We start from the raw sequence: 183,722 nt of genomic DNA, 5'->3' as shown, positions 1-183,722 counted from the left end.
ACGAGGACTTCCGCCCGGCACGCCGAGAGCACGCACCAGACGCCGCGAGGCCGCCCTTCGGGCGACGACGGGAATTTGACGACAGGACCTAGGACCGCGGGGGCCTCGGAAGGACCTCGAAGACGCCGGACAGGCCGGTGGCCCGCAGCAGCCTCAGGAAGCCAGGGGTGTCGGCGACCAGCCTCAGCCGGCCCCGCCGGGCCAGCGCCCGGTTCCGGGCCCGGCACAGGACCCCGAGCCCGGCGCAGTCGATGAACGCGACCGGCCGCAGATCGAGAACCAGGTCCTGGCACGGGCGCTCGGTCAGCGCGTCGAGCCGCTCGGACAGGGCGGGCAGGGTCAGCAGGTCGATCTCGCCGCGCAGCGGTACGACGACCGCCGCGTGGGCCGGGGGGTCGGCGGCCACCTGTGCCGGTCCCGACTGGTTCTCGGACATGACACCAGCCAAGCGATCTCCCGAGCCGCGAGGAAGGGCCGACCGGCCCCTTCCCCAGGCCCTCCGGGGCACCGTGCCGACCGGACCCGCGCCTTCGTAGGACTGTTTCGCTCTGCGGGCGGCACCGATCCGTTTCGAGGTGCACGATGGTGGAGTGACGCTTGTCGGCCGGGTGCACCACACCGTGCCGTGTCGTTCACCGCCAGAGGTGGGCGCCGCCCGGTCGGCCCCGTCACCCGGACCTCGGCCCGGAACCGGACGCCGAGCGGGAGCGCACGCCCTGCCCGGTGGCCGCCGGTACGCGAGAGGAGGCGGCGACCGATGACGCGGACACCTCCCACGAATGTGACCCGGGTGCGCTGGTGGCGATGGCGTCGAAACCCGCTGCGGCGGCACAGCGACGTCGTCGAGGCCTGGATCGTGCTGGTCACCTGGATACTCGTACTCGTGGGCGGCGTCGTCGCGGGGGCGGCCGCCGCCCTGTCGGTGGACTCGGCGTTCTCCGCGCGGCGGGCCCAGGTCCACGCGGTGTCCGCGGTCCTGACCGACGACGCGGCCAGGACCCCGCAGAACGGCAGCGGTTACGACGACGGCCGGGTGTGGGCCAGTGTCCGCTGGACCGGCCCGGACGGCTCGGTGCACACCGACCGGGCCAAGGTCTACCCGGGCGCCCCGGCCGGCAGCCGGCTCACGGTGTGGACGGACGGCGCGAACCGGATGGTGTCGCCGCCCCTGTCCACCGCGGAGGCGGCCCTGCAGTCGACCCTGACAGGCGTGCTCGCCGCCTCCTCGGCCGGTGTCGCCGTCTGGACCGGCGGCTGGCTGGTCCGTACCTGGCGCATGCACAGGCGCATGTCCGAGTGGGACGAGGAATGGAAGCGGATCGGCCCCGAGTGGCGGAACTACAGCAGCGGCGGAACCTGAGCAGAGCGCGAGCCTGCCGCGGTGCGTCGGTCGAGCCGGTCCGTGCCGTCGGTGACGTCGGTCTCCGGAAAGCCGTCACCTGGAGTCGCGGTCATGCCAGGCCGCCGCTGCCGTAGGGGGCGTAGAGGTCGAGCAGCCGGACCCGGGCGGCGTGCAGCCGCTGAGTCACCACGAGCCCGACCCAGACCGCGATCGCGCGCCCGAACTCGGGATCGGCGGCGCACTTCTCCAGGACCGCCCCGGCGTCGAACTCCCAGGCCCGCACCGGAGTCAGCGCCTCGCCGCCCAGTTGCCACAGGTGGGGCGGGAAGTGCCAGGACCAGCCGACCAGTTCGCCGTGCCCGAGCGACTCGATGACGGCGGGACGACGGCCGGGCACACGCAGGTCCAGGGCGACGGTCCCGGTCCGCACGATCCAGAAGCGGTCCGCGTGCCGGCCCTCCTCGAACAGCCGCGTCCCGGCCGCGAAAGAAGCCTCACGGGCGAGCTGCATCAACTGCACCCGATGCTCGGCCGGCAGGGCCGCGCTCATGGTGGTGACGGAGGTCATCGCTCCGGCTCCCTTCGCTCGAGACCCGTAGCCCTCGCGACCGTGGGGCTGCTGCTTCCAGACTGTGCTCGTCCGGCCCCGCCCACAACAGGCCACGCGGCCCCAGCAGACTCTCTGGGCTCAGTGGCACCGCTCGGTCACCAAGCGCACTTGCGTGGCTACCCGGGGTGGCGGAGTCCGTTCCGGGCGGCCGTCGGGACCCGTCGCCTCAGCCCCGCAACGCCTCGAACGCCTGCCGGGCGCCGATCCCGATCGCGAGGTCGATGTCCGGGGCCTGGCCGGCCCGCCGGTCCGCGCGGGTGAGCGCGGCCATGGCGACCCGGTCGCCGGACTCGGCCTGCACCACGCCGATCTCGTGCCGCAGATGGAGGAAGGTACCGGTCTTGCCGCTCCACCGCAGGGTGTCCGCGCGCAGTTCGCTCGCCAGCCGCTGGGTGAAGACCTGGAAGCCCATCAGCCGGCGCAGCTCGGCCGTGGCCCGGGGCCGGGAGATCTCGTCCGTCCACACGCGCTGCAACAGGTCCACCAGCGCCGCGGCCGAACCGAGGTTGGCGTGGTCCGGATCCAGGGTCTCGATGGTGTGCCGTCCGGCACGCTCGTCGCGGACGGCCAGTTCCAGCGCGAGCGAGAAGTCGTTGCCGGCGGCTCCGGCCGCGCAGTCGAACATGTGGTTCATCCGATGCCGGACCCGGATGCCACCGCAGCCCCATGCCCGCAGGCGGGAGTCGACATCCGCCACCGGCACCAGGCCGAACAGTGCGTCGGCGGCGGCGTTGTCGCTCACCGAGAGCATCAGGAGGAGAAGGTCACCGACGGCCACGGTGGCGGGGTGCCGGAACGCCGCGAGGCCGGTGCGGCCGACGCTGTTGGTGGCCGGATCCACCGTGACCGGGTGCGCCGGGTCGAGATCCCCGGCCGCGATCCGGTCCAGGACCACCAGGGCGAGCGGTACCTTGACGACCGACGCCAGGGGCACCATCTCGTCGATGTCGAAGCCGAGTTGTTCGCCGGAGTCCAGGTTGCGGGCGAGGAACGAGCCGCGGACCCCGAGCGCCACCCAGTCCGCCGTGATCGCCTCGGCGACATCGAGCAGGGCGCCGTCCCCGGCCACGTACGCCGGGCGGTACGCCGGTTGCGCGCTCATCCGCGTGCCGCCAGCCGGGCCGACGCGTCCTCGGCCGCCGGCCCGGCCCGTGTCGCTCCCGGTGCTCCGGCCGTGGCACCGGCCGCCGCCGCGAGCAGCGCGGCCAGCCAGTCCGGTACGTCCGCCGCCGCCTGCCGGCCCCGGGCTCCCCGCACCTCGTACCCGCGGTGCAGCGCGGCATCGGCCAGCGGCGCCCAACTCGCCCCGTGCTGCCGGGCGAAAGGCTCGGCGCACAGCAGCACCGCCCCGCCGGCCAAGGTCTCGGCGAGGGCCGTGGCCGCCGGTCCGGCCGGCCGCAGCAGGCCCTCCGGCAGCCCGGCGCGGGCGGCGGCCCGGAGCAGACGGTCCTGTGCGTACGGCACTTCGTCCTCGGCCAGGGTCAGGAGGGGCAGCGCGGCGGGCAGCCCGCCGGTCGTGACCCGGCTCCGGCGTGGCCGCAGGTCCTCCAGATGGATCGCACGCCGCCGCCTGCCGCTCGCTCCCGTGGTCGTCGGCTCCTGGACGTCGGGCGGTCCGGCCGAAGCCGGCCCCAGCGGTACCCGGATCCCGGCATGTTCGGGGGGAACGCGCACCAGGGCGTAGGCGAGCGAGCCGTCGGCGAGTCCGGAGACCCGTTCCGCCGGCGGCAGTTCGCGGATGGCGAGCGTGATCCCGCGCTCGGTGCCGGCGCGGATGACGCGCGCCAGCGCCACCGGGGCGCAGCCCGCGGGCACCCCTACGACACGCACCTGGGCCTGGCGGGCCGACCGCGCGGTCTGCCCGAGCCGCTGGGCCCGGTCCAGCACGTCCTGTGCGTACGGGAGCAGCAGCAGACCCAGTTCCGTCGCCGTGACCTGCCGTCGCGAACGGTCGAACAGCAGGCCCCCGAAGTGGGCCTCCAGTGTCTTGATACGGCGGCTGAGGAGCGGCTGGGCGATCCCGAGCCGGTCGGCCGCGCGCGAGAAGCTCAACTCGTCGACGGTCGCGACGTACGCCTCGAGGTGCGCGAGGAGATCCATCCCGAAGTCATATCAATAAGTTATGAGGCGTTCAAAGTTCCCTCTTGGACATGAGTGGACCACGGCTGTTTCGCTGGTCCCCGTCGAAGATCCACCAAGCCGACGACGGATGACTCGGGAGAACTCCGCACATGACCAGTGCCAATCCGCTGCCGCGCCGCCGCCTTTTCAAGGCCGGTCTCGCGCTCACCACCACCGCCGTGGTCGCCCCCGTCGCAGGGGCGCCGGCCGCCGCTGCCGCTCCGGATGCCGCAACGGCCGATCCGCACACCGAGTTGAGTGATCTGGAGCGGCGGTACGGGGCGCGGCTCGGCGTGTTCGCCCGCAACGTGCGTACCGGACGGACCGTGGCGTACCGCGCGGGGGAGCGGTTCGCGATGTGCTCGACGTTCAAGGCGTTCGCGGCGGCGGCCGTCCTGCGTGACCGCGGTGGCTGCGCACCGCTGGACAAGGTGATCAACTATCCGCCGAGCGACATCCTGCCGAACTCGCCGAGGACCGAGGAGCACCTGGCCACCGGCATGCGGGTGGGCGACCTGTGCGCGGCCGCGATCCAGTACAGCGACAACGCGGCCGGCAACCTCCTGTTGCGCCAGATCGGCGGGCCGGCCGGCCTCACCCGCTTCTTCCGGTCGCTCGGCGACCGGGTGAGCCGGCTGGACCGCTGGGAGACCGACCTCAACACGGCGATCCCGGGCGATCTGCGCGACACGACGACTCCGGAGGCCGTCGGGCGGAGCTTCGAGCGGCTGACCCTGGGCCGGGCCCTGGACGGCGCCGGCCGCGAGCAGCTCGTCACCTGGCTGAAGGGCAACACCACCAGCGCCCGACGGTTCGGTGCCGGGCTGCCCCGGGGCTGGGTCCTCGGTGACAAGACCGGGACCGGGGACTACGCCACCGCGAACGACATCGGCGTCGCCTGGACGACCCGGGGGACACCGGTCGTGCTGGCCGTGCTGTCCACGAAGGCCGAGAAGGACGCGCCGGTGGACGAAGCCCTGGTCGCCGACACGGCTCGCGTCCTGGCGCGCACCCTCGCCCCCGGCGAGTAGGCCGACGCCTCAGCCGACCGGGTCGCCCGCGGTCACGGGGTGGGTCTCCAGCTCCGGGGCGGACAGCAACTCTGCGACGAGCTCGGCGGAACCGCCGACGTACGTGCCGGCCAGGTCCACGTCACCGCCCACGCACCAGGCACGGTCCTCTGGCCACCAGAGGTCGGGCAGTTCGGCGAACTCGTCCAGGGTCAGTGGTGAGACGGCGTCGGCCAGGGTCCCGGCGAGCAGCACCTCGTCCCGGCCGGGCGTCGTGAACGTGGGGATCCCGTCGAACTCCCACCGGCCGTACCCGGACCACAGACCGAACCAGCAGCGCTCCGGGGTCCGGGTGTGGCGGCCCAGCACGGGGATCAGGGCCCGGGCGACATCGGGCGGGGTCGGTCCCTCGCCCGGATGCTCGTCCCACACGCCGGGCAGGCCGTGGTCGGAGCGGTTGTGGTGGTCGTGGTCCAGCCCGATGACCTCGTGCCAGCGCGTGGTCGGGGTCACCCGGGTGCCGTGCGCGGCGGCCACGGTCGACCAGCGCACCGGCCGCTCGTCCAGTGAGGCCGGATGCAGGATCCTCGCGTAGGCCGCGAATCCGGGCGCCGCGACTCCCGCGACGGTCCCCAGGGCGGCGTGCCCCGGGGCGGGTTCGGTGAGCCACGCGGCCGGGGAGAGGTCGGTGGTACGGACGTGGAGGCGTCCGTACCACTCCGGAGCGGGGTCCCTCTGGAGCGGGCGATGGTCGTTCACCCGCACATTCTTGCGGAGAGGGCAGGATTCGAACCTGCGTGGGCCCCGTGGGGCCCGACCTTGAGGCGTGCTCGTAGGTCCCCGATCAGCCACTCCGGGCACCTCTCCCTGTTCCCGGCTTCCGGTTTCCCGTGCCGTTCACATGTATGAGAGTGGCAGGAGCCGCTGACGGGGGACTGACGCTCCGCTGACGGGGTGCTCCGCCACCCGCCCCGCCGCACCGCCTCGGGGCGTCTGCGGGCTCGTTTTCTGAGTACGGGAACTCATGACGGCGACCCCGGCACCGGCCAGGATCGGCGCATGACGAAGATCGGAACGACGGGGGCCCGGGCCGGGATGGTCCCGCTGGCCTTACTGGCCGTGCTGGCGGCCGGATGCGGTACACAGCGCGCCGGGGGCGACGCCGGCGCGGGCGGGCCCTCGCGCAGTGCGGTGGCGTCGCCGAGCACACCCAAGGACTTTCCCTGCCCCGGCGAGAGCCCGACCGCCTCTCCGCAGCCGTCCACGGCCACTCCGAGCCCCACCGCACCGCCGACGGACCACTACGCCGAGAACCACGGATTCATGATCCCGTTCGAGCTGCACGGCAAGCGCCGCTGCCAGGGCCTCGCGGCCGTCGCGCGCGTCCGGGAGGCGCTCGAACCGCAGCGCAGGCGCGGCCGGTTCAGTCCCGAGAGCGTCCGCAAGGCCCTCGTCGGCCTCGGGTACTCCGGCGGGCAGGTGCAGGCGTACCCGGGCGACGGTGGCGTCGGCTTCCTGATCCAGGTCGACGACTACCCGGTGTGCGTGGAAGGCAGCCTGGCCGGGAACCCGGACCTGGACGGCGCCACGACCAAGGCGGACGCCTTCGGCGGCTACCCCGACCACGAGGGGTGCGACCAGCCCTCGGGTGGCCACTGACCGCACGGTTCCGGCCCAGGTCAGAGGCGTTGTTACCGACCAGTTTCCCAGTACCGCAAGTAACATGATGACCTTTGCTCTGGGTGTACCAGTCAGTCAACTCGGCGCGGTCCCAGGACGCGCCCTGCCCGGAGATCTCCATGTCCTCTTTCGATGACGCGCACAACGATCCGTTGGAAAGCGCTCGCTTCGCCTACGAGCAGCACGTGCAGACGTGCCGCCAGTGCCACGCGGACGCCGCGCCCTGTGCCGTGGCCAAGCATCTGCTGCGGCTCTACAACCTCGCCCGCCGGGACCGGCTCCGCGCCACGGGGCACCCGGCACAGTGACGCCGGGGCCCGGTGGCCGCCGTCAGACCGCGCCGCCGTACACCTCGTCCACGTTCGGACGCGGTGGCCGGCCGGTGCCGGTCGCCGGGCCCTGCGCGAAGGTGCGCAGCAGGTTCTCCGTGGTGCGCGTGACGAATCCGCGGGTGCGGCTGTCCATGCCGTGGTCGCGGCCGAGTTCGCCGGTGCCGGCGAGCAGGCCCTCCACCCAGCGCATGGTTCCGGTCGCGAACACCCCGGCACCGCTCGGGGCCGCGTAGTACGCCGAGTCGCTGTGGCTGGGGCGGCCGGCGCAGACGACCGGGGAGTGCGCGGTGATCTCCAGGGGGCCGGGAGCGGGGGAGACGGGCGTGACACGGTCGTACTCGACGCCCACCAGATGGGCGAAGGCGTCTCCAGGACGCACGCCGGTGCCGTCGTACAGCCAGTGATCGGCGGAGTGCACCACATACGGGGCGTCGACGGGATAGCCCTCGTACAGGACGCCGGTCAGCGAGGACTCCGGGTCGGCTGCGGGCGGGCTGCGGTAGTCGGTGGTCACCAGCGCCGGGTCGGACGCGTAGCGGGGGTCGGCGCGGTAGGACGTCTTGTAGCAGACCACCGTACGGTTGCCCGCCCGCTCCCCGTCCTCCAGACGGACCCGGCGGAAGCAGGTGTTCGCGCCTAGGAAGGCCACGTTCGTCCCGGCGTCCCGGGCGCGGGTGACGGACGCCCGCTGTTCGGGCGTCCAGTACTCGTCGTGCCCCAGGCAGACGACGGAATGCGCTCCGTGGAGCACCGACGGGTCCCGGTGGACGTCGACACCGGTGGTGTAGGCAAGCGGGATGCGCAGGCGTTCGGCCAGCACCACCAGTGCCCACTCGTAGACCAGGAACTTCTCGGCGCCGTTGCCCTCATAGGGACGGTCGAAGCTGACCGCGAGGGACCGGGTGGCGTACGCACCCGAGGAGCCCGCGTAGAGGCTGTATCCGCCCCAGCGGTTGTAGGCCTGCCAGGTGGCCGGGGCATGCAGCAGGACCGTGCGGCCCGCGGCCTCGGCGGAGCGGACGATCAGCGGGATGTGACGCTGGTGACCGGTGTCGGCCTCCAGCCGCAGCAGATAGGCGCCCTCCGGCCACCCGGTGGTGTCCATGCTCAGCGCGGTGGGCCAGTCGGCGCGCACGGTGCGGGTGGCGGGCAGCAGGTGCGGGGGCGGCTGGGCACGGCCGGGTATCCGCGATGAGGCCCATATGAGACGGGCCTGCCGGCCGCCGTACCAGCCGACGCGGAACGCCGAGACCCGGAACGAGGCGGCGCCGGTCGACACGTGCAGACCGCATTCCTGTCCGGGAGCGACGCTCACCTGGTCCGTGTAGCCGGCCACCGCGTCCGGCGGGCCCGCCGAGCGGATCCGCCAGTCGTCGGTGCCCGGCGCGTCCTGTTCGGCCTCCGGCCGCAGCGGACTGTCCCGGTGGGGTCGCGCGGGCGGGGTCGCGGGCGCGCAGGCGGCCGCCGTGGCCAGGCCCGCCCCCGCGCACAGGGCCAGGAAGCGCCGGCGGTCCACGGTGGGTATGCCGTGTGCTGGAATCACCACGCCTCCCGGATCCGGCCCGGTTCGTCCCCCGCCCAGGCTCCCGGTCCGGCTCCGCCTCCCGCAACCGCACGACGACTCCGGGGCGGAGGCACCGGCGGCGGACGGTCCCGGCGGGACACCGGGACGACGGCACCCGGGACGTGAACCGGGCGTTGTGCCGTAAGAGTGGTGTCGGGCCGTCTACAGCGGGGGATCCTCGGTGAGCTCCAGCAGCGTGCGGGCGCTCTGCCCGGCCAGGGGAGCGGCTCCGGGCGCGACCGGAAACAGACGGCCCCAGGCGCGGGCACGCCCCAGAGCGCTCAGCCGCCACGCGAGGTGCGCCGCGCGCCGGAGTTCCGCTGCCGTGTGTCCGGCTCCCGTCCACGGCTCAAGGTAGGCGTCGCGCAGGCGCGGCAACACCTCGGGCCCGTACCGGCCGCAGGCCCGCCGGGCGGTGACCTGCAGGCTGCAGAACGGGTGGGACACGGCCGCGTCGCCCCAGTCGAAGAAGGTGTACCGGCCCGGTTCCGGGTTGAACAACTGGCCGTCGTGCAGATCCGAGTGGTCGAGGGAGTCGGCGATGCCCGAGGCCGCGAGTTCGGCGCACCAGTCCACGAGCCGGGGCCGCAGCGTGTCGAGCCGTGCCCGTTCGTCCGGCCGCAGTGCCGTGTCCTCGGCGAGCAACGTGTCGAAGATCTCGGGCAGTTCCGCGGTCCGGGCGCTCGGGACACCCAGCCGTTCGATCTCGCGCGCATACGGGACCAGGGCATGCTGCATGCTCGCGTACCGGCGGAGAAGGTCCTCCCAGGCGCGCGGCTGCACGGTCTCCCGCTCGAGGACGTCCCGGAAGAGGGCGCCCCCGTCCGGCAGCAGGGACCAGCCGCGGTCGGCGTCGACCGCGAGCGGCTCCAGGACGTGCTCCGGCACCCAGCGGGCCAGCGCGGCGGTCAGCGCGCCCTCGAAGCCGCTGGCCTGCGGATTCGCCTTGAACCACACGGCCGCACGCCCGGCCACCGGCACCCGCACCAGGACGGACCACGGCCGCAGCCGCACCTGCAGCCGGCCGGTCACCCGCAGCCCGTGTGCCGCGAGCCCGGCCTCCACCCAGCCGAGGGCCGCGGTCCGCCAGGACTCCTGCTCCCAGGGAGTCACCGCGTCCGCGTACCGGCCCCGGTCCACGGTCGGCGACGCAAGATCGTACATCGGGCCATCTCAGCATCCCGCCCCGAGGTCGACCAGCGGTTTTCGCCCGGCGCCACGGTGCGCCGGGCCGTGACTTCCAATAGCCCAAACGCACAACACGCCTGATTTGTAAGCCATTTGTATGCTCGCGAACACATGTCTGGGGACTCCGGACTCCGGACGAGAGGCACGCCCGATGAGTCGTCTCGTAGCCACCGTTCTCGGGGACGTGGCCCTCGTCATCCTCGTGTCCTGGGTGTTCGGGGGCCTGACCCGGCGTCTCGGGCAGCCGGCGGTGATCGGCCAGATCCTCGCCGGGATCGCCCTCGGTCCGACCCTGCTGGGCCGGTTGCCCGGTGACCCGTCCGCGCGGCTGTTCCCCGCCGACGCGCGGCCGTTCCTGTCGGTACTGGCGCAGATCGCCGTCGTCCTGTTCCTGTTCGTCGCCGGCTACGAGATCGACTTCCGCACCTTCCGGGCGGGACGCACCGCGGTGAGCGTCGCGGTGGCGGCACTGCTGACCCCGATGGCGCTCGCCCTGGGGGCCATGGAACTGTGCGGTGGACTGTTCGCCGCCGTGGATCCCGGGCACGCGGGCCACCACTCGTTCGCGCCGTTCATGGCGGTGGGGCTCTCGATCACCGCGCTGCCCGTGCTGGCGGCCATCGTGCGGGAGCGCGGGGCCGCCGGCACTCCCGCGGGAACCGTGGCGATCGCGGCGGCCGGCTTCATGGACGTGGCGGCCTGGCTCGTGCTTTCGGCGGTGCTCAGCGACTCGGGTCAGGCCACCCGTCGGTCCTGGCCGGTCGCCCTGGCACTGCTGGCCGCCTTCGTCGCGTTCGTCCTCGGTGTGGTCCGGCCCGCGCTGCGCCGGTGGCTGAACCGGCCGGCCACGGTGCTGAGCAGTCCCGTTCCGGTGGCCCTGGTCTTCGCCCTGGGCAGCGCGTGGGTCACGGAGTCACTCGGCCTGCACGCCGTCTTCGGCGGGTTCCTCGCCGGGCTGGCCATGCCGCGCCGCGACGGTGCGCCGGGCGCCGACGTGCTGCGGCCGATGGAGCAGACCTCCGCAATGCTGCTGCCGCTGTTCTTCGTGTCCACGGGGCTGTCGGTCGACATCGGCACGCTGGGCGCGGACGGCTTCGGCCTGCTGGGGGTGCTCCTGGTGGTGGCGATCGCCGGCAAGGTCGTACCGGCCTACGGGGCGGCCCGGGTGCACGGCATGGACATCCGGCAGTCGGCCCTGGTCGCCGTCATGGTGAACACCCGAGGGCTCACCGAGCTGATCGTGCTGGACGTGGGCAGGACGGCGGGACTCATCGGCCAGGACCTGTACGCCGTCCTCGTCCTCATGGCCCTGGTGACCACCCTCATGACCGGTCCGCTGCTGCAGCTGATCGGGAGAGCGGACAGAGTGCGCGCCCCCCGGCCGTCGGTCAGAGCCTGAACCGAGTGCGCCCCGGCCGTCGGCCGGGGCGCACTCGTGGGGAGGGGCGGTGGTCAGACCTGCTGCCTGCGGCGCAGCGTGAGGTATGTGCCGGTGACGCCGGCGGCCAGCAGGGCGCCCACACCGAGGCCGACCGGGAGGGCCGGGATTTCCGAAGTGCCGGTGGTGGCGGCCGTGTTCTGCATCGCCGGGCCGGGCGTGATGCTCGTGGTCACCGGGGCGACGTGCCTGACGGGTCCGACGGACTTCACCGAGCCGTCCGAGTTCAGCAGCACCTGCTTGTTGTTCGGGTGCCGGAAGTCGAACATGCCTGCCAGGGAACCGGCCCTAGCGTCGAAGGAGTGGTCACCGACGCGGCCCGTGTGCCAGTTGTCCTCGATGAACCGGGTGACGGACGCCTGGTCGGTCAGCGTGTGGTCGACCTTGTCGACCTTGCTGTACGGCGAGATCACGAGCAGCGGCTGGCGGGTACCCGGACCACAGCGGTCGGCGTAACCGCCGGACGCCTTGGGGCCGTTCTGGCAGGCCGGGCTGTCGGTGGCCTTGCCGTTGGAGCCGAGCGAGGTGTCCTTCGAACCGTTGCGCGGAGCGGCGTACGCGTGGTCGTACCAGCCGTCGGAGTCGTCGTAGGCGACGACGACCGCGGTCGACTTCCACTGCGGCGAGCTCTGGATCGCGTTGATCTGCTTGACGAGGAAGTGCTGCTCGTCGAGCGGGTCGGAGTAGCCCGCGTGGCCGTCCTGGTACTCACCGGCCTTCACGAAGCTGACGGCCGGTAGCTTGCCCGCCTTGACCGCGGCGGTGAAGTCGGTCAGGTCGTAGTTGTGGTTGGCCTGCCCGTTGTGGCCGATCTCCGAGACACTCTTCGGCGGCAGGTGGTGCGGGTTTGCCGTCGACTTGTAGTACGCGAACGGGTTGTGGTGCGGGCTGTAGTCGGCGACGGCCGCACCGCCCGTGTTGGTGTGCGTGGTGTCGCACCTGGCGTACGACCCGGACGTCCCGTTCCACGCGGTCGAGGGCCGGAAGCCGCCCTGGAACCAGCCCCAGGACACCTTCTTCGCGTTGAGCCGGTCACCGATGTTGGCGCCCTGCATGGCCGCCAGCGCGTTGGTGCTGGTGTGGTCCTTGCCGGAGCAGTCGTCGAAGGCCGGGTCGGGGTCGTTGATCACCGTGCCCACGCCCTTCGCGTCGGGCGACTTGACGGTGTACGGGTCGGGCGTCGCCGTCCGCTTGCCGGTGGCCGGGTCGACGGAGACCACACCGTGCGTCTGACCGGAGACCAGGTTGAGCGCACCGGGCGTGGAGGGGCCGTAGACCGAGCTGAAGGAGCGGTCGGACAGGGAGTAGTGCTGGGCGTAGTTCCACAGCGCGGTGACGGTGTTGCCGTCGTAGTAGTCCATGACGAGGCCGGGCTCGCCGAACAGGCCCCCGCTGCACTTGTCGACCTCGGTGTTCTGCACGTACTGGTCGGCCTTGCCGCCGTTCGCCGCGTACTGCTCGGCCCCGTAGGAGTGGTTCTGGTCGCAGGTCATCGCCTGGGCGGGGGAGAGCCGCTTCGGCGTGTACTGGTTGGGGTTCGTCTTCAGCAGTCCGGCGTGGGCCAGGGTGTCGATGTTCCTGGGGGTGTTGCTCGACGCCTTGAACTTCGTGCCGTCCGTGTTGGCGGCCTTCGGGTACGTGGCGAAGTAGTGGTCGAAGGAGATGTTCTCGTCGAAGATCACGACGACGTGCTTGACGGGCGTCGCGGTGGAGGAGTGCCCGGCGGGCGCCGCCGCCCAGCCGGGCGCGTTGCTGCCGAGCACCGTGAGCGTCGCCGCTCCGGCGAGCGCCGTGATGCTCCGCGTCGCCGCTCGTCTTCCTCTGCTGGCCATGGTGGTTCACCCTCCGGGCGAGAACGTCTGTGCGTCGTACGAGCACGGATGCTGCGTGAGCGGCCGGGCGCTTCGGCGGAGGGGCGGTGGCGCGGGAGTGAACACCGGGTCAGGGATGCTGGGGCAAACCTTGACGGTGAATTGACCCGCCCGTCCGCCGAGTTGTCCGGACAGGCTCAGCCAAGCAGGGCCCGCCCGTACCAGTCCGCCGCGTCCCGCACGCCGGGCAGCGCGAAGAAGTAGCCGCCGCCGAACGGGGATGTGTAGTCGGTGAGCGGCTCGCCCGCCAGCCGGTGCTGCACTGTCTCGAACTGCCGTACCGGGTCCTGCTGGTAGCAGGTGAACAGCAGGCCCATGTCGAGGTTGCCGTTGCCGTCCATGCCCCGGTCGTAGTTGTAGGCGCGGCGCAGGATGCGCTGGTGGGCGGTGGCGGCGGTGCGGGGGTTGGCGAGGCGTATGTGGGCGTCCAGCGGGATGACGTCGCCCTTGGGATCGTCGGCGTACTTCGGTGTGTCGTGCTCGCGGTCGCCGTCCAGCGGCGCGCCGGACGAGCGGGCCCGGCCGAACATCCGCTCCTGCTCGCTCAGCGAGACCCGGTCCCAGAACTCCACCAGCATCCGGATCAGCCGGACGACCTGATAGCTGCCGCCCACCGCCCAGTCCGGCTCGTCCATGCCCTTGCCCACCCACACCAGGCGGTCCATCTCACCGGTGCTGTGCGCGTCCGGGTTGGCGGTGCCGTCCTTGAACCCCAGCAGATTGCGCGGGGTGCCGGAGGGCCGGGGCGGACTGGAGAAGCCGTCCAGGCGCCAGCGGACCTGCATGCCGCCCCGGGTGTGCCGGGCGATGTCGCGCAGGGCGTGCACAGCGGTGTCGGGGTCGTCGGCGTGCAGCTGGAGACCGAGGTCGCCGTGACACCACTCGGACCGCAGGTCGTCGTCGGGGAAGGCGGGCATGACGGTCAGTCGCCGGGGCCGCAGCGCGGCCAGCCCGAACCGGTCGTCGAAGAGCGAGGCGCCCACCCCGACGGTCACGCCCAGCGCGCCCGAGGGCAGCCGGTCGCCCAGGATGCCCGAGTCCGCGGGCGGCCCGGTGATGCCCACCGGGGACGGGGTCCCGCCCGAGGTCAGGAACCGGGCCCGGTCGGTGAGGGTGCGCAGCAGGTCGGTCAGGTCCGCCCGGTGTTCGGCGGTCACGTCGAGCGACACGAACACGCTGGTCCGGCGCGAGGGCGCGAGCACGGACGCCTGGTGGGTGCCGTGGAAGGGGACGACGGCCGCCGTGGGCGCGGCGGCACCGGTGGCGAGCCCGGCTCCCGCGAGGGCCGCACCGCGCAGGAAGCCGCGCCTGCCCACGGCGCCGGGTCGGTCTGTTCCGCTCACGCCGTCCTCCGGGGATCGCACAGGGTCGCCACCGACGCGAGCCGCTCGACCAGGTCGCCGAAGACCGAGTCGACGCGCTCCCGCCCGGCGCGGGGCAGGGCGGCCGGCGCGGGCCGGCGGCCGCCCTGCCGGAACCCGTCGAGCAGGTCCTGCGCGTGATCCAGGTCCCGGTCGAGGCCGGGCAGGTCGGAGTACCGGCCGACGAGCAGGGGGCGCAGCCGGGACAGCACCTCGCGGGTGCCCTCGAGGTTGGCACGGGCGGTGGCGAGGTTGCTGCCGCTGCCGTAGTCGGTCCGGCCGGTCAGCTCGAACTGCACGGTGTTCTCCAGGATCTCGTGCGCGCGCAGACCGAGCTGGGCCGGATCCATGCGGGTCCGCGACCAGCCGGCCCGCAGCCGGTTCACCGCCTTGACCAGCGCCGCCGCCGGGGCGCGCAGACGGCCCGCGGACTGTCCGTGCCACAGCCCGTACTCGACGCGGTGGAACCCGGTGAAGCCCCGGTCGGCCACCCCGGCGGGCAGCCCCGCGTCCGTGCCGTCGATCTGCTCGTCCGCGTCCCCGAAGGCGTCGTACGCCGCCCCCAGCCGCTCGTACTGCAGATGGGCCGGCAACCAGGCAGACCGGGCACCGGTGAGATCGCCGCGGTCGATGTCCCGGCCCAGCTTCCCCGTCAGCCGCACCAGCTCGTCCAGACCGCCGCCGACCCACTTCTGGTAGGCGAGCGCGGGCGGGATCAGGTCGTGCTCGGTGACCGGGGCCGCCCCCGGGCCGCGCCGCCCCGACGTGACGCGGACGCTGGGCCCGGTGACGGCGTCGGCGTCGTCGGGCACGCACTTGAAGGCGTACGTGCCCTTGCCCAGCCGGACGGTCAGCTGCCGTGTCGTACCCGGGCCGATGCCCTCCACCGCGCCGTACACCAGCTGGCTGCCGGGGTCCTCGAGATAGACCTCGGCGGCGCCGTCGGAGGCGTTGTGCAGGTCGAAGGTCTGCACCCCGGACGCAGGCCGGGTCCAGCCTCGACCACAGCGGCTGGGCGAGACCTCGATCGTGACGGACCGCGCGGCCCGTGCGGGGCGCCCGCCCACGAGGGAGAGCGCCAGCAGGGTCCCTCCCAGGGCGAGGGCGAAGGCGAGGAGCAGCACTCCAGCCGTTCGGAGAGCGACCGGCCGCGAGCCGAGGCGGGGCAACGGCATGGCGAGCCTTTCCGGAACGACGTACGCAGACGTCCACGCGGCCGAGCGCAACAGCTGTGCGAACACCGGCGGGACGGCCTCATGTTAGGCAGCGCTTCGCACCCGAACAGCCGTCCCGACGATTCATTGACCAGGAATTCCCTCCGGGTTCACCGGCGGTCGTCCGGCCCCGCAGGGTCAGGGCCGCTCCGTGAGCCGGAAGGTCTGGGCGGGGGAGTCGTCGCAGGTGCGCTGCGTCAGCTGGACACTGTCCGCGGCCGTGGACGCGGCGCTGAGACACCGGCCGCTGTGCCGGGCCACGAAGTGATAGCTGCCGTCGGCCTGTTGGACCGGGCTCCACTGCTGGTTCCCGCCGCCTCCGTAGGACCACAGCTGGAGCGGGGCACCGTCGGCGGTGGACCGGTCGGTGACGTCGACGACCTGCTGGGGGTTGCCACGGCTGGTGATGCGCACGTATCCGCTGTCGGTGGACCGGAACTGGTACTGCTGGGCGGCGGTCCCGTTGCAGGTGTACTGCTGGATCGCCGTGCCGTCGGCGGTGGCCGCGCCCCGGGCGTCCACGCAGGTGCCGTTGCCGGCGTTGCGCAGCGTGTACCAGGCGGTCTCGGAGATCGGGCCGGCCGGCGGCCGGCCGTCCGCGGCCCCGCCCAGCCACTTCAGGCCGTCGAGGACGAACCGGTTCTGCGTCTCGCTCGCGAAGGTCGAGGACAGAGGCGTGTCGGTGGCGTAGTCCATCGCGTTGTGGCCGAAGTTCGCGTACAGCATCCGGTACTTGGTGTTCGTCCACAGGATCGGGTAGTAGCCGCTGTGCCAGGTCTGGTCGGGGTCGGTGCCCAGCGGGAAGCTGCTGGGGTCCACGGAGGCCAGGATCCTGATGTCGGGGTTCTGGCGCAGGTCGTTGGACCAGCTGTACCACTCGCTGACCGACGTGGTGAACGTGGCCGGCAGGTTCTTCGTCGCGGGATGGGTACGGTCCTCCACGCGCAACACGGCCGTGGTCGGGCCCCAGGTGTTGGACCTGAAGTCGCCCGATCCCAGGAACTGGTTGTGGTACCAGGACCAGCCCGAGGCGTTCGTCGTGAACGCCGAGACGTGGAAGCCCATCCAGGCACCGCCGGAGCGCATGTACTGCTCGAACCCGGTCCGCTGGGCCGCCGTCTGCGGCAGGTCGTCGAGGAAGAGGACCACCTGGTAGGCGTTCACCCCGCCGTTGGCCAGCAGATCCCAGTTGTTGCTGGCGGTGTAGGTGAACCCGTTGGCCGCAGCCTGTTCGGGGAACCACTCGTTCGCTTCTTTGACGAAGCTGATGTGCGCCGCGTCCCAGGTGCCGTTGTACAGGGCCAGCACCTTGAAGGGCGCCGCCGCGGTCCGGTCCGCCGCCCGCGCGGGCGCACCGGCCATGCCGAGCAGCACGGCCAGGAGGAGAAGCAGTCGTAGGAGAAGAGAGCACGACGACGTTCTGACACCGAGCATGTGCCGCTCCTGTCGTGTGGGGGTTGCTGCAACGTAAAGGTCTGAACCAAGGTCGTCAAGAGGTGAAGTAACCGAGGAATCAGACGCGTTGGAGCATGCACTGCTTGAACCGTCCGACCGGGGCGATGGCCGGGAAGTCGCAGCCTCCGGCCCGGCCGGCACCGCGCCGATCCTGCCGGGCCTGCGATCGGGGCTCGGCAGTGCTGTACGCTCATGCAACTAATCGAGGTATACCGAAAAGAGGTATGCGTGTGCGCCGAGTCCAGGCTTCCCCTGTCCCGCTGGCCTACGGCGGGCATCCGGACCATGCCGCAGATCTGTTCCTGCCTGCGGAGGGGGCGGGGCCGGGCGTGCCGTTGGTGCTGTTCTTCCACGGCGGCTTCTGGCGTGCCGAGCACGATCGGCAGCATGTCGCGGGATTCGCCCGGGCCTTGGCGGCGCAGAGCGGCTGTGCGGTGGTCAGTGTCGAGTACCGCCGGGTCGGGGGCGGAGGGGGCTGGCCGGTCACGTTGACCGACGCGGCGCAGGCCGTCGACCGGCTGCCCCGCCTCGTCGCGCAGGCCGCGCCCGGCCGTGTCGACCCCGCGCGCGTGGTCTACGCCGGGCACTCGGCCGGCGGCCACCTCGCCCTGTGGGCCGCGCTACGGCACCGGCTGCCCGACGGCGCGCCAGGCCGGACCGAAACCCCGCCCGCCGTGCTCGGGGTGCTCGCCCTCGCCCCCACCGCGGACCTGGCGTGGGCCGACGAACTGGGCAGCGGCCGGGGCGCCGTCGCCGCCTTTCTCGGTGGCGCGAGGGAGAAGGTCCCGGACCGGTACGCCGCCGCCGACCCGTCAGCTCTGGGCGTCCCCGCAGGCCGTACGGTCGTGGTCCACGGCGCCCTCGACGAGGCGTTGCCCGTCGCCATGGCCCGCCGGTACACCGCACGGGTGGGCGCCACACTCCACGAGCTGCCCGGGGCCGGTCACTTCGACGTGATCGACCCCGGCGCGGCGGCCTGGCCCGTCGTGACCGAGGGGGTGCGGACCGTCGTCGCCGGGGTCGAGGTGTGAAGCGGGGTGCGGCCGCGCCCTGTTCAGCGAACGGGGAATCCGAAGGAGTACCCCTGCTGCTTCAGCCAGGGCAGCAGGGTGCTGAGTGCGGCCACGGTCTGCGAGCGGTCGCCGCCGGCGTCGTGGAAGAGCAGGGTCGGGCCGTTGTGCAACTCGCCCTTGACGGTGTTGACGATGGCGTCGGTGCCGGGCCGCTCGAAGTCCTTGGAGTCGACGTTCCAGCCCAGCGGCCGCATCCCGTGCGAGGCCGCGAGGTGCCGGCTGTACGGGGTGAACGCGCCGCCCGGGGCCCGGTAGTACATCGGCCGTACGCCCCCGGAGGCCTTCGTGATCTGGCGCTCGGCGTCCAGGATCTGCTGCGACTGGTAGGCCTGGGACTTCTTGTCCATGGTGGTGTCGTGCGACACCGTGTGGTCGCACAGCCGGTGCCCGGCCGCCACCACCTTCTTGACCATGTCGGGGTGCGCCTCAGCCTGGGTGCCGACCATGCAGAACGTCGCCTTCACGCCGTTGTCCTTGAGCACCTGCAGCACCTGCGGGGTCCACTGCGGGTCCGGGCCGTCGTCGATGGTGATGTTGACCGCGTGGTCGCCGCCGTCGGAGGCGTGGACGATCGTGGCGGACAGGGGCACCGCCTTCTTGGCGGCGGGGTGCGCCGGCTGGTGCCCACCAGGCTGGCCGGCCTGCGCGGTCCATACCGACGTGGCGGCGGCAACCGCCGTCACTCCGACCGCCGCCGCGACCACCCGGCCGTACCATCCCCGCCCGCCATGCCGTGCCATGTCCGCCCCGATCCTCGCCGTGTTGGTGGGTCCCCCCGTGCACCTGTCAGGACGGCATAAGTGGGCTGCGGGATCCGTCTGTTACGGATCACGGACAATTCCGGGGTACTTCCGGGACAGGTGCCGGAGCGGCCCGGCCGGAAGCCCTCGTTCCCCTGGGGCGGATCTCACCTCTCGTCCCCTATGCCCTGTTGATGCACCGTCGCTTCGGGGCTTGTGTGCCCCCTGCCCGGCGGCGGCCCGCCGTCGGTACGCGGCGGAATCCCGTGGGGGGGGGTGCGTGATCGCGGTGCTCGGCCGGCACCTGCAGCTGACGCGCTGCGGCGGCCCCCTCCCGTCCCGTTCATCCACCTGAACATTGCTCATGTGGGTGTACATGGCGCGGCGGGCTGTGCAAGGCTCGGTCAACTGCCCTTCCGCTGTGCCGAGTTGGAGGACGCGAGCCGATGGAGATCTCCCGACGTTCCGTACTGACCACGGCCGCCGGCGCCGCCGCCCTGCACGCGGTGCCGACGACAGTGGCCCGGGCGGCCGAGCGGACCCCCGCGGCGGACGTCCGTACGCTCAGGGCTGCCGCCGACTACGCGACCGGGAAACTCCGCACCGTCGCGCCGGGGGTGACGGCCTTTCCGGTCGGCACGAAGGCAGAGAAGTGGGTGTACTCGCAGAACGGCGACTGGGTCGGCGGCTTCTGGCCCGGCACGCTCTGGATGGCCTGGCTCTACAGCGGCGACGACACCTACCGCACCCTGGCACTCGACTCCGCGAAGAAGCTCGCTCCCCGCCAGACCGACACCACCACCCACGACCTCGGCTTCCTCTTCTACCCCTCCTGGGTCACCGCATGGCGCCTGACCGGCGACGACACCTGGCGGACCGGTGCCGTGCGGGCGGCCGACTCGTTGATCCGGCGCTACAACCCGGGCGGCCGCTTCATCCGGGCCTGGGGCGCCTTGAACGATCCGAACAACGCGGGCCGCGTCATCATGGACACGATGATGAACCTCGACCTGCTGGCCTTCGCGAGCGAGCAGACGGGCGACGGGAAGTACCTCGGCATCGCCGCGGAACACGCGAAGACCGCCCAGCGGGTGTTCCCGCGCCCGGACGGCTCGACCCCTCACGTGTACGACTTCGACCCCGCCACCGGCGTGCCGATCGGCCCCGGCACCGTGCAGGGCTACAGCCCCACGTCCTGCTGGGCGCGAGGGCAGGCCTGGGGCATCTACGGGTTCACCACGATCCACCGCCGCACCGGTGACCGGCAGTTCCTGACGACCGCACGCCGGCTCGCCGACTACGCGCTGGGCGCCCTCACCCCCGATCACGTCCCCGTGTGGGACTTCCGGGCACCCCAGCAGCCGTACGACGTCAAGGACGCCTCCGCCGGCGCGATCATGGCCTGCGGACTGCTGGACCTGTCCGCGGCGACGGGCAGGCCCGAGTACCGGGTAGCCGCCCTACGGCTGCTGACCGCGCTGGCGAAGACTTGTCTGACCAGGAACTCGACGCGTGCCGAGGCCGTCGTCGCCCGCTGCACCCGCAACCGCCCGGCCGAGGACGGAATCGAGATCTCCCTCCCGTACGCCGACTACTACCTCCTCGAAGGCATCCTGCGCGTCCTGCAGCCCCAGGACGTCGACCGGGCGATCGACCTGTCCGGCGCGAAATGAGGGCGACCGGGAGCCGATGCGACGTTACGGTGCCCTGATGCCCCTCTATCCGGAGATCGAGCCGTACGCACACGGCATGCTCGACGTCGGCGACCACAACCTCGTGTACTGGGAGACCTGCGGCAACCCCGAGGGCAAGCCGGCGGTCGTGCTGCACGGCGGTCCGGGATCCGGGTGCGGCCCCTACCCCCGACGCCTGTTCGACCCGGCTGCCTACCGGATCGTCCTGCTCGACCAGCGCGGCAGCGGCCGTTCGACACCGCACGCGAGTAACCACGAGACCGACATGAGCGTCAACACGACCGCGCACGTCATGGCCGACCTGGAGCTGCTGCGGCGGCACCTCGGCATCGAGCGCTGGCTGGTGTGGGGCGTGTCGTGGGGCTCGGTGCTGGCCCTGCGGTACGCGCAGACGCATCCGGAATCCGTCTCCGAGCTGGTGCTGACCGCAGTCGCGACAGGCTCCGACGCCGAGGTGGAGCTGCTCACCAGGGGACTCGGCAGGATCTTCCCGGAGGCCCACGACCGGTTCCTGGCCCAACTGCCGCCCGCCGAGCGCGACGGGAACCTCGCCGCGGCCTACAACCGGTTGCTGGAGTCCCGCGACCCCGCGGTACGGGAGCGGGCGGCGCGGGCCTGGACCGACTGGGAGACGGCGATCATCCCCGCACCACCGCGCTCCGTCGCCCGCTTCGAGGACCCCGCGTACCGCATGGGCTTCGCCCGCACCGTCACCCACTACTGGGGCAACGACCACTTCCTGGGCGACGGCGACGGCGTGGTCCTGCGCGACGCCCACCTCCTCGCGGGCATCCCCGGCACCCTCGTGCAGGGCTCACTCGACTTCGGCAACCTGCTCGGCATCGTCTGGCGCCTCCACCGGTCCTGGCCCGGCAGCGAGTTGGTCACCGTGGGCGACGCCGGCCACACCACCGGGGCACCCGGTGTGGCGCAGGCACTGGTGGCGGCGACGGACAAGTACCGGAAGTGAGGGCGAGGCAGGGGCTGGCCACGCACTCGAACACGCCTCGATCCCAGAGCCCGTCAGGTGAGCGGCCGCCGCGCGTACACCTCGATCTCGATCTTCATGCGAGGGTCGGCGAGACCGCAGACGAGCATCGTCGCGGCCGGGCGGACCTCGCCGAAGCAGCGCCGCAGGACCGGCCAGCAGGGCTCGAAGTCCTCGCGGTCGGGCAGCAGGTAACGCACCCGTACGACGTCCGCGAAGCCGCAGCCCGCCTCGGCCAGCGCGGCACCGATGTTGCGGAGGCACTGCTCGGCCTGTTCCACCACGTCGTCGGAGATGGTCATGGTGGCGTAGTCGAACCCGGTCGTCCCGGACACATGGACCCAGTCGCCGTCCACCACGGCACGGGCATACCCGATCTGTTCCTCGAAGGCCGAACCGCTGAGGATCGCACGTCGCTCTGTCATGCGCCGAACGCTAGGTGACCTGCATCGACACGTCCAATGCCGGGCAGGGCACGACCTGATGTCTCCAGGCGTATGACGCGACCCGGACTTCCCCTCGCGCAACTGCACGCCTTCGTCCTGCTCGCCGGGGAACTCCACTGCGGCCACGCGGCCGCCCGGCTCGGCATCGCCGGCCACCGCTGAGCTAGGGCTCGTCACTGGTCAACGACCTCGCGAGGCCCTGGACGGCACCCTCCTGAACGGGTTCCCGGGATTCCGGGTGATCTGGATCATCGGCCGGGGCGGCGGCACGCAACGCCGCCTCGACCCGGCGGTTGCTGGTCATGGTCGACGTGACGGCGGTCATGGCGAGGAGGAGACCGGCGGCGGTGTAGAGCGGGGTGCGTACGTCGTAGGTGGTGGCCAGCCAGCCGCCGAGGAAGGCGCCGAACGGGGCGGCGCACATGGCGAGCATGCGGGAGGTGGAGGCGACCCGGCCCATCAGGTGGGCGGGGACGACCGACTGTCGCAGGGAGGGGCCGAGCACCATCGTGGCGCCCATGCCCGCGCCGCAGACGGCCAGCGAGAGGCCGGCGACGTACGGGTTCGGGGCGGCGGCAAGGCCCAGGATGGCGAGTCCCTCGACTGCTGCCGTGCAGGTCAGTGCGGTGCCGGTGCCGAGCCGTCGGCCGAGGAAGGAGGCGATGCCCGCGCCGAGCAGACCGCCGGTGGCCTCCGCGGTGAGGAGCAGGCCGAAGCCGAAGGTGTCGATGCCGAGACGGTCGTGCGCGAAGAGGGCGAGTACGGTCTCCACAGCGAGGAAGGCGATGTTCCCGACCGCCGGACGCAGCGCGAGCCCGAGCAGCAACTGATCCCGGAATACGTACGAGGCGCCGGCCCGCGCCTGCCGCAGCAGCGACTCACGGGCCTGTGGTGCGGGCCGGGGTGCGGCAGGCAGCGACCGTACGAGCAGTGCGGAGAGCGCGAACGAGACCGCGTCGGCGAGCAGCGGAAACGCCCGCCCGAGCGCGAGCAGGGCACTGCCCGCAGGCGGCCCCGCGAAGCCGGACGCGGCGGTCTGGGCGCCGCGCAGGCGGGAGTTGGCGCGCTCCAGGAGCGCGGGGTCGCGGCCGAGCAGATCCGGCAGATAGGCCGTGGCGGCCGTGTCGAAGAGGAGTCCGCCGAGGCCGAGCAGGAAGGCGACGGCCGCGAGCAGCGGAATGCTCAGCACGTCGAGCGCGGCCGCTGCCGCCGGTATCGCGAGCAGCACCGCACGCGCCGCGTCCGTGACCCACATCGTGCGCCGACGGTCCCAGCGGTCCACCAACGCACCGCCGAGCACCCCGAACAGCAGCCACGGCAGCGTTCCGGTTGCCGTCACGACGGCGAGCGCCATCGGATCCCGCGTCAACGTCAGCGCGAGCAGCGGCAGCGCGGCATGAGTCACCCCGTCACCGAGCGAGGAGATCGTCTGCGCAGTCCACAGCCGTCCGAACCCGGTCGGCAGCTTCCGCACGTCTGAGGTCACTTGGCGTCTCCCTCGGCCTGCTCGTGCGAAGCCGGGTGGAACAGTGCGAAGACCAGTGACGCGTCCGGCAGTGACGGATCGGACAGCTCCCGGTACTCGTCCGCCAGTGCCTGCAGCCGCGCCCCCAGCTCCGCGAACTGCTCCTCGGTGAGCCGCAGATGCGCCATCCGCACGTGCCGTTCGCCATCCGCCGGCGCTGCCTCCAGGTCCGCCACCGCATGCCGCATCAGCACATCCGGGCCTCCCTCGCCCGGATCCGGCAGCACGATCGCCCGCGCGGCCATGGCGTAGTACCGCTCGGTGACCCCACGGACCTTCCGCGTTCGTACCACCTTCACCAGGCCGGCCCGTTCGAGCAGCCGTACGTGGTAGCTGGAACTCCCCTTCGCAAGGCCCACTCGCTCGGCGATCTGCGTGATCGTCGAGGGCTCGAAGCGGAGCACGGCCATGATCCGGTGACGCGTGAGATTGGAAACGGCGCGTAGCTGCTCGTCAGTGGTGACGTGGAACGTCTCGGGAAGATCATCGCTATGCATGCCTCCAATGGTCAACGCTTCTTGACCATTGGGCAAGGGGTTTTTCGCCCAGGCTTCCGGAATCGGCTGTTCCGCAGGTGAGGCCTGGGCTCCTGAACAAACTCGCCGAACTGCGCGAGCGCGGCGTCGGCTTCACCTCGCTGCACGAGAACCTGGACACCACCACCCCGGCGGACGGCTCGCCTTCCACGTCTTCGCCGCGCTCGCGGAACTCCTCCGCGAACTCATCGTCATGGGCGCCAAGGAGAGCCTCGCCGCGGCGCGTGGCCTGCTGCTGCCCGACGGCCGACCCGAACCCCCCTGGTCGCCCCCGTTCTCACCACGGTCGGCGGGGAACTGACCTGAGAGTGCAGGACAACGCGGCCGTCAGCGGCCGTAACGGCGTTCCCGGGCCGCGTACGACCGCAGGGCGCGCAGCAGGTCGATCTCGCGGAACGCCGGCCACAGGACGTCGACGAAGTGCACCTCGGCGTAGGCGGACTGCCACAGCAGGAAGCCGGAGAGCCGCTGTTCGCCGGACGTGCGGATGATGAAGTCGGTGTCGTGTCCGGCCGGCGAGTACAGGTTGTCGGTGATGTGCTCCAGGTCGAAGTCGGCGGCCAGCTCCGTGGGGTCGCCGCCCGCGCTGATGTGCTTGTCGAAGGCCGCCTTCACGGCGTCGACGATCTCGCGGCGGCCGCCGTAGCCGACGGCGACGTCGACCTTCAGCCCGCCCCGGCCCTGGGTGAGGGCGGCGGCCTCCTTGAGGACCCGGGCGGTGTTCCCGGGCAGCAGGTCGAGCGCGCCGATGATCTCGATCTCCCAGGGCTCCCCGGGGGCGCAGATGCGCCGGACGGTCTCCTCGATTATGTCGAGCAGGGGACCCAGTTCGTCGGCCGGCCGGTGGAGGTTGTCGTCCGACAGCATCCACAGCGTGACGTGCTTGATGCCGGCGTCGGTGCACCAGTGCAGGAAGTCCGTGACCTTGGCACCGCCGACGCGGTAGCCCTCCCGGACGTCCTGATGTCCCGCACCCCTGGCCCAGCGCCGGTTCCCGTCCAGCATGATCGCCACGTGCCGCGGCCGGGGCAGGCCTTCCAGCTTGCGGTTCAGGCGCCGTACATAGATCGCTTCCAACGCCGAACGCAAGGCCTTCATCGCCACGCCGATGTCCCTTCTCCTACCCGTGTTTAAGGGCGCAAGGATAGTGCCACCCTCCGAGCAGGGGCCACGCGGGAGTGGAGCCTTCCGTCCGCGCGAAGAGGCTACGCTGCGGGCGTGACCGGTCGACCGATGAGCCGCCGCGGCCTGTTGGAGGCCGTGGCCCTCGGTGCCCCGGCCCTCGCCCTGGCCGGCTGTGCCGGGGACGGCGGACCCGACCGGCGGCTCAGACTCGCGACGGGAGCGCCCGGTGGGCCGTACAACGCCTTCGGCAAGGCACTGGCCGCCGAGGCCGCCCGGGCCGTCCCCCGGCTGCACATCAGCCCGCTCAGTACCTCGGCCAGCGTGGACAACCTGCGCAGGCTCGGCGCCGGTTCGGCGGACCTGGGCCTGGCGATGGCGGACGCCGCCGAGGACGCCGTCCAGGGGCGGGAGCCGTTCTCGGACCGGGCCGCCGTGACTGCTCTCGCCCGCGTCTACGTCAACTACACGCACCTGGTCGTACCGGCCGACGGACCCGTGCGGTCCGTGGGGGATCTCGCGGGCCGGTCGGTCGCCACCGGCGCGGCGGGCTCCGGCGGACAGGTACTGGCGAACCGGCTGCTGCGGGTGACGGGTCTGACCGGCAAGCGGTCGGTACGGCAACGGCAGCTGGGCCTCGCCGCCTCGGTGCAGGCGCTGCGCACGGGCACGGTCGACGCGCTGATCTGGGCCGGGGGAGTGCCGACCCCCGCCCTGTCGGCGCTGGCCCGCGAACTCCCGTTGCGCTTCCTGCCACTGGAGGAACAGGCCGCCGTCCTGCGTGACACGTACGGCCCCGTCTACACCGCGGTCACCCTCCCGGCCGGCGTCTACGGTCGCACCGAACCGGTCGGCACCGTCGGGGTGGGCAACTATCTGCTGGCCCGCTCCCAGGTGCCGCAGCAGGCGGTGCGCGAGGTGCTCCAGGTGGTGTTCGACCGCTGGCGCGTGCTGCTGCGGGAGGTCACGGCGGGCGCCCGGCTCGAACCCAGGTTCGCCGTCGCCACGGGGGACGTACCTCTGCACCCCGGCGCGGTGGCCTACTACCGCTCGGTCTACGGCTGACCCGGCACCGGACCCGGCAGCCGCAGCTCCACCGCCAGGCCGTGGGGACGGTTGCCGGCCGTGGTGAGGTGACCCCCGCTGAGGCGGGCGATCTCGTCGGCGATGGCCAGGCCCAGACCACTGCCGGGCACGTTCTGATGCTCGGGCGCCCGGGCGAAACGCCGGACGAGCAGGGGGAGCTGATCGTCCGGCACCCCCGGGCCGTCGTCGGTGACGCGCACCACGACCTCCCCGTCCGCGAGCGCGGCCGTCACCGTGACCCGTCCGCCGCACGGGACGAACTTGACCGCGTTGTCGAGGACCGCGTCCAGGATCCGGCCGACGGCGTCCGGCACGGCCGGCGCCCGCAGCCCGTCCCGTACGGCGGCGGCACTCAACGCCAGCCCGGAGGCCTCGAACACCGGCTGCCACGCGGCCACCCGCTCACGCACCCCGCGGGACACGTCCTGCTCGGTCCGCTCCGCCGTCCCCGACTCCACCCGCGCCAGCGCGAGCAGGCCGTCGAGCAGTTCCTCCAGGCGCTCCGCCTCGTCGAGGGCGCGCGCGTGCTCCTTTCGGCCGGGGCCGGGCGCGAGATGCGGCTCGACGTTCTCCAGCTGGAGCACCAGGGTGGCCAGCGGGTTGCGCAGTTGGTGCGAGGCGTCGGCGACGAAGGCGCGCTGACGGCCGAGGGAGTCGGCGACCGCCTCGGCCATGTTGTCGAAGTGCAGACGCAGGCTGCGCAGCTCGGGCGGTCCCGTGTCGGATACGGCCCGGGTCTCCAGGCTGCCGGACGCCAGTGCGGCGACGGCCCGGTCGAGGTCACGGACCGGGCGCATCAGCCAGCGGGTGATGCCGGCCGCGACCAGGGCCGCGGCAGCGAACGCGGTGAGCGCCCCGCAGGCGACGATCGCCCAGCGCACGGTCACGTCCCGCCGGGCCGCGGTGGTCGGGACGGCCAGCAGGACGGCGCCGCTGACCCGTTCGTCCCGGCCGACCGGCTCGGCGAGCACCACCCGGTCCGGCCCCCACGGCCGAACGGTCGGCAGCCGCTCGGTGGACCGCCCGGTCAGCGCCCGGCCCAGGACGTCGTCCGCGGCCGACCGGGAGACCCCGGCCCCCGCCTGCGCGAGAGTCCGCCCCGCGGAGTCCACCACGGTCACCGAGGCGCCGTACAGCTCGGCGTACCGACTGATCTCGGTGGACAGCTCGGCACGGTCGGCGGCCGTCCGCACCCGGTCGGCCAGGTCGGCGAACCGCACCGCGTCGGCGCGCCGCTGGAGCAGCAGATGCTCCGTACGCCCGCTCGCGTACGAACCGGCCAGCGGAACCGACAGCAGCAGGGTCGCGGCCCCGATGAGCACCATCAGCACGGCCAGCAGCCTGCGCCTCATGGCCGGCGGCCGTCCCGGCCCTCGGTCCCGAGCTGGTATCCGAAGCCCCGCACCGTACGCACCACTTCGGCCCGGCCCGTCTTCGCGCGGATGCCCGCCACGTGCACGTCCAGGGACCGGGACGCGGCGAGGAAGGCATCGCCCCAGATCCGGTCCAGGATCTCCTCGCGGGAGTGCACCTCGTCCGGCCGGGCGGCGAGGAAGGCGAGGACGTCGAACTCGCGCCGGGTGAGCCGCACTTCCGCGCCGCCGACCGTGACCGTACGGCCCGCGATGTCGATCTCCACATCGCCGGTGCGCACCGGACCTTTGCCGCCGGCCGTGCCGCGGGCCGACGTCGCCCCGGTACGGCGGCGCACGGTGTCGATCCGGGCCATCAGCTCGTTCATCCGGAACGGCTTGACCACGTAGTCGTCCGCTCCGGCCCGCAGCCCCTGCACGATGTCGCGTTCCTCGCAGCGGGCCGTCACCACGATCAGCGGTGCGTCGCACACCGTGCGCAGCCGCCGCAGCAGCTCAAGGCCGTCGAGATCGGGCAGACCGAGGTCGAGCAGCACGAACTCGGCCGCGTGGACGTACCGCAGCGCGTCCAGGGCCCGGCCGGCCCTGCGCACAGTGTGCCCGCGCTGGGCGAGGGCCGTGGTCAGAGCCTGGGCCATTCGGTCGTCGTCCTCGACGAGCAGCGCGTCCATGTGAAGTCCTCGTGCCGTGGTGACCTGGGCGGCAGCTTACGGAAGCCGCACCGCCCGGGTCACCGTCGCGTCAGCCGGCGGCCTTCGCGGGAGCCCGGTCGCGACCGGTGTCCGCCTCGGCCTCGGCACGGCTGAGCGCCGCGTTGCGGGTGTCCGGCATCAGCACGTAGGTCACCAGCGACACGAGCGCGCACCCCGACACGTACCAGAAGAACACCTTCTCGTGACCGCTGTCCTTGAACCACAGGGCCACGTACTCCGCCGTCCCGCCGAACAGCGCGTTGGCGACGGCGTACGGCAGCGCCACCCCGAGGGCGCGCACCCGGGTGGGGAACAGCTCCGCCTTCACTGCGGCGTTGATCGAGGTGTACCCGGTGACGACGACCAGCGCGAGCAGGGACAGCCCCAGCGCCGGCCAGTACGAGGACGCCGAGCCCAGGGCGGTCATGATGGGGTACGTGCCCACCGTGCAGCCGACCGCGAAGGTGATCAGCAGCGGCCTGCGGCCGATCCGGTCCGAGAGCATCCCGGCGAAGGGCTGGAGCAGTGCGAAGACGGCGAGCGCGGTGAAACTCACCAGGGTGGCCGTGGACTTGGCCATGCCCGCGCTGCCGATCAGGTACTTGGTGAGATACGTGGTGTACGTGTAGTACGCCACCGTGCCGCCCAGGGTGAGCGCCATGACCAGCCCGGCCTCGCGGCGGTGCTGCCACAGCGCGCGGAGGGTGCCGCGCGCGGTGTCCGTACGGCCGTCCGCCCCGGACTCCTCGGTGAACGCCTCGGTTTCGGTCAGCCGCCGCCGCAGCCAGAACACCACCCCGGCGAAGAGCGCGCCGATGACGAACGGGATCCGCCACCCCCAGCTCTCCAGCTGGTCCGTGGTCAGGGTGTGCTGCATCGTGATGAGGATGGCGAGGCCGAGGAGCTGGCCGCACGTCATCGACACGTACTGGAACGAGGAGCCGAGCCCGCGCCGGTCGCGGGCGGACGCCTCGGTCAGATAGGTGGCGCTGGCGGCGTACTCGCCACCGATGCTCAGGCCCTGCAGCAGCCGGGCCACCAGCAGCACCACGGCGCCGAAGTAGCCGGCCTGGCCGTAGGTGGGCGCGACGGCGATGAGCAGGGCGGCCACCGACATCATGGTGACGGTGAGGGTGAGCGCGCTCTTGCGGCCGTGCCGGTCGGCCGCCCGCCCGAGGATCCACCCGCCGACCGGACGCATCAGGAAGCCGACGGCGAAGATGCCCGCCGTGTTCAGCAGCTTGGTGGTCTGGTTGTCGCCGGGGAAGAACGAGTCGGCGAAGTAGATCGCGAAGCTGGCGTAGACGAACCAGTCGTACCACTCGACGAGGTTTCCCAGGGACCCGCCGACGAGGGCGAGACGGCGGTTGCCCGGAGAGGCCGACGGCGGCTTTCCGGGCAGGGCGGCAGACGATGACATGGCGGCTCCAGGTGGGGAAATCCGGTGGGATCGGGGAGCGGGAGAGTGCCCCCGGAACCTGAGTGCGCCCGAGCATGCGGGCCGCCGCGGCGCCCGGACAAGGCCGGCCGCCCAGATCTAACATGCCGCTAAGAAAGCGGCTGCGAGCACCCCCGGGAAGGCGGCCACGGGCTCGTCACCCGCCCGGCGGGGCCGGAGGCGGGGCATGCCGCAGAGGGTAGTTGTCCAGGGCGTCGCAGGAGGTGAGGACGAGGCGGGCGATGTGCTCGTCCCGCATGATGCCTCACGCCACCGGCCGCCGCCTCGCCGAGCTGCTGCCCGACGCGCGGTACGTGGAGATCCCCGACGCCCGCACCCTGGTCCAGCTGGACAATCCGGCCGCCCTCACCGCGGAGATCCGCCGCTTCGTCAAGGAGCACCCGCTGCCCGGCGGGGGCTGAGCACGGCTCGGCCCCCGCCGGGCGCGGGTCACCCTTCGAGCGTCAGGTAGAGGCGGGTGCCCCGGGGCCGGAATCCGACCCGCTCATAGACGCGGCGCGACCCGTCGCCCGAGTACTCGAGCCAGACGGACGACGCCCCGCCCGCGAACGTGGTCCCGGCCAGGGCCGCCGTGATCGCGGCGGCGATGCCCCGGCCGCGGTACGCGGACCGGGTACCGACACCCGCCACCTCGGCCGTGCCGTGGGCGGGTGCCGAGCAGACGGCCGCACCGGCGCAGCCGCCGTCGGCGGCACGGACGAACCGCACGGCCCCGCCGCTCTCCTGGGTGCGCCGCAGCCGGGCCGCACCCTCCGGAGAAGCGGGGAACTCGCCGCCGAACGCCTCGGAGAGGGCGGTGTCGATCGCCGTGTAGTCCTCGTCGGTGTCCGGTGCCACCACCTCGATGCTCCCGGTCGGCACCGCCAGCGTGGCGGGGGTGCAGACCATGTACTCATGGACCGCCTCCGTCGCGAAGCCGGCCCGGCGCAGGGCCGGTTCGACGGCGGGTGCGGTGTCCGGGGCGAACTCCAGGCGGGGCTTGAGACCACGCTCACGGAACGCCCCGATCAGGTCGCTGACGTCCCGGCCGGTCGGCTCGGCGCCGGGGACCGGGGTCGCGTAGTTCACGTACGGGCTGGTGGTCGTGGGATCGATTCCCACGACGAAGCCCCCGACTTCGACCGTCGCCGGACGGCGCAGCAGGTTGGCGACGGCGAAATTCTGGACATCGGTGTGCACGATGAAGATGACCTCACGTTGGATGGCAGCCACGAGGGCTGCGGGTCCGGCCGGTCGGCCGGGAAAAGGGGATGTACGTGGGGCCGCCGTGAGGAGACGCGAGGGCACCGATGGCCGCTGCCGCGGAAGCGGGCGGGATCAGTGCCGACGGCGGCCGCTGGGGGACGCCGCGATCAATGGCTTCAGTCCTTCGTCGTGCATGAGTGAATGCAGATCAACTCCCCGAACACTGCCACACTCCGAGCGAGCGCGGCAAGCGGATGAGACACCGGGTGCCCGACCCGACCGGTCGTGCTTCAGCGTGTCGTCGTCAGCCGTGCGGCGTGCCGGGCGATGCGGGTGGCCGCGAACTCCGTGCCGGCCACGAAGCGCATCATCGGACCGAACATCGGGGCGGCGAGCGATCCGGTGAAGTACAGGCCGGGCACCGAGGATTCGAACGTCCCGGTCAGGGCGGGGGCCTTCGAGCCGGGCACGCACGCCACCGCGCCGCGTACGGCGGGTGACAGGAAGGGTATGACGTCCAGGTCGAGGCGATAGCCGGTGGCTGCGAGTACGTGGTCGACGGCGAGCGTGACGGCCCGGCCGTCCGGCTCCGCGAGTTCCAGATGCGCGGCGGAGCCGGCCGCCGTGGCGCGAGTGACGCGGCACGACGTGCGCACCGGCACGACACCCTCGACCCTGTCCCGCAGCCACCAGCCCCCCGACGGGCCCAGCGCACGCCGGAACAACAGCAGCCGCGCCTGCGAAGGGAGCAACCGCACCCCGCCCGGAGCCTTGCAGACCGCGGCCAGGACCCAGCCCGTGCCCAGTGGCGAGGCGGGCTTGGCCACTCGCTGGGTCCAGGGCCGGCCCAGATCCGGTGTCATGCCCCACAGCACGCGCTGCTCCCGGACCAACACCTGCACCTCCGCACCTGCCTCGTGCAGCAGCGCGGCGCTCTCCAGCGCGGACTGGCCGCCGCCGACGACGGCGACGCGCTGACCGGCGTACCGCGACAGGTCGGTGTGGTGGCTGGTGTGCGACACCAGGGCTCCGATGCCGGGGCCTTCGGGAGCCAGGCGCCGCAACTCGTCCGGGACGTGGGCGAGCCCGTTCAGACCGGTGGCCACGACGACGGCCGCGGCGGCGAGTTCGCGGCCGTCGTCCAGCCGAACGCCGAACCCGGTCGCCGCCTTGTCGACGGCCACCACGCGCGCGGGATCGACGTCACCGACGTACCGCTTCTGGAACCACTGCCCGTAGCGTACGAACACCTCGCACGGGATGGGCGTCAGCTCGGTCAGCTCCGGCTCGCCGTGCAGCCGCCGGAAGTCCGCGAGCCGCCCTCCGGGCCCGGGCGCGGACAGGTCCGTGGCCGCCGGTGTGGATTTCAGGAACATGCCGGTCGCCATCGCGTGGCGCCAACTGCCCATCACGTCGCCGAAGACGCGCACGGGTACGCCGACGGCCCGCAGGTGCGCGGCGACCGAGAGTCCGTACGGCCCGGCGCCGACCACGACGACCGGTGTCGCCGCCCTCCCCGCCGACGTCTGGGCATGGGTGTGGTGCTGTTCCGGAAGCGACTGTGTCACGCATCCCCCTGGTGGTCGACCCGCCCCCACTCCGCCGCCCAGTCTTACCCAAGCACCGGCATAGCGATGCGATATGGGGCATACATTGCTGAAATGTGGTCCAACCGTTGGCAGTTGACGGTCCGCGACCGCGCCGCACAGGCGAAGGCCGGCCCGCCGGCACCCCCGAGGGAGGCGTCGGCGGGCGACGTGCCGAGGGGTCAGCCCACGCGCAGTGTGAGGGCGGCCGTGTGGAGCTTGCCCCCGGTCCGGAACTGCAGGAAGAGCCGCCAGTTGCCCGCGGTGGGCAGTTCGGCGTGGAAGGACAGGGTCGGGCCACCGTGGTCGCCGTCGACCTTCGTGGTGGGGTGGAGGTGGGCGAACGCGGCGTCGCCCTCGTGGAAGGCGGTCAGGTGGGCGTAGGTGTCCAGGTAGGGCTGGAGGTCGGTGACGGGCTTGCCGTCCTTGGTGATCCGTACGGTCAGCGGGTGCGCCATGCCGGCCATGGGCTCGCCTGCCACGGTGACCCTGTATCCGTCGGCCGTCGTGCTGTCGGTCGCGGCGGGCAGCCGGGTCCGGGTGGCCGGGCCCGGGACCTTCGCCGTCCGGCTCAGCACGAAGTCCTTGCCCTTGCCGCTCCCGCTGTCCGGCGTGAAGGAGGCGAACATGCGCCATGAGCCGGACGTGAGGGAGGAGAGGCCGGCCGTCCAGGTGCCGTCCGGGGCCATCGTCGGGTGGATGTGCTGGAACCCGGTCAGGTCGGAGCGGATGGCGTAGAAGTGCATCCGCTTGGTCTGGTCGCGGGCGAAGCCGGTCACCGGCTTGCCGTCCGGGCCGGTGACCGCGAAGCGGTACGGGGTCTGCTTCCCGGCGGTCAGGGTGGTGTCGGAGCTGGTGAGGCGGTAACCGTCCGCGGCGTCGGCCAGGCCGTTGCCGGCGGTCCCGTGCTCCATGCCGGGCATGCCGTTCATCGAGGTGCCGGCTCCGGCCGCGGAGGTCGCGGACGGCTTGGCGCTGTGGTGCATGCCGGGCATGGCGGAGTCGTCGGAGGACCCGCAGGCGGCCAGCGTCAGGGCGAGGGCGGCTGCGGTGCCGGCGGCCGCGAGGGCACGCCGGCGACGGACGGTGGAACGGGTGGAAGCGAACATCGCTGGGGTGTCTTTCCGGGTGGCGCACCACGCCGGGTGGCGCGCGGGGCGATCAGGACGCTGCGGCCGGGCAGCCCGGAAAGGGACTGGTCCGGCGCGGTCCTGTCACGTCCGCGCGACGCACATCTGAAGGAGGAGGCCACGTCCGCCCGGTGGCCCGCGCCGCCCGGTCCCGCCGGGACGCCATGCGCGGTGCACGGCCCAGGCCGCCAGTGCGGCGAGTGCGAAGAGGGCGGTGAACGGCACCACGGGCAGCGGGATGCGCTGCTCGGCGGGGGTGGCGACGCACAGCTTCCCGTGCGCGGTCATGTCCTCCGGGGCCCGCAGTGTGCCGGACCGGGTCCGTACGGGCTCCGCCGATGCCGTCGCGGACTCGTGGCCGCCGTGCATGAGGACGGCCGGACCCGTCCGACCGTGACAGCCGTCGACGGCCGCGGCGGGGGAGCCGTGCATGAGGAACAGGCCGAGCAGGATCGCGCACGACGTCAGCAGCCGGGTGATGCCCGGCCTGCGGGTGCGTGCGCCGCCCATGATGACCTGTCCTCCCTCCAGCCGTCGCGGACCACCGGGACGTGGTCGGCGCTACGACAATACCTGGTGGGGGTACCCGAGAGGAAAAGGGCCGGACGGAAAAGACCGGAAGACATGAAGAAAGGCGACGGCATGAAGAAAGGCAAGGGGGCTCGACCACTCCTTGCCACTCTCAACGTATAGCGCACCGGGGGGCTTGCGGCAAGGCCCCCGTCGTGCCGCAGAATCACCGGCCGAAGCCACAACCTGCGGAAATACATGGGGGCAGTGATGATCGACGTGATCGTCGTCGGCGGAGGACCGACCGGCTTGATGCTGGCCGGCGAGCTGCGGCTGCACGGCGTGCACGTGGTCGTGCTGGAGAAGCTGACCGAGCCGACCGAGCAGTCCCGCGGGCAGGGCCTGCACGCGCGCAGCGTCGAGATGATGGACCAGCGCGGCCTGCTGGACCGGTTCCTGGCGGTCAGCGAGAAGTTCCAGGTCGGCGGCCTCTTCGGCGGCATCGCCAAGCCGTGGCCGGACCGGTTGGACACGGCTCACCCGTACGGCGTGGCCACCCCGCAGCCGGTCACGGAGCGGATCCTCGAGGAGCGTGCCCTCGAACTCGGCACCGAGATCCGGCGCGGCTGCGAAGTGGTCGGGCTGAGCCAGGACGGGGACGGGGTGGCCGTCGAGCTGGCGGACGGTACGCAGCTGCGCTCGCGCTACCTCGTCGGGTGCGACGGCGGCCGCAGCACGGTGCGCAAGCGGCTCGGCGTCGGATTCCCGGGCGAGCCCGCCAAGGTCGAGACGCTGCTGGGTGAGATGGAGGTGACCGAGGACCCGGCGACTATCGCGGCCGTGGTCGAGGAGGTCCGCAGGACTCAGCTGCGATTCGGTCTCAGCCCCAGCGGGGACCGGGTGTACCGCGTCGTCGTGCCGGCCGACGGCGTGGCCGAGGACCGTGCGACCGCGCCGACGCTCGAGGAGTTCAGGCAGCAGCTGCGTGCCTTCGCGGGCACCGACTTCGGTGTGCACTCGCCGCGCTGGCTGTCCCGGTTCGGCGATGCCACCCGGCAGGCCGAGCGCTACCGGGTCGGCCGGGTGCTGCTGGCCGGCGACGCGGCGCACATCCACCCGCCGACCGGCGGGCAGGGCCTCAACCTCGGCATCCAGGACGCGTTCAACCTCGGCTGGAAACTGGCCGCCGCGGTCGACGGCTGGGCGCCGGCGGGGCTGCTGGACAGCTACCACGCCGAACGGCACCCGGTGGGCGCCGCCGTGCTGGGCAACACCCGTGCGCAGATCACCCTGTTGGGGACCGATCCGGGTGCGGCCGCGCTACGGCAGCTGTTCTCGAAGCTGATGGACTTCGAGGAGGTGAACCGGTACGTGACCGGGCTCATCACTGCGGTCGAGGTCTGTTACGACTTCGGCGAGGGGCATGAACTGCTCGGCCGGCGGATGCGGGACGTGGGGCTGAAGCGGGGGCGCCTCTACGAGCTGATGCGCGACGGCCGCGGTCTGCTGCTCGACCAGACCGGCCGGCTCTCGGTGGCGGGCTGGGCGGACCGGGTCGACCACGTCGTGGACGTCAGTGAGGAACTGGACGTGCCGGCGGTGCTGCTGCGACCGGACGGCCACGTGGCGTGGGCGGGCGAGGACCAGCAGGAACTGCTCGGCCGGCTCCCCGAGTGGTTCGGGCCCGCCGCCGGCTGAACACGCATCCCCCGCACAGGTCACGCGGCTTCCGCGTGCTCCGGTGAGCCGCCCATCATCCGGAGCATCGCGGGGCCGCCGGTACGCAGGAAACGGACGACGAAGACCGCGGCGAGCAGCAGGAACGCGATGTTCAACCAGGTCGTGTAGTCCCAGCTGACGCCTTTCGCGGGGAGTTGCGCATCGGCCTGGTCGGGGATCAGGCCGAGCCCGCCGAAGACGAACTCCACGACGTAACCGGCGACCGCCATCGCCACATAGAACGTGGCGAGGAGGAAGACCGCCGTCCGTGCCCCGTAGTACTTCCGGTAGATGTTCAGGATGGGCAGGATCACCAGGTCCGCGAAGATGAAGGCGATCACGCCGCCGAAGCTGATGCCGCCCTTCCACAGCACGACGGCCAGCGGCACGTTCCCGATCGAGCAGACGAACGCCGCGATCGCCACCACCGGGCCGATGAGCGGCCCGATCGCCTTCGCCACGGCCGGGTCGTCCGCGACGAAGAACGTGCGCCAGAACTCGTCCGGCACCCACGCGGCGATCGCCCCGGCGATGAGCAGACCCGCCACCAGGTCCCGCAGGATCGCCGCCCACTCCATGACGAAGATGTGCGACACGGAGGTGAACCCCTCGCGGGAGAACAGCCGCCGGGCGAAGCCGCCCTCGCCCTGCACGGACATGTCCATCGCCGCATGCCCCTCCATGGACCCCGCCAGCCCGCGGGCAGCCTGCTCACGTGCCTCGCGGAGCAGGCGCTCGCGCAGCAGGACACGGAAGAGGACGGCGAGCACGACGATCATCACCGGCCCCCCGACGAACTCCGCGGCGGTGAACTGCCAGCCCATCAGCAGCGCCAGGATCACGCCCAGTTCCACCACCAGGTTGGTCGAGGCGATCTCGAACGCCATCGCCGCGGTGAAGTTCGCGCCCTTGCTGAACAGCGAGCGGGCCAGCGCGACAGCCGCGTACGAACAGGAGGACGAGGCCACGCCGAGCCCCGCCGCCCGGGTGAGCGTACGGGGCCGGTCGTCCCCGAGCAGCCGTACGATCGTCGCCCGGCGCACCACCGCCTGGACCACGGCCGACAGGGCGAACCCCAGGATCAGTGCCCAGGTGATCGCCCAGGTCATCGAGCCGGCAATGGCCAGCGCGTGGCCGATCGCTTGCATGTGCGCACCTTTCGTGGCGGCGGCCTGTCTTGGTCGAGTCTGCATCGGGGTGTGGTGTCACGCATGCTGTGCCGGCAGAGGCCGCGGCAGGCGTCGCGCCAGGTGTCCGGCGCGGGCGAGGCCGCTGACGGCGGCGGCACAGGCCAGTCCGGTGCCGGTCAGGGCCGCCCAGGTGAGCCAGAACGCGTCGTGCCGTGCGGCGAAGTCCAGCAGTGTGCCCGTGACGAGGTTGCCGACGGTGATGCCCAGACCGGAGACGGTGCTGTAGAGGCCGTAGTGCGTGGCGACCAGACGGCCTCCGGACAGGGCGACGACCGTGTCCATCTCGAACGGATACGTCACCGCCGCTCCCGCCGAGAGCAGCACCACGGCCACGAACAGCGCGGCGGGCACCCCGACCGACGAGCCGTGCGGGGTGAGCGCCAGCGGGAGGAAGGCCAGTCCCATGGCGACCAGCCCCCGCACCAGCGCCTCGGCGGGCTCCCACCGCTCCTTCGCCCAGCCGGTCAGACGCAGCTGTCCCACGACGGCCACCGCGGCCGAGACCACGAAGAGACCGCTGGTCAGCGTCGTGCCGTGCGAGCCGAGAGCGTGGGCCGCGGTCAGCGGAAGGGCCAGGTAGATCTGGAAGGTCAGCACGTTCGAGCCGATCATCGCCGTGGCGAAGAGCAGGAACGGCCGGTTGGCGACGACCGTGCGCCACTGCGCGAGCACGTGGTCCCGCCCGGCGGCGCCCGGCTCGACGCGGCGGGCGGGCAGGGCCCGCCCCTGCAGCAGGGTGAGTGCGCAGAACACGGCCGCGGCCACCGCGCACACCAGGCTGAAGTCGGCGGCCAGCAGCGCGAGTCCGACCACCGGCCCGAGCAGCATGCCCGCCTGGTAGTAGACGTTGAACGTCGCGAAGGCGTCGACGCGGCGCTCACCCGCCTCGACGGCGAGACAGGCACGCACCGCCGGATTGAACAGGGCGCCGGCGAAGCCCGTGGCCGCGGAGGCGGCGACCAGGGCGGGCAGGCTGTCGACCCAGCCGAGCAGGCCGAAGCCCAGGGTGCGCAGGAGACACCCGGTCATGATCGGCGCCTTGTAGCCGAAGCGGTCGGCGAGGGTGCCGCCGATCAGGAACATGCCCTGCTGGGAGAAGTTGCGCACGCCGAGCACCAGACCGACCGCCCAGGCGGCCAGGCCCAGTCGGCCGGAGAGATGGGCGGCCAGGTAGGGCATGAGCATGTAGAAGGCGAGGTTGATGCCGAACTGGTTGGCCATCAGCAGCCTTACGGCGGGCGGGAAGGAGCGGGTCTGCCGCCACAGCTGCCTCATCGGGTGACGCCGGCCGGTCGCGGGGCGTCGCCGGTGGCGAGCGGGTCGACCACCCGGGTGCAGCGGGTCCAGCGGGTGACGGCCCGTACGCCGGGATGGGCGATCTCCTCGGGATCGTCGGCGGGAGGACGGCCGATCAGGTCGTGCGCATGGCAGTAGGCGTCGTCGTAGACCGTGCCGACGTAGCGCTGCGGGCCGTCGGGGAAGACGGCGACGATGCGCTCGCCGGCCGGCCGGGCGCGGGCCAGCCAGCGTGCGACGAGGGCGACGGCGCCGACGCTCCAGCCGCCGGTCGCGTAGTGGTCGCGGGCCAGTCGGCGGGCGGCCCACACCGCTTCCGGGGCGGCGACCCAGTGGACCTCGTCGAAGAGGCCGTAGGCGACGTTGCGCGGATGGATGCTGCTGCCCAGGCCGCGCATCAGGCGTGGCGCTGCGGGCTGCCCGAAGATCGTCGAGCCGGTCGCGTCGACGCCGACGACACGCAGCCCGGGGGAGTGACGGCGCAGCACGGAGGCGATGCCGGCCGAGTGCCCGCCGGTGCCGACGGAGACCACGAGGACGTCGACACGGCCCAGCCGGTCGGCCAGTTCACGGGCGATCGAGGCGTAGGCGGCGACGTTGTCGGGGTTGTTGTACTGGTCCGGGCACCACGCGCCGGGGTGCGCGGCCAGCAGTTCGGCGACACGGTCCCGCCGGGCCTGCTGCCAGCCGCCGGTGGGATGCGGGGCCCCGACCACCTCGACCTCGGCCCCGTGGGCGGTGAGGAGGCCGGTCATCAGGGGCTCCGTGCCGGTGTCCGTGACCACCGTGACGGGATGTCCGAAGGTGGCGCCGGCCAGGGCCAGGCCGAGGCCGAGGGTGCCGGAGGTGGACTCCACGATCCGTGCGCCGGGCCGCAGTTCTCCGCGTCCGCGGGCCGCGTGCACCATGTACAGGGCGGCGCGGTCCTTGATGCCGCCGGGGTTGTGTCCTTCGAGCTTGGCCCAGAAACCGCGTCCGGCGGCGGTGAAGGGCTCGCCGATCCACAGGACCGGGGTGTCCCCGACGAGTCCGGGGAGACTGCTGGTGGGGTCGTTCATGGCGTGCTTCTCCTGCGGCCGGGCCGCGTGCGGCCACCGGCCGTGGGTAGGGGGAGGACGGTGATCGGCGGCCACGCCCGCACCAGCGGGGGAGTCGGGCGTGGCCGAGGGGCGATCAGGTCCGCCACACGCCCAGGCGAGCCGGTGAGGGTCCCAGGGAGAAGTCGGCCGTCCCGGTGGCCGGAGGCTGCGTGGACGGCACCGGGCACGCCGGGCGGGAGACGGCCGTCGTGAGCGGCGGCGCCTCGTGGAGCGTCTGCAGGGCCCGGGCCGCGTCCCGCGGTGCCTGGATCGTCGGTTCGTCTCCGCCGCAGCAGTGTGATTCGTGGTCGTGGTCCGGGTCCGACGGCCGCAAGCCGGGATCCGCCGCGGGGGCGCCGGCCTGAGCGAGGGCCGCGCGGACGGCCGGGACGGTGTCCGACCGCGCCGAGGCCGGCGACGCGGGTCCGTGGGTGCAGGCCAGCAGGTGCATCAGGGCGGTCAGGAGCATCGCGACGGCCGCCACGGCGCGCAACGCCGAGCGGCTGCTGGGGTGATCCGGGCAGACCCTCACGGCGCAAAGAGTAATCGCAACATCACCCTAAGTTGTCTCCATGCGGGGTGTTTCGGCTCTCCGGTGCGGCACTTCCACGGCGTCCGCCTCCGACGGACGCGGCGGTCGGCTCTGTGCCCGCCGGCCGCTGCGTCCGCCCCGGGGTGAGCGCTGGGGCCACCACAGGACGTACGCGGCGGAGCCGACCGCGAAGGCGAGGCGGATGAAGCCCCGTGCCGAGTCGGAGGGGACCAGCAGGGCGCTGCCGTACAGGGAGATGAGGGCGACCCAGCTGACCCAGGGGACCAGACGGCGCTGGCCGATCGAGTCCCAGATCAGGGTGCCGAGGAGGACCGAGGCGTTGTAGTACGTGTACACGCTCGGGTCCAGGACGATCCGGGCGTCGGCGGCGAGCATCACGACCGCCGTCCAGCGGTGCCGGCGGACGGCCAGCGCGCCCAGGGCGATACCCAGGGCCATCTGGGCGGGGCGGTCCCACCAAGGGGTGGCGGCAGCGTGCACGCCGAACCAGCGCAAGGACGACGCCGGCTGGTTGGGAATGGCGAAGCGGGCCGCGGCCAGGGTCTCCATGTGGGTGAGGTAGAAGGGCAGCCAGGCCACGGCCACCAGACCGACCGCCCAGGCGGCGGAGCGCGGCCGCGCGGGGCGCGGCAGCGCCAGGAGGAGGGGCAGGAAGCCGACCGCCCAGGGTTTGGAGTCGACCGCCAGCGCCAGCAGGACACCGACCCAGGTCGTGTTGCCGCGGACCAGCGCCCGTACGGCCAGCGTGGTGAAGAACAGTGCCAGGACGTCGTCGAGATGCGCGAAACGCACCGAGACCTCGACCCACATCGGGATGAAGGCCGCCCCGGCGACCAGTACCCGCTGCTGGAGGCGCTTGTGGTTGAGCCCGGAGCCGCGGTAGTGGTCGGCGGCGGCACGGCCGACCAGTACCAGGATGTACAGGCCCAGGCCCGACATGAAGGCATCGGCGAGCTTCTCGCCCACCTCGATCGGGAACGGTTCGAACAGCGCGGCGACCAGGAAGCTGACCGGGCCGATCTGCAGCTCGGGGTGGTTGGCGTACAGCGCGAGGCCACCGCCCGGGATCTGACGGAACAGCAGTTGCTGACCGGTTCTCAGATAGTGCCAGGACACGGCCCCATGGCGCTCGGCCACGACGAACCAGACGGCCGTCCACAGGGCCAGCAGCGCGTTGTGCCACCGCACCGGGGAGCGCCCGATCCGGCCGATGCGCGCTCCGTCCCTGGATACGGCTCCCGCCGTCTCCCGGTTCCGCAACTTCCGTCCTTCCCCTCCGCCCGCCTCCGGCGGGACGGCCGAGGACCCGGGCACCGTACGGCGTCACTCCTCCAGAGGGGGCCCGGACATGGCGGGTTCCGTACGCCACGGCTTTCTCACGGTGCCTTACCAGACGCTTACTCGGCCCTCCCCGGCCTTCCCCGGGCCTCTCTCGACCGTCGCCTCGGCCATTCCCTCGGCCGTCCCCGGTTTCCCGTCTGCTGCGCTCGTCGGAAATCCGCCGAGGTTCGGCCCCCGATGTCGGATTTCCGGGCCCCGGCGGATACTGGCTGGCCCCGGCCGGTCCGACCCCGACGCGGCGTGTGGCGGTCGAGGGCGGTGCGGGAGCTCATGACCTCGCCGAGGTACAGCCGGAACTCGCCGTCACGCGGCCGGGACTCGACTTCACCCGGCCGGGACTCGCCGTCACCGGGCCGGGCGCTGGCGAGTCCGTCGGCATCCGGGTCGGTCCGCGGACCGGCGGGCCCGGTTCGCCTCGCGGGCGATCGCCCAGGCGTCCGCCACCGGACCCATGCGCCCGAGCTTGTCGGGGTTGACCACGGACCGGATGGTCTGGATCTGGCCGTCGAGCACGTCCAGCGTCCAGGTGTAATGCCTGCGCGGCAGATGGTGTACATCGCGGCTTGCGGGGCCGGTGCCCGTGGGGTGCGGGGCCCGGCGAGCTGCGGCTGCGCCGTGCGGATGCGAGTGCCGCGAAGCGTTGCCGTAGGCAGGCTGCGGCGGGGTCCGGGGTCCCCGGCCGGGTGTCCGGCGGGATGGTGTGTCAGAGCACAGCGAGTCGGTCCACGAGGAGTTGCACCCTCTGCTCGGCGTACTCCGGCGGCAGCCGTCCCGCCCGGGTCAGGGTCGCGATGCCGTGCAAGCACGCCCAGAACACCTCGGTGAACAGTCCCGGGTCGACGCCTTCCCCGGCAACCTCGCCGAGGCTCTCCATCAACGCGGCGAAGGCGTCCTTCAGCGGCTCCGGGGTGTCCTCCTGCGCGTACACCAGGCCGCCGTCGAGCTGGAACAAGGCGTCGTAGACCGCCGAGTTGCGCGCGGCGAAATCGAGATAGGCGCGCGCGAGGGCGACGACCCGGGCGCGCGGGTTGTCCGCGGCGGAGGTCGCGGCCCGCACCGCCGCGGCCATCTCGGCCGCGCCCTCCAGGGCGACGGCGCCGATGATCTCCCGCTTGCCGCGGAAGTGGCTGTAGAGGACGGGCTGGCTGTACTCGATGCGCTCCGCCAGCCGGCGCGTGGTGACCGCGTCCCAGCCCTGCTGCTCGGCGAGTTCACGGGCCGTGGCCACGATGAGGCGCTCACGGACCGCCCGTTCGCGTGCCTTGCGTTCATGTACCGACATAACTGGAATCCTAGCATCGCTAGACATGCAAGCGGCAGTAGTACTAGCGTTGCCCATATCAGCTAGCAGCGCTAGATTTCTGGAGGGGCAACATGCTCAGCGCACTCGAGGTCATCACCACCGTGGTCGTCGGCCTGATGGTGGGAGTGGAGTTCTCCGTCGCCTTCGTCATGAACCCGATCTTCAACGCCCTCCCGGAGGACAGCAACCAGCTGGCCCACGCCCACGGGGGCCGGATGCTCGGCGCCGTGATGCCGTTCTGGTACGTCGGCTCACTCGTCCTCGCCGGCATCTGGGCCGTCGCCGGACGGCACCACCACGGCACCGGCCTCGTCGTCACCGCCGCCGCGCTGCTGGTCGTCAGCGTGATCATGTCGATCCTGCTGCTCGTCCCGATCAACAACCGGAACAAGAACTGGACCCCCGACAACCGACCCGACGACTGGAAGGAGCAGATGAACCGCTGGGACCGCTACCACTACGTCCGCGTCGCCGTCATCATCGCCGCCTTCGCCCTGCTGGTCGCCGCCCTCGTCTGATCAGTCCCCACTCGACTCAGCCGGCTCCACGAAGCTCACCGAGCCGGCGAAGACTCGCAGGGAGAAGAGCAATGTCGCTGAAGAAGATCAACACCCTCCTGGCCGCCGCCTTCATCCTTTTCATCCTCGGCCTGACCGCGACACTGATGGTGGTCAACGGCCTGCTGATAATGCGCGTGACCCGCAAGGTCGCGGCCGTTCCGGCAACGCCCGCCCCGCAGCCCGCCTGACGCCACCTCGGCGCGTGTCGGTTTGCGCCTGCCATCGATCCTGCTGGCTTATTCCGTGCCCGGCGGGACTGGCGGTTCGCTGGACTGCACCCGCGTCAGCCACCTTGCCCGCCTCGACCTCTCCCTCGCCGCGTGACCGAATACGGCCTCGGGGAACAGTCGACCAGTGGATGGCGGTAGCCCGGTTCCGGTCTGGCCGTCTCGTGAATGCCTCTCCCTTGTGAGCAATTGTCAAATTCTGTGGATCTGGTCCGCGCGGCCGGACGTCAGTTGGTTCAGAACCGAGTCCCGTCTCACAGGGTGGTGTTCGCCTGCCGCATGGCGGATGAGCTGCTAACTTCCGCGTCATGGCGAACCAGAGCGACGGCACAGATCTCCGAAGCCGGGTGGCCGATGCCGACAGCGGTGTCCTGTTGTTCGGCATCACGCCGCCCCGCCTGAGCAACACTCCCGAGCGGATCCGGGAGATCACCGCAGCCACCCTGGCACGGTTGGAGTCCCTCGATGTCGACGGTCTGGCGCTGTACGACATCGACGATGAGAGCGACCGTAATCCGGCGCAGCGGCCGTTTCCGTACCTGCCGACCATCGACCCTGCCGTGTACCACGCGGACTATCTCGGCAAGTGGAACCGCCCGGTGGTCGTCTACCGGTGCGTCGGCAAGTACTCCCGGACGGAGCTTCGGACCTGGCTGCGGACGGCCGACGCCGACCGGCTGCTCGGCGTCTTCGTCGGCGCGTCCTCGAAGGGGAAGGCGGTGCGGACCGGCCTGTCCGAGGCGCAGGACCTGCGCCGCGATGTCCGCCCAGACCTGCTGCTCGGTGCCGTGGCCATCACCGAACGCCCCGAGGAGCATCTGCGGCTCGTCGCCAAGCAGGTGGCCGGATGCGCGTACTTCATCTCGCAGGTCATCTACAGCGCCGACGCGGCGAAAAGCATGGTCTCCGACTACTACTACGCCTGCCGCGAGCGGGACCTCGAACCGAGGCCCGTCCTGTTCACGCTCTCGGTGTGCGGCTCGGTGAAGACGCTGGCGTTCCTCCAATGGCTCGGCGTCGACGTCCCGCGCTGGCTGGAGAACTCCCTGCGCCATGCGGACGACACCCTGGCCGAGTCGTACCAGCACTGCTTGGCGAACGCCCGGGACCTGATCGCCTTCTGCCGCAAGCTCGGCATGCCGTTCGGCTTCCTCGTGGAGAGCGTGTCCATCCGCAAGGTCGAGATCGACGCCTCGGTCGCCCTGGCCCACGAGCTCAGCAAGCTGCTCGGACGAGGTACACCCTCGGTGTGAAGCCGGGCGTGAACGTGCGGCTGTCGAATCCCGCGATCGGGACGCGGCTCAGGCCGCGCTGGCGTCCTCCCGTTCGACGAGGACGCCACGCTTGAAGCGGGCTCCGGCTCGCACGAGGGCGACCAGGTGCGGCGCATTGACCGCGCGCCAGCGTTCCTGGGCGGACTCGATCAGCTTGAACGTCATCGCCAGAGCGGCCGACCGCGACCCGGCGCCGCGGACCACGTCGAGCACCACCCCTGCCCGCGCTGCCGGACCTGAACCGGCTCGCCGCGCCGCTCGCGATCCGGCGAGGTCACCGGAACCTGTCACACCAGCCGCTTCACCAAGGTGCCCCGGCCCGCCCGGCTCCTACACGTGCCCACTCCTGCCGACCGCGGACCCGGCCGGCCCTGGCACCCCGGCACCGCGGCGTATTCGCGGCCGAGCCCAGACGGGGCTTGCACTGAGTGATGCGCGCGAGCTCTGTGGTACCCCGCAGTCTGCTGGTCGGCGATTGGCATGATGGGCGGCGGCAAGTCTCAGGTGTCTCCAGAGGAGCGACTATGGCGTTCAGGACCGGAGCCGCCGAACGGGACGATTGGTCCTATTCACCGGCTGTCGGCGTCGGACCGCTCCGGTTCGGTATGACTGTCGACGAAGTGGTCGAGGCCGCCGAGACAGTCGGACAGGCGAAGGTCAGCGCTTGTGCACGGGATCATGCGGTCTTCTCGCCGACTTGGAAGGTCGAAGTCCACCGTGACGGGGTGACTCCTTCTCAGCCTGCCGTCACGGCCTATGTGAGCCAGGCCGTGGGGCTGTTCTGCATCGCTGCCGACGCCGTACACGGTCCCCAGGTCGCGCACGACGGACTCCCGCTGGTCGGGAGAGACCTGTCGGAGCTGGAGAGCGACGCAATCGCGTATGCCGAGGCAACGAGCGTGCACTTTCGCTACACGCCCGAGGGCTACGCAGGACCGGACGATCCCGGGGTCGTCATGCGCGGGCAACTGGTCGGGCTGGTCCTCCGATCGCGCCCGTTGTTCATGGTGACGCGCGACGGCGCGAATACCGAATGGGACTCGATGCCCTCCGAGGAGTACCACGTCAACGGCCAGGCCACGGCCTGACGTCGTGTGACGCATGACGAGGGTGGAGGAGATACGCCCGCATACGCCAGCTCACCAGTCGAGGCACTCGGCTCGCGAAGCTGCCGCGAAGTGACAAGTGGCGGAGAGCAAGAAACTGTCAGCTGTTCCTCTGGGTGGGCAAGAGGTCAGCAGCAACAGGGGTACAGATGGCGCCGCGGCTGAGGTGGTGGTCGCGGGCCAGGCCCGGCGGCCGACTGGCCGCCCAGGTATGCCGCCCGACACGCGACGGCCCGGGCATCCGGAACTACGTGCACGTCTGGGATCCCGCGCGGCCCACCCCGCGGCGATCGAGCGTTGTGACTCCATCCTCGTGGGGCCGAAGCGCTCGCTGTCCCTGGAGGACGGCATCCGGTCCGCCCTGGACTGGATGCCGGTGCGCGACGAACTGGTGAAGGACTGAGGGCTGACACAGGGGGCGTGCGTAGACGCTCGGGCAGCAGCTTCTCCGGTGAACGGGCCGGTGGGGCGGCTCTGGGGCGACCGCCCTCGGCTGCCAAGCCCCCCGGCGCGGCCGACCCGCCACATGAGTGGAGTACTCAGGCGGCCGGGTGGTGGGCTCGGCGGGTGGGCGTGCCCGCTGGTACGCGGGGCGGGCGTGTGAACCGGACCGGGACTCCTGGGGAGTAGAGCACGCTTGTGGGCGCTCCTATGGGGGCGGGCAAGCCTGCGTTGGCGACGAGGGTTTGGTCGCAGTGGAGTAGCTCGGCGCGGTGGAGTGGCCAGCGAGGGTGAGCGTTGGGGAGGTACAAGGGGCGGCCGGCGAAGGTGCTGTGCATGCCCCAGCGGGCGGTGAGGAAGTGCTCGAGTTCGGTCGGTGTCTCGACCCGTTCGCCGACCCGTATCGCAAGGCTGCTGTGCGCGTTGCGAGGGCCGGGCCAGCGTCGGCTGCTGGTGTAGGTGATCGTCGGGCCCTCCTGGTGGATCTTCATCCTCGACCAGACGTAGGGAAGGCGGACGACGGTTCGTCCGATGGCGACGGGGATCAGGCGAGAAGCGTCCAGCGAGCGGAAGACGACGCCGCGTCGCCCATGGGTGTCTACGGAGTAGAGGCGCACATTGGTCTCGGGGAAGGAGCCGAGGTAGGGGATGCCGGGGAGGCGGAACCATCCGACGCGGTGCATCCGGAAGGCGACGAGTCCGACGTAGGTGATGCCGTGCAGCGTGTCCGGTCGGGTGCCGACCGGCAGGAGTGGGGCGACGTCTGCCGGATCGGCGGGCCAGTGGAGGAGGGCGAGGTCGAGCCAGGACTGGGTGAGGAGAGGGCGGTCCGCGGTGTGAGGCGGGTCGACGGTTATCGGTTCGGGTTCCACGCTGTGCGATGGCTGCGGCATCGGGCCAGTATCCCGAAGCGCCCTGCCCAACAGCCCGAGGCTGCGCCCGCTCCGGCGGGCCTCGGTTGTTCGTTGCGACGTCGCCAGCGCTTTGATGGCCTGTACGGCCTGCCGCGCGCCCGATGAACCGGTACGACGCACCACTCCGAGATCGTTCGGAGTGGTCTCGTAACGTCGGACCCGTCGGCGAGCGAGGTCCTGACCGATCCAGCCCTGGTCCGAACTGGTCGCCACGTCGTGCGATCCGGTGCCCACGCCCGACGTCATCCCCGGCCCGGCCCTTGCCCCCGAGGCACTCGACCCGCTGCCGATCGCCGCGCCATCCTCGCCCCCGCCGAACGGCTCGGCGCCGAACTCCGTCACCGGCAGGCGGTGCGATTCACCGCCAACGCCCGATCCGAACGAAACGGCCTGGGCCCGACCGTTGGCTGGACAGTGGGCTGCCCTGTTGCACCGAGAGGTGCAGCACTCCTCTGCGCGCTTCCGGCGTTCGCCCAGCTCACCCCCGATGGGCAAGCCCTTCACCCTTACCGACACCCCTTTCTCCGCGTAAGTCTGTTGAAGAGGACGTAGATCGGTACAGGCTGGCCCAGCCCAGAGTTCAGCCCAGTCCGGCTTCGTCCGGTCGTCGCGCCGGTGCCCGGACGGCTCTGGCGGCTCGGTCGGCTGCTGCGTCCGCCGCCGGCCCGCCAGAGGCGCCGCTGGTGGGGTGTGCACGTCTGGTGATGGAGGCCGTGGACGGCAGGTGAAGCCGACCTCGGCGAGCGATCTAAAGGATCATGCAGGTGGTGGTGGCGTGGGCGATCAGTTTGCCCTGGTCGTCGAGCACCTTGCCTTCGGCGGTCGCGGTGCGGCGGCCAGCGTGGATGACGATGCCCTCGGCGGTGAGGGTCTGGCCGTCGGTGCGGGCGGCGCGGATGTAGTTGACCTTGAGTTCGAGGGTGGTGTAGCCGGTGCCGGCGGGGAGGGTGGTGTGGACGGCGCAGCCCATGGCGGAGTCGAGGAGGGTGGCGGCGATGCCGCCGTGGACGGTGCCGAGGGGGTTGGCGAAGTCGGGGCGGGTGTCGAGGGAGATGACGATGCGGCCGTGGGCAACCTCGTCGAAGCGCATGCCGAGCAGGCGGCCGATGGAGGGGATGTCAGTGGGGCGTTCGGTCTGTACCCAGCGCATCAGTTCCAGGCCGGTCATGGCGGTGAGGTCGGTGGTGGTCACGGGTCGTTCTCCTTGCATGGTGCTGGTGGCGCCGCCTCGAGGGCGAGGTGTTCATCAGGCGGGGCGGGGCGGGGCGGGGCGGGGCTGGATGCGGGCGGGAGCATGCTTGTGCCAGGGGGGTGCGGCGATGGGGTCGGGCCAGGTGAGGTCAGTGAGGGTGTTCGGGGCGACGCCGATGCGTTCGGTGCCGCCCTCCTGGGCGGGCAGGTCGAGGCCAAAGCCGTTGGGCAGGGCCGCGTGCCCGCGCTGCAGGGGGTCGTCGCTCTCGACCACCGCCTCAGCGGTGCCTCGCTACGTGGTGCTCTGGGGCGAGGGCACCGTCGGACAGGCCCAGCGGCTTCGGCGTCGTGCGGGCTGACGCGCAGGGCGCCCTGCTGGTCGCGCTTGCGCCAGGTGTTGTCGCGGAAGACGGTGTCTGCGGTGAATGCCCTGATGGGGTGGGCAGTTGGGGCAGCCCGCCCCCGGGGGAAGGCGCCCGGGGCGCGGCTTGGTGCGGTCGGTGAGGTGCTGGTCAGCCGAGCGGGTTGGTGGTGTCGCGCAGGGTGGCCAGGGTCGGTGCGTACATACGGGCCTTGATGGTGCCGAGGGTGTCACCGGCCTTGTTCACCTGTGCCTGGGCGATTTCGATCGCGGTGGAGCGCACGGCTTCCTCGGTGACAGCATGGTCGACGATCCCGGTGGCCGCGGCGTCGGCGCCGCCGTAGCGGCGGGCGGTGAGCATCGCCTCGTGCGCGGTCTGCGGCGCCAGCCGGGAGAGGATGAGGGCGGCCATGCCAGGGGTGAAGGGGATGTTGATGTCCGCTTCGGGCAGGCACCAGTAGCCGCGGTCGGCGCGCATGACGCGGAAGTCGTGAGCGAGGGAGAACATCGCGCCGGCGGCGAAGGCGTGCCCCTGCAGCGCGGCCACCGTGATGACTGGCAGCGACAGCATCCGCGCGAACAGCTCATGGACGGTGACGACGTAGTCGTGGTACTGGTCGGCGTGGGCGGACAGCCAGTCCAGATCGAGCCCGTTGGAGTAGAACTTGCCGGTGGCGGCGGTGACCAGGGCGCGAGGGCCGTCCGCCTTCTCCACCTCGTCGAGCGCGGCGCTGACGGCGGTGAGCCAGTCGGGGTGGAAGCGGTTCTCACCGTCTCCCAGGTCGAGGACGAAGACGTTGTCCTGACGGTCGAGCGAGGGCATGGCGACTCCTTCGAGCTGTGTCGGTGAAGCGGCTGGGTGACTGCGGGCTACGACCGGGGACCGGATTCGGGACCGGGGCGGTCGCGCAGCGCGTGGAGGAGCAGTTCGTGGATCTCGGCGGAGACTGCCTCGATCGGGGCGGTGCTCTGCTCGGCCCGGCACATGATCACCGCGCCTTCCACCGCGGCGATCATGAAGGCACCGAGCCGGCGGCTGCGTTCCTCGCTCAGGCCGTGCCGGACGAAGAGGGCCGCGAGGGCCTCCTGCCAGCGGGCGAAGATGGCGGCGGCCGAGCGGGCAAGCTGGGGCGCATCGTCGTTGGTCTCCACGGCCACCGCCACGATCGGGCAGCCGGCCCGGAAGCCGCTCTTCACGAGCCGCTCACGCCACAGCAGGAAGAACGCGTCGACGGCCGCCACCGGGTCATCCGCCTGCATGGCGGCGTCGATCAGCCCCGTGAGGAAGTCCCCCGCCAGTGCCAACGCCTCCTCGACGAGCTGCGCCCGCCCGCCCGGGAAGTGGTGATACACCGAGCCCCGAGGAGCTCCGCTGTGGGCGAGCACCCGGTCGATGCTGGTCGCGCTCGCGCCGTATTCACGCAGCAGAGCTGCAGTACTGAGGATCATCCGGTCACGGCTTTCACTCCGGCGCGGGCTCATCTGCTCACCACCTTCCCCATGGCCGTACGGCCCACCAAACGGTCTACCTGTCAGTAACTTAAGGTGTATGCCATAGAACATGCAAGAGGAGCTGTGGGCGGTCGTCGCATCCGTACCGATGGCGTCGCTCGGCCGAAATGCACGCCGGCTGTGGCGGTGCCCTGGGCGCGCTCGGGTCAACACGCTGCCGGTCGGGTGCGGGCCGGAGTGGACTTGCCCGCGCCGGATGCGCCGATCAGCGCGATCAGCGCGATCAGCCCCTTCTCGGGCAGGTCCTGGTACGGCATGGAGGTCATGTGTCGTCACCTTGCGGGTGAAGGGAGCGGGCGGGCAGCCCAGGTCACGCCGCCCGGCGTTGTCGTTGATGGGGGCGGCGGCCTCGAGGAGGGGACAGGACGCGGCGCCGTCGCGGTCGGGCTCGATCTGCTCAGAGGCGCGTGAGTGCTGGTTTGAGCGGCGTCCACCTGGTGCGACCGACACGAGATGGCACGAGCTGCGGCAGTGCCGAACCGGCTTCACGGGCCCGTGTCAGTGGTGGCAGGCAGACTGTGCTGCATGACTTCGGCAACCGCGCATGACTATGCCTGGATACGTTCGTCCTCGTGGTTCGGCTACGCGCTCGATACCGGATACACCCTGACCCTGGTGCGGGGCGTTACGCCGGCGGACGTGCATCGGGTGATGGCGGCGGAGCCGCAGGGCACGTGTACAGGGGTGGACGCCTTCATCGAGCGGCAGGACGAACTACTTGACGGGACGGACTACTGGGAAGAGTCCTTCATCTCGGGTGCGTTCACCGTGCCGGGCGTCGACGAAGACTGGACGCTGGTCCTGCACTTCGACAGCGGCGTAGGGATGCAGCCACGTTTTCTGGAGGCTCTGTCGGCAGGCGGGCGCGCGGTGACGCACTCCAGCAACGGGGGCAAACCCATTCACCTCTTCCATTGGTACGAGGACGGAGAGCTTCGGACCACCTTCGAGTCGGCGACGGCAAGGGACGGCAGCACCCCCGACGCCCTGAACACGGTGATGCGTGAGGTTGGTTTCGCCCTCTCCGAGGAAGAGGCCGCATCCGGGACGCACGTCGACACCAAGGCAGCGGTCTTCGCCCTTGCTGAGCGGCTGACCGGTGTGCGGGTGACGGAGGAACTCGTTCGGGACGCCGAGTTCCAGCTCGGTCATGTGCCGGAAGAGCCCGCCGAGGAGTGGACCGGCGTCGTCATCGACATCACCGACGCCAACGGGGAGCGCCTGTACAAGGAATTCACCCGTGAGGAGGTCGATGCTGCTGTGGAGCGCGCCCGCGCCGAAGCCAATGCTCCGATTGTCATCCTCGGGCCTTCGTCCCCCGCTCCCTGACCCTTGCAGGAGCACCCGCTGCCACGGACTGGGGACCGGCGAACAGCCATGGGGTCGTGCTGGCAGCACGGTTGGATTCCCGGGCAGCCTCGGCGTGCTCAAGATGCTCCAGGACCAGTTGAACCGGCCGCGGAGGCAACTGCAGAAGGTTCCCATCGAGCTTCGGCTGGACCGTTGCCTCCTAACAGCGACGTCGTCGGCGGTTGGGGCGGCGCCCCCGCGGTCGACAGCAGATCCCTGGCGTAGGAGGTGGTCGGAGTTCGGGAACGCCCTCGTGGTTCGGCCAGTGCGAGATCCTGATGGGGCGGTCGGCGCCGCAGAGCGCCGTGTGAACGGCTTGGGTCTTCGGGACGATCGTGCTCTGGGCCGTGCCGAGGAGCTTGTTCAGCCGCTGGTCCAGCAGTCAGCGGGTGCAGTAGCCCCTTTGGGACAACAGGCCGTTGGCGCCGCATCCTAGATGATCAATTCCAAGGGATGCCTGCGGAGGGTGTGGGGGTGGGCGGCGGCCGAAGCCACCGCGAGACGGTCAGGCGACGGGCTGCCGGCCCTGGTTGTCGAGGTGGCAGCGAGCGGTCAGGCGTCAGGGGCGACTTCGGGGTGCGTGAACCGCACGGGCTTGCCCAGCGACCGCGCGCAGGCGATTTCGGCTCGGGTGCTGTCTCCGATGTAGTCGCCGACTACGAGCACCTCATCAGCGAGCCGGATCTTCGCCCGGTGCAGATCGTCGAGTCGGACCTTCAGCGCCTCGGCCTCAACAGGATCGGACCAAAGTTCGTGCGGCGACTTCATGTCACAGCCCGGTTTGACGACAATCTTTCCGGCTTTGGTCTCCCGCAGTTCGGCCTCGTTCATCTGGGTCATGAAGCGGGTGGAGCCGCAGATCACGACGATACGCGGGAGGCTCAACAGCTTCTTCGCGTCGGCGAGCTTCTCCTCGGGGGTGAGCAGTTGCGGGTATGACACTGGTTCCTCCTGGTGGTGTGGTCCAAGGGGGGCCTGCGGAGACGAGAACGAGGGTGTCCAAGATCGTTTTGTGACGAACGACGTGGCCACCCTCGCGACAGCACTCTATGCGGCGACCGACGACATGCTGAAGGAGCGTCCCGACCTGGCGCCGTGGCGCCCGCCGGTCGGCATTACGCCCTTCCGAAGCGATGCCGAACTGGTCACCCTCGCCACGATGCAGGCCATCCTCGGCTACACCTCCGAGGCCAATGGCTCCGCCATGACCGTGCCCACCTGCGCCGCCTCTTCCCCTACCTGCCCCAGCAGCCCGGCTGCAACAAGCGGCTGCGCAATGCCGCCGGTCTGTGCGAAGCATCAACCGGATCCTGGCCACCACCACCTCGGTGTGGAGCGACGACGTATGGGTCGTGGACTCCACCCCGGTGGAATGCGGCCGCTCCCGCGAGACCGTCAAACCCTCCGACCTGGCAGGTTGGGCCGAATACGGCTACTGCGCCAGCCACAGCCGCTTCTTCTGGGGCCTGCGCCTACAGCTGGTCTGCACCCTTCAGGGCCTGCCCATCGCCTTCGCCCTGACGGGGGCCAAGGCCGACGAACGCGAGACCCTCCTTGACCTCCTGGCAGCCGAATGCGAGCTTCTGCGAGAGCGCCCCTGACAGACTCTCATCGGCGACAAGAACTACTTCGGCCGTGGTTTCGAACACGAACTGTGCGAGCACGGAGTCCAGTTGCTGCGGCCTGCCCGTAAAGGTGAACCGGAACGGCCTGGCGCAGCCCTGTTCAAGCCGCTGCGACGGGTCATCGAATCGATCAACGAGACCTTCAAGGGACAGCTTGACCTCGAACGGCACGAGGGCGCACACCCGGAGGTGTCACAACCCACGTCATGCAACGCATCCTCGCGCTGACCGCCGCGATCTGGCACAACGACGCCACTGGACGAACCGTCCTACGCTCACTGATCGCCTACGATCACTGACCCCTTGGACTAGATCAGCCAGGCAGGTGTAGGAGTGTTCGGTGCCGGCGCAAGGTCCGCAGATCGTCGCTCCCTCGGGGCGACGCCCGATGAGCGGCCGTATCTGTCCGCAGTCGTGGCAGGCGCTAGGTGTGCGGCGGACCTGGGTGTCGGGTGTTGCCGACGGGGCCGAACGGCCACTGGGCCTGGACTGGGCGGACCCGGTGACACCAGGCGCAAGGCTGTGGGCGACGCGGTAGGCACGGTCCGCAGATCGGGGCATCCGCCGAAGCCCTCAGACATGGCCGTGTGCGGCCGGGGCGGAGTGGCCGGGGCGCGCACCCGTTGCACAGGACCGTCCCATCTGCGAGCCGAACGGACGGCCGCCTGCGCCTTCCACATCGACCGCGCTAGGGCGTGTGTCAAAAGCGGCTGGTTGTGACTCTGTGGCCTGTGTTTCTATGCCGGAGTGAACATCGAGAGCTCTGGGGTGCCTGTCGAGAGGCCGAGCCGCCGGGTCCGGCGGAGGGTTGATGGCGATGTTGAGGAGTGCGTGCGGGTCCTCGCGGAGGTCCATCAGCTTGACGGCTACCCGGTGAACTGGCCTGATCAGCCCGGCGAGTGGCTGTCACGCGGTCCCCTGCTGGGTTCCTGGGTTGCCGAACTCGAAGGCCGCCTGGCTGGGCATGTCAGTTTGTCGCAAGGCGGCGAAGGCGATCTGGCCCCGATGTTGTGGAGCGAGCGGAACGGGGCGACGCGGGGTATGACCGCCGTGGTCAGCAGGCTGTTCGTTGCCCCGCAGGCGAGGGGACATCGGATCGGCGCGCTGCTGATTGGCCAAGCAGTGGAGGAAGCGCGGCGTCGTGGCCTGCATCCGGTGCTCGACGTCGTCGCATCCGATACCGCAGCGACAGCCCTGTATGAGCGGCTGGGCTGGGAGCTGATGGCTATGGTCGAGCAGCAGTGGAGCCCGCATCAGACGGTGGCCATCTGCTGTTACGCAGCGCCATCGTGACGTGGCCAGGCACAGCCACTCGTTGATGGCCGCGACGAGGACGGTCGCCTCGTAGCGGACCGCGAGCTTGTCGTATCTGGTGGCCACGGCTCGGTGCCTTTTCAGGCGATTGATGCCGCACTCGACCGCGTGCCGGGCCTTGTAGTCCTGCGGGTCGAACTTCGGGGGCCGGCCGCCGCGCGAGCCGCGTTTCTTGCGGTTGCGGGCCTGGTCGGCCTTGTCCGGGATGGTGCAGCGGATCCCGCGCCGTTGCAGGTAAGCACGGTTCTTCCGGGAGGCGTACGCCTTGTCGGCGTGCACGTGATCGGGCCGGGTGCGCGGCCTGCCCGGCCCACGACGCGGGACACGAACCTTGTCCAGGACCGGCTCGAACTGCGGGAAATCGCCCCGTTGCCCGGCCGTGATCACGATGGACATGGGCTTCTGACCCTGTTCGACGGCCAGGTGCAGCTTGGTCGTCAGGCCGCCGCGCGAGCGCCCGAGCCCGTGGTCGTCAGGCTCGACGGTGACGCCGCCGGGTGGCTCCTTCTGCAAGTCCCCTTTTCCCTCGCACCGGCGGCGTGCTGGTGGGCCCGGACGACGGTGGAGTGGACGTTGATGCCCCAGGTGAGCAACTCTTTCGCGTCGGCCCGGGCCTGGAGTTCGGTGAAGATCCGATGCCAGGTGCCGGCCCGCTGCCAGCGCCGGAAAAGGTCGTACGCCCGACCCCACGGACCGTACTCGGCGGGGAGGTCCCGCCACGGGATGCCGGTGCGGACCCGGAACCGTATACCGTCGATGTCACCGTGGCTCAGGCCCATGTCGCGTAACTGGCGCCGGGTGGGTGTGTTCATGAAGAACGGACAGCGGATGTTCACGACTATTGGGAGGCGCCGCCGTCTGGCACTGTTCGATTGCAGCAGTAGTAATTCCGCTTCAACCCTCCGCGACCGCCACGCAGGCCGTTGCCGCCCCCCATGCCCCCGAACACGATTGCGGGAGCTCGGTGCGATCATGCATGGATGAACCATCTCGGAGACGCGAACCTGCGCACCTGGACGCTGCGCGTTACGGCCCTCCTAGCGGCCGACGCCCGAGATCAACTTGCCTGGCTGGGCGAGCGCGAGCTGGAGACGAAGGACGTCGTTGAAGAGGTGGAGCTCATGTGCCGCGTGTCCGAAGGGCTCGCAGAGCGCGGAGCCTTCGAGCCTGAGGATCAGCGTCACCTTCGGGCCATCGGCCGTCGCATCGGCGAGATCGATGCCGCCCGCCGCGTCGGCCCCTGGGACAACGCTCTGGCCACAGATTCGGCGTGGGACGACATTCGTTCTCTCGCACGCGAGTTTCTCCTCACGAGGCTGGGAGACTGGCATCAGCCACTGCCACGCCTCTTGCCCCCGCCCATGGGCGACCACTGAGCCGTCCAGGCCGCCTGTGCGACTCTGACACAGTCGGCGCCGCACACTAATTGGCGGGAACGTCGCGACTACGTTCGGACGGATGTCGGCAGGGCCACATACCGCCTGCCAAGTCCCGGTGGCCGCCTCTCGGGTCGAAACTCAAGCCGCGTTCGAATCGTCTCGGTGTGCTCTGACGCCTCCCGTAGCCGTGAACATCCGCTGTCCGCTCTCACGGACAAAGCCAGCCGGGTGACCAATCGGGCGAGGACAGCACTGCAGTCGAACTCGGAAGCCAGCGGGTTCGCAGAATCTGGAGGCTGCTTCGGCAGGAACGCCCTGGCGGGGGTGAGTTTTGAACCTTCACTTGATCGGCTTCACCATCTCGGACCGGATCTGGAGCGTGATCCTGGCGGCGGACTCCAGGTCCAGGCTCCTCGCGGTGTACACGGTCATGTACGCGACCCGGGCCCAGGTGTTGCCGTCCGCCCAGGCACAGACCGGGTAGCTGAGCGCTTTCCCGTCGGCCCAGCTCCGCGTCACCTCCTCGCAGCTGACCCTGATGCGAGAACCGGACGGGGTGACGTCCATCGGCGCCACGATCACCTTCACCTCGGTGTGCCGGGAGCCGTTGCCCGCCAGGACCCGCGACCGCACCTCGCCGGTATTTCTGAATCGGCCGTACATGCCGGTCACGATCAGCTCGCCCCGGTCGCCACCGCTCGGGTGGTACGCCACGACGACGCCGTGGACGGCCTTGGCGTCCCAGCTGAGGCGCCAGCTCTTCTCCAGCGACGGTCCCAGGGTCGGGGAGTCGTCCTTGGCCAGCTTGTAGTGGCCGTCGAGCAGTGTCCCAGGCGCAGTCAGCGTGGACTCGGCCGGGGGATAGCTGCTGTCGATCTTCTTGCCGACCAGCACCAGCGTCGCCAGGAGCGCGACGATCAGCAGGAAGACACCGCCGATGATTCCGGCCATGAGGCCGACCCGGCTCTTCTCCGGCGGGCTCGGGGGCACGCCCCATGGGTAGAGGGGCGTCGGGTTCGGTGCCTGGGACACCGGAGGCATGGACACGCCAGGAAGATACTCCACGCCGGCGAGACGTCGTACTCGGCTGTCCGCGCCTCGACGGCTTCCTGCGCGTCGACGGCTTCCTGTGCGTCGACAGCTTCGGTCGGCGGCGACATCTGCCGTCTCGTCGGCGGGACATCTCCGGCACCTTGAGGCCTGCGAGGTGAGCCCGCATCATCGGGGTGCTACAGGAATCGGTGAGTTGACGCAGTTCGGTGATGGCGGCCGCGTGCAGCAGGGGTGGTCCAGCGCTGGTAGAGGCCCGCTGCTCGGCGAGTGTGAGGGTGGGGCGTTGAGATCCCCTGCGCTGTAGGGCAGTTACGGGGACGGTGAGGTTGTGTGTGGGGGACCGCTCGGGTGCGGTGGGCGTAGGTGAAGAACTGACGCAGGCCCGTCGGACAAGACCTCGCCGCTCACCTGGCCGGGCACCGCCACCCGATCTGCGCCGCCGGCCTTGTCGCCATCACCGCGCGCCTGATCCTCGACCCTGCTCGCGCACGCCCGAAACGACACCCCCGAACTCGCCGGAGGCGTCCACGCGTTCCTGGGCGACAAAGATCTACGCCCGCGTCGGCGCGTCTGGTTCAGGCCGGGCGACGAGTGGTGATGCGTGCTCAGAGGGAGGTCGTACGGCGGGAGCGGGCCCGCAGAATGAGTGCGGTGGCGGCCGCGGCAATGAGGAGCACGCCGCCTGCGGCCCAGGCCAGCGTGGCAGTGCTGGACGACCCGGCCGAGTGCTGCGCCAGGCATTTCTTTCCGGGGGCGGCGGGGGCGATGCGCAGTCGGGCCCATGGTTTGTCGGGGCCGGTCTGGTCGACGTCGTGCCGGTAGACGACGTAGATGCCGGGTGCGGAGTCGCAGGTCAGGGTGGTGGTGGCGGTCAAGACGGCTTTGGCGCCGCGCAGGACTGGGCGGTCGGTGAAGGCGCGGGAGGTGAGGGTGATGTCGCCGTCCGATCCCTCGTCGTCGTTGTCCGTGATCGTAATGCGGCTGCCGGCACGGAAGGTCCGCACATCCCATTCCGACTGGGGCCACGTTCTGTCCGGAGCCCAGCGTTCCTCCAGTCTGGGCGGAGGCAGTTTCCTGACCTTGTTCCGGCAGGCGCGGCGTGCCGCCTCGTCGACGGGTTCCACGCGCACCCGTGCCCATCGGAACGGATGCTCGTCCGGGCCCACGTCTCCGGCGCCGCGCCGAGTCACCGGGTAGGTGCCAGGCCGGGCGTCACAGGCGATGGTGACGGTGGTGGTCAGCACCGGATGCATCATGCGCAGCTTCCCTGCCGCGACGAACGCGGGGGAGTTGATGGTTGCGAGGTAAGTGGCATCGCTGGCCTCGGTGTTGACCGTCAGTGTGTCGCCGGGATGCACCGAGCGGACACTTCCGAACGGGAGCGAGGGTCCGGGCGGGGAGGCCGAGGCCGGCCCGGCCGCCAGGAAGGGGAGCAGGAGGGGGAGTGCCGCCCACGCGGTCTTGCGGAGTCGGTCCATCACCACACCCTGTCCTCTTATTTGATGACATGCCAGTTGTTACTCAGTAGTACACTATCGCCTCTCGATTGAACATATGTGCGGGTCTGGTCAGTTCAGGGCCCGCTCGCTGTTCAGCCCTCTCCAAGACGGAAAGGCATCTTCTTGCGTTCCAGACACAGATGGATTCCCGCCCTTGCGCTGGGACTGGGCGTAGGCATTCTCGGAGCCGGGACGACATCGGCCGCCACGGGCGATCCGTCACCAGCGCTCTCCACCCCGTCAACAGCCTCCGCATCACCGGAGACTCCCGGCATCAGACGTCAGGTCCCGCCGACACTGCCCTCGACATCGACATCGACATCGACATCGACGCCGTCGACGGACGCGGGGGCCGTCGACCCGACCGGCTCCGCCACCCCCTCAGCCCCCCCGACGCATCCCGCCGAGCCATCCCCCTCGCGGACTGTCGAGCCGACCGCCTTCCCCTCCCCCTCGGACGGACCCAGTCTGAGCGAGGAGGAGAAGTACTGGACGGCTGAGCGCATGGCCGACGCGGTTCCGGTCGATGCCCCGCCGGACCCCGCTCCGGCCGCCTCGAAGCACGGCATCGCCGCAGGAAGCGCCGTCACACACCGGCCGCCGCCGTCGGGCACCCCCACCCCCGAGCACTTCCTCGGCCACCCGATGATCGGCACGTTCTTCTACGACGGCCGGGAGCTCGGCGGCAAGAAGACGTACTGCACGGGCAGTGTTGTGCACACGGCCGCCAAGGACATCGTCCTGACCGCCGGACACTGCGGCCTCGGCCTGAAGTCAGCCACCCACCGCATCTTCGTGCCGCGATACCGCATCGGCAAGCCCGCCGCCGAGCAGCCGGACGGCGTGTTCCCGGTGTCCCAGCTCTACATGGACCCGCGCTACGAGAGGAACAGCAAGAAGGAGGTCTCCGACCTCGACCTGGCCTTCGCTCAGGTCGGCTCCAATAGCCGGGGCAAGGTGGAGGATGTCACGGGAGCCCTGACGTTCACGCCGACCAGCAGCTACCGCCACAAGGTCACCGTCATCGGCTATCCCGACGACGTCGGCGTCAACCCGGACCATGTGCCGGTCCGTTGCCCCGTCAGCACCTCCCAACTGCCGGGCTTCAGGCAGATGCGCATGACCTGCAAGGGCTTCTACGGCGGTGTCTCCGGCGGCCCGTGGATCGAGGACTACAACAGCACCAGCGGCACCGGCAAGGTCATCGGCAACACCGGCGGATACAACGGCGGCGGCAACGACGCCAACGACGACTGGGTGACGTACGCTCCGGTCTACGGCAAGGACGCCCAGGACCTGTTCGCCGACGCCGCCGCCCACCGGAACGTGGATGACCACAAACCGCCGTACCCGCCGTCCGGGGACCCCTGGCTGCCCGGCCCGGCCTCCACCTGGCAGCACGCCAAGCTGCTGGCCTCGGGCGACTTCCGCCAGACCGGCCACAGCGACATGATCGTGGTCTGGACCGACGGCGAGGTCACCCTCTACCCCGGCAACGGACACGGCGGCTACGACCCCGAACGGCAACTGCTGGCCAAGAACGACACCTGGACGAACGCCAGGACCATCACCGCAGGCGACTTCACCGGGTCCAACCAGTTCGACCTGCTGGTCCGCTGGTCCGACGGAGAGGTGACACTGTACGGCGACGTCGGCACCAAGGGCCTGAACTGGGCCGGAACTCAGATGATCAAACCCAACGACCTCTGGAAGAACGCCACTCAGATCGTCGCCGGCCGCTTCGCCGCCTCCCAGTACGCCACCGACCTGGTCGTCCGCTGGATCGACGGCGAGCTGACCCTCTACACCAACGTCAGCGCCGGCACCTTCGGTCAAGAACACCAACTGAAGCCGAAGAACGACACATGGAAGGACGCCACACTCCTGACCGCCGGTGAGTTCTCCGGCAACCGGCAGTGGGACCTCATGGTCCGCTGGACCGACGGCGAACTCGACAACTACGTCGGCACCACCACATCGGGCCTCGGTACCGAGCAGCGCATCCTGAACGCCAACGAGACCTGGACCCACGACGCTGCCATGACCACCGGCGACTACACCGGCAACAACCGCACCGACGACCTCCTCATCCGCTGGTCCGACGGCGAAACCACCATGTACACCGACACCGACACCAACCACCTCGGAACCGAGCACATGCTCGTCGCCCCCACCTCCTGAACCCGCCAGACCCGCCCCCGGGCCGGACAAGGAACACCTGCCGCAGGCCGCACCGCCGGCGGCCCAGCCCTCTCGGCCGGGGCCGCGCGGCCGGGAGAGGGGCTCGCGGTCCGGGAGCGGCACCGGGTACCCGACCTCGCCCGCACCGCACCCCACCACCCACCTGTCACTCACCACCAGGACCAGGGGAGGGGCGAGAGGGTTGCCGGGGCGCGGATTCCTTGATGTCCAGGCAGTGACCGGCACCCAGAGTCCCACGCGGCATCGCTTGACGAGCGGCTCGCCGACGTGGCACCGGGTTGGAAAACACCTACTCGCCGCGGAATGGGCAGGAACTGCTGGCAGCCAGGGCCAAATTGCGGTCCGCTCCTACGGCATGCATCTGTTGCACCGGTGGTAACTCCTACAGAGGCAGCACCTTTTGGGATCGTTCACCGTCCGGTCCGTGGTTCAGGAAGGGCACACCGCTCGAGGCGACTGGCCTGCGGAGTAGGCCCCTCGTTCTTCGGCAGTGAGGTTCCGGCCGACGGCCTTGCAGATCTCTCTGATAGCTACCGTTTGGTCAGACAGCTTGGTGTCCCACAGACGGACCTTGCTGTCGGCGCTGGTGGTGGCCAGGGTGCGCCCGTCAGGGCTGAACGCCAGCGCGAACACGAGGTATCCGTCGCTGGTGAGAGTGGTGCGGATGCGGCCGATCGCCGTATCCCACAGCCAGACGGTGCTGTCGATGCTGCTGGTGGCGAGAGTGCCCCCGTCGGGACTGAACGCGACCGCGAACACGGTGGATCCGTGGCCGGTGAGGGTGGCGCGGGTGCGGCCGGTCGCCACATCCCACAGCCGGACCGTCTTGTCCATGCTGCCGGTGGCCAGAGTGCGCCCGTCGGGACTGAACGCCACCGCAGTCGCAGGAGCCTTGTGGCCGGTGAGGGAGCCGCGGGTGCGGCCGGTCGCCACATCCCACAGCCAGACCGTGTTGTCCGAACTGCCGGTGGCCAGGGTCCGCCCGTCGGGACTGAACGCCACCGCGAACACGAAGGAACCGCGGTGGGTGAGGGTGGCGCGGGTACGGCCGGTCGCCACATTCCACAGCCGGACCGTCTTGTCATGGGCGCCGGTGGCCAGAGTGCGCCCGTCGGGGCTGAACGCCACCGCGTCCACAAGGTCTTTGTGCCCGGTGAGGGTGGCGCGGGTGCGGCCGGTCGCCACATTCCACAGCCGGACCGTCTTGTCCGTGCTGCCCGTGGCCAGAGTGCGCCCGTCAGGGCTGAACGCCAGCGCGTTCACATCACCTTTGTGGCCGGTGAGGATGGCGCGGGAGCGGCCGGTCGCCGCATCCCACAGCCGGACCGTCCTGTCCACGCTGCCCGTGGCCAGAGTGCGCCCGTCTGGGCTGAACGCCACTGCGGTCACAAGGGCTTTGTGCCCGGTTAGGGTGGCGCGGGTATTGCCTGTCACCGCATCCCACAGCCGCACCGTGTTGTCCTTGCTGCCGCTGGCCAGGGTGCGCCCGTCGGGACTAAATGCCACCGCGAACACGCCGAGTCCGTGGCCGACGAGGGTGGCGCGGGCGTTGCCTGTCGCCGTATCCCACAGCCGCACGGTGTAGTCCTCGCTGCCGCTGGCCAGGGTGCGCCCGTCGGGACTGAACGCCACCGCGAACACGCCGGATCCGTGGCCGATGAGGGTGGCGCGCGTGTTGCCTGTCGCCGTATCCCACAGCCGCACGTCGTAGTCCCCGCTGCCGCTGGCCAGGGTGCGCCCGTCGGGACTGAACGCCACTGCGTACACAGGGTCTGAGTGGCCCATGAGGGTGGATCGAGGGGCACCGGTCGCTGCATCCCACAGCCGGACCGTCTTGTCCACGCTGCCGGTGGCCAGAGTGCGCTCGTCGGGACTGAACGCCACCGCCTCCACAGCGCCTTTGTGGCCGGTGAGGGTGGCGCGGGTGCGGCCGGTCGCCGCATCCCACAGCCGGACCGTCTTGTCGTCGCTGCCGGTGGCCAGAGTGCGGCCGTCGCGACTGAACGCCACCGAGGTCACGTGGTCTTTGTGGCCGGTGAGGATGGCGCGGGTGCGGCCTGTCGCCGCATCCCACAGCCGGACCGTCTTGTCCACGCTGCCGGTGGCCAAAGTGCGCCCGTCGCGACTGAACGCCACCGCGTCCACCTCACCTTTGTGGCCGGTGAGGATGGCGCGGGTGCGGCCGGTAGCCACATCCCACAGCCGGACCGTCTTGTCCAGGCTGGCCGTGGCCAGGGTGCGCCCGTCGGGGCTAAACGCCACGGAGCCCACAGTGGATTTGTGGCCGGTGAGGCGGCGCTGTAGAGGGAGCTCTGCTGCCGCGTTGAGGCTGGCGGTTGCTTCAGCGGTGGGGCTGGTGCGATAGGCCTCGATGGCGAGCAGGGAGGCCAGGTCTGGGTCGGAGCCGATGAGCGTCTCGGATTCGGTGGCCAGTTGCCGGGACAAGGCCTGGTGTTGCGCGGTGACGGCGGTGTTGCGTTGCCAGTAGGCCACACCGGCGGCGAAGAGGGTCAGGATGAGCGCACCGATCAGGAAGGTGTTGAGGCGTCGGGCACGGCGGACGGCGGCTTGCTGGTTGCGTTGGCTGGCGGTGACGAACGATGCGATGTTGTGAGGCAGTCGGCGCTGCTTGGCAAAGTCCAGACCCTCTGCCAGGTCCCTTCCGTGCAGCAGGTCGTCGGGCTGGGGGTGCTCGTTCCATCGGGCCTGCGACACTCCGGCGCGGTGGAGCCAGGTGTGGAATCGGTGGTCTTCGGCGACCCAGTTGCGTAGTTCACGCCAGCTGTTGGTGAGGGTGTCGTGGATGAGTTCGGCTACCAGGTCGGCGGGTGGGGGGCCAGGGGCACGGGCGTGGGTGATGATGATGCGGTGCCGGGTGAGGGTAGCCAGTACCGTCTCGGTGATCCCATCGGCGTTGGCCGGTGGGATGGGGGAGGTGTCGGCGGCAAGTTCCCGCAGGGTGTCGAGGGGGACTTGCTGGCGAGTGGCGGGGATGTGGTTGGCCTCGTCGGCGGGGCGGACCAGGGCGGTGAGGATACGTCGGGCGGCGTCGTGGTGATCCTCGGGGAGACTGTTGATCGCCGAGTTGCACCAGTTGGCCAGGCTGCCGGTGATCTGGCCGATGCGCTCATAGGCAGTGTGGGTGAGACGGCCGTCCGTGCGGCGCTCCCACAGTCGGCTCAGGGCGAGTTCCAGTGGTGCGAGCAGGGTGATGGGCGCTCGGCCGGTGCCCTGGAGGTCGGCGGCCAGCACGTCGGCGATGATGCGCTCCGCGAGGCCCCTTTCGAAACCTGCACCGGCGTCATGAGCGGGCCGCGTGACGATGGCTTGGAGGTCGTGGGTGCTGAGAGTCGCGGGCACGTTGACCAGGCCGGCTGCTGCGGCATCCAGTAGCGCCGGGGCTCGGGCGGCCAGTTGTGGGTAGAAGTCGTCCCGCATCACCAGTATCACGCTCACCGGTATGCGCGAGCCGAGCACCGCCGTGACCTGTTCCAGCGCCGCAAGCGGTGTGTCGGATGGAATCGGGCTGGGTGCTGCCGGATCGGCTTCTAGCGCGGGGCTGGGCGGCGTGAAGACCTCTTCGAGCTGGTCGATGACCATCACGATCCGCTCGCAGGCGGATTCGGCATCCAGCCGCTGTTGCACCGCGGCCGCTATGCCGTCGGTGGAGGCGCCCGGAAGGCCGTGGCGGTCCAGCTCGGCCAGCAGGTCCTGTCCAGGGCGGGGGAGGAGGACCGCTAGCCACCGGTCGCTGCCTGGCAGGCGACCTTTGGCCAGGGCGGGCAGCACCCCGGCCTGAATGAGGGACGACTTGCCCGATCCTGAGGGCCCGAGCAGGAGGGTGTGCCGTTGGGCAGCCAGAGCCGCCAGCACTCCGTCCACCGCGGCTTCCTGGCCGTGGAAGAAGTCTGCATGCTCGGCGGTGAAGGGCTCCAGGCCACGATAGGGGCACACGTCGCGCTCGGTCAGGTCGGGCCAGACCGAACGCAGGGTCTCGGTGGGCGTGGCATAGGCGATGCCCTGTCCCCGCTGATGTACGTCGGGTGCGGTGATTGCGGTGACCATGCCGATGACGAGGCCGGTCACCGTATCGACTACCGGTCCGCCGCTGAACCCGGTGGTGAGGTCGTTGGCCCTGGTCAGCTGCAGAAGTCCGGCACCACTGCTGCCTTCGGTGGCGGGAAGCAGGTCACCGACTGTTCCGTAGCCGAAGTGACCGCCGCGCGGGGCCTGGACCGGAAAACCGAAGGAACGCACCCGGTGCCCTTGACACCCCTCCGCAGACCCGACTGGCAATGCCTCCACCGCTCCTGGCGCGCCTGGCAGGCGAATGACAGCCACATCATCCCCATCCGGCGCTCGCCATGGCTCCACCAGCACTTGCCCCACCAGCCGTGGTGCTGCCGGCACCTGCGGGAAGCGCAGGTGCACCCGCTTGCCGGGATCACTCCCGGCATCACGCACCACGTGTGCACAGGTGACCACCATGTCCTGGGCGATCAGGAAACCGGCCCCGGCCACAACGCCCTCGGCAGAGAGGATCTGCGCCACTGCCGCCTGCATCCCCGGGCCGCTGTCTTTGCCGGGGTGGGAACCTGCTTGATCTGCGGATGTCATCGATACCCCGCAAGTCAGTTGGCAGCGTCGTCGGATGCGGCGTGCCAGGCCACGGTCACCTTCAGATGGCGGCCTGCCTCACTCTTGGCGATCACCGCGTCGGCCTTAGCTGCCAGGTCCACCCCGAACTCGGTGCCGACCTCGTCCGGACTCGCCTGCCACAACCGTTCCAACGCCGCCCGAGCCATATCCCTAACCGCAGCCGGCGCCGCCTGCAGACTCACTGGCAATTCGTGGACCACCTCACCGGCTGGTCCGGCCTTGACCGGACCAGCCGGTGGAGCTTATCCGTGGCTTGGATCAGAGTTGAGCCCCCGCCTTCCAGTGGAAAACACGCAAGAGCCTGCATAACCCACTCAATATCCCGGTGGGGATATACAAACAAAATTATCCAATTTCTCGCCTTCTCGCACGGCGAAAAGCCCAGGTCGGTGCGGCGCGAGGAGATGTCGTAAAATACGCTCCAGCACAGTCGCGGCGGTGCCCATAAGCAATTTCTTATTGCGCGATCGATGCGGCAGCACTGGTTGCCGGTGCTCAGTGGCGGTACGCGGCTGTCGCGATCTCGATGAAGGATCGGATCAACGGGTTGGTGTCACCCTCGTTCCACACCGCCACCACTCGGCTCGGCGGTATGTCGATCAGCGGTACCACGGCCAGCTCCGCGGGCAGGTCGTGTCCGAGCGGGGCCAGACCGACCGTGCCGTTCCACAGCACGGCCTGCAGGCATTCCTGGACGGCCCGCACCACTGGGCCCTCGCGCGGCCTGCCACCGTTCCAGTACGACTGCCAGATGGGGTCGGTGCCCTGCGGGAACTGGAACCAGCGGCGGTCGTTCAGCTCGGCCAGCCGCAGCCCGTCGCGGCGGGCCAGCGGATCGTCGGCGCGCAGGACCACGCCGACCGGATCGGTCCGCAGTGCACGCACCGTCAGGGCGGTCTCGTCGAACGGCGCCCGAGTCAGCGCGACGTCGACCAGTCCGGCGCGCAGCCCGCAGGTCGGGTCGGTCAGATCGGTGTCGCGGATGCGGATGTCGAGGCCGGGGTGGCCTCGGCGGTAGGCGGCGGCCAGCCTGGCCACTCCCGGGTCGGTGCCGTCGCCCAGGATGCCGATGGTGATGGTCGCGGCGCCGGCCGCCGCGCTCACGCGTACCCGGACTCGGTCGGCATGGTCGAGTAGGGCGCGCGCCTCGTCGAGCAGCAACGAGCCCACCGGAGTGAGCGTGACCCCCGTAGGCGAGCGGGCGAACAGCAGGGCCCCGACATCGGCCTCCAGCTGCTTGATCGCCCGGCTCAGCGGCGGCTGACTCATGTGCAGTCGGGTGGCGGCCCGGCCGAAGTGGAGTTCCTCGGCGACCGCAACGAAGTAGCGCAAGGTCCGTAGCTCCACGCTGCAACAATACCCACGAGGTATCGGCGTTGCGGGATGGGTGTTGGACACCGGCAGGTCCCCGGCGATGCACTCGTGAGCATGAACGAAGAAGCGAAGACCAGCGAGCCGCAGATCGACTCCGCTGTCTCGGTGGTGGGTCCCGGCGACGGCGAGATGATCGTTCTGGGCACCACGCACATGCGCGTTCTGGAGGACGGCAGCCACACCGGGCACCGACTCGCGATCGCCGAGTCCGTCCTTGCCCCGCACACCCAGGGACCGCCGCAGCACCGCCATGCCCGACACGACGAGGGCTTCTACATCCTGTCCGGGACCGTGCGGTTCAGCGTCGGGGACGAGGAGTACGACGCCACCAAGGGCACGCTCGTCATGGTTCCGCCCGGTACCCCGCACACCTTCGCCAACCCGACCGACCAACCCGCCGTCATGCTCAGCACATTCACTCCCGACCTGTACGTGCAGTACTTCCGAGAACTCCAGGAAGTGCTCGCCGGCGGTCGGCCGCTGACGCCGCAGGCCAACATCGACGCGATGAGCCGCTACGCGACCGAGCCCGCCACCGACCTCGCCTGAACCCGACGGCACAGCACAGCAGGGCCAATCGACGGGTCCCCGTGAACCGGTGGCCCATGAACGGGAACCATGAACATCGCCTATTGGATCGTCGCGGGACTGCTCGCGCTCTTCTACTTCTACGCAGGCACGCTGAAGGTGATCCGCAGCCGTGATCAACTCCGACCGATGATGGCCTGGGTCGACCGCGTACCCCTGCCTGCCCTCAGGGCGCTGGGCGTGGTCGAAATACTCGGCGCGACCGGCCTGATCCTGCCGCCGCTGACCGGCATCGCTCCCGCGCTGGCGTCGGCCGCGGCCATCGGCTTCGTACTCCTGCAGGCGGGCGCGATCACCGTCCACCTTATGGGCGAAGACCGCCGGATCGCACTGAACGCCGGGCTCGTCGCTACTGCGGTCGTGATCATCTGGCTGGCCACCAGGCTGTGATCAAGCACTGTCCTCTTCCGGTGGATGCGACAACAGGGCCGTCCGCCTCACGACCGCCGTCATTTCCCAGCTGAGCACAGCATGACCTTCCTGCTGCAAGGGCCTGCACCGCATCCCGTAGCAGGCCGATGAGTCGGAGAGGTTCGCGGTCCCCGCCTGATCGCGGTGTGGCACCGGATGAGAATATTCAACCAGTTGAATATTCTCATCCGGTGCTAAATTGACCCCCATGGCTCTGCGCAACGCGGTGATGGCCGCGCTCTTGGAGGGCGAGGCGTCCGGGTACGACCTCGCGAAGGGGTTCCAGTCCTCGGTCGCCAACTTCTGGATGGCCACGCCGCAGCAGATCTACCGCGAGTTGGAGCGCATGGAGGGCGAGGGTCTCGTCGCCGCTCGTTTCGTCCAGCAGGAGCGCAGGCCCAACAAACGGCTCTACTCGCTCACCGAGGCCGGGTACACGGCCGTGCACGCCTACACCACCGAACCTCCGGCCAAGCCGACCGCGATCAGGGACGAACTGCTGGTCAAGGTCCAGTGTGTCGACGTCGGCGATCTCCAGGCCGTCCGTGCGGCGATCTCCCAGCGCATGGAACTGGCCGCGTCCAAGATCGTCCGCTTCGAGCGTATGCGGGAGCGGCTGCTGGCCGGCCGCACCGAGGACGACTACTTCACCACCGCCGAACGGATCGGCCCCTACCTCACCCTGCTGCGTGGCCTGTCACTCGAGCAGGACAACCTCCGGTGGGGCGAGGACGCTCTGAAGCGGCTCGACCAGCGCAGCGCGGCGCTCTCCGCGCGGGCCGAGGGTTCTTGAGTCATTGCCGTCCAGTTGCCGTCCAGTTGGCGTCCTGCGGTGCTCGGCGGGCTGGGTCGGCAGGAGGATCGGGACCTCGATCACCACGGGGTCAGGTCGGGTGGCTGCTTGGCGCCGATGGCGGCCAACGTGACGATGCCCATGAGGTGTTCGCCGCAGTGAAGGTTCGCCCCGGTGAACCTTTCACGCTCGGTCCGCGTCTTCCCGCGCGACCGTCACCACACGCCCAGGAGAACAGACCGTGGCCGACAAGGACGTTGAGCAGACCGACGAGCGGGGTTACGCCGCGGCGCCCTGGTGGGCGGATCTCGGGACGTGGGGGGCTGTCGCACTGATCGTCTTCGGAGGTCTCGCGGCAGCATGGGTCTTTCTCCGGCTGCCCGGCACCTCGGAGGAGCAGGCGTTCGGCTATTACGGGGCCGCAAAGGTCATCGCCATCGGCGTGGTGAGTGTGGGATGCGCCTTGCTGGGCCGCCGCCGAGCCCGGGCCGCAGCCGTCGAGGTGACGAACGAGCAGAACGCGCCTGACGCCGAAGGCCGTTGAGCAACGTCGGACCTCATTCGACTACTCACGATCCGGCTGCTCCTCATGCCCGAGGAAGGCCGCCACCAGCGCGCTCGCCTCGGGGCGGCACTCCTCGAAGTAGGCGTGCCGGGCGCCGGGACGGACCCGCTCCGGATGGTCGGCAGCCACCCACTGGGCGACTCGGCCACCCATGGAGGTGCCGTAGACGTCGGCCCGCTCGATGCCGAGGTGGTCGAGGACGGCGATCACGTCCTCGGCGAACTGGCGGGTCGAATAGCCGCCTTGGGGCTTGTCGCTCGCTCCGGTGCCCCGGTAGTCCAGGGTGATCGTGGAGTGTGTGCCGTGGAAGTCCTCGCGTAGGCCGTCCCACCAGTGGTGATTGTTCGCCTGCCCGGCGAGGAGCACGAGCGGAAAGCCGGTGCCTCGGCGCTGACAGGCGAGGGCGGTGCCGTCCTCGGCGTGCGCGTAGCCGGCGAGTGGCGACTCGGTGTCGGACATGACGGCCTTTCGGTGCAGGTGCGGTGTACGGGGCGCTGGGCTCGGCGGCGATGGTTCCCGGGAGCTGGGCGGAGCGCCGGCGGTCGCCGGTCACCTCGGTGCCGATCCGCCGCACCAACTCGCGCGCGACGACCTCCACGGCGGGCGGTGTGCGCCCGGATCTCGGGGTGGCACGGGCCACGGGCCACGCGCCACGGGTCACGGGCCACGGGCCACGGGCCACGGGCCACGGGCCACGCGCCACACGTCGGGCTCGGCGAGCCGTTCAACCGTCGGCGCGCAGTGCGCCGAAGGTGAGGTCCGCCGCGATACCGACGCCGGGCGGGACGGTCCAGCCGTGCCCGGCCAGGACGAGCTGGCGCTGCACCCGCATGGAGTAGGTCTGGACGACGATGTCCGGCTCGGCACCCAGCCCGCCCCGAGACGTCGAGGGCCCCGTCGTCCAGCCACTGCCGCAGGTGCCCGGAACAGGCGGGCATCAGGGGTAGTTCGATCCCGGGGTGGTCACGGGCCTCGGCACGCCTGCCACGTCCGTCGCTCGCCACTCGCCCCCCGTTCGCCTCGTACACCGAGTACGCCTCGTACGCCTCCATGGTTTCACCCGGCACTGACCGAAGGGGGGCGGATCGGTCGAGTCGGCTCCCTCGAAGATACCCCCGGGGGTAATCGTGTACTGTCGAAGACATACCCCCGGGGGTAATTCTTCGAGGGACGTTCGATGGAAGGGAGTACCTCGTGTTCTTCGTCGACACGATCGAGGTGCCGGGGCTCGGCAACCGCAGCTATCTGGCGGGTGGCGAGCGGACGGCGGTGGCGGTCGACCCGCCGCGCGACATCGACCGGGTGATCGCGACGGCGGCCCGGCGTGGGGTGCGCATCTCGCACGTCGTCGAGACGCACGTCCACAACGACTACGTCACCGGCGGCCTGGAGCTGGCCCGGGTCACGGGCGCCGCCTATCTGGTTCCCGCCGGGGCCGCCGTCTCCTTCGAGCGCGTGCCGGTCGAGGACGGCGACCGTACGGTGATCGACGCCGCCGCCGGGCTGACCCTGCGTGCCGTGGCAACGCCCGGGCACACTCCGCACCACACCTCCTACGTGCTGGAGGAGGGCGCGACGGCGGTCTCGGTGTTCACCGGAGGTTCCCTGCTGATCGGCACCGTCGGCCGCCCGGACCTCGTGGAGCCGCGGCTGACCGAGCGGCTCGCCCGTGCGCAGTACGCCTCCGCGCACCGCCTGGCCGCCGAGCTGCCCGACGACACCGAGGTGCTGCCCACGCACGGCTTCGGCAGCTTCTGCGCGTCGTCGCAGGCGGAGGGGGAGTACAGCACGATCGGCAAGGAGAAGGCCTCGAACGAGGCCCTCACCCGGGACGTGGACACCTTCGTCGCCGACCTGCTGGCCGGTCTGGGCGACATCCCCGCCTACTACGCGCACATGGGTCCGGCCAACGCCGCCGGTCCCGCGCCGGTCGACCTGACCCCGCCCGCCGTGGCCGACGCGGACGAGATCGCCGGCCGGCTGGCCGCGGGGGAGTGGGTGGTGGACCTGCGCAACCGGGTCGCGTTCGCCGCCGGGCACGTGTCGGGCTCGGTCAACTTCGAGGCCGAGGGACAGCTCGCCACCTATCTCGCCTGGCTGATCCCGTGGGGCAAGCCGGTCACGCTGCTCGCCGAGTCCGCCGAGCAGCTCGCCGCAGCGCAGCGGGAGCTGGTCCGCGTGGGCATAGACCGGCCTGCCGCCGCGGCCACCGGGGAGCCGGGCGGCTGGGTCCGCGAGAACGAGGCCCTCGCCTCCTTCCCCCGGGCCACCTTCGCGGACCTCGCCGGTCAGCACCCGGCGGACGGCCTCGTCGTCCTCGACGTCCGGCGCAGTGCGGAGCGGGCGGGCGGCTTCATCGAGGGCTCGGTCCACATACCGGTCCACACCCTGCACCGCCGCCTCGACGAGATCCCCGCGGGCACGGTGTGGGTGCACTGCGCGGGCGGTATGCGCGCCGCCATCGCCGCCTCCCTGCTGGACGCGGCCGGCCGCGACGTCGTCGCCGTGGACGACGGCTTCGACGCGGCCGGGAGCACAGGGCTCACGGTCCGTACCGCCTGACCGCAAGACAGGAGCGACAAGCCAAGATGAGCATCTTCCGACGAGACCGGCGCGATCCGGGCCGGGTGACCGTCCAGGAGGCTGCCGCCCGCACCGGCCACAGCAGCGCCGCCGAGGGCGGCGCCCCCGCCGTACTGCTGGACGTCCGCGAACCGAACGAATGGCAGGCGGGGCACGCGCCCCGAGCCGTGCACCTGCCGCTGTCCGCACTGGCCGCCGGGGCAGGGCTGCCCACGGGCGCGCAGGCGGGTCCGTTCGTCGTGATCTGCCGCTCGGGGAACCGCTCCCGCCAGGCAGCCGCCCTGCTCGCCGCGCGCGGCGCCGAGGCCGTGGACGTGATCGGCGGCATGCGGGACTGGGAAGCGGCGGGACTGCCCGTGCTGGACGCGCGGGGCGGGAACGGGACCGTCGCGTGAGCGCTGTCGTACTCGCCCTGGCCGCCGGTGCCGTCATCGGCGTGGCGCTCGGCGCGCTCGGGGGCGGTGGCAGCGTTCTGGCCGTACCCGCCCTGATCTACCTGCTCGGCTTCACCCCCGTCGCGGCCACCACCGCCAGCCTCGTCATCGTCACGGTCACCTCGGCCACGGCGCTGTCCGCGCACGCCCGGGACGGTCATGTGCGATGGCGGACCGGGCTGTTGTTCGCGGCGGCCGGGGTCGTCCCCGCGATGCTGGGCGGCGCGCTCACCGGACGGCTGCCCGCCGGCGCCCTGACGGCCGCCTTCGCGGTGGTGGCGGGAACGGCCGCGGTGCGGATGCTACGACCCCGTGCCGCGTCGGAGTCGGCGGTGCCGGTGCGACCGGACCGGGCGGCGGCCGCGGGTGCCGGGCTCGGCGCGGTCACCGGCGTCCTCGGCGTCGGCGGCGGCTTCCTCGCCGTGCCCGCGCTGGTGAGCGTGCTCGGTATGCGGATGCGTGACGCGGTCGGCACCAGCCTGCTGGTGATCACCGTCAACTCCCTGGCCGCGCTGGCGATGCGCGCCGGTACGGCCGACGGTCTGGACTGGGCCGTCATCGGGCCCTTCGCCGGGGCCGCGGTCCTCGGCGCGTGGGACGGGAAGCGGCTCGGGGCGAAGGTGTCCGGGCGCGCGCTGCAGCGGACCTTCGCCCTGGTGCTGCTGGCCGTGGCCGCGTTCATGATGATCGACGCGGTGGTGTGATGCGCCCGCGCTCACAGCCCCGCGCCGGCCCCCTCACGCCAGCGACAGGAAGAGCTTCTCCAGGCGGGCCCGCATCTGCTCCGGGTCCTCGCCGTTCTTGCGGCCGGAGTCCATGTCGGTGATGCACTGCTGCAGGCCGGTGGCGATGATCGCGAAACCGGCGCGGTCGAGCGCCCGCGACGCGGCGGCGAGCTGCGTGATCACGTCCTCGCAGTCGCGCCCCTCCTCGATCATCCGGATCACGCCGGAGATCTGGCCCTGTGCGCGGCGCAGCCGGTTCAGGACGGACTTCAGCTCCGCACCCGCGAGTTCCAGTTCCACGATCACTCCTCCAAAAATACCCCTAGGGGTACTGTACGTCCCGGTACGGGACGGCGTCGAACATCAAGGATCGCAAAGGATCACATCTGCCATGACCGCCCCCATCGCCCCCGTAACCCTCCGCGCCGACCAGGCCCGCACCCGGCTGCACGAGTTGACCGTCATCGATGTACGCACCCCCGGTGAGTACGGCTCGGGCCACCTGCCCGGTGCCCTCAACATCCCCCTGGACCAGATCCGGCGTGCCCTGCCCGAGATCCGGCACGCCGCGGACCGCGGCGACGTCCTGGTCGTGTGCGCCTCCGGAGCCCGCTCCGAGAACGCCTGCAAGCTGCTCGCGGAGCAGGGCATACCCACCGCCACCCTGGCGGGCGGCACCAGCGGCTGGGCCGCCGCGGGCCATGAACTGCAGCAGCCCGCCGCCTGCGACACCCGGGCCGGCTGGAGCATGGAGCGGCAGGTCCGGTTCACGGCGGGCGCGCTGGTCCTCGTCGGCACTGCACTCGGGCTGCTCGTGCACCCGGCCTTCCAGATCCTGTCGGCGGGCGTCGCGGGCGGTCTCGTCCTCTCCGCTCTCACCGACACCTGCGGCATGGCCGCCCTGCTCGGCAGGCTGCCGCACAACCGCCCCCGCGCGGCCGACCTCGACGCCACGCTCACCGCTCTGCGCGGCCGCTGAGCGACACGCTCCGGGGTGCCACCGTGTGCGGTGAGGCCGCAGCCGGCGGGGGTCTCGGCGCCGGCCCGGTTGCACCGCCGCTTCGACGACGGACTCGGGGCGGTGTCAGGGGGCGCGCATGCCTCACGGGTTCCGACGGCGCACGGCGTGCGAGTGCTGCGGGAGTCCGTACGCCGGAAGCGGATCCGGACAGCGGCGTGCGGTGGACACGATCGTGGGGCGCGCCTGCGCAGGCCGCCGTCCTGCGCAGGATCCGGATCCCGGACCCACCCCTCATCCGTGCCGTGCATGCGCGAGGAGCGTGTGCGGGCGACACGGCGCTCCAACCGCCGTCAGGCGGGCGGGAGTTCACGCTCCAAACCTCGAACGAACAGCCTTGACCGAAAAGCGAAGGGTTTTTCGCGGCAGGGGGTCACACGATGGAATGATCTCGGCGTGCGGTCACTACGATCGCATCTCAAGACAACCATTCGACCGGTTCGAAAGTGACAGCCGGTCAGGGTCGCCGATGCCAGGGTCCGCTCCCCGGGCTGCGGTGATCTTCCTGTCCAGGAGGACCTTCCGCATGTTCCGACGCATTGGGAATGCCGTCGTCCGTCATCCCGTCTGGACGATCGTGGCATGGCTCATCGCGGCGGTGGCGATCGTCGCCACCGCACCGAGCCTGCCCTCGAACAGTGACGAGAGCAGTTTCCTGCCGAAGAGTTACGAGTCGATCAAAGCGGCGGTGTTACAGGAGAAGGCGTTCCCCAGCGCCTTCACCCCGTCCGCGATCGCGCTGTACCAGCGCACCGACGGCGGCAAACTCACCGCCGCCGACAAACAGGACATCGCCCGGATCACTTCACAGCTGGGCAGCAAGCACATCGACCAGGTGCAGAAGGTCGTCCCCGGCCAGCCGTCCAAGGACGGCAGGTATGACCTGACCCTGGTGCAGATGGACAGCAAGAACGCCGGCCAGCCCAAACAGATCGACGCGGCCAGGGTGTTGCGCGACGACGTCAAGGAACTGGCCAAGGGCACGCACCTCGACGTCAAGCTCGGCGGCTCCGCAGCGCAGGCCCTCGACCAGCAGGACTCCTCCAAGCGAGGTCAGGCGCTGATCGGTATCGGCACCTTCGCGATCATCCTGATCACCTTGCTGATCATCTTCAGAGCGCCGATCCTGGCGATCCTCCCCCTGGTCCTGATCGGCCTGGTGTCGGCCGTCGCCAACGGACTGATCGCCTACGCCACCAAGCTGTTCGACCTCCAGGCCAACAGCTCGATCTCGTCGATCCTGATCGTCGTGCTCTTCGGTGTGGGCACGGACTACTTCCTCTTCCTGATGTTCCGCTACCGCGAGCGCCTGCGCGCCGGCGACGAGCCGAAGCAGGCCATGATCAACGCGGTCGACCGGGTCGGGGAGGCCATCGCCTCGGCCGCCGGAGCGGTGATCATCGCGTTCCTCGCGCTGGTCCTGTCCACGCTGGGCTTCCTCAAGCAGATGGGCCCGGCACTCGCCATCGCGGTCGCCGCCACGCTGGTCGCGGGCCTGACCCTGATCCCGGCCGTGGTCTCGCTCATCGGACCGAAGGTCTTCTGGCCCTCGAAGTCCTGGCAACGGGAGCCGGAGAACGCCCGGTTCGCCGCCCTCGGCCGGGGCGTGCAGCGCCGCCCGGGGCTGACCGCCGCGCTGTCCGGCCTCGTCCTGGTCGCGCTGTCGCTCGGCACCCTCGGCTTCAACGCCACGTTCGACCTGGCGGCGGGCTCGATGCCCAAGACCAAGGAGTCCATGGTCGTCCAGGACGAGATGCAGAAGGCGTACTCGGCGGGCGCCGCCGCCCCCACCGACGTCTTCGTGTCCAGCACCGACGGCAAGCAGCTGGACAAGTCCGGCCTGGACGCCTACGCACAGAAGCTCGGGGCCGTGGACGGCGTCGCGAACGCCCGCCTGACCCAGCTGAACAAGGCCGGCACCACCGCCGACATCACCGTCACCCTCAAGTACGAGGCGTCGACGGACAAGGCGATCGATGCCGTGGGCGAGGTGCGCGACGTCGCACACTCCGACGCCCCCGAGGGCACCGAAGCCGTCGTCGGCGGCATGTCCTCGATCTACAAGGACATCGCCACGGCGGTCAACCACGACTACCGGACGGTCTTCCCCGTGGCCGCCCTCCTCATCATGATCATCCTGGGGCTGCTGCTGCGCAGTGTGGTCGCCCCCTGGTACCTGATGGCCTCGGTGGGTCTCGGCTTCGGCGCCACCCTCGGCGCCACGGTCTGGATCTTCCAGGAGGGGCAGGGGCACTCGGGTCTGATGTTCATGCTCCCGGTGATCATGTACCTGTTCGTGGTCGCCATCGGCACCGACTACAACATCCTGATGATCGCCCGGCTCCGTGAGGAGGCCCGCGAAGGCCGCGAGCCCCGCGAGGCGGCGGGCATGGCCCTCCGGCACGCCGGGCCCACCGTGGCGGCGGCCGGCTTCATCCTGGCGGCGACCTTCGCCACGATGATGCTGGCGGGCAACGCGCTGCTGACGGAGATGGGTTTCGCGGTCTCGTTCGGTATCGCGGTCGCCGCTTTCGTGATGGCGATGTTCTTCACGCCGAGCCTCACCGCGCTGATCGGCCACGCGGCGTGGTGGCCGGGCCACGGGGACCAGGCGCGGGAGGTGCCGGCCGGTGCCGGCTCTCCGGACGCCGGTTCGGTTCCCGGCCAGGACCGGGACACGGTCGCACCCGATCCGTCGGGCCGCCGCGGCTAGTCGTACGAGGGGCAGGTCCGCCGGGCCGCACAGCCCGGCGGGCCTGACCCGCCGTCATCGCGGTGGCCGAGGCGAGAGGAAGATCACGACGGACCACGCGGTCTTGGCCATGCACGCGCCACGCGGTACGGTCTGTCCGATATCGACGACGGCGAGACGGAAGCCGGTGGAAATCCGGCACGGTCGCGCCACTGTATGCGGAACACCCCTGGGTGTCCCGTGAGTCAGACCCGTGGCCGTCGTCATGTGCACCACCGAGATGGGACGCGAACTCCCAGAGGAGGTCCTGCCATGGCGCAGACCGTCGCCCAGCCGACAGCCACCACCCCCGCCGTTCCCGCCACGCTGCCGCTCAAGGCGATCGCTCCGTGGGCGGTCTTCTTCGGCATCCTCATGCTCGTCCTGCTGTACTTCGTCGGCGCCGAGCAGGGCGCCACCTCCGTGTTCAACGGCACGGACGTCCACGAGTGGGTGCACGACGCCCGCCACCTGCTCGGCTTCCCCTGCCACTGACGCGAGGGACGCCGCTCGACCATGAACTCCGCAACCGTGAGAAACCTTCTCGTGCGGGGCATGCTCGCCGGCCTGGCCGCCGGCGTGCTCGCCCTCGTCGTCGCCTACCTTCTCGGTGAGCCGAACGTCGACAGCGCGATCAGCTTCGAGGACGCCCACTCCCACGAGCACGAGATGGAGGTCGTCTCCCGCTCACTGCAGTCCACCCTGGGCCTCGCCACCGGTGTCCTCGTCTACGGGGTCGCCTTCGGCGGCATCGCCGCGCTCGCCTTCTGCGTCGCGCTCGGCCGTGTCGGCCGCTTCAGCCCGCGGGCGACCGCGCTGCTGCTGTCGGGCTGCGCACTCCTCGCCGTCTACGTCGTACCGTTCCTGAAGTACCCGGCCAACCCGCCGTCGGTCGGCGAGCCCGACACCATCGGCAAGCGGACGACCCTGTACTTCCTGATGATGCTGCTCAGCGTGCTTCTGGCGGTCGCCGCCACCATCCTGGGCAAACGCCTCGCGCCTTCCCTGGGCACCTGGTACGCGACCGTCGTCGCGGTGGCCGCCTTCGCCGTCGTGATCGGCCTGGCCTACGAGTTCCTGCCCGTCATCAACGAGGTGCCGAAGGACTTCCCGGCCACCCTGCTGTGGCGGTTCCGCCTCTCCGCACTGGCCATCCAGGCAGTCCTGTGGGGTGGATTCGGCCTGCTCTTCGGCGAGTTGGCCGAGCGGCAGCTGAACCCCAAGCCCGCGACCGCTGCGTCCGGGCGGAGAGTTCCCGCCACACACTGATCTGTTCAGGACACGAGAGGGCCCTTCGGAACCGTCCGGGGGTCCTCTCGCGTTTCCGGGACACCGGTGCAGGCGACGAGCGGGGGAGCCGAGTGGCCAGACAACGTCCCGAACCGCGCCACATCACTCTCGGCGGACGCGAGGCGGTCGCCCTGACCGTGGAGGAGTACGCCCAACTCGTGGCGAGCCGACGCCAGATCGGCGGCCAGAGCGCACGGGTACGGGTGCTCGCCCAGCAGGTCAAGCGGACCGAGCGACTTCTCGACGAGCTGGAGGCCCTGGTCGGTGTCCCAACGGCCTTCTGCCGCACACCGGACGAGGGAGCGGGCCGACGGGCGACGGCCGACTGCCACGGCGGCCACGGTACGACCGGCGGCATGGACACCGACTGCCTGCGGTGCGCGATCGCGGCACTGCTGCGTCGCCATCGGGACGCGACTCCCTGACCGCCGTCAGTCGCCCGGCCGGGCGAGGCCGTGTCCGAGGCGCACGTTCCAGCGTCCGGAACGACCGGTGACCTCGGTCGCCATGAGCGGCGGAACATCGAGGCGCCAGAACGCCGCCTCGGGCGCGCCCAACGCGTGCACCACCACAGCCCGTACGACCTCGGGCTCCACCACGGCGATGGTCCGCACGTCAGCCCGTCCACTCGTGTCCAGCCAGAGAGCGACCCGTGCACACAGCTCCCGAACCGACTCGCCGCCATGCGGTGCGAACCCGGGATCGGCCAGCCAGCGGGCCACCATCTCCGGCTCGGCAGCACCGACCTCGTCCAGCGTCCGCCCCCGCCACCGGCCCACATCGAGGCCCGAGAGCTCCGGTTCCACCGAGGCGTCGAGGCCGAGCGCGACGGCCGTCTGCCGGCAGCGCACGCTGGGGGAGGCCAGAACGCGGCCTGCTGCGGGCAGGGACCCGGCCGCCGACCCGGCACGCGCCGCCGCGCTCTCCTCGATCGAGTCGCCGTCGTCGAAACGGGCCCGCCGCAGGGAGTGCGTGGTCGCGGGTGAGATGAGAGTGACACGGCTGGTCACGCGCTGGTTCCTCCTGCTTCCGCTGTGGGGCGGGGCGCCCTGGACTGCGTGTGTACGACGGTACGGGCATCCGTGGTCTCGTGCGCGCCTCCACCCTCCCCCGGAGCCGCGCCGAGCAGGAGCGGCGGCCTCGACGGCGGCTGCTGGACTGCGGCAGCACAACCACTTAGGCTTACTGTCCAGAGTTGGAAAAATAGTCGAAGAACTGTGTGGGAGGGGCACGTCGTGCGTACCGGAGCGGTCGAGGCGGACGAGCACCTCATCCGCGAAACGGAGAAGATCGCCGTCGCCCTGGGCCGGATGTTCCCGGGGCTGTGCGAGGTGGTCCTGCACGACCTGCGCGATCCGGAACACGCGATCCGGGCGATCGAGAACAACCTCTCAGGCCGGCAAGTCGGCGATTCCGCAACCGAGCTGGGACTGGCCCGCATCGCCGACCCGCAGTACCCGAGCGTCATCCAGAACTACCCCAACCGGTTCCCCGACGGCCGCCCGGCCAAGAGCACGTCGATCGGCATCAGGAACAGCGCCGGCGAGTACATCGCGGCCCTGTGCCTGAACCTCGACGTCTCCGTGCTGTCACCGGTCACGCTCGCCCTGTCCAACCTGGTCGCCACGGACACCGAGCACCGTGAACAGCCGCTGGAGACCCTGCGCGACCGCAATGCCCGGGAGCTGCGCCAGGCGGTGGAGGAACTCGCCGCGGAACGTGGTGGCACCCCGAGGTCGCTGGGCCGGGACGGCAAGCGGGCACTCGTACGGCAGCTGCACTCGGACGGCTACTTCGACTCGCGAGATGCCGCCCAGACGATCGCGGACCTGCTCGGCGTGTCCCGTGCGACCGTCTACAACTACACCAAGTGAAGGGCCACTCATGAACCGCGGTCTGCTGCACATCACCGAGGAAGAGACCGCCGCGGTCGTCGACGAGGACCTCGCGCTGCAGGCCGCCCGCGAGGCGTTCGCCGCGACGGTGGACGGCGCGGTCTTCCCCGGTCTGGCCGTCCACGGATCCGACCCGAGGAACCGGTTCACGCTCAAGCCGTCGGCCTCCGCCACACACGCCGGGGTGAAGATCGGCAGCTACTGGCCCGGCAACCCGGAGCAGGGACTGCCGCGCCACCACTCCACCCTGCTGCTGCTCGACCAGACGATCGGCCGGATCGCCGCCGTCCTGGAGGTCGGCAGGGCCAACGCCTACCGGACCGCGGCCGCCGACGCCCTCGCCGTCGATCTGCTGGCCCGCCCCGACACCACCACGCTGGCGGTGTTCGGCACCGGGCACCAGGCCGGCTACGAGGTGCGGGCCGTCAGCCGGGTCCGGCCCGTGGGCGAGGTCCTGGTCGTGGGCCGCGACAAGGACCGCGCCACACGGATGGCAGCCGCCCTCGCGGCGGAAGGCCGTACGGCGACAGTCACCGGTGCCGAGGAGGCGTGCGCCCGGGCCGATGTCATCGTCACCGCCACCAACGCCACTGCCGACGCCCCGCCCCTGTTCCAGGCCGAATGGGTCCGGCCCGGCACCCACGTCTCCTGCATGGGCGCCGACGCTCCCGGCAAGCGGGAACTGGACCCCCGACTGTTCTCCATGGCGCGCGTCTTCTGCGATCTGCCCGAGCAGGCCCGCCGCATGGGCGAGAGCCAGCACGCGCCCGAGGAAACCCCGCTCACCCCGCTCGGCGAGGTCCTCACCGGCCGGGCCGCGGGACGCGCCGACGACGCCGAGATCACGCTCTTCGACAGCTCCGGCATCGGCCTGCAGGACCTGTACCTCGGCCTGGCGCTTCTGAAGAAACTGGACGTGACCCTGTGACCACCACGCCGTCGGCGCACGCCCGGAACCTGGCCGATCCCGACACCCCGTTCGCCGTCGTCGACGTGCACAGGACACGACGCAACATCGCACGGCTCGCCAGGCACGCGGACCGTCTCGGGGTCACCCTGCGCCCGCACGTCAAGACGGCCAAGAGCCTCGACGTCGCAGCTCTTCTGCACGACGGCACACCCGGACCGGTCACCGTCTCCACCCTGGCCGAAGCCGAGGCGTTCGCCGGCGCCGGCTACACGGACATCACCTACGCCGTCGGCATCGACCCCCACAAGCTGACCCGTGTGATCGCCCTGCTGCGCCGCGGTGTCACGCTGCGCGTCCTGCTCGACAGCACCGAACAGGCGACGGCCGTCGCCGCAGCCGCGCGCGAAGCCGGCATCGCCCTGCCCGCCCAGATCGAGATCGACTGCGACGGCCACCGCGGCGGCCTGAGACCCGACGCGCCCGGGCTCGTCGGCATCGGCCGCATCCTGTACGAGGCGGACTGCCTCGACGGCGTCCTGACGCACGCGGGGGAGTCCTACTTCGCCCACACCGCGGAGGACCGGCGCCTGGCGGCGAAGAACGAACGCGACGCCGTCGTCGCCGCGGCCGACGCACTGCGGGCCGCCGGGCTGCCCGTGCCCGTCGTCAGCGCCGGCTCCACCCCCACCGCCCACGCTGCGGACGACCTCGCCGGCGTCACCGAACTGCGCGCCGGCAACTACGTCTTCTTCGACCTGGTCATGGCCGGCCTGGGCGTCTGCGACCTCGACGACCTCGCCCTGTCGGTGGTCGTCACCGTCATCGGTCACCGCCCGGAGTACGGGTGGATCATCACCGACGGCGGCTGGATGGCCATGTCCCGCGACCGGGGCACCTCCGCCCAGGTCCAGGACCAGGGCTACGGCCTGGTCACCGACCTGACCGGGCGGCTGATCCCCGGCCTCGTCATGACCGGCGCGAGCCAGGAGCACGGCATCCTCTGCGCACGTGACGGAGCCCTCCTGCCCGACCTGCCCTTCGGCACCCGCCTGCGCGTCCTGCCCAACCACGCCTGCGCCACGGCGGCCCAGCACCACGGCTACCACGTCGTCGACGGCAGCCGGCCCGACGGCCCCACACCCACGATCCAGGGCGTCTGGAACCGCGTCAGCGGCTGGTAGCCCGCCCGCCGGGGTTCCCGACCACCTCCCGCCCCCTACTCCAAGGACACGCCATGGCCGCCGCTTCGCCCGTAACGTTCGACGACGTCCGTGAGGCCGCCGCGCGCCTCAAGGGCATCGCCCACCGCACCCCCGTCCTCACCTCGCGCACGCTCGACGCCCTCGTCGGCGCCGAGGTGTTCATCAAGTGCGAGAACTTCCAGCGGATCGGCGCCTTCAAGATCCGCGGCGCCTACAACGCGGCCGCCCAGCTCCCGCCCGAGCAGCTGGCCAAGGGGATCGCCGCCTACTCCTCCGGCAACCACGCCCAGGCCACCGCCCTGGCCGCCCGTGAACTGGGTACCGGCGCCGTCATCCTGATGCCCGAGGACGCCCCCCGCTCCAAGATGGAGGCCACCGCCGGATACGGGGCCGAGATCGTCACGTACGACCGCTACACCCAGGACCGCACCGCCCTCGGCGAGGCCCTGGCCGAGGACCGCGGCCTGGCCCTGATCCCGCCCTACGACCACCCCCACGTCATCGCCGGCCAGGGCACCGCGGCCCTCGAACTCCTCGAGGACACCGGAGAACTCGACGCCCTCGTCGTGCCCGTCGGCGGCGGCGGCCTCATCGCCGGCAGCGCCACCGCCGCCAAGGCCCTCCACCCGGGCATCCGGATGATCGGTGTCGAGCCCGAGGCGGGCGACGACACCAAGCGCTCGCTGGAGAGCGGCGAGCGCGTCACCATTCCCGTGCCCCGCACCATCGCCGACGGCCAGGCGATCTCCACCCCCGGGGAGATCACCTTCGGCATCAACCGGCGCCTGGTCGACACCGTCACGCTCGTCAGCGACGAGGAGATCGTCCAGGCCATGAGGTTCGCCTTCGAGCGCCTGAAGATCGTCCTGGAGCCCAGCGGCGCCACGGGCCTGGCGGCCCTGCTGGCCGGACGCGTCGAGAACCTCCCGCGGCGGATCGGCGTCATCGCCTCGGGAGGCAACATCGACACCGCCCGGTTCACCGCGCTGATCGGCGGCTGAATCGCAGGTCAGCGCCGGTACGCCCGGTGCCCGGCACCCTCTCCGAGGCGCGCCCCGCCAAGCGGGACAATCGTCGCCATGACCGATGACATGGGCGACGCCGAGAACCGCTTGGCCAGGGTCGAGCGACTGCTGGAGGCCGGCGAACGTGATCTGGTCCCCGCGTGGCGGCGGGCCACGCGCGGGGAGCCGCGCTGGGCGGTGACCGCCGTGATCCTGGTGGCGGTCGCCCTGCAGCTGATGCTGCCCCACCGGCTCGCGCTCCAGCCGTACTGGGCGCTGCCGGTGCTGGAGCTGGTGCTGCTGGCCGGCCTGATCGCCGCGAACCCCCGGCGGGTCGAGCCGCAGACGCGATGGCTGCGGTGGCTGGGCCTCGGCCTGATCTCCGTCATCAGCCTGGCCAACGGCCTGGCGGCCCTCAGGCTCGTCGCGGACCTGGTGAGCGGCCGGGCGGATGAGGACGCGGTGCCGCTGCTGCTGACCGGCGGCGGCATCTGGCTGACCAACGTCATCGTGTTCGCGCTCTGGTACTGGGAGTGGGACCGCGGCGGCCCGATGGCGCGGGCCCTCGGCCGGCAGCAGCACGCCGACTTCCTCTTCGCGCAGATGCAGAGCCCGGAGGTCGCCCCGCCGGACTGGGAGCCGGCGTTCCTGGACTACCTGTACCTGTCCTTCACCAACTCCACCGCCTTCAGCCCGACCGACGTGATGCCCCTCTCACGGTGGGCGAAGATGCTGATGATGCTCCAGTCCTCGGTGTCCCTGGTGACCGTGGTCCTGGTGGTCGCGCGGGCCGTGAACATCCTGAAGTGAGCCGCTGTGACTTCCCCCACCTGCTCTTGCCGTGGCGGGAATGGCTTACCTACGTTCGGTTGTATGTCCTCCTTTGACCCCATCCTTCCTGGCGAGCCGGACGAGCAGCCTGCCGCGGTGAGCGAGTCCGAGCCGGTCGAATTCGTCGTCGACCTGACCGCGCACGAAATGCTCCGGCGCACGCACGCCCTGGCCGCCCTGGGGCCCGACTGGGACCCCGTCGCGGCACTGCGCGGCGAGGAGGAGGCGTACGACCTGCTGTACTCCGGCCTCGACGCGGAGCAGCAGCGGATCTACGACGAGCTGGTCGCGGCCGGGGTGCTCCCCAGGCGCGGGGGTGGCGATGCTGCCGCTTGATCCGCAGGCCGACATCGGGCGTCGTGCCTGGGTGGACTGCCCGAACTGCGACGACCGCCGGCAGTGCGCCACCTGCGCGCAGGGCGGCGAGTGCCGCTCCCACTGGCGCTACCTGCTGTCCAACACCGGCAGCCTGCTCCATCTGCAGTGCCCCTCCTGCACCCACGTCTGGAACCACGAGACCCACTTCGGAGCCACCCGCTCCCAGGGCTGAGACGGCTCAGGGCGCGGTGAACAGGTTCGGGAATCGGGGCGCCAGCCAGGGTTTGGCTCCCCAGGCGAGGATCTGGCCCCGGGCGATGGCACGCCACGGGTTGAGCCGCCCCAGCGCGACGAGCAGGAAGGCGGTGGGCTCGATGAGAATGGTGCAGTCCGAGCGGCCCTGCGGCGGCCCCGGGGTAACCTGCACGGCACCGTCGGCCAAGGCCACACCGAACGCCTCGCCCCCGCGGAGCCTGACCGTGTAGCGAGCCGTGAGACCGGCGGTGGCCGTGGTGTTCGTGACGCGCGGCATGACCGAGAGCATGAACGGCATGCACAGGCTCACGCGCCGGCCGTCGACCATGTGCGGGCGGCCCACGGCGCGCGCGAGATCGTATCCGTGGCCCAGCATGTGCGTGAGCAGGTAGGACGCGAGGACACCGCGGTTCATGGGGCCCAGTGGCGTGGTCGGTGCGGGGGCATCGGCGGCCGTCCGCGTCATGGCGTCCAGGAACGCCCCGGCCTGCTCGTCGATCATCGTCGCCAGCGGCTCCGCCCGGCGCTCCCCGAAGGCGGCGAGCGAGTCCTCGTTCGCCGCGGCCAGGCTCTGCGGGGTGCCGTCGCCGTAGGGGCGTTCGCGCCCGGCGGCGAGGTCGGCCATCAGCTCGTTGGCCAGCGCCAGGTGTGCGGCCGCCTCACCGACGGTCCACGCCGACCCCGGTACGGGAACCGCCGTGTCGGGCACGCTTCGCAACAGCGCGGCGATGTCCTCGGCGGTCCCGCGTATCGCCCGCCCGAGTCCCTCGGGCAACAGCCCCTCGGTGTCCTGTCTTTCCGTCGGCCGCACGCCGCCCGCCCTCCCGCCTGCCATACCCCGTGGGTACGGGGTGCCGGGTACCCAATCAGACTCGGCAGGGCAGGGCAAGCCTGCGGGCGGCCCGTGATCAGCGGCTGCCCGTCCAGTTGTGGGCCACGTCGATCACCACACGGTCGGACAGCTGGATCACCCGGAACGGCAGCCTGGCCCGGACCCCGAGACCGACCTGCGTCTCGCCCTCGAAGCTGCCGGCGAACCGGGTGTCCCGGAAGGTGCGGTACCCGCTGACCTTCACGCCGGGAAGGGTGTGGCCCACCCGTCCCGGGTAGGTCACCGCGCCGGTCTCCGGGTCGTAACTCGGTGCGCCGATGTGGACGTCGAGGATCGCGCCGCCGCCGACCGGGATGACCCGGCCGCTGGCGCTCTGGTGGAGCCGGTGGACGTACCGGACGGAGTAGCCGATGGAACGGCCCCCGCCGGGCACTTCGAGGACCATGCGGTCGTAGCAGGCGTGCCGACCGGTCCTGATGTCGTCGAGCGGCACGGCGCCTGCGGTGGAACCGCCCTTGTCGCCGCTGCCCCAGCCGGTCGGACAGGCCGTCGCCTGTGTGGCGGCCGCCGCGCTCGACGCCGTCCCCAACCCTGCGCCCGCCAGAAGGAGCGCTGCTATGACTGCCCCAATTCTTCGCATGATGTCCCCCTTGGTCGAGTCATGCTGTTATGGCATGAGACACGGAACCCTGGCGAATGGTTGCACGCACAGATGCCGGAAGTTCCGCGGATCTCGGGGGGTAACTCTCGGTCACTGATCCGGTGACGTACAGTCGAGTCCGGGGAGGCAGACCGGAGGGGGGCGCCATGCCGGGCGAGTCGGCCGTGCGGTTCGCGGTGCTGGGGCCGGTGCGGGTCTGGCGCGGGGAGCGCGAGCTGGCACTCGGGGGGCCTCAGGAACAGGCGCTGCTGGCCCTCCTGTTGCTTCGTGCAGGCCAGCCCGTGTCGGTGCCCGAGATCGTCGACGCGCTGTGGGGCCCGTACCCGCCACGCACGGCCGTCAACGTCGTCCGCCGCCATGTCGGATCCCTGCGCCGTCTGTTGGAGCCGGGGCTGCCCGCGCGAGCGTCGGGCCGCCGCCTGGTGCGCGGCGGGAGCGGCTACCGGCTCGTCACCGACGGCGACGCCCTGGACCTCGTACGCTTCCGCGAGTTGCGGGACGAAGCCCGACGGGCCACCGACGAGGGTTCGCCCGCACGGGCCGTGGACCTGCTCACCGGAGCGCTGTCGCTGTGGAACGGACCGGTCGCCGCCGGAATCTCCCCGGACGTGCGCGACCGCATCGCGGTCGGCGGGCCGGAGCGCGAGCGCCTCACCGCGGTGCGCGAGGCTGCCGACGCGGCACTGCACGCAGGCGTACCGGACAGGGTGCTGCCCGAACTCCGGCAGGCCGCCGCCGCGCACCCGCTGGACGAGGCCCTGCTGGCCCGCCTGGTCCTGGCCCTGGCGGCCACCGGCCGCCGCGCCGAGGCGCTGGACACGCACCGGACCGCCTGCGGCCGCCTCGCCGACGAGCTGGGCATCGACCCCGGCCCCGAACTGCGGGACGCGCTGCACGAGGCGACCGGCCGGGGCGCCGGTACACCGCCCCCGGAAACGCCGGGCCCGCACCCCGCCGTACCGGCCCAACTGCCCCACGACCTGGCCACGTTCACCGGACGGCACGCCGAGCTCGCTGAGGTGCTCGGCTCGTTCCCCGGCGGCGCGGAGGACGCCGGGACGGTGCTGATCTCCGCGCTCGGCGGCATGGCGGGGGTGGGCAAGACCACGCTGGCCGTCCACTGGGCCCACCGGGTCGCCGACCGGTACCCGGACGGCCAGCTCTACGCCGACCTGCGCGGCTTCGCGCCGTCCGGGGCGGTCACCGGTCCGGGGGAGGCCCTGCGCGGTTTCCTCGACGCGCTCGGGGTGCCACCGGAGCACATCCCGCAGGGCCTGGACGCCCGGGCCGCGCTCTATCGCAGCATGCTGTCCGGACGGCGGGTGCTCGTCCTGCTCGACAACGCGCGCGACGCGGAGCAGGTACGGCCACTGCTGCCCGGTGCGCCCGGCTGCCTCACCATCGTCACCAGCCGGGACGAACTGACCGGCCTGGTGGCCGCCCACGGAGCCCGCTCCCTGACCCTGCGGCCGTTCGACACCGGCCAGGCGCGGGAGTTCCTCACCGGCCGGCTGGGCGCGGAACGGACCGCCGCCGAACCCGCAGCGGTCGACGCGATCATCACCCGGTGCGCCGGGCTGCCCCTCGCCCTCGCCTGCGTGGCCGCCCGCGCCGCCCTCCGCCCGCACTTCCCGCTGGCTGCCGTGGCCGCCGAACTCCACGAGGCCCACGGCAGCCTCGACGCCTTCACCAGGCCCGACACCTCGGCGGACGTCGCCACGGTGTTCTCCTGGTCGGTACGAGCCGTGTCGGCCGAGGCCGCCCGGTTGTTCCGGCTCCTCGCCCTGCACCCCGGCCCGGACGCCTCCCCCGCCGCCGCGGCCGCGCTCGCCGGACTGCCGCTCCGCCAGGTGCGACCGCTGCTCGCCGAACTCTCCGGCGTCCACCTCGTGGGCGAACCCGCGCCCGGCCGCTACGCCTTCCACGACCTGCTCCGCGCGCACGCCGGCGAACTGCTCCAGGCCCACCACGGCGAGGCCGAGCGGCAGGAGGCGAGCGACAGGCTGTTCGCGTACTACCTGCACCGCGCCCACGCCGCCGGTGCGCTCCTCGATCCGAGCGGGGATCTCCCACCCCTGCCGGAGGGCGCGCACGCCGAACCGTTCGCCGACGACAGTCAGGCCCTGGCCTGGCTCGGCGCCGAGTACGGAGTACTGCCTGCCGTCGTCCAGGAGGCGGCGGCCTCCCGACGAGACCGGCTCGCGTGTCTGCTGACCTGGTCCCTGGAGCCGTACTTCGAACGGCGCGGCCACTGGCACGACGGACTGGCCGCCCAGCGCACCGCGCGCGACGCCGCGCTGCGGCTCGCCGATCCCGCCCTGGAAGCCCGCGCCCTGCGCGGCCTCGGCCGGGCGGCCGGCAGACTGGGACTGCACGAGGAGGCCCGCGCCCACCTCGAACGAGCCCTGGAGCTGTTCGCCGGCCTCGGTGACCTGGTCGGCCGGGCGGGCACCCACCGCAGCCTGGGCTGGACGAGCGAGCAGCTGGGCGACCTGGCCGGAGCCCTGCGGCACAACCGGCTCGCCCTCGACCTGTTCCGTACCGCGGGCCACCGGCCGGCGCAGGCCAGCGTCCTCAACTCCGTCGGCTGGTACCACGTCCTGCTCGGCGAGCACCGGCAGGCGCTCGCCCACTGCTTCGAAGCCCTGACCCTGCTCCAGGACCTGGGCGACCGCTACGGCCAGGCCGCGACCTGGGACAGCATCGCCTACGCGTACCACCACCTCGGCCGCCACCCGCACGCCCTGCTGGGCTACCGCAACGCGCTGACCCTGTACCGCGCGCTCGGGGTGCCGTACCCGGAGGCCGACACGCTCACCCGTATCGGCGAGACCCACTTGGCCACCGGCGACCGCGACAGCGCACGGGCCGCCTGGGAAGAGGCACTCACCCTCCTCACCGCCCTCGGTCATCCCGACGCCGACCGGGTCCGGGCCAGACTCGACGGACGGGACGAATGGCCCGGCGCGGTGTGAGAGGCCCGCATGTGCGCGATGCGGCGGTAATGGGTGGTCGGCGGACAGCGGTTGCTGGCCGGCGGTCGGTGGTCGGTGGTCGGTGGCCGTGCGGGACGGGGCTCGGTGAAGTGATGCGGTTCGAAGTGCTCGGATCCCTGCGGGTGGTGCGGGGGGAGACCGAGCTGGATCTCGGCTTTCCGCAGCAACGGGCCCTGCTCGGGCTGCTGCTGGTGCAGACGGGCCGGCCCATCCGGATGAGCGAGATCGTCGAGGTGCTCTGGTCCGGGCAGCCCCCTGCCAGTGCCCGCAACGTGGTGCGCCGGTATGTCGGTGCCCTGCGCAGGCTGCTGGAACCGGGCCTGCCGCCGCGCGCGCCCGGACGGCGCCTGCTCGGCCTCACCGGTGCCTATCTGCTGGAGGCGGACACCGACGAGGTCGACCTGCTGTGCTTCCGCGACCTCGCCCGGCAGGGCATGCGGGCCGCCGCAACCGGCCGGCCGGAGGAGGCGGTACGGCACTTCGCCGACGCCCTCGCCCTGTGGCGCGGTCCGGTGGCGACGGGGATACCCGTGGCCATCCGCGCGCACCCGCACTTCGCGGCCGTGGAACGGGACATCGTGCGCACCGCACAGATGGCAGCGGACGCCGCCCTGCTGTGCGGCAGGTCGGAGCAGGTGCTCCCCGCCCTGCGCAGAGCCGCCGAAGTCGAGCCGCTCGACGAGCCGTTGCACGCCCGACTGGTCATGTCGCTGGCGGCCTGCGGTCTCCAGGCCGAGGCGCTGGCCGTGTACGAGCGCGTCCGGCGCGACCTGGCCGCCCAGCTGGGCGTCGCACCCGGTCCCGAGCTGGGCGCGGCCCACGCCCGCGTCCTGCGCCAGGAGGTGCGTCCCGCCGGGCACATCACCGCGCGGAGCACGCCGTCGGCGCGACCGCACTCTCCGGAACCCTTCGTCCGGCCCGCCCAGTTGCCGCCCGATCTCGCCGTGTTCACGGGCCGCGGCACCGAACTCGACACGCTGAGCGCCCTCGCCGACACCACGGCGGCCACCGGTCACCGGCCCGCGACCGTCCTGATCAGCGGAATGGCGGGCATCGGCAAGACCACCCTCGCGGTCCACTGGGCGCACAGCGTCGCCGACCGCTTCCCGGACGGCCAACTCCACGTGGACCTGGGCGGCTTCGACCCGCGCCGGGCCGCCCTGGAACCCGCCGAGGCGCTACGGCAGCTCCTCGCCGCCCTCGGAGTGCCCGCCCAGCGGATGCCGGAAGGCGTCGACGAGCTCGCCGGTCTCCACCGACGCCTGCTGGCGGGCCGCCGCCTTCTCCTCCTCCTCGACGGCGCCGCCGACACCGAGCAGCTCCGCCCCCTGCTGCCCGTCCCGCCCGGCTGCCTGACAGTGGTCACGAGCCGCAACGGACTACCCGGCCTGATCGCCGCCGGCGCACGCCCGCTGCCCCTGGACCTGCCGTCCGCGGCGGACGCACGCACCGCCCTGGCCCGGCGGATCGGTTCAGAGCGGGTGACCGCCGAACCCGAGGCGGCCGAGGAGATCGTGGCGCGGTGCGGGCGGCTGCCGCTGGCCCTCGCCGTCGTCGCCGCCCGCGCCGCCAGCCGCAGAGACTTCCCGCTGGCCGCCCTCGCCGCCGAACTCCGTGCCTCCCACGGCAGCCTCGACGCCTTCTCCTGCGCGAAGGGGGCAGCCGACGCCCGCGCCGCGTTCGGCTGTTCCTACCGCACCCTGTCGGCCGGCGGCGCCCGGCTGTTCCGGCTGCTCCCGCGGCACACCGCCCCCTTCGTCACGGCCGGTGCCGCCGCGGCACTGGCCGACCTGCCGGTGCGCGAGGCCAGGACCCTCCTCGGCGAGCTGACCGACGCGCACCTCGTCACCGAAGCCGCGCCCGGCCACTACGCCCTGCACGAGCTGCTGCGGGCCTTCGCCACCGAACTGACCGAGTAGCCCCCTCACTTCCTTGTCACTCTTTTTGCACATCCCCCGATCTACGCTCCCGGCGAAGTGGCCCTCTCCATCGCCGCTTCACGTGACGACAGAGCGGAGGCGACGACGGATGACGGCGACGACCGGCATCGAGGCGAGCGGCGGACACCTGAGATCACCGCAACCGAAACCGGTGCGGCGACGGGCCATGGGACTCGACATCCTCATCACGGACCCGGCCCCCGCCGTGCTGCCCCGTGAACGCGCGCCGTACACCGGGCCGGACCTCACCGGAGGGCCCCGCAGGTGGATCGCCCGGGACAGCGGCGACTTCCTCTTCGTGGGCGTGCGGGGCGGCGGCCCGGTGTTAGTGCAGGAACCCTCCGTGGACGGCCGGCTCGGCCCGGGCGACATCTGCTTCTACGACCTGCACCGCCCGCCCGTGCTGGACCTCCCCGAGGGATGCCGTACGCAGACGTTCCTGCTCTCACGCGAACTGCTCGGGCTCGCCGACCGCGACGTGCACCGGATCACCAGGGTGCCGGTGCGCCGCGACTCCCGGATGGGCTCGCTCCTCTCACCGTTCCTGTCCGACCTCGCCGACACCGCCGTCGCGTCGCGGGCCACGGTCGGCGACATGCTCGCCTGGAACGCCGTGCAACTGCTCATCACCCTCGCCACGGAGCACCTGCGGGAACACGGTAGTGCGGCCGCCGACGACCAGTCGGCCCTGGTGTCCCGGATCCTCAGGTTCATCGACCTGCACCTGAGTGACGTGGAGCTGTCCCCCGAGCGGATCGCCCGCGCCCACCACATCTCCGTGCGGTACCTGCACAAGCTCTTCGCCGACGAAGGAACCACCGTCGGCCGGCGGGTCCTGCTGCGCCGGCTGGAGGAGTGCCGGCGCGAACTCGCCGACCGTTCCCGCGGGACCCGGACCATCGCCGCGGTGGCGGGCCACTGGGGCTTCGCCAGCGCCACGCACTTCAGCCGTGTCTTCCGGGCGACGTACGGGATGACCCCGCGCGAGTGGCGGGACTCCGCGAGCAGGTAGCACGTGCTTCCTCCCGGTGCACCGGACCCTTCCCTCCAGGGCACCCGCAGCAGCGCCGCGCGAATCCGTGCGCTGTCGGCACACTGCCCGTTCGCTCACGGGCAATTGCCCTCCGCCCGGCGGATCTACGGTGGCGCTCAGCGGCGCCGGAGTACCGAGCGGATCCACCATGCGATCCGGCGCCCCCGAAATCCGAGGAGAACCGATGTCCGATGCCGTAGCCCCGGTCCAGCCGGTCCTGGAACCGGCCGCCGCCGACTTCGCCCGCGCGACCGCCAACCCGCCCTACCTGTTCGAACTCGACCCGGCGGAGGGCCGCAAGGCGGTCGACGAGGTGCAGTCCGGCGAGATCGACAAGCCGGCCGTCGACGAGGAGTGGATCACCGTCTCGGGCGGGCCGACGGGCAGCGTCCGGGCACGCATCGTCAAGCCCGCGGGCGCCACCGGCATCCTCCCGGTGATCGTCTACATCCACGGCGCGGGCTGGGTGTTCGGCAACGCCCACACGCACGACCGCCTGGTACGGGAACTCGCCGTCGGTGCCGAAGCGGCCGTCGTCTTCCCCGAGTACGACCTGTCGCCGGAGGCCCGCTACCCGGTCGCGATCGAGCAGAACTACGCCGTCGCCCGGTGGGTCGTCGAGCAGGGGGCGTCCAAGGGCCTGGACGGCTCGCGGCTGGCCGTGGCCGGTGACTCCGTCGGCGGCAACATGACCGCCGCCCTCACCCTGATGGCCAAGGAACGCGGCGGCCTCCCGCTGGCGCAGCAGGTGCTGTTCTACCCGGTCACGGACGCGAGCTTCGACACCGGCTCCTACCACCAGTTCGCCACCGGCTACTTCCTGCGCCGCGACGGCATGCGGTGGTTCTGGGACCAGTACACGACCGACGAGGCCGAACGGGCCCAGATCACCGCCTCCCCGCTGCGTGCCACCGCGGAGCAGCTGAGCGACCTCCCCCCGGCCCTCGTCATCACCGCGGAGGCCGACGTCCTGCGGGACGAGGGCGAGGCCTACGCCAACAAGCTGCGCGAGGCGGGCGTGCCGGTCACCGCGGTGCGCTTCCAGGGCATCATCCACGACTTCGTCATGCTCAACGCCCTGCGCGGCACCCATGCCGCCGAAGCCGCCATCACCCTGGCCGCCCGCACCCTGCACGCGGCCCTGCACACCGCCTGAAGCCGAGGAGACCGCACCCACATGACCGCCTCCACTCCCACGGTCGTCCTCGTCCACGGCGCGTTCGCCGACGCGAGCAGCTGGTCCGGGGTCATCGAGGAACTGCAGCGTGAGGGCATCCCCGTCGTCGCGCCGCCCAACCCGCTGCGCGGCCTCGCCTCCGACGCCGCCTACATCGCCTCCGTGGCCGCCCGCATCGACGGCCCCGTCGTGCTGGTCGGCCACTCGTACGGCGGTGCGCTCATCACCGTGGCCGGCACCGTCGAGAACGTCGTCGGGCTGGTCTACGTGGCCGCCTACGTCCTCGAGGAGGGCGAGAGCCTCGGTGAGCTGCAGGGCCGCTTCCCGCTCTCGCCGCTGGTCAGCAACCTGAAGCAATGGACGTACCCCGGCCCGGACGGTGAGGACGCGGTCGAGGTCACCATCGCGGCGGACGCCTTCCCGTCGGTGTTCGCCGCCGACGTGGCCCCCGAGGTCACCAAGGTCCTCGCGGTGGCCCAGCGTCCGCTCGCCGCCGCGGCCTTCGAGGAGACCGCCCCCGCCGCCGCGTGGCGGACCAAGCCGTCCTGGGCCCTGGTCGCCGGCGCGGACGAGGCGATCAACCCGGAGGTCGAGCGCTACGGCGCGAAGCGGGCCGGAGCGACCGTCCTGGAGCTGGAGGGCGCGTCCCACGCGGTCGCCCTGTCCCGGCCCAAGGAGGTCGCCGCACTGATCCGAGACGCGGTCCGCGCGACGAGCTGACCGCACGCCACGGAACTCGCCCTCCCGCCCGTGCGGGAGGGCGAGTTCCGTGCTGCCACTTCGGCCGGCCCTTCCGCGCCGCGCACGTGAGACGCCCGGGGAGTGGCGGCTTGACGGTGCGTCGGACGGGGTGGGCGTTGCCGTGACCATGTGGCCCGACCGCTCCCCCCCCGAGAACGTGTGCCGACGTCAACCATCTGCGTGGTATACACATTCTCCACATCTTCTGCACGGTCCATCGGCATGCTCCTGGGGGGAGTTCCGTGAGCACTACTGGCGCGGGCGGGCGGGTGCGGCCTGTCCAGCCCGGGGACCCCGCCCGCATCGGCCCGTACCGGATCATCGGCCGTCTCGGCTCCGGCGGCATGGGCACGGTCCATGCCGGCCTCACCGACGACGGACTCCGGGTCGCGGTCAAGGTGATCCACCCCGCGCAGGCCCAGGACCCGGAGTTCCGGGCCCGGTTCCGCCGCGAGGTCCAGCTCTCCGCCCGGGTGCAGGGCCCCTGCCTCGTGCCCCTGCTCGCCGCCGACCCCGAGGCCGCCGAGCCCTGGCTGGCCACCGCCTACGCACCCGGCCCCACCCTCAACGAGCACCTGGCCGAGCACGGCCCCCTCACCGGCGGCACCCTGTACGCCTTCGCCACCGGCACGGCCCAGGCGCTGGCGGCGATTCACCGGGCCGGTGTGGTCCACCGGGACGTGAAGCCGCAGAACGTCATCCTCACGCCCGCCGGGCCCCGCGTGCTGGACTTCGGCATCGCCCACGCCGCCGACGGCACCAGCGTGACCCGGACCGGCGTCCTGACCGGAACCCCCGGCTGGATCAGCCCCGAGTACTACCGCGGCGGCACGGCCGGGCCCGAGGGCGACCTGTTCGCCTGGGGTGCGCTGGTGGCGTACGCCGCGACCGGCCGCCTCCCGTTCGGCGCCGGCGCGCCGGACGCGGTCGCGTTCCGCGTCATGTCGGGGGAGCCCGATCTGGACGGAGTTCCGCGGGAGTTGCGGGAGATCGTGGAGACGGCCCTCGCGAAGGAGCCCGCCGACCGGACGAGCGCCGTCACGGCGGCGGACAGGTGCGCAGGGCTGCTCGCGGCGCAGACCACCCAGGTCGTCGGCGGCGAGGTGGACCTGGGACCCACCCGTGCCGGTGCACCGGTCATGGCCCGGTGGGATCTGCCCACCCTGGACGATCCCCGCTGGCACGCCCCGGCGACACCGTCCTCCCGCAAGCGGACCGTCACGACCGTCCTCGTCGCCGCGGCCGTGGCCGGCGCTCTCGCGGGTGCCGTGATCGCCCTCCCCGGCGGGCGGAACGACCATGGGGCGAAGACCAGGGGAGCCACGGCCGGTGCGTCCACGGCCGCGCACGCGGGCAACACCGCACAGCACACCGGCTCCGCCGCGCCCGACGGGACGACGGAACCGGCGCAGCCGGCGGTCGATCCGCGCAGGGCGGCCGTCCCGGCCGACCCGCTGGCCGGGGTGACCGACCCCGCCTTCACCCGTGCCGGGGACGAGACCCAGCCCGGCGACGACGAGTGGAGAGCCAGCACCGGAGCGAGCACCGCGGCCGAGACGGACGTGGCGACGGCGGTGCGGGACGACATCAGGACCATGCTCGCCACCAAGGACATTCATGGAGCCCACGGTCACCTTCAACAAGAGCGCACAGACGCTGATGGTGACCGGCGGCCCGATCTCCCAGCTTCCCGAGGACCAGCAGGAAGTGTTCCGCAGGAGCGGGGAGATGGCGGCCTGCACCGCACTCGCCCGCCGGCTCGCGGACGACCCCACCGCCTGGCCCTACGGCCGCTACTCGGTCTTCTGGAAGGACTCCGACACCGATCCGGAGCCGAACATCCTCGGCTTCGGCGAGGCCACCGACGGGTGCTACAACCTGACCGCGGGGCAGTGGCAGGGCGACGAGTCCGGCATGGCGACCGCACAGATACCGAGCAGCGACCGGGCGGAGATCCGCGTCGCCGACGCCACCGACAAGGCCGTCACGGCGGCCTGGAAGGTCCGGGTCGCCGAGGGCAACGGGGTGGATCCCGCGGCCGCGCAGAACGACATCAGCCTCGGCTTCGATCCCGTCGAGAAGGCCGCCTACGTGTGGATGCACGACCCCGACGGCACAATGATCGGCCGCGCCCAGCGGGACAACTTCCAGGACGTCGTCACCACCACCGCCTGCCGGAAGCTGGTCTCCGAGTACAGCAGCAACAAGTCCTGGCAGTACACCCGCTGGTCCGTCCTCATGTGGGAGGGCAACAGCCGCTTCCCCGAGTTCACGGGCTCGGGGGACTGCATGAAGTGAGGGCCGGGCCTGACACGGGCCGGCCTGGCGTGAGAGCGGTCCACTTCACAATTTTTTATCTGTGCGACGCAGCGAAGATGTGGGCTATTCTCTGCGTAACGCAGTTAATGTGCAGCGCAGATACGCGCTGCCTTGCTTTCAGGAGCCCACATGTCCACCATCGCCGTCACCGGTGCGACCGGCGCCCAGGGCGGGGCCACCGCCCGCGCCCTGCTGGCCGCCGGACTCCGGGTCCGCGCCCTCACCCGCACCCCTGCCGCACCGGCGGCCGAGGCCCTGCGCCGGCTCGGTGCGGACGTCCGGTACGCCGACTTCGACGACCGTCACTCCCTGGACGCCGCCCTCGCCGGCGCCGACTCCCTCTTCGCGGTGACCACCCCGTTCGGTACGGACACCGCCACCGAGGTCCGCCAGGGCGGGACCCTGCTGGACGCGGCGGCGGCCGCCCGGGTCGGCCACATCGTTCCCACGGTCGGCGGCGCACGCCGACCGTGGGACGGGCATCCCGCACTACGACAGCAAGGACGAGATCGAGCGCCGCCTCAGGGCGACGGGCGTCCCCTGGACGGTCATCGCCCCCGCGGCCTTCATGGACAACTTCGCGTCCGGCTGGACCCTGGAGGGCCTGCGCGAGAACACCTTCGCCTGGCCCATGCCGGCCGACCGCCCCCTGACGCTCATCCCGGCCGACGACATCGGTGCGTTCGCGGCCCTGGTCCTGCGGCACCGGTCCGCGTTCACCGGCCGCCGTGTCGACATCGCGTCCGACGAACTCACCGCCGGCCAGATCGCCGCGGCCCTGTCCGCCGCAACCGGCCGCCCCGTCACGCACCGCGAGGTGCCCCTGTCCCACGTCCGCACCCACTCCGACGACCTCGCGGAGATGTTCTCCTACTTCGCCACCACCGGCCTCGACGTCGACGTCACCGGGCTGCGCCGCGCCCACCCCGAGGTCGGCTGGCACACCTTCGCCGACTGGGCGGCCGCCCAGGACTGGCCCGCCCTGCTCGCCCCGGATCCGAAGGGACCCGCCCTGTCATGAAACCCATCGGCTACTGGCTCAACCGCACGGACCAGGCCCTCACCCGGCACCTCGACGCCCTGCTCACGGAGTACGGCCTCACCCGCCTGACCTGGCAGGTCCTCAACGTCGTCCACGCGGCTCCCGGAGCCGCCGACACCGATGTCCACACCACCCTGGCCGCCAACGCCGACACCGTCGCCCTCGCCGCCGCCATCCGTACCGTCCTCACCGACGGCTGGGTGGCACGCCCCGCCGAGGGCCTCCTCACCCTCACCGCGCAGGGTGAAGCCCGCCTGGCCACCGTCACCGAACGGGTCGCGTTCTTCCGGGAGGCGGTCATCGCGGGCATCTCGCTGGAGGAGTACGGCACCGCTGTGAGCGTCCTGGAACGCATGACGCGCAACCTCGAAAACCCACAGGTCATGGCCTCGACCGGCTGACGGACCGCTCACTCCTCGTGGGTGGGCATCCAGTGGTGTTCGACGAACCAGCGGCCGAACAGCGCACCCCCGTACACCACGAACCCGACGCCGATCAGCCACGACTCCACCACCAGCACGGTGCCGACCGCGCCGTAGTTCAGTGCGTTGGTGACGATGAGCGGGGCGAAGACGAGGAACGAGAAGGCCCTGAGGCCGACCAGGCCGAGGACCGTGGCGATCGCGCCCGGCAGCAGGGTGCGCCAGTGGACCTGGCCCCCGAGCAGGAAGCGCTGGCCCCACCAGAAGAACAGCACCCCGCTGAGCACGGACAGCGAGATCCGCTGCGTACCCTGCACCGCCGTCCGTGTCTGCACCTCCTGATAGAGGTACCCGGTCAGCACCGCCAGCCAGGTCACCTGTCGCCAGACCCGGTGCCAGGGTCCCGAGGCAAGACCCCAGATCCGCTCGTAGCCGTTCTGCACGCTGCCGGCGAAGGAGACGCCGAACACCGCGAGCAGGATCAGGCTCAGCACACTGGTGGTGCCGATGACCTTGCGCGGGGGGCTGATGATGCCGGTCAGCGCCTCGGCGGACTGTCCCGACAGTCCCATGCCGTCGGTGAGCCACGAGGCGAAGCCTCCCCGCACCAGCGGATCGGCCGCGGCGACCGTGATCAGCAGCGGAGCCAGCGTCACCAGGGCCAGCGTGGCGAACCCCATGGCCCGGTGCATCAGCTCCAGTTCACGGCCGTGCTGGAGCAGCGCGCGCAGACGCAGCCACTCCCAAGCGCGGTGGAGGCCGCGCCGCCACTGCCTCACGGGTTCCTCCCGTGCTCGCCGCACCAGGCGTCGTCGCCGACGGTCGTCCGCCGCCGGTTTCGCCCGGGCGGCCCTCGTTGAGTCTCTGGTGACATGATCGGACGAAAGCCGCCGAATCGCCCGGCCGGACATGCCGAGGAGGGCCACCCGGAGAACTTCCCGAGCGGGAGCGGCCGTCAGGCACCCGACTTGATCGTCTTCATGGTCAGGTGGGAGTCGATGCGCAGGACGCACGGCAGGCCGCTGAGTTTCTCGGTGAGGAAGGACTCGTAGGCGGCGTGGTCGGCGACGGCGACGCGGACGAAGTAGTCGGGGCGGCCGTACATGCGCCGGAACTCGATCACCTCGTCGAAGGCGGCCACGGTGTCCTCGAACTCCAGGAACGTCGTGCGGTCGTGGGCGCTGACCTCGACGTCGATGAGGACCTCGAGGCCGCGGCCGAGGGCCTCGGGGTCGACGACGGCCCGGTACCCGGCGATGACGCCCGCCTCCTCAAGCCGCTTGACCCGGCGCAGGCAGGGCGGCGGCGTCAGCCCCACCCGCTGGGCCAGCTCGACGTTGGTCAGCCGGCCGTCCTGGCGCAGGTGAAACAGAATGTCCCGATCGGTGGCGTCGAGTTTCATTTCATTGCGCATAAGCCCAGGGTACGGACATTATGGGCAACCATATGACGTGACATATTTCGAGGACTCCGCCTCCGTGGGTCTCGCATTCGTCCCGCTCGGCGTCGCCTTCGGGGTGCTCGTCACCCACTCCGGAGTCGGCTGGTGGTGGGCGGGCCTGTCCAGCGCGGTCATCTACGGCGGATCGTTCGAGTTCCTGCTGATCAGCATGGTCGCGGCGGCCGTGCCGCTGGTCTCCATCGCCGTGTCCGCGTTCCTGGTGAACCTGCGGCACGTCTTCTACGCCCTGTCCTTCCCGCTGGACCGGGTGCAGGGACGGCTCGGGAAGGCCTACAGCACCTTCGCCCTGTGCGACGAGGCGTACGCCCTGACCGCCGGGCAGCAGGCCGGCTCCTGGCCGAGCCGGCGCATTCTCTGGCTGCAGCTCTTCATGCACCTGTACTGGGCCGGGGGCGCCACCGCCGGAGCCCTGCTCGGCTCCCTCGTCCCGGACAGCGTCACCGGGCTGGACTTCGCCCTGACCGCCCTGTTCACCGTGCTGGCGCTCGACGCCGTCCGTGACCGTCGGAGTGATCTGCCCACCCCGCTGCTCGCCCTCGTCAGCGCCCTGGCCGCCCGGCTGCTCTTCCCCGGCCAGCTGCTGCCGGTCGCCTTCGCCCTGTTCACCGCCGGACTCCTGGCCCGGCACCTCATCACCAGCAGGAAGCCGAGCCATGCCTGACACGACCTATCTCGTCGCCGCGGTCCTGATATCCGCCGCGGTGACCTGGACCCTGCGCGCCCTCCCCTTCGCCGCCCTCGCCCCGCTGCGGGCGAGCGGTACGGTCCAGTACCTCAGCACGCGCATGCCTGCCGGGATCATGGTGATCCTGGTCGTCTACTGTCTGCGCGACCTGCCGGTGACCCACGCGCGCGTGGTGGCCCCGCTGGCCGCCCTCACGGTCACCGTCGGCCTGCATCTGTGGCGCCGCAACGCCCTGTTGAGCATCCTCGGCGGCACCGCCGTCCATGTGGCGCTGGCCAGTACGGTCTTCGCGCACTGACGGCCGTGGACAGGGCGACGCCCGGTGAGACGGCCGGTCAGGTGAGAACCGACCGGCGTCGTCACCGGGGCGTTCGCGTCACCCGCCGGTGCGGGGGAGCGTCGGTCAGACCGTGCCGCTCGCGGTGATCGTGATCTTCGCGCTGGTCGCGCCGCTCCGGCTGCCCAGGCCCTCGATCTGGTCGACGAGCTTCTGACCCTCGACGACCTCACCGAAGACGACGTGCTTGCCGTCGAGCCAGTCGGTGACGATCGTGGTGATGAAGAACTGCGAGCCGTTGGTGTTCCGGCCGGCGTTCGCCATGCTCAGCAGGTACGGGCGGTCGTGCTTCAGAGTGAAGTTCTCGTCGGCGAACTTCTCGCCGTAGATGCTCTTGCCGCCGGTGCCGTTGCCCTTGGTGAAGTCGCCGCCCTGCAGCATGAACTGCGGGATGACCCGGTGGAACGAGGAACCGGCGTAACCGAAGCCGTGCTGACCCGTGGCCAGCTCACGGAAGTTCTTGGCGGTCTTGGGAACCACGTCGTCGAAGAGCTTGAAAACGATCCGGCCGGCCGGCTCGTCGTTGATGCTGATGTCGAAGTACACGTTGTCACTCATGGCGATCAACCTACCTTCGTGGAGTCCCGCGACGTGCAGAAGGGTCTCCCTGAGCCTCTGGTGTCGCTCCGCACCTCACCGGCAAACACCGTACCCCGCGCCCCGCACACGGGGAAAATGCTCCCGTGACCGAAGACTGGGTGTGGGACGAAACACTGTTCGCGGGCGCGGCCCCCTACTACGACCGGGGCAGACTGCCGTACGCACCCACCCTCGTCACCGTGCTGGCCGACGTGCTCGGGCTCGACGGAACCGGGCGGCTCCTCGACGTGGGATGCGGCCCCGGCACCCTGTCCGTGCCCCTCGCGCCCCTGTTCGGCGAAGTCGTGGGCGTGGACCCCGACCCGGGCATGCTCGACGAAGCGGCCCGCCGGGCCGCCGCCGTGGGCGGGGCCGCCAAGTCCCGCTGGGTGCGGATGCGGGCCGAGGATCTCCCGGCCGACCTCGGCACCTTCACCGTGGCGGTCTTCGCCCAGTCCTTCCACTGGACGGACCGAGACCTGGTGGCGGCCACCGTGCGCGGCATGCTCCGGCCCGGCGGGGCGCTGGTGCACGTCTCGGACCTGAAGGGCGAGCAGCCCGGCATCGAGGGCCTGCCCCACCCCGGTGTGCCGTACGGCGCCGTCGGTGAACTGGTCAAGCGGTACCTGGGACCGGTGCGCCGTGCCGGGCGCGGGGTGCTGCCCGACGGGACACCCGGCGGTGAAGCGGCGGTCATCGCCCGCGCCGGATACCTGGGGCCCGAGCGTCATGTCGTCCCCGGCGGGCAGGTACTGGAACGCAGCGAGGACGACGTCGTCGCCGGAACCTTCTCGATGTCGTACTCCGCACCCGGCCTGTTCGGCGCGCGCCGTGACGCCTTCGAGGCCGACCTGCGCCGCCTGCTGCGCTCGTCCTCCCCGACGGGCCGCTTCAGCGAACGGGGGCCCAGCACCGAGGTGTTCGTGTGGCGAAACCCGTCCGTCCCCGCAGCGGCCGGGAGCCCGGCCGGCCAGTGACCGTCGCGGCGGAGGGCGAGCGGGAGCCACTCGCCGGCGGCCGCGCCCGGCCTGGAGTCCCGGCCGATCGGGCGGGGCCTCCGGGCCGGCCCGGCATGGCTCCGTGTCGAAACGCACCGTGACCCGATGCTGAGGGCTTCCGGACCGGTGAACGCCGGCCGGCCGGGACCGTCCATGCTTCCCGAACCACCTTGAGATCAGGCGGACTTGCGGGCCACTCCTCCGTAGAAGCCGATCTCGGCCGACCTCGGGGGAGGCGGGCTGTCCGGGCGCCAGAACGGGACCTGGGCCAGGCCGGGATCGACCAGTTCGAAGCCGTCGAAGAACCTCTCGACCTCGGCGCGGGAGCGCAGGTTCAGCGTGGCGGTGGCCTTGGTGTAGACGGCCTGGGCGGCGCTGCGGTCGGCGAAGTCGCCGGTGGCGTGCGAGAGCACCAGACAGCTGCCGGCCGGAAGCGCGTCACGCAGCGCGGCGACGGCCTGCGCGGGCTTCTCCGCGTCGGTGAGGAAGTGGAGGACGGCGACCAGGAGGAGCGCGACCGGCCGGTCGAAGTCGATGGCCCCGCGGACCTTGGGGTGGTTCACGACGGCCAGGGGGTCGCGCACGTCGGCGAGTACGACACTGGTCACCCCGGAGCTGCTGAGCAGCGCGTTGGCGTGCGCGGCCACGATCGGATCGTTGTCGACGTAGGCCACGCGGACGTCGGGCGCCAGCTCGTGGGCGATCTCGTGCACGTTCGGCGAGGTGGGCAGCCCGGTGCCGATGTCGAGAATCTGGCGTACCCCGCTGCCGACGACGTACCGGACGGCGCGCCTCAGGAACGCGCGGTTGGCCTGCAGACCTATGCGCACCTCGGGTGCGGCGGCGGCCAGTTCGTCGCCCGCCCGCCGGTCCACCTCGTAGTTGTCCTTGCCGCCCAGCAGGTAGTCGTAGATCCGCGCGGGGTGCGGCCTGCTGGTGTCGATCTCCCTGACGCCGAAGCCGTCGTCCTGTCCCACACCGCGCTCCTCTCGACGACCGCCACGGCCCCACGCGCGAACGGTTCGCGACAGCTTCGCACATCAACTCCCATGCCCGGTCACGTGGTTGTGCGTTGCGCGCAGGAGCAGGACGGTGACGTCGTCCGTGTACTGCCCGGTCGGCCAGGTGTGGCGGATCAGGCTGTCGGCGAGGTGGCCGAGGTCGGAGGCGTCCGTGCCCGCCGCGTGCTTCAGCAGGTCGGACGTGGTGTCTGTGGCGTCGCGTCCGGGCTTCTCCACCAGCCCGTCGGTGTAGAGGACCAGGACGGCATCGTCGCGCAGCGGGGTCGCGGTGACGGGATAGCGCACGTCCGCGCCGATGCCCAGGAGCGGGCCGGGCTCGATGTCCAGAATCCTTCCGCGGCGGTCGGGCTCGAGCAGGAATGGGGGGACGTGACCCGCGCTGGCGAGGGTCAGTCGTCCGTGGGCCAGGTCCATGTGTGCGTAGAGGCAGGTGACGAGCAGGTCGGACTCCAGGTCGGCCAGCAGCCGGTCGGTGCGGGACAAGACCTCGTCCGGTGCCGCCCCGGCGGTGGCGTGGGCGTGAATGGCGGTGCGGACCTGTCCCATGAGGGTGGCCGCGGCGATGCTGTGGCCTTCCACGTCGCCGATGAATGCCGCGACCGTCGTGTCGTCCAGGCGGAGCAGGTCGTAGAAGTCTCCGCTGACATCGAGCCCGCGTCCCGCCGGCAGATAGCGGGCGGCGACGTCGAGGCCGGGCAGGGCGGGCAGGGCGCGGGGCAGCAGAGTCTGCTGGAGCTCGTTGACGAGACGGTGCTGGACGTCGTACAGGCGGGCGCGGTCGAGCGCCTGGGCGATGAGACGGGCCAGCGGCGTCAGAACGGCACGCTCGTCGGCCGTGAAGGTGTGTGGACGGTCGTACGACAGGATGCAGCAGCCCACCGCCCGGCCGGTGATGACGAGGGGCAGGAAGGCCCAGGCCTGTTTGCCGCTGATCTCGGGCGCCCGGGGGTGGCTGCGTGCCATGTCGGCGGGGTTGGCGAAGAAGGCGGGCACGCCGCTGGCGAGGACCTGGCCGGCGGGCGTGAGATCGGTGTTCAGGGGGAGTGCGTCCAGATGCTCGACAGCGTCGTCGGGGTAGCCGTGGTGGGCGGTGATCTTCAGGCGGCCCGCTTCCGCCGCGGAAAGGACCATGCCCTGGGCTTCGAAGGCGGGGAGGATCTGGTCGGTGATCAGCGTGGCGACGTCGCGTACGGTCACCGTCTCCGTGAGGGCCGCGGCCAGGTGGACCAACTGGTACAGACGTCCGGTCGGCGCCGCCACGGGCCGCTGTGCGGCGGGCGCCGCCGTGCCCGACGGCCGCCGGCCGCACGGGACGATACGGACGCTGATACCGCTGGTGTCCGGGTGGAGCCGGAAGGTCAGCCACTGGTCGGGCGGCCGCAGCGCGTCGAAGGAGACCGGCGTACGGCTGACGACGGCGGTGCGGTACTGGTCCTCGTATCCGGGGTCGTCCAGCCAGGGCAGCGCCTGCCAGGGCCGCTCGCCCAGCAGCTGGTCAGCGGGGCGCCCGAGGAGGCGGGCGGCGGCGCCGCTGACGAACGTGACGCGCCCCTCCAGATCCAGGGCGACCGCACCTTCGGGCAGGCGTTCGAGATAGTCGGCCGCGGCCATCCCGGTCTGCTCCGGGTGGCATACGGCGTCGAGCGGCCAGACGCGCGGCTGTTCGGGAAAGCCGGGTGGCCGGGGTGCGTCGTCCAGCAGGCGGGCGAGTCGGCGCGCACTGGCCATGATGTGGCCGCGCTCGCGCGGCGAGGCTTGCGGCGGGTGGTCACCGGACCACATGAGCACGATCCCTCCCCAGCACCGGCCTGCGCCGGTCAGAGGGACGGCCGCGAGCGTGAAACTGTAGGGCAGGACGGCCGCGGCGACCGGATAGCGACGGGTCATCTCGTCCTGGCTGCCGATCCACACCAGCCGGTCGTCACGGATCGCGTCGGCGACCGGGACGGGGGCGGTGAGCGGCAGGCGCTGCCAGGTCCGGGCGAACTCGACGGGAAGCCCGCACAGCGCCACCAGGCGGAGCATGGGCTCCGCCTCCTCGATCAGGTAGAGGCCGCCGATCACGGCGCCGGTACGGCGCATGACGTCCGTCAGACCCGTCCCGAGCGCATCGTCCAGCGACCCGCCACCCTTCGGTAGATCACCGGGCCGCATCGTGCTCTCCGCTCGCTCCCGGGCGGCGCCCCTCGCTTCCGGGCGGCGCCACCGATCCACCCGTCGACCTGTCTGCGCACCGGCCGCGCGACGCAAATATTGCCCTATCGGGACCATATGCCCGATCTGGATCACTGCCAAGGCGGGCAGCCCGACCAAGATCAGATCGCCTGGTATCGTCCGGCGATCGAAGGCGAGGCCCGACCGTCCTCGCCGTCCGCATACCAGGGGGGTCATGTGTCCACGTCGTCCTTTTCGGGTCCGTCCCGTCGTCACCTGCTGACCGGGAGCGCCGGGTTGGCGCTCGCCGCGTCCGCAGGTTCCCTGATCTCGCCCACCCGCGCCGCCGCGGCCGAGCCGGCGAGCGCCGCGCTCTACCAGCTCAAGCCGCCGCACCTGCTGGAGGCCGAGACGCTGGTGGAGTACCTGCGGCTGCGCGCGAACCAGTGGGACCACAACCGGTACAACGTCGAACAGACCAACGGTGAGAACCTCGGCAGAACCCAGGTGACCTGGGGTCGCCCGGGACACCCCGACGAGTTCGAGAACCTCTCCCAGTGCGCCTCGTTCATGACGAGCCTGCTGCAGCGCTCCTACGGCGCCGACACCGCGTACGGCTGGGCCACCACGGCGTACTTCAACCAGTACTTCCCGCCGAAGGACGGCCTGCCCCGCACCGCCTCGTTCCCCAACGCCGAGGATCTGCAGGCGGGCTTCCTGAACGCCTCCAACGTGCCGCACATCGACCCGGTGACCAAGCCGGTGAACCTGCGTCCCGGTGACATCGTGGCCTGGGACTACGACCCCAACGCCAAGAGCGTCCCCTACACCGGGCACACCGTGATGATCCGTGCCTACCTCGGGACCTACGCCTCCTCCGTCGACAGCAAGCTGGGCATCACCGGGGTCGTCCCGCACCTCTTCCAGATCGTCGACTGCACCAACAGCCCCCACGGCGGGCCCGACCTCACCAGCCAGTCCAGTGTCGACCGCTACCGTTCGTACCCGGACAGCCGCGCCGAGATCGCGGACGACAACTCCACCTACTCCGAGCACAGTGGCGTGGGCTACGGGCACATGGTCTTCTACGCGGACCCCGACACGTCCCTCTTCGCCGGATACCGCTGGAGCCTCAACTCCTCCACGCCCCAGGCCGCCGTCGCGCAGCCGGTCACGGGCAAGAAGCAGATCGCGGCGGGCCGCGTCAACGCCTTCCTGGTGTAGCCGGCACGGAACTGGGGAGCCGGCCGGAGCGGATGGCACGATGCCGGGATGGACCAGATCCTCCGCGCCGCCGGCGACCTGCTGGGTACCCGGCTCTCCGATCCCGTCGACCTGGGCGGCAGCCGGCGCAGTACCGTGGTGCGCTGCCGCACCGCGGCCGGCGACAGCGTGATCGTCAAGTCGTTCACCGACGAGCCGGACGCCTTGCGCTCGTTCACCTCCGAGGCCGCCGGGCTCGGCCTTCAAGTGGCCGGCCCGGCGCTGCTCGGCGTGGACACCGACGTACCGCTGCTGGTGATGGAGGATCTGGGGGCTGCGCCCACGCTGGCGGACGTGCTGCTCGGAGACGACCCGAAGGCCGCCGCGGAAGGCCTGATGACCTGGGCCGCGGGGCTCGGCCGACTCGCTGCGACGTCGGTGCACAGGCGAGCCGACTTCAACCGGCTGGCGGCCCGGTACGACAAGGGGCTGCCGTCCTGGGGGGACGAGCCGTGGATCGGGCGGAACGCCGCCGACCTGCTCCCGCTGCTGGCCGAGGCCGGAGTCACCGCGCCACCGGAACTGCCGGCCGAACTGGCCCGGATCGGGACGGCGGGCGGCGACCAGTACCCCGCGTTCACTCCGGGGGACACCTGCCCCGACAACAACCTGCTCACCGCGGACGGTCTGCGACTGATCGACTTCGAGGCGGCCTGCTTCCAGTCGGTGTTCCTCACCGCCGCCTACTGCCGGATGCCCTTCTCCAGCTGCTGGTGCGTCTTCAGGCTCCCGGCGGGCCTGGCCGAGGAGATCGAGCGGGCTTTCCGCACGGAGGTCGTGACCGCCTACCCGGCCCTCGCCGAGGACGCGGTGTGGGAGGCCGGAATGCGCAAGGCGATCGCGGTCTGGACGGTCGACGTGACAGTGCGGCTGCTCCCACGCACCGCGGAGGACCGGCCGATGCACCGGACCCGGCGTCCGGTTCCGACGATGCGTCAGGTGCTGTGGCACCGTTGGGAGATGGCGAGCGGGACCGAGGAGTTCCCGGCGTTCACGGAGACCATGGAACTGCTGCTGCGGAAGGTCGCCGGAGGGTGGCAGGCCACGCCCCTGCCGGGTTATCCGGCATTCGCGGACTGAGCCCCTGCCGGGGTGTCCCGCATCCGGGGGCTGAGCCCCCGGCCGGGCGTGGCGGCACCGGACGGCGCGGCACGGCGTTGCGGGGCGCACCGCGCCCGGCAGCCGATGCCTATGGTGGGATGTGATCAGCAGCGACGCAGAGCCTGGCCGGCGGGGTGGCGGACGCCCTGGGTACAAGTCCGCGGCGGGCGTCTTCGCCATCGGAATGATGGGCACCACCCTGCCCACACCGCTGTACGGGTTGTACCGGGAGCAGATCGGGTTCTCCGAGCTGATCGTCACCGTGGTGTTCGCCGTCTACGCGGTGGGCGTCATCACCGCCCTGCTGGTCGCCGGCGGCTTCTCCGACGTGCTGGGACGGCGGCCGGTGCTGCTGGCCGCACTCGGCCTGGCCGCCCTCAGCGCGGTGTGCTTCCTCTTCGAGGCCGGACTGCCGCTGCTGTACACGGGCCGGGTGCTGTCGGGCTTCTCGGCCGGTCTGCTCAGCGGCACGGGCACCGCGGCCGTACTCGAACTGGCCCCGCCCGGCAAACGCGGCCGTGCCGGACTGGCCGCGACCGCGGCCAACATGGGCGGTCTGGGACTCGGCCCGCTCGTCTCCGGATTCCTCGCCGAGTACGCCCCGTGGCCGCTCAAGCTTCCGTTCGCCACCCACCTGGTGCTCCTGGCCGTCGCCACGGCGGTCGTCTGCCCGCTGCCCGAGACCGTACGCCGCACCGCTCCGCGGCCGTCGCTGCGACCTCAGGGCATGAGGGTTCCGCCGCAGGCGCGCGGGGTGTTCACCCCCTGTGCCCTCGCCGCCTTCGCGGGCTTCGCCATGCTCGGCCTGTTCACGGCCGTCGCCCCGGCCTTCCTCACGCAGACGCTGGGGGAGCACAACCTGGCGGTCGCCGGGGGCGTCGTCTTCGGCGTGTTCTGCGCCTCGACCGGTGGCCAGTTGCTCATGGGACGGGTCGGTCCGCGCCGCGCCCTGCCCCTGGGCTGTACGGTGCTCGTCGCCGGACTCCTCCTCATCGCGTCCTCGCTGTTGCTGGAGTCCTTCCCGTTGCTGCTGGCCGGGGCGGTGACCGGTGGCGTGGGGCAGGGGATGGCGTTCCGCGCCGGTCTGACCGAGGTGAGCACCGCGGCGCCCCCGGCGCACCAAGGCGCCACCATCTCGGCGTACTTCGTCGTCGCGTACGTGGGGATCTCGTTGCCGGTCGTGGGGGTGGGCGCCATGACGCTGGCGTTGGGGCTGCGCGGCGCCGGTCTGGTGTTCACGGCGTGCGCGGTCGTGCTCGTCACGGCGGTGGGCATCCGCGTGCGACGGACTCTGTCCCCGGCCACCGCCCGGTCCTGAATCGAAGTCCAGGCCGGCCGGCCGAACGAACGGCGGTCCTCCGGCGTCGAAGGAGAAACAGCCCGCGCAGGTGAGAGGCCCCGACATGAGATCCGTCCGTCCGGTTCCCCGGTTCGCTCTGCCACGCCTCGCACTGATGGCGTGCCTTGTCTGGGCAACCGCCGCGTGCCAGGGGGAGGCGGAGGTCAACAGAGCTGCGCGGGCGGAGAGTACCGCCTGGAAGGAGCCGTCGGCGTACACGTACACCCTGAAGTCGAGCGGGGGAGAGCGGCTCCTGATCGGCACCTTCCGGGTGACCGTGCGGAACGGGAAAACGGTGCGGGCGGTGGGGTTGGACGAGCAGGGCCGCAGGGTGGTGAAGCGGTCGCCCGGAGCGGTGCCCACCATCGGCGGGCTGCTGAAGGAACTGGAACAGGCCCGTCGCGACGGCGCGGACACGGCGGAGGCGGAGTACTCGACCATGGGCCACCCACTGCGCATCACCCTGGACTGGTCGGCGAACGCCGTCGACGACGAGGCCGAGTACGCGATCAGCGACTACGTGGCCGGGCGCCACTGACGTTTTCGGCCCGGGGTGACGTCACGCAGGGGGCCGGCACAGGTCGGCCCTCCTGCAGCGCCGTCATCGCTGAGCGGCCTACGCCGGCGTCACCCCAGGCCGAAGAAGGGCAACCGCGGTCCGTCCGAGGGCCGCCGCACTCAGCAGAGAAGCCAGAAGTGCTGTGCGTCGCCGGGACCAACTGGTCGCAGAAGGTGTGGAGTTCGATGTCATGACTCATTCTGGCCGGCGCTCGGAACGGGCCCGCGAGTACACCCGGACCTGACGCACCGCCGACCCGACCGCCCCGTGACGCCGTGTCCGGCCCTGCCCGGAGGGGGTGCACACCCTGACCTCCGGGTTCGAGTGGGGGATGTCCCCGATGCGCTGGCAGGAGCCGAGCCCCACGATGGGCGGTATGACGAAGGCACAGCCGACCAGGCGTCGACCCCATCAGCACCGAGGCCTGCGGGCGGTGGCCGTCTGCACGGTCATGGCCGTCAGCTCACTGATGGCGCTCCTTCCCGCTCAGGCCGCGACGCAGCGCGGACCGGCCGCACCTCCTGCCCGGATGCGCTTACCGGCCCCTACAGGCCGCTTCCAGGTCGGTGAAGTGACGCTGCACCTGGCCGACACCTCCCGCCACGACCCCTGGCAGGAGGGCAGGAACAGCCGCGAGCTGATGGTCGGCGTGTACTACCCCACGACGCGCGCAGCCGGCCGTCCGGCCGCGCCCTACATGCTGCCCAGGGCGGCAGCCCACTTCGACTCGGTGACCGCCGACGACTACCTGGGGATGGGCCTGCCGGCCGGACAGGCCGACTGGGCGGCAACGGTCACGCACGCGTCGCAGGGTGCTCCGGTGGCCGACGCCGGCGGGAAGCGGCCCGTACTGATCTACTCCCCGGGCCTCGGTGAACCCCGGACCTGGGGCACCACTCTGGTCACGGACCTGGCCGGCAGGGGCTACGTGGTGGTGACCATCGACAACACCTACGAATCACCGGAAGTGGAGTTCCCCGACGGTTCCTTGGCCACCATGGTCACCCCGGGCGACCCCGACGCCTTCATCAGGAAGGCCCTCCGCGTCCGGAACACCGACACCGGCTTCGTACTGGACCGACTGGGCCTGCTCAACGCCGGTCTGAACCCCGACGTGGACGACCACCCACTGCCCTGCGGCCTCGCCGGCGCGCTCGACCTCACCAAGGTCGGCATGTTCGGCCACTCACTGGGCGGAACCGCGGCGGCCACGGCCATGGACGCAGACCCGCGCATCACCGCCGGAATCGACATGGACGGCAACCTGACCAACTTCGACGGCACGCTGATGCCGGTGGCCGAGCACGGGCTTACCCGGCCGTTCCTGCTGATGGGCAAGGACGGCCCCACGGACACGGGCCCCGGCTGGACCGCGTTCCGGGCTCACACACCGGGCTGGAACCGTCAGCTCAGACTGCGCGGCGCCGAACACGCTTCCTTCACGGACGCGGAGGCCCTGCTCCCGCAGCTGGGTCTGCCAGCGGCCACACTGACGCAGGACATCGGCACGATCGACCCGGCCACCGCCGTCCGCACCGACGAGGCCTATGTCTCGGCGTTCTTCGACCGCTGGCTGCGCGGCCGCCACGACCACTTGCTGGACGCTCCCTCGCCCCGGTACCCGGCGATGGAGTTCGTCGACTGATCCGGGGCCGGGGCCGGAGCCGTCGGTCACTTGAAGTGGACGAGGATGCGCCCGGTGTTGCCGGAGTCGACCTCCCGGCGGACGTACAGCTTCCTGATGTGCTTCTGGTCCAGGAAGGCGAGGACGCGCGCCCTGAGCTGTCCCGACCCCTTGCCCGGAATGATCTCCGCGACCGGCTCACCCGAGTGGTTGGCCTTGAAGACGAACTGCCGCAGCGCCAGTTCGATGTCACGGTTGTTGCGGAACAGGGGATGGAGATCGAGCGACATCATGGGGGGCCTCCTCGCTGGACTCCTGATCCGGAGACAGGACCGAAGCTACCTCATACGAGTGACCTTGCCGGGTATGTGATCTTCGACGTCTCGTCCCGTGTTTGGCTGCCGGCCATGACGACGACGGACGAACTGCCCTACCCCAGCGGCTGGTTCTACTTGGCGCACGCACGCGAACTGGCCCCCGGCAGTGTACTGACCCGCCGCTTCCTGGACCAGGACATCGTCCTCCACCGCTCCCGCGGCGGCCGGCTCCGCGCGGAACACCACACCCTCAGCGAGCGCAACGGCCTCGTCCTCGCCTGGTACGACCCGCAGGGCGCCGCGCCCGCCTGGGAAGTCCCCGACACCGCCGAGGCCGGAGTCGTACCGACGGCCGCCTGGAGCACGGAGGTGCGCACCCACCCCCAGGAGATCATCGAGAACACGGTGGATCACCGGCATCTGCCCGTCCCGCACGAAAGGGGCGGGCAGGAACTCGGACCGCCGGCGGCCCAGGGCCCCCTCCTGCGCACGCGGCTGCGCCCCGGACCGGACCGGCCCACCGCCCTCAGGCAGAGGCTGCGCGCCGACCACACGCTCCTGATGGCAGGGCTGGGCTACCTCCGTGTCGAGCTGCCCCTGCCCTCGCTCGGTCTCGTCGGCTACCTGTGGGCCATGCACACACCCACCGGGCCCCGCCGTACCCACATGCTGGTCGCGACGGCCTGCGCGGACCTCCGCGCGCCGGACGCCACCGGAGTGTCGCTCCCACGGCACGGCCTGCACCGAGCCTTCGCCCGGGCGATGCTGAGGACCGCGGTCGGCAAGGTCCGCCAGGACCTGAGGAGCTGGAACACCAAACGGTACGAGCCGCGCCCCCGCCGCGCGGCGAACGACGAGGGCATCGGCCTGTTCCGCCACTGGGCCCGCCAGTTCTATCCGTCGTCCTGAGGGGCCTCTTCGCGCGGCCTTCCTCAGGGCAGCGTCCGGCACAGCAGCGCAGCTGGTCCCGGACGGCTGCCGAAGCGGGTCGTGAAGGCGATCCCGGCCGCGTACTCGTTCGCCGCGCACTGGCCCTTGTAGTCGCCGTAGGCGAAGTCGCCGCCCGCCCCGTCGGCGGGGCGGTTGTCGGACCGGTCGAACCACACGGTGCGTCCGGTTCCCGACAGCGCGGTGCGACCCGGTACGCACAGGGCCGCCGACACACGCTGCCCGCGCAGGCTGTAGCCGGCCAGGAAACCGCCCTGTGGGCACTGGAGTTTGGTGTACCCGGACGCCCAGTCGCCGCCCGCGGGGACGTACCGCTCGTCGACGACGACGGTCTGCCCCGCGGCGGAGGTCCGCAGGTTCGCCGCGCCGGTGTCGGTGCACAGACCGCGACCGGTGGTGTGGCTCAGACCGATCAGCCGCAGCCCGTCCGGGCAGGCCGCCTTGTAGGCCCCCGCATCCCAGTCTCCCGTGGCCCGTACGCGCAGGGACTCCACCGCGTCGGCGTGGTCGGTGCTCAGCATCCGCCACACCGGAACGGCCGCGACGGGACCGGACGTGCTCGGCGCGGACATGAGGTGCTGCCATGCCGTACCGCGCCAGTCGCCCGGGTCGAGGATGCCGTCGCGGTGCCCGGCGGTGTCGTAGCGCAGCAGTGCCCAGTCGTCGTGGCCGGCGAAGCCCACCAGCGGCCAGTACGCGAAGTCGGCGTCGTGCTCGGCGAAGTAGTCGGTGACGTTGCCGAACCAGGTTCGGGCCGCCGCGTTCGTCTCGTTGCTCCCGATACCGAACTCGCTCACCCACACGGGCGCGGTGTAGTGCCTGCCGGTCTCCTCGACGAAGAACGCCTCGTCGTCGAGAGCGGTCGCGAGCTGGTCGCGGGTCAGATCCTGATAGCGGGCGTCGTGCGTCTCGCCGATGCCGGTGGCGCCACTGTGACGGGGGCCGGTGTAACCGTAGAAGTGGGCGGAGTACACCAGCTTGTGGGAGTCGACGAGGGTGTGCGAGAGGGTGCGGGCCGGGGTGAGCACCGGCCGGCCGTGCGGCAGCCCGTCGACGGGCACACCGGTCCAGTTGATGCCTTCGATGACGACGAGGAGACGGGGGTCGGCCTCGGTGAGGATCCGGTCGGCGGCGAGCTGGGCGGCCGCGTACCAGTCGTGGTTGTCGCCCAGGCCCCAGTTGGGGTCGTCCAGGACGTCGCGTCGCACCTCGTTGTACAGGTCGGCGCCGACCACGCGGGGCACGGCGGCGTAACGGCGGGCCATGAAGACCCAGTCGTCGGCCCACTGCTGCGTGGACTGTCCGCTGTTCCACCGCTCGTTGCCGTCCACCCCGCAGCACCAACGGGACGTGTTGGTGTGGTTGTTGAGGATGACGGCGAACCCGCTGTCGCTGAGCGCGCCGACGACGGCGTCGTAGACCTGCAGGGGCGTTCTGCCCCGCAGCTGGGGATTGGCGCTCACGGCGCTGTCGGGCACGGGGGTCGTGCTGTGGATCATCTCGTTGGAGAACGGCAGCCGGATGGTGTTGATGCCCAGCTGGTGGAAGTCGGCGAGCAGTCCGTCCAGCGGGACGCGGTCGAGGCCGAGCGGAATGCCGTGGGAGTCCTGGCCGGCGTGATGGTTGGCGGGGTCGGAGACGCTGCCGCTGCCCGTCCACGAGCCCTGCGCGCCGTCCCAGTTGGCCGCCTTGAGCCGGAAGCGGTTGCCCTGGGCGTCGACGATGTAGCGGCCCTGGGTCGACAAGGGCGCGGTCCACGTGGCCGAGGCCGGCACAGCGGCGGACGAGCGCGGTGGCGGCGTGGCGGCGGACGCCGTTGCCGTCTGTGCGGCCACGAGCAGGAGGCCCGCGGCTGTTGCGGCAAGACGCAGGACAACTGGTGCTATCGACATGTGGACAGCCCTCGGTAGTTGGGGGGTGGCGCCTGGGGCGGGTGGTGTGACTCCGAGGATGCAGAGTGCCCGATGGGACTCATAAGGTCCACACCTGATGCGGTGTCACGAAGCCCCTGTCGCACCCGTCCCCGTGCCGGGCGGCGTGGTGTCCGCCAGGAAGTCGAACGCCAGCCCGCTGGAGCCCTCGCCCCGGCCCAGACCCCGGCGGGCGCCGAGCCAGACGCAGACACGGCCGTCGCGCCAGCGGGCGCGGTTGTAGGCCAGGGACAGCCGGGTGCCGCTCTGCGGGACCTCCTCCTCGTTGACGTAGTACTGCTGCCCCTGGTCCAGGCCCTGCCGCAGCAGCGAGGTCCGCGGCGGAACGGGCAGCCCGGTGACGGTGCTGGGCATCGCGGCCCGCTGCAACCGGATCGCCCGGTCCTGACCCGGCACATGCACCGGGATGAACGGGATCCAGTGCTCCGGTACGGAGTTCACGGCCCGGTACGCCACGGCCGCCGCCGGTGCCGGCACGGTGGGCGGTGTCCGCAGCCGAAGCCGGTGGGCCAGCTCCTCGGCGGAGATCTCGGTGCCACGCCGTGCCGTACCGGTGGCGGTGGGCACGGTCGCCTCGACACCCCACACCATGTTCGCGCTCTCGTCCCGGGCCAGGACGACCTCCTCCAGCGGCGGTCCGTCGGCCACCGCAACGGCGCCCGGCGGCAGCAGCAGACCGGTGTCGGCGGGGACGTCGTCGTCGCCGACGGTGTCGAGGGTGAACATCGACCAGCGCTGCCAGTCGGCATCACTGCCCGCGCCCGCCGGGGTGATCCACAGCTTCTCCCCGAAGACGTCGGTCACGGCGAGCCCCCGGATCGAGGCGTACGTCCCGGCCGGCAGGTCGCAGGGCAGCTGGTACCAGTCGTTGCTGTAGACGAGCGCGAACTCCAGGAAGACCAGCCGGGCCAGGTCGGTGCTGTCCGGGGCCACGGCGGCGAAGTTCGTACGGCCGTCCTCGACGGCCCACCAGCGGGGCAGCGGCATCCCCGAGAACCGGACGGGCGCCGGGAAGACCGTACGGTGGAACTCCACCGAGTCCGGGGCCGTACCGCCGAGCGGGTGCTCCGGATCGAGGGAGAAGTCCTGCCAGCCGAGGGTGCCACCCGGGTACTCCTGCACGGTCAGCACCTTCTCGGCACCCGCACCGCCGATCTCGGGTGTGCCGGCGGCGACCGAGAAGCGGTGTTCCAGCCGGGTGGGGTCCCAGGTCGCGTTGGTCGTGCCGAGGGCCGGGTTCACGACCGGCTGGTCGATGAGCCGGTCGAACCAGGTGACCAGCCGTGCACCGAGGCTGCGCAGTTCCTGCCGGTGCAGCCCCAGCAGCCCGCCGATGCCCGCGGAGGCGTCCCCGCCGCCCTTGAGGTGCAGATAGAACGCGTACCCGTCCATGCGGCGGCCGGTCACCGCCTGCATCTCGGACCACACCTCGGGGTGTGCCACCCGCGGGGTGTCTGCGGGGACGTCCGGGTCGGGCAGGGCGAACGGGTAGCGGTCGATGTACTTCTGCCGGATGCCGAGGGAGAGGACGTTCAGCCGCGGCCGTGCGCCGACGAGCTTGAGCCAGCGGCGGCCGATCGCGAGCCGCAGGTCGAGCGCGAGCGGTTCGGTCCCGGCCGCGAAGGGCAGCGGGCGCCGCTCGGCGATCGCCTCCAGCGGGCGGTCGTCCTTCAGGTCCTCGACGCTCGTGTGCTCGGCCGCGGGCCTGAACCGGCCGGGCCGGGTGGCCGCCACCGAGTAGGTGGCCGTGACGGGTGAGCCGCCGTCCGTGCCGTGGAACTCGCCGAGCTGCCACTGCCGGGTCAGCATCCACAGCGCGTCCCGCACCTCGACGCGCAGGGCACGGTCGAAGTCGGTGGTCCGGGGCCGGCCCTCCAGCCGGTTCCACAGGCCGACCGTCGGCGCGGCGCGCTCGTCCAGGGCCTTGCGCAGGTCGTCGATACGCGGCTCAGGCACGGTCCGGCCCCCCGGCCGCCGGGCTCGCCGCACGGAAGTCGATGTCAGTCATGGGCTTGGGCCTTCCAGCGCAGGTTGGACACCGCGAGATCGGTGGAGATGGTGATCGGCTGCCGTGTCGCCGAGATCAGCGTGGCGGGCAGGAACTGGGCGTACGCCGTGTCGTCGAGGTGGTGCGGTTCGACGCCGCGGATCCTCGCCAGGGCGAAGGTCTCGTTGACGGCGGCGAGCAGGTCGGAGCGCAGCCAGGTGCCGTTCTCGCGCCGCACGGGCGGCACCACGAGCAGCATGGCCTGCGGGGGCTCGGAGTCCGGGCCGTCGTAGTGCACGGCGATCCCGGTCGTCTCCTCGGCCGCCGGGACCACCTCCGTCCACTCGTCGAGCAGCAGCCCGCACCAGCTGCCGCCGCCCAGCAGGGGCTGTGGGGCGTAGTGGGCGGTGAACAGCAGCCGGTCCTCCACGATTCGCGTACCGGCCCTGAACTCCATGGCCAGCCAGGAGTCGTCTTCGCGGTGGGGCAGTTGAACCGGTGTCAGCTGCGGTTCCTGCCAGCCGTCGAGGTTGCCCAGCAGACCGCCGGGACCGCGCAGCGCGTCGCCGAGGTGGACGGCCTTCTCCCACAGTCGCGGCTTCTCCCGGACCCGCGCGACGCCGTGCACCCAGTCGTCGACGGGATAGTCGTGCTCCGCGGTGAGGTGCGCGGTCAGCCGGGTGCTGTCGCCGCGCGCCCTGCGCCAGTCGTCGGCGAGGTCCGCGGACGGCTTGAACTCGGGTACGACGAGGACGTCCTCGCCGATCATCGCCTTGAGCGCGTCGACGGCGGCCTTCACCTTGTCCGGTCCGGTGACGGCGTCGTCGTACGCCTTCAGGTCCCGGTCGGCGCCGTCGAGCCGCTCGCGGATCTCCGTGCGCAGGCCCTGGGTGCGCTGCAGCAGGTCGCGGGCGAAGGTGACGACCCGGTCCGCCATCGGGCCCTGGTCCAGGCCGATGGGGTCGAACCCGGTCAGCGGCAGCAGAGCGGCGACTTCGGCGAACAGGCCGCTCAGCGTGGCTTCCGTGGTGGTTGCCACGTCCTTGAGACCGTCCAGCCGGTGGGCGAACTCGCCGCGCCGGAGCGCCACGGTGGTCCGCAGGCGGGTCGGGCTCGACGGGCGAGGGCTGGTGGGTGCGGTGGTGAGGAGGCGTTCGGCCTGTTCCAGCAGGGCGAAGCGCTGCTCGTCCGGGGCGGAGCCGGGCAGGTCGTCGTAGGCCCTGATCAGGGCGTCCGCCTTGGTGAGGGAGTGGTCCATCCGGTCGGCGGCGACGGCGACGGCGGCCAGCAGGTCCGCGTACACCCCGCGCCGCCACTCGACGGCCTCGCCCCAGCCGCTGCGGACCATGCCGAACCCGCTCGCCGTGGCCACGAGTCCGCAGTAGCGGGAGATGAAGTCGTCGACACCGGAGACGAGTTCACCGCGCGCGGGGACAGCCGGTGGCGCCGGAAGGAACGGGGTGAGGTCGGCGAGGTAGGCGTCGACACCCCTGCGGAGGGCGTCGAGGGCGGTGCGTACGGCGGCGGGACGCTCCCTGGGGACCGTGACGGCCTCGTCGTCGGCTGCGGCGGCGGGACTCGGACCGGCCGCCGCCCGCAGGTCGGTCGGGCGCAGGGGGCGTGCGGTGGTCAGCAGCGAGCGCAGGGCATCGACCAGGGAGGACACCTCGAACAGGGTTAGCTTGCCGCGGACGCGCTCGGTGTACCTGATGGTCAGCACGGCGTCGGGGCGCGGCCGGTCGCGGCTGACCACGGCGCCGATGATCCGGTCGTCCAGGTCGGTCCGACCGGTCTCGCCCGCCGGGCGCAACGCCCACAGCAGGTCGATCGGTTGCAGACCGAGTTCGAACTGGGTGACCACCCGGCTGCGTTGCTGTCCGCCGACGGGGTCGGTCCAGGTGACCTGGACCGCGACGTCGAGCTGACCGGGCAGCAGGGCGGGCAGCCAGGCGTTGAGCGCCGGTTCGGCCTGCGCGCGGGGGCCGCTGCCCGCGAAGTGCGTGGTGCCGTGGTCGGGGCGGAGCCCGGGTGTCAGCAGCAGACCGAGCCGGTGGGTGAGGGTGACCCCGCTGCGCGGCGTGCGCACGACCGACGGATCGGGCGGGAAGCCCTCCTTGGCGTAGGCGTCGAGCGTGGCCGAGGCGCGCTCGGGGTTGCCGAGCAGGGCCTGGTGGGCGCCCTCGGCGACGGCGAGGTCGGCGAGCGCGTCGTGCAGGTCGAGCAGGCGCCGCACCTCCGTGTTCATGGCGGCCTGCTCGGCGCTGCTCGCCTCGGGCATGTGCTCGGCGCCGAACGGATAGGCGGGCGCGGCGGGTGGCCGGGTGGCCCGGCGGACCAGTTCGAGGCCGTCGACGACGTTGCGGGCCTCGGCCAGGTCGATGTCCACGGGGGCGCCGCCCTCCGTCGCGGGGGCGCCGGAGAGCTTGCCCGCGCGCAACGGGAAGGCGCCGCGCAGCGCGGGCAGGAACTTGTCGAGTTCGACACCCGGATGCCCCTCGTGCAGGCCGCGCTCGAACCGGTGACCGAGCAGGGCCCCCAGCGACTGGCCCTGCCGGAGCCCGTCCAGCAGGGCGAGTGCCCGGCGGACCCGCTCCGAGCTGAGGTTCACCGCGAACGCGTCCTCGTTCTGCGGCGATCCGTTGGCGAGGTACCCGGCGCGGAGCACGGCCGCGGTACGTGCCTGAGCGGGCGAAGGGGCGTGGATCCAGCCGCCGCCCCGGCTGTCCTGCGCGATGGAGTCGGTCTTGAACACCTCGGCGAGCTTCCCGGTGAGGGACACCCGGGTGAGCGTGGCCGGCTTGCGCGGCCGGACCTGCTCCAGCAGGCCGTAGGCGCCGATGTGCAGCCCCCGCTTCGGGGTGCCGGTGCCGTAACGCAGGTTGGACAGCAGCTCGTTGGCCTGCCCGAGACGCCAGGCGTCGAGACGGTACGTCGCACAGTCGAGGTGCTCGGCGAGGACCCGCTCCAGACGTGCGGTCGGCAGGTCCGCGAGCAGTTCGACGGCGTCGGTCTGCTCCTTGAGCCGGGCCGTCTCCTGACGGGTGCCGAGCACCTCGGGGATGTACCGGTGCACCAGGTCGTCGGGGTTCCCGGTGATCGCCGGATCGGGCGCGTACAGCAGGCGCCAGCGGCTCTCGCTCGGCGGCTCGGCCGGCTCCGGCGGACGGCGCAGGCGTACATGCACGAACGGCGGGTCGACGGGCGGCGCGGGCGCCCGTCCGGCGGTCAGGGCGAGCCGGCGGGCCGCGTCCTCCCAGCCGAGCATCAGCCCGTGCCGCAGCAGCAGGTACAGCACGGCGGCGGGCGGCCGCCCGTCGGTGAAGCCGTCCTCCAGGCGCAGCGCGTCGAGGTCCGTGCGCCCCGTCTCGGCCAGCCAGTGCAGGTAGTTCCGGCCGTCCGGGCCCGGGGTGCAGGCGCGCACCGGAGCCGTCTCGGACAGCGGCCGGTCGTCGACGAGCGGACCGGCCAGCGGGTACTGGGTGCCCGCGAACAGCCGCCGGACCAGTTCGGGCCCGTCCAGCAGCGGGTCTTCGACCTGGTAGCCGAAGCGCGCCAGGAGGTCGGCGATCGGCTGCGGATGGCGCAGCTCGTTCCTGAGCAGGTCCAGCGCGTGGGGTCCGGCGGCGGCCAGGTTCTCCCGGTTGTAGTAGTCCTCGACGCCGAGCGCGTACCGCTGGTGGTACTCGGCGGAGGTCGGGTGCAGCGCCAGGACGTCCAGGAGCCGCTGGTGCGGGTCGTAGCCGGGCGGCGGGTCCTCGTCGTCGCCGAGCACGCGGGCCACCTTGCTGGTGGCCGTCTCCCAGGCGCCCTGCGCCACGTCGAGGATCCGGCCGAGGGCCCGCCGGTGTGCCGAGTCCGGCCACCGGAGCTGGGAGAAGGCGGTGGTCGGCAGGATTCCGTAGGGCTGTCGGCCCACCTTGACGGCGGGGACCGGGCCGCGCCCGGAGACGTATCGCAGGAAGAACTCGCGGGTCTCGGCCACCGCCTCCGCCGGGAGGACCGGGTGCAGCGCGCCCTCCAGGAACGCTCCCCAGGTCGCGGGCCACAGCGCGGTGTGCGCGGCGCGGGCGTCGCGCTGATCGGTGCCGTCGGCGTTCGGCACCCCGCTGAGCACGGCCGGGTCGAGGCCGAGGAGTTCGGCGAACCACTGCCCGTCGGTGCGGCCGCGCCAGTCGCCGGGTGCGGCGGCGAAGCTCTGCCGGAGGCTGCGCAGCCCGGCCACGGCCGCCGTCCTCTCGTCCTGGCCGGCGGGCGCCTGCCCGGTGTTGATGGTCGGAGTACCCTGCGGCAGCAAGGCGAACCCGGTCGAGCTGCGAACCTGACGAGTGATCAGATCTGCCAGATCCCGGGCACTCCCCCCGGCCGTCGGCCCCTCGCGCAGGCCGAGTACGACGAGCCGGTCGAGGCCGTTTTGGGTCCGTTCGTCGAGCGGGATCCTCAGTCCCATGCCGATCCGGACGGCCTCGCGGAAGTCGACCAGCCACAGCAGCTCGTCGGGCACGTTCAGCACGCCGGTGCTCTCGTCGAGTCTCAGCTGGTTTTGCTCGCCCGGGTCGGGGCTGACGGCCAGCTCCTGCCGGGCGAGCGGAGCACCGTCGGCGGTCAGCACCAGGTCGTCGCCGACGTACCCGAACACCGTGAACCGGTCCGGCAGCAGCGCCGCCCTGGCGGGCCTGGTCCAGGAGTCGGCGGCCGTCTGCGGCCGGGGCAGGACCAGGAAGGCGACCACGACACCCTCGTACGGTGTGACCGGCGCCGCGTCGATCCCGGACGGCAGCCGGCTGCGGATGGCGTCGGCGCGGCCGGCGCCCACGGCGGCGAGCAGCGCGACGTCGGCGGCCCGCAGCCGGGACCGGTCACCGTGGGCCCGCCAGACCGACGTCCAGTACGTGACGGCGGGCTGCCGGTCGGCGGCGGGCAGCGCGGCCTCGCTGACGATCACCAGGACCGCCGTCTCGGCCTGCGCCTGGGCGGGCCGGTCGTCCGGGTTGGCGGGCCGGTAGGTGTCGGTGAGCCAGGCGGCCCGGCCGACCGGGACGCGGCCGGTCAGCTCCTGCCAGGCGGCATGTTCGGCGCTCTGCCGCCCCGCGGCCCGCCACAGCGCCGTCCAGTACGCCGACAGCGCCCCGAACTCCGCGTCGCTCGGCACCGTCTCCTCGGTGGAGACGCACCACTCGTCGGGAAACACCCGTACCAGCAGCTCGCTCTCGGTGAACCGGGTCTCCACCCGGACCGGTCCGAGCAGCACGGGAAAGTCGTCACTCAGCGGCATCGAGCAGCATCTCCTGCGCGTGAACGGCGATCAGTACGGGAGCCTGGAAGAGCATGTAGGCGATGTCCGCCGAGCCGAGCGTCTCGTCCCAGCGCGGCAGGAACGCGTCCTCGCGGCGCTGCTCCTCCTTCTCCTGGTCGTCCTCGGACCCGTCGAACGGCGCCAGCGGCTGCCGCACGGCCGGGTCGAGGCTGATGAACCGGGTTCCGCCCGGGTCGATGTCGTTCCAGGACAGGTCGTTCCACACCTCGACGGCATCGGTGCCCTGGCCCTCCTCGTCGGCCCCGAACCGTGGATCGCCGGGCCGCTCCTTGATGACGAAGAACCAGCCCGGGTCGTCCGGGACACGCCCGCGTGCCGCCTCGGCCGTCAGGTCGAACCCGAGCAGGGTGATGTCCGGCTCGACCTTCGCCTCGTAGATCGGCAGCCTCACCTTGTCCGGCGGCGGGTGCTCGGAGTCCGGGAACGCGGCGAGCACCCGTTCCCGCTCCGGGCGCGGTGTGCCGTCCTCGTCCCGGTCCCAGTCGGCGGCGTGGGCGTAGATCGCCGCGGTGGGGTACTTCTTCAGCAGGTCGCCGCGGATCACGAGGACGAGTTCCTGCTCCTGCACGCCCTGGTCGCGGTTGTCGTGCGTGCCGAGCCGAGAGCCGGGGTCCCAGCCGGCGACGGGCGTGATGTCGTAGAGGCGTTCCCGGCGCTGCTCGGCGCTCTCGCCGGGCAGCGCCAGCGCGGGGCGCGGGTCCCAGAACTGCCGGAAGGGCGAGCCCCGTTGGTCGGTGGGGTACTCGCGCCACAGCAGCTCACGCGCCATCTCGTGGTTGAGCCCGACCAGGAACGACTCGATGAACTCCTGGTCGGTCTCCAGCAGGGTGACCGAGTTCGGCGGGACCATCCGGAGGTTCGGCACGAAGGTGTCCACCGACATGTCGATCAGGGACTGGAACATCGGCAGGTCGATCACCGGGTACGCCATCACCTCCAGGAACCGGTCGGCGAAACTCCGCAGCCGCTCAGGAACGCGGGCCGAGTGGAACAGGTCCCTGGGCACGGTGAGGTCGGAGCGGAGTCCGGTGAGCAGGCGGGAGACGGTCAGGTCCACGCCGAGCGGGTCACGCTCCCTGGCCCTGGCGCCCGCCTCCGCGTCCGCGCGTGCCCGGTAGAGGTCCCGCAGACCGTCCTTGAACCGTGCGCCCTCGGGGCTGTCGTGGTCGCCGCCGGCCGGGGGCACGACGCCCTCGCGGGGGAGGGTGACGACGAACTGGGCGCTGGTCCTCAGCCGCTTGATCTCGTCGGGGTCGTCGGCGGCCGCCCGGGTCGGCGCCTGGGGGCGCAGGAGGTCCTCCAGCCGCTGCGCGGTGACCACGGCCGGCGGTGTGGTCTTCACGGGCGCCGGTGTGACCGCCCCGGTGTCCCGGTCCATCTTCTCCGGCAGTTCGTCCGGGGACGCCGTGCCGAAGGCCAGCGTCCGCATGAGCCGGGAGCCGGGCCGGGTGATCCGCCGCATCGCGGGCGACACCGGCGCGGAGCCGACGCGGCTGGTGGCGAGCTGGAAGCCGACGGCCAGGTTCTGGCCCGCGGCGGCGAACAGCGCCGCGCCCGTCGGCTCCGGTGTGACACGGGCACCCGCCGGGGCGGTCAGCCGCAGCGCGCGGCCGGACCGGGCGGCAGGTGCGAAGGCGGTACCGCCGGCCGGCGTGGCGGGCGGATCGAGATGCTTCTTCTGCAGGGCGTGCCCCACCTCGCGGGCCAACTGGGCCTGCCGGATCCGCTTGTTGGCCTCCAGCACCTCGCCGATCTGCGCCCAGGCGGCCGCCATGAACTCCTCCTGGCGTGCCTGCACCACCTGGGTGCCGAAGTTCGCCGCGATACGGAACCGGGGGTCCAGGTTCAGCCGGTGCACCCAGTTCCGGCTCCGTGGCTCCGGGACCGGCGTACCGTCCCGCTCCCTCAGCAACCGCGAGGTCGCCGCATGCCACCTGCCGTACAGGGGCGGCGTGACGACCGGGTCGACCTGACCCGCGAGCATCCGCACCTCGGGCGCGCCGGGCACCACCGGGTGGGCGGCGCCGTCGGGTGCGGCGGCGGCCAGCCGGGCGTGCGCCTCCGCCGGGGCGGTGTCGAGGTAGGCGTCTGCCAGGTTGACCAGCCCGGCGAGCGCCTCCTGAAAGGGATGCGGGTGGTCCGGGGGAGGCGGTTGTGAGGGGTCCGTGGCGGGGAACCAGCCGTCCCAGTTGTCCCACACATCGCGCTCGCGTCCCGGCACCCGCAGGGCGCCGCCCAGCTTCAGGACGCCGCCGAGCGCTGCCGGCGTGTCGATCGGCGGCAGATTCGCGCCCGGCGGCTGCCGCACGTCGACATCGCGCCGGGCCACGCGCACATCGGGCCGCTCCGGCACGAGCTGCCGTACCAGGTACTCGAAGTCGCCTGCGTCACCCGTGGCGAAGAACCAGCGGTGGTAGTACGGCAGTTGCCCGGCGGCGGGCCGGTTCGGATAGCCGCGCCCCCAGGCCGGGAAGTCGGCCTTCGCGTCGGCAGGCAGGACGGGCGGGAGGCCGAGTCCGCTGAGCCGGCCGGTCTCGAACGCCGGTACCAGGAAGGCGTGGTACGGCCGGTTCGGGAGCAGGTGCCGGGGACACAGCAGCCGGCAGCAGGCGTCGTCCGGCCGGTCGCGCAGGACCGCGCGCAGGGCGTCCACGACGGCCGGCATGCGCGGCTCGTCCGAGACGACGGCTCCGTCGAGTTCGCCGTTGACGTGCACGTGCGCCCACGCGCCCAGCTGGTCCGGGTGGGGCAGGGTGCGCGCGGGGTCGGTGACGGTGACGAAGGGCAGCGGGCGCTCCGGAGCGGTCCCTTCGGTGAACTCGCCCGGCTCACCGGATTCGCCCGGACCCTCCAGCACGACCAGCGCCAGCCACGGCTTGAGCCGGCCGGTCGCCTCGGGGGCGGCCGGGCTGTACCGCCAGAGGAAGTCCTCCGCGTAGAACTCGATGTGCGCAAGGTAGTTGGGCTCGACATCGGTGACCCACGGACGGGGCTCGGTGCGGGAGATCGCGCGCGGGTCGACGCCGACGACGTCACCGGGACCGTAGAGCTGGACCCGCCGCTCGACCGGCTTCTCCAGGGGGTCGGACCCCTGGAGCGGATCCCCGGACACGATGAGCCTGACCGGGATGGTCGCCCGGGTCGAGGGCGCGGTCGGGGCCTCGGTGACACGGGTGACGATTCCGGAGCGCAGCCACGGCAGGAAGGAGTAGGCGCCGCCGCTCACGAGCCGCCTCCGGTGAGCGTGAAGACCTCGGTGGTCATGGTCAGTTCGGCCTTCGTCGGGTCCGCCGCGGCGACACCCGAGGCGAGGGTCCCGCCGGTGACCAGGACCGTGCCGGCGTCGAGCGCGGTCGCGGCGAACGCCCAGCGGCCCTCGGCCAGGCCCGCGGCCGTGCTCCAGCCGCCCGGCCCGTTGTCGTCGTAGACCAGCGCACTCTGGTAGCCGATGCCGTTGCCGTCGTCGGTGGTGCCGCCCACGACGAGGAACTTCGCCGAGCCGAGCGGGACCACCCGGTGCAGGGCCCGGCCGCCCGGCGTCGACGGCCGCGCAGTCCACTTTCCGGACGCCAGGTCGAAACGCTCCACGGTCAGTTCGTCGTACGGGTCGTAGGTGCCGTCGCCCGCGGTGCCCGGTGTCGCTCCGCCGACGACCAGCGCGGCCGTGTCGGAGGCGAGGACCGCCCGATGGCCGCTCCTCGGCTCCGACAGGCTCGCGACGGGCGTCCAGGCACCCGCGGGGCCGGCACCCGGGTCGTACACCTCGCAGTAGGCGAGCGCGGCCACGCCGGTCGGGGACACGGGCGCGGTGCCGCCGGCCACCAGGACCTTGCCGCCCTTGAAGACGAGGGCGCAGTGCCCGGTCCGGGCGTCGGTCATCGGCGCGGCGGGGGTCCAGGAGCCCTTGTCCGGATCGTCCGGGTCGCCCTTCGGATCGAAGATCTCCGCCGAGGCGAGCGCCCGGACCGAGTCCCCTGAGCGGCTGGTGGACCCGCCGGTCACCAGCACCTTCCCGCCCTCCAGGAGTACCGCGGCATGCCCCCACCGGGCCTCGCGCAGGCCGGCGACCGTCTTCCAGGTCCCCTGCACCGGGTCGTACAGCTCCACCGCGGCCAGCCCGGCCGGGTGCGGACCGGAGCCGCCCGTCCCGCCGGTGACCAGGACCTTGCCGCTGTCGAGCACGGTCACGGTGTGCAGGCGGCGCGGGAAGGCGAGCGGGCTGCCCGCCTTCCACTCCCGCTTCGTCAGGTCGTAGACGTTGGTGCGGTTGGTGGCGGCCGAGGCGGTGTCGGAGCCGCCGACGAGCAGCACGCCCTTGGCGTTCTTCAGCAGGACGGCGCCGTCGTCCTGCCCGTGCCAGCCGGCCGCCGCGGGCAGGGCGCCGGTCTTCGTCCAGCTGCCGACGGCCGTCGGAGTGGGACTGGTCATCGTGGATGCACCCTTCGTGGTGGGGCGTGGGGGGTCAGGGCGTGTGGAGCTCGGTGGTGGCGGTGACGGCGTCGCCGCCGTCCGGGGTGGCGGGACCCGAGCGGACCAGCCCGCCGGTGGTGAGCACCCGTCCGTCGGCCAGCTCGACGGCCACCGCCTCCGAACGGCCGGTGGCCAGGCCTCCGGTGGCCGTCCAGGTGCGCGCCGCCGGGTCGTAGAGCACCGCGCCCCGCAGCCCGGGCGAGGCCGGCTCGCGCCGGGGCGTACCGCCGAACACCAGGACCCCGCCGCTGCGCAGGGCCACGGCCTGATGGCGGCCGCGTCCGGCGAGGGGCAGGCCGGGGCACGGGACCCAGGTGTCGGTGCCCGGGCGGTACTGCTCCACGGAGACCTGGCACGCCGTGGAGAACCGGGCGCCGGACGGGGTGCCGTCCGGGTCGCCACCGGTCACCAGGACGGTCCCGTCGGAGAGCAGCGTGGCCTGGTGACCGGTGCGCGGTACGGCGAGACTGCCGGCCGGCGTCCAGGTCCGGCTTCCGGGGTCGTACAGCTCGCAGTACGCGAGGGCCGCCCGCCCCGCTCCGGTGTGCAGCGCACCGCCCACGACCAGCACTCGGCCCCGTCCGTCGGTCAGGCGGACGGCCCGGTGCCCGGACCGGGCGTCGCCCATGGGAGCGGGCCGCCGCTCGCCCTCGGCCCAGGCCCCGGTACGGGGGTCGAACAGTTCCGCGGACGCCAGTGAGGCGTGGCCCTGCCCGCCGCGCGGCCCGGAGCCACCGGTGATCAGTACCGTGCCGTCGCCGAGGAGGGTGGCGCTGTGACCGAAGCGGGCGCCCGGCAGCGGCGCGACCGTGCTCCAGACGCGGGTCACCGGGTCATGGACCTCGGCCGAGCCGAGCACCTCGCCGTCGGTGCCGAGTCCGCCGACGACCAGTACCCGGCCGTCGGCGAGCAGCGTGACCGTGTGACCCTGACGGGCCACCGCCATGTCCGGGGCGGCCTCCCAGACCCCTCCGACAGGGTCGAACAGCGCGGCGGACGCGACCGGCGCACCCGTCTCGCCCCGTCCCCCGGTGACCAGTACGACCCCGCCCGCGAGCCGGACGGCCTCACCGCCCGCCGCGGCGAAGGGCGCAGGTGCGGCGGCCGTCCAGGTGTCCGGCGCCGCGAGCGGTGCGGAGACCTCCGACTCCCGGATGACGTGCAGCTTCCCGGAGAGTCCCGGATCCGCCGCGATCCAGTCGGAGAGCGCGTCCTCGGCGGTGGCCTGGGACCGGAACGTGGTCGCACTCAGTCCCGCGCGTGGCGGGAACGCCTGGACGTTGTTGCGCACGTACGCGATGACGAACCGCTGCGCCGCCACGCGCACGGTGTCCTCGGCCGCGAACGGCTGCCGACGGCCGGCCTCCGTGCGGGACAGGGGCGAGCGGCTGGTGCTGCTGCCGTCGAGGAGCCGGCGGAACACGGCCGCGTCCACGTTCTGGAACCGCCTGGTCCGGCCTGCGGGGGCGACGACGGCCCGGGGCGCCGCAGCCGCCGCCGAGTTCGGGGCCGGCCGGGTGTGGGGCTTACGGGAGTCGAAGACGTGCGCCTCGTAACGGGCGCTGCGCCGTACCGCGCGGTGAGTGGCCAGCGCATCGGGGGCGGCGCTGAGTTCGAGGCCCGCGTCCTGGTCCTCGTAGGCCGGCCGGGAGAGTTTGGCCGCGTCGTCCATGTCCTGGAACTGGGCCATCGCGAACTTCTCGTCGGGCAGGGAGAGCCGGACGAGCCCTCCGGCGGGGTCCGGAGCGATGGTGAACCGCTTGCCGTCGCTCGGCCGCTGCGCGCCCACCCGGTCGATCCGCACCCCGAGCGGAACGGCCCGCTGCCGTACGAAGAGAGTGCCGAGCGGGTGCAGCACCAGGTCCTCGGTGTCCGCCAACCGGCGCAGGGTGACCAGGGTTCGGGTGTTCCCGGTGGGCAGCCGGGTCTCCCACCCCTCAGTCTTGGCGATCTCACCGGCGAGCAGCGCGAGGACCTCCACGGGCGGGAGCGTCGTGTTGTGCTCCTCGCCCCAGCTGATGTCGAAGTCGGCGGAGATCTCGAAGAAGAGCAGGGAGATGGAGCCCCGCCCGTGCGCCCGCCACGGTGACGGGCCTTCGAGCTGGAACCTCAGGTCGATACCGAAGATCCCCGCTCCGAACACCTTGAGCGTGACGCTGGCGGACACGCTGATGACGAACGCGAACGGCGAGAACCGGAACAGCGCGTCGAAACTGACGTGCCCCTCGATGCCGAAGTCCTCGAACCCGAAGCGCAGCAGGGCCTCGGCTCCGAACTGGACGGTGTTGCTGGTGATCGCGAAGTATCCGGAGACCCGGATCAGCCGGCCGGGCATGTTGATGATGTCGACGGACAGCCGGTCGGGCACCGGGAAGGGGAGCGTGGGCGGCTTGTACGAGGGATGGAACCCACCGACGGACAGCACGAGGTCCGGGCTGTCGCCCCAGGCGACGTACAGACCCATCCCCCCGTCGATGGTCATCCACAGGATGCGCGACTCGAACAGCCGGGCGTAGAACCACAGCCGTGACCTGTCGAACTCGATGGCCCCGATGAACTGCACCTGCAGTACGAGCAAGGGCAGTTGCTCGGTGGGCAGCACACACCTCAGCACGCCGAGGACGGCCAGGTTCCCGGGGATCTCGACGATCAGGCCGAGCGAGACGCTGACCAGCGTCGGGGTTCCCCAACCGATCTTCGCCATCGGCCCGATGAGGAACTTCCCGTCCTCCGGCGGGAAGAACTGCCGCAGATCGCTGATGATCCGCGGCGCGTTGGCCACCACGTCCCGCGGGAACATGACCGATTCGACACGCCCGCTGTGCACGCCCTCGGTCAGCGCCCTGAGGTTCATGGCGCGGTTGAGCCCGATGATCCCGCCGACCGCGAGCAGCGTGAAGCCGTACCCCAGTTGGATCCCGGTGCCGAACTCCGCGGTGATGACGACGAGCAGCGAGAATCCGTCGGGCCGGTCCGGCATCCGGGTGGAGATCAGCCCGATTCCCTTGAGTTGGAGAAGGCCGGCGAACTCCAGCTCCACGGCGCCCGCGTACTCGCCGCGTTCGGCGTCGACGTACAGGTACCCACCGCCGGAGATCACCCCGGCGTCCACCGACAGCCCGACACCGTTCGGAGGCTTGAACCGGAATCCGAGGTCGAGCGGTCCGAATGCCCCGCCGTCCGCCGGGAAACCGAGCGTCACCACGAGCCCCACCCGGTCGACGGCCGCTTTGACGGGGCCGAACTCCGCGGTGAACGCCCCCGAGATCTCCACCGGCACCGAGGGACCGTCGCCGATGCCGACGCTGAGGTAGAGCGTGGTGACCTCGACGGGACCGAGCTCGAGATGCACCGGGATCGACAGATCCAGGGAGCCGCTGCCTTCGAGCCGCAGCCCGGAGGACGGCGCCCACAGTGCGGTGACGTCGACGTCGGACTCGATCCTCCCTCCGCGGGTGACGGTACGCAGGAATCCGTCGGCTTCGGAGAGGTCGATGAGGAGGTGCCCGTCCTGGAGGCTCAGGCGTGCGGAGGGCTCGACGGTGACGTCGGCACCGGCGGTCGCTTCGGCGTGGAGTCCGAGGGCGAGGGCGAAGTGCCCCAGTTCCAGGCGGGAGCCGCCGGCCTGCCCGAGGAGCAGCATGGGCTTGCCGTCCGCGTGCCGCGCCTCCAGGGTGAGCTCGGCGGAGAGCGCGAGGTCGCCCTCGGGACGGAAGGCGATAGCCAGGGGCGGGGTGACGACGGCCCGCAGTCCGGCGTCGAAGGTGGCGGTCGCGTCGAGAGCCAGCTTCCAGAGCGGGCTGAGTTCGACCGCGGTGGAGAGCTTTGCGGCCGACGTACCGGCGGTCTCCACGGGCAAGGAGGGCGGTGTGGTCGACTTGTCGACGATCAGCCGCGTCAGGAGCACGTCGAACGTCGGTGGCAGGTCGGGCTGTTCGGGCGGCCCCTGGTACAGGTAGGGCTGCCCCCGCGCGATGAGCTGTTCGGCGACGACGCGGAACAGCGCCAGGCCGTCGAACTCCGGTGTGCCGAAGCGGAAGACGTCGCGGAGGAGTCCGGCAGGATCGGCGAGGAGGCCGAGCAGGCGGTCCAGGTGCAGGACGCGACGCCGTACGGGCAGCCGCGTCGGATCCGCCGGGTCGTAGACCGCCGGAATGCTCTCGACGATGCCGACGAGGGTCAGCGCGTCGACCACCTCTCGGCTTCGGCCCTCCAGATAGGTGATCAGCGTGTGGTCGAGCAGCCGCTTGGGCAACTGCTGTACTTCGGCGGCAAGTCGGCCACGTTGAGCGTCCGTCAGGTACTGATCGGCTGCGACCGTTGTCTCGAGGGCCGGGCCGAGGGTGCCGATGGCTGAGAGCACCTGGCCGAGAGCCCCCAGCAGCGACGTGCCCGCCCGAACGATCTCCGGTGTGCTGTCCCCTTCGATCGCCCTGGTGAGTTCGTCGACGGCGGCTGCGAGACCGGCCGCCTGTACGGCCACCGCGCCGATGGCACCCGCGGCGGAATCCAGTCCGCCGGGCAGCCACAGCCCCAGCTCCTTGAAGAAGCGCTGCCGCTGCTCCGCACCGAGCCGTTGCTCCAGGGGCTGCAGCGCCCGGGCGATCTCCCGGGCCAGCAGCTCCAGCGTCCCGGCCGCCATGTCAGCTCACCTCGCCCGTGGGTACGTCGAGTTCGGACAGCCGGGCTCCGGGCAGGGCGAGGACGAAGGCGCGGTGTGCGGTGATTCCGGCCCGCAGCGCGGGACTCCCGGCACGGTGCAACTCTTCGAGCAGCCGTGCCAGTCCGTCGGCGACGGACTTCCCGCCGAGGGTGCGGGGCACGGGCGCGTCCGGGTACAGCTCGCTGAACAGCAACAGCCGCACGAGCAGCGGCCCGTGCATCCGGTGCCAGGCCACGGTCACCCGCCGGTCGCCCGTGACCAGCCGTTGCACCTCCGGCTGGTGCGTGGCGGCCAGCGAGGCCAGATGGCGCCCGGCTGGAGTGCTCTCGATACGGGACCGCACCTGTCGTACCCGGGTCGTGAACGGCACACGCGCGGCGGGGTAGGCGGCGGCGGGCAGGACGAGGGGCTCGTCCGGCGTGTGCGGGGTGACGGTGCGGCGCGCGGCGGAGGCCGCTCTGACGGCGTTCACCGCCTTCTCGGGATTGACCCGGCCCTTGCCCCAGCCGCTGTCCAGCCGGCCCGGCGGAACGGGAGGCACCGGGTCGTCGCAGGTGCTGATGAGGTGGGAGACGATGGCCCCCTGGTCCAGAATGCCGTTGACCTCGAACATCAGGGCCACGACGCCGGCGACGTACGGGGAGGCCATGCTGGTGCCGCTGTCGACGGCGTAGAGGCCGTCGGGTGGGGTTCCGCCGTTCTTGGCCGAGGTGATCTGCTCTCCAGGGGCGCACAGCTCCGGCTTCAACCGCGAGTCCGTGGTCGGGCCGCGGCTGGAGTACGGCGCGAGTCGGTCGTCCTCGGGGTTGAAGGACCCCACGGTGATCACCTGACGTGCGGTGCCGGGAGAGGTGACGGTCCTGCTGCGGTCCTGGTTGGCGGTGTCGAACCGCCCCGACGGATCCGTCCTGTCCTCCAGGAACCACACGTCGAACCATGTGTCGAACCCCGCCCTTTCACGCAGCTCGATCTCCCATGACCCCATGGTGATGTCCTGGCCGGCGGGCGGAGAGATCGTCAGCCGGAGATGGCGCTTGCCGCTCGGCGGCACGGCGGAGTAATACGTGTACGTCAGCGGATGTCCCCCGGTTCCGCCGAGGTCGACCTGGGTGCTCTTCGGGTTCGGACTGGGGGTCAGCTGGGGGTGGAGGTGAGGTCCCACGGTGGCCGAGACGGCGCCCGGGGCGCTGGGCGGCCCGTACAGATCGACGGCGAGCTCCCCAGGGCCTTCGTACCAGAGGTCGAACCAGTCCGGCCGGTTGTCCGCGAACTCGACGAAGAAGCGGAGCGGCTTGAGGACCGTCGTTCCGTGTGCCGGGACGAAACCCCGCGCGTGCTGCCCACCGCCGCGCTGATACGTCGGCACGGTGAACGTGGTGTTGGTGGGCGACGGCATGGGATACGAGTCGCCCTCGTTCCCGGCGGCCACCACGATGGATCGCGCGTTGCTTCCCACCAGCAGGTCGTCCAGTGCGAGGTCGGTCGGGTCGGAGCCGTCCCCCGCGCTGCCGAAGGAGCCGAGGCTCACGTTCACGACGGCGGGCTTCTTGAACACCCCGGGGGCGAGCCAGGACTGACCGAAGACGTGGGTGGCACCCGCGACGATGTCACCTTTCGTGAGGGCCCTGACGATGGCCAGGTCGGCGTCCGGTGCGACACCGATCGGCTGGTCACGCTTGCAGCAGGCCTGAGACGCCTTCCCCACGCCCGCGGCGATGCCCGCGACATGGGTGCCGTGGTCGGTGCCGTCGCGGGACACGAAGGGGACGCGCGGGCTGGCCTGGAGTGCTGCGTTGATCTCCGCCTCGGTGATCACGCGACCGCGACGGACGGCGATCTTCGGGGAGGCGCCTCCGGTGAAGGAAGGCCGCAGGCCGATCTCCTCGACGATCTTGCCGTCGTAGTGGCCTGTGAAGTCGACGACGACGGGGGTCCCGGGAAGCGGACCACCGGTGACCTTCACATCACCCGGATCGATCGAGTTGAACGCCTCGAGCGCGGTCTGCACGGTGGCCGCCTGCAGCGGGAAGGCCAGCGACGGCGTGATGTCCGACGCCTGGGCCCCGGGCGCAAGCCAGGTGAGGACCACGGAGCCCGTCGGGTTCCCGGTGCACTCGATGGTCTGACGCAGCGTGAAGTCGAGCAGTGAGACGATCCGGGTCCGGGGAGGGCTGCTGCCCGGCTTGATGAAGGCGGGGTGGTAGATGTCGATGCCGGAATCGATGACGCCGACGAGTGTGCCCTTCCCGGTCACCCCGTCGGGCAACGGCGGCATGGCTTCGGCGTGGGTGTCCGCGATGTCCGTGACCGGTGTGCCGGAGGCGGTGACCGCCTCCGCCTCCGGATGAGCCGGCGCTGCCTGGTCCGGCCGAAGCGGACGTACCGGCTGGTCACCGTGGATCGCGACGACGTCGGTCACCGCGGCCACGTTTTCGAGGTCGGCCACCGCGATTCTGCCGACCGCGACCCGCGCCGTGCGGAACTCGGTCCACAGCCCGGCGCTCTCCGCGGCCGCCAAGTCCCCCTCGATGTGCGCCAGGACCCGGACCTGCTCCTGCCCCGCGGCCTGCACGGCCTCGGCCGCGATCCGGGCGGCTTCCACAGCCGCGTCCCCGAGCGGAACGGGTTGCTCGGCAGCCTGCGCCGCGGCTGGTCCGGCGGTCTCTTCGGCACGGCGGGCGAGTTCCTGCAGGGTCCGGAGACGAGAGAGAAGTGTTCCGTCGAGTTTGCTGATCACCACACGGCACCCCCGCGCTGAGCAACACAATTGTGCGCTCACGTATCCCCCATGGTCGACGACCAGCGTAAAGGCCCGCGAAGTTATGCGTCAATTGGCTTTTTGTGGCTTTGATTTGCAGGCTTCGACGCCCTGAAAGATGGCCGGAAAGGAGTGATTGGCTGAAAGTGGTTAATCATTTCGAGGTTATAGCAACGGTAAAGTATGTGCAGGAATTGAACGCTGCCCTAACATGCCCGCTTCACTCTCCAACTCGGCACTCGGAGAAGCCTTTTGGCTCGCATCGGCGGACCGTCCGAGTGAGGTTCGGGTTTTTCGGGCACCCCCTCATCGACACACCCGCACCGCACCCCAGGGCGCACGCCTTCGGGGCGAGGACGGCGACTGACCACCGCCGTACGGACCGGGGGGAAACACATGACCGGAATCAGGGTCGGCGCCGACGACCCACTGCAGGAGGCGCAGCAGGAAGTCGAGCGCTGCCGACAGGCCGGAGACCGGCCCGGCCTTGCCCGCGCGTTGATCAGGCTCTCGGCGCTGCTGCGCAACGCGGGCCGCCTGCCGGAGGCCGTCGCGGCAGGTGAAGAGGCTGTCTCGATCTTCCGCGAGCTGCACGGCGACGCCGAGTTGGCATGGGCGCTGCAGAACGTCGCCGCTCGCTACTCGGAGGCCGGACAGCACGACAAGTCCGTGACGGCGGCCCGCGAGCGCTGCGACATCCTCCGGCGACTCGGTGACCGATCCACACTGGCCGAGGCCCTGATCACCCTCTCCGCGTACCTCCAGCACACCGCCGCGTACGCGCAGGCGGTGGCGGCGGCCGGTGAAGGCGTTTCGATCTACCGGGAGTTGGCGGACGAGCCGGGCCTGGCCTGGGGGTTGGAGAATCTGGCGAACCGGTATTCGGCGGCGGGGCTGCATGAGCAGTCGGTGGTGGCGGGGCGGGAGTGCTGTGACATCCACCGCCGGCGCGGAGACCGTCCGGAGCTCGCCCGCACCCTGATCGTGCTCAGCTCGTACGAGTCTCACACCGCCGCGTACGCGCAGGCGGTGGCGGCGGCCGAGGAAGGCGTTTCGATCTACCGGGAGTTGGCGGACGAGCCGGATCTGGCCTGGGGGTTGGAGAATCTGGCGAACCGGTATTCGGCGGCGGGGCTGCATGAGCAGTCGGTGGTGGCGGGGCGGGAGTGCTGTGACATCCACCGCCGGCGCGGAGACCGTCCGGACCTGGCCCGCACCCTCGTCGTCCTCAGCTCCTACCTGCGACACCTGCGGTCCTTCGCCGAGGCCATCGACACCGCCGTCGACGGCACCGGCTTCTATCGCGAGCTGCGCAGCGACCCCGGCGAGGCATGGGCGCTGCAGAACCTCAACTCCTGCTACGCCGCCGCACCATGGCTACGCGTCAAACGCGCCCAGGTCTCGGCCCCGGACTACGAGGGACTGCAGGCCGCACTCGCCGAGTCGCAGGTACGCGCGGTGGGCGGCGTGCAGCGGGACGAGTCCGGAACGGCGCGCGCAGAGGTCTACGCCACGGTGGAGCGGCTGGACGCCGTCCGGGCCCGGGGCCTCACCGTCGACGTGGTCGACGACAACACCCAGTACTGGCTCGACCGGCAGAAGGAGGTGGGACGCGGCAACCGATTCGCCGACGGTACGGCACCCTCCGGGCTCGGCGTGCCGGGCGGTACCGGCCTGGGCGACCTCTATCTGAACGTCGAAGAGGTGGACACCGCCGTCCGCAACCTCGCGGCGACCCACGGCGATCTCTGCCGCCTCATCGAACTCCCCGAACGGACCGCGTCCGAAGCACACCGTGTCAGCCACGCCCTGCGGCTGGGCGGCGGAGCGGATCACAGCCGCCCGACGGTACTGCTGCTCGGCGGGCAGCACGCCCGGGAGTGGGGAGGCTGCGAGATCCTGGTGAACCTCGCGGCCGACCTCCTCCAGGCCTACCGGGGCGGTACGGGCCTGCGCTACGGCGGCCGGGAGATCTCGCCCGTCGAGGTGCGGACCGTGATGGAACGCCTGCACCTCCTCGTCTTCCCCATGGTCAACCCCGACGGCCGGCACCACAGCCAGTACCACAAGGGCGACTGGCGCAAGAACCGGAACCCCGCCTACGGCGTGCCCGAGGTGAGCGGTGTCGACCTCAACCGCAACTACGACTTCCTCTTCGATCTCGGAAAACACTGGGCGCCCAGCAGCGAGGGCGGTGAGGTGCTGGGAGCCACTTCCGCCGACCCGAACGAATACGAGGTGTACCAGGGGCCGAGGCCTTTCTCCGAGGCCGAGACCCTGAACGTCAAATGGCTGCTGGACACCCATCCCCGGGTGCGCTGGCAGGTCGACGTGCACAGTTACACCCAGGTGTTCGGCTACAACTGGAACAACGACGACAACCAGATCACCGATCCCGGCATGAACTTCCGGAACCCCGCGTACGACGGGAAACGCGGCGTCACCCGAACGTTTCATCCCGACCGGCCCCTGGAGGCCGTCTACCGGGAGTACATTCCCGCCGCCGACCTCGGCATCGTGCAGTCACTGACCCAGACCTTCACCGACGGCTTGCGAGCCGTCAGAGGCACGGCGTACCAACCCGAACAGGGCGTGGTCACCTACGTCACTGCCGGCACGGTCGACGACTACGCCTACGCCCGGCACCTGGTCGACCCCGGGAGGGAGAAGGTCCACGGATTCTTCGTGGAGTTCAGTACGGAGTACGTGCCGACGTGGACCGAGATGACCGAAGTCATCCGGGACGTGTCCTCGGGGCTCTTCTCCTTCTGCCACCGAGCGGCGCTTGAGGCCGGCCACATCGCCACCGTGACCCGTGACCCCGACTGGATGGACGTCTTCGGGGTCGGCGGGGACGGCCTGGCACGGGTGGCGTGGTGGCACGGCCGGTGGAACGACTGGCAGCCCATCGCCGGGCACACCTTCGTCCCGCACACCCCGATCACCGCCCTGTCGCGTGACCCCGACTGGATGGACATCTTCGCGGTCGGCGCGGACGGAGTGGCACGGGTCGCCTGGTGGAACGGGGGCTGGAACGCCTGGCAGCCCATCTACGCACGCACCTTCGCACCGGGCACCGTCATCGCCGCACAGAGCCGCAACTCCGACCAGATGGTGGATGGACGTGTTCGCGGTCGGGGAGGACGGCCGGGTGTACGTGGCGTGGTGGCACGGCGAGTGGAACGACTGGCAGCCCATCGGCACCCGTACCTTCGCCCCCAACACCCCCATCGCGGCCCAGAGCCGTAACTCCGACCAGATGGATCTGTTCGCGATGGGCACCGACGGGCGCGTCTACAACGCGTGGTGGCACGGGAGGTGGAACGACTGGCAGTCGATCGGCTCGATGGGCTGATGCTGGACACCCGAGCGGATCGCTGCCGCCGGCCCGCGGATCGGAGCTGGTGAGGTCCTCCGCAGAGGAATCGGGGTAGGAGCCGCTCTCGCCTTGCCGCGCCTCCCGGAGGAGTATGGGAGGTGAGTGAACAAAGGCGAGCAAAGGGGGCCCGTCATGAAGACCGGAGCCTCGGACTACGACGCCTGGCTGTACTCGCACACGCCCTCCCAGGCCGAGGGTGAGCGCGACGAGCCGGCCGAGCGCGCGGCCATGGAGCAGCACCCGGACGTCCCCAGGACCGAGCCGTCCCAGGCGGAGGGAGAGCGGACGCAGGACACCGAACCTGCATGATCACCGAGAGGTCTCGTCGTACTCGGACCGTCGTGTGCCATGCCGACGCCGGGGTCCGCGAGCCTGTCGGCCCAGTGCGGCTGGTCCGCTGACGGGGATGCCCGACAGCCGCGTACGGAGCAGTGACTTCCCTGTGCTGACCTCGCTGGTGGCCCGCTCAGGTACCGCCCACAGACCCGGCATCCATCTGCCGGTTTCCCTCCTGAAGGATGCGGCGACCAGCGCGGCATCAGCTGTGCGCTGGGACGCGCCGACCGGGAGCGGAGCCCGATCAGCGCGCGATGGACAGTAGCTCCAGAGGGTCGATCAGGCCGCCTTGGAGGGCCGGATGTTCTGGTTGAGGCGGAACAGGTTCGTGGGATCGAAGGTGTCCTTCACCCGCACCAGCCGCTCGTGGACCGCGCCGGGATACGCGGCGCGCACCTTGTCCTCGGCCGCGTCGCCGGTGAAGTTGACGTATGTGGTCCCGCGGCCGTGGCGGGCGATCTCCTCGCGGGCGCCGCGGGCCCAGGCGATCTGCGCGTCGAAGTCGGTCGGGTCCGGGGACCGTGCGATCACGTTGCACAGGACGCTCGAATCACGCTGGCTGAAGGCCGTGGCCTCGGCGGGCACACGGGCGAAGGCACCGCCCAGCTGGTGCAGATGGAGTTCGCTCGAGGGCGAGGGCGTCGTCAGGTGGTGACGCAGTACGGCGTCGAGTGCGGCGTCGGACGGCTCGATGAACGCCGACGTGAAGTAGTTGTGCGCACCCGCCGTCCACAGCGGGTCGAGCAGTGTCTGCATGCCGGTGTACGGCATGGGGCCCATGAGGTCGACGATGGGCGTCCCCAGCGTGCGCAGCGGGGCGACGGCCGCCTCGCCGGCCGCGGGGTCGCCCGCGTACATGCCGACCAGCACCGCGATGCGGGTGCCGTGGACCTCCGGGGGCAGGAAGGGCAGCGGGGGCGCTGTGGTGAAGTTGATCAGGGTCGTCAGCTCGTCGGGCATGTTCCCGGTCAGCTCACGCCAGCCCGTGACCACCTGCCGGGCCTGCTCCAGCGGATAGATGATCAGGCCCCCGAGGACCTGCGGCCCGACGGGGTGCAGTTGGTACTCGAGGGAGGTCACGACACCGAAGTTGCCGCCGCCACCTCTCAGGGCCCAGAACAGTTCGGGGTTCTCGTCCTGGTCCGCGCGCACCACACGGCCGTCCGCCGTGACGACCTCGGCCGCCGTCACGTTGTCGGAGGCCAGACCGTGGCGGCGCACCAGCCAGCCCACGCCGCCACCGAGCGTGAAGCCCGCGATGCCGGTCGAGGAGACCAGGCCACCGGTCACGGCCAGGCCGAAGGCCTGGGTCTCGTGGTCGAGGTCGCCCCAGGTCATACCGGTCTGGGCGACGACCCGGCGGCGCACCGGGTCCACGATGGCGCCCTTCATGGGCGACAGGTCGATGACGATGCCGTCGTCGCAGGTCGAGAACCCGGCGATGCTGTGGGAGCCCCCGCGCACGGCGACCAGCAGGTCCTGGCTGCGGGCGAACTCGACGGCGCGGATCACGTCCGCGGTCCCGGCGCACCGCACGATCAGCGCCGGATGCTTGTCATGTGCCGCGTTCCAGACCGCGCGGGCCCGGTCGTACTCGGCGTCGTCGGGACGGACGACAGTGCCGCGCAGGCCTGCCTCCAGTTCGGCGACAGTGGCGTCCCCCAGGATGCCCTTTGCCGTGTCGATCGACATGGTCGGCTCCTTGGTGTGTGTTTGTCGGGCTGACATTCAGGACCGTAGGCAACGCCACTTAGCATCCACTCAGCAGCCGCTTTGACCGGCGGACGACCAGGGCAGCGTGCGCCGCAGGACGGCCGGGCCGCGCTTGTCGCCCAGGTCGGCGAAGAGAACACGGGCACGGGCGGCTGCCGCCTCGGCCGCCTCGCGGTCGCCCTCCTCCCACAGCAGCCGCGCCAGCATGAGGGCGACCCAGCCGGCGGTGCAGGTGGACCCCGCGACGTGTTCCAGGTGCTGGGCGCGGGTCAGCAGGGTGCGGGCTCGCGCGGAGTCACCCGCGGCCCTGGCCACGAGCCCGAGGTGGAGCAGGGTGTTGGTGGTGCCCGGGATGTCGTCGGTCTCCTCGAAGCCCGCGTGGACATCGCACAGGGTCGCCTGCGCGCGGTCGGTGTCCCCGGCGGCCAGGTGGAGCAGGCCCAGGCAACCGAGGGTGATTCCCTCGGCCCGGCGGTCGCCGAGCCGGCGCCGGACCGCGAGAGCCGCCTCGAGGTGTTCGCGTGCCGCATCGTGGCGGTCCTGGTTCCGGTGGATGTTGCCGAGGATGTTGAGGGCCAGCGATTCGCCGTGCGGGTCGTCGAGCGCGCGGAAACAGTCGGCACTGCGTTCGGCCGCCGAGACGGCGGCGCCGGTGTCGCCGTCACAGCGGCTCGCCCACGCAAGAGTCGCCAGGGCGTAGCCACGCGCCCGGGCGGGGCCGACCGTACGGCCGACGAGCACCGTCTCCTCGTAGAACAGCGACACCTGCCCCGCCTCGTCGTCCTCGACCACGTATCCCGGTGTCATCACCGGGAAGAACGGCCCGCTCCCGCCCTGGACGTCGTCCAGCAGCCGGAGACACTCGGCGCAGGCCTCGCGTGCGATCGCGTTCTCACCCCGGTAGACGGCACAGACGCCCTCCAGGTGCGCGGCGGCGGCGAGCACCGAGGGATCGCCTGCGTCGCGGGCGAGGGCACGGGCCAGGTCCAGGGCGGTGCGGCCGCGGTCCCAAGTACCCCGCATCCACAGCAGGATCGCCTGCTGCAGGTGGGCGTACGCCAGCGCCGCCGGGTCCGCCCCCAGCCGGTGGATCCCTACGATCTGCTCGCCGATGTCCTCCAGCGGGGAGCCGTCACCGAGGCGGATGGCCAGCACGGCGCGCCCCATCAGCGCCCTCGCCCGGGGAAGGGAGGGCTCCGGTGCGGCGGCCAGGGCGTCCTCCAGCCAGCGCCGGCCCTCGGCGAGGCGTCCCCGTTCGGGCCAGAACGAGCGCAGGGCCACGGCCAGGCGGAGCGCGTCCTCCGGTTCGTGGCGCAGGAAGGAGCGCAGGGCGGCCCGGAGATTGCCGTAGTCGGCCTCCAGCTCGAGCGAGGTGGCTCCGCAGATGCCGGTGGGCGGCTCGCGGTCCCGCGCCTCGGCCAGCTCCAGGTAGAACCGGCGATGCCGGGCCTCGGTGGCGGCCGGTTCCCCGGCGGCCCGCAGCCGCTCGGCGGCGTACTGCCGGATCGTCTCCAGCAGCCGGTAGCGGACCTCGTCCTGCCGGGGCTCCGCCCACACCAGGGACTTGTCGGCGAGCCGGCCGAGGAGATCCAGTACCGAAGTGCCCTGCACACCGTCCGCGCACACCTGCTCGGCCGCGGCGAGGGAGAACCCGCCGGCGAAGACCGCCAGGCGGCGGAACAGGCGCCGTTCCTCCTCGTCGAGCAGCCGGTGACTCCACTCCAGGGTGGCGAGCAACGTCTCCTGGCGGGTCGCGCCGCGCCGGCTGCCCCGGCCGAGGAGAGCCAGTGCGTCGTCGAGCCGTTCGGCGATCTGACGCGGGGCCAGAACGGGCACCCGCGCCGCCGCGAGCTCCAGCGCCAGGGGCATGCCGTCGAGCCGGAAACAGATCTGCGCGACGGCCTCCGCGTTCCCCGGGGTCAGCCGGAAACCGGGGTCCGCGTCCCCGGCCCGCTCCACGAACAGCCGTACCGAGGCGAACCGGCCCAGTTCCGCCACGGACGGAAGCCGGCGGGGATCAGGCAGCCCCAGGGAAGGCACCCGGAAGGTACGTTCCCCGTAGCTGCGCAGCGGCTCCCGGCTGGTCGCGAGCACCAGCACGCCGCGGCAGCGGGCCAGGACCTCCGAGACGAGAGCGGCGCACGCGTCGATCAGGTGCTCGCAGTTGTCCAGCACCAGCAGCATCTCGCGGCCGCCGAGCTGTGCGATCAGCGCTTCCCGGCCGCCGTCGGACGGCGGCAGCTGCAGTCCCAGGGCGGCGGCGACCGCCTCGGGCACGAGGTGCGGTTCCGCGAGCCCGGCGAGGTCCACGAACCAAGCCCCCTCCCGGAAGTCGTCGCCCCGACGAGCCGCCACGGCGAGCGCCAGCCGGGTCTTGCCGCACCCACCGGCCCCGGTGAGGGTCAGCAGCCTTCCCCGCCCGAGCAGCTTCTCCACCTCGGCCATCTCGCGTTCCCGCCCGATGAGGGCCGTCGCGGGTGCCGGCAGACGGTGCCGCGGCGCCGCCGGCCGCTGCTCCCGTGCCTCGACGGAGTCGGCCAGCAGCTCACGGTAGAGACGGCGGGTCTGCGGATCGGGATCGGCACCTGTCTCCTGGCGGAGTGTGTCCCGCAGCAGCTCGAAGTCGGCCAGTGCCTCCCGCCGTTGCCCGGCCTCGGCCAGCACCCGCATCAGCGCCCGGTGGCCGGGCTCGTGCAGCGGGTCCTGCGCGGTCAGGGACCGCAGCACGTCGAGGGCCTCCGCCGTCTGATGATCTTGCTCGAGCGTCTCGCCCAGCCCCAGCCGGAGCGCCGCCCGCCGTGCCTCCAGCGCCTCGGCCGCCTCGCTCGCCCAGGGCTCGTACCGGTCCTCGGGCAGCAGCCCGGCATCGGCCAGAGCCAGCGCGGCACGGTAGTCCGCGGCACCGCCGCCGTCCGAGGCCCGCCGAGCCGTCTGCTCGAAGGCGTCGAGATCGATCCGCACACCGCCGTCGGGGGCGAGCACCACCATGTCGTCGCGGAGGACGAGCACGTCCCCCGGCGCTCCCGTGGAGTTCAGAGCGCGCCGCACGGCATGCAGCACCTGGTGCAGATTGTTCGCCGCGGACGCCCCGTCGAGGTCCGGCCACAGAAGGTCGTAGAGCCGTTCCCGGTGCAGCTGATGGCCCGGTGACAGACACAGCAGTTTCAGCAGGCTCCGGGCCTTGCGCAGCCGCCACGCCCCGGCGGCGACCGGGCGGTCCCCGACCGCAACGGCGAAACCACCGAGGAGCCGGATGTGTACCTCATCGGCCATGGCTGCCCTCACGAGCAGGCTACCGCCCGACCGCGTTCGGGACCCGTGGGCCGTTCCCTGCGCCCTCCCGGATGCATGACCACGCTCGCGGCGGAAGGATCGGAACAGAAGGATCGGCCCAGGCGGTCCACGCCCCGCGACGCGGCGCGGGGCTCACCACCGGCCGGTGCCTCGGCGTCCGTCCGAGCTGGGGGTAACGCCCGTTCCGGCGTTGTTACCGGAGCATCGACATGGATACGAATCACCTTTTGCGACGTCTTTCGAGCCCGGCGGGAACAGGAGCGCACGCCGCCGGTGAACCCACGGCCTCCGCCGCCGACTGGGGCCTGCTGCTGGTCCGGCTGACCTTCGGGCTGCTGATGGCCGCCCACGGCGCGCGGAAACTGTTCGGGATCCTCGGCGGAGACGGCCTGACGGCGACCGGCCGGGCGTTCGCGAGCATCGGCTACCGACCGGGAAAGCTGTTCGCCGCGATCGGCGGCCTGTCCGAGTGCCTCGGTGGCCTCGGCCTGGCTCTCGGACTGTTCACCCCGCTCGCGGCCGCCGCCCTGATCGGCGTGATGATCAATGCCATGGCGACCGTCTCGGCCGCCAACGGCCTGTGGGACGAGCACGGCGGCGTGGAGTACAACGTCTGCATCGCCGTGGTCGCCATCGCCGTGGCGGCGATCGGTCCGGGCCGCCTCGCCCTGGACCGCTTCTTCCGCTGGGGCGCGGGCGGCTGGGGCGAGGCGGCGTTCGCCCTCGGTCTGGGCGGGGTCGCCGCTGCGATAACGCTGAGTCTCTAGATGTCCTCCAAGGGCAGGTGAGGACTCTGGCGGAGCTTGGGTCATACGTATAACCTGCCTCCGTGTCCGACCGCTGAGGAGCGTGCCATGCAGTCATCACCGAACAAGCCGGCCGATCAGGACCGAACTCACCTGCTGGCAGCGATCGAGCTCGCGGCCGGCGCGCGGAAGCACGGAAACCATCCGTTCGGCGCGCTGCTGACCGACTCCGCGGGAAACGTCCTGCTCACGGCCGAGAACACGGTGCTGACGGAACGCGACGTCACCGGTCACGCGGAGATCAACCTGGTGCGGTTGGCGTCGCGCACGCTGGAGCCGGACCAGCTCATCGAGGCCACGATGTACACCAGCACCGAACCATGCGCGATGTGCTCCGGCGCCGTCTACTGGAGCGGCATCCGCCGAGTGGTGTACGCGCTCGCGGCCCCGGAGCTGAACGTACTCGCGGGGGCGGACCCCAACGAACCGCTGCTCGACCTGCCGTGCCGCCAAGTCTTCGAGTCGGGCGGGAACACGGTGGAGGTGTCCGGGCCGTACCTGTACGAGGAGGCGGCAGCCGTGCATGCCGGGTACTGGGGTTAGGGGAGCGGTTCACCCTCATCCACCTGCGGCACCCGGCCCGTCAGACGCGGGTTGCTCCGCGTCCAGCTGGTGGTCGGCCCACACATAGCTCTCGGGCAGCAAGTCGGTGATGAGGACGCTGCGGATGCGGTCGCCCGCGCCGACGATGACCTCGAGGGCCGGGAAGTAGTCGAGAAGGACCTGACGGCAACGGCCGCACGGGGGGACAACCCCCCGTTCGCGGTCGCCCACGGCGACGATCGTCTCCAGGTCGTAGGCCCCCTGGGCGGCTGCCGCGCCGATGAGGACGAGTTCTGCACAGGGACCTCCTGTGAAGTGGTAGGCGTTCACCGCGGTGATGATCCGGCCGTCCTTGGCGCGGGCGGCGGCTGCCATGGTGTGGTTGTCGCCCCGGCAGCGGGTGCGGGCGACATGGGCCGCGGCCTCGATGAGTTCGTGGTCGACCGGGTGGTCCGGCGTGATCATTCTTCTCTGCCTTCGTCAGGGTGCCAGGCGACGTTGACCCGGGTGACGCCGGTGCGCAAGTGAATATCGGCGTTGTGCTTGTCCCGCCGGATGACCGGGCCTGCGCTCGCAGTCGTTGCCGGAGTCCGGCCCCCGCAGCCGACCCGGTCCCAGGGCCGGCTGTCAGGAGGGTGCCGAGCGGGTGATCGAGGCGAGCGCGCGAGGGAGGGTGCCGTCGGTCGACGGGCGGTCCTGCCAGCGGGCGCCGATGTGACCGTCGGGCCGGACGAGGAGTGCTCCCCGCGGGTGGATGCCGCAGCGGTCGGCGTGCTCCCTCGGAAGAGGTTCGATGCGCACTGGCCATCGTGCGTCGGTGTGCCGGTCCCAGTGGGTGGGGTCCGGGGTGAGCACGGTGAACCACTCGCCGACGGTGTCGAGCGTGGAGCGGCCGGGTGCGAGCCAGAAGTGGGGCATGCGGTGGCCGGGCTCTGCGGTGGGGACGTAGTCCGTGTCTCCGTCGGACGGTTCGGGCGGGGCACTGTTGCCCGTGAGGACGGCCGGGGAGCGGTAGGCGACGCCGAGCACGAGACCCAGTTGGGCGAAGTACCTTTCCGACCAGGGGAGTTCGATCTCGGACGACATCGGTTCGCCGGCCGCGAGCTGGTCGCGGCGTCTGGTCTGTACGTGGACCATGAGCTCGGTGTTGGCCACCGCCTGGCGGAGCGTGCGGAGGGCGACGGGGTGGCGTTCCCTCTCGTAGGTTTCCAGCAGCCCTGGTTCGGCCCAGCCGCGGAGCACGCCCGCCAGTTTCCAGCACAGGTTGTGCACGTCGGCGAGGCCGGTGTTCATGCCCAGGCCGCCGATGGTGGGGAGTGCGTGCGCGGCGTCGCCGGCCAGCAGGGTCCGGCCGTGCAGGAAGCGCTCGGCGACGAACGCGTTCATCACCCAGTGCTGGACCCGCAACACCTCGGCTTCCACGTCCGCTCCGGGTCCGAGGGCACGTGCGACGACGTCGGGCCAGTCGGCCTCCGTGCTGTGTTCGGGTGTGGCACCGAACCAGGCCCAGCCTCCTTCGGGGTAGAGCGGGGCGAAGGAGCCGTGCGGGGTGAAGTAGACCCCGGCGGGTCGGTGCGCGCACCAGCGGCTGAGGTCGGCGTCGAACACGACAGTGGTGAAGCCGCCCAGTGCTCCGGGACCCTCGGTGCCGATCCCGAGCAGTGGCCGGACGGTGGAGCTCGCGCCGTCGGCGGCGAGGACGTAACGGGCGCGGACGCGCGTCTCCGCTCCGCGTTGCCGGTCGGAGAGCAGGGCCACGACGCCCTCGGCCTCTTCTGTCAGGCCGACGAGTTCGACCCCGAACCGCACTTCCGCCTCTGCCGCGGCGAGCAGGGCGGGTTCCAGGCGATCCTGCGAGGTGACCACGCCGATCACGGGGCTTTCGGGAACCGGCGCGTTGACCCCGACCATCGCCGCCGTGGCGAAGTCCCGCTCGTGCAGGGTGTCACGGAAGCGGATGCGGCCGTATTCCGGTGCGAACGCGCGGGCAGCGATCCTGTCGGCGAGCCCCAGCTGGCGGTAGATCTCCATCGAGCGCACGTTGACGAGCCGGGACCGTGGGAACGGTGACAGCTCGTTGTGTCTCTCGACCAGCAGCAGGCGCACGCCCCAGCGTTCCAGCAGTGCGCGGGCGGTGAGCCCGACCGGGCCGCCGCCGACGATCAGTACCTCCACCTCGGCGTTCGCCGCGGCCATGTCGAGTTCCTCCTGGTCACCCCGGAACCGTCGGGGCTCCCCGTGTCCGTCGGCGATGCCGTCCCGGGATCCGGGCCTGAGCCGTCATGAGATCAATGATCCGCACCCGGTGGCGGGCCGCAATGCGGGAAGCATGGGCAGGGCCCCGCAGGGGCGAATTCCGGGGCCCTGGTCGAGAGGGTCAGGGCCTGCGGAAGACGACCGAGCGGAGCTTCAGGCGGTCCGTGGCCGGGTTGCCGTGGGGGCGGAGGGTCCAGGAGGCGCCCGTGCAGTCGGAGTCGGTGAAGACGACGGCGAACTCGTCGGTGTTGTTGTGCGGGGCGAAGGCGGGCTCGGAGGCGCCCGGGTCCGCGACTTCGGGCAGGGTGACGCACTCGCCGCTCGGCGGGTCGTGCAGGGCGGCCGTCTGGGGCCGTCCGTTCAGGCCGATGAACTGGTAGCCGAAATCGCCGGTGGCGGCCTGGGCGGGCGTGGCCAGGACGGCGGTCAGGGCGATGGCACCGCAGACGGCGGCGACGGGGTTCCAAAGACGCACGGAGTTCTCGTTTCGTGAGGACGACCAAGGTCATCTGCAGCCCTGCTCCCCGTGAGCACCTCGCATGCGGGCCGTCGGAGCAGAAGCGTTCCGCTGTCACCCGTTCGGACGCGATCCCGGTCGTCGGTCCGGTCGGCGTCCCGCGGCGGTCAACAGCCGGCCGCCGCCCGGCTGCGGGAGCAGGGAGCGATGTCGGCCGAGGGCCGCGCGTGACACCGCCTCAGCCGGACCGCCGCAGGCTGAGCGTCCTTCACCGGCCGGGCGCCGCCGTCCGCAGACCGTCCATGACGAAGTCGAGGAGCCAGGCCGCCCGTGCCTGCCAGTCCTCGTGCGGGTCGAGCTGCCACAGACCCGCGATGGCGAGGAAGAAGTCGTCCGCCGTCACTCCGGGGCGGATCGTGCCCGCCTTCTCGTTGGCCCGGAGCAGGAGTTCCGCCGCGGCGGTCACCGGCGTGTGGGCCGGCTTCGCCGGGCTCCCCGGTGTGCTGGTGGCCTGACGTATCGCGTCGGCCAGGCCGGCCTTGGCCATGGCGAACTCCGCGAGCCGGTCCATCCAGGCACGCAGGGCCTGCTCGGGCGCCCGGGTGTCGAGCAACTGAGCCGCGCTGCCGGCGACCTGCCGCATCTCGTGGCGGTAGATCTCGAGGACGAGCGCCTCGCGGTTCGGGAAGTTCCGGTAGAACGTGCCCTGCCCGACGCCGGCCTTCTTGGCGATCACGCTGAGCGGGGTGTCCGCGCTGCGCGTCAGCTCGACGAGTGCCACTTCCAGGATGCGCTCGCGGTTGCGCTGTGCGTCGGACCGCAGCGGGGCCCTCTTCTGTGGCACTCGTCCTCCTCAGGGGTTCTGGCCGAACCCCGCCCTTGCTAACCGGACAGCTGTCCGTATAGGTTCCTCGGGTAGCGGACAGCTGTCCGGTTGTGTCCACGGTAGCCGTGGACGCCGCCCTGGGGCAGTCAGCAGTTGCCACCTTCTTCGGCCCAAGCATCCCGCACCTTCGGTTTCACCCCCCCGGCAGCGGCCTGCTCGACGCACTCTCCACAACCGTCCCGGAAAGCGAAAGAAGTTGTTCATGGCTTTACCGACGTCCAGTGTCATCACCCTGAAGATCAACGGCGAGAAGTACACGCTGCCCGTCGACCACCGCACCACGCTGCTCGACGCACTGCGCGAGCGCCTCGATCTGACCGGCACCAAGAAGGGCTGTGACCAGGGCCAGTGCGGTGCCTGCACCGTCCTGCTCGACGGGCGTCGGACCGTCGCCTGCCTGCAACTGGCCGTCGCGGCCGAGGGCCGGGAGATCACCACCATCGAAGGCGTCGCCGACGGAGAGCAGTTGCACCCCTTGCAGCAGGCCTTCCTCGACCTGGACGGCTTCCAGTGCGGCTACTGCACCCCCGGACAGATCTGTTCGGCTATCGGGATGATCCAGGAGCACGCGGCGGGCTGGCCGAGCGCGGTCACCGACGACGTACGGCCCGAGGCGGGACCACCACCTCTGACCGCCGGCGAGATCCGCGAGCGGATGAGCGGCAATCTGTGCCGCTGTGGCGCGTACGTCTCCATCGTCGAGGCGGTGGCCCGGGCGGCCGGGGCCGGTACGGACACCGGAGCGGCCTCGGCGGCGCCCATCAGCTCCGGGGCCGGGACCAAGGAGGCTGTGGCATGAGGGAGTTCGGTTATCAGCGAGCCTCCGACGTCGCCGGCGCCGTCGCGCTGCTCGGCGCCGATCCGGACACGCGCTTCCTCGGCGGCGGCACCAACCTGGTCGACCTCATGAAGGCCGGTGTCGAACGCCCCGCCCGACTCGTCGACATCCGCGAACTCCCGCTCGACCAGATCGAGTCGACACCGCAGGGCGGTCTGCGCATCGGCGCCACCGTCACCAACGGCGAACTGGCCGCCCACCCCGAAGTCCGGCGCCGCTACCCGGCGCTGGCCCAGGCGGTGCTGGCCGGCGCGTCCGGACAGCTCCGCAACATGGCCACGGTCGGCGGAAACCTGCTCCAGCGCACCCGCTGCGGCTACTTCACCGATGTCACCAAGCCCTGCAACAAGCGGGTCCCCGGCAGCGGTTGCCCCGCCGTCGGGGGCGAACACCACAACCACGCGATCCTCGGCGCATCCGAGCACTGCGTGGCCGTACACCCCTCCGACATGGCCGTCGCACTCACCGCCTTCGACGCCGTCGTCTCGTACGAAACCGCGGACGGGCCGGGCCGGTTGCCGCTCGGTGAGTTCTACCTGCCTGTCGGTGGCACCCCGCACCGTGAGACCGCCCTGCCGCCCGGCGCGCTGATCACCGGCGTCACCCTGCCGCCCACGCCTGCGGCCGCCAACTCCCGCTACCGCAAGGTGCGCGAGCGCGCCTCGTACGCGTTCGCCGTCGGCTCGGTCGCCGCCGCCCTCGACATCCGTGACGGCGTCGTCCGGGACGTCCGTCTGGCGCTCGGCGCGGTCGCCTCCCGCCCGTGGCGGGCCGTCGCGGCCGAACGGGTCCTGACCGGAGCGCCGGCCGGTGCCGACACCTACGCCGCGGCGGCCGACGCCGAGCTGACGGCCGCGCGGCCGCTGCCGCACAACGGCTACAAGGTGACCCTGATGCGCAACCTCGTGGTGGCCGTGCTGACCGAACTCGCCGAGGAGGCCGCCCGATGACCACCGCCACCACCGGGACACCCACGCCGGCACCCTCCGTCGGCACCGCGCACACCCGCGTGGAGGGCCGGGACAAGGTCACCGGAGCGGCCCGCTACGCGGGCGAGGTCCCCTTCGCCGACCTCGCGCACGGCTGGCTGGTGCTGTCCACGGTCGCCCGCGGCCGCATCCGCGAGATCGACACCGCTGCCGTCCTCGAACTCCCCGGCGTCCTTGCCGTCCTGGACCACCGCAACGCCCCGCGCGTCGAGACCGACTATGTCGGCCTGATGGGCTCGAAGCCCGACTTGACCTGCGCCGTCTTCCAGCACGACCGGATTCCGCACCTGGGCTGGCCGGTGGCACTGGTCGTCGCCGAGACGTCCGAGCAGGCCAGGGAGGCCGCCGAGGCACTCGTGGTGCACTACGAACAGGAGTCCCACGACGTCGACTTCACGGGCGAACACCCGGACGCCTACCCGCTGGACGGCCATATGCCGGCAGTGACGGAGAAGGGAGACCTCGACGCCGAACTCGCCGCGTCGGCCGTCGTCCTGGACGCCGAGTACACCACCCCCGAAGAGCATCACAACCCGATGGAACCGCACGCGGCGACCGTCCGCTGGGACGGCGGCCGGCTCGAGGTGGTCGACTCCAACCAGGGCACCACCTGGGTCGTCGGCGAACTCGCGAACCTCTTCTCGCTCGACCCGGCCTCGGTGCACGTACGCTCCGAACACGTCGGCGGCGGCTTCGGCAGCAAGGGCGTCCGCGCCCACCAGGTGGCCGCCGTGATGGCCGCGACCGTACTGCAGCGTCCGGTACGGGTGGTCCTGACCCGCCGCCAGATGTTCTCGCTCGCGGGCTACCGCAGCCCCACCGTCCAGCGTGTCAGGCTCGGTGCCGACGCCGACGGACGACTGCGCGCACTGGAGCACCGCTCGGTCAGCCTCACCTCCACCGTGCACGAGTTCGTCGAACCGAGCGCCGGGGTGGCCCGGGTGATGTACGACGCCGACGCCCACCACACCGCCAACCGGGTCGTACGGCTCGACGTACCGACCCCGACGTGGATGCGTGCCCCGGGAGAGGCACCGGGTTCGTTCGCGCTGGAGGCGGCGCTCGACGAACTCGCCGAGCAGTGCGGGATCGACCCGATCGAGCTGCGCCTGCGCAACGAACCCGACAAGGGTCCGGTCTCCGGCCTGCCCTTCGCGGGCCGCAATCTGCCCGCCTGTTTCCGCGAGGGCGCCCGCCGGTTCGGCTGGGCGGACCGGGACCCGCGTCCGGGCCTGCGCCGGGACGGTCGCTGGCTGCTGGGCACCGGCACCGCGGCGGCCTCTTTCCACGCGGGTGCCATGCCGTCCACGGCGGCCGTGACCGCGCACCAGGACGGCAGCTTCACCGTCCGGATCGCCGCGGCCGACATCGGCACCGGTGCCCGCACCGCACTCACCCTGGTCGCCGCGGACGCGCTGCGCGTGCCTCCGGAGCGGGTCCAGGTACGCATCGGCGACAGCGACTTCGGACCGGCCATGATTGCCGGCGGGTCCATGGGCACCCGCTCCTGGGCATGGGCGGTCACGGCAGCGGCCGACGAGCTGCGCGACCGGCTGGCGCTGGGCACCGGCATCCCCGCGGAGGGCATCACGGTGCGGTCGGACACCACCGCGGCCATCGGCGCCCTCGCCCCCGCCGAACGCCACTCCTTCGGGGCGCAGTTCGCCGAGGTGGCCGTGGACGTCACCACCGGCGAGGTGCGTGTGCGGCGCATGCTCGGCATCTTCGCGGCAGGCCGGATCGTCAACCCGCTCACGGCACGCGGCCAGTTCACGGGCGGCATGATCTGGGGCATCTCCATGGCCCTGCACGAGGAGGCGATCCGGGACCGCGCCTCGGGCGGCCACGTCGGAGCCGACCTCGCGGGCTACCACGTGGCCACGCACGCCGACGTACCGGACATCGAGGCCGACTGGATCGACGACTCGGACCCGAGGGATCCGGTCGGGATCAAGGGCATCGGAGAGATCGGCGTCGTGGGCGCCGCGGCCGCCGTCGCCAACGCGGTCTGGCACGCGACCGGCGTACGCCACCGCAGCCTGCCCATCCGGCCGGACCGCGTCATCCAGGCCGGGGTACCAAGTGCTTGACATCGCGGAGGAGTTGTTCCGGTGGGTCGAGGAGGGCCGGGACTTTGCCGTGGCCACCGTGCTGGCGGTGGGCGGCAGCGCACCGCGCGGTCCCGGCGCCGCCCTCGCCGTCGACAGCGGGGGCACCGTCATCGGCTCGGTCTCCGGCGGGTGCGTGGAGGGCGCTGTCTACGACCTGTGCCGGCAGTCGCTCGGGACGGGCGAGAGCGTCACGGAACGGTTCGGCTACAGCGACGAGGACGCCTTCGCCGTAGGACTGACCTGCGGCGGGACGATCGACGTGCTGATCACGCCGGTGGCCGGGCGGGCGCCCGTCCGGACGGTCCTGGCGTCGGGTCTGTCGGCCGCGGTCCGGGGTGAACCGGCGGCCCTCGCCCGGGTCGTCCGCGGCCCGGCCGAACTCCTTGGCCGGGCTGTGCTGGTACGACCCGACGGCATGCACGAGGGAGGTCTCGGCGGCCACGCTCAGCTGGACCGGACGGCGGCGGCCGAGGCCCGGGCCCTGCTGGAGGCCGGACGCACCGGCACCGTGGACGTCGCCGCGGACGGCTCGCACTGTCCCGGCGGCCTCACCCTGCTGGTCGAGTCGAACGTGCCGCCCCCACGGATGATCGTCTTCGGCGCGGTGGACTTCGCCTCGGCGCTGGCGCGGGCCGGCAAGTTCCTCGGCTACCACGTGACCGTCTGCGACGCCCGCCCCGTCTTCGCCACGCGGGCCCGTTTCCCCGAGGCCGACGAGGTCGTCGTCGACTGGCCGCACCGCTATCTGCGGCACACCGAGACCGACGCCCGTACCGTCCTGTGCGTGCTCACCCACGACGCGAAGTTCGACGTACCGCTGTTGCAGACGGCCCTCGCGATGCCGGTGGCGTTCGTCGGTGCGATGGGCTCGCGCCGCACCCACGAGGAACGAAACCGGCGGCTGCGGGAAGAGGGTGTCAGTGAGCGGGAGCTGGCCCGGCTGCGCTCCCCGATCGGCCTCGACCTCGGCGCCCGTACACCGGAGGAGACCGCCCTGTCGATCGTGGCGGAGATCGTCGCCGCCGGACGTGGCGGTACGGGCGTTCCCCTGACCGGCACGAAGAATCCGATCCACCACGACCAGAGAGGACGTGACGAGGCTACGGCCGCCTGAGGGGCACTGCCGTCCGCGCCGGGCTCAGGCGCGGGGGCACAGGACGAAGTCGGAGTAGGCGCGCCAGGTGCGGTCGGCGCCGAGTTCGGTGAGCGCGTCACGGATCAAGCGGAGGTGAGCCGGGGTCAGCTGGAGCGGCGGCTCGTCCGGCTGGTAGGTGGTGCGGACCGGGTAGTCCACGCCCGGCTCGGCGGTCATCTCGATGTGACAGCCGAGCACATGGGTGACGGGCCGGCGGCCGGCGAACTCGATCAGACGGTCGACGCTGCGGGCGAAGGCGGGGACGTCCTCGATGTAGAGCCGTCCGGGGTACACGCTGTCGCCGGTGAGCAGGAAGCCGGTGGCCGGGTCGTAGTACGTGACGGCCGCCTCGTGATGGCCCGGGGTGGCCAGGCACTCCAGCACCCGGCCGCCCAGGTCGACGCCGGCGACGGCGTCCGGGTCCACGTCGAACCCGAAGTACCGCCAGGCGTCGGGGCGGTCGGCACCCACCACCGTGGTGCCGGGGCGGTCGGCGAACTGGCCGTCACCGGCGACGTGGTCACCGTGCCCGTGGGTGTGCAGCACCAGCAGCTGGTAGCCGTCGCGGGGGTGCCGGGCGAGCCAGTCCGCGAGAAGCCCGTCGACCACCCGGCGCAGCGGGAAGAACTCGGCGGAACCGGTGGCGCCGGTGTCGATCAGCACGGCCCGTTCGTTGCCGCAGAGCAGGAACAGGAACGGCGCCTCGTAGTGCACCGCCATGTTCTGCCGCAGGATGAACGTGTGCTCGTCATAGGCGTGGACCTGGATGTCCGGGTCGGTGTTGTGCTTGGCCGAGGGCGACCCGTGGATCCACCGCACGTCCAGCGGACGTGCCCGGGGAGGGGTGCTGCTGAAGTCGATCAGGTGCGTGCCGGAATCCACGATGCCTCCGCGCGTGCGTCGTCTTGGCGGGCCGGGTACGGCGCACATCTCGTCCGGGGCAGGCACGTCAGAGCCTCCGACGGGACGCTACCACGGTGTCCGAAGGGGCCCGTGGCCGTCGCCGAGCGTCCTGCCGCGCACGCCGCGGGGACCGCAGTCGGCATCACCGCGGCCCGTCGCTTTCCTCCACCCCGCCGGGCGGTGGAGGCGGCGCGGCCGGCTGGTCGGCGAGCAGGCAGGCGGTGAGTGCCGCGGTGTCGTCCTGGAGGCGGTCGTGACTGTAGGCCGTCAGGTCGCGGTGGAGCTGTTCCAGAAGCTCCCGCGGCGGAAGGGGGCCCCAGGAGCGCAGACGCTCGGACAGGGGATAGAAGGCGCCGTGCGGATCGCGGGTCTCCGTGATGCCGTCCGTGTAGAGGAAGAGCTGCTCGCCGGGGCGGAAGTCGTAGACGTCGACGTTGTACGGCTCTCCGACCAGCACGCCGAGGTTCAACGGCGGAGCCGACCGTCCCCGGTCCAGTTCGCGCACCTCGTCGGAGCGGATGAGGAGCGGCGGCGGATGACCGCAGTTGACGATGCGGACCAGATGACCGTCGGCCGGGATCTCGGCGAAGACCGCGGTGACGAACCGTTCGCCGACCTCGCTTCCGCCGAGCAGCGTCGCCCTGCGGCCCATGCTGATCTCCACGCGGCGGGCCAGGGCGGGCAGATCGGGTTCGTCGTGCGCCGACTCGCGGAACGCGCCCAGCAGGGTCGCGGCGGTCTCGACCGCGAGCAGACCCTTGCCGCGGACGTCGCCGATCAGCAGCCGGACCCCGTACCGGGTGGGGACGGCCTCGTAGAGGTCGCCGCCGATCCGGGCCTCCGCGGCGGCGGAGAGGTAGAGGCTCTCCAGGAGGAGGTTGCCGATCCGGTGCGGCACCGGTCGCAGCAGCACGCGCTGCGCGATCTCGGCCACGAACCGCACGTCGGCGAGCGTGCGTTCACGGCGGGTCCGATGGGCGGCCAGGACCGTGGCGATCGTGCCCACCAGGATCGTGCAGATGTAGGAGGCCACGTAGTGGCGGTCCCACAGGTAGCCGACGGACCGGCCCGCACAGCAAGGGGTGCCGGCCAGGACCCCTTCGAGGAGCACCGCGAAGAGCGTGATGGCGGCGACCGCGCGCGGCCCCTGGGTGAAGGCGGCCAGCAGCGGCACGGTGATCAGCGCGAAGCTCACCGGCCAGTCCACCGGCGTGATGGGTTCGATCAGCAGAAGGGCCGCGACGAACAGCGCAGGAAGCCAGCGCATCCACGCCGGAGGCGCCGGCAGTTGGGTCCGTACGGCGATGTCGGCCTCAGGTTCCCCCCGGGTACGCCCGAGCCTCACCCGGCGCTCCCGCACGCGCAGGCCGTCGGAGCTGCCAGACCGGCCCGGGAGGCGTGCCGTGCCGGTGGACGACTTGCCTGACGGTTCGGCTTACGCGGCCTTCGCACACCGGACTCCTGATCGCACGACCCCTGCAAGAGGTCCAGCGTCCTGCGCGGCGTCCCGGCACACCGGTGATTACTCCGCTTGGCGGCATGTTCCGGAGGCCGGGTCATGGTTGGAGGACGGTGTCCGCCGGACGGGGGAGAGGGATACGACCTGCGCGTGACGCGGCGCGTCGGGCTGCCGACGAGGGTGGATCTCCCAAGGGGAGAAGAGGGGGGACCTTCGATGGACCGGGTGGACCGGGTGGACCGGGTGGACCGGGTGGACCGGGTGGACCGTTTGGACCGGGTGGGTCGGCTGGCGGCGTACGGGGCGGCGCTGGTGATGACGCCCTACGCATTGATCAAGATCTCCTGGGTGGTCGGGTCGGTGGCGGGGCTGCTGCCCATCGGAGACGGGTTCGACCTGACGGGGTGGGTCGTGCTCAACACGGTGACCATCGGCATGGCGGCCATCGGGATGGCCGTGGCCCTCGCCCTCGTACGGCCCTGGGGGATGCGGATACCGGGACCGCTGGTGGCGTTCGTCGCCTGGGTGGGCACGGGGTTCCTCGTTCCCTTGTTGCCGTATGCAGTACTGGACCCGTTGCTCGGCCTGTCCGGCGACGCGTCGCAGCGCCACGAGGGCTCGGGTCCTGCCATGCCGGGTTGGGAAGCGGCGCTGATCCAGATCAGCTTCGTGGGGATGGGCCTCGGCCTCGCACTCGCCCTGCCCGCATACCTTCGACGGCGTTGGCCGGAAGTGTTCGAGGGGCGGGTCGGGGACGACGGCGGGCGCGGCCGACGGCCCGCGCTGTGGGCGGCCGCCGTCGCGGCGGTGATCGGCGCGGTCTGGGTCTACTGGGCGCTCGGCGGCACGGCCGGTGTGGCCCGTCCCGCGCACCAGGAAGCCGGCGGACGGCTGCTGACGGGCGTGTGGGGACTGTGGGCGCTCGTCGCCTCCGCCGCCACATGGATGCTCAGCCGCGGCCGGCCTGCCCGGCTGCCCCGGTGGGTCCCCTTGTCACTCGGCTGGCTCGGTACCGGTTCGCTGTTCGCGTGGAGCGGCTGGCGGCTGCCGATCACGTTGTACGTCGCGCTCGCGCGTCCCGCTGATGTGTCGCTGCCGGAGAACCTCGCGTTCGTGGCCGTTCTGCAAGCCGCCGCCGTGGCTGCAGGCGCGGCGATGCTGCCGGTACTCGTCCGCTCCCGTGGAATTCCCACCGCGCGCGACGCCGCCAAGGCCTCCGCCCGACCACCGGGCTTCCGCCCGTTCCGGGGCCAAGTGCCCTACGGCACAAGCGAATTGCGGCGACAGCGGTGAGAACGCCGCAGCATCCGGGAGCATTGGTGCAGCCTGACCGTGCGAACGGACGAACTTGCCGTCGCGCCGATCAGGCCGCACCTCATCGCGCGGCTCTCCTCACGTGGGTCCCGACGACCCCGTGCGGGCTCAGCGCGTGGCCGGCCAGGGAACCGTGGTCTGGGCCGGGGCGTCGTAGTCGGTTCCGGGGACGTGCCACCCGTAGAGCCGGCCGACCTGCGCCTGGAACCAGTCGGTGTCCGCGAGTTCGGCCAGGGTGTCGGTGGCCGCTGCGGCCCAGCGTTCGTGGACGGCGTCCTGGACCTTGTCGTCCATCTCCCAGCCGTCGAGACGGATCCGCTGCTCCTGGTCGAGCTGGAGCGGCGCCGCGCCGGTGAGCTGCTGCCAGAGCGCGGCGGCCTGCTGCGCGGTGCTCTGGAAGTCGTCACCCAGGACGGCGCGGAGAAGGCTGGTGTAGAGCGCGATGGACGGGATGGCGGTCGAGGCCTGGGTGACAGCCGCGCCGGCGACCACGGTGTGCGCCTGTCCGCCGAGCGGGGCCAAGTCCTGCTGGAGGCGGCGCGCGGTGTCCTCCAGGTGCTGCTTGGCCGCGCCGATGGTGCCGGCCCGGTAGATCGGTGCGGTCAGGTCGGAGCCCACGTAGGAGAGCGCCACCGTGTGGAAGCCGTCCTGGATGAGGCCACGGTCCGCCAGTGCGTCGATCCACAGCTTCCAGTCGGCGCCGCCCATGACCCGCACGGTCGCGTCGAGCTCGGCGTCGTCGGCGGGCTCGAGTTCCAGGGAGCCGACGAGGGGGGTGTCGCCGTCGAACTGCAGGGTCTTGGCCCGGTAGGCGGATCCCAGCGGCTTGATCACCGAGTGGTGGACCTCGCCGGTGACAGGGTCGGTGCGGCGGGGCGCGGCGACGCTGTAGATGAGGTAGTCGACCTTGCCGTACCGGGCGGCGAGGTGGTCCAGCGCGCGCTCCTTGGCCGCGACGGAGAAGGCGTCTGCGTTGAGGAAGGCGAAGTCGCCGTCCGGTCCGGCGAGTGCTGCGGTGCGTGCCGTCCGGTACCAGCCGCCGGAGGCGGTACGGCGCTCGGTCTCGGGCCCCTCGAAGGCGATGCCGATTCCGCGCATGCCGTAGGTGCGCAACGCGGCGACGGTGGCGGCGAGGCCGTAGCCGGCGCTGGAGCCGATGATCAGGGCGACCGGCCCCGCGTCGACGGCCGGGCCGGTGGGTTCGGGGGTGCGCCGCCACAGCTCGTCGACGACAGCGGCGCAGCCCTCGGGGTGGGAGTTGACGTAGAGGAAGCCACGGTTGCCGGGTTTGATCTCGCGGAGAGTCATCAATTTCCTTCGTGCTGAGGATGCTGAGGAGTCATCGCCCCGATGGCTTGGCCGGGGGCGGCGAAGCCATGAGCCCGCTCCAGGCCGGCCAGGCTTCCATCCTGTCCGGTCAACCCGTATGGGGACGTGGCGACATGTACCAGGGTCCGCTAAAAAATCTTGTCGGACACCGACGTCCGCCTCAACCCCGCCACCGGCCCCGGCCGCGACCGACCCTCCCGCAATCGCGGCCGAGACCCTCGGGAACGAAGGACCCTAGGCCTCCCGCCCCACGGAGGTGAACGACATGTCCGGGTAGCGGTCGCCCGCCACCTGGGCGGCGATCGGCTCCAGCAGCGCCAGTTCGTCGGCGGTCAGCGTGATGCGGGTGGCCGCGGCGTTCTCCAGGAGGCGGCTGCGCTTGCGGGTCCCGGGGATCGGTACGACGGTCAGGCCGTGCACCTGGGCCCGCTGGTGCACCCAGGCGAGGGCGGTCTGCGCCGTGGTGGCGCCGTGGCCGGCCGCGATCTTGCGCAGGGGCTCCAGGAGGGTGGCGTTCGCCTTGGCGTTGTCGCCGGTGAAGCGCGGCTGGTACTGGCGGAAGTCGCTGCTGGAGAGTTCCGTGCCCGCGTCGACGAAGGCACCTGTCAGGAAGCCGCGGCCCAGCGGCGAGTACGGCACGAACGCGACCCCCAGTTCGGCGGCCGCGCCCACCGCGCTGCGCTCGACGTCCCGGCTGAAGACCGACCACTCCGACTGCAGCGCGGTGATGGGATGCACGGCGTGGGCCTCGCGCAGCTCGGCTCCGGTGACCTCGCTCAGGCCCAGGTGTTTGACCTTGCCCTCCCGCACCAGTTCGGCCATGGCGCCGACGGACTCGGCGAGCGGCACGGCGGGGTCGCGCCGGTGCATGTAGTACAGGTCGATGACCTCGACGCCCAGGCGGCGCAGGCTCGCCTCGACCGCGCTCTTCACGTAGGCGGGCTCGTTGCGGATACCGCGGTAGCGCGGGTCGTCGGCGCGGCGCTCGATGCCGAACTTGGTGGCCAGAGTGATCTCGTCGCGGTGCGCGGCCACGAACGGTGCGAGGAACTCCTCGTTGGCGCCGGAGCCGTACATGTCGGCGGTGTCGATGAGGGTGACACCCGCCTCGAGAGTGGCCTCCAGGGTGTCGCGGGCTGCCGCGACGTCCGTCTCGCCGTACGCGTCGCTGATGCCCATGGCGCCGAAGCCCTGCACGCCCACGAGGGGGCCGCCGTTGCCCAGCCGGACCTTGTGGATCTGTTCGATGGCGTTACTCATGCCCGTCACGCTAGATCGTTGGAGCGCGCTCGAAGCAAGTGCTTTCCGGCCGCCGAGCGGCGCTTTTTCGCGCACCTTTTCCCGGTCGGCCGTCGCGGTGAGGGGTATAGTATTCATCGACTGATGAATTACTGCTCTCGTGATCGTGAAGGGCAGGACCGCGATGGAACAGACCACGTGCTGTGTAGTGGGGGGCGGCCCCGCAGGCATGGTGTTCGCCCTGCTGCTGGCCCGGGCCGGTGTCGAGGTGACGGTCCTGGAGAAGCACGGCGACTTCCTGCGCGACTTCCGCGGCGACACCGTCCACCCCTCCACCCTGGCCCTCCTGGACGACCTGGGGCTGGCCGAACGCTTCGCCCAGCTGCCGCAGCGCCGGGTGAACACCGTCCAGCTGCCGGTCGGAGCCGGCCGCTCGACGGTCACCGTCGCCGACCTCACGGTGCTGCGCGGACCGTACAACTACGTGGCGATGGTGCCCCAGTGGGACCTGTTGGAGCTGCTCGCGGACGAGGCCCGGCGCGAGCCGTCCTTCCGGCTGAGGATGAACACCGAGGCGACGTCCTTCCTCATCGAGTCCGGACGGGTCAACGGGGTGCGCTACCGCACCGCCGACGGCCGCGGCGGCGAGTTGCGGGCTGCGCTGACCGTCGCCTGTGACGGCCGTGGATCACTGGCGCGCTCCCGGCCGGAGCTGGGACTGCGCAGCTTCACCTGTCCGATGGACGCCTGGTGGTTCCGCCTGCCACGGCAGGAGGGCGACCCGCGCGGACTCTTCGGCGCCGCCGGGGACCGCTTCCTGACCGCGATGATCGACCGCGGCGACTACTGGCAGTGCGCCGGGCTCATTCCGAAGGGCACCGACGCACAACGCCGTGCCGCGGGCCTGGACCGCTTCCTGGCCCAGTTCACCGCGGCCGTCCCGTGGATCGCCGACCGCTCGCACGCCCTGCGCTCGTGGGACGAGGTCAAGCTCCTGGACGTACGCCTGGACCGGCTGCGCCGCTGGCACCGTCCGGGGCTGCTGTGCATCGGCGACGCCGCGCACGCGATGTCCCCGGTCTTCGGCATCGGGATCAACCTCGCGGTCCAGGACGCCGTTGCCGCCGCCCGCCACCTGGTCGAGCCGCTGCGCAACGGGACCGTGGGACTGCGCGACGTACGCGGTGTGCAGCGCCGGCGCCTTCCGACCACGGTCGTCACCCAGGCCCTCCAGCGCACGGCCCACGCCCTCCTCATCGCTCCCGTCCTGCAGGGCCGTCCACCGCTCGGCAGCCCGGAGCGGGCCCAGCGCCTCGCCCGCCGGGTCGCCGGATCACGATGGATGCGGCGCCTGCCCGCGTACTTCATCGGCTACGGCGCGCTTCGGGAACGCCCGCCCGCGGTGGCCGTCCGCTAGGACGTGTCCGGCCGGTCATGTGACCGGGCCGGACTGGCCGAGGCAGATGGAGACGGACGTCCTGCCCGTCCGCCGAGGGGTCACAGAGGCGCCAACTCCACCCTGCCGGTGAACCGGCCACCCACCTGATCTGCGAGCCAATGGACGCGGGCGGTCTGGTCGCCGTTCCGGTCCCGGACATGCACGTGGATGGTGTGGTCCTGCGACGGCTCGTCCTGGTAGAGGTCCCGGCAATTCACTGTCAGCGTGAGGTACGCGTACTTCTGCGAGATCGCCTCCAGTCCCGCTTCGGGAACCGCGGGCCATGCGTTCAGATCCCACCGCACAGCAGCGGGATCCGGCCCCAGGGCGACGATGAAGGGCTCGGCGCGGTCCAGCGGCCGACCCCAGTCGAACACCCGGATCGGCAGGCAGTCCGCCGGGTTGTCGCCGGCCTCCGACGAGCCGTGCTCCTTGCCGGCCGACGCCCACCATTCGAGGTCGGGCAGTACGCGACGTACTCGCGCCAGGACATCCGGCGATCTGATCACGGCTTCGAAGTCGACCTCTCCCTGATCGATGTCCGCCATGCCGAGCAACGTACGCACCGCACGTATCGCTTCAGGCAGGTCGGCGGTTGTGAGGACAGCGGCCGCAGCGGAGTTGCTCATACCCGAACCATAGGACGGCACTCACAGACCGACCCCGGGCGGCCGCCGACGGACACGCGAGGCGCTCGGGACCTGGCAGTCGCTGCGCAGCGGCCCGAACCGGCGGAGGCCGTCAGGGCTCTACGGGCAGCTGCTGTTCGGTCCAGATGACCTTGCCGTCCGGCGTGTACCGCGTGCCCCAGCGGTCGGCGAACTGGGCCACGAGGAAGAGGCCCCGGCCGCCCTCGTCCATGGTGGTGGCCCGGCGCAGGTGCGGGGAGACGCTGCTCCCGTCGGACACTTCGCAGATGAGGGTGCGGTCGCGGATCAGGCGCACGCTGATCGGACCGGTCGCGTGCCGGATCGCGTTGGTGACCAGCTCGCTGAGGATGAGTTCCAGGGTGAACGCCTCCTCGTCCAGACCCCAGGTGTGCAGCAGCCGGCCGGCGCGGGCGCGCACGCCGGCGACGGCCGCGGGATCGGAGGGAACGTCCCAGACCGCGGTACGGTCGCTGTCGAGCAGCCGGGTGCGAGCGACCAGCAGAGCCACGTCGTCGCGCGGTGCCGTCGGCAGCAGCGTGTCCAGCACGGCCTGGCACATCTCCTCCGGGGTCCGTCCCGCGTGTGCGACGGCGCGGCGCAGCTGCTCGATCCCCTCGTCGATGTCACGCTGCCGCTCCTCGATCAGCCCGTTGGTGTACAGCACGACGGCACTGCCCGCGGGCAGGCGTATCTCCGCCTTCTCGTAGGGCAGCCCGCCCAGCCCCAGCGGCGGCCCGGTCGGTACCCCGGCCAGGTCCGCGCGGCCGTCCGGGTGCACGATCAGCGGGTCCAGGTGGCCGGCTCTGGCCATCGTGCACAGACCCGGCACCGGGTCGTAGATCGCGTACAGGCACGTGGCACCCGTGAGCGTCGGCGCTTCGCTGTTCTCGTCGTCCCGGTCCTGGTCGATGCGGGTGACGAGTTCGTCCAGGTACCAGAGCAACTCGTCGGGCGGCAGGTCGAGCGTGGAGAAGTTGTGGACGGCGGTGCGCAGTTGCCCCATCGTGGCGGCGGCGTGCAGACCGTGCCCGACGACGTCGCCCACCACGAACGCGACGCGGGCTCCCGGCAGCGGGATGACGTCGAACCAGTCGCCGCCGACGCCGCCGAGCCCCGCCTCGGCCGGCAGATAGCGATGGGCCACCTCGACGGCGCTGTGCTCGGGAAGCGCGTGCGGCAGCAGACTGCGCTGCAGCGCGACGGCCATGGCGTGCTCCCGGGTGAAACGGCGGGCGTTGTCGATGCTCACCGCGGCACGGGCGACCAGCTCCTCCGCCACCGAGAGGTCTTCCTGGCCGAAGGGCGCGGGTTCCTTCGAACGCCAGAAGGTGGCCACGCCGAGAATCACCCCGCGTGCCCGGAGCGGAGCCGCGATCATGGAGTGAATGCCATGGGCCACCAGCCGGCGAGCCCGGTCGGGGGCCTGTGCCTGCCAGCCGGAGAACGCCCCCATGTCGGCCTCCAGCACCATCCGCCCGGAGCCGAACCCGGAGGCCTGCGGCGTGGAGGCGTCGAAGTGGACGAGGTGACCGGGCGGATACAGCGGGGTGTCCTCCCGGATGCCGTACAGGGCGACACGCCGCAGCTCCGCCATGTTCGCCTGGGTCGGTTCCTCACCGCGCAGCACGGCGTCGGCCAGGTCGACGGTGACGTAGTCGGCGAACCTGGGCACGGCCAGTTCGGCCAGTTCCTCGGCCGTACGGGTCACGTTGAGCGTCGTGCCGATGCGGATGCCGGCGTCGTACAGCAGCTTGAGCCGTTCCTGTACGTCCTCCACGCGGCCCATCAGCGCGCTGAGCTCCGTCGTGTCCCGCAGGGTCGCGACCGCGCCCCCTGGCCCGGGCTGCTGCCCCATGGGGCGCAGGCTGATCGCCAGCAGCCGGTCGCCGACCCTGATCACCCGGTCCGTGGTCGCGGTACCGGCCAGCAGCAGCCGCTCCGCGCCCGGCTCGAGTCCCAGACTCCTGACGGGACGGCCCTCCACGTCCGCCGCGAGCCCGAGCAGGCGTCGTGCCTCGTCGTTGGCCAGGAGCAGACAGCCTTGCGGATCGACGATCAGAACGCCTTCGCGCACCGCGTGCAGGACGGCGTCGTGGTGCTCGTACATGCGTGTCATCCGCACCGGGCCGAGACCGTGTGTCTGACGGCGCAGCCGCCTGCTGATCAGCGCGGTTCCGGCCGTGGCCGCCAGGAGCACCACTCCGGTCGGGACCAGGACGAGCGGTACCTGCCGGTCCGCCGCCCTGCTCACCTGCTTGATCCTCTGTGCCGGATTCGGATGGGTGTAGCGAGTGCCCTCCGGACTCATCACCACGATGAAGTCCACCTCGGCGCGCTTGCGGACCTCCTCGGCCTGCGGCTGGAGCGCGGCGGTGGGGCTCGGGCCTTCCAGGGCCTGCCGTACCGACGGGGACGAGGCGACGGCCGAGGCCACCGAGAGCGTGCGGTTGCGGGCCTCGCGCTCGGCGTCCGTCCGGGACTGCAGCAGCAGGGCGACGACGGCGGCCGCCCACAGAACCACGATGACGAAGACCTGCAGGATGAAGACCTGGCCGGAGACGGTGCGCAGCCCCTGCCAGGACCGCAGACGCCCGGGCCGCCGGTCCATAGCCCCATCTAACCGCGGCTCCAACGCGCCATCATCCTTGAGCGACCGCCGTGCCCCGCCCCTCACGTCACGTGCCCGCGTGCGCGCACGCAGCGAGGGGCGCGGGGAGGGCCGCTCACGCAGCCACGCTTCCTCAGGCGTGCGTCGTCAAGATCATGTACGGCGCGGTCCTGGTCTCCGCCGGGTCGTCCTCCGCGGGTGCTTCGACGCGGAGTGTGGGCAGGTCCACGGTGGGGGAGGGGAAGCCGGCCCCGGTCAGGAAGGACCGGTAGCGGTCGAGGGAGCGGTAGTGGGTGACGCTGGTCATCGGGGTGCCGTCGCGCAGCCGCAGCAGCGCGGGCACGGTGTCGCCGTCGCAGTACACGGCTCCTGGTTCGCCGTGGCGCAGGGTGGAGAAACCCACACCGGTCGCGGCGGGGTTGAGGTCGGCGAGCAGATACGGGGCACCGGGCCGCAGGACACGGTGGATCTCGGCGGTGAGGGCTGCCAGCCGGTCGTCGTCGGGGTCGGTGCAGTACACCAGGCCGCACACGGCGCCGTCGACGCTGTTGTCGGCGAGCCAGGGCAGGGTGCGGCCGTCGAACAGCCGGTAGGAGATGCGCGGGTGCGGGCGGTCGGCGCGGGCGAAGTCCAGCATGTACGCCGACGGGTCGAGAGCCTGGACCGTCCACTCGCCGCCGCCGGCGAGCTGCGCCGCGATCGCACCGGTGCCGCAGCCGACGTCCAGCACGAGCCGGTCCGGGCCCGGGCTGCGGCCGAGCCGCTGCAGCACCGCCGGGAAGATCAGCCTCTCGGCCAGCCGCATGTCACGGTCCCGGTAGGCGCCGGCTGCGGCGGTGGTGTCCCAGTCGAGGGGGTCGTCGCCGGCCATCAAGGGTCGCTGCCTCCTGCACTGAACCTGCCCCGGACTCCTGAGGAAGGGCGCTCGGCGGAAGCCTGGCACATGAGACGGCCGGACAGTCCGTGGCACACGGAGATTCCCCCGACAGCTCGTCCGTCCTGCGCACGGTTGACGCCGTGAGCCGCAGCCGAGCCGGCGGCCGCTACGGCAGCCCCCACGCAGGCCCCGGCTCGCCGCCGGCGACGGGCGCTATGACGAGTTCGGGTCGGACGCTGGAGTGGACGAGCACCTCGCGGCCCCGGGGCAGGTCGATGGCGAGCGTGCCGTCGCCCAGGTCCTGGGTGCGGGCCGGGGTGCCGTCGTCCAGCAGCACGGTGAGGGTGCCGCTGAGACCGTGCCGCAGCTTGAGCGGTTCGCCCGCCAGGCTCCTGATCCGGATGAAGCGGGTCGTCCCCGCCTTACGTACGGCACTGACCAGGAAGGCGCCCTGGGCACGGAAGTTGTGCAGGGTGACGTCCGCCCAGGCGGACGGGACGGCCGGGAAGACCCGGACCGTGCCGCCCCAGCTCTGGCAGAACATGTCGTGCAGGGACTGCGAGGCGGACAGCGGGGTCTCGATGACCGGACCGGCCTCGGTGTAGTGCGTGTTGGCACGGCAGGGGAAGCGCGTCGTGGGGTCGAAGAACTTGCGCAGATAGGTGATCGCGGTGTCGCCGTCGCCGGTCATCGCGTACATCGAGGCGGCCCCGGTGTAGCTGTAGCCCCGGTGGGCGCCGGTCAGTGCGTGCCAGCGGGCCACCGACTTCGCGATCAGGTCGCGGCTGCCGGGCTGGTCCCAGTTGACGAGGTACAGCGGATACACCATCAGCAGGTGCGAGTAGTGCCGGTGCGACTGGGCGTACGGCGTGTCCGCGCCGATCATGAAGCCGTTGTCGTCGACCGGGTACGGCGTGAGTCTTGCCAGCACCTCCTGCCAGCGCGGCATCAACTCGTCGTCGATGTCCAGCAGTTCGGCGGACTCGATCAGTGTCCGGCAGCCCCAGCGGAGCAGGGCCAGGTCGTAGTTGGTGTCCTGTGGCGGCACGACGGGGTACTCGGGCGAGAGCGTGCTCGGCAGGTGGAGCCTGCCGTCGCTGCCCGGGGTGAGGAAGTGCAGGTAGTAGTTGATGGCCCGGCGCAGCACCGGGAAGATCGTGTCGCGCAGCAGGGCCTTGTCCATGGAGTGCCGGTAGGACAGCCACACGTTGTGCAGCGCCCAGGTGAGGTCACCGGTCTCGGCGCCGCTGCCCGGCACGCCCACGCCGCGGTCGGCGAACATGTCGGAGCTGCGGCCGATCCCGGAGCTGTCCGCGCGGTAGGCGGCGGGCACGTTGGCGATGAGCTGTTCCTGGCTCTGCCGCAGCGTGGTGGCGAGCGCGTCGAGTTCCGGGTGATTGAAGCCATGGATGAGCCAGTACTCCAGCTGGACGTTGAGGTTCCACCAGACCGCGGGCCAGGGAGTGGGCTCCAGCCACGGCCCGGAGGTGGCCATGACGGGGCCGCCCGCGCGGCTGGCGGAGGCGACCTTGTAGAGCTGGATCCAGTGGAAACTCTGCAGTCGCCGGTCGGGGAAGGAGACGAAGCTCTTGCGGTAGAACGCATGCCACCAGCGCAGGTGCCGTCGCCTGAGGGCGTTGTACGACGCCACGCGCCCGAGGTTGCGCAGCGAGGCGGCCTCGGCTGCGGTGCCGGAGGGCGAGCTGTGTCCGACGCTCAGCAGCAGGTCGTCGCCGGTGCGGCGGTATGCGGTGGCGGTCTGGCCCCCGCCGGTGAGCGGCTGGAGCACCTGCTCGGTGCCGTCGGCGGCGGTCCGGGTGGTCCAGGGCGGGTTGGCGGTGTAGCCGGCGGGCGGGGCCTCGCTGATGTGCCGGGGGCTGACGGCCTCCTCGGGGTGGAAGGTCCAGGAGACCCGCTCGCCGCCGCCGGCGAGCACCCGGGCGGCCAGGACCTCGTCGTGGACGAGGACGGAGAGGGTGAGCGTTCCCGCGGTGGTGGTGATGGTGCCGGTGAGTTCGGCGTTCCACAGGCTCAGCCGCCAGTCGACGGCGGTGATCGTGCCGACCGGTTCGAGCGTGAGATGCCCGACCGGGAGGCGGCAGGTGCCCCAGCCGCTGCCGAACTCGGGCCGGTGGTCCTGGACGCGGCCGTGCTGGACGGTGAAGCGGACCTGGTTGGCCCCCGGCTCCTGGTGGACCATGCTGCCGAGCAGCCCGTCCCCGAGGAACGGACCCTCGTGCCAGAGGGTGGGCATCCTGGTCCACAGCAGGTCCTGGCCGTGCAGGAACCGGTCCCAGGCGTCGTCGGTGGTCATGGTGTCGCGCAGTCGCCACGGGCGCCTGACGGCCGCCTCCGCCGGACCAGGTCTGCCGGATCCCGTCGTCTGTGCGGGTAACCCGGCGTGGGCCGGCCCGGGCAGGGCCACCGTTGCCGCTCCGCCCAGCGCGGTGCCGAGCACGGCTCTGCGGGGCACCGGCGAGCGCTTCTCCGGCTGCGAGGTCATCGTCGTCCTCCCGGGCTGACGGATCGTCGAAACATCGGGTGTATGGCGGAACCTAGAAGTACCGCATGGGCGTGTCAACCACCCGTGCGGTCACGAGTCCCTGACACATCCGATGTATGGAGAGATCAGGCCGCGCCGGTGAGGAGAGGGAGGTAGCCCAGCGACTGCCCGGGTGCGGTGGGGTGGTACGACTCGGTCAGATCCAGCCAGTCGACGCTGTGCAGCCAGGGCGTGGACGAACAGATCTCGTGCCCGGCGAAGGCGGCCCGGGGATCTGCGAAAGTGAACCCGTGGTCGACGGCACGCTCGGCGATCACCCCGTTGAGCTGGTCCACGGCCTCGTTCAGCACCGACCTCTCCGTGTCCGCCAGGCCGCCCGAACAGGTGCCGTGGACCTGGTAGAGGTGCGGGTAACCGAGCACGACGACACGGGCGGCGGGCGCCTTGCTGCGGATGGCCGAGTAGAGACGGTCCAGGCTGCCGGGAAGGGTCCCGCCCATGAAGGCGCGTGCCTTCGCGACGGCGGAGAAGCATGCCTCGGTGCCGGGCAGTACGCAGGTCGCCATCACGCCGGAGAAGCCCGAGTCGCTGCCGCCGACCGTGATGCTGACCAGGTCGGTACGGGAAGTCAGCGGGCCGAGCTGACTCGACAAGACGTCGCTCGTGCGGGCGCCGTTGCACGCTGTGAAGCTGAACGACGACGGCGCATGGGCCGCGGCCCACAGGACCGGGTACGCCCGGCCGCTGCGCAGGCAGTCCGAGGCGGAGGTGAAGTAGCTGCCGGCTCCGACGCCGGCCGAATAGGAGTCACCGAGAGCCACGTAGTCCAGGGCTTCGGAGTGCGTGGCTCCGGCGCTCGGCGCCGCCGGCGCCGTCGCGGGACCGGCGAGGGTACAGGCGGCCGCGACGAGCGCGGAGGACACACAGGACGCTATGCGGGACCGTCTCATGACTCTCCTGTACCGCGGCCCGGCCACCCCCGCCCGCGGGCGCCGTCCTCCCGGCCCGGCCGTGTTGACAAGGCACCGCGGCGGTGCCGCGGCTGCAGTGTGCCGCGCCGGAGAGGGACACCTGCCGGAACCGGCAGCACGCGGGGGCATGCCGTCTCCCCGGCGGAGTTCACCCGGCGAGCCGTCACCCGTTCGGCGGCGCGCGCGACGCGGCCCGGAGCTGACGGCCGTGAACGGATCGTGACCCTATAGTCGATGGGCGTCGGGGGAGGACGCACAAGAGGGGTGGGAATGACGGGGGTTCGCGGGGAACTTGTCCGTCCGTTGACCGAAGCCGTCCAAGCGCATGCGGCACGCGCGGGGGAGAGGACCGCCTTCCGGGACGCGCGCAGGGGGGTGACCTGGGAGCAGCTGGACCGGCGGACGGCACGGATCGCGGGACATCTGGCACGGCTGGGCGTGCGCCGCGGCGACCGGGTGGTGTTCTGGCTGTCCAACCGCGTGGAAATGGCGGAGAGTTGCCTGGCCGCCGTGCGCGCGGGGGCCGTCGGTGTGCCCATGGATCCCGGGGTGGCCGACGCCGAGCTGGACCATGTCCTCGGCGACAGCGGCGCGGTGGCCGTCGTGACCGAGGCGGCGTTGCTGGAGCGCCTGGCCCGAGTGGCGACAGGACCGCGCTCGCCGCGACTGGTGGTCGTCGTGGGCGCGCGGGCACTGCCGCCCGGAGCACCCGCGGGCGCGGTCTCCTACGAGGAACTCGTCAGCACCGATCCGGACCGCCCGCCGTACGACGGCCTCGGCCTGGACGAACCGGCCTGGATCCTCTACACCTCGGGCACCACCGGCGAGCGCAAGGGCGTGGTGACCAGCCAGCGGGCCGTACTGTGGTCGACGGCCGCCGCCTACGCACCGCTCTTCGGCATGTCCGAGGAGGACCGGCTCCTGTGGCCGTTGCCGATGCATCACGCCTACGCGTACTCGCTGTGCATCCTCGGGATGGTCGCCACGGGGGCGAGCGCCTACCTCCTCGACCGCGGCGTGGACGTGCTGGACGCGCTCGAACAGCAGCCGCTGCAGGGGCCGTTCACCATGCTGGCCGGGGTACCGGCCACCTACCACCTGCTGGTGAGCGCACTGCGGGAGGCGCCGCGCGCACCGGGTGGGCTCCGGCTGTGCGTCACCGCCGGAGCCCCCTGCCCGCCGGAACTGCGCTCCTCCGTGGAGGAGTTGCTGGGCGCTCCGCTGCTGGACGGCTACGGCTCCACCGAGACCTCCGGCAAGATCGCGGTCGACCGGCTCGAGGTGCCGGGTCCGCAGCGCGTGCCGCAGCCGGTGCCCGGAGTCGAGGTCCGGGTGGCCGACCCGCACTCCGGTGCCGGTGCCGGCGCCGTCGACGGTGACGAGGGCGAGATCTGGGTGCGCGGCCCCGGCGTGATGACCGGTTACCACGGTCGCCCCGACAGCACGGCACAGGTCCTGCGTGACGGCTGGTACCGGACCGGTGACCTCGGCCGCCTTGAGCCGGACGGTGGTCTGCGGGTCACCGGCCGGGTGGGCGACCTGATCATCCGCGGCGGGCAGAACGTCAACCCGGTCGAGGTGGAGCAGGTGCTCCTGGCGTGTCCCGGTGTCGCCGACGCGGCGGTCGTGGGCAGGCCGCACGACGTGCTGGGGGAGGTTCCGGTGGCGTGCGTCGTCCCCGGCCCGGACGGAGTCGACCCCGCGCCGCTGCGGGCCGCGTGCCGGGAGCGGCTGTCCGCTTTCAAGGTGCCGGACGAGATCCGGCTGAGCGGTCCGCTGCCCCGCACATCCTCTGGCAAGATCCAACGTGTGGTACTCGCCGGCCAGTTGGCCGAGGCGCTCGTCAGCGAGCGAGAGGACGCCTCCGCCGCCCTGCGGGCCCGGTTGCTCGCGCTGCCGGCCCCGGAGCGGCGCCGCGCCCTGCTGCACCTCGTCATGGCCGAACTCCGCGGCGACGGGGAGTCCGAGCCGGAGCCCGGCCAGGCCTTCACCGATCTGGGAGTCAGCTCCCTGCAGGGTGTCCTGCTGCGCGACCGGCTCGGCGCGGTGACCGGCCTGCAGCTGCCCGCGACCCTGGTGTTCGACCGCCCGACGCCGGACGCGGTGGCCGAGTTCCTGCACGACGCGCTGCTCGGCGCCCCGACACCGGCGGTGCGCGGGGCCGGGCCCGGCACACCCGGCGACACACCGCAGCCCGACGAACCGGTGGCCATCGTCGCCATGGCCTGCCGCTACCCGGGAGCCGTGGACGACGTCTCCTCACCGGAGGAGCTCTGGCGGCTGATCGCCGACGGCACGGACGCCACCTCCACGTTCCCCGCCGACCGGGGCTGGGACCTGGCCGGACTGTTCGACACCGACCCGGACCGGCCCGGCACCTCGGTCACCCGCCGCGGTGGTTTCCTGCGCCGGGCCGCCGACTTCGACGCGGCCTTCTTCGGCATGTCGCCCCGGGAGGCACTGGCCACCGACCCGCAGCAGAGGCTGCTGCTGGAGACCGCCTGGGAGGTCGTGGAACGGGCGGGCATCGCCCCCAGCGCCCTGCGCGGCAGCGACACCGGCGTCTACGTCGGCGTGATGCACGGCGACTACGCGGGCCGGCTGCTGCACCGCGGAGGACACGAGTACGAGGCACACCTCGCGCTCGGCTCGGCCGGCAGCGTGGCCTCCGGGCGCATCGCCTACACCCTGGGCCTGGAGGGACCCGCGGTGACGGTGGACACGGCCTGCTCCTCGTCACTGGTGGCGATGGACTGGGCGGCACGGGCACTGCGCTCGGGCCAGTGCTCGCTGGCCGTGGCGGGCGGGGCCACCGTCATGGCCAGCCCGGTGCCGTTCGCCGCGTTCAGCAGGCTGCGCGGCCTGTCGCCCGACGGACGGTGCAAGCCGTTCTCGGCCGCGGCCGACGGCACGGCCTGGGGCGAGGGCGTCGGACTGGTCCTGCTGGAGCGGCTCGCCGACGCGCGGCGCAACGGGCATCCGGTGCTGGCCGTGCTCCGCGGCTCCGCCGTCAACGGCGACGGCGCCTCCAACGGCCTGACCGCGCCCAGCGGGCCCGCCCAGGAGCGCGTGATCGGCGACGCCCTCGCCGCCGCCGGACTCAGCCCGGCCGACATCGACGCCGTCGAGGCACACGGCACCGGCACCCCGCTCGGCGACCCCATCGAAGCCCGGGCGCTCCTCGCGGCGTACGGGCACGACCGCCCGGCGGAGCGGCCGCTGTGGCTGGGATCGGTGAAGTCCAACATCGGGCACACCCAGGCCGCGGCGGGTGTCGCCGGGGTCATCAAGACAGTGCTCGCCATGCGGCACGGCGTCCTGCCGCGCACGCTGCACGCCGATGAGCCGTCACCGGGCGTCGACTGGTCCTCCGGCGCCGTACGGCTGCTGCAGCGGGAGCAGCCGTGGCAGCCCGCTCCCGGAAAACCCCGGCGCGCCGCGGTGTCCGCCTTCGGCATCGGCGGAACCAACGCCCACGTGATCCTGGAGGAAGCGGTCGACGAGCAGGCGGCCCCGCACCGCGAGGGTGCCCGGACCGCTCCGGAACCGCCGCTCCTTCTGTCCGGCGCGACCGCCGGAGCGCTGCGCGCCCAGGCCCGGCGTACCGCCGCCTTCCTCCGCGAACGGCCCGAACTGCCGCTCGCGGACCTGGCGTTCACCTCGGCCACCGCCCGCGCCGCGCTCCGCCACAGGGCGGCGCTGCCCGTCCAGGACCGCGCCGCCCTGCTGGGTGAACTGGACCGGCTCTCGGACGAGGGGGCGGCAGCCGTGCCCTCCCCGGTCCGTACGGGCGGACGGCTGGCGCTGCTCTTCACCGGTCAGGGCGCCGGATGGGCGGGCCTCGGCAGGGAGTTGCACACCGCGTACCCCGTCTTCGCAGACGCCTTCGACGCGTTGTGCGGCCGGTTCGACTCCGTCGGCGTCGGGGAGCGGCCCCTGCGCGAGGCTCTGTGGGACGGTCAGGGCACACGGCTCGCCGACGCAGAGCAGCACAGGACGGATGTCGCGCAGGCCGGCCTGTTCACCTTCGAGGTCGCGCTGTTCCGGCTGCTCGAATCGTGGGGCGTGCGACCGGACTTCCTGGCGGGCCACTCCGTCGGCGAGCTGGCCGTGGCGCACGCCGCCGGGATCCTCTCGGAGAGCGACGCCGTCGGCCTGGTCGCCGCCCGGGGCCGGTTGATGCGGCAACTCCCGGCAGGCGGCGCCATGCTGTCCCTGGACGCCACCGAGGAAGAGGCGCTGGCGGTCCTGGCCGAACTGCCTGCAGCAGCCGGGCCGGTGGCGGTCGCGGCGGTGAACGGTCCACGGTCGGTCGTCGTCTCCGGGGCGGAGCAGGCGGTGTCTGCGGTGGCCGAGCGCTTCGAGACCCTCGGGCGTCGCACCGTACGGCTGCGTACCGGCCACGCCTTCCACTCGCCGCTGATCGAACCGGCGCTCGCGGAGTTCGCCCGAGCCGCCTCCCGGGCCTCCTACCGTGAGCCCCGCATCCCGATCGCCTCGACGCTGACCGGGCGTCAGGCCACCGGTGACGACCTGCGCTCGGCGGCCTACTGGGTCCGTCACGCCCGCGAAACGGTGCGGTTCGCGGACGCCGTACGTCATCTGGTGCGTGAAGGGAGGGTGACCGCATTCGCCGAGGTGGGACCAGGCACACAGCTCACCTCGGCCGCGATGGCCACGGTCGCGGCGCCCGGGGACGTGGTGTTCACCCCGACGGCGCGGGCCGGTCACCCGGAGCCCGGCACGGTTCTGGCGGCACTCGCCCGGCTTCACGAGCACGGCACGGCGATCGACTGGGACACCGTGCACCAGGCGGCACACCCGGGCAGCCGCGCCCGGCGGGTCGACCTGCCCACCTACCCCTTCCAGCGGGAACGCTACTGGCTCACCGAGCCTGTCGACCCCACACCGACGGCCGCACGCGCCGCCTCCGGCGGTCACCCGGTGCTGACCTCCACGACCAGCCTGCCGGACACCGGCCGCCTGCTGTGCACCGGCCACCTGTCGGACGCCGACCAGCCCTGGCTGCGCGACCACGTCGTCGACGGACGCCTGCTGGTACCCGCGTCCGCCCTCGCCGACCTGGCACTCCACTCCGGCAGCAGCTGCGGGCTGGACGTCCTGGAAGAGCTGACCCTGCTGCTGCCACTGCAACTGCCCGGCGGCGCAGGCGTCGAGCTCCAGGTGGCGCTCGGCGAACCGGACCCGGACGGCCGCAGGACCGTCGAGATCCACGCGCGCCCCGAGGACTCCGGCCCGGTCGGCACCTGGACCCGTCACGCCACCGGCCGGCTGGCAGCATCGGCCACCGGTCCCGCCCCGTTCCCCGGACCGCAGGGTTCCTGGCCGCCGCCGGACGCCGTACCGGTCGACGTGACAGAGGCCTACGACCGGCTGGCGCGCGAAGGCTACGCCTACGGCCCGGCCTTCCGCTGCGTACGGGCCGTCTGGCGGCAGGGAGACGACCTCCTAGCCGATGTCCGGCTCCCCGACGCCGCCGCGGCGGAGGCGCAGTGGTACGGCATCCATCCCGCGCTGCTCGACGCCGCGATCCACGTTCCACTGCTGGTCCCAGGGGACCGGGAGGAGTCCGGAACACCCCGGCTGCCGTTCGCCTGGCGGGGCGTCAGCAGGTACGCGACCGGCGTCAACGCGCTGCGGGTACGCCTGTGCCGTACCGGAGAGGACACGGTCGCCGTGGACCTCACCGACCCGGCGGGCAGGCCGGTGCTGCGGGTGGAGGCGCTCACCACCCGTGCGGTCCCGCGCACCGACGACCGCCGGCAGGCCGGACCGCTGTACCGGCCGAGTTGGACCGCCGTGGCCGCCGACCGCACCACCGCCTCCGCGCTCGCGGTGGAATCCCCGGACGACCTGGACCTGGGGGCAGCGCTGTCCGGGACACGGCGCTCCGGCTCCCGCGAAGGCGATGCACCGGCCGTCGTCGTCTCCCTGACCGCGCCGACCCCGTCCACCGGCCCCGCCTCCGGCACTCGTGCCCTCGTCACACGCGCCCTGGAACTGCTGCGCGGCCGGCTGCCCACCCTGGCTCCGCGATCACGCCTGGTCCTGGTGACCCGCGGAGCCACCGGTCCAGCCCCGGACCTGCCCGCCGCAGCCGTCTGGGGACTGGCGCGCAGTGCGCAGTCGGAGTACCCCGGCCGCCTGACCCTCGTCGACGTCGACGACCACCCCGAGTCGCTGCGCCGGCTGACGGCGGCCCTGGAGACCGGTGAACCCCAACTGGCCCTCCACGCGGGGAAGGTGCTGGTGCCACGGCTGACACAGGCGGCCGCCACACCGTCCCGGTCGGCTTCGTTCGGCGAGGACGGCACCGTACTGATCACCGGGGGCACCGGTGCTCTCGGCGGGCTGCTGGCCCGCCACCTGACGGAACATCACAAGGTGCGCCGCCTGGTGCTCACCAGCCGCAGCGGCCCGAAGGCGCCCGGCGCACACCGGCTGCAGGCGGAGATCGAGCAGGCCGGCGGCCGGGTGGAGGTGATCGCCTGCGACGCGGCCGACCGGTCCGCACTGGCGGAGGTGGTCGACCGGTACGCAACGGACCTGACCGCCGTGGTGCATACGGCCGGTGTCCTCGACGACGGCGTGCTGGAGGCGCAGACGCCCGAACGGATCGCGGCCGTGATGCGCCCGAAGGCGGACGCGGCCTGGCACCTGCACGAGCTGACGAAGGACCTGCCCCTGTCGCGGTTCGTGTTCTTCTCCTCGGCGGCGGGACTGCTCGGCAATCCCGGTCAGGCGGGCTACGCGGCCGCGAACGCGTTCCTCGACGCCCTCGCGGTGCACCGTGCCGCCCTGGGAATGCCCGCACTCTCCCTGGTGTGGGGCCCCTGGTCGGGGGCCGGGGGGATGGCGGCCCGCACCGGCCGGACCGGTGACGGCGTGCTGCGCGCCGTCACACCCGCCGAAGGCATGGCGTTGTTCGACGCCGCCTTGGCGGCGGACGAACCCGTACTGGCACCGCTGCCGTTGGACCCGAAGGCCGGTACGGAGCGGAGGCCGGTTCCGCCTCCGCTGCAGCATCTGCTGCGCCCGTCCGGCTCGGCAGCGGGCCCGGGCGCGGACCGAAGGGGCGGGGGACCGGCGGCCACCACCACCCGGCCGACCCACGACTCGCCGGGAGCGTGGCGAGTACGGCTGGCGCAGCTGCCCGCCGACGACCGGCACTCCGCCCTGCTCACGCTCGTCCGGGAAGCGGTCGCCGAGGTGCTCGGCCATCCCGGCGCGGCCGCCGTGACGGCCGACCGCTCCTTCACGGAACTGGGTCTCGACTCCCTCACCGCCGTTCTGCTGCGCAACCGGCTGAGTCTGCTCACCGGCCTGGAGCTGCCCGCCACCCTCACCTTCGACCTGCCCACCACCGAGCGACTGACGAGCCACCTGCTCGCCGAACTGCACGAGGCGCTGCCCCGTCGCAAGGCGGCCACCGGGGCACGGCCCGCACGCCCCGCACAGACTCTGGCCTCCCTCTACCGCCGCGTGTGCGGGACCGGCGACGTCGTCTCGGCGATGCACCTGCTCGTGACCGCCTCACTGGCCGTCCCCGGGTTCGGCCCCGGGGACGGCGCCGCGCACGCCCTGCCGCCACTCCAGCTGGCCATCGGCGCGGACGACCGGTCACCTCTGGTGTGCTTCCCCGGCTTCTCCCCGGACCTGGGCCGGCCCTGGTACGACGCGCTCGCGCGACACCTCGAAGACGACCGGGACGTTCTGGAGATGCGGCACCCCGGGCTCACCTCGGGCGACGCGCTGCCCCGCGACTGGCAGACACTGGTGCGCCTGCACGCAGCCACCCTGCGGGAGCGACTGGGCGAGCGCCGGCCCGTCCTGCTGGGCTGGTCGATGGGCGGCTGCCCGGCACACGCGGTCGCCGCGCGGCTGGCGGAGACCGGCACCCCGCCGGCCGGCCTGGTCCTCGTCGACACCTACCACGTGACCCCCGAGCGGGAGGCCGAGCCATGGCTGCTCGCCCTCCCCGCCCGCGCGGCCCTGGCCATGGGGGAGGAGTTCGACACCGCGGTGGAGGACATGGCGCTGGCCGCACTCGGGGCCTACACCCGGATGCTCCGCGGCTGGCGCCCCGAAGCGTTGGACGTACCCACACTGCTGGTGCGGGCCACCGACCGGCTGCCGGAGATGGGCACCCACGGCAGCCGCGAGCCGGAGAGCCACGACTGGCGGGCTTCCTGGCCACAGCTGTCCGAGACCGTGGACGTCCCCGGCGACCACTGGACCGTCGCCGGGGAACACGCACCCACGACGGCACGCGCGATCCGTGACTGGATCAACCGCCTCGGCAGACCGACGGATTGAGGCACCGCCGGTGTCCCCGGTGCGGATGCTCAGTGCCCCAGGAGCAGCCCCGACCCCGTGACGTCGGCGTGGATGCCGTCCTTGTGCACCGTCACGCCCGCCAGGCGCAGGGCGCCCGAAGGCGGTTTCGGGAGCTGGAAGGAGAAGGAGAAGCGGTCCGCGATCTGCGGGCGAGTGAGCTTGGTCAGTGCGGCGAGGAGGGAGAGGTCGAGGCCCAGCCGCTTCAGGAGCGCCGGGTGGGCGAGCGCCACGTCCACGAGGTTCATGCGGGTCAGGTCGTGCAGGAACCGCGGTGCGCCGGTGAGCTGATGGAGCCGGTCCTCGTCGTGCAGCGCGGCCCGCACCGCGCTGTCGGGCACACCCAGGCGCCGCACGATCTCCGGGACGGCCAGAAACGCCCTGATCTTCTCCGCTTCCCGGGTGAGCCGGCGCGCCGAGGCGCGGGTCAGGTGGAGGCCCTCGGCGGGCCCGGTGCCGGGCCGGTACGTCGCGAGGTCACCGACGTCGAGCCGCATGCCGTCCACGGAGGTGGCGATGCCGCGCTCCCCTTCGCGCCGGATGCGGACGTCGGCTCGTACCCGCAGATCGTTCCCCGCGACGCGCAGATCGCCGTGGGCCCGGACGCGGCCGGGTCCGCGGGCCGTGAAGGACACCTGGGAGGCGCCGAGTTCGCGGTTCATGTCGGCGAAGGACAGCAGGACCCGACCGTGCACCTGCCGCACCAGGGCGCCGCGCACGGCGGTGGGCCCGTCGCCGTCGATGCGTATGTCGTGTGCGGTGGCGGTGACCTGGGTGAGGGTGACCCGGCGGGCCGGGATGCCGGGGACGGTGATCCGGACCGAGTCGAGGCGCTGTGCGGCCAGCTGGGTGAGGAACGGGAATCCTCCGATCCGTACCTCGGGGGCCGCGGCGAGATGCAGTTGGTCCTTGAGCCGGTCCGACGCCTTGTGCTCGGCATACAGCAGCGCCCAGCGGTCGGCGAGGGTGACGAGGCAGGCGAGGGTGAGCGCCCAGGCGAGGACTCTGACCATGGTGGGCAGGCCGGTGGCCCGGTTGCGGCGGCGGCTGCCGCGCCGGTGGTTGGGCGGGGACCAGGGCTCCTCGGCCTCGTCGTTCCGCGAGGTCGGCGCGGTGTCGTCGGTGAGGAAGTCCTCCAGCGGATTGTCTGCCAGCGCGGCCAGTTCGTCGTACGGATTGCGACTGTGTGGAACCCCGTCGGCGGAATCCCCGTCGGACAGGGCAGGTTGATGCGTCGGTACGTGGGGGGTACGCATCGGGAGATTTGATCATATAGTCCCACCAGACTCGCAAGTCCTCCTTGAAGTAAGGCTCGAAATCGGCCACTTCGTGACCGACGGTCGGTGGGTGTACGCGCGGCATATGCCCGGGGACTGTTGCTCACTTTCGGGTGACGAGCCGGTGCGAACGCAGGTGAAAGGTCGCTCGATGAAGCCTTGAAACGGTCATTCAGTGCATAGATGGACTATGCAACCGAGTGTCACCAATATGTGGGCGTTTTGTAACACACGCCGTATGTGCCGCGCTCTTCTCGTGCGGGGCACGAGGGTGTGGATGCGCGGCCGCACGGCCGCTCCTCACCTACCGCACCCCGGCCCACGGCCCGAAGCCGTGTGGCCAGGACGTGCCCACACCCTGAAAGGGGGACCCTGTGTCCGCTTCCGTTTCTGTGACCCCGCGTCGTCTGACCGCAGCCGCCGCCGTGGCGGCCGCCCTGGTCGGAGCGGTGGCGCTGCCCGCCTCCGCCGCGGACCGAGCGAGCGCGTACCCGGACCGCGCCCAGGTGGTCATCGGCGACGTGCAGTCCAGCCTCCACGGCCGCTACGAGCGATCCAACCTGGCCCTCAACCGGGAGTGGGTCGACATCACCAACAACGGCCGTCACGGCGTGAACCTGAGCGGCTGGACCCTGTCCGACCGGGACGGGAACACCTACACCTTCCGCAACTACTGGCTGGGGGGCCGGTCAACCGTTCGCGTCCACACCGGTGTCGGCCGCGACAGCTCGACCGACGTCTTCCAGGACCGCCGCTTCTCGGTGTGGGACCGCGACGCCGACACCGCCACCCTGCGCAACGACCACGGCCGTTTCATCGACGCCGAGTCCTGGGGCAGCCGGCGTGACGACCACCGCGGCTACCGTGATGACGACCGTCACTTCCGTGGTGAAGGCGACCGTCACTACCGCGGCGACGACCCCAGCCACCGCGGCGACCACCGCTTCTGACCGTCCCCGGTGTGCCGACGTACCTGCCTCGGCACCCGACCACCCGCATCGCGGCGCGCCGCTCCCGGGGAGCGCCGCGCCGCGCCCGCGTCGGCTTCTCCCGCCCGGTGCGCCCGCGTCGACCGGCTCCGGCCCGTCCGGGTCCTACGGGCCTGCCGGCCGAAGGGCGACCGCGTGCCCCATCCGGAGGCTGAACCACGTCGTCTTGCCCTCGTCGGTAGGCCGGACTCCCCAGTCGTCGGCGAGGGCCCGAACGAGCTGCAGCCCCCGGCCGGACTCCTCCTCCTCGGCCGCGACCCGGGGCTGGGGCAACTGCGGGCTGGGGTCGCTGACCTCGACGGTCAGCTCGGTGTCCGTGCGACGCACACGCAGGCCGATCGGGCCCTGCGCGTGCTGGACCGCGTTGGTGAGAATCTCCGACAGCAGCAGACACGCGTCGTCCGTCCGCTCGACGAAGCCCCATGTGCAGAGGGTCGCGGCGAGGAATCCGCGGCCGTCACGCACCGCGCGCGGCTCCGCGCACAGTTCGGCCCCGGCCGTGGCCAGCGGGGCGGCCGGCACCTGTGTGAGCAGCAGGGTGACGTCGTCGTGCCCGTTCGCGTCGGGCAGCAGCGTCTTCAGTACGTGGTCGGCTGCGGCCTCCAGGTCGAGGCCGGAGCTGGCCAGCTTGTCGAGGGTGCCGATGAGCTGGGTGAGCTGGTCCTCGATGTCGGTGCCCGGGGTCTCGATGAGACCGTCGGTGTAGAGCACGAGCGTGGCGCCGCGTGCGATGGTCGCGGTGTGCTGCTCGAAGATCACGCCGCCGACGCCGAGGGGCGCGTTCACCGGCGTGGGAAGGGCCCTGACACCCTCGCCGGGGACGGCGACCAGGACCGGCAGATGTCCCGCGGAACAGATGACCACTTCGCCGGAGTCCGCGGCGACGACGAGATAGCAGCAGGTGACCAGCTGGTCGGGGACGTTCAGGTCGGCCACGACCGTGTCCAGGGCCTGCATCAGCTGACGGGGCCGCATACCCGTCTTCGCCAGCGCGTGCGCGGCGGACCGCAGCTGGCCCATCACGGCGGCCGCTTCCAGACCGCGGCCCATCACGTCACCGATCAGCACTCCGACGCGGCCGGCTCCCAGCGGGATCAGGTCGAACCAGTCGCCGCCCACACCGGCTCCCTGGGTGGCGGGGAGGTAGCGGCTCGCGGTGGCCAGGTCGGGAATCGCGGGCGGCGTGCCCATCAGGCTGCGCTGCAGCGTGAGCGCGATGTGCCGCTGCTGCTCGTACAGTTCGGTCAGTTCCGCCTCGGCCCGTTTGCGGTCACTGATGTCGCGGACGATCGCGCACGCGCCGATGACCGTGCCGTCCGGGGACCGGGTCGGCCACAGGGTGACGTCGACGTCGAGCATCGCGCCGGACCGGGTCACCCGCAGCGTCTCGAAGTGCTCGACCTTCTCGCCGCGGCGCAACCGGTCGAGGAGCAGCCGGATCTCGTCCGTCATGTCGGGCGGGGCCAGGATCGACACGTGCTGTCCGACCGCCTCGGCGGCCGAGAACCCGTACAACCGTTGGGCGGCGGCGTTCCAGTAGGTGATCCGGCCGTCGAGGGTCTTGGCGAGGATCGCGTCCTGGGAGGACTCGACCAGCGCGGCGAGTTCGTTGATGCGCTCTTCGGCGGCTTTGCGTTCGCTGACGTCGCGTACGGCGGCGGAGACGAGGAGTCCGTCGGCGGTTTCGAGGGGGCTGAGGCTGATCTCGACGGGGAATTCGGTGCCGTCCTTGCGGAGGCCGTAGAGGTCGAGGCCGGCGCCCATGGGGCGTACTTGCTGGTTGTGGGCGTAGCCGTTGCGGTGTGTGGTGTGGTGGGTGCGGAAGCGGCCGGGGACGAGGAGTTCGACTGGGTGGCCGAGGAGTTCTTCGCGTCGGTAGCCGAAGAGGGCTTCGGTCTGGGCGTTGACGAGTCTGATGATGCCGGTGTCGTCGACGATGACCATCGCGTCCGGTGCCGCCTCCAGCAGCCCCCGGAAACGTTCCTCTGCGGCTTTGCGTTCGCTGACGTCGCGTACGGCGGCGGAGACGAGGAGTCCGTCGGCGGTTTCGAGGGGGCTGAGGCTGATCTCGACGGGGAATTCGGTGCCGTCCTTGCGGAGGCCGTAGAGGTCGAGGCCGGCGCCCATGGGGCGTACTTGCTGGTTGTGGGCGTAGCCGTTGCGGTGTGTGGTGTGGTGGGTGCGGAAGCGGCCGGGGACGAGGAGTTCGACTGGGCGGCCGAGGAGTTCTTCGCGTCGGTAGCCGAAGAGGGCTTCGGTCTGGGCGTTGACGAGTCTGATGATGCCGGTGTCGTCGACGATGACCATCGCGTCCGGTGCCGCCTCCAGCAGCCCCCGGAAACGGTCCTCCTCGCCCCGGGGCCTGCCCCCGGGTATGTCGCCGCCGCACTCGCACGTCGCCCGCTCCGCCATGTGGGTGGAACCGGACGGCACCGCCTCGGCCAAGTCGCTCATGTCCATCCTCGATCCGCGGCTCGATGAGTCGGCCATCCCAGCGCAATCCGGAGACATCCGTACGCACATGTCGCCAAGTGGCCCACATCGGTTGAACATGGCCGTCCGTTTTTCCTCGGTGACTGATTGGGGTTCACGGGGCTCCGTCTCCGTGGACCGGTCCGGAAGGCGGTGAGCGGGGCGGTGCGCCGGGGCAGGCATGACCGGCGATGGTGGATCATGATGCGGGACCGCGGACGGCGCCCGGCGCACATGGGGCGCGCGTGGTCGATGACGGTGCGACACCTCCCGCGGACGAAAGGGCGGACGCGACATGGAAGGCAGCCGAGCGGCGGTCCACCCGCTGCCGTACACGACCTACCAGCGGGCCGTCGAGCAGGAGACGGCGCGTTTCGCCGAGGTGGCCGAGGGCGTGGATCCGGCATCCCCCGTGCCGTCCTGCCCCGACTGGACGATGGCCGACCTCACCCGGCACGTCGGGAGTCTGCAGCGCTGGTTCTCCACCCTGCTGACCCGGCTGGTGCAGGAGCAGCCGCGGAGTCGTGAGGTGGAACTGGAGCTGCCGGACAGCGCGCAGGAGTACCCCCGCTGGGTGGCGGCCGGCATCCCCCAGGTGGCCGCCGTGCTGCGGGCCACGGACCCCCACGCGCCCATGTGGGCCTGGGGCGAGGACCAGCACGCCCGGTTCTGGGCCCGCCGGATGCTGTTCGAGACACTGGTCCACCGCGTCGACGCCGAGCGGTCCGTGGGCCGGGAGTCCCCCGTCGACCCCGCGCTGGCGGCGGACGGGATCGACGAGTTCCTCGTCAACCTGCCCCACGCGCACCTGTTCGCCCCTGCCGTGGCCCAGCTGAAAGGCGACGGCGAGACCGTCGTGTTCCAGTGCGCAGGCCCCGGCGAAAGCCTCGGTGAGCAGTGGCGGGTGCGACTGGAGGCCGACGGATTCCGCGAGCTGCCCCGAGCGGAGGACGGGGAACCGTCCGGCGCACGCACGACGACGGTGCGGGCCCGGGCCGCCGACCTCCTGCTCCTGCTCTACGGACGGCGGTCGTACCGGGAGGCCGCCTTCCACGTGACGGGGGAATCCGCGACGCTGGACCGCTGGTTCGCCCACACGGGCTTCTAGCCGGAGCGAGGGCATCCCCGGTGCTGCTCAGCGTGTGCGCAGCCCCGCCGTGGTGGTGCCGGTGCGATCGCGCAGCAGCGTGCGCAGGGTGGCGGCGTGCTCGTAACCGACCTTGCGGGCGATGCTCTCCAGGGACAGGTCGGTGGTCCGCAGCAGATGCGTCGCCTGCTCGACGCGCAGGTCCTGGACGAACCGCACCGGAGTGGTGTTCAGGACCCGGCGTACGGTGCGCTGCAGCGTGCGCTCACTGACACCCAGGGCCCGTGCCGCCTCGGCCAGGCTGTTCGGCGTGTCGAGGTGCCGGCGCGCCCATCGTTCGAACGCGGAGATCAGCGGATCGCTCTGCGCGAGGGCGCTCGGGATCGTGTACGCGGACTGTGACGGGCGCTCGTCGACGACCAGGTACCGGGCGACCAGGTCGGCCAGCGCGGGGCTGGCCATGCGTACGACGGCGAGGGCGAGATCGACGTGCCCGAAGGCTGCCCCCGCCGTCGTCACCCCCTGCGAGGTGGTGACCATGCTCGTCTCGTCGAGCGCAACGGCCGGATAGCGACCGCGGAAGACGGGCGCCAGCCACCACGTGGTCGTCGCCCGGTGGCCGTCCAGGATGCCCGACTCGGCCAGCAGGAAAGTGCCCGTACAGGCCGAGGCGACGGGTGCGCCCCGGCCCCGGTGACCGGCGACCAGCTCCCGTACGTCGGCGAGGCCGGGTCCCGCGACCCGCTCCAGGAGGGCGTCCGGCCGGCGCTCGGCGAGCGCGGGAACGAGCAGCAGATCCGCGGCCCCCGCGCCGGATGCGGGCTCGGTCGTGACGATGTGCCCGGCGCCGGTGCGCACCTGCGGGCTGAAGCCGACCGTCGTGACGTTCCAGGCCGGTGGCGGCTGGGGGAGTTCGCCGCGCATCGCGTTGGCCGCCTCCAGGACGTCCAGCGCCGCGCAGAGCCCCGAGTCGAACACGCCGTCGTAGACCAGCACCGAGACGTTCATGTCGGAAACGCTACCAGAGAAGTCGTTTCCGACACTGGGGCCGGACGGCTCACCGACCTAGCGTGAATGGTGTGCCCCGGTGAGGGGACACACGACCGAGCCGAAGGAGCCCACCATGAACAAGATCGGTCTGCTGGCCCGTATCGAGGCCAAGCCGGAGCACGCCGATGAGATCGCCCGGATGCTGACCGAGGCCGTGAAGCTCGCCGAGGAGGAGCAGCGGACCGTCACCTGGTTCGCCTTCCGGGAGGACGCCACCACCTTCGGTGTCTTCGACACCTTCGAGAACGACGAGGGCCGCACCGAGCACCTGCGCGGGCGGATCGCCGCCGCGCTCATGGGTGCCGCGGAGACCATGCTCGCCTCGGCCCCCGACATCCGGCCCGTCGACCTGCTCGCGGTCAAGCTGCCCTGAGCGGCCCCGCACGCCGTACCGCGCCCCCGAGACCCCGACGCACAGGAGATCCACCGACCATGACATCCATGACCCCCGCGCCGGCGACGGAAGCCGGGGCCCGGCGCGACGCGGGGCCCACCGTCCGCTCCCGCACCCACACATGGGCACCGCCCACCGGCTATGCCGACGGTGCCGGCCGTTCGGGTCTGGAGGTGCTCCGGATGTGCGTCGAGGGCCGCCTTCCCCAGGCGCCGATCGGCGGGACGCTCGGATTCCGTCTCGTGGCGGCCGAGCACGGCCGGGCCGTCTTCGAGGGGGAACCCGGCGAACACCTGCTCAACCCCATGGGCACGGTGCACGGGGGTTTCCTCGCCACGCTCCTCGACTCGGCGCTGGGCAGCGCGGTGATGTCGACACTCCCCGTGGGGCGCGCGTACACGACGATCCAGCTCGGAGTGCACATGGTGCGCCCCGTCTTCGCGGACACCCCGACCCTGCACTGCGAGGGCACCGTGATCCACGCGGGCCGCACGACCGCGACCGCCGAGGCCAGGATCACCGGCACCGCCGACGGCAAGCTCTACGCGCACGCCACCACCACCTGCGCGGTGTTCGCGCTGCCCGAGGGGGCCTGACCGGCAGGGCGGACAGCGGGCCCGCAGAACGGGGGGCGTCCCGTCGCAGTCCCTCCCACTTGACAGTTCAGTGGTGGCACGCGTGTGCGCCGCATCGAGCGCCTCCCAGCGCTCGGTGCGGCCGGTGGGTGAAGCTCTCGTCGACTGTCACGGGCAGCACGTCCGCGAGAGGGTCCGCCGGGATGCCCGCGATCCCGCCCGCCCTCGTCAGCCCGGTCGCGTGCCGGGGCCGGCCGGTGTCCGACTGTCCACTGGTGGGTGATGCCGAGGGCGGACTTGTTTTCGGCATCTCGCTACCGGTGCTCGGGGTTCTCGTAGTCGCGGCGGCAGCCGGCGTCCCAGGCGGTGCGCTGGTTGCCGTAGGCGGGGATGCCACCGAGATCCTTCA

Annotated in this window: 147 protein-coding genes, 8 pseudogenes and 2 riboswitches; of the genes and pseudogenes, 73 read left to right on the top strand and 82 right to left on the bottom strand. The window is 71.7% G+C overall.

Features of this window, described 5'->3' with window-relative positions; genetic code table 11:
• Positions 1-88 precede the first annotated feature (88 nt).
• A complete protein-coding gene (locus tag FB157_RS32960; protein ID WP_145884318.1) occupies positions 89-436 on the bottom strand; it encodes an STAS domain-containing protein in 348 nt (115 codons plus the stop codon).
• Between the two features lie 321 nt (positions 437-757).
• On the opposite strand from FB157_RS32960, the gene FB157_RS32955 reads away from it, so the two are divergent.
• Positions 758-1,360, top strand: coding sequence for a hypothetical protein (locus FB157_RS32955; protein ID WP_145884317.1), 603 nt, complete (start codon positions 758-760; stop codon positions 1,358-1,360).
• A gap of 91 nt (positions 1,361-1,451) precedes the next feature.
• Here the strand turns inward: FB157_RS32955 and FB157_RS32950 are convergent, their stop codons facing one another.
• The 3 genes from FB157_RS32950 to FB157_RS32940 form a co-directional block, all read right to left on the bottom strand.
• On the bottom strand, positions 1,452-1,910 hold the full coding sequence (locus FB157_RS32950; RefSeq protein ID WP_145884316.1) for a cyclic nucleotide-binding domain-containing protein: 459 nt from the start codon (positions 1,908-1,910) through the stop codon (positions 1,452-1,454).
• A 208-nt stretch (positions 1,911-2,118) separates the two neighbouring features.
• Entirely contained in the window at positions 2,119-3,054 is a 936-nt protein-coding gene (locus tag FB157_RS32945) for a serine hydrolase (RefSeq protein ID WP_145884315.1), read from the bottom strand.
• The gene (locus tag FB157_RS32940; RefSeq protein ID WP_145884314.1) at positions 3,051-4,052 is read right to left on the bottom strand and encodes a LysR family transcriptional regulator; all 1,002 of its coding nucleotides are present in this window, start codon (positions 4,050-4,052) and stop codon (positions 3,051-3,053) included. Before FB157_RS32940 ends, FB157_RS32945 begins: the two co-directional genes overlap by 4 nt.
• A 131-nt stretch (positions 4,053-4,183) precedes the next feature.
• Between FB157_RS32940 and bla the strand changes: the two genes are divergently transcribed.
• On the top strand, positions 4,184-5,104 hold the full coding sequence (gene bla / locus FB157_RS32935) for a class A beta-lactamase (RefSeq protein WP_145884313.1): 921 nt from the start codon (positions 4,184-4,186) through the stop codon (positions 5,102-5,104).
• Positions 5,105-5,113: 9 nt separating this feature from the next.
• Here bla and FB157_RS32930 read toward each other — a convergent pair whose 3' ends face one another.
• Both FB157_RS32930 and FB157_RS47630 read right to left on the bottom strand, forming a co-directional pair.
• Positions 5,114-5,842 (bottom strand): hypothetical protein, encoded by a 729-nt coding sequence (locus FB157_RS32930; RefSeq protein WP_261386690.1) that lies wholly within the window; start codon positions 5,840-5,842, stop codon positions 5,114-5,116.
• A gap of 13 nt (positions 5,843-5,855) precedes the next feature.
• Positions 5,856-5,950, bottom strand: a pseudogene (locus FB157_RS47630).
• Between the two features lie 192 nt (positions 5,951-6,142).
• On the opposite strand from FB157_RS47630, the gene FB157_RS32925 reads away from it, so the two are divergent.
• Positions 6,143-6,742, top strand: coding sequence for a hypothetical protein (locus FB157_RS32925; protein ID WP_145884311.1), 600 nt, complete (start codon positions 6,143-6,145; stop codon positions 6,740-6,742).
• A gap of 140 nt (positions 6,743-6,882) precedes the next feature.
• On the top strand, positions 6,883-7,071 hold the full coding sequence (locus FB157_RS32920; RefSeq protein WP_145884310.1) for a hypothetical protein: 189 nt from the start codon (positions 6,883-6,885) through the stop codon (positions 7,069-7,071).
• Between the two features lie 22 nt (positions 7,072-7,093).
• On the opposite strand, the gene FB157_RS32915 is transcribed toward FB157_RS32920, so the two are convergent.
• Together FB157_RS32915 and FB157_RS32910 are read right to left on the bottom strand one after the other, a co-directional pair.
• Positions 7,094-8,638: a N,N-dimethylformamidase beta subunit family domain-containing protein gene (locus tag FB157_RS32915; RefSeq protein ID WP_398947614.1), complete on the bottom strand. Its 1,545-nt coding sequence runs from the start codon at positions 8,636-8,638 to the stop codon at positions 7,094-7,096.
• Positions 8,639-8,821: 183 nt separating this feature from the next.
• Entirely contained in the window at positions 8,822-9,823 is a 1,002-nt protein-coding gene (locus FB157_RS32910) for a phosphotransferase (protein WP_145884309.1), read from the bottom strand.
• Between the two features lie 175 nt (positions 9,824-9,998).
• Here FB157_RS32910 and FB157_RS32905 point away from each other — a divergent pair, with 175 nt between their 5' ends.
• The gene (locus tag FB157_RS32905) at positions 9,999-11,246 is read left to right on the top strand and encodes a cation:proton antiporter (RefSeq protein ID WP_145884308.1); all 1,248 of its coding nucleotides are present in this window, start codon (positions 9,999-10,001) and stop codon (positions 11,244-11,246) included.
• A 53-nt stretch (positions 11,247-11,299) separates the two neighbouring features.
• On the opposite strand, the gene FB157_RS32900 is transcribed toward FB157_RS32905, so the two are convergent.
• The 4 genes from FB157_RS32900 to FB157_RS32885 form a co-directional block, all read right to left on the bottom strand.
• Positions 11,300-13,117: a phospholipase C gene (locus FB157_RS32900; RefSeq protein ID WP_145884307.1), complete on the bottom strand. Its 1,818-nt coding sequence runs from the start codon at positions 13,115-13,117 to the stop codon at positions 11,300-11,302.
• A gap of 176 nt (positions 13,118-13,293) precedes the next feature.
• The gene (gene efeB, locus FB157_RS32895; protein WP_145884306.1) at positions 13,294-14,499 is read right to left on the bottom strand and encodes an iron uptake transporter deferrochelatase/peroxidase subunit; all 1,206 of its coding nucleotides are present in this window, start codon (positions 14,497-14,499) and stop codon (positions 13,294-13,296) included.
• Positions 14,496-15,692 carry an EfeM/EfeO family lipoprotein gene (locus FB157_RS32890; RefSeq protein WP_145884305.1) on the bottom strand — a complete coding sequence of 399 codons (1,197 nt, stop codon included), beginning with the start codon at positions 15,690-15,692 and terminating at the stop codon, positions 14,496-14,498. The genes efeB and FB157_RS32890 overlap by 4 nt, the downstream gene beginning before the upstream one ends.
• A gap of 177 nt (positions 15,693-15,869) precedes the next feature.
• Entirely contained in the window at positions 15,870-17,165 is a 1,296-nt protein-coding gene (locus FB157_RS32885; RefSeq protein WP_145884304.1) for a ThuA domain-containing protein, read from the bottom strand.
• 245 nt (positions 17,166-17,410) lie between these two features.
• On the opposite strand from FB157_RS32885, the gene FB157_RS32880 reads away from it, so the two are divergent.
• Positions 17,411-18,217 carry an alpha/beta hydrolase gene (locus FB157_RS32880; RefSeq protein WP_145884303.1) on the top strand — a complete coding sequence of 269 codons (807 nt, stop codon included), beginning with the start codon at positions 17,411-17,413 and terminating at the stop codon, positions 18,215-18,217.
• Between the two features lie 23 nt (positions 18,218-18,240).
• Here FB157_RS32880 and FB157_RS32875 read toward each other — a convergent pair whose 3' ends face one another.
• Positions 18,241-18,999, bottom strand: a complete 759-nt coding sequence (locus tag FB157_RS32875) for a polysaccharide deacetylase family protein (protein WP_186581793.1) — start codon at positions 18,997-18,999, stop codon at positions 18,241-18,243.
• A gap of 446 nt (positions 19,000-19,445) precedes the next feature.
• On the opposite strand from FB157_RS32875, the gene FB157_RS32870 reads away from it, so the two are divergent.
• Together FB157_RS32870 and pip are read left to right on the top strand one after the other, a co-directional pair.
• Positions 19,446-20,672, top strand: a complete 1,227-nt coding sequence (locus FB157_RS32870; protein WP_145884302.1) for a glycoside hydrolase family 88 protein — start codon at positions 19,446-19,448, stop codon at positions 20,670-20,672.
• Between the two features lie 37 nt (positions 20,673-20,709).
• Complete coding sequence (pip, locus tag FB157_RS32865) at positions 20,710-21,663, top strand: prolyl aminopeptidase (protein ID WP_145884301.1); 954 nt, start codon at positions 20,710-20,712, stop codon at positions 21,661-21,663.
• A gap of 53 nt (positions 21,664-21,716) precedes the next feature.
• On the opposite strand, the gene FB157_RS32860 is transcribed toward pip, so the two are convergent.
• The 4 genes from FB157_RS32860 to FB157_RS32835 all read right to left on the bottom strand — a co-directional run bounded on the left by FB157_RS32860 (position 21,717) and on the right by FB157_RS32835 (position 25,286).
• Positions 21,717-22,106 (bottom strand): RidA family protein, encoded by a 390-nt coding sequence (locus tag FB157_RS32860; protein WP_145884300.1) that lies wholly within the window; start codon positions 22,104-22,106, stop codon positions 21,717-21,719.
• Positions 22,107-22,290: 184 nt separating this feature from the next.
• Positions 22,291-23,613, bottom strand: a complete 1,323-nt coding sequence (locus FB157_RS32850) for an MFS transporter (RefSeq protein ID WP_145884299.1) — start codon at positions 23,611-23,613, stop codon at positions 22,291-22,293.
• The gene (locus tag FB157_RS32845; RefSeq protein WP_145884298.1) at positions 23,610-24,149 is read right to left on the bottom strand and encodes a transcriptional regulator; all 540 of its coding nucleotides are present in this window, start codon (positions 24,147-24,149) and stop codon (positions 23,610-23,612) included. The genes FB157_RS32850 and FB157_RS32845 overlap by 4 nt, the downstream gene beginning before the upstream one ends.
• Before the next feature lie 366 nt (positions 24,150-24,515).
• Positions 24,516-25,286, bottom strand: coding sequence for an isoprenyl transferase (locus FB157_RS32835; protein ID WP_145884332.1), 771 nt, complete (start codon positions 25,284-25,286; stop codon positions 24,516-24,518).
• 120 nt (positions 25,287-25,406) lie between these two features.
• Between FB157_RS32835 and FB157_RS32830 the strand changes: the two genes are divergently transcribed.
• Positions 25,407-26,375, top strand: a complete 969-nt coding sequence (locus FB157_RS32830) for a TAXI family TRAP transporter solute-binding subunit (protein ID WP_261386688.1) — start codon at positions 25,407-25,409, stop codon at positions 26,373-26,375.
• Here FB157_RS32830 and FB157_RS32825 read toward each other — a convergent pair.
• From FB157_RS32825 to FB157_RS32815, 3 genes are all read right to left on the bottom strand, one after another.
• The gene (locus FB157_RS32825) at positions 26,366-27,748 is read right to left on the bottom strand and encodes a HAMP domain-containing sensor histidine kinase (RefSeq protein WP_145884297.1); all 1,383 of its coding nucleotides are present in this window, start codon (positions 27,746-27,748) and stop codon (positions 26,366-26,368) included. The genes FB157_RS32830 and FB157_RS32825 overlap by 10 nt on opposite strands.
• The gene (locus FB157_RS32820) at positions 27,745-28,440 is read right to left on the bottom strand and encodes a response regulator transcription factor (RefSeq protein ID WP_145884296.1); all 696 of its coding nucleotides are present in this window, start codon (positions 28,438-28,440) and stop codon (positions 27,745-27,747) included. The genes FB157_RS32825 and FB157_RS32820 overlap by 4 nt, the downstream gene beginning before the upstream one ends.
• Positions 28,441-28,510: 70 nt before the next feature.
• Entirely contained in the window at positions 28,511-29,881 is a 1,371-nt protein-coding gene (locus FB157_RS32815) for an MFS transporter (protein ID WP_186581792.1), read from the bottom strand.
• Positions 29,882-30,156: 275 nt separating this feature from the next.
• On the opposite strand from FB157_RS32815, the gene FB157_RS32810 reads away from it, so the two are divergent.
• Entirely contained in the window at positions 30,157-30,321 is a 165-nt protein-coding gene (locus FB157_RS32810; protein ID WP_261386687.1) for an alpha/beta fold hydrolase, read from the top strand.
• A 28-nt stretch (positions 30,322-30,349) separates the two neighbouring features.
• On the opposite strand, the gene FB157_RS32805 is transcribed toward FB157_RS32810, so the two are convergent.
• The 4 genes from FB157_RS32805 to FB157_RS32790 all read right to left on the bottom strand — a co-directional run bounded on the left by FB157_RS32805 (position 30,350) and on the right by FB157_RS32790 (position 34,331).
• Positions 30,350-31,099, bottom strand: coding sequence for a GNAT family N-acetyltransferase (locus tag FB157_RS32805; protein WP_145884329.1), 750 nt, complete (start codon positions 31,097-31,099; stop codon positions 30,350-30,352).
• 296 nt (positions 31,100-31,395) lie between these two features.
• A complete protein-coding gene (locus FB157_RS32800; RefSeq protein ID WP_261386686.1) occupies positions 31,396-32,673 on the bottom strand; it encodes an FAD-dependent oxidoreductase in 1,278 nt (425 codons plus the stop codon).
• Between the two features lie 200 nt (positions 32,674-32,873).
• Positions 32,874-33,800: a hypothetical protein gene (locus FB157_RS32795; protein WP_145884295.1), complete on the bottom strand. Its 927-nt coding sequence runs from the start codon at positions 33,798-33,800 to the stop codon at positions 32,874-32,876.
• A gap of 105 nt (positions 33,801-33,905) precedes the next feature.
• Entirely contained in the window at positions 33,906-34,331 is a 426-nt protein-coding gene (locus tag FB157_RS32790; RefSeq protein WP_145884294.1) for a hypothetical protein, read from the bottom strand.
• 270 nt (positions 34,332-34,601) lie between these two features.
• Between FB157_RS32790 and rox the strand changes: the two genes are divergently transcribed.
• The gene (gene rox / locus FB157_RS32785) at positions 34,602-36,029 is read left to right on the top strand and encodes a rifampin monooxygenase (RefSeq protein ID WP_145884293.1); all 1,428 of its coding nucleotides are present in this window, start codon (positions 34,602-34,604) and stop codon (positions 36,027-36,029) included.
• 20 nt (positions 36,030-36,049) lie between these two features.
• Here the strand turns inward: rox and FB157_RS32780 are convergent, their stop codons facing one another.
• The 6 genes from FB157_RS32780 to FB157_RS32750 form a co-directional block, all read right to left on the bottom strand.
• Positions 36,050-37,198 (bottom strand): permease, encoded by a 1,149-nt coding sequence (locus FB157_RS32780; RefSeq protein WP_145884292.1) that lies wholly within the window; start codon positions 37,196-37,198, stop codon positions 36,050-36,052.
• Positions 37,199-37,255: 57 nt separating this feature from the next.
• On the bottom strand, positions 37,256-38,515 hold the full coding sequence (locus FB157_RS32775; RefSeq protein WP_145884291.1) for an MFS transporter: 1,260 nt from the start codon (positions 38,513-38,515) through the stop codon (positions 37,256-37,258).
• Positions 38,512-39,594, bottom strand: coding sequence for a PLP-dependent cysteine synthase family protein (locus tag FB157_RS32770; protein WP_145884290.1), 1,083 nt, complete (start codon positions 39,592-39,594; stop codon positions 38,512-38,514). The genes FB157_RS32775 and FB157_RS32770 overlap by 4 nt, the downstream gene beginning before the upstream one ends.
• A gap of 115 nt (positions 39,595-39,709) precedes the next feature.
• Positions 39,710-40,147 carry a hypothetical protein gene (locus tag FB157_RS32765; protein ID WP_145884289.1) on the bottom strand — a complete coding sequence of 146 codons (438 nt, stop codon included), beginning with the start codon at positions 40,145-40,147 and terminating at the stop codon, positions 39,710-39,712.
• Positions 40,148-40,174: 27 nt separating this feature from the next.
• Positions 40,175-41,428, bottom strand: coding sequence for a hypothetical protein (locus FB157_RS32760; protein WP_261386685.1), 1,254 nt, complete (start codon positions 41,426-41,428; stop codon positions 40,175-40,177).
• Positions 41,429-42,212: 784 nt separating this feature from the next.
• A complete protein-coding gene (locus FB157_RS32750; protein WP_145884288.1) occupies positions 42,213-42,791 on the bottom strand; it encodes a TetR/AcrR family transcriptional regulator in 579 nt (192 codons plus the stop codon).
• 92 nt (positions 42,792-42,883) lie between these two features.
• On the opposite strand from FB157_RS32750, the gene FB157_RS32745 reads away from it, so the two are divergent.
• The 3 genes from FB157_RS32745 to FB157_RS32740 all read left to right on the top strand — a co-directional run bounded on the left by FB157_RS32745 (position 42,884) and on the right by FB157_RS32740 (position 44,852).
• Entirely contained in the window at positions 42,884-43,330 is a 447-nt protein-coding gene (locus FB157_RS32745) for a DUF1772 domain-containing protein (protein WP_145884287.1), read from the top strand.
• Between the two features lie 71 nt (positions 43,331-43,401).
• Positions 43,402-43,560: a hypothetical protein gene (locus FB157_RS47625; protein ID WP_186581791.1), complete on the top strand. Its 159-nt coding sequence runs from the start codon at positions 43,402-43,404 to the stop codon at positions 43,558-43,560.
• Positions 43,561-43,907: 347 nt separating this feature from the next.
• Complete coding sequence (locus FB157_RS32740) at positions 43,908-44,852, top strand: methylenetetrahydrofolate reductase (protein WP_145884286.1); 945 nt, start codon at positions 43,908-43,910, stop codon at positions 44,850-44,852.
• A 48-nt stretch (positions 44,853-44,900) separates the two neighbouring features.
• On the opposite strand, the pseudogene FB157_RS32735 reads toward FB157_RS32740, so the two are convergent.
• Positions 44,901-45,077 (bottom strand): annotated as a pseudogene (locus FB157_RS32735) (IS256 family transposase); the annotation flags it as partial.
• Between the two features lie 320 nt (positions 45,078-45,397).
• Here FB157_RS32735 and FB157_RS32725 point away from each other — a divergent pair.
• Positions 45,398-45,961, top strand: coding sequence for a hypothetical protein (locus tag FB157_RS32725; protein ID WP_145884285.1), 564 nt, complete (start codon positions 45,398-45,400; stop codon positions 45,959-45,961).
• Between the two features lie 557 nt (positions 45,962-46,518).
• Here the strand turns inward: FB157_RS32725 and FB157_RS32715 are convergent.
• From FB157_RS32715 to FB157_RS32695, 5 genes are all read right to left on the bottom strand, one after another.
• Positions 46,519-47,313 carry a YqjF family protein gene (locus tag FB157_RS32715; RefSeq protein ID WP_145884284.1) on the bottom strand — a complete coding sequence of 265 codons (795 nt, stop codon included), beginning with the start codon at positions 47,311-47,313 and terminating at the stop codon, positions 46,519-46,521.
• A gap of 769 nt (positions 47,314-48,082) precedes the next feature.
• Entirely contained in the window at positions 48,083-48,526 is a 444-nt protein-coding gene (locus FB157_RS32710; RefSeq protein ID WP_145884283.1) for a PaaI family thioesterase, read from the bottom strand.
• Positions 48,527-48,580: 54 nt separating this feature from the next.
• Positions 48,581-48,799: a hypothetical protein gene (locus FB157_RS47620; protein WP_186581790.1), complete on the bottom strand. Its 219-nt coding sequence runs from the start codon at positions 48,797-48,799 to the stop codon at positions 48,581-48,583.
• A gap of 238 nt (positions 48,800-49,037) precedes the next feature.
• A complete protein-coding gene (locus FB157_RS32700) occupies positions 49,038-49,709 on the bottom strand; it encodes an enoyl-CoA hydratase-related protein (RefSeq protein ID WP_145884282.1) in 672 nt (223 codons plus the stop codon).
• A gap of 47 nt (positions 49,710-49,756) precedes the next feature.
• Positions 49,757-50,335 carry a TetR/AcrR family transcriptional regulator gene (locus FB157_RS32695; protein ID WP_145884281.1) on the bottom strand — a complete coding sequence of 193 codons (579 nt, stop codon included), beginning with the start codon at positions 50,333-50,335 and terminating at the stop codon, positions 49,757-49,759.
• Between the two features lie 588 nt (positions 50,336-50,923).
• On the opposite strand from FB157_RS32695, the gene FB157_RS32685 reads away from it, so the two are divergent.
• Positions 50,924-51,727, top strand: a complete 804-nt coding sequence (locus FB157_RS32685; protein ID WP_145884280.1) for a DUF6461 domain-containing protein — start codon at positions 50,924-50,926, stop codon at positions 51,725-51,727.
• Positions 51,728-52,300: 573 nt separating this feature from the next.
• Here FB157_RS32685 and FB157_RS32680 read toward each other — a convergent pair.
• Entirely contained in the window at positions 52,301-52,690 is a 390-nt protein-coding gene (locus tag FB157_RS32680) for a hypothetical protein (RefSeq protein ID WP_145884279.1), read from the bottom strand.
• A gap of 70 nt (positions 52,691-52,760) precedes the next feature.
• Here FB157_RS32680 and FB157_RS32675 point away from each other — a divergent pair.
• Both FB157_RS32675 and FB157_RS32670 read left to right on the top strand, forming a co-directional pair.
• A pseudogene (locus FB157_RS32675) lies at positions 52,761-53,672 on the top strand (IS982 family transposase).
• A 532-nt stretch (positions 53,673-54,204) separates the two neighbouring features.
• Positions 54,205-54,666 (top strand): GNAT family N-acetyltransferase, encoded by a 462-nt coding sequence (locus FB157_RS32670; RefSeq protein WP_145884327.1) that lies wholly within the window; start codon positions 54,205-54,207, stop codon positions 54,664-54,666.
• A gap of 72 nt (positions 54,667-54,738) precedes the next feature.
• Here the strand turns inward: FB157_RS32670 and FB157_RS48850 are convergent.
• A pseudogene (locus FB157_RS48850) lies at positions 54,739-55,200 on the bottom strand (IS5 family transposase); the annotation flags it as partial.
• On the bottom strand, positions 55,125-55,499 hold the full coding sequence (locus tag FB157_RS48845) for a transposase (RefSeq protein WP_261386684.1): 375 nt from the start codon (positions 55,497-55,499) through the stop codon (positions 55,125-55,127). The gene FB157_RS48845 and the pseudogene FB157_RS48850, both read right to left, overlap by 76 nt.
• A 168-nt stretch (positions 55,500-55,667) precedes the next feature.
• On the opposite strand from FB157_RS48845, the gene FB157_RS32660 reads away from it, so the two are divergent.
• The gene (locus tag FB157_RS32660) at positions 55,668-56,063 is read left to right on the top strand and encodes a hypothetical protein (RefSeq protein ID WP_145884278.1); all 396 of its coding nucleotides are present in this window, start codon (positions 55,668-55,670) and stop codon (positions 56,061-56,063) included.
• 342 nt (positions 56,064-56,405) lie between these two features.
• Here FB157_RS32660 and FB157_RS32655 read toward each other — a convergent pair whose 3' ends face one another.
• The 3 genes from FB157_RS32655 to FB157_RS32645 form a co-directional block, all read right to left on the bottom strand.
• Positions 56,406-57,113: a hypothetical protein gene (locus tag FB157_RS32655; RefSeq protein ID WP_145884277.1), complete on the bottom strand. Its 708-nt coding sequence runs from the start codon at positions 57,111-57,113 to the stop codon at positions 56,406-56,408.
• 611 nt (positions 57,114-57,724) lie between these two features.
• Positions 57,725-58,597 carry a hypothetical protein gene (locus tag FB157_RS32650; protein ID WP_145884276.1) on the bottom strand — a complete coding sequence of 291 codons (873 nt, stop codon included), beginning with the start codon at positions 58,595-58,597 and terminating at the stop codon, positions 57,725-57,727.
• 302 nt (positions 58,598-58,899) lie between these two features.
• Positions 58,900-59,124 (bottom strand): hypothetical protein, encoded by a 225-nt coding sequence (locus FB157_RS32645; protein ID WP_145884275.1) that lies wholly within the window; start codon positions 59,122-59,124, stop codon positions 58,900-58,902.
• Here FB157_RS32645 and FB157_RS32640 point away from each other — a divergent pair.
• Positions 59,123-60,799 carry a serine protease gene (locus tag FB157_RS32640; RefSeq protein WP_261386683.1) on the top strand — a complete coding sequence of 559 codons (1,677 nt, stop codon included), beginning with the start codon at positions 59,123-59,125 and terminating at the stop codon, positions 60,797-60,799. The two genes, FB157_RS32645 and FB157_RS32640, sit on opposite strands and share 2 nt — an antisense overlap.
• 450 nt (positions 60,800-61,249) lie before the next feature.
• Here FB157_RS32640 and FB157_RS32635 read toward each other — a convergent pair whose 3' ends face one another.
• The 3 genes from FB157_RS32635 to FB157_RS32625 form a co-directional block, all read right to left on the bottom strand.
• On the bottom strand, positions 61,250-65,437 hold the full coding sequence (locus tag FB157_RS32635; RefSeq protein WP_398947601.1) for a trypsin-like peptidase domain-containing protein: 4,188 nt from the start codon (positions 65,435-65,437) through the stop codon (positions 61,250-61,252).
• Positions 65,438-65,451: 14 nt separating this feature from the next.
• Positions 65,452-65,625: a CU044_2847 family protein gene (locus FB157_RS48840; protein WP_315903855.1), complete on the bottom strand. Its 174-nt coding sequence runs from the start codon at positions 65,623-65,625 to the stop codon at positions 65,452-65,454.
• Between the two features lie 349 nt (positions 65,626-65,974).
• Positions 65,975-66,826, bottom strand: a complete 852-nt coding sequence (locus FB157_RS32625; RefSeq protein WP_385171749.1) for a LysR family transcriptional regulator — start codon at positions 66,824-66,826, stop codon at positions 65,975-65,977.
• An 81-nt stretch (positions 66,827-66,907) separates the two neighbouring features.
• On the opposite strand from FB157_RS32625, the gene FB157_RS32620 reads away from it, so the two are divergent.
• From FB157_RS32620 to FB157_RS32605, 4 genes are all read left to right on the top strand, one after another.
• Positions 66,908-67,402 carry a cupin domain-containing protein gene (locus FB157_RS32620; protein ID WP_186581789.1) on the top strand — a complete coding sequence of 165 codons (495 nt, stop codon included), beginning with the start codon at positions 66,908-66,910 and terminating at the stop codon, positions 67,400-67,402.
• A 69-nt stretch (positions 67,403-67,471) separates the two neighbouring features.
• A complete protein-coding gene (locus FB157_RS32615) occupies positions 67,472-67,831 on the top strand; it encodes a DoxX family protein (RefSeq protein WP_145884273.1) in 360 nt (119 codons plus the stop codon).
• Between the two features lie 229 nt (positions 67,832-68,060).
• Positions 68,061-68,645, top strand: coding sequence for a PadR family transcriptional regulator (locus tag FB157_RS32610; RefSeq protein WP_145884272.1), 585 nt, complete (start codon positions 68,061-68,063; stop codon positions 68,643-68,645).
• Between the two features lie 241 nt (positions 68,646-68,886).
• The gene (locus FB157_RS32605) at positions 68,887-69,189 is read left to right on the top strand and encodes a hypothetical protein (RefSeq protein WP_145884271.1); all 303 of its coding nucleotides are present in this window, start codon (positions 68,887-68,889) and stop codon (positions 69,187-69,189) included.
• Between the two features lie 120 nt (positions 69,190-69,309).
• On the opposite strand, the pseudogene FB157_RS32600 reads toward FB157_RS32605, so the two are convergent.
• Positions 69,310-69,669 (bottom strand): annotated as a pseudogene (locus tag FB157_RS32600) (alpha/beta fold hydrolase); the annotation flags it as partial.
• A 735-nt stretch (positions 69,670-70,404) separates the two neighbouring features.
• On the opposite strand from FB157_RS32600, the gene FB157_RS32595 reads away from it, so the two are divergent.
• Genes FB157_RS32595 through FB157_RS32585 form a run of 3 tightly spaced genes read left to right on the top strand, consistent with a single transcriptional unit; the run spans position 70,405 to position 72,931 of the window.
• Positions 70,405-71,772 carry an MBL fold metallo-hydrolase gene (locus FB157_RS32595; protein WP_145884270.1) on the top strand — a complete coding sequence of 456 codons (1,368 nt, stop codon included), beginning with the start codon at positions 70,405-70,407 and terminating at the stop codon, positions 71,770-71,772.
• Between the two features lie 26 nt (positions 71,773-71,798).
• Positions 71,799-72,188: a rhodanese-like domain-containing protein gene (locus FB157_RS32590; protein WP_145884269.1), complete on the top strand. Its 390-nt coding sequence runs from the start codon at positions 71,799-71,801 to the stop codon at positions 72,186-72,188.
• Positions 72,185-72,931: a sulfite exporter TauE/SafE family protein gene (locus tag FB157_RS32585; RefSeq protein ID WP_145884268.1), complete on the top strand. Its 747-nt coding sequence runs from the start codon at positions 72,185-72,187 to the stop codon at positions 72,929-72,931. The genes FB157_RS32590 and FB157_RS32585 overlap by 4 nt, the downstream gene beginning before the upstream one ends.
• 33 nt (positions 72,932-72,964) lie before the next feature.
• Here the strand turns inward: FB157_RS32585 and FB157_RS32580 are convergent, their stop codons facing one another.
• Entirely contained in the window at positions 72,965-73,252 is a 288-nt protein-coding gene (locus tag FB157_RS32580; RefSeq protein WP_145884267.1) for a metal-sensitive transcriptional regulator, read from the bottom strand.
• 91 nt (positions 73,253-73,343) lie between these two features.
• Between FB157_RS32580 and FB157_RS32575 the strand changes: the two genes are divergently transcribed.
• The 5 genes from FB157_RS32575 to FB157_RS32555 all read left to right on the top strand — a co-directional run bounded on the left by FB157_RS32575 (position 73,344) and on the right by FB157_RS32555 (position 78,416).
• Positions 73,344-73,931 (top strand): rhodanese-like domain-containing protein, encoded by a 588-nt coding sequence (locus FB157_RS32575; protein ID WP_145884266.1) that lies wholly within the window; start codon positions 73,344-73,346, stop codon positions 73,929-73,931.
• A 565-nt stretch (positions 73,932-74,496) separates the two neighbouring features.
• Entirely contained in the window at positions 74,497-76,683 is a 2,187-nt protein-coding gene (locus FB157_RS32570) for an MMPL family transporter (RefSeq protein WP_145884265.1), read from the top strand.
• Between the two features lie 112 nt (positions 76,684-76,795).
• Positions 76,796-76,938: riboswitch (cobalamin riboswitch) on the top strand.
• A gap of 36 nt (positions 76,939-76,974) precedes the next feature.
• Entirely contained in the window at positions 76,975-77,196 is a 222-nt protein-coding gene (locus FB157_RS32565) for a CbtB-domain containing protein (RefSeq protein WP_086692985.1), read from the top strand.
• A 21-nt stretch (positions 77,197-77,217) separates the two neighbouring features.
• Complete coding sequence (locus tag FB157_RS32560; protein ID WP_145884264.1) at positions 77,218-77,970, top strand: CbtA family protein; 753 nt, start codon at positions 77,218-77,220, stop codon at positions 77,968-77,970.
• Between the two features lie 92 nt (positions 77,971-78,062).
• On the top strand, positions 78,063-78,416 hold the full coding sequence (locus tag FB157_RS32555; RefSeq protein WP_145884263.1) for a hypothetical protein: 354 nt from the start codon (positions 78,063-78,065) through the stop codon (positions 78,414-78,416).
• 6 nt (positions 78,417-78,422) lie between these two features.
• Here the strand turns inward: FB157_RS32555 and FB157_RS32550 are convergent, their stop codons facing one another.
• Positions 78,423-79,001: a histidine phosphatase family protein gene (locus FB157_RS32550; RefSeq protein ID WP_145884262.1), complete on the bottom strand. Its 579-nt coding sequence runs from the start codon at positions 78,999-79,001 to the stop codon at positions 78,423-78,425.
• Positions 79,002-79,226: 225 nt separating this feature from the next.
• Here FB157_RS32550 and FB157_RS32545 point away from each other — a divergent pair, with 225 nt between their 5' ends.
• The 7 genes from FB157_RS32545 (at position 79,227) to FB157_RS32515 (ending at position 84,383) form a co-directional block, all read left to right on the top strand.
• Entirely contained in the window at positions 79,227-79,865 is a 639-nt protein-coding gene (locus FB157_RS32545) for a transcriptional regulator (protein WP_261386680.1), read from the top strand.
• Between the two features lie 10 nt (positions 79,866-79,875).
• Positions 79,876-80,814: an ornithine cyclodeaminase family protein gene (locus FB157_RS32540; protein ID WP_145884260.1), complete on the top strand. Its 939-nt coding sequence runs from the start codon at positions 79,876-79,878 to the stop codon at positions 80,812-80,814.
• Entirely contained in the window at positions 80,811-81,977 is a 1,167-nt protein-coding gene (locus FB157_RS32535) for an alanine racemase (RefSeq protein ID WP_145884259.1), read from the top strand. Before FB157_RS32540 ends, FB157_RS32535 begins: the two co-directional genes overlap by 4 nt.
• Before the next feature lie 53 nt (positions 81,978-82,030).
• On the top strand, positions 82,031-82,999 hold the full coding sequence (locus tag FB157_RS32530; RefSeq protein WP_145884258.1) for a threo-3-hydroxy-L-aspartate ammonia-lyase: 969 nt from the start codon (positions 82,031-82,033) through the stop codon (positions 82,997-82,999).
• 78 nt (positions 83,000-83,077) lie between these two features.
• Positions 83,078-83,812, top strand: a complete 735-nt coding sequence (locus FB157_RS32525; RefSeq protein WP_145884257.1) for a DUF1345 domain-containing protein — start codon at positions 83,078-83,080, stop codon at positions 83,810-83,812.
• A gap of 63 nt (positions 83,813-83,875) precedes the next feature.
• Complete coding sequence (locus tag FB157_RS32520) at positions 83,876-84,169, top strand: DUF6400 family protein (RefSeq protein ID WP_145884256.1); 294 nt, start codon at positions 83,876-83,878, stop codon at positions 84,167-84,169.
• Positions 84,156-84,383, top strand: a complete 228-nt coding sequence (locus FB157_RS32515) for a hypothetical protein (protein ID WP_145884255.1) — start codon at positions 84,156-84,158, stop codon at positions 84,381-84,383. Before FB157_RS32520 ends, FB157_RS32515 begins: the two co-directional genes overlap by 14 nt.
• 6 nt (positions 84,384-84,389) lie before the next feature.
• On the opposite strand, the gene FB157_RS32510 is transcribed toward FB157_RS32515, so the two are convergent.
• Together FB157_RS32510 and FB157_RS32505 are read right to left on the bottom strand one after the other, a co-directional pair.
• Complete coding sequence (locus FB157_RS32510; protein ID WP_145884254.1) at positions 84,390-85,241, bottom strand: maleylpyruvate isomerase family mycothiol-dependent enzyme; 852 nt, start codon at positions 85,239-85,241, stop codon at positions 84,390-84,392.
• A gap of 73 nt (positions 85,242-85,314) precedes the next feature.
• The gene (locus tag FB157_RS32505) at positions 85,315-85,878 is read right to left on the bottom strand and encodes a hypothetical protein (protein WP_145884253.1); all 564 of its coding nucleotides are present in this window, start codon (positions 85,876-85,878) and stop codon (positions 85,315-85,317) included.
• A gap of 167 nt (positions 85,879-86,045) precedes the next feature.
• On the opposite strand from FB157_RS32505, the gene FB157_RS32500 reads away from it, so the two are divergent.
• From FB157_RS32500 to FB157_RS32465, 10 genes and pseudogenes are all read left to right on the top strand, one after another.
• The gene (locus FB157_RS32500; protein ID WP_145884252.1) at positions 86,046-88,874 is read left to right on the top strand and encodes a BTAD domain-containing putative transcriptional regulator; all 2,829 of its coding nucleotides are present in this window, start codon (positions 86,046-86,048) and stop codon (positions 88,872-88,874) included.
• 113 nt (positions 88,875-88,987) lie between these two features.
• Positions 88,988-90,814: a BTAD domain-containing putative transcriptional regulator gene (locus FB157_RS32495; protein ID WP_145884251.1), complete on the top strand. Its 1,827-nt coding sequence runs from the start codon at positions 88,988-88,990 to the stop codon at positions 90,812-90,814.
• 109 nt (positions 90,815-90,923) lie between these two features.
• Positions 90,924-91,847 (top strand): helix-turn-helix domain-containing protein, encoded by a 924-nt coding sequence (locus FB157_RS32490; RefSeq protein ID WP_145884250.1) that lies wholly within the window; start codon positions 90,924-90,926, stop codon positions 91,845-91,847.
• A 205-nt stretch (positions 91,848-92,052) separates the two neighbouring features.
• On the top strand, positions 92,053-93,024 hold the full coding sequence (locus FB157_RS32485; protein ID WP_145884249.1) for an alpha/beta hydrolase: 972 nt from the start codon (positions 92,053-92,055) through the stop codon (positions 93,022-93,024).
• A gap of 21 nt (positions 93,025-93,045) precedes the next feature.
• Positions 93,046-93,765 (top strand): alpha/beta fold hydrolase, encoded by a 720-nt coding sequence (locus tag FB157_RS32480; RefSeq protein ID WP_145884248.1) that lies wholly within the window; start codon positions 93,046-93,048, stop codon positions 93,763-93,765.
• Between the two features lie 365 nt (positions 93,766-94,130).
• Positions 94,131-94,772, top strand: a pseudogene (locus FB157_RS48835) (serine/threonine-protein kinase); the annotation flags it as partial.
• Positions 94,773-95,403: 631 nt separating this feature from the next.
• Entirely contained in the window at positions 95,404-96,084 is a 681-nt protein-coding gene (locus tag FB157_RS48830; protein WP_261386679.1) for a hypothetical protein, read from the top strand.
• Positions 96,085-96,234: 150 nt separating this feature from the next.
• Positions 96,235-96,510 (top strand): annotated as a pseudogene (locus tag FB157_RS48825) (NmrA family NAD(P)-binding protein); the annotation flags it as partial.
• 76 nt (positions 96,511-96,586) lie between these two features.
• Entirely contained in the window at positions 96,587-97,126 is a 540-nt protein-coding gene (locus FB157_RS48820) for an NmrA family NAD(P)-binding protein (protein ID WP_315903857.1), read from the top strand.
• Positions 97,123-97,548 (top strand): MarR family winged helix-turn-helix transcriptional regulator, encoded by a 426-nt coding sequence (locus FB157_RS32465; protein WP_145884247.1) that lies wholly within the window; start codon positions 97,123-97,125, stop codon positions 97,546-97,548. Before FB157_RS48820 ends, FB157_RS32465 begins: the two co-directional genes overlap by 4 nt.
• Before the next feature lie 8 nt (positions 97,549-97,556).
• Here FB157_RS32465 and FB157_RS32460 read toward each other — a convergent pair whose 3' ends face one another.
• Together FB157_RS32460 and FB157_RS32455 are read right to left on the bottom strand one after the other, a co-directional pair.
• Positions 97,557-98,348 (bottom strand): ribonuclease BN, encoded by a 792-nt coding sequence (locus FB157_RS32460; RefSeq protein WP_145884246.1) that lies wholly within the window; start codon positions 98,346-98,348, stop codon positions 97,557-97,559.
• Positions 98,349-98,524: 176 nt separating this feature from the next.
• Positions 98,525-98,983 (bottom strand): Lrp/AsnC family transcriptional regulator, encoded by a 459-nt coding sequence (locus tag FB157_RS32455; RefSeq protein WP_145884245.1) that lies wholly within the window; start codon positions 98,981-98,983, stop codon positions 98,525-98,527.
• Positions 98,984-99,020: 37 nt separating this feature from the next.
• On the opposite strand from FB157_RS32455, the gene FB157_RS32450 reads away from it, so the two are divergent.
• Together FB157_RS32450 and FB157_RS32445 are read left to right on the top strand one after the other, a co-directional pair.
• The gene (locus FB157_RS32450) at positions 99,021-99,692 is read left to right on the top strand and encodes an AzlC family ABC transporter permease (protein WP_261386678.1); all 672 of its coding nucleotides are present in this window, start codon (positions 99,021-99,023) and stop codon (positions 99,690-99,692) included.
• The gene (locus FB157_RS32445) at positions 99,685-100,014 is read left to right on the top strand and encodes a branched-chain amino acid transporter permease (protein WP_145884243.1); all 330 of its coding nucleotides are present in this window, start codon (positions 99,685-99,687) and stop codon (positions 100,012-100,014) included. The genes FB157_RS32450 and FB157_RS32445 overlap by 8 nt, the downstream gene beginning before the upstream one ends.
• 105 nt (positions 100,015-100,119) lie before the next feature.
• On the opposite strand, the gene FB157_RS32440 is transcribed toward FB157_RS32445, so the two are convergent.
• Positions 100,120-100,611 (bottom strand): peptidylprolyl isomerase, encoded by a 492-nt coding sequence (locus FB157_RS32440; RefSeq protein ID WP_145884242.1) that lies wholly within the window; start codon positions 100,609-100,611, stop codon positions 100,120-100,122.
• Positions 100,612-100,736: 125 nt separating this feature from the next.
• Here FB157_RS32440 and FB157_RS32435 point away from each other — a divergent pair, with 125 nt between their 5' ends.
• Positions 100,737-101,609, top strand: coding sequence for a class I SAM-dependent methyltransferase (locus tag FB157_RS32435; RefSeq protein WP_145884241.1), 873 nt, complete (start codon positions 100,737-100,739; stop codon positions 101,607-101,609).
• Positions 101,610-101,806: 197 nt separating this feature from the next.
• Here FB157_RS32435 and FB157_RS32430 read toward each other — a convergent pair whose 3' ends face one another.
• Both FB157_RS32430 and FB157_RS32425 read right to left on the bottom strand, forming a co-directional pair.
• Entirely contained in the window at positions 101,807-102,607 is an 801-nt protein-coding gene (locus tag FB157_RS32430) for an SAM-dependent methyltransferase (RefSeq protein WP_145884240.1), read from the bottom strand.
• Between the two features lie 63 nt (positions 102,608-102,670).
• Positions 102,671-104,806 (bottom strand): SpoIIE family protein phosphatase, encoded by a 2,136-nt coding sequence (locus FB157_RS32425; protein WP_261386677.1) that lies wholly within the window; start codon positions 104,804-104,806, stop codon positions 102,671-102,673.
• 297 nt (positions 104,807-105,103) lie between these two features.
• Between FB157_RS32425 and FB157_RS32420 the strand changes: the two genes are divergently transcribed.
• The 5 genes from FB157_RS32420 to FB157_RS32400 all read left to right on the top strand — a co-directional run bounded on the left by FB157_RS32420 (position 105,104) and on the right by FB157_RS32400 (position 110,713).
• Positions 105,104-106,030 carry a hypothetical protein gene (locus tag FB157_RS32420; RefSeq protein WP_145884239.1) on the top strand — a complete coding sequence of 309 codons (927 nt, stop codon included), beginning with the start codon at positions 105,104-105,106 and terminating at the stop codon, positions 106,028-106,030.
• 48 nt (positions 106,031-106,078) lie between these two features.
• Positions 106,079-107,149: a hypothetical protein gene (locus FB157_RS32415; protein ID WP_145884238.1), complete on the top strand. Its 1,071-nt coding sequence runs from the start codon at positions 106,079-106,081 to the stop codon at positions 107,147-107,149.
• A gap of 199 nt (positions 107,150-107,348) precedes the next feature.
• Entirely contained in the window at positions 107,349-108,488 is a 1,140-nt protein-coding gene (locus tag FB157_RS32410) for an MFS transporter (RefSeq protein WP_398947622.1), read from the top strand.
• Positions 108,489-108,573: 85 nt separating this feature from the next.
• Positions 108,574-109,047 carry a DUF6174 domain-containing protein gene (locus FB157_RS32405; protein ID WP_145884236.1) on the top strand — a complete coding sequence of 158 codons (474 nt, stop codon included), beginning with the start codon at positions 108,574-108,576 and terminating at the stop codon, positions 109,045-109,047.
• A 388-nt stretch (positions 109,048-109,435) separates the two neighbouring features.
• Positions 109,436-110,713 (top strand): alpha/beta hydrolase family protein, encoded by a 1,278-nt coding sequence (locus FB157_RS32400; protein WP_398947619.1) that lies wholly within the window; start codon positions 109,436-109,438, stop codon positions 110,711-110,713.
• A 26-nt stretch (positions 110,714-110,739) separates the two neighbouring features.
• Here FB157_RS32400 and FB157_RS32395 read toward each other — a convergent pair whose 3' ends face one another.
• Positions 110,740-110,985 carry a Smr/MutS family protein gene (locus tag FB157_RS32395; RefSeq protein WP_145884234.1) on the bottom strand — a complete coding sequence of 82 codons (246 nt, stop codon included), beginning with the start codon at positions 110,983-110,985 and terminating at the stop codon, positions 110,740-110,742.
• Between the two features lie 114 nt (positions 110,986-111,099).
• Here FB157_RS32395 and FB157_RS32390 point away from each other — a divergent pair, with 114 nt between their 5' ends.
• Positions 111,100-111,918 (top strand): hypothetical protein, encoded by an 819-nt coding sequence (locus FB157_RS32390; protein WP_145884233.1) that lies wholly within the window; start codon positions 111,100-111,102, stop codon positions 111,916-111,918.
• A 23-nt stretch (positions 111,919-111,941) separates the two neighbouring features.
• Here the strand turns inward: FB157_RS32390 and FB157_RS32385 are convergent, their stop codons facing one another.
• The 7 genes from FB157_RS32385 to FB157_RS32355 form a co-directional block, all read right to left on the bottom strand.
• The gene (locus FB157_RS32385) at positions 111,942-113,849 is read right to left on the bottom strand and encodes a glycoside hydrolase family 5 protein (protein ID WP_145884232.1); all 1,908 of its coding nucleotides are present in this window, start codon (positions 113,847-113,849) and stop codon (positions 111,942-111,944) included.
• Positions 113,850-113,954: 105 nt separating this feature from the next.
• Positions 113,955-115,844 carry a hypothetical protein gene (locus tag FB157_RS32380; RefSeq protein ID WP_145884231.1) on the bottom strand — a complete coding sequence of 630 codons (1,890 nt, stop codon included), beginning with the start codon at positions 115,842-115,844 and terminating at the stop codon, positions 113,955-113,957.
• Positions 115,845-115,888: 44 nt separating this feature from the next.
• Positions 115,889-121,147 (bottom strand): hypothetical protein, encoded by a 5,259-nt coding sequence (locus FB157_RS32375; RefSeq protein WP_145884230.1) that lies wholly within the window; start codon positions 121,145-121,147, stop codon positions 115,889-115,891.
• The gene (locus tag FB157_RS32370) at positions 121,134-124,415 is read right to left on the bottom strand and encodes a hypothetical protein (RefSeq protein WP_145884229.1); all 3,282 of its coding nucleotides are present in this window, start codon (positions 124,413-124,415) and stop codon (positions 121,134-121,136) included. Before FB157_RS32370 ends, FB157_RS32375 begins: the two co-directional genes overlap by 14 nt.
• The gene (locus tag FB157_RS32365) at positions 124,412-125,617 is read right to left on the bottom strand and encodes a kelch repeat-containing protein (protein ID WP_145884228.1); all 1,206 of its coding nucleotides are present in this window, start codon (positions 125,615-125,617) and stop codon (positions 124,412-124,414) included. The genes FB157_RS32370 and FB157_RS32365 overlap by 4 nt, the downstream gene beginning before the upstream one ends.
• 34 nt (positions 125,618-125,651) lie before the next feature.
• Positions 125,652-130,301 carry a DUF6603 domain-containing protein gene (locus tag FB157_RS32360; protein ID WP_145884227.1) on the bottom strand — a complete coding sequence of 1,550 codons (4,650 nt, stop codon included), beginning with the start codon at positions 130,299-130,301 and terminating at the stop codon, positions 125,652-125,654.
• A gap of 1 nt (position 130,302) precedes the next feature.
• Complete coding sequence (locus FB157_RS32355; protein ID WP_145884226.1) at positions 130,303-133,059, bottom strand: S8 family serine peptidase; 2,757 nt, start codon at positions 133,057-133,059, stop codon at positions 130,303-130,305.
• Between the two features lie 417 nt (positions 133,060-133,476).
• On the opposite strand from FB157_RS32355, the gene FB157_RS32350 reads away from it, so the two are divergent.
• Together FB157_RS32350 and FB157_RS47615 are read left to right on the top strand one after the other, a co-directional pair.
• Positions 133,477-136,329 carry a M14 family zinc carboxypeptidase gene (locus FB157_RS32350; RefSeq protein ID WP_145884225.1) on the top strand — a complete coding sequence of 951 codons (2,853 nt, stop codon included), beginning with the start codon at positions 133,477-133,479 and terminating at the stop codon, positions 136,327-136,329.
• A 262-nt stretch (positions 136,330-136,591) separates the two neighbouring features.
• A complete protein-coding gene (locus tag FB157_RS47615; RefSeq protein WP_186581788.1) occupies positions 136,592-136,768 on the top strand; it encodes a hypothetical protein in 177 nt (58 codons plus the stop codon).
• Between the two features lie 306 nt (positions 136,769-137,074).
• Here the strand turns inward: FB157_RS47615 and FB157_RS32345 are convergent, their stop codons facing one another.
• Positions 137,075-138,487, bottom strand: a complete 1,413-nt coding sequence (locus FB157_RS32345; protein WP_145884224.1) for an FAD-binding oxidoreductase — start codon at positions 138,485-138,487, stop codon at positions 137,075-137,077.
• A gap of 69 nt (positions 138,488-138,556) precedes the next feature.
• Complete coding sequence (locus FB157_RS32340) at positions 138,557-141,781, bottom strand: BTAD domain-containing putative transcriptional regulator (protein ID WP_145884223.1); 3,225 nt, start codon at positions 141,779-141,781, stop codon at positions 138,557-138,559.
• A 359-nt stretch (positions 141,782-142,140) separates the two neighbouring features.
• On the opposite strand from FB157_RS32340, the gene FB157_RS32335 reads away from it, so the two are divergent.
• Both FB157_RS32335 and FB157_RS32330 read left to right on the top strand, forming a co-directional pair.
• Positions 142,141-142,569, top strand: a complete 429-nt coding sequence (locus FB157_RS32335) for a DoxX family protein (RefSeq protein WP_261386691.1) — start codon at positions 142,141-142,143, stop codon at positions 142,567-142,569.
• 87 nt (positions 142,570-142,656) lie between these two features.
• On the top strand, positions 142,657-143,151 hold the full coding sequence (locus FB157_RS32330) for a nucleoside deaminase (RefSeq protein WP_145884221.1): 495 nt from the start codon (positions 142,657-142,659) through the stop codon (positions 143,149-143,151).
• Between the two features lie 15 nt (positions 143,152-143,166).
• On the opposite strand, the gene FB157_RS32325 is transcribed toward FB157_RS32330, so the two are convergent.
• The 4 genes from FB157_RS32325 to FB157_RS32310 form a co-directional block, all read right to left on the bottom strand.
• Positions 143,167-143,616 carry a cytidine deaminase gene (locus FB157_RS32325; protein ID WP_145884220.1) on the bottom strand — a complete coding sequence of 150 codons (450 nt, stop codon included), beginning with the start codon at positions 143,614-143,616 and terminating at the stop codon, positions 143,167-143,169.
• Between the two features lie 162 nt (positions 143,617-143,778).
• Positions 143,779-145,347 (bottom strand): FAD-dependent monooxygenase, encoded by a 1,569-nt coding sequence (locus FB157_RS32320; protein ID WP_145884219.1) that lies wholly within the window; start codon positions 145,345-145,347, stop codon positions 143,779-143,781.
• A 181-nt stretch (positions 145,348-145,528) separates the two neighbouring features.
• Positions 145,529-145,882 carry a hypothetical protein gene (locus FB157_RS32315; RefSeq protein WP_145884218.1) on the bottom strand — a complete coding sequence of 118 codons (354 nt, stop codon included), beginning with the start codon at positions 145,880-145,882 and terminating at the stop codon, positions 145,529-145,531.
• A gap of 250 nt (positions 145,883-146,132) precedes the next feature.
• Positions 146,133-146,708 carry a TetR/AcrR family transcriptional regulator gene (locus FB157_RS32310; RefSeq protein ID WP_145884217.1) on the bottom strand — a complete coding sequence of 192 codons (576 nt, stop codon included), beginning with the start codon at positions 146,706-146,708 and terminating at the stop codon, positions 146,133-146,135.
• Between the two features lie 244 nt (positions 146,709-146,952).
• Here FB157_RS32310 and FB157_RS32305 point away from each other — a divergent pair, with 244 nt between their 5' ends.
• From FB157_RS32305 to FB157_RS32290, 4 genes are read left to right on the top strand one after another with little or no spacing between them, the layout of a single operon-like run.
• A complete protein-coding gene (locus FB157_RS32305; protein WP_145884216.1) occupies positions 146,953-147,549 on the top strand; it encodes a (2Fe-2S)-binding protein in 597 nt (198 codons plus the stop codon).
• The gene (locus tag FB157_RS32300; protein ID WP_145884215.1) at positions 147,546-148,538 is read left to right on the top strand and encodes a xanthine dehydrogenase family protein subunit M; all 993 of its coding nucleotides are present in this window, start codon (positions 147,546-147,548) and stop codon (positions 148,536-148,538) included. Before FB157_RS32305 ends, FB157_RS32300 begins: the two co-directional genes overlap by 4 nt.
• Complete coding sequence (locus tag FB157_RS32295; protein WP_145884214.1) at positions 148,535-150,667, top strand: xanthine dehydrogenase family protein molybdopterin-binding subunit; 2,133 nt, start codon at positions 148,535-148,537, stop codon at positions 150,665-150,667. Before FB157_RS32300 ends, FB157_RS32295 begins: the two co-directional genes overlap by 4 nt.
• Complete coding sequence (locus FB157_RS32290; protein ID WP_145884213.1) at positions 150,660-151,802, top strand: XdhC family protein; 1,143 nt, start codon at positions 150,660-150,662, stop codon at positions 151,800-151,802. Before FB157_RS32295 ends, FB157_RS32290 begins: the two co-directional genes overlap by 8 nt.
• A gap of 24 nt (positions 151,803-151,826) precedes the next feature.
• Here FB157_RS32290 and FB157_RS32285 read toward each other — a convergent pair whose 3' ends face one another.
• On the bottom strand, positions 151,827-152,705 hold the full coding sequence (locus FB157_RS32285) for an MBL fold metallo-hydrolase (RefSeq protein WP_261386676.1): 879 nt from the start codon (positions 152,703-152,705) through the stop codon (positions 151,827-151,829).
• A 12-nt stretch (positions 152,706-152,717) separates the two neighbouring features.
• A riboswitch (guanidine-III (ykkC-III) riboswitch) is annotated at positions 152,718-152,785 on the bottom strand.
• A gap of 83 nt (positions 152,786-152,868) precedes the next feature.
• The gene (locus FB157_RS32280) at positions 152,869-154,071 is read right to left on the bottom strand and encodes a PP2C family protein-serine/threonine phosphatase (RefSeq protein ID WP_261386675.1); all 1,203 of its coding nucleotides are present in this window, start codon (positions 154,069-154,071) and stop codon (positions 152,869-152,871) included.
• Between the two features lie 330 nt (positions 154,072-154,401).
• Between FB157_RS32280 and FB157_RS32275 the strand changes: the two genes are divergently transcribed.
• A complete protein-coding gene (locus FB157_RS32275; RefSeq protein WP_145884212.1) occupies positions 154,402-155,478 on the top strand; it encodes a hypothetical protein in 1,077 nt (358 codons plus the stop codon).
• Positions 155,479-155,607: 129 nt separating this feature from the next.
• On the opposite strand, the gene fabV is transcribed toward FB157_RS32275, so the two are convergent.
• Together fabV and FB157_RS32265 are read right to left on the bottom strand one after the other, a co-directional pair.
• Positions 155,608-156,807 carry an enoyl-[acyl-carrier-protein] reductase FabV gene (gene fabV, locus FB157_RS32270; protein ID WP_145884211.1) on the bottom strand — a complete coding sequence of 400 codons (1,200 nt, stop codon included), beginning with the start codon at positions 156,805-156,807 and terminating at the stop codon, positions 155,608-155,610.
• Positions 156,808-157,062: 255 nt separating this feature from the next.
• Entirely contained in the window at positions 157,063-158,088 is a 1,026-nt protein-coding gene (locus tag FB157_RS32265) for an aldo/keto reductase (protein ID WP_145884210.1), read from the bottom strand.
• 163 nt (positions 158,089-158,251) lie between these two features.
• Between FB157_RS32265 and FB157_RS32260 the strand changes: the two genes are divergently transcribed.
• The gene (locus FB157_RS32260) at positions 158,252-159,484 is read left to right on the top strand and encodes an FAD-dependent oxidoreductase (RefSeq protein ID WP_145884209.1); all 1,233 of its coding nucleotides are present in this window, start codon (positions 158,252-158,254) and stop codon (positions 159,482-159,484) included.
• 80 nt (positions 159,485-159,564) lie between these two features.
• On the opposite strand, the gene FB157_RS32255 is transcribed toward FB157_RS32260, so the two are convergent.
• The 5 genes from FB157_RS32255 to FB157_RS32235 all read right to left on the bottom strand — a co-directional run bounded on the left by FB157_RS32255 (position 159,565) and on the right by FB157_RS32235 (position 167,093).
• Positions 159,565-160,134, bottom strand: a complete 570-nt coding sequence (locus tag FB157_RS32255; protein ID WP_145884208.1) for a hypothetical protein — start codon at positions 160,132-160,134, stop codon at positions 159,565-159,567.
• A 112-nt stretch (positions 160,135-160,246) separates the two neighbouring features.
• A complete protein-coding gene (locus FB157_RS32250) occupies positions 160,247-162,763 on the bottom strand; it encodes a SpoIIE family protein phosphatase (protein WP_145884207.1) in 2,517 nt (838 codons plus the stop codon).
• 133 nt (positions 162,764-162,896) lie between these two features.
• Positions 162,897-163,634 (bottom strand): class I SAM-dependent methyltransferase, encoded by a 738-nt coding sequence (locus tag FB157_RS32245; RefSeq protein ID WP_145884206.1) that lies wholly within the window; start codon positions 163,632-163,634, stop codon positions 162,897-162,899.
• A 172-nt stretch (positions 163,635-163,806) separates the two neighbouring features.
• Positions 163,807-166,143 carry a glycosyl hydrolase family 95 catalytic domain-containing protein gene (locus tag FB157_RS32240; protein WP_186581787.1) on the bottom strand — a complete coding sequence of 779 codons (2,337 nt, stop codon included), beginning with the start codon at positions 166,141-166,143 and terminating at the stop codon, positions 163,807-163,809.
• A gap of 125 nt (positions 166,144-166,268) precedes the next feature.
• Positions 166,269-167,093, bottom strand: a complete 825-nt coding sequence (locus FB157_RS32235; RefSeq protein WP_145884205.1) for an SGNH/GDSL hydrolase family protein — start codon at positions 167,091-167,093, stop codon at positions 166,269-166,271.
• Between the two features lie 255 nt (positions 167,094-167,348).
• Between FB157_RS32235 and FB157_RS32230 the strand changes: the two genes are divergently transcribed.
• A complete protein-coding gene (locus FB157_RS32230) occupies positions 167,349-175,451 on the top strand; it encodes a type I polyketide synthase (protein WP_315903854.1) in 8,103 nt (2,700 codons plus the stop codon).
• 29 nt (positions 175,452-175,480) lie between these two features.
• On the opposite strand, the gene FB157_RS32225 is transcribed toward FB157_RS32230, so the two are convergent.
• A complete protein-coding gene (locus FB157_RS32225; RefSeq protein WP_145884203.1) occupies positions 175,481-176,725 on the bottom strand; it encodes a DUF2993 domain-containing protein in 1,245 nt (414 codons plus the stop codon).
• A gap of 395 nt (positions 176,726-177,120) precedes the next feature.
• Here FB157_RS32225 and FB157_RS32220 point away from each other — a divergent pair, with 395 nt between their 5' ends.
• Positions 177,121-177,696, top strand: a complete 576-nt coding sequence (locus FB157_RS32220) for a lamin tail domain-containing protein (RefSeq protein ID WP_145884202.1) — start codon at positions 177,121-177,123, stop codon at positions 177,694-177,696.
• Positions 177,697-177,840: 144 nt separating this feature from the next.
• Here FB157_RS32220 and FB157_RS32215 read toward each other — a convergent pair whose 3' ends face one another.
• Entirely contained in the window at positions 177,841-180,147 is a 2,307-nt protein-coding gene (locus tag FB157_RS32215; RefSeq protein WP_186581794.1) for a PAS domain S-box protein, read from the bottom strand.
• Between the two features lie 355 nt (positions 180,148-180,502).
• Here FB157_RS32215 and FB157_RS32210 point away from each other — a divergent pair, with 355 nt between their 5' ends.
• Complete coding sequence (locus FB157_RS32210) at positions 180,503-181,315, top strand: maleylpyruvate isomerase family mycothiol-dependent enzyme (RefSeq protein WP_145884200.1); 813 nt, start codon at positions 180,503-180,505, stop codon at positions 181,313-181,315.
• 27 nt (positions 181,316-181,342) lie between these two features.
• On the opposite strand, the gene FB157_RS32205 is transcribed toward FB157_RS32210, so the two are convergent.
• Positions 181,343-182,302: a GlxA family transcriptional regulator gene (locus FB157_RS32205; RefSeq protein WP_145884199.1), complete on the bottom strand. Its 960-nt coding sequence runs from the start codon at positions 182,300-182,302 to the stop codon at positions 181,343-181,345.
• Positions 182,303-182,417: 115 nt separating this feature from the next.
• Here FB157_RS32205 and FB157_RS32200 point away from each other — a divergent pair, with 115 nt between their 5' ends.
• Both FB157_RS32200 and FB157_RS32195 read left to right on the top strand, forming a co-directional pair.
• The gene (locus FB157_RS32200) at positions 182,418-182,717 is read left to right on the top strand and encodes a putative quinol monooxygenase (protein WP_145884198.1); all 300 of its coding nucleotides are present in this window, start codon (positions 182,418-182,420) and stop codon (positions 182,715-182,717) included.
• A 59-nt stretch (positions 182,718-182,776) separates the two neighbouring features.
• Positions 182,777-183,334: a PaaI family thioesterase gene (locus FB157_RS32195; RefSeq protein ID WP_315903853.1), complete on the top strand. Its 558-nt coding sequence runs from the start codon at positions 182,777-182,779 to the stop codon at positions 183,332-183,334.
• A 293-nt stretch (positions 183,335-183,627) separates the two neighbouring features.
• Here FB157_RS32195 and FB157_RS48815 read toward each other — a convergent pair.
• A pseudogene (locus tag FB157_RS48815) lies at positions 183,628-183,722 on the bottom strand (flavodoxin family protein); the annotation flags it as partial.

Source organism: Streptomyces sp. BK340, assembly GCF_007827595.1.
Taxonomy (GTDB): Bacteria; Actinomycetota; Actinomycetes; order Streptomycetales; family Streptomycetaceae; genus Streptomyces.
Note: the sequence above shows the minus strand (reverse complement) of the source record. Positions and strands in the feature narration are given on the sequence as shown.

Excerpts from the sequence above, each read along its gene's own strand:
- FB157_RS32960 (WP_145884318.1), bottom strand. The coding sequence starts at position 436 with ATGTCCGAGAACCAGTCGGGACCGGCACAGGTGGCCGCCGACCCCCCG.
- FB157_RS32955 (WP_145884317.1), top strand. The coding sequence starts at position 758 with ATGACGCGGACACCTCCCACGAATGTGACCCGGGTGCGCTGGTGGCGA.
- FB157_RS32950 (WP_145884316.1), bottom strand. The coding sequence starts at position 1,910 with ATGACCTCCGTCACCACCATGAGCGCGGCCCTGCCGGCCGAGCATCGG.
- FB157_RS32945 (WP_145884315.1), bottom strand. The coding sequence starts at position 3,054 with ATGAGCGCGCAACCGGCGTACCGCCCGGCGTACGTGGCCGGGGACGGC.
- FB157_RS32940 (WP_145884314.1), bottom strand. The coding sequence starts at position 4,052 with ATGGATCTCCTCGCGCACCTCGAGGCGTACGTCGCGACCGTCGACGAG.
- bla (WP_145884313.1), top strand. The coding sequence starts at position 4,184 with ATGACCAGTGCCAATCCGCTGCCGCGCCGCCGCCTTTTCAAGGCCGGT.
- FB157_RS32925 (WP_145884311.1), top strand. The coding sequence starts at position 6,143 with ATGACGAAGATCGGAACGACGGGGGCCCGGGCCGGGATGGTCCCGCTG.
- FB157_RS32920 (WP_145884310.1), top strand. The coding sequence starts at position 6,883 with ATGTCCTCTTTCGATGACGCGCACAACGATCCGTTGGAAAGCGCTCGC.
- FB157_RS32910 (WP_145884309.1), bottom strand. The coding sequence starts at position 9,823 with ATGTACGATCTTGCGTCGCCGACCGTGGACCGGGGCCGGTACGCGGAC.
- FB157_RS32905 (WP_145884308.1), top strand. The coding sequence starts at position 9,999 with ATGAGTCGTCTCGTAGCCACCGTTCTCGGGGACGTGGCCCTCGTCATC.
- FB157_RS32900 (WP_145884307.1), bottom strand. The coding sequence starts at position 13,117 with ATGGCCAGCAGAGGAAGACGAGCGGCGACGCGGAGCATCACGGCGCTC.
- FB157_RS32890 (WP_145884305.1), bottom strand. The coding sequence starts at position 15,692 with ATGCCGTTGCCCCGCCTCGGCTCGCGGCCGGTCGCTCTCCGAACGGCT.
- FB157_RS32885 (WP_145884304.1), bottom strand. The coding sequence starts at position 17,165 with ATGCTCGGTGTCAGAACGTCGTCGTGCTCTCTTCTCCTACGACTGCTT.
- FB157_RS32880 (WP_145884303.1), top strand. The coding sequence starts at position 17,411 with ATGCGTGTGCGCCGAGTCCAGGCTTCCCCTGTCCCGCTGGCCTACGGC.
- FB157_RS32875 (WP_186581793.1), bottom strand. The coding sequence starts at position 18,999 with ATGGCACGGCATGGCGGGCGGGGATGGTACGGCCGGGTGGTCGCGGCG.
- FB157_RS32870 (WP_145884302.1), top strand. The coding sequence starts at position 19,446 with ATGGAGATCTCCCGACGTTCCGTACTGACCACGGCCGCCGGCGCCGCC.
- pip (WP_145884301.1), top strand. The coding sequence starts at position 20,710 with ATGCCCCTCTATCCGGAGATCGAGCCGTACGCACACGGCATGCTCGAC.
- FB157_RS32860 (WP_145884300.1), bottom strand. The coding sequence starts at position 22,106 with ATGACAGAGCGACGTGCGATCCTCAGCGGTTCGGCCTTCGAGGAACAG.
- FB157_RS32845 (WP_145884298.1), bottom strand. The coding sequence starts at position 24,149 with ATGCATAGCGATGATCTTCCCGAGACGTTCCACGTCACCACTGACGAG.
- FB157_RS32835 (WP_145884332.1), bottom strand. The coding sequence starts at position 25,286 with ATGAAGGCCTTGCGTTCGGCGTTGGAAGCGATCTATGTACGGCGCCTG.
- FB157_RS32825 (WP_145884297.1), bottom strand. The coding sequence starts at position 27,748 with ATGAGGCGCAGGCTGCTGGCCGTGCTGATGGTGCTCATCGGGGCCGCG.
- FB157_RS32820 (WP_145884296.1), bottom strand. The coding sequence starts at position 28,440 with ATGGACGCGCTGCTCGTCGAGGACGACGACCGAATGGCCCAGGCTCTG.
- FB157_RS32815 (WP_186581792.1), bottom strand. The coding sequence starts at position 29,881 with ATGTCATCGTCTGCCGCCCTGCCCGGAAAGCCGCCGTCGGCCTCTCCG.
- FB157_RS32810 (WP_261386687.1), top strand. The coding sequence starts at position 30,157 with ATGATGCCTCACGCCACCGGCCGCCGCCTCGCCGAGCTGCTGCCCGAC.
- FB157_RS32795 (WP_145884295.1), bottom strand. The coding sequence starts at position 33,800 with ATGTTCGCTTCCACCCGTTCCACCGTCCGTCGCCGGCGTGCCCTCGCG.
- FB157_RS32790 (WP_145884294.1), bottom strand. The coding sequence starts at position 34,331 with ATGGGCGGCGCACGCACCCGCAGGCCGGGCATCACCCGGCTGCTGACG.
- rox (WP_145884293.1), top strand. The coding sequence starts at position 34,602 with ATGATCGACGTGATCGTCGTCGGCGGAGGACCGACCGGCTTGATGCTG.
- FB157_RS32780 (WP_145884292.1), bottom strand. The coding sequence starts at position 37,198 with ATGCAAGCGATCGGCCACGCGCTGGCCATTGCCGGCTCGATGACCTGG.
- FB157_RS32775 (WP_145884291.1), bottom strand. The coding sequence starts at position 38,515 with ATGAGGCAGCTGTGGCGGCAGACCCGCTCCTTCCCGCCCGCCGTAAGG.
- FB157_RS32770 (WP_145884290.1), bottom strand. The coding sequence starts at position 39,594 with ATGAACGACCCCACCAGCAGTCTCCCCGGACTCGTCGGGGACACCCCG.
- FB157_RS32750 (WP_145884288.1), bottom strand. The coding sequence starts at position 42,791 with ATGTCGGTACATGAACGCAAGGCACGCGAACGGGCGGTCCGTGAGCGC.
- FB157_RS32745 (WP_145884287.1), top strand. The coding sequence starts at position 42,884 with ATGCTCAGCGCACTCGAGGTCATCACCACCGTGGTCGTCGGCCTGATG.
- FB157_RS47625 (WP_186581791.1), top strand. The coding sequence starts at position 43,402 with ATGTCGCTGAAGAAGATCAACACCCTCCTGGCCGCCGCCTTCATCCTT.
- FB157_RS32740 (WP_145884286.1), top strand. The coding sequence starts at position 43,908 with ATGGCGAACCAGAGCGACGGCACAGATCTCCGAAGCCGGGTGGCCGAT.
- FB157_RS32725 (WP_145884285.1), top strand. The coding sequence starts at position 45,398 with ATGGCGTTCAGGACCGGAGCCGCCGAACGGGACGATTGGTCCTATTCA.
- FB157_RS32715 (WP_145884284.1), bottom strand. The coding sequence starts at position 47,313 with ATGCCGCAGCCATCGCACAGCGTGGAACCCGAACCGATAACCGTCGAC.
- FB157_RS32700 (WP_145884282.1), bottom strand. The coding sequence starts at position 49,709 with ATGCCCTCGCTCGACCGTCAGGACAACGTCTTCGTCCTCGACCTGGGA.
- FB157_RS32695 (WP_145884281.1), bottom strand. The coding sequence starts at position 50,335 with ATGATCCTCAGTACTGCAGCTCTGCTGCGTGAATACGGCGCGAGCGCG.
- FB157_RS32685 (WP_145884280.1), top strand. The coding sequence starts at position 50,924 with ATGACTTCGGCAACCGCGCATGACTATGCCTGGATACGTTCGTCCTCG.
- FB157_RS48845 (WP_261386684.1), bottom strand. The coding sequence starts at position 55,499 with ATGAACACACCCACCCGGCGCCAGTTACGCGACATGGGCCTGAGCCAC.
- FB157_RS32660 (WP_145884278.1), top strand. The coding sequence starts at position 55,668 with ATGAACCATCTCGGAGACGCGAACCTGCGCACCTGGACGCTGCGCGTT.
- FB157_RS32650 (WP_145884276.1), bottom strand. The coding sequence starts at position 58,597 with ATGGACCGACTCCGCAAGACCGCGTGGGCGGCACTCCCCCTCCTGCTC.
- FB157_RS32640 (WP_261386683.1), top strand. The coding sequence starts at position 59,123 with ATGGCCGACGCGGTTCCGGTCGATGCCCCGCCGGACCCCGCTCCGGCC.
- FB157_RS32645 (WP_145884275.1), bottom strand. The coding sequence starts at position 59,124 with ATGCGCTCAGCCGTCCAGTACTTCTCCTCCTCGCTCAGACTGGGTCCG.
- FB157_RS32635 (WP_398947601.1), bottom strand. The coding sequence starts at position 65,437 with ATGACATCCGCAGATCAAGCAGGTTCCCACCCCGGCAAAGACAGCGGC.
- FB157_RS48840 (WP_315903855.1), bottom strand. The coding sequence starts at position 65,625 with ATGGCTCGGGCGGCGTTGGAACGGTTGTGGCAGGCGAGTCCGGACGAG.
- FB157_RS32620 (WP_186581789.1), top strand. The coding sequence starts at position 66,908 with ATGAACGAAGAAGCGAAGACCAGCGAGCCGCAGATCGACTCCGCTGTC.
- FB157_RS32615 (WP_145884273.1), top strand. The coding sequence starts at position 67,472 with ATGAACATCGCCTATTGGATCGTCGCGGGACTGCTCGCGCTCTTCTAC.
- FB157_RS32610 (WP_145884272.1), top strand. The coding sequence starts at position 68,061 with ATGGCTCTGCGCAACGCGGTGATGGCCGCGCTCTTGGAGGGCGAGGCG.
- FB157_RS32590 (WP_145884269.1), top strand. The coding sequence starts at position 71,799 with ATGAGCATCTTCCGACGAGACCGGCGCGATCCGGGCCGGGTGACCGTC.
- FB157_RS32575 (WP_145884266.1), top strand. The coding sequence starts at position 73,344 with ATGACCGCCCCCATCGCCCCCGTAACCCTCCGCGCCGACCAGGCCCGC.
- FB157_RS32570 (WP_145884265.1), top strand. The coding sequence starts at position 74,497 with ATGTTCCGACGCATTGGGAATGCCGTCGTCCGTCATCCCGTCTGGACG.
- FB157_RS32565 (WP_086692985.1), top strand. The coding sequence starts at position 76,975 with ATGGCGCAGACCGTCGCCCAGCCGACAGCCACCACCCCCGCCGTTCCC.
- FB157_RS32560 (WP_145884264.1), top strand. The coding sequence starts at position 77,218 with ATGAACTCCGCAACCGTGAGAAACCTTCTCGTGCGGGGCATGCTCGCC.
- FB157_RS32540 (WP_145884260.1), top strand. The coding sequence starts at position 79,876 with ATGAACCGCGGTCTGCTGCACATCACCGAGGAAGAGACCGCCGCGGTC.
- FB157_RS32530 (WP_145884258.1), top strand. The coding sequence starts at position 82,031 with ATGGCCGCCGCTTCGCCCGTAACGTTCGACGACGTCCGTGAGGCCGCC.
- FB157_RS32525 (WP_145884257.1), top strand. The coding sequence starts at position 83,078 with ATGACCGATGACATGGGCGACGCCGAGAACCGCTTGGCCAGGGTCGAG.
- FB157_RS32520 (WP_145884256.1), top strand. The coding sequence starts at position 83,876 with ATGTCCTCCTTTGACCCCATCCTTCCTGGCGAGCCGGACGAGCAGCCT.
- FB157_RS32515 (WP_145884255.1), top strand. The coding sequence starts at position 84,156 with ATGCTGCCGCTTGATCCGCAGGCCGACATCGGGCGTCGTGCCTGGGTG.
- FB157_RS32510 (WP_145884254.1), bottom strand. The coding sequence starts at position 85,241 with ATGGCAGGCGGGAGGGCGGGCGGCGTGCGGCCGACGGAAAGACAGGAC.
- FB157_RS32505 (WP_145884253.1), bottom strand. The coding sequence starts at position 85,878 with ATGCGAAGAATTGGGGCAGTCATAGCAGCGCTCCTTCTGGCGGGCGCA.
- FB157_RS32500 (WP_145884252.1), top strand. The coding sequence starts at position 86,046 with ATGCCGGGCGAGTCGGCCGTGCGGTTCGCGGTGCTGGGGCCGGTGCGG.
- FB157_RS32495 (WP_145884251.1), top strand. The coding sequence starts at position 88,988 with ATGCGGTTCGAAGTGCTCGGATCCCTGCGGGTGGTGCGGGGGGAGACC.
- FB157_RS32490 (WP_145884250.1), top strand. The coding sequence starts at position 90,924 with ATGACGGCGACGACCGGCATCGAGGCGAGCGGCGGACACCTGAGATCA.
- FB157_RS32485 (WP_145884249.1), top strand. The coding sequence starts at position 92,053 with ATGTCCGATGCCGTAGCCCCGGTCCAGCCGGTCCTGGAACCGGCCGCC.
- FB157_RS32480 (WP_145884248.1), top strand. The coding sequence starts at position 93,046 with ATGACCGCCTCCACTCCCACGGTCGTCCTCGTCCACGGCGCGTTCGCC.
- FB157_RS48830 (WP_261386679.1), top strand. The coding sequence starts at position 95,404 with ATGGAGCCCACGGTCACCTTCAACAAGAGCGCACAGACGCTGATGGTG.
- FB157_RS32465 (WP_145884247.1), top strand. The coding sequence starts at position 97,123 with ATGAAACCCATCGGCTACTGGCTCAACCGCACGGACCAGGCCCTCACC.
- FB157_RS32455 (WP_145884245.1), bottom strand. The coding sequence starts at position 98,983 with ATGCGCAATGAAATGAAACTCGACGCCACCGATCGGGACATTCTGTTT.
- FB157_RS32445 (WP_145884243.1), top strand. The coding sequence starts at position 99,685 with ATGCCTGACACGACCTATCTCGTCGCCGCGGTCCTGATATCCGCCGCG.
- FB157_RS32440 (WP_145884242.1), bottom strand. The coding sequence starts at position 100,611 with ATGAGTGACAACGTGTACTTCGACATCAGCATCAACGACGAGCCGGCC.
- FB157_RS32425 (WP_261386677.1), bottom strand. The coding sequence starts at position 104,806 with ATGCGGCCCGGTGATCTACCGAAGGGTGGCGGGTCGCTGGACGATGCG.
- FB157_RS32415 (WP_145884238.1), top strand. The coding sequence starts at position 106,079 with ATGGACCAGATCCTCCGCGCCGCCGGCGACCTGCTGGGTACCCGGCTC.
- FB157_RS32405 (WP_145884236.1), top strand. The coding sequence starts at position 108,574 with ATGAGATCCGTCCGTCCGGTTCCCCGGTTCGCTCTGCCACGCCTCGCA.
- FB157_RS32400 (WP_398947619.1), top strand. The coding sequence starts at position 109,436 with ATGGGCGGTATGACGAAGGCACAGCCGACCAGGCGTCGACCCCATCAG.
- FB157_RS32395 (WP_145884234.1), bottom strand. The coding sequence starts at position 110,985 with ATGATGTCGCTCGATCTCCATCCCCTGTTCCGCAACAACCGTGACATC.
- FB157_RS32390 (WP_145884233.1), top strand. The coding sequence starts at position 111,100 with ATGACGACGACGGACGAACTGCCCTACCCCAGCGGCTGGTTCTACTTG.
- FB157_RS32385 (WP_145884232.1), bottom strand. The coding sequence starts at position 113,849 with ATGTCGATAGCACCAGTTGTCCTGCGTCTTGCCGCAACAGCCGCGGGC.
- FB157_RS32375 (WP_145884230.1), bottom strand. The coding sequence starts at position 121,147 with ATGCCGCTGAGTGACGACTTTCCCGTGCTGCTCGGACCGGTCCGGGTG.
- FB157_RS32365 (WP_145884228.1), bottom strand. The coding sequence starts at position 125,617 with ATGACCAGTCCCACTCCGACGGCCGTCGGCAGCTGGACGAAGACCGGC.
- FB157_RS32360 (WP_145884227.1), bottom strand. The coding sequence starts at position 130,301 with ATGGCGGCCGGGACGCTGGAGCTGCTGGCCCGGGAGATCGCCCGGGCG.
- FB157_RS32350 (WP_145884225.1), top strand. The coding sequence starts at position 133,477 with ATGACCGGAATCAGGGTCGGCGCCGACGACCCACTGCAGGAGGCGCAG.
- FB157_RS47615 (WP_186581788.1), top strand. The coding sequence starts at position 136,592 with ATGAAGACCGGAGCCTCGGACTACGACGCCTGGCTGTACTCGCACACG.
- FB157_RS32345 (WP_145884224.1), bottom strand. The coding sequence starts at position 138,487 with ATGTCGATCGACACGGCAAAGGGCATCCTGGGGGACGCCACTGTCGCC.
- FB157_RS32340 (WP_145884223.1), bottom strand. The coding sequence starts at position 141,781 with ATGGCCGATGAGGTACACATCCGGCTCCTCGGTGGTTTCGCCGTTGCG.
- FB157_RS32335 (WP_261386691.1), top strand. The coding sequence starts at position 142,141 with ATGGCCGCCCACGGCGCGCGGAAACTGTTCGGGATCCTCGGCGGAGAC.
- FB157_RS32330 (WP_145884221.1), top strand. The coding sequence starts at position 142,657 with ATGCAGTCATCACCGAACAAGCCGGCCGATCAGGACCGAACTCACCTG.
- FB157_RS32325 (WP_145884220.1), bottom strand. The coding sequence starts at position 143,616 with ATGATCACGCCGGACCACCCGGTCGACCACGAACTCATCGAGGCCGCG.
- FB157_RS32320 (WP_145884219.1), bottom strand. The coding sequence starts at position 145,347 with ATGGCCGCGGCGAACGCCGAGGTGGAGGTACTGATCGTCGGCGGCGGC.
- FB157_RS32305 (WP_145884216.1), top strand. The coding sequence starts at position 146,953 with ATGGCTTTACCGACGTCCAGTGTCATCACCCTGAAGATCAACGGCGAG.
- FB157_RS32300 (WP_145884215.1), top strand. The coding sequence starts at position 147,546 with ATGAGGGAGTTCGGTTATCAGCGAGCCTCCGACGTCGCCGGCGCCGTC.
- FB157_RS32295 (WP_145884214.1), top strand. The coding sequence starts at position 148,535 with ATGACCACCGCCACCACCGGGACACCCACGCCGGCACCCTCCGTCGGC.
- FB157_RS32275 (WP_145884212.1), top strand. The coding sequence starts at position 154,402 with ATGGACCGGGTGGACCGGGTGGACCGGGTGGACCGGGTGGACCGGGTG.
- fabV (WP_145884211.1), bottom strand. The coding sequence starts at position 156,807 with ATGACTCTCCGCGAGATCAAACCCGGCAACCGTGGCTTCCTCTACGTC.
- FB157_RS32265 (WP_145884210.1), bottom strand. The coding sequence starts at position 158,088 with ATGAGTAACGCCATCGAACAGATCCACAAGGTCCGGCTGGGCAACGGC.
- FB157_RS32260 (WP_145884209.1), top strand. The coding sequence starts at position 158,252 with ATGGAACAGACCACGTGCTGTGTAGTGGGGGGCGGCCCCGCAGGCATG.
- FB157_RS32255 (WP_145884208.1), bottom strand. The coding sequence starts at position 160,134 with ATGAGCAACTCCGCTGCGGCCGCTGTCCTCACAACCGCCGACCTGCCT.
- FB157_RS32250 (WP_145884207.1), bottom strand. The coding sequence starts at position 162,763 with ATGGACCGGCGGCCCGGGCGTCTGCGGTCCTGGCAGGGGCTGCGCACC.
- FB157_RS32245 (WP_145884206.1), bottom strand. The coding sequence starts at position 163,634 with ATGGCCGGCGACGACCCCCTCGACTGGGACACCACCGCCGCAGCCGGC.
- FB157_RS32240 (WP_186581787.1), bottom strand. The coding sequence starts at position 166,143 with ATGACCTCGCAGCCGGAGAAGCGCTCGCCGGTGCCCCGCAGAGCCGTG.
- FB157_RS32235 (WP_145884205.1), bottom strand. The coding sequence starts at position 167,093 with ATGAGACGGTCCCGCATAGCGTCCTGTGTGTCCTCCGCGCTCGTCGCG.
- FB157_RS32230 (WP_315903854.1), top strand. The coding sequence starts at position 167,349 with ATGGGCGTCGGGGGAGGACGCACAAGAGGGGTGGGAATGACGGGGGTT.
- FB157_RS32225 (WP_145884203.1), bottom strand. The coding sequence starts at position 176,725 with ATGCGTACCCCCCACGTACCGACGCATCAACCTGCCCTGTCCGACGGG.
- FB157_RS32215 (WP_186581794.1), bottom strand. The coding sequence starts at position 180,147 with ATGGCGGAGCGGGCGACGTGCGAGTGCGGCGGCGACATACCCGGGGGC.
- FB157_RS32210 (WP_145884200.1), top strand. The coding sequence starts at position 180,503 with ATGGAAGGCAGCCGAGCGGCGGTCCACCCGCTGCCGTACACGACCTAC.
- FB157_RS32205 (WP_145884199.1), bottom strand. The coding sequence starts at position 182,302 with ATGAACGTCTCGGTGCTGGTCTACGACGGCGTGTTCGACTCGGGGCTC.
- FB157_RS32200 (WP_145884198.1), top strand. The coding sequence starts at position 182,418 with ATGAACAAGATCGGTCTGCTGGCCCGTATCGAGGCCAAGCCGGAGCAC.
- FB157_RS32195 (WP_315903853.1), top strand. The coding sequence starts at position 182,777 with ATGACATCCATGACCCCCGCGCCGGCGACGGAAGCCGGGGCCCGGCGC.